The organism is Micromonospora sp. NPDC002389 (genome assembly GCF_040296095.1).
Taxonomy (GTDB): Bacteria; Actinomycetota; Actinomycetes; order Mycobacteriales; family Micromonosporaceae; genus Micromonospora.
Window position 1 is genome coordinate 1 of sequence record NZ_JBEOWP010000011.1, and the last position, 230,686, is coordinate 230,686.

A 230,686-nucleotide genomic window follows, 5' to 3' on the forward strand; every position below is an offset into this window, starting at 1 on the left:
ATTTTAAAATAAAATCCCCCAATAATAAACACCCCCCAGCTGCGGCCACCCCCCCGCCCCCCCCCACGCCCCGACGTACGCGCTGGTCACCCGGCGACCGGCTCGCCCTCCTCGGCGCCCCGGGCCTGCTCGGGCTTGACCGAACGCAACAGCACGCTGGCCACGTCGACCACCTCGACCTGGTCGCCGGCGCCCTTGCCGTTGACTCCGTCACTCAACATCGTCGAGCAGAACGGACAGCCGACCGCGACGGTCCTCGCGCCGGTGGACATGGCCTCCTCGACCCGATCCACATTGATCCGCTTGCCGATCCGCTCCTCCATCCACATGCGCGCGCCACCGGCGCCGCAGCAGAAGGAGCGCTCGCTGTTGCGCGGCATCTCGACCAGGCCGTCGTCCCCGCCGACGGCGCTGCCCAGCACCTCGCGCGGCGGGGTGAAGACCCGGTTGTGCCGGCCCAGGTAGCACGGGTCGTGGTAGGTGACACCACCGTCGACCGGCTGCACCGGGGTCAGCTTGCCGGTGGCGACCAGGTGCGCCAGCAACTGGGTGTGGTGCACCACCTCGAACTCGCCGCCGAGCTGGCCGTACTCGTTGCCCAGGGTGTTGAAGCAGTGCGGACAGGTCGCCACGATCTTCCGCTTGGCCTTCTCGCGGCCCTCGAACGCCTCGTTGAGCGTCTCCACGTTCTGCTGGGCGAGCATCTGGAAGACGAACTCGTTGCCGATTCGGCGGGCCGGGTCGCCGGAGCAGGTCTCGCCCTCACCGAGGATGGCGAACGAGACGCCCGCCTCGTTCAGCAGCGTGGCGACCGCCCGGGTGGTCTTCTTCGCCCGGTCCTCGAACGCACCGGCACAGCCCACCCAGAAGAGGTACTCGAAGTCCTCGACCTCGCCGACCCGGGGCACCTCGAAGTCGAGGCCCTTGGTCCAGTCCTCCCGGGTGTTCTGCGGCGCGCCCCAGGGGTTGCCCTTGTTCTCCAGGTTGCGCAGCATCACGCCGGCCTCGGAGGGGAAGTTCGACTCGATCAGCACCTGGTAGCGGCGCATGTCGACGATGTGGTCGACGTGCTCGATGTCCACCGGGCACTGCTCCACACAGGCGCCGCAGGTGGTGCACGACCAGAGCACGTCCGGGTCGATCACGCCGCCCGCCTCGGCGTCACCGATCAGCGGCTTCTCCGCCTCGGCGAGCGCCAGCACGTCGACGTGGGCGAGCTGCGCTGCGGTGGCCTTCTCCTCGCCGGTGAGGTCCTTGCCGCCGCCGGCCAGCAGATAGGGCGCCTTGGCGTACGCGTGGTCGCGCAGGCTGAGTACCAGCAGCTTCGGCGACAGCGGCTTGCCGGTGTTCCACGCCGGGCACTGCGACTGGCACCGGCCGCACTCGGTGCAGGTGCTGAAGTCCAGCAGGCCCTTCCAGGTGAACTGCTCGACGTGCGCGACGCCGAACTGATCCTTCTCCGGATCAGCCTCCTCGAAGTCGAGCGGCTTGCCCTCGCTCGTCATCGGCCGCAGCGGCCCGAGGCCGGAGCCGGACGCACCCGGCTTCCGCTTGAAGTAGATGTTCGGGAAGGCCAGGAAGCGGTGCCAGGCGACGCCCATGGTCACGTTCAGCGAGATCACGATGAGCCAGGTCATCGAGATCGCGATCTTGATGAGGGCGGCGACGCTGACCCCGGACTCCCAGTCCGGCAGCACCGAGCCGACCGCGTGACTCAGCGGGGTGGCCCAGGTCGGGTACTCGAAGTGGTCGGTGGCGACCTTGAAGCCACGGATCAGGAAGCCCATGACCAGGACGGCGAGGACGACGGCCTCGACGAAGTAGCCCTGCCACATGGTGGAGCCGGTGAACCGGGACCGGCGTCCGGCCTGACTCGGCCGGTTGGCCACCCGGATCGCGATCAGCACCACGATGCCGACGACACCGAGGATGCCGATCCACTCGGTGACCAGCCCATAGAGCGCCCAGCCACCGATCAGCGGCAACCCGGCGGTCGGCGACACCACCTCGAAGTACGCCTCAAGCACCAGCAGCGACAGCACGAGGAAGCCGACCATCACGAACCAGTGCGCGGCACCGACCACGCTCCAGCGGAGCATCCGGGTGTGCCCGGCCGTCTCCGCGAGCATGGTCTTCGTACGCGCGGCGTGGTCACCGGAGCGGGACGGGTCGGGCTGACCCAGCCGGATCACGGCGAACATCTTCGAGACCGCACGCACCGCAAGCCACACCGCCACGGCGGTGATGGCGGCCGCGAGGATCGTGGTGACGATCTGGACGCTGCCCATCGAGTTGGCCTCCCGGTCTGCTGCCTGTCGAGCGGCTCGGCGACCGGGGTCGGGGTGCGGTTGGTCACCCCAGGGTGCCGCACCTCGACCCGGATCGGTCGATGACCTCGGTCCACTCGGTCATGCGATGCAGCTTACGCGCAAGGTTACTCAACAGTAACGTGAGACTTCTCGCACCTGGGCCACGCCGCCCTGCGCACACCTTAGGAGGCCGCCGCCGAATCCGCTCGGGCGGGGCCTGCGCAGGTGGCCGTTGAGCAGGGAATCAGCGCCAGCGGGAGAGCAGGATCAGGGAGGCGACCATCGCGCCGAAGCCGACCGCGAGGTTCCAGTACCCCAGCTCCATGACCGGGTACTCCTGCTCGGACAGGTAGTAGACCACCAGCCAGGCGATGCCGAAGGCGATCAACGACACGGCCGTGGCGGGTAGCCAGACCGGGCTCGGCTTACGGGACGCCGATGTCGTCGTCGGGCGTACATCCGTGGGTGGGGTGTACACCTTCTTCTTGCGGACCTGAGACTTGGGCACGACGCTCTCCAGAGGGGTTACGACCTCGTCCGGCCTGACAACCGGGCGCGAGGGCGACGGTCCATGGCCAATAATGTTCGACAGCTAGCGTAGTCCGGAAGGCCCGTCCAATCCACGGATGAGGCCAGACCGATGCCCGGCATCGGCGAATCGGACGGGCGGGCGACCGTCGCTCCGCCGCACCCCACGGGTGCCGGAGCCGGAGGACAAGGGGGAACGGCCGTGGAGTACACGTCCGGCGCAGCGTCGTGGCAGAAGGCGCTGCGACGACTCGTCGCCGGGTTGCTGCCCCGCCGGCCGCGTCAGCGCCGTCCGGGCTGGTCGATCGGGGTACCGCTGATCGCCGCCGCGGCCGGCCTGCTCTTCACCACCACCGCCACCACCGCAGGCGGCACGAACCTGCGCGAGGACCGACGCCCCCAGCTCACCGAACTCATCGAGGACCGCCGCGCCCAGGTGGCGGCGAACGAGGAGCGCGCCGCGACGCTGCGCAAGGAGGTCGAGAGCCGTACGGCCGACCTCGCCGACTCGGACGGGCCGATCAGGGAGCAGCAGGAGCGCGGCACCGCCAGCCTCGCCACCGCCGGTTTCACCGAGCTGACCGGCTCGGGGATGACCGTCGTGCTCGACGACGCGCCCCGGCTCAACAACCTGCCCGACGGGGCCACCAACGACGACCTGGTCGTACACCAGGGTGACGTCCAGGCAGTGGTGAACGCGTTGTGGGCCGGTGGCGCCGAGGCCATGTCAATCATGAACGTCCGCGTCCTGGCGACCAGCGCGGTACGCTGCGTGGGTAACACCCTGCTGCTGCACGGCCGGGTGTACTCCCCTCCATTCAAGATCGTAGCAATTGGCGACCCTGCCGCGTTGCAGCAGGCTCTCGCCGCTTCCGAGGGAGTCCGGTGGTTCAGGGACGCGGTCGACAACTACCAGCTCGGCTACCAGGAGCTTCCCGGCACCGTCACCGTGCCCGCGTTCGAGGACTCCACCACCCTGCGGTCGGCGACGGTGCCGCAGTGAGCGCGCGGTGAGCCCGCACCCCGACGGCCGGCACCGCGACCAGGCCGACGAACAAACCGCCTTCCTGCCCAAGATCGAGCGGCCGGACCCGGCCACGCCGGACAGCCGCCACCCGGCCACGCCCGACAACCGTCGCGCCCCCACGACCGACACCCGCTCGTCGGCCGGGCCCGAGCGCCGTCCGCCGGTCTCGCCCGACACCCGGCCACCGGTCTCGCCCGACAATCGGCCGTCGGGGCCACCCGACACCCGGTCCGGGGAGCCCACCGGCCCGGCCGGTCGCTGGAACACCACGCCCGGCCGGTGGGACACCTCCGCCCCGGCGGGCAGTGGACCGGACCCTCGCTTCGGCGCAACGGCTCGCCAGGGTGACTCCGGAGCACCCGGTCGCACGGACGCCGCAACGAGCCAGGAGCGGTCGCCGGGTCGGTGGGGCCCGTCGCCGAGCGTGCCGCCGGTCGACGGACCCGGTCGACGGCAGAGCCCAGCCGGTGCCGGGCAGTGGAACGGCGTACCCCTGCCCTCCAGCGAGCCGGACATACCCGTCGAGCCGACCCCGTGGCGCGGGGCCTTCGAGGCTCGACGCCCCGCCGCGCCCGACGGCACCGCCCCCGGCGGTCCGGGGCCGCAGGCGAGCGGCCCGGGTACCTCCTCGGCCTGGTCCGGCGGGCAGCAGCCACGCCACTCGCCGCCCGGCGGCGCTCCGGCACGACCGGCGACCGGGCCGACCTGGCCGGACGCCGGGTCACCGCCGCACGGGGCCAGGTCCACGCACCCGGACGTTCCCGGCCTGTCCCCTGCGGGAAGCGGATCCGCACCCTCCGGGGCCGGCCAAGCCCGGCCGGACGCCAGCTCGGTGCGACCGGCCACCCCGCAGCCCGGTTACCCGCCCGCCCAGACTCCGCCTGCCGGACCGGGACAGCCGCCGTACGCCCGGCACGGTCGCGACCCGGCACAGGCGCGGCACGGTGCGCAGCCCGGGCAGGTCCCGCCGTCGGGGCCCGCCCGCCAGCAGCCCACCGCCCCGCAACACCCGGCACCGCAGCACCACCCGGCACCGCAGCACCACCCGACGTCGCAGCACCAACCGACGCCGCAGCACCCGACGCCGCAGCCCACGGGCCCGCAGCCGCCCCCAGCTTGGCGGACGGATAACCGGGACGGTCGCGACGCCCCGCCCTCGGGGCAGCCCACCGAGCAGAGCTGGTCGGGTGAAGGGCCGACGGCACTGATGCCGGCGATCGGCGGCCCGGTCCGCTCCGCCGCCTCCCCGACCGGCGGCACGCCCCCGTCGTCGCCGACCGGCGGGGCTGCCACGCCCTCTGCGACCGGCGGCACGCCCTCGTCGCCGACGCGCGGTGCCTCGGCATCGTCGCCGACCGGCAGCACCCCCGCAGCGTCGCCGACCGGCAGCACCCCGGCGTTGTCGCCGAGCGGCGGGGCCTCCGCCGGCTCCCGGTCGGACGGTCGGCCGCCGGCCGACCCGGGTGCCACCGCCCTCATCCCCGCGATCACCGGCCCCCGGCCGAGCACCCCGCCCGCGATGGACTCCACCGCCCTGATGGGGGCCGTGCCCCGACCGCCGAAGACCGACGACCCCGCTGACGGTGCCGGCCCGGGTGCCGAGCCTCCCAAGCCGCGACGGGGTGACCGGGTGGTGCAGCTCCGGCCGCACCAGACCGGTGAGGGCTACAAGAGCGTCTACTCCGAGCTGACCCGGCCGTCCGCGTGGTCCCGGGTCCGCACCGGCCTGCGGTTCAGCGGGGAGCTGCTGATCACCTTCGGCCTGGTGGTGCTCCTCTTCGCCGGCTACGAGATCTGGGGCAAGTCGGCGATCGTCGACGCGCACCAGGGCGAGCTGAGCCAGCAGCTCGCGCAGGCATGGGGGCCCGAGGGCGACCCGACGGTGGCCCCGTCGGCCAGTGCCTCGCCGTCCGCGTCCCCGAAACCACCGGTCAACGGCAAGCCGATCGCCGGGCTCTACATCCCCAAGTTCGACAAGGAGTGGATCGTCGTCGAGGGTGTCCGCCAGGAGGACATCCGGTACGCGCCGGGCCACTACCCGGACAGCGCCCTGCCCGGTCAGGTCGGCAACTTCTCCGTGGCCGGGCACCGCAACCGGGCCACCTTCTGGCGACTGGACGAGCTGCGCGACGGTGACGCCATCGTGGTCGAGGGCCGCAACGAGTGGTACGTCTACCAGGTCACCGAGAACCACATCGTGAAGCCGTCCCAGGTGGAGGTGGTCGCGCCCGTACCGGGGCGGCCGGGGGTCCGGCCGTCCAAGCGGATGCTGACTCTGACCACCTGCAATCCCAAGTTCGACAACTACGAGCGGTTGATCGTCCACGCCGAGTTGACCCGTACGCAGCCGAAGGCCGAGGGGCGCCCGGCGGAGCTGGGAGCCTGACGATGTACGGCTGGATCTGGCGCAAGCTGCCCTTCGGGTTGCCCGGCAAACTCGTCGGCAGCCTGCTGCTCGCCACCACCATGGTGGCGCTGCTCTGGTACGTGGTCTTCCCCTGGGCCGGGCCGCTGCTCCCGTTCACCGGGGAGGACGTCCAGGTCACCCAGCAGGACGACGGTCCCGGCGTACCCGGCAGCGACGTGGTGCCCGGCGAGGACCCGCTGGACGACGCCCCGCCCGGTGACGAGCACGACCTGCCGTACGACACCGACCGGAACAACACCCCGCCGCCGAACGAAGACGAGTGAGGCCGATGCGCGTCCTGGTGATCGACAACTACGACTCGTTCGTCTTCAACCTGGTGCAGTACCTCGGCCAGCTCGGCGTCGAGTGCGAGGTGCGGCGCAACGACGAGATCGACGTGGCGGAGGTGGGCCGGGTCGGTGCCGACGGCATCCTGCTCTCGCCCGGACCGGGCAGTCCCGACCGGGCCGGCATCTGCCTCGACGTGATCCGCCGGTACGCGGGCGAGATCCCGATCTTCGGCGTCTGCCTCGGTCATCAGGCGATCGGCGAGGCGTACGGGGCCACCGTCGCCCGCGCCCCGGAGCTGCTGCACGGCAAGACCTCGGAGGTACGCCACGACTCGGTCGGCGTACTCGCCGGACTGCCCGACCCGTTCACCGCGACCCGCTACCACTCCCTCGCCGTCCTGCCCGAGACGCTGCCGGCGGAGCTGGAGGTGACCGGTCGGACGGAGTCCGGCGTGGTGATGGCGATGCGGCACCGGACGCTGCCGATCGAGGGCGTGCAGTTCCACCCGGAGTCGGTGCTCACCGAGGGCGGCCACCTGATGCTGGCGAACTGGCTGGCCGGCTGCGGCTACCGGGAGGCGCTGGACCGTGCCCCTGCGCTGGCCGCCGAGGTCGACACCCGCCGCCGCGCCGCCTTCGCCACCACCTGACACCGATCCGCCCGACACAGCGAAACGGTCACCGACGAAGCGCGTCCGTGACGCTCGGGTCGGCGGGCGAGCTGACCGCAGGTGGTCGGCGGCGAACCGCGTCCAGGACCGCCTTGCCGCTGGCCAGGTAGTCACGGGCCGCCTTCTGCGCCAGCAGGCTCGATCCGCAGCCGGTGCAGCGGGCGACGACCCCGTCGGTGTCGATGCCGAGGTGTCGGCAGAGCGTCACGGCACGGTCCAGGTGGTAGGACTGCGTGACGATCAGGGCCCGCTCGATCCCGTAGACGTCCCGTGCCCGCAGGCAACTGTCGTACGTGTCGAGGCCGTGCGGGTCGGTGACGACGCGCTGCGGGTCGACACCGAGCGGCCCGGTCAGGTGCTCGGCCATCGCCGCCGGCTCGTCCCCGGACGTTCCGCCGCCGTCACCCGACACCAGCACCACCCGGGCCCGCCCGCTCTGCACCAGCTCGGCGGCGGTCTCCAGGCGTCCGGCGAGCCGGATGCCGGGTCGCTGTCCGTTCTCGGTGACCGCCGTGCCCAGGACGATCACCACGTCGGCGCTCGGCGCGTCGGCCTCGGTAAAGACGTGTCCGCGCGCGGACACCGTCGTCCAGAGCCACGGCACGCTCACCAGCAGCAGTGCGACGGCGACGAGGGCGGCGACCCGGATCAGGCGGCGCCGCCACCGCACCGGGGCGGCGGCCGGGGCCGGGTCGGTCACTCGCCGGGGAACCGGAACGGCGGGAAGCCCGGCGTCGGCATGACCTGGCCGCCGCCACCGCCACCGCTGCCACCACCGTCGTCGTCCTCATCCGGCGGCGGGGTGGTCGGCGGGGTACCGGTCGGCGGCGTCTGCGACGGCTCCGGGTCCTCTTCCTCCTCCTCGACGGAGATGGTGATCGTCACCCGGCTGCCCTTGGTGCGCTGGCTGTTGGCGTTCGGGTCCTGGTTGAGCACCCGACCGGCCTGGTCCGCAGGCACCGCACGACCGGTCTGGACCCGGACCTCGAAGCCCGCGTCCCGCAGCCTCTTCCGCGCTTCGTCCTCGGTGAGGTTCGCGACGTCAGGCACCCGGACCACGTTGCCCCTGGAGACGGTGAGAGTGACCTTGGTCCCCTCCTCCACCCGCTCGCCCGCGCCCGGATCGATCGCCAACACCTGGCCCTCGGGCGCGGCGTTGTCGTCCTGCTTGACCTCCACGTCGAGCTTCAGATCCTCAAGCTGCTGCTCGGCGAACTCACGGGTGCCACCGACCACGGACGGGATGGTCACCACCGGCTTCCCGTCGCAGATCTGCACGGTCACCGTGCTGTTCGGCTCCACCCGCTCGCCTGCGGCCGGGGTCTGGCTGACCACGGCGCCCTTCGTGCAGTCGGAGGCGAGGACGGGGTCGCCGAGCGCCGCGTTGAGCCCGTTCTGCTCGATCTGGGCGAACGCGTCCTGCTGGCTGAGCCCGGTGAGGGTGGGCACCGGGGTTTCCTCGTCGTCGCGCTGGTTCAGCAGCAGCGCGGCGACCAACGCGATCACCGCGAGCACGCCGAGCGCGGCGAACATGGCGATCAGCCAGGACGAGGCGCGCCGCTGGCGCGGGTCGCCGACCCGGGCGGGGATCTGTCGCGTCTGGGTGGCACCTGCCGCACCCGACGAGTAGCCCGGGGACGGGGCCATCGCCACGGTCTCGTCCTCGCGCAGCACCGGCGTCGCCATCACCGGGCGACCGGCCGCCGCCCGGAGCATGTCGGCACGCATCTCGCCGGCGCTCTGGTAACGGTTGAGCGGGTTCTTGGACAGCGCCTTGAGCACGATCGCGTCGACCGCCGGGTTGACGTCCGGGTTCAGGTCGCTCGGCGTCGGCGGAGTCTCCCGCACGTGCTGGTACGCGACGCTGACCGGGCTGTCGCCGACGAACGGCGGGTGGCCGCAGACCAGCTCGAAGAGGACGCAGCCGGCGGCGTACACGTCGGAGCGGGCGTCCACGGCCTCGCCGCGCGCCTGCTCGGGAGAGAGGTACTGGGCGGTGCCGATGACCGCGCTGGTCTGCGTCATCGTGGTGGCACCGCTGGCCAGGGCCCGAGCGATACCGAAGTCCATCACCTTGACCTGGCCGGTCTGGGTGAGCATCACGTTGCCGGGCTTGATGTCGCGGTGGATGATGCCGTGCCGGTGGCTGAACTCCAGCGCCGCGCAGATGTCGGCGGAGATCTCCAGCGCCCGACGGGGCTGTAGCCGGCCCTCGGCGCCGAGCACCTCCTTGAGGGTCCGCCCGTTGACGAACTCCATCACGATGAACGGCAGGGTTTCGCCGGTCGGCGCCTGTTCCTCACCCGTGTCGTAGACCGCGACGATGGCCGGGTGGTTGAGCGAGGCGGCGTTCTGCGCCTCCCGCCGGAAACGCATCTGGAAGGTGGCGTCCCGAGCCAGGTCGGTCCGGAGCATCTTGATCGCGACGTCCCGACCGAGACGCAGGTCGCGACCGCGATGCACCTCGGCCATGCCGCCATATCCGAGCAGCTCGCCGACCTGGTACCTGCCACCGAGCAGGCGGGCCTGCGCTGTCATCGCGTCCGTCGTCCTTCACTCGTCGTCGTCTCGTGGCTGCCCGCGCGGGGCTGATCCAGTCGACGGTACGCCGTACCGGCCGGATCGTCTCGTCCGTCGTGCCAGGGCACGACGGACGACACCGTTTGCACGGGAACCCCGACCGGCAGGTCGGCGCTCTGGTTCATCCGCAGGCTGTAGGAAATCACGCCGGAACAGAGCAGGACCAGTACGCCCAGCATCACTGCCAGAAACAGGACTCCGGAGCGCGACCGCCCGGGCACCTGCTGTGGCGGGGCCGGTCGTGGCTGGTAGCCGGGCGGCGCGGCGGCGGCATGCGGGTAGTTGTTGGGTGGTGGCATCGGTCGACCCGCCGGCATCGCCGGCACGGCCGGAGCGACAGTCGTGGGGCGCAGTGGTTGCGCCGCCGGGGGGCGGGCCGCCATCGGCGACACCGGCGGCCGGTGGTTCACGGCCGGTCGGTGCCCGGGAGGTGTCGAGTGCGGTGCCGCCGGAGGACGGGGCGGCTGCGGCGTCGGCACCTGGGCGCGTCCCGGAGCCGGCGATGCGGGGGCGGCCGAGATCGGGTTGGCGTTCTGCCCACCCGCACGCGCCTGCTGGGACAGCGCCGTCTTGAGCTGCCGGGCCACCCCGGCCAGCGCGGCGGCGCTCTGCCAGCGATCCTTCGGGTCCTTCGCCATGGCCCGCTCCACCAGGGCGCAGACCTGCGGCGGGATGTCGGACGGCAACTGTCGCGGGGTCTCCCGCACGTGCCGCATGGCGATGTCGAGCGGGTTGTCGCCCTCAAAGGGCCGGCGGCCGGCGAGACACTGGTACGCGACCACGCCGAGGGCGTACACGTCCGAGGCGGGGGTGGCGACCTGGCCGGTGGCCTGCTCGGGCGAGATGTACGAGGCGGTGCCGAGCACCGAACCGGCGGCGGTGAGCTGGCCGACGAGTTCCGAGCGGGCGATGCCGAAGTCGGTCAGCACCAGCGTGCCGTTCGGCCGGACCAGCAGGTTGCCGGGCTTCACGTCCCGGTGCACGATCCCCTTGAGGTGGGCCGCGTGCAGCGCGTCGGCGGCCTGCGCCACCAACGCCATCGTCCGGGCCGGGGTGAGTCGACCGACCCGGCTCAGCGTGGCCGAGAGCGGGTCGCCCTCCACGTACTCCATCACCAGGAAGGCGATCTGCTGGTCGTTGCCGAAGTCGTAGACGTCGACCACACCCGGGTGGTTGATCGTCGCCATGGTGCGGGCCTCGCCCCGGAACCGCTCGGCGAAACCGGGCTCGTCCAGCAGCGCCGGGAGCAGGCTCTTCACCGCGACGGTACGGCCGAGCACCTGGTCCAGGCCACGCCAGACGTCGCCCATGCCACCGCTGGCGATGCGCTCGTCGAGACGGTAGCGGTTACCGAGCTGAACTCCCGGACTGAGCATGTCAACGCCCCCCACGGTCGGCGATGACGGCGCGCATGATCTGCCCGGAGATCCGGGCCGCCTCTGCGCTGCCGCCGCTGCCGGCCTCTTCGAGCAGCACGCAGACCGCCGAGACCGGTTCCCCGTTGGAGTCGATGGCGAAACCGATGAACCAGCCGTGGTCGGGCCGGTCGGGCGCCGACTGGGCGGTACCCGTCTTGCCGCCCACGGTGTAGCCGTTGATCCGTGCGGAACGGGCGGTGCCGTTCTCCACCACGCTGACCATCATGTCCCGCAGGTCGGCGGCGACCTCACGGCTGACCGGGCGGCGCAGTTCACGCGGCTGGGCCGGGTCGTAGACGGTGGTGCGGTCCGGTCCGAGGAGCTGGCGTACCAGGTAGGGCCGCATCTGGCTGCCCTGGTTGGCGACCGCTGCGGCGATCATCGCCCCTTCCAGGGGGCTCATCCGCACGTCGCGCTGCCCGATGGAGGACTGGGCCAGCGCCGCCGGGTCGGCCCCGCCGTCGGGGTTCTGCATGTCGCCGGTACGGCTGGCCGCCACCGCCTGGCCGCCCTCGCCGAGCCGGCCGACGGTCAGGTCCTCCTGCTCGAACCCGAACTGCCGGGCCTTCTCCTTGATCACGTCCGGACCGAGCTGCACACCGAGCTTGGCGAAACCGGTGTTGCAGGAGTCGGTGACCGCCTTCATCAGGGTGACCTGGGACTGCGGGCAGATCGACGGCACCGCGTTGGTGATCGCCTCGCCGGAGGTCGGCGGGGTGTAGCTGGGCCCGGCCGGGATGTTGGTGTCCTTGCCGATCCCGTTCTCCAGCGCGGCGGCGGCCACCACCATCTTGAACGTGGAGCCCGGCGGCAGCACCTCGGCCAGCGCCCGGTTGCGCAGCGGACGCTGCGGGTCCTGCTCCAGCTCGTTGTACGCCTTGGTCGCCTCGCTGGTGTTGTGGCTGGCCAGCGGGTTCGGGTCGAAGCTGGGCATGGAGACCAGCGCCTGCACCGCCCCGGTCTTCGGGTCGATGGCGATCGCCGCGCCCTTCTTCACCCCCCGGTTGTTGTTGCGCATCTGGTCGTACGCGACGTCCTGGGCACCCTTGGAGAGGGTGAGCAGCACGTTTCCGCCGGCGGTGCGGTCGCCGGTGAACATGTCCTTGATCCGGTTGGCGATGAGCTGGTCGCTGGTGCCGGCGAGGAAGTCGTTCTCGGAGCGCTCGATCCCGGTGTCACCGAGGTTGACCGGCTTGTAGCCGAGCACGTGGGCGTACTTCGCCCCGCCCGGATAGGTCCGCAGGAACTTCAGCTCGCCCTCGGTCTCCTTGCTGACCGCCAGGGCGGTGCCGCCCGCCTCGATGTTGCCGCGACGGCGCTCGTACTCGGCGACCTGGACCCGGCCGTTGTAGTCGCTGGTGCGGTACTCGTCGGCCTTGTACGCCTGGATCCAGTTCAGGTTGGCGAAGAGCAGGGCGAACAGGACGATGACGACGACGCCGACCCGGCGCAGGGGTGCGTTCACGGCTTGATCACCTCCGTGGGGGCACCGTGCAGTTGCTCGGGCGGCCCGCCGGACGGACGGTTCACCTTGCCGCCGACCCCGGTCACCGGGCGGCGCCCGGCGTCGGAGACCCGCAGCAGCACCGCGACCAGCAGCCAGTTCGCCATCAGCGAGGAGCCACCGGCGGAGAGGAACGGGGTGGTCTGACCGGTCAGCGGGATGAGCCCGCTGATGCCGCCGACGATCACGAAGACCTGGAGCGCGAGGGTGAAGGCCAGGCCACCGGCGAGCAGCTTGCCGAAGGAGTCGCGGACGGCGATGGCGGCCCGCAGCCCGCGCTCCACGATCAGCAGATAGATCACCAGCAGCGCGGAGAGACCGAACAGGCCGATCTCCTCACCGATGCCGGCGAAGATGAAGTCGTTCTGCACCTCCGGCAGCAGCAGCGGTTGACCGCCGCCCGGTCCGGCGCCGAACATCCCGCCGGTGCCGAGCGCGAGCAGCCCCTGCACCAACTGGTAGCCGGAGTCGTACGGCTCGGCGAACGGGTCGAGCCAGATCTCCGCCCGCACGTAGAAGTTCGCGAACGGTCCACCGAACTGCTCCCCGAGCACGTACGCGAGGTAGGCACCGCCGAAGAAGAGGACCAGACCGATGAGCAGCCAACTGACCCGTTCGGTGGCGATGTACACCGTCGCCACGAACATGCCGAAGTAGAGCAGCGAGGTGCCGAGGTCCTTCTCGAAGATCAGGACCAGCAGGCTGATCACCCAGACCACCAGCACCGGGCCCAGGTCGCGACCGCGTGGGAAGTCGATGCCGAGGAACCGGTGGCTGGCCAGCGAGAGCACCTCGCGCTTGCGGACCAGGTAGTAGGCGAAGAAGACCAGCAGGGCGAGCTTGGCGAACTCACCGGGCTGGATGGAGAAGCTGCCGATCCGGACCCAGAGCTTGGCACCGTTGATCTCGGAGATGCTGGCCGGCAGCACGGCCGGCAGCATGACCAGCACGATGCCGGCCAGGCCCAGGGTGTACGCGTACCGGGAGATCGAGCGGTGGTCGCGCATGATGGCCAGCAGCCCGGCGGCGAGGATCACCGAGACCAGCGTCCAGGCCAACTGCCGCCCGCCGGTGCCAGCGAAGGTGGCCATGTCGACCCGGTCCTCGGGGGCCGCCCGGGCCAGGTCCAGCCGGTGCAGGAAGCCGACGCCGAGCCCGTTGAGCAGGGCCACCGCCGGCAGCAGGGCCGGGTCGGCGAAGGGTGCCAGGAACCGGATCACCAGGTGCATGCCGAGGAACACCGCGGTGAGCGCGGCGGCCGGCACCCAGAAGGTCGGGGTGACCGTGTCGAGCACGTTCGCCTCGACCATCGCCCCGTACGCCGCGACCAGGGCCATCGCCAGCAACAGCAGCGACAGCTCGGCGTTACGCCGGGACCGGGCCTGGCGTACGCCGGAACGCTCGCCCGCACTGGCGGGCGAGGTTGCCGGGGTGGCCGCTGCGGTCACGATCGTCCTCGGTTCGAGTGCCGGTGCCTACTCGGGCGACCGGCAGGCCGCCGGGTCGACGGTGGGCGAGAAGGTGTCGGGCGGGGCGTCGGGCGTACCGGTGGGCAGGATCGCCGCCCCGTTGTCGGACGGGCGTACCGGTGGGGTCGCGGAGGCGCCCGTGGGGGAGACCGACACGCTGCCGACCGGGCTCGGCGAGCCGCTCGGCGCTTGCGGTGCCGGCGAGGGTGCGCCCGCGTCGGGAGTCGGACTCGGGGTCGGGCTCGTGGTGGGCGGGCAGATCGGCTTGAGGTTGACGTTGGTGGGGCTGTCCACCGTCAGCTCGGCCAGCCGGCGTTCCGCGTCCGGCTCGCTCTTGGCCGGAATGCCCTGCTTGACCTGCTCCTGCGCGGCGAGGGTGAGATCGTCGAGCTGGGCGCTGCTCTCGGAGTGGACCGTGGAGAGGTCCATCCCGGCGATCTGGCCCTGGATGCCACGGAACACGGCCACCTGGCCGTCCTGCGTGGCGCCGACGTAGTACTGCCGCTGGGTGTAGGTGTACCCGCCGTAGAGGCTGCCGCCGAGGATCACCGCCAGGGCGGTCGTCATCGCCAGCGCGCGCAGCGGGCGACGACGGGCCTCCGGCTCGTCGTCGGCGTTGCCGGCGGGCTCCTCCGGAACGGCCGGGCGGGGGGCGGAGAGCGCCGAGGCCCGGGCGGCCGGGGTGGAGACGTCGGCAGAGGTCGCCATGCCACGGTCGCGGGCCGCCGCACCGCCGACGATCGGCGCCGCCTCGACGATGTCCCGGTCGGTGGCGTCCGCGATGATCACCGTGATGTTGTCCGGTCCGCCGCCGCGCAGGGCGAGTTGCACGAGTCGCTCGACGCACTGCTGCGGATCGGTGTACTCGCGCATGGTCTCGGCGATCGTCTCCGCACTGACCACGCCGGAGAGTCCGTCGGAGCAGATCAGGTAGCGGTCACCGGTGAGCACCTGGCGCACGGAGTACTCGGGGTCGATGTCCCGGCCGTCCAGGGCCCGGGTGAGCAGCGAGCGCTGGGGGTGACTGCTCGCCTCCTCCGGGCTGATCCGGCCTTCGTCGACGAGCATCTGGACGTAGGTGTCGTCCTTGGTGATCTGCGCGAACTCGCCGTCGCGCAGGAGATAGGCCCGCGAGTCGCCGATGTGGACCATGCCCAGCTTGCTGCCGGAGAAGAGGGTCGCGGTGAGCGTGGTGCCCATCCCCTCCAGCTGTGGGTTGGCCTCCACGGTGTCGCGGAGCTGCTGGTTGGCGGTGCTCACGGCGGAACGCAACGCGTCGACGAGGGCGTCACCGGGGACGTCCTCGTCGAGCGGCGCCATGGCACCGATGACGATGTTGCTGGCGACGTCACCGGCGGCCATGCCGCCCATGCCGTCGGCGACGGCGAGAAGCCGCGGTCCGGCGTAGACGGAGTCCTGGTTACCGTCACGGATCAGACCGCGGTCGCTGTGGGCCGCATAGCGCAGGGTCAGAGTCATGGCCGTAATTCGAGAGAGGTGCGGCCGATCCGGATCGGCACGCCGAGGGGAACGGGGGTCGGTCCGGTGACCTTAGCGCGATCGAGGTACGTCCCGTTAGTCGAGCCGAGATCCTCGACGAACCACTGCCCGTCGCGCGGTACGAGTCGGGCGTGTCGCGCGGAGGCGTAGTCGTCGGTGATGACGAGGGTGGAGTCCTCGGCCCGACCGATGGTTATCTGCGCCTCGCCCAGCGTGATCCGGGTGCCGGCCAGTTGTCCCGCGGTCACCACGAGCTGGTGTGCCGCCCGTCCCCGCTTCACCTTCGCCGGCTTCGCCGTCGCCTGACCGGTCGAGGCGCCGACCGCCCGGGGTGCGGCCACCAGCCGACCCGAACGGGCCCCCGCGAACAGGTCCCGACGGATGACGCCGACCACCGTGAACACGAAGATCCACAACAGGACGAGGAATCCGAACCGGGCGACGGTGATGACGAGTTCCGGCAAGGCGGGTCAGCCGTCCACGCGGAAGGTCAGGGTGGTCGTGCCGAGCTGGATCATGTCGCCGGGGTTCAGCGCCACGGCGGAGACCCGCTGGCCGTTGACCATCGTGCCGTTGGTCGAGCCGAGATCGGTCAGCACGACCTGGCCGCCGTCGAAGTCCAGCCGGGCGTGTCGCCGGGAGATGCCGACGTCGGGCAGACGCAGGTTGGCCTGGTCGCCCCGACCGATCACGGTCGAGCCCATCTGGAGCGGGTAGGTGCGGCCGTCACCGGAGACCAGCCGGACGTTGCGGCCACCACCGTGCCCCTGCGGGGGGCCGTAGCCGCCGCCCTGGTCGTACGAGGGGTATCCGGGCGGGCCGGCGTCGTACCCGCCGCCGGGCGCCGAGACCGGGGCGACCTCGCCCCCGGTGTAGACCTCGGCGGTGACCCGGAACATGCCGGTGTCCAGCCCTTCACCGCGCTCGATCTCGACGATCACGTCGCCGTAGACCGTCCAGGCCTGCTCGCCGATGAACTCCGCCTGCGACTGGGCCAACTCCTGGGCCAGCGCGGCGGCGTACGGCGCCAGCCGACTGTGGTCGTAGGGCGAGAGATCGATCACGTAGCGGTTCGGCACCAAGGTGCGCCCACCGGCCAGGATGGCCTTGTGCGCCTCGGCCTCCCGCTGCATGGCGTTGAGGATCTCCACGGGGTGCACGACCCCCTTGAAGACCTTGGCGAAGGCCCCTTCGACCAGGCCTTCCAGACGCTTCTCGAAGCGTTGCAGCACGCTCACCGGCTCCTCCTCGAGTCCCGAGGACATGATGGTATCCGTCCAGAGCGCACGCAGCTCACACGCCGCTCGGCCCGCAGGCCACGGCCCGTTCGGACGGCCTCGGATCGTCGTGCTACTCTTTCGTCCGCCACGAACGGTAACCGCTGGAAGCAGCGAATGCCATTCGCGGTCACGACCGAGGGTCACGTAGCATTGCCGAGGTCCGCCGGAGACGGTGGAGCCGGCCAGGGCTACGCTGTCCGAGGTCATGCCACGGGGAAGTGGCGGAATGGCAGACGCGCACGGTTCAGGTCCGTGTGCCCGAAAGGGCGTGGGGGTTCAACTCCCCCCTTCCCCACCACAGACGAGGGCTCCGCGGCGACGCGGGGCCCTCGCTCCGTATCGAGGCGTACCAAACGTCACGCTATGCTCCGATGGTTTCTGCCTCCGACGCACCAGGAGTGGCATGTGAGTGTCGCATTCGTGACCGGTTCGGGCGGGCTGATCGGCTCCGAGGCGGTCCGGCACTTCGCCGGCCTCGGTCTCGACGTCGTCGGCATCGACAACGACATGCGGCAGGAGTTCTTCGGCGAGGAGGCGTCCACCGCGTGGAACGTCCGCCGGCTGACCGACGAGCTGGGTGAGAGGTACTCGCACCACAGCATCGACATCCGCGACCGCAGCGCGCTCGGCGCGCTCTTCAAGCGGTACGGCCGGGATGTCGCCGTGGTCATCCACACGGCCGCGCAGCCCTCGCACGACTGGGCGGTGCGTGACCCGTTCACCGACTTCGACGTGAACGCCGCCGGCACCCTGAACGTCCTGCAGAGCGTCCGGGAACACTGCGTGGAGGCGCCGGTCATCCACTGCTCGACGAACAAGGTCTACGGCGACCGGCCGAACAGCCTGCCCCTGGTCGAGCGGGAGACCCGGTGGGAGATCGAGCCGGGCCACCCGTACGAGCAGGGCATCCGCGAGGACATGTCGATCGACGCCTGCCTGCACTCCATCTTCGGCGCCTCCAAGGTCGCCGCCGACGTGATGGTGCAGGAGTACGGCCGCTACTTCGACATGAGGACCGCCTGCTTCCGGGGCGGGACGCTGACCGGCCCGGCCCACTCGGCCACCGAACTGCACGGCTTCCTGGCGTACGTGATGCGCTGCAACATGGAGCGCCGGACGTACAAGATCTACGGCTACCAGGGCAAGCAGGTGCGGGACGCGATCCACAGCTCGGACGTGGTCTCCGCGTTCGAGGCGTTCTTCCGCAACCCGCGCTCGGCGGCGGTGTACAACCTCGGCGGCGGCCGGCACTCCAACACCTCGATGCGGGAGGCGTTCACCGAGGCCGAGCGGATCACCGGGCAAGAGATGATCTCGGAGTACGTCGAGGCAAACCGGGTCGGCGACCACAAGTGGTGGATCGGCTCCAACGAGGCGTTCCAGGCCGACTACCCGGACTGGAAGCAGGTCTACGACGTACCCATGATCATGCGTGAGATCTACGAGGCCAACGTGGACAAGTGGGTGCCGGGAGCATGACCAAGAAGAACGTCCTCGGCGTGCTCGTCGACGCCACGAACTACGCCGAGGCGACCGAGCGGGTGGTGGCCGCCGCGCAGGAACGTCGTCCGATGGCGTTGACCGCGCTGGCCGTGCACGGCGTGATGACCGGTGTGCTGGACCCGCCGCACAACGCCCGGCTCAACTCGTTCGACGTGGTGACCCCGGACGGCCAGCCGGTGCGCTGGGCGTTGAACCTGCTGCACGGCGCCGGCCTCACCGACCGGGTGTACGGGCCGCTGCTGACCCTGCACGTGCTCTCCCGCTTCGCCGACGAGGGCCTGCCGGTCTACCTGTACGGCTCGACCGACGAGACGCTGGCCCGGCTGATCCCGGAGCTGGAGCGGATGTTCCCGGCGCTGAAGATCGCCGGGGTGGAGGCGTCGAAGTTCCGCGCCGTGCAGCCGGGCGAGGACGTCGAGATCGCCGACCGGATCAAGGCCAGCGGCGCCCGGCTCGTCCTGGTCGGGCTCGGCTGCCCGCGCCAGGAGGTCTTCACGTACGCGATGCGTCCGCTGCTGGACATGCCGATGATGGCGGTCGGCGCGGCCTTCGACTACCACGCCGGGCTGCTGCGCCAGCCGCCGCCGTGGATGCAGCGGGCCGGGCTGGAGTGGTTCTGGCGGCTCGGGCTGGAGCCGAAGCGGCTCTGGCGCCGCTACGTGATCCTCAACCCGGCGTACCTCGGCCGGCTGTTCGCGCAGAAGACCGGGCTGTGGAAGGCGCGGCCGCCGGCCCCGGCCACCGAGCGTCCGAGCACGTTCGCGGTCTGACCCGACACGACACCGGGCCCCTGGCGTACCGCCGGGGGCCCGGTGCCGTTGCGGGCGTCAGAGGGTCAACGTCCAGGTGTTGAGGTAGCCGGTGTCTCCGCTGTAGACGTCCCGCACCTGAAGTCGCCAGGTGCCGTTCGCCGCCTCGCTGGAGAGGTTCACCGTGTAGGTGGCGTTCACGTTGGCCGTGCCGTCGAGGATGCTGCTGTTCTTCAGGCGGTAGGACGAGCCGTCCGGGGCGAGCAGGTCGACGACCAGGTCACCACGGTAGGTGTGCACGATGTTCACCGCGACGGTCGAGGTCGACGCCGCGTTCCGGTTGCACCCGGCGATCGTGATCGAGCTGGTCACCGCCGAGCCGGCGTCCGGGATCGCCACGTCGGTGCCGTTGGTGCCCGTGCAGCCGCCGCTGCCGCTGCCGGTCACCGTCAGCGAGTACGTCGCGGTCTTGCTGCCGGACGCGGCGCTGCCGGTCACCGTCACCGGGTACGTGCCGGCGGGGGTGCTGGCCGAGGTGGTGACGGTCAGCGTCGACGACCCGCCGGAGGTGACGGTGGCCGGGCTGAACGAGGCGGTGGCCCCGGACGGCAGGCCGCTCGCCGAGAGGCTGACCGACTGCGCCGACCCGTTGGTGGTGGCGGTGGCCACGCTCGCGGTCACCGAGCCGCCGGGCGCGGTGGAGCCGGAGGTCGGCGACACCGAGACCGAGAAGTCGTTGGTCGGCGGCGGGGTGTCGCCGTTGACCACGTACAGCAGTTGGTTGGGGGTCCCGGTGCCCACGTTGGTGACCACGTTCGGGGTGGAGTTGGCCACCAGGTAGTCCCGGACCTGCTGCGGGGTCCACGACGGGTTGGCCGACAGCACCAGCGCGGCGACGCCGGCCACGTGCGGTGAGGCCATCGACGTACCGCTGATGGTGTTGGTCGCGGTGTCGTTGGTGTACCAGCCCGACGTGATGTTCACGCCCGGCGCGAGGATGTCCACGCAGGTGCCGAAGTTGGAGAAGCTCGCGGCGGCGTCGTTGTTCTGGGTGGCACCGACGGTGATCGCCGGAGCGGCCCGGGCCGGCGAGTAGTTGCAGGCGTTCTGCCGCTGGCCGAGCGCGTTGCCGTTGCCGGCGGCCACCGCGTAGGTGATGCCGGCGTTGATCGAGTTGATCACCGCGTTGTCGACCGAGGTGTTCGCCCCGCCGCCCAGGCTCATGTTGGCCACGGCCGGCTTGACCGCGTTCGCGGTGACCCAGTCGATGCCGGCGATGACTCCGGCGTTGGTGCCGCTGCCCTGGCAGTTCAGTACCTTGACCGCCACCAGCCGGGTGGCCTTGGCGACGCCGTACGCGGTGCCGCCGACCGTACCGGCGACGTGGGTGCCGTGGCCGTTGCAGTCGGTGTTGTTGGTGTCGACGGTGTTGGTGCCCCAGGTCGCCCGGCCACCGAAATCCGAGTGGGTCGTCCGGATACCGGTGTCGATGACGTACGAGGTGACGTTCGAGGCGGTGTTCGGGTAGGTGTAGGAGCTGTTCAGCGGCAGGTTCCGCTGGTCGATCCGGTCCAGACCCCAGGACGGGGGGTTCGCCTGGGTGCCGCTGATCGTGACGGTGTGGTTCTGCTCGACGTACGCCACCGCCGGGTCGGCGGCGATCCGCGCTGCGGCCTTGGCGCTGACCCGGAGTTCCGCGCCGCGTACCGCCGTGGTGTAGGTGCGGGCCGTGCTGCCGCCGTGTCGACGCAGCAGTCGGTCCACCGACGACCCGACGGCGCTGCGGCCCACCTCGGCGTCCTTGAACACGACGATGTAGCTTCCCTCGACGGCGGTGGCACCGCCGGCGCTCCTGATCGTGCCGACCGGCTCGGCCGCCATGGCCGGGGTGGCCGTGGCGACCATGGCCAGCGCGGCCAGGCCGACGAGTACGGACCTGTGTGGAAGAGCCATCTTCCTACCTCCCTCCGACCGGCACCGATCGTCTACCCGCTCGTGGCAGGTTGATCGATGAATGCCGATCAAGGTGAGAGTAGTGGCGCGCCCGGAGGCAGATAAACATGCCGGATCTCCCATCACGCCGGTGCGATGGCCCCCTACGGGGACCGGGTACGGGACGAACGGGGGGCCGGCCCGGATTCGCGGGCGCGGAAATCGGGCAAGTCTGATGGGCATGCAGAGCCATCTCGCCCTCCTGCTCCCGGTCGCCACCATCTGGTGGGTCGCCGGATACCTCGCGGACGGGCTGCCCCGGATGACCCACGCCCGCCGGCTGCGCCGACACACCGGCTGGTTGCTCGGCCTGACCGGGGCAGGGCTCGCCCTGACGGTGGCGCTGCCGATCGCCGGACTGAGCACTCCCGGGGCCACCCTGGCCGACCGGGCCGCGAGCGGACTGACGCTGGCCGCCGTCCCCGCCGCCGTGGTGGCGATCTGCACGGTCCGCCGGGTACGCCGGCTGCTGGCCGGAGCCAGCACGCTCGCCACGGCTCCCCGAACCCCGGCCCCGCACGGGTTGCGAGCCGCCGCCGCCCACCCGCTGATCGGGCTGCCGTTGCAGGTGACCGGGCTGGCGCTGCTGCCGGCCCTGATCGCGGCGAGCGGTGCCGGTCAGATCCTCGGGCCCGATGCCGCCGGACCGGCGGTCACCGTGGGGGCGTTGGGCGTCGCGGCCATCGGCGTACGCCATGCGCTGCGGCACAACCGACTCGCCGAGTTGGCCATGCCGGAGCGGGCGGCGACCTCAGCGCAGCCGGCCCGAGCCCTGCACGTATAGCAGTTCCAGGATCGCCCGGGTCGCCTCGAACCAGCGGTCCAGCCAGCCGGGTGGCGGCACGCTGCCGCGCGGCGGCAACTCCATCATCAGCCCGTGCATGAGCGGGTGGTCCACCAGGGAGGGATTCTCCGTCATCGGCCATCCCGGCGGCGGGAACGACCCCTCGGTGAGCGGGTTCGGGTCCAGGGACGGCGGGGCGTGCTGCGACTGCGCCGCCTCGCCCCGGACGTCCCGCCCGCCGCGTTCACCGTCCGGCGGCACCTCGCTCAACATGCTGTCCCGGCGGGCGCCGCGGTACTGACCGCCGAACCGCTCTGCCTTCGCGGGACCGTTGCTGATGTTCTCTGATCCGATACTTGTCATCGCGTCTCGCCTGTCTCGTTCGGTTACCCGCCCTGCCGGGAGGATGTCGACCAGCGCGTACCGACAGGTACAACGAGACACGGTCGATGTGGCGACGGCAGCCCTCGGGACGGACGGCGGGCGGACGGCGTGACGACGGTCCCCGTCCGGCCGAGCCGGACGGGGACCGTCCACACCGCTTACCGCCAGTCAGCTCCGGCCGAACGCGCCGTCCCTGGTGCCGGCGACGAAGGCGTGCCAGTGCCCCGGGGCGAAGACGAGGGCCGGACCGGCCTTGTCCTTCGAATCCCGGACGCCGACCGCCCCGGTCACGTACGCCACCTCCACGCAGTTGTCACAGTTCGGGCCGCTCTTCGAGCTCTTGAACCATGTCGCCTGCGTCAGGTCCACGGAGAATCCCTGCGTCGCCACTTCCACAACGGCTCCTCTGCCAGTCTCGCGATGTACTCGACGGACTCCTCCGGACGTCGGGCCGCTGCTCGAATGTGATCGAAGATGAAGCTGTACTTCTGTAGCTCGTCGCTCTTCTCCAGGAAGAGCCCACCCGTGGCGTTCTCCGCGTACACGACATCCGGATCACCGGGTTCGGGGAAGCTGAGGATCGTGAAGGTGCCGTCCATGCCGGCGTGCGCTCCCACCTCGAACGGCAGGACCTGGAGCGTCACGTTCGGCAGCTGGGCCACCTCCGCCAATCGTTTGAGCTGGTCACGCATGACCGTGTCCCCGCCAACCGGACGGCTCAGCACCGCCTCATCGAGCACCACCCACAGATCGACCGGATCATCCTGGGTCAACAACGACTGACGGCCGAGTCGGACACGCACTCGTTGCTGTACCTGTTCGGGAGTGAAGTCCGGACGGGCAGCCTTGATCATCGCGCTGGCGTAGTCCTCGGTCTCCAGCAGTCCGGGTATCACCTGCTGCTCGTACGCGCGGATCGAGCTGGCCGCCGCCTCCAGGCCGACGAACGCGCCGACCAGCACCGTGCTGTACGGGTGCCACCAGCCCTTCTGTCGCGCCTCGCGGGCGATCTGCACCAGCTCGTCGCTCTCGGCGCCGACCACACCGTAGATCCGGAGCATGTCCCGCACGTCGCGGGGCGTGGCGGAGGTGTGGCCGGTCTCGATGCGGGAGACCTTCGACGCCGAGCACTCCAACTGCTCGGCGACCGCTTCTATGGTGATGCCGGCGGCCTCGCGTTGGCGGCGCAGTTCCGCGCCGAGCCGGCGCCGCCGGATGGTCGGACTGCGGCGCTCGCTCACCCGATGTCACCTCTCGCCTCGACGCGCCGCTGGTTCGACACCCGCCTCGGGCGCGACCGTCGGGGCTGGCGAGCGTTCGCGGCGTTGGGGTGGTGCCGGTCGTCGGCCGGCCGCGGCGGCGAGACCGTTCCTCAGTGTGCCGCTCGGGTGGTCGCGCGTTCAAGCGCCGTTTCGTGCGAGCCGCTCACTTATTGGCAAAAGTCTACGTGCAACTTGCATGCAGCACCTCTCTGATGCACTCTGTCCGTATGACCTGGGTTACGCACCGTCTCCACGTCGTCTCCCCCCGTGATCTCCACGGCGGAGGCGCGGACGGGGTGTATCTCCGACCGTCGGCCACGGGCCCGAGTTCCCCGCGCGGGAGCCGGCCGCCCACCTCCGGCGGCGGCTCCGGCGACACCACCTGAGCCCGCACCGGTCGAGCGGCGCGCCACCAGCGTTACCGGCACCGACCAACGCCCGCGCCACGAACCGGCGCACGAGACACGACCTCGTCGCCGGAGCCGCATCTCCCCCTGTTCGCCCCCGCCGGCCTTCCCCGTCGGCCAACCCTCTCAGGAGCCCATGTGCTTCCCCGCTCCGGTGACGTACTGCACGTGACTCGCGCGGCGAGTGTCCAGTTCCGCAGCAAGCCCATTCAGTTCCGGGTGATCCGGGTACTCGACCGACCCACCTACGACGGTTGGATCTGGCTCGAAGGCTACGAGTTGAACGCGGCGGGGGACGCGGTCAACCGGCGTTCGATCTTCGTCCAGCGGGCGGGTCTGGAGCAGATCCAGCCCGCTCCGCAGCCTCGTCCGCACACCGTCCGCTCGGCCCGTCGGCCGGTCGCCCGAACTCCGGTCCGGGTCGGCTGAGCATCACGAACAGCCGCCGTGGGGGCATGCCGACGCCATAGAATCGGTATGCCCACCCCGGCAAAGTCTCCATCCCGCGCGTCCCGGGCCCCGAACCTGGGATGGCCATGGTCAATCTGCCCACGCGACGGCCCCATCGGTCCCGCATCACCTACGCCTTCGGAGTCCTGGCGCTACTCGGCGCCGCCACCACCATGCTGGTGCTGGTCCGGGACCCCGCCCTCTCGTCCACCCGGTTGGCCGAGCCGGTCCCGGCACCCGAGATCACCGTCGTGCAGACCGAGCCGGTCGGCCCGTACGGCGTGACCGGCGGCTGGGACGGTTTCGGCACGACCGACCAGCCGGGCGGCGACCCGGCCGCCGCGTACGGTGGCTCCGCGTCGGTCGACGACCCGCACCGGGAGACGGCCCCGACGGCCCACGCCACCCGTACGGATCCCCGCCAGGAACTCAGCCGCTCGCTGTTCTGGTCCGGCGTGTTCGGGTTGGCGATCTCGCTGGCCGGGCTGGGACTGGTCGGCACCAGACGACGGATGTGGTGACCGGCCCTCAGGCGGTCGGGCTGGCCGTGGCGGTCGGCTCAGTGGTCGGCGCACCGGTCGTCGGCGAGGGGCTCGGGCTCGCGGTGGCCACCACCAGCCTGATCTCGTCGCCCGCCTCGACCAGTTCACCCGCACCGGGCTCGGTGGCGATCACCGTTCCCGGCGGCTGGTCCGACGGCCGGTACTCCACCTCGTAACCGAGATCGAGCTGGTCCAGCAGCGCCCGCGCCGCCGCCTCGGAGAGCCCGGTCAGCGGCGGCACCGGAAGCTGTGCGGGGGCAGCGCTGGTGGTCGGCGGTGGCGACGGTGACCGGGTCGTCGGCGACGGTGACGCGGTGGTCGGCGACGCCTGCGTCGTCGGCTGCGGGGACGGTGGCGTCGCCCCGTCCTCGTCCAGCGCCTGCCTCACCAGCCACAGGCCCAGACCGAGCAGGCCGAGCAGGAGCAGCAGGACGACACCCCAGAGAATCGGCAACCACCAGCGCCGGCTCCCCTGGTCGTCGGGATACCAGTCGCCACCGGCCGGCTCACCCTCGAAACCCGGCCGGACCGACGGCACCTCCGCCCGCCCCGACCACGCCGCCGAGCCGGACCGCTGCGTCGGGGGCAATGGCGCGGTCGCGTCCGCCGGTGCGGGCTCCCCGGGCGTACGCCCCAACGGCGCGGTCGCGTCGGGTGCGGTGTCACCGGGCGTACGGTCCAGCGGAGCGGTCTCGTCGGGACGTCCGGTGGCCGGCGGAATCGGGCGGGTCCGGTCGTCCGACTCGTCCCCGGGCGGCTGCTGGCGGTCGTCGCTCATCGCACGTCCTTTCCGCCGGTCCGGCGGGCGGCATGGCCCTCGACGGTCAACCTAACGGTTCGTCGGGCCATCGGCCGGCATCAGCGTGTCGGACGCGCGTCACTACGGCTGGTCGCTGGACTCCGGGCTCGGGGTCGTGCCGCACCAGATCTGGACCACGTCGTTCCATCGCCCGACGGAGCCGGCGGTCGGGTTCTGGGCGGTGACCGTGCCGGACCTACCGGTGGGGTACCGCGGATAGAAGCCGTCGTCGGTGAGTTCGTCCCGTGCCTCACCACACGAGTCACCGATCAGGTCCGGTACCGAACTCTCCGGTGCGGCGCCGGCCACGGTGACCTTCACGGTGGTCCCCCGCTTCACCGGTGAACCGCCGGCCGGCTCGGTGCTGCGCACGCTGGAACTGTCGCCGGTGCCGAAGACGAACTGCCAGCCCAGCCCTCGGTCCCGTAGCTCCTCCCGGGCCTCCTCGAAGTCCATGCCGACGAGTTCCGGCACCGTCAGGCCGGTGCGGTTCGGCGCGGGCCGGGCGGACTGGCTGGTCGCCGTCGTCGTCGGCCGCTCGCGCGGTGTCGGCGAACCTTCGGAGGTCGGGGCCCGGCTGCCGCTCGCGTCGAGCGTCGGGCCGCGCGACGACTTCTGGTCGCCGGCCAGCACCCATCCGCCGGTCGCCCCGATGACGGCGAGGAGTGCCGCCGCGAGGCCGCCGCCGATCACCACCTTCGCGCGGTCCGGGCCGGCGCCGGAGCGCACCTCGTCCCGGTCCGTGGATCCGTCCGTCATCTCCGCCCACCGCCCTATCACCGACGACCGTAGTCGCCGACGCCAAGCACTGTCCGTCACCGTTGCCGCCTGGTGCCGCACACGACTCGCCGCACCGACCACAGGACGTTACGCTGCCCGGCATGGCCAGACAGGGCTGGGGAGGATCGATCGCCACCGCGGCCGGCGTGGCAGCCGGCGCCGGGGCCGCCCAACTGGGCTTCGGATACGGCCTGGGCATTCTCAACTGGGCACCGACCGAGGCGACCGCCGGCACCGCGGCCTGGGTGGCGAGCCTGATCTGGGCCACCTGGATCGCCGCCACCTCGACGATCTTCGGCGCGGTCTGCGCGCAACGCCTACGCGACCGCCGCACCGGCCCGCACCCCGCATCCGGTCCGACCATCGCACCCCCCGACGCCGGTACGCCCACCGGCTCCGTCCCGTCGGCCGCCACCGCTCCGCAGACCGAGACGGTCGGGGCCGACACCGCTCGGACCGACACCGTCCGGTCCGACGACGTTCGATCCCATGCCGCCGGGTCGAGGGAGGTCGGTGACGGCGGTGGCCTCTGGTGGATCGCCCTGGCCGGTGCCGCCGGGCTGGGCGCACTGATCACCGTGCTGCTGGTCGCCGTGCCGGCACGGGTGGCGGAGGTGCCGGACACCCCGTCCCCACGGAACATGGCCGCCGGCTACGCCGCGATCGGCGTACTGGTCGGAGTGCTGGTGGCGGTCTGGGCGCTGCGGTGCCGGGCCGCCGCCACCAACGTCATCGCCACCGCCGGTTGGCTCTGGCTGCTCGCCGTGGTCGCCGTCGTCGACTCGGTGCTCGCCGGTCGCGGACTCACCACCGCCCAGCTCGGCATCTGGCAACTCAGCTCGGACAACCCCCAGTTCTGGGTCCGCGACTACTTCTACTGGCCCGGGGCGGTCCTCTCGCTCGGCTCGGCGCTGCTGATCGGCGCGCTGGCCGCCCGCCACGGCGTACGCCCGGCCGACCGGCGGGTCGGCGCCACCGCCTCCGGTGCCGCCGGACCGCTGCTGGTGGCCGTCGCCTACTTCCTGGCCGTGCCGAGGCTGACCGCGATCAGCCCGGACCAGGTGTCGGCCCACCTGATCGCCCCGTACGCGGTGATCGTCGGCATCGGCGGGTCGGTCCTGGTCGCGGCGCTCGCCCAGCGGGCCGCCCGACGCAGGCAGGAGCTGCCGCCCACCGGCGACGCGCCCCGGGTGCCCCGGCAACGCGTGGCGGCCGACGACGCGGCTACCGCACCGGTGGCCGACGACAGCGGCGCGCGCACCCGTACGGCGCCCGGCTCGACCGCAGTCGACCCGACCTCGCCCGACTCGGCGGCGACGGCGGTCGACGGGCCGGTGGGAGCCGACGACAAGGAACCCGCGCGCGCCGCGACCCGGAGCACCAGCCCGGCCCGGCGGCGGCTCGGCGCCAGGAGCGGCCCGGACAGCGGGCGGAGTGGGTCGGCCGGTGACGACGGTGCACCCGCCACTCCGGCCGGTGCACCGGCCCCCGACGGGGCGTCGACGTCGCCCACCTCTGCCACCACGCCGTCGGACGGCGGCTCGTCCGGCACCGACACCCCACCCGAGGGAACCGGTCGACGGGGCCGCCGCAGCCGCTGACCCCGGCCGTGCGCGCCGAGGTGCTCGGCGCCGTCGCGAGGGTCAGTCGATGGGCCAGGTGTGCACCGGCTCGTTGGTGCGCTGCAACTCGGCGTAGCGCTGAAGCATGTGGTGCAGGGCGGCGGTCCGGTCCAGGCCGTGTTGCCGCTCGGCGGCCCACACCGCTGCGGTCTGCCAGACCGCACCGTTGCGTCCGGTACGGCAGCGCTGCTCGATGATGCCGAGCAGGCGGTCCCGCTCCGCCGGGGACACCCCGAACCCGTCGAGCCCGGCGGCGGCGATCGGCAGCAGGACGTCCAGCACCAGCGTGGTGACCGGCACCTCACCGAGCCGTGGCCAGTGCAGCACGGCGTCCATGCCCCGTCGGGCGGCGGCGTGGAAGTTCTCCTCGGCGGAGCTGAAGGTGAGCTGGCTCCAGATCGGCCGGTCGGCCTCGGCCAGGCCACGGGCCAGCCCGAAGTAGAAGGCCGCGTTGGCCAGCATGTCGACCACGGTCGGCCCGGCGGGCAGCACCCGGTTCTCCACCCGCAGGTGCGGGCGGCCGTCCATGATGTCGTAGACCGGCCGGTTCCACCGGTAGACGGTGCCGTTGTGCAGGCGCAACTCCGCAAGCTCCGGTACGCCGCCCGCGTGCAGCACCTCCACCGGGTCCTCGGTCTCGCAGATCGGCAGCAGCGGCGGGAAGTAGCGGACGTTCTCCTCGAACAGGTCGAAGATGGACGTGATCCAGCGTTCCCCGAACCAGACCCGGGGCCGTACGCCCTGCGCCTTCAGCTCGTCCGGCCGGGTGTCGGTGGCCTGCTCGAACAGGGCGATCCGGGTCTCCGCCCAGAGTTGCCGGCCGTAGAGGAAGGGTGAGTTCGCACCCACCGCCACCTGCACTCCGGCGGTGGCCTGGGAGGCGTTCCAGTAGTCGGCGAAGCTGTCCGGCGCGACCTGGAGGTGGAACTGGAGGCTGGTGCAGGCGGCCTCCGGCGCGATCGAGTCGGTGTGCGTACGCAGGCGCTCGACGCCGCGGATGTCGAGTTCGATGTCCTCGCCCCGGGCACCGACGATCTGGTCGTTGAGGACTCGGTACCGCTCGTTGGTGGAGAGGTTGTCGGCGACCAGGTGGCGCTCGGTCAGCGTGGGCAGGATGCCGACCAGGACGATCCGGGTGTCCGAGCGGGCCGCCCGCTCGTTCGCCCGGTCCAGGCTGCCGCGCAGGTCACGCTCGTAGTCGGCGAACCCGCCGTTGGAGATGAGCCGGGGGTTGGCGTTCAACTCCAGGTTGAACTGGCCCAGCTCGGTCTGAAACAACGGATCGGCGATGGCGGCGAGGATCTCCTCGTTGCGCATCGCCGGCTCGGCGAGCGGGTCGACCAGGTTGAGCTCGATCTCCAGCCCGGTCATCGGCCGGTCGGCGTCGAACCCGAAGTCGTCCAGCATCAACGCGAAGACGTCCAGGCAGCGGCGGACCTTCTGGCGGTACCGGATCCGATCCTCACGGGAGAAGGCGGCTCGGTCGACGTCCCTGCCCATGTTTCCTCCCGGCGCGCGACGCGACGGAACGGTGCCGTTCCGCAGCGCAGTGTGAACCATACTCGGTGAAAGCGCCGAACCGGATGGCCCGAAGATCGGTCCATTGCCGCAGTCCACCCGCCTTGCGGGTGGGTCGGACCCATCGACGGGGCGGGTGAGCCGCTCCCGCGGGCATTCCTACCCGGCCGGGTCCGTCGCGCCACCCACCCCCCTGCTAACAACCTGTGACAAACCGCACCGCGACCGTCACCGGAACGCCGACGGGCCCGCGCGGTCGGCGCGGGCCCGTCGGCGTACGGGGACGATCAGGACTGGCGAATGCCCTCGCCCTCGATCTCGATCTTGACCTTCTTGCCGACCAGCACGCCGCCGGACTCCAGGGCGACGTTCCAGGTCAGACCGAAGTCCTCCCGGTCGATCTCGGTGCTCGCCGAGAAGCCGAAGATGTCCTGGCCGAACGGGCTGCGGCCGACGCCCTCGAACTCGACCTTCAGCTCCACCGGACGCGTCACGCCCTTGATGGTCAGCTCACCGTCGAGCACGAACTCGTTGCCCTCGTGCGACTTCACGCCGGTGCTGCGGTACTCCAGGGTGGGGAACTGCTCGGCGTCGAGGAACTCCGGGCTGCGCAGGTGCGCGTCCCGGTCGGCCTGCGCGGTGTTGATGCTGGCGGCCTGGATGGTGGCGCTGACCGTGGACCCCAGGGGCTCCTCGGCGATGGTGATGGTGGCGGCGGCGTCGGCGAACTCACCGCGAACCTTGCTTACCATCATGTGCCGGGCGACGAAGCCCACGCGCTTGTGCGCCGCGTCCAGCAGGTAGGTGCCGGCCGCCGGGATGGTGAGGCCGTTCCACTCGCGGGTAACCGGCTCGGTGCTGCTGGTCATGAGAGACTGCCCTCCGGAAGAGATTGTTTAGTAGCCCAACGACTGCGACAGCAACTATAGTCGTAGCAATATTCCGTGTGTCAAGTACTGATAGGATGGGCCGGTGAACCCGAACGTGTTCGACGACCCTCGGATCACCGCTGTCGGCCTCCTCTTCGAGGTGCACGCGGGCCTCTCCGCCCGCTTCGCCACGCAACTCGACGAGCACGGGCTGTCAGCGGTCGAGTTCGAGGTGCTGACCCGGCTCACCCGCTCGCCCGGCAACCAGCTGCGGATGACCGACCTCGCCGCGCAGACGTCGCTCTCCACCAGCGGCGTCACCCGGGTCGTGGACCGGATGGAACGCGACGGCCTGATCACCCGACGCGCCTGCCCCTCCGACCGACGCAGCTCGTACGCCGTGGTGACCCCCGCCGGCCTGCGCCGGCTCGACGAGAGCCTGCCCGGCCACCTTCAACTCATCGAGGACTGGTTCACCGGGCAACTCGACCCGGCGGCGCTGAACGCACTGCTGGACGGCCTGCGGCAGATTCGCGACGCCGTCCATCCCTGCGCGACCGCCGGCAGCAGCGACACCGCCCCGGACGAGGAATCGACCCGGAAAACACCTGATTCGTCCCCGTGCTGAGCGGTGCGACACCTCGCCCGGACGCACCGGTCCGACCTTCGGTGCCGGTCCGCACACCCGAGCGTGACCGCACCGGCAGAAGGACCGGCAGAACCAGGCGAGCAACCGGCGATATCACCACAAAGCAGACAGACCTCGCGGTGGTCGCTCGCTAATCTCGCTGCAGCGGGGGCGCATTGGGGGGAATCGGCGCGGGCGATGAGCGAGGGGTGGTAACAGGGGGCTTCCTCGCCCGCGCCACCCCAGTTTCCGCCGCCGGTCGGCCGGGCCACGAGCCCGGCCCGCCGTGCTTTCCGGCACCGTCCGCGCCGGTCCGGCTCACCGCCGACGCCCGACGGCCGACCGACAACGCGTACAACAGCTCCTGTTCCTGCGACAGCAGCCGGACGCCGCCCGCGCGGCAGGCGAGGTCCAGTCGATCGAGCACCTCCGGATCCGCCGTGCTCGCCGCGAGGCCGACCAGCGCCTCGACCACCCGACGCCGGTCCCGGTCCTCCCCGTTCATCTCGGCCGCGGCGGCGAACCACTCCACCGCGACCTCCCGGTCCCCCCGGTGCCGGGCCAGGTGTCCCTCGATCAGCGCGCCAGTCCCGTCCAACGGCCGCAGTTCGACGAGCACCTCGGCGGCCTCGGCCGCACGGCCGCCCTGCGCGAGCGCCAGACCCAGCGTGCCCAGCACCCGGCGGCGGTGCCGGGGCACCCCCAGGTCGGCCAGGGCCGCCAGGACCCGCCGGGCCTCGTCGACCGCGTCGACGTACCGGCCCTCCAGGCGGAACACCTCCGCGACGGTGCCCCGGGCCAGTACCCGCAACCGCTGCTCCCCGCACTGCCCACCGAGCCGGTCCACGGTGGCCAGTCGACGCCGCGCGGCAGCGAGGTCGGCCACCCGCATCTCGTGCCAGGCCAGGTGGTGCTGCGCGATCGCCATCTGCCGGAGCAGGCCGGCCTCGGTCGCCACCGCCAGCACCGCTTCCGCCTGCTCCCGGGCCTGTCCCGGCCGGCCCGTCGCGGACAGCAGCGCACCCAGCACGTTCCGCGCCTCCAACTCGCCCGGCACGTCACCGAGACGCCGGAACGCCGCCAGCGCGGCCTGCGCCGTCGGCAACTCCTCACCCGCCGCGCCGTGCTCACCGGCGAGCATCGCGACGCCGAGCGACGCCCACGCCCGCAACGCCGGATCGGCATCGGCGGTACGCGGATCGGCGAGCAGCCGCAGCAGCCACTGCCGCCCCAGGACGTCCCGACCCCGCAGCCGCCACCAGCGGGACAGCGCCGCCGCCAGGCGCAGTGCGGTCAGCGGATCGTCCACCGCCGCGTACGCCAGCGCCGAGCTGATGTCGCCGGTGACCTCGTCCAGCCGGTGCGCCGCGACGGTCGCACCGGCACCGCTGAGCGCCGGGACGGTCCGCTCCACCAACCGGGTCACCACCCGGGCGTGCCGGCGACGGATCGCGGTCGACTCACCGGCACCGGACGCCTGCTCGACCGCGTAGTCACGGACGGCGTCGACCAGCCGGAACCGGAACGGTCCGGTGCCGCGTACGCTCAGCAGCCCCAGATCGAGGAAGCGGTTCAGCATCGGCACCGGATCGGCGCCGGCCACCGTGCCCGCGAGCATCTCCTCGGCCATCTCGACCGACCAGCGGTTGCCGAACGCGGCCAGCCGACGCAACGCGGCCCGCTCCTCGTCGGCCAGCAACCGGTAGCTGGTGGCCACCGCGTCGCGGAGGGTCTCCGCCACGGCCGCCCGCACGTCGTCTCCCCGGCCCGGGCCCGCCTCCCACCCGCCGCGTGCCGCGCCCGAGGTGTCCAGGTCCAGCACCCGGTCGCCGTACCGGTCGAGCAGCTCGGTGAGGTCGAGCAGGCGCCCGCGCGCGGCCATCAACTCGATCGCCAGCGGCAGTCCGCCCAGTCGCCGGACCAGCGACGCCAGCGCCGGCAACTCGGCATCGGACGGCGGCTCCGGGCGTACCTGGGCCAGCCGCGCGGTGAACAACGCGACCGCCGGATAGGTGGCCAGCGCCCCGGGGTCGGTCCCGCCCGGCGGCGGTACGTCCAGCGGCGACACCGGACGGACCCGTTCCCCGGGCAGCCCGACCGGATGCCGGCCGGTGACCAGCACCCGCAGCGAGGGCACCCCGCCGACGAGCCGGTGCAGGGTGGCGGCCACCGGTCCCGGCGCGCGTTCCGCCGCGTCCACCAGCAGTACCGCCCGCCGGTCACCGAGCCGGGCGGCCAGTTCGGTGATCCGGGCGGCACCGAACACCGTCACCGAGGCGGCCAGCACGTCGGTGACGTCGGACCCGGCACCGATCAGCACCCCGGCCACGCCACCCGGATGGGCCGGTGCGACGGCGTGCACCGCCGCCAACGCCAGCGCCGTCTTGCCGACCCCGGCCAGCCCCACCAGGCTGATCACCCGGGGGCCACGCGGATCGGTCAACAACGCGGTCACCTCGGCCACGTCCTGTTCCCGGCCGATCAGGTCCGGCGCAGGCGGCAGGCCCAGTGCCGAACCCGGGTGGGACGGCGCGCTCGCGTTACCCGTCCCCCGCGCGGCGGTCAGGAACGCGGCGCGGGCGTCGCCGGTCAGGTCGAGCGCTCCGGCGAGCAGCTCGACGGTGGTGCGCTGCGGGCGTACGGATCGTCCCCGTTCCAGGTCACGAACCGTCCGGATGCCGACGCCGGCGCGTACCGCCAGCTCGGCCTGGGTGAGGCCGGCGGCCAGGCGGTGCGACCGCAACAGTTCCGGGAGACCGGCGTGCGTGGCCGGCCCGACCCGACGATCATGACCCGGAGGCATGGCCACGGACACTACGGGCCACACCCGACACTGGACACGGGATCGTCGGCCACCCGACCCCACCACGAAGAAACCCGACAGCGGCCGACCGGGCGACAGCACTGGACGATCAGCCATTGATCGAGGTAACCAGCGACGGTCACAATGCCGCCCATGTCCCGCGACAGGTTGCCGGGCGACCTCGACACCCGACAGGCCCGCTGGTTGCTGGCCCGATATGCCGGACTACTCGGCCATCAGCCGCAGGCTGGCCGCCGAAGTGGCGTACCGGTGGCCCGGCGTACCCACCCGGAACTCTCCGGCCTGGTGGCGGAGACCGCCGATCGGCTGGGTACCCCGATGCCCGACCGGGTGCTGCTCACCGGCACCCCGACGGTGGACCTGGCCGTCGCACACCGGCGCCGACACCTGCTGATCGGCCTACCACTGCTCGACTGCCTCGGCGCGACCGAGCTGCGGGCGTTGGTCGGCCACCGGCTGGCTCTGCTCCGCCACCGCCACTGCGGTCTGGTCGTCGGCCTGCTGCACCTCTGGGCCGAGGCGGTGCGCGCCGAGACGTACGAGGAGGGCCGGGACCTGCACCGGGTCGCCGAGTTCCGGCGTACGCTGGCCGGCTTCGCCGCCGAGGTGCAGCGCGACGCCGACGAGGCCGCCGTGCTCGCGGCGGGCGCCGATGCGGCGGCACGGGCGTTCGCGCTGGCGGACGCCGTCGCGCAGGGGTACACCGACTTCCTGGAGAGCACGGCGCTGCCCGAGCACCGATGGTGGCGGCCGGCCGAGGTGGGGATCAGCGACGTGGACGACGGGTGGCGGCACCTGCTGCGACACGGGACGCCCGACGTCGAGTGGGGTGAGGACGAGGCGCAGGTGCTCGCCACCCTGCATCCCCGGCTCGCCGACGCGCTACGTGCCCTCGGCAGGACGCCACCGCCGGTGGTGCCGACCGCCCATCCCGTGCCGGTGGCCCCGCTGTCCGGGCGGGAGCGCCGCCGGCTGGCCCGACGGCTGTTGAACATCCCCTACCCGCGCTACATCCGCTGGCACACCTTCGCCGACTCCCCGCCGCGCTGGTGGCTGCGCCGGGCCGCCGGGGAGGCCGGTTCGGTCCGGGCCGACGTGGCCGCGGTGCTGGGCCGACCGCCCGTCGACGACGTCGAGGCCATCGAGGTGATCCGGACCCGCCCCCGGGAGGTGCTGGCCGCCGCCATGCACGTGCCGGTGGGCGAGCTGTCGGACGATCCGGGCGACTGCGAGTGGGACGAACCGCCCACCGCGTCGGTATGGCTGGTCGAGGAGAACCTGCTGCGCCGTGGCTGGCGGTTGGCACATCCGGCGGTCCGGGGTGTCCTGATCGGGCCGGCGGGCGAACAGGTCGACGCCCGTGACCTGATCGCCCGTGCCGAACGGGACGCGGCGGACCGGTCAACCCTGCGTCGCCTCCTGACGTCGGGCTGACCGGACCCCGAGGCCGCGCTCACCGCCTCGGGTCGGGCGGGAGCCGGAGCGGGCTCACATCCCCAGGTCGCGAGCGATGATCATGCGTTGCACCTCGGAGGTGCCCTCGCCGATCTCCAGGATCTTGGAGTCCCGCCAGAAGCGGGCCACCGGGTACTCGTTCATGAAGCCGTAGCCGCCGTGGATCTGGGTCGCCTCCCGGGCGTTGTCCACCGCGACGGTGCTGGCGTGCAGCTTGGCGATCGCGGCCTGCCGCTTGAACGGCTCACCGGCCAGCATCCGCGCCGCCGCGTCGTAGTACGCCAGGCGAGCGGTGTACGCCCGCAGCTCCATATCGGCGATCTTGAACTGGATCGCCTGGTAGTTGCCGATCGGCTGGCCGAAGGCGTGCCGCTCGGCGGCGTACTTCACCGACTCGTCGATGCAGCCCTGGGCGAGCCCGACGGCCAGCGCGGCGATCGCGATCCGCCCCTCGTCCAGGATCCGCAGGAACTGGGCGAAGCCGCGCCCGCGCTCGCCGAGCAGGTTCTCCGCCGGCACCCGGCAGTCGTCGAAGGTCAGCTCGTGGGTGTCCGAGGCGTTCCAGCCCACCTTCGAGTAGCCCGGCGCCACGGTGAAGCCCGGCGTACCGCTCGGCACGATGATGGTGGAGAGTTCCTTCGCGCCGTCCGGGCGGGTGCCGGTGACGGCGGTGACGGTGACCAGCGCGGTGATGTCGGTGCCGGAGTTCGTGATGAACGCCTTCGAGCCGTTGATCACCCACTCGCCGGTCGTCTCGTCCAGCACCGCCCGGGTCTCGGTGCCTCCGGCGTCCGAGCCGAAACCCGGCTCGGTGAGCCCGAAGCCGGCCAGCGCCTCACCGCTGAGCAGCTTCGGCAGCCACTGCGCCTTCTGCTCGGCGGTGCCGAACCGGTAGATCGGCATCGCGCCCAGGGAGACCGCCGCCTCCAGGGTGATCGCCACGCTGGAGTCGACCCGGGCGATCTCCTCCAGGGCCAGGCAGAGCGCGAAGTAGTCGCCGCCCATGCCGCCGTACTCCTCGGAGAAGGGCAGGCCGAACAGGCCCATCTTGCCCATCTGCCGGACCACCTCGTACGGGAAGGTGTGCTGCTCGTAGTGCTCGGCGATGACCGGCGCGACCCCCTCGCGGGCGAATTCCCGCACGCTCTCGCGCAGCGCCTCGTGTTCCTCGGTGAGCCGGAAGTCCATCGGGTTCCTCCTGTGCGGACGTGCCCGCCGGGCGCTCGTGACGCCGGGGCGGTGCCGGTGCTGACTGGTGCCGGGTGAGCTGTCAGACGGGGGTGACGCCGTGCCGACGGCGGGAGAAGTGCCGCTCCTTGCTCCGGGCGGCGGTGAACCGGCGGACCAGTTCGGCGCGGAGCTGATGCGGTTCCACGATCGCGTCGACCACCAGCTCGCTCGCCAGCCGCACGATGTCGATGTCCCGCTCGTACTCCTCGCGCTTCGCGGCGACGAAGGCGGCCCGCTCGGCCTCGTCCTCGATCGCGGCGATCTTGTTGGCGTAGACGGCGTTCACCGCGGCCTCGGCCCCCATCACCGCGATCTTCGCGGTGGGCAGGGCGATCGTGGCGTCCGGCTCGAAGCCCGGCCCGGCCATGGCATAGAGCCCGGCACCGTACGCCTTGCGGACCACCACGCAGATCTTGGGTACGGTCGCCTCGGAGATCGCGGTGATCATCTTTGCGCCGTGCCGAATGATGCCCTGCTTCTCCACCGCGCTGCCGACCATGAAGCCGGGTACGTCGCTCAGGAACAGCAGCGGCACGTTGAACGCGTCGCAGAGCTGCACGAAACGGGTCGCCTTGTCGGCCGAGTCGACGAAGAGCACGCCGCCCTTGAACATCGAGTTGTTGCCGACCACACCGACGACCTCGCCGTTCAGCCGACCGAAGCCGATGGTCAGCTCCTTGGCCCAGAGCGCCTGGATCTCGAAGAAGGAGCCGTCGTCGAGCAGGCCCTTGACGTACCGCCGCATGTCGAACGCCTGGCGTTCGCTCGCCGGCACCAGCGCGGCCAGGTCCGCCTTCTCGGGCGCCTCGACGGCCTCGGCGGCCGGGGGACGCTGCGTCCAGTTCGCCGGCAGATAGGACAGGTAGCGCTTGACCACGTCGAGCGCCTCGGCCTCGGACTTGCAGAGGAAGTGCCCCACACCGGACTCGGCACAGTGCACCTTGGCCCCGCCCATCGCCTCCAGCGTGGTCTTCTCGCCGGTGACCATCTCGACCATGCGGTCGGAGCCGAGATACATGCTGGCGTTGCCGTCCACCATCGCCACCACGTCGCAGAACGCCGGAATGTAGGCACCGCCCGCCGCGCTCGGCCCGAACAGCGCGCAGACCTGCGGGATCGAGCCGGAGGCGCGTACCTGGTTCCAGAAGATCTTGCCTGCGCCGCGCCGGCCAGGGAACAGGTCGACCTGGTCGGTGATCCGGGCGCCGGCCGAGTCGACCAGATAGACCATCGGCACGCCGGTGTCGTACGCCCGCTCGATGGTTCGGATGATCTTCTCGACGGTCCGCGCGCCCCAACTGCCGGCCTTGACCGTCGAGTCGTTGGCCATCAGGCAGACCTGGCGGCCGTCGATGGTGGCGGTGCCGGTGACCACGCCGTCGGCCGGCAGGCCGTCGGCGAGCGCGTTCGCGTAGAGCCCGTCCTCGACGAACGACCCCTCGTCCACCAGCAGTGCGACCCGTTCCCGGGCGAACATCTTGCCCTTGGCCGCGTTCGCCGCGTGGTACTTCTCCGCGCCACCGGCGCGGACCCGCTTGCGTAGCTGCTCCAGAGCCTCACCGTCGAGCGTCACGCCGCCCCCTCGCCGCCATACCCGACACCGGCACTCCGGCACGGGTCAACCAGCCTGAACGATCGTTAGGCTAACGCATCGAGGGGGGCACCGGCGACCTGGCGGCCACCGGCACACGGTGAAGCGTCACCGACCGTCGTCACCAGCCGAAGGCGGCTCCGGTGCCCGGTCGGGCCGGCCCAACTCCGCGACGTGGGTCGGGTCGAGCACCCGGGCGAGGAAGGCTCGGGTCCGCTCGTGTCGGGGGGCTCCGAGCACCTCCTGCGGCGGGCCCTGTTCGACCACCACCCCACCGTCCATGAACACCACCCGGTCGGCGACCTCCCGGGCGAACGCCATCTCGTGGGTCACCACCATCATCGTCATACCGTCCTCGGCCAGCTTCCGCATCACGGTGAGCACGTCGCCGACCAACTCCGGATCGAGGGCGGAGGTCGGTTCGTCGAAGAGCATCAGCTCCGGGTCCATGGACAACGACCGGGCGATCGCCGCCCGCTGCTGCTGCCCACCGGAGAGCTGCGCCGGGAACGCGTCGGCCTTGTCGGTCAGACCGACCCGCGCGAGGTTGCCCCGCGCGATCCGCTCGGCCTCCGCGCGGCCGCGTCGCAGCACCCGACGCTGGGCGATGGTGAGGTTGTCCAGCACGGTCAGGTGCGGGAAGAGATTGAACGACTGGAACACCATGCCGATGCCCCGGCGGACCGTGTCGATCTCGACGTCGGGATCGGTCATCTCGACGTCGCCGACCCAGATCCGGCCGGAGGTCGGTTCCTCCAACAGGTTCACGCACCGGAGCAGAGTCGACTTGCCGGAACCGGACGGCCCGATGACACAGACGACCTCGCCGTGACCGACCTCGACGTCGATACCGCGAAGCACCTCCAGCAAACCGAACGACTTGTGCAGATCGCTGATCCGTACGGCGGGCCGGGCCTGATCATTCGACATTCCGGATCACCGGGCTTTCGCGTAACGGAGTTCGAGACGCCGTACGAGCTGGGACAACGGCAACGTGATGATCAGATAAGTGAAGCCGGCGACCAACAACGGAGTGGCGTTCACCCGGTCGTTGAGCGCGTCCCGGCCGAATTTCGTGATCTCGATGGTCTGCGCGGTCACGCCGAGCACGTAGGCGAGCGACGAATCCTTGGTGAGCAGGATGAGTTCGTTCGTCAACGGTGGGATCACGATCCGGAACGCCTGCGGGATGACGATGGCGCGCATCGCGGTGAAGTGCGACATGCCGAGCGTACGGGCCGCCTCCATCTGCCCCTTGGGAACCGCCTGGATACCGGCGCGAATGGTCTCGGCCATGTACGCCGCAGCGGTCAACCCGAGACCGATCGCGATCGAGCCGAACACCCCGCCGGGAATCTCCCGCTCCGGAAAGGCGATCGGGATGCCGTACCCGACCAGGAAGAGCACCAGCAGCGCGGGCAGCCCCCGGAACAGCTCGATGTACGCGGTCGCGACCCAGCGGTACGGCGCCACCCGGGACAACCGCATCAACGCCAGCAGCGTGCCGAACACGAGACCGAAGGCGAACGCGCCCAACGTATAGAGGATCGTGTTCCGCAACGCGACCGTGATGATCGTCGGGAACATCGACTTGATGATGTCGACGCGGAAGAAGGCGTCGGCGAGCCTGCCCCAGTCGGCGCTGCCGATCACCAGCGCGACGACCGCCACGAAGGCCAGGTACTGGAGCCAGAGGGACAGTCGCTCGCGCTGGCGACGACGCAGCTTCACGGCCGTGGGCCGATCCACTTCTCGTAGACCCGGTCGTAGGTGCCGTCCTGCTTGGCCCGGTCGAGCACCTCGTTGATGGTCTTGAGCAGCTCGGGGTTGTTGTCCTTGCGGACCGAGAAGCCGTACTGCTCACCGGTGTCGAACTCGGCCGCCACCTCGAACCCGCCCGGGTTCTCCTTGATGTACTCGGTCCAGACCGGCAGGTCGTTGATGGCCGCCTCGACCTGCCCGTTGGCGAGGGCCTGCTGCTCGGCGGCCAGGTCCTCGAACTCGACGAGTTCGAGACCCTTCTCCGCCGCGAGCCCACGGGCGTAGTCGCGGCCGGTGGTGGCGGCCTGGACCGCGACCTTCTTGCCGCGCAGGTCGTCCAGCGACTTGTACGGCTTACCGGTCTTGACCAGCATCGCCTGGGTCGCGTCGAAATAGGGCGCGGAGAAGTCCATCACCTTCTGCCGCTCCTCGGTGATCGTCATTCCGGCGGCGGCCACGTCGCACTTGCCGGTGTTCAGGTCCTGGCCGGACTTGATCCCCTCGAACGGCGTGTCGACGATCCGTTGTTCCACGCCGAGTTCCTGGGCGACCAGGTCGATCATGTCGACGTCGAAGCCGATCACCTCGCCGGCCGCGTCCTTGGATTGGAAGGGCGGATACGGCAGATGTGTGCAAACGGTCAGCTTGCCCTTTTCGATGAGTTTGACGCCGCTGGCCTGGACCTCGCTCTTGTCCTCCTTGGCGCATCCCGCCGTCACGACGAGAGCGGCCACCGCCACTACCAGGCAAACCTTTCGGACCGGGCTCTGCACAGTCACGCGGTGTCCCTTCGGTTCGTCCCCGCTGGCCGGAAGCCACGGCCGTGAGAGCGCACGGTACCTGATCCAGATGTCCGCTGACAGACGTCCGAGGATCGGTTTTCCGTCTCGTGGGACGCAGCGGGCGGAAGGGGCATCTCATCGCCGTCGGACAATTTCCCCGAAGCCTCCCACCTGCCCTTTCTACCCCTGGTGAGACGTACACCTGTCAATGCGTTGACAGGTGCGCGAGGCCGCCGTTAGGGTCCGATCCGGGTCAATGGAGACCTACCACTCGCGCCGTCGGCAGACACCGCCGGCCGCGCGGAAGCACACCTCGGGGGAGGTGCCCTCAATGGCATCCTCAGCTGCGCTTTGACGATTCTCGGAATGGAGCGCGTCCACCGCGATCCCGCTGAGGTCGGCGCTCTCCTCACAGGACCCACCCGGCCACGTCCGATCCACCGGACCGTGGTCGACCTCGTCGACGAGGCCGTACGGCGTCACCCGGACGCCGAGGCGGTCGTCCATCCCACCGGCGCGCTGACCTACCGGGACGTCGACCGACTGGCCGACGCGGTCGCCGCCGACCTGCTCGCCCACGGCGCACGCCGGGGAGACTTCGTCGCCCTGCTGCTCGACGACCGCGTCGAACAACTCGTCGCGATGCTCGGCACCATGCGGTCGGGCGCCGCCTTCGTGCCGTTCGACCGCGCCTGGCCGGCCCAGCGGCAGCAACGAATGCTCGACGACCTCGCTCCCCGGGCGGTCGTCGGCACGCCACCGCCGTCCACCGGCCGGCCGGTGATCGACGTAGGGACGGAACCGGACGCGGTCGCCGGACCCGTCGTTGCGGCCCGGCCCCGCCCCGACGACCCGATCTACGCGTTCTTCACCAGCGGCTCCACCGGCCTGCCCAAGTGCGCGGTCAACCTGCACCGGGGCCTGGTGAACCGCTTCCTGTCGATGACCGAGAGGTTCGCCGCCGACGGCGCCGTGGTGCTCCAGAACTCCGCGCACACCTTCGACTCGTCGATCTGGCAACTGCTGTGGCCGCTGACCCGTGGCGCCACCGTCGTCATCCCCGACCGCACCGGCATCCTCGACTTCGACGCCACGCTGGCGCAGATCCACCGGCACCGGGTCACCATGACCGACTTCGTGCCGAGCATCTTCGACCTGCTCGTCGAGCGCCTGCGGAGCCGGCCGCAGGACCGGCACCTGCTCTCGTCGATGCGGCAGGTCTTCATCGGCGGCGAGGCCGCCAAGCCGCCGGCCGTGCAGGCGTTCCGGCGGATGTTCCCGGACGTGCGGGTGACCAACACCTACGGGCCCACCGAAGCCTCGATCGGCTCGGTCTTCCACGCCGTCGGCGACGACGACCGTCAGGTCATCCCGCTCGGCCTGCCGCTGCCCAACACGGCCGTGCTGCTCCTGGACGAACACGGCGCGCCCACCCCGCGCGGCGAGGTCGGCCAGATCCATCTCGCGGGAGTGTGTCTCGGCGCGGGCTACCACGGCGACGGCGCCCGCACCCGCCAGGTCTTCGTGCCGAACCGGTACGCCGGGGTCCCCGGTGACCTGCTCTACCGGACCGGCGACTTCGGCTGGGTACGCCACGACGGACTGCTGATGTTCACCGGGCGACGGGACGCCCAGGTCCAGATCGCCGGGGTACGCGTCGACCTCGGCGAGATCGAGTGCACCATCGCCACGCTGCCCGGCCTGCGGCAGGTGAAGGTGCTCGTGGACGAGACCGGTGCCACGGCCACGCTGGTTTGCTTCTATTCGGCGGACGGGGAGGTCGGCGAGGAGACGCTGCGCGAGCACGCCCGCGCCGGTCTGCCCGGTGAGCTGGTGCCGGGCCGGTTCGTGCGTCTCGACAGCCTGCCGCTGCTCACCAACGGCAAGGTGGACCAGCAGCGCCTGCGCGGGCACCTCGCCGACGGTCCGGTGGGCACCGGCAAGCCCGGCCCGGCGTACCCGGCGGGGAGCGTCGAGGCGCGGATCGCCCAGATCTGGGCCCGGGTGCTCGGCTTCGCCGCGTACGACGAGGACTTCTACTGCCTCGGTGGGACCTCGCTCGGCGCCGCCCGACTCGCGGTCGACCTGGAGCGGACGTTCGGGGTGCGGCTCGCCGCCCGCGACCTGGTCCGGGCCTCCACCGTCGCGGCCCAGGCGGAGCTGGTCCGGGGCGGCCGGTCGCTGCCGGCGACCACCGCCGTGCCGCCCGAGTTGGCCCGGGACGCCCGGCTCGGCGACCTGGGCACCGCACCGCCGCGACCGGCAGAGGACCCCGGCACGATCCTCCTGCTCGGGGCGACCGGCTTCGTCGGCGCACAGGTGCTCGCGGCGCTGCTGGCCCACGGCGGCCGGCCGGTGGTCTGCCTGGTCCGGGCCGCTGACGACCAGGCCGCCTCGCGTCGGGTGGCCGCCGCGCTGGCTGCGACCGGCGGCGGGTCGGCGGCGACGCACCGATGGTCCGCGCTCGCCGGTGACCTGGCCCGACCGCAGCTCGGTCTCTCCGGTGACGACTGGCGACGGCTGAGCCGAGAGGTCGGCACGATCGTGGACGCGGCGGGCCGGGTGGACACCCTCCGCGACTACCTCGATCTGCGCGACACCAACGTGCACGGGCTGCGGACGCTCGTCGACCTCGCCGGCACGCAGCTCCGCAAACGGCTCGTCACGCTCTCCACCACCACGGTCCGGAGCACCCCCGGTACGCCGTTGGCCGAGTCGTTCCTCGCGCTCACCTCGGCACCGCCGGTCGACGGCTACAGCCAGTCCAAGTGGGTCGCCGAGCAGCTCGTCCGGGGCGCCGCCGCGCAGGGCGTACCCGGCACCGTCGTCCGACTCGGGGAGGTGGCGGCGCACTCCCGCACCGGCCACGCCAACCCGCGCTCGTCGGTGACGATGATCCTGCGGCTCTGCCTGCGGCTCGGCGTACGCCCGTCGACCGGGCTGCGGGTGGACTGGACGCCGGTCGACGTGGTGGCCCGGATGGTGGCCGCGCTCGCCGACCCGCACCACCCCACGCCCGCCGAGGGCGTGCTGAACGTGGTGGCACCCGCCTCCGTGGCCGTGGCCGACCTGTTGGCCCGGCTACGCGTCGAGGACCGACCACTGCCGGAGATCCGCTACGACGAGTTCCTCGACCGGGCCGCCGACGCGGTCGGCGACGACGAGGTGGCACGCTGCCTCGCCGTCCTGCGTCCCCGCACCGCAGCGGAGACCGAGCCACTGGCCGAGGTGGTCCACGACGCCCTGGTCGGCACCGAGACACCCCTGGCCACCCGGCTGGCGCGGGGACTCGGCCTCGACTGGGGCACCAGCCGGGACAGGGAGATCGACGTGATGATCGACCGTCTCAACCGGACGTACCACGCAGCGGTGGGCCGTCCTCATCTGTCCAGCGGGACAGCTCAGTGAACCGCGACCAACGGGTCCAGGAGACGCCATGAAGGTCAATCTCTACTACGCTCCCTACCCCTCGCAGATCTTCCAGGGCGAGAGCGAGCCGATCAACACCGAACGGCCGCACAACCCGAAGAGCGCACTGACCACGATCGCCGCCGGGCTGCGGGCGTACGCGCCGCACTTCGGCTACTCCTGCGACATCGAGATCGTCGATCTCCAGCTCGGCGGGCAGCGGGTGAAGTACAAGTCGCTCCCGTACGGCCCGCGGATCATGGACTGCTACCGGTACGGCACCCCGTTCGAGGAGGCCGACGAGAAGATCCGCGCGGCGGACGTGCACGGCATCACCTGCAACTTCACCAACAGCGCGCAGATCGTGGCCGACCTGGCGCTGCACATCAAGCGGATCAATCCCAAGGCGATCGTCGTGGTGGGCGGCGTCGACTGCACCGCCCGCCCGCAGTACTACCTGGCCCGGGGCGCCGACGCGGTGGTACGCGGGGAGGGTGAGCTGACCTTCGCGCGGCTGGTGGACGCGGTCTACCGCAAGCAGGACCTGTCCACGGTGCCGAACATCTCGCTGCCGGGTCGACTGATCCCCAGCAAGGTCGACTCGTCCGAGACCGTGCCGATGGACTCGATCGAGCCGATGGCGCTGGACCTCATCCCCGACCTGTCCATCTATGACGACACCGCCGAGGGCCCGCCGCCGGAGGGCGTGCAGGGCAACTTCATCTGCTGGGAGACCTCCCGGGGATGCGCGTGGCGGTGCTCGTTCTGCACCGCGCCGTCCCGGGGCGGCTACCGCTACATGAGCCTGCCGATGATGGAGAAGCACCTCCGGGTCTTCCAGGAGTACGGCATCAAGACGATCGTCTGGCAGGAGGACAACCCGCTCTCCCGGATCCAGCAGAACGGCGCCGGCCGCTACCTGTACGACTCCGGGCGCGAGGACGTCCTCGCCATGTTCCGGATGTTCCGCGAGTACGGCTTCGCCTGGGAGTTCGCCAACGGCATCGAGTTCGGCAAGTTCATGCAGAACGGCAGCTTCGACCACGAACTCGCCGACGCGCTGCTGGGCAGCGAGACCGTCGACGGCCGGTGGATCGGCTGCTACCGGGTGCAGATCCCGCTGGACAACATGAACGTCAAGAAGCGCCGGTTCCCCAAGCTGCTCGGCTTCGACGAGCAGGTGAACGTGCTGGCCACCATGCTCACCGACCACGGCGTCGGCCACCAGACGTACGACCTGTTCATCGGTTACCCGGAGCACGACCGCGAGGGCATCGACATCTTCACCGACTACTGCATGCGGTTGAAGGAGGAGCTGACCTCGGTCGGCAAGGGCAAGTACAAGCCGTACTTCAACGTGTTCAACCTGTCGCTGCTGCCGGGCGCCCGCGACTGGGTGACCCTGCGCTCGCTGCTCCAGTTCGACATCGACGAGAACCCCGAGGTGATCGGGATCTTCCTGTCGGCCATCAACACCGACCACTTCACGTACTGGGACATCTATCAGAAGCGTCTCGAAATGACGAACATGCTCAACGATCGCGAGATGCACCGTCTCTACGACGGCATCTACGCGGGTTGACGGGAGGTCCGGCCATGCGCGTCACCCTCTTCTACGCCCCGTACCCGGGGCAGTCGTTCCGGGACGAGGAGACCACGATCAGCCCGGTTCGGGTACGCAACCCCAAGAGCGCTCTCGTCACGTTGGCCGCCGGGGCACGGGCCTACCTGCGGGAGTGGGGTGTCGACGCGGAGTTCCGGATCGTCGACACCCAGGTCGACGCCGGTGAGCCCGAGCACTACGCCTCGTTCGCGTACGGGCCCCGCACCATCGACTGCATCCGCTACGGCGGCGCCTTCGAGAACTACGCCGACGAGGCCCGGGCCGCCGACGTCATCGGCATCTCGAACAACTTCACCAACTCGGCCCGGGTGGTGACCGACTTCGCCAAGTTCCTCAAGAAAGCCAACCCGGACGCGCTGATCGTGGGCGGCGGGATGGACGTCACCGCCCGGCCCGAGTGGTACCTCGCCAACGGCTTCGACGTGGTGATCCAGCTCGAAGGCGAGCAGACCTTCGCCCGGGTGGTCCAGGCCCGGGCCACCGGCAAGCCGATCGAGAAGTCGGTGCTGAGCCGCCGGGTCGGCGACGGCATCGTCATCATGGGCGGCCCCCAGCTCAACCTGGCCGAGCTGCCGCCGATGGCACTGGACCTGATCGACGACCTGTCCATCTATGACGACACCGGCGAGGGCCAGCCGCCGATGACGGTACGGGCGCCGTTCACCTGCTTCGAGACCTCGCGCGGTTGTTACCGGACCTGCTCGTTCTGCGCGACCCCCATGCGCGGGCACTACCGCTACATGAAGCCGGACGTGGTGCGTCGGCACTTCGACCACTTCCGGTCGGTCGGCATCTCGAACATCCTCTTCCAGGAGGACAACACGCTCTCCCGGATCCAGCGGTCCGGCCGGGGCACGCTGCTGCACGACTCCGGCCGCGAGGACACGCTGGAGATCTTCCGGATCGCCCGGGAGTACGAGTTCTCCTGGGAGTTCGCCAACGGGCTCGAATTCGGCAAGTTCCTGGACCTGGGCGAGGTGGACCGGGAACTGATGGAGACGCTGTTCTGGAACGACACCAGCGGCGACCGGTGGGTCGGTTGTTATCGGGTCCAGATTCCGTTGGAATACCTCGGTGACGAGCCCACCCAGAAGTTCCGTAAGCTGCGTCCGTTCCAGGAGCAGATGCGGATCATCACGTCCATGCTGGACCTGGGCGTCCGATATCTGACGTTCAACATGCTGATCGGGCACGACGACGATGACCAATCGATGATCGACATGTATCTGGACCGGTGCCTCGAACTCAAGGACCGGCTGGTCGAGGCCAGTCCCGAGGCGACCAACTACTTCAACGTGTTCAACCGGACGCTGCTGCCCGGTACCGCCGACTTCCGCAAGAAGGCGGACCGGCTCGCCTTCGACATCGAACAGAACCCGGAGGTGATCAGCGTCTACCTCTCGCCGATGCCGTCCAAGCACCTGTCCTACTACGAGTTGTTCGAGCAGCGGCTCCGGCTCACCGAGGCGCTGAACGGGTCGCTGATCGACCAGTACGACGGGATCTACCGGCCGCGGGCCGGTGCCGACGCCACCCCGGTGGCCTGATTGGACGCCCGTGTCGCTGGTTGACGCCGTCGGGCGGTACGTCGAACTCTGGCGTACCCCCGGCGTACCCAGGGTGATGCTGCCCGCGATGCTCGCCCGGCTGCCGGTGGCGATCGAGCCACTCGCGATCTTCCTGCACGTCAGTGAGAAGACCGGGTCCTACTCGGCCGGCGCGACCGCGCTCGCCCTGTTCTCCGGTGCCCTGGCGGTCGCCTGGCCGGTGCACGGCCGGCTGATCGACCGCCACGGGCTGCGCCGGGTGCTGCCGGTGCTGGCGTTGCTGCACGCGGTGGCACTGGTCGGGTTCGTCGCCGCGAACCAGGGGCCCGGCTGGATGCTGATCTCGTCCGTGGTGCCGGTGGCGCTCACCATGGCACCGGTCGGCTCGACCGTCCGGGCGGCCTGGGCCCTGATCCTGCCGCCCGGGCCGAAGCTGAACACCGCCAACGCCCTGGAAGCGGTGCTGATCGAAGTGTTCTTCGTGATCGGGCCGGCGGCGACCGGCCTGTTCACCGGTGTCTTCAGCGCGCTCGCCACCACCCTGCTCGCCGGCGGCATGCTGGTGGTCGGCTCGCTGCTCTACGCCAGCGCCCCGGCCGTCGCCACGCTGCGCAAGCCGGACGGGTCGGCGGAGTCCGACGCGACGACCGGCGATGCCCCTGGGCGTACCCGAGGGCCGTGGCGGATCCCCGGCGTGGTGGCGATCCTGGTCGCCGCCGGTGCCGCCGCCGCGGCCTTCGCCGTCCTTGAGGTCGCGGTGCCGGCCACCGTGTCGGCGCTGGGCAGCACGGCGGCCACCGGCGTGGCGCTGCTGTCGCTACCCCCGGCGGCCAGCGTCCTCGGCGGGCTGGTCTACGGCGCCCGGCAGCACACCCGCCGACCGGTGCACCGCTACCTCGTGCTGCTGGCGGTGGCGCTGGCCTGCATGATCCCGCTGGTCTTCGCCACCTCGATCCCGGTGCTCGCGGTCTGCCTGTTCCTCGCCGGCCTGCCGTTGGCGGCGCTGAGCGCCGAGGAGTTCGGGTTGCTCGGCACGCTGGTGCCCAAGACGGTGATCAACGAGTCGTTCGCGCTGGCGGCGACGATGATGGCGGTCGGCAGTGCGGTGGGCACCCTGGTGGCCGGTGCGGTCCTGGGTTGGTTTGGCCCCGCCGAGGCGCGTCTGCTGTCCCCGGTGGCCGCGCTCGTCGCGTTCGCGGCCATCTTGTGGGTGCGGGATACGCTGAGTCGCGTCGATGCCCCGGCCAGCGTCGGCAGCGCATCGTGACCGGCTGAGCCACCAGTCGCCGGGCACCACCGGGCCGGAATCCGCAGCAGCAGCGAGGGGGACGCGTGTCTGGTTTCGGGGGGAGCGACTACTACGGCGTCCGCAGGTGGGAGATGTCCACCGAGGACGCGCTGGACCGGGCCTGGGTCGGTGTCGACGACGTCGACCTGGTGATCGTCACCGACCCGGCCCGAGACCGGTGGGCGGATCTGACGGCGTCAGGTTTCCGACTCAAGCCACGCTGGGTGACCTGGGGACGGCGTACCCCGGAGCGGACGGCGGACTTCCTGGCCGCCCTGCCGAAGGCGGAACGGCAGAACGTCCGCCACGCGCTGCGGTACGTCGAGGCGGAGGGGCTCGACGTACAGGTGCACGACCGGATCGACCCGGACCTGTTCGGCGAGTTCCTCGTCGTCTACGACGCGCAGATCGCCACCATGCCGTACGGCCTGCCGGCGGCGCACGCGGTCGCCGCCACCGAGACCGGGCTCGCCGACTTCGTGCTGGTCACCGCCCGGTCCGCCGGTGAGCTGGTCGGCGCGGTGATGTGCCGCGTCACGCCCGAGGCGCTGCGGGTCGCCTACTCGGCCGCCCGGCCGCAGGCCCGACGCGGGATGATCAGCCGCGCGCTCTACGTGGCCGCGTTCGAGGAGAGCGCCCGACGCGGCCTCCCGTGGATCTCGCTCGGCACCGACCCGACCCTGTACGGCCACATCGCGCAGGCGGGGCTGTTCAGCTTCAAGAGCCGCCTCGGTTTCGTACCGGTCCCGCTGCACCACCTCGACCCGGACGACGACGGCTGCGACGAGGCCGAGCTGGTGCTGCGTACCGACCGGCTCGCCGATCCGGTGCTGAGCCTCTGCTACGCCCGACCGCCCGACCGGGCGGCCACCTGGGCGGACCCGCTGCCGATGCGGCTGGACGTGCTGAGCCCCGCCGACGGGCTGGACCTGCGTCCCTATCGGGCGTCGTTCGTGACCGAGGTGGTCGCGGCACCGCCGCACGGTGTCCCCGGCCACGGCGTCGACCCGGCCACCGCCGACACCGACGAGACCATCGTGATCGTCGACCCGTTCTCCACCGGCGCGCTCCTGGCACCCGAGTTCGCCCGGCACGGTCGGCGCTGCGTGGCCGTCCTCACCGGCACGATCAACGAGCGCTACGCCGCCGGGCTGCGCCGGGAGCACTTCGTCGACGTGCTGACCGCGTCCGGCGACGATCCGGCGGCCCTCCGGCAGCTCGCCGACCGGCTCGCCCCGATGCGACCGGGCCACGTGATCCCGGGCTGCGAGTGGGGCGTCGACCTGGCCGACGACCTCGCCGCCGAGCTGGGGCTGCCGGGCAACTCCCGGACCGAGGACCGCCCCCGGCGGCAGAAGCCGGCGATGATGGCCGCCGCCGCCCGCGCCGGCCTGCGGGTGCCACTCGGCACCCAGGTCCGCAGCATCGAGGAACTCGACGACTGGTTGGCCGCCACGCGGGTGCTCCCGGTCGTGGTCAAGCCCGCCGCCAGCGCCGGTTCCGAAGGGGTGCACTTCTGCGCGGACGGCACCGAGGCCCGGTCGGCGGCGGGCAAACTGCTCGGCTCGGCCAACGCGATGGCCCAGGTCAACGACTCGCTGCTGGTGCAGGAGCAGTTGGTCGGCCAGCAGTACTTCGTCAACAGCGTGAGCCTCGATGGTCGGCACCACGTCCACGAGATCTGGCGCGACGACCGGATCTTCGTCGACGGGCGGCCGGTGTACGACCGGCAGGTCCTGCTGGATGGCACGGGTGAGATCCAGGACCAGGTACGCGTCTTCGTCGAACGGGTGCTGGACGCGCTCGGCGTGCACGACGGCCCGGCACACACCGAACTCTTCGTCGACGACCGGGGACCGGTGCTGATCGAGTCCGGTGCCCGTCTCGAAGGAGGCGTCACGCCGGACGGGCCGGCGCAGGCGACCGGGGAGAGCCAGCTCTCGCTGACCGTCGAGCGGTACGCCGCACCGGAACGCTTCCGCCGCCGGCTCGGCGCCGGATACCGCCGCCACCGGGCCCTGATGGTGGTCTGCCTGGTGGCCCCGTACGACGGTCTGATCGCCGACGGTGCCGCCGACCGCCTCGCCGAGATCCCCTCGGTGCTGTGCGGGTCGGCGTTGAATCTGCTGCCGGACACGCCGGTGCACCGGACCGTCGACCTGTTCACCTCGCCCGGCCATCTCTATCTGATCTCCGACGACCCGAGCCGTTTGGAGGAGGATTACCAGCGTATTCGTGCCCTCGAACAGGACCGCCTCTACAAGCACAGGTAGGGGCCGATCTTCGTTGAGTGGACGGATATCCTGTGCGCTGATCTCCTGAATGAGGAACAGATGGACGAGTTCACCTATCGCGACGGCACGCTGCACTGTGAAGGGGTCCCGCTGACCTCGGTGGCCGAGCGTTTCGGCACACCCACCTACGTCTATTCGGCGAGCACCCTGATCGATCACTACCGTCGCTTCGCGAAGGCGTTCGACGCGGTCAACCCGCTGGTCTGTTTCTCGGCGAAGGCGCTGAGCAACGTGCACCTGCTCCGGCTGCTCGGTCGGGAGGGCGCCGGTGTCGACGCGGTCAGCGGCGGCGAACTGCACCGGGCGATGCTGGCGGGCGTCGACCCGGAGCGCACCGTGCTCGCCGGGGTCGGCAAGTCGGAGGCCGAGCTGCGCGAGGCGGTCGTCCGCAACATCCGCTGCATCAACGTCGAGTCCGAGGCCGAGGTCGAGCTGCTGTCCCGGATCGCCCGCCAGGAGGGCAAGCGTCCCCGGCTGGCGATCCGGGTCAACCCGGACGTGGCACCGGACGAGCGGACCCCGGCACGGACGACCACCGGCACGCGGGGCGGCAAGTTCGGCGTGGACATCGACCGTGCCGCCGCGCTGTTCGCGCACGCCGCCGCCGACGAGGCGCTGCGCATCGAGGGCTTCCACGTCCACCTGGGCAGCCCGATCTTCGACCCGCAGGTGTACGCCACCGCCCTCGACCGGCTGATGGCCCTGGTGGCCCAGCTCGAACAGGCCGGGCACCGCATCACCACGCTCAACCTGGGCGGCGGTTTCCCCGCCGAGTACGTCGACCGCACCGCGCCGAGCTGGGACGACTTCGCCGAGGCGATCATTCCCCGGCTGACCGGGTTCGCCCGCCTCGGCGGTCAGGTGATCTTCGAGCCGGGTCGGACCATCGCCGCCAACGCCGGTGTGCTGGTCAGCACCGTCCGCTACCTCAAGCAGGCCGGCGAGCGGCAGCTCGTGGTGCTCGACGCGGGCATGACGCACCTGGCCCGGGCCGCGATGTACGACAGCTACCACTTCATGTGGCCGGTCCAGCCTCCGGCGGACGCCACGCCGGTCTCCCGGGACGTGTCCGGCCTGGCCGGGCTGACCTCGTACGACGTGGTGGGGCCGATCTGCGAGTCCAGCGACTACCTGGCGCGGGGTCGTTCGCTGCCCGAGCTGGAGCCCGGTGCGCACTTCGCGATCTTCACCGCCGGGGCGTACGGCATGACGATGACCAGCAACTACAACAGTCAGCAGCGGCCCGCCGAGGTGCTGGTGCACGGCGACCAGGTGACGTTGATCCGCCGTCGGGAGACCTACGACGACCTGGTGGCCCTGGAACTGTTCGACGACGGCGACAGCCAGGGGAGTTGATGGACGACCTGTCGGTCACCACCCGACGTTCGGTCACCGAGATCGGCGAGGACGTGTGGAACGGTCTCGCCGCCGGTGACGGCTTCTACCTCGGCTACCCGTGGGTGGCCTGGTCGGAGACCGACAGGTCGTTCGACACCACCTACCTCGTCGTGCAGGACGCGGCCGGCACCACGCTGGCGGCGGTCGCCACCTACCTCTGGCACGGCGCGAGTGTGCCGTCGATGAACCTGGCCTACAGCCCGAGCCACATGGCCGAGGAGAACCTCGGGCGGCCGCTGTCGCCCGAGGAGCACGCGGCCTTCCTGCCGGTGCTGCTGGTGGGCTCACGGGCCGGCTACCACGGCGCGGTCGCGATCGCCGACGACCTCACCGCCGACCGGCGGGACGCCGTGCTGACCGCCCTCTTCACCGAGGTGGAGGCGCTGGCCGCGCGGCTCGGCGCGGCCAGCGTCGCGCTGCTCTACACACCGGTGGCGAACGTCGCCGCGTACCAGGCCGCGTGGACGCAGGCGGTCGGCCCGAACGGTCCGCCGCCGGTGGCCGCGCCGCTGTCGGCCGAGGCGGTGCTGCCGGTGCCCGTCGGCGAGGGCTCCGCCGGGGCAGCCGGACGCCGCGAGTGGCGACGGGAACGCCGCCGGTACGAGGCCACCGTGGACCGGGTCGAGACGGTGCCGCTCTCCGCCTGCGTGGACGTGATCGCCCCGCTGCTCGGCGCGACGCAACGCAAGTACGGCGGCCCCGACACGGACGCCGACATGCACGCCTACTTCGCCTCGCAGGTGCCCGCGCTCGACGCGTACAGCCACGTGCTCCTGGAGTACGCGGGCGACACCGTGGTCGGGTTCAGCCTCAACTACCTGTGGCCCGACGGCGTGTACGTCCGCGCCGCCGGGTTCGCCGAGGGGGCGGCGCCCTACTCGTACTTCAACCTCAGCATGTACCGACCACGGGAGCTGGCGGCGGAACGCGGCCTGGGCCTGGTGCACCTCGGTGCCGGCACGTACGGCGCCAAACGCGCGCGGGGCGCCGAACCGCGCTGGACGGCTGGTCTGGTCCGACCGCCGGTCGGCGTCTCCGCCGAGATCGTGCGTTCCTTCGCGTCGCCCGGCTCGGACCATCAGCAGGCGGTACGCGTGTGGGGCGACGGCACACCCCCTCAACCCCCTCGGGCACCGGAGAGGTGACACATGCGCTACCGCAGGTTCGGCCGACTGGGCTGGCAGGTCAGTGAGGTCTCGTACGGCATGTGGGGCGTCGGCGGCGGTCTGCACGGCTGGACCGGCGTCGAGGACGACGAGAAGATCGCCGCTCTCCAGCGGGCCGTGGACCTGGGCTGCAACTTCTTCGACACGGCCTGGGTGTACGGGCGCGGGCACAGCGAGCGGGTGCTGGGCGAGCTGGTACGCGCCAACCCGGACACCCGGCTGTACGTCGCCACCAAGGTGCCGCCGAAGGACATGCGCTGGCCGTCGACCCGCGAGTCCACCCTGGACGAGGTGTTCCCGCCGGAGCACATCGAGGAGTACGTCCACACGAGTCTCGGCAACCTCGGCCTGGACACCATCGACCTGTTGCAGTTGCACGTCTGGGAGGACTCCTGGGCGGACGACCCGCGCTGGCAGCGGACCCTCACCGGGCTGCGTGAGCAGGGCCTGATCGGCGGCATCGGCATCTCGGTGAACCGCTGGGAGTCCTGGAACGGCGTACGGGCGCTGGCCACCGGGCTGATCGACGCGGTCCAGGTGATCTACAACATCTTCGACCAGGCTCCCGAGGACGACCTGTTCCCGGCGGCGGCGGAACACGACGTGGCGGTCATCGCCCGGGTGCCGTTCGACGAGGGCACGTTGACCGGCACGTTGACGACGGAGACGACCTGGCCGGAGGGGGACTGGCGCAACTCGTACTTCGTGCCGGAGAACCTCGCCGCCAGCGTCGAGCGGGCCGAGGAGTTGCGCAAGGACCTGCCGTCCGGGATGCCGATGCCGGAGGCGGCGCTGCGGTTCATCCTCGCCGAACCCCGGGTCGCCACCGTCATCCCCGGGATGCGGCGGGTCGCCCACGTCGACCGCAACCTCGCGGTGAGCGACGGGCAGCCGCTCGACCCGGCGCTGCTGGAGACCCTGCGTGGCCACCGCTGGTCACGCCAGCCGACCTGGTGGTCCCAGTAGCCAAGCCGCCGTCGGTCGGGTCAGGACGGGGACGGGGTCAGCCGGGTACGCGGGCCGGCGCGCAGCACGCCGGAGGGCAGGCGTCGACCGGTCAGCTCCTCGGCCAGTTCGGCCACCTCGATCAGGGCGTCCAGGTCGATGCCGGTGTCGATGCCCATGTCGTGCAGCATGTGCACCGCCTCCTCGGTGGCCAGGTTGCCGCTGGCACCGGGCGCGTAGGGGCAGCCGCCCAGCCCACCCACGCTGGCGTCGAACTCGGTGACACCCAGTTCCAGGGCGGTCAGCAGGTTGGCCAGTGCGGTGCCCCGGGTGTTGTGGAAGTGCAGCAGCACCGGCACGTCCGCGTTGCGGTCGCGTACGGCGGTGAGCAGGTCACGGACCCGTCGGGGCGTACCCATGCCGGTGGTGTCGCCGAACGCGACGCGGTCGGCGCCGTCGCGGACCACGCGGTCGACGATGGCGGCGACGCGGGCCGGGTCGACGTCCCCCTCGTAGGGGCAGCCGAAGCTGGTCGCGATGATCACCTCTGCGGTGGCTCCGGCCTGGTGCAGCAGGTCGATCAGCTCGGCGATGTCGTCCAACGACTCGTCGGTGCCCCGGTTGACGTTGCGGCGGTTGTGCGTGTCGCTGGCCGAGACGACCACCTCGATCTCGGTGAAGCCGGCGGCCAGGGCGCGCTGCGCCCCCTTCGAGTTGGGCACCAGCGCCGAGTAGCGAACCCCGTCGACCTTCGCCGCCCGCCGCCACACCTCGTCGGCGTCGGCCATCTGCGGGATCGCCCGGGGGTGCACGAACGACACCGCCTCGATCCGCCGTACCCCGGTGCGGGAGAGGGCGTCGAGCAGCCGCACCTTGGCCTCGGTCGGGATCGGGTCCTCGTTCTGCAACCCGTCGCGCGGCCCGACCTCGCGGATCGAGACGGACTTCGGCAGCTCCGCCATCACGGCATCACCTCACTGTGACACTCACTTGTCGCTGACCGTCCAAGTGTGTCACGTCGGGCGGTGACCGCAACGGTCCCGAGGCGCAAGCCGCAACGGGCACCTCGGGACCGGCGGGGTCAGCGCATCCGGGAGACGATGCCGGTGTCGTAGTCGCCGGAGACGAACTCCGGGTTCTCCAGCAACTCGGCGAAGAACGGCAGGTTGTTCTTGGGACCGGCCAGCTCGAATCCGGCCACCGCCGCGCGGGCGCGGTCGATCGCCTCGGCCCGGGTGGGCGCGTCGACCACGAGCTTGGCCATCAGGCTGTCGTAGAACGGGGTCACGGTGTTGCCGGCGACGTAGCCGGAGTCGACGCGTACTCCGGCACCGGTCGGCTCGACCCAGGTCTTGACCACGCCCGGGCCGGGCAGGAAACGCTTCGGGTCCTCGGCGTTGATCCGCAGCTCGATGGCGTGCCCGCGCGGCGTCAACGCGTCCGGGTCGAAGGTCGGCGCCAACCCGGCGGCCACCCGGAGCTGCTCCTCGACCAGGTCCAGGCCGTAGACCAGCTCGGTGACCGGGTGCTCCACCTGAAGCCGGGTGTTCATCTCCAAGAAGAAAAATTCTTCGGAGGCGGGGCTATCCCCTCTGAGATCCCGCTGACGCGGGACCAGCAAGCATTCCACCGTGCCCGCGTTGCGGTACTTCACCGCCTCGCCGGCCCGGACCGCCGCCGCCAGCAGGCGGGTACGCAGCTCCGGCGTAACCGCCGGTGACGGCGACTCCTCGACCAGCTTCTGGTTGCGGCGCTGCACCGAGCACTCGCGTTCGCCCAACGCCACCACCCGGCCGTCGGCCAGCCCGAGGATCTGCACCTCGACGTGACGTACCCGGGGGAAGTAGCGCTCGATCAGCACCGAGCCGTCGCCGAACATCCGCTCGGCGAACGCGCGCACCTTGTCGTACTCGGTGTCCAGCGCAGCCTCGTCGGCGGCCACGCCCATACCCATGCCACCACCGCCCGCGGCGGCCTTCACCATCACCGGATAGCCGATCTCGGCCGCCGCGGCGCGCGCCGCAGGCAGGTCCGCCGCCGGTTCGGTGGTGCCGGGTGCCACCGGTACGCCGGCCGCTGCCATCAGGTTCCGCGCATTGATCTTGTCGCCCATCGCGCTGATCGCGTCCGCGTCCGGTCCGACCCAGATCAGACCGGCCGCCTCGACCGCGCGGGCGAAGTCGGCGTTCTCCGACAGGAAGCCGTAGCCGGGGTGGATCGCCTGCGCACCGGTCGACTCGGCGGCGGCGAGAACGGCCTCGGCGTTGCGGTAGCTCTGCGCCGGGTTGGCCGGTCCGACACAGATCGCCTGGTCGGCCTCGGTGACGAACGGCAGATCGGTGTCGGCCTCCGAGTGCACCGCGATCGCGCGTACCCCGAGCCGCTTGGCGGTACGGATGATCCGGCGGGCTATCTCACCTCGGTTGGCGACCAGCAACGACTCGATCATGCTTCCTCCGCGTTCCATTTTGTGGGACGCGGGCAAGCCAACCACGCCAGCCCGGATGTAAGGAAGGGTCCCCTGCTAACGCCTGCGGTATAGCAGGGGTCCCCTCCTAACATCTAGGCCGGAGAAGGGTGCGGGGTGGTGGTGCGCGAGGGTGCGGGTCAGGCCGGGTCGGTCGGGGCGAGCAGGGCGGCCAGGGTCGCGGCACGCAGCAGCTCGGCCCGGCGGCGACGGTCGACCTCGCCACCGAGGAACGGGGTGGAGTTCATCAGACCGAAGGCGGCGTGCGCCAACACCCGCGCCTCGCCGGCCGGCAGGCCCGGGTGCAGCGCGGTCAGCACGATGACCCACTCCTCGACATAGAGGCGCTGGAGTCGCCGGATGCGCCGCCGAGGCTCCTCGGGCAACCGGTCCAGCTCGTGCAGGTGCAACGCGATGACGGCCGGGTTGGCCAACGCGAAGTCGACGTGGAAGTCGATCAGCGACTCCAGGACCGCCCGAGGGTCGCCGGGATGCGCGGCGGACCGCTGCCGACCGCCCTCCAGCAGGCCCTCGCTCACCGGCACCAGCGCGGCGACCAGCATCGCCTCCTTGCCGGCGAAGTGGTGGTAAAGCGCCGGGCCGGTCACCCCGGCGGCCGCGCCGATGTCGTCCATCGACACGCCGTGGTAGCCGCGGGAGGCGAAGAGCCCCACCGCGATCTCCAGAATCTCGTCTTTGCGGGACCGGCGCCGCCCCGACCCCGTGGCCCCGCTGCTCCCGCCCCGGGCCTGCTGCTCCACCGTCACCGGGTCAGCGTAGACCCACCGGGAAAGAGACGTGGGCCCTTGGTTACCCGCCAGTCCGATTGCCGGGAAAGGCCCACGAATCCCCAGGTCGTCAGTGGTCGTGATCCAGGTCGTGCTGCTTGCGCAGGTCGGTCGCCTCCGCCGAGCGACCCAGCTCGTCCAGCGCGCGGGCGAGCAGCCAGGCGGCCTGGGCCGTCGGCCTCGACCCGGTCGGCAGACCGCCCAGGACCTCGCGCAGCACCGGCTCCGCCTCGGCCGGTCGGCCCTGCCGCAGCAGCAACTCGCCGGTGAGGATCTCCACTTGTGCCGCCTCGCCGAACGCCTCCACGGACCGCAGTCGGTGTGCGACCCCGGCCAGCCGGTCCAGCGCCTCGTCCTCCCGGTCGTCCGCGGCCAGGACCCGCGCCGCCGTCTCGGCGGCCAGCGACACCTCGTAGATCACCGGCGGCTCGTCGGCGGCTCCGGCGGTCAGCTCACCGGCGAGCCGGTCGGTCGTCTCGACCGCACGCAACGCACTGGCCGTCTCAGCGGCCCAGAGGTACGCCGAGGCCTCCCGGCGACGGGCCCGCAGCTCGTCGAGGTGTTGGCCGGCGAGCTGGTACGCCGAGGCGGCCGCCGCGAACTTCTGTCCCGCCGCCGCGTCCCGGTCGGCCTGGTAGAGGATGTCCCCGGCGTCTTCGAGCACCTGCGCCCGATGCGGGAGATTGTCCGGCCCGTCGAGGTTCTCGGCGAGCCGGTCCAGCAGAGCCAGCGCCGCGTCGATCTCGCCCAGCCCCTGGTAGATACCGGCCAGCATGTGTCGGGCCGCATCGGCGTCCGCCTGGTGACCGAGTCGGTCCAGACCGGTCACTGCCTCCTCGGCCACCTCGGCCGCCTCGCCGAGCCGCCCGGCCACCCGGTACGCGGTAGCCAACTCCCAGCGCAGGTAGGCGTCACCGGCCTCGCCCCGCTCAACGCAGAGCGCCACCGCCTCGGCGAAGTCCTCCACCGCCTCGTCGGCGCGCTGTGCCGCGATCAGCGCCCGGGCACGGGTCACCCGCGCCGGCAGGAGCAGCGCGTCCCCGGCGTGGGCCAGTGCCTCGTCGCACGCGGCGACCGCCTGTGCCGGATCCTGCGCGACGCGGGCGTGCGCCAGGGCGGCGGTGGCGATCAGCTCCGGGACCCCTGCCTCCTGGGCGAGCCGATGGGCCTGCTCCGCGCCGGCCCGGAAGGCGTCCTCGTCGTCGAGCTGTTCGAGGATGTGTGCCCGGTGCAACGCGATCCGGGCCGCCAGGAACGGGTCTCCCGCGCCGTCGGCCGCCTGCTCCGAGGCGGCCAGCGCCTCCGGCCAGCGGGCCTGCTGCGCCAGCACCACGGCCAGCCGATCGTGCGCGGCGGCCCGCTGCCGGGCGTCACCGTGCTCGTCGAGGAAGCCGGCGGCGGTGTGCGCCAATGCGTACGCCTCCTCGTCCGGCTCCTCGCCCTGCGCCAGCAGCGCACCGAGGCGGCTGGCGACGACCTGGGCGCGAGCCGGGTCGGACAACTCCTCGTACGCCGCCATGGCCGTCCGGTTGGCCGTCACCGCGCCGGTCACGTCCCCGGCGTCGACCAGCTCGGCGGCGCGCAGTTCGCCCCGGAGGGCACGCTCGCGCGGCGACAGCTCCGCCTCGCCGAAGCGTTCCTCGAAGGCGGCCAAAACGGCACGCATGCCGACGCGGTCGTGGGCCGACCACCGCTGCTCCGCCAGCGCCAGCAGCTCGCCCGCGTCCGCCTCGGCGGGTACGACGAACTCCGCCGACCGGCGCGGCTCGGGGACCGTGACCTCGCGCGGCGCGTCAGCCTCGGAGGCCGCCTCGGTGGCGGTGGCGGTGCGGGTGGTGGACACCGGTCGACGCCGCAGGCTCGCCGAGAGGGGCAGGTGGTCGCCGACCGGCGTCACGGCCAGTCGGTGGGCGATGCCCTCGGACTGGGTGCTGTTGCCGTTGCGGGTGTCGAACCGGGCGGCGATGCCGGTCGCCGTCTCGGCCAGCTCGGCGGCGAGCGCACCCAGCGGCACCTCGGCGGCCGGTCGCTCCCCGAAGGCGCGGCGGTGCACGGTCAGCGCCTGGTCGTCCACCTGGCGCAGCGCGGCGGCGGCCGACGCGGCGAACTGCATCGCGGCGCCCGGCGAGGGGGCCCGGTCCAGCCAGTCCAGGTGCCGCTCGACGATCTCCAGCGCCCGCGCCTCGTTGCCGGTCAACGTGCAGAACTCGATGTGCTCGCTGACGTCCCACAGGTCGGCGATGCTGCCCCGGTGCCGGCGGTACGCCTCCCGGTGCGCGTTGCGCGCCTCGTCGCGCCGACCGCTGTGCAGGTATGCCGGCAGCAACGCGGTGAGGATCCCCTGCGGCTGCTCGGTGCAGCTCAGCCGCCCGCTCAACACCGGCTCGGCCAGCGCCACGGCCTCGTCGTGGCGGCCGGTGCGGGTCAGGTGGTTGACCTGCGTGGTCGGGTCACAGCCTGCGCAGTCGGAGAGCTGGTCGCGGGGCGTGGTCAGCCACTTGCGGTACCACTCCTCGGCCTGCTCCCGGTCGCCGAGGTGGTCGGCGACCCGGTAGCGGTACTTGTACACGGCCTGGAGGCTGTGCCCGCCCTCGCGGTAGCGCCGCTCCATGTCGTCGAGCACCGCGTGGGTGCGGTCCAACGGCACCTCGGGGAAGCTCAGCATCCCGCTGACCATGTGCTTGAAGTGCCAGAGCAGGTGCTGTGCGTACCGCTGGTGGTAGGGCTGCGGGTCCTTGTCGAACTCGGCCAGGCACCAGGCGAAGACGACGAACGACTTGGCCGGTTCGCCGCCGTAGATGTACGTGGTGATGCCCTGGATGCGGACCGCGAAGGCGAGGTGCCGGTCGTCAGCGGCGTCCGCTCGACGCAGCAACTGTTCCAGTGCGGCGATCTGCCCGATGCCGTACGGCATCTCGCCGGTCTGGTGCAGCATCCGCCACAGGTCCTCGTCGGCCACGACGTCTCACTCCTGTCCAGGGACGGCCCGACCCAGCAGGCCGAGGAAGGAACTGTTGAGCAGTGCGGCGTCCGCCGCACGGATGGGGTGGTGCCCGAGCAGCAGCGCCTGCCCGTAGAGCGCCTCGACGGCGAGCCCGACCAGCTCCGGGTCACCGAGTGCGGTGATCCGGCGTACCAGCGGGTTGCGGTGGTTGAGCACGAGCTGCGGTCGGTCCGCCGGGGCGGAGGCGGCCAACGCGTCGAGTACGCCACCCCACAGCTCGTCGGCCTTGTCCCGGCTGGCAGCGAGCTGGTCGGTGAACGCGGCCGAGCGGCTGAGCAGGTAGAGCGCCGGGAGCGAGGCCGGATCGTAGGCGCGGATCAGCACCTCGCAACCGAGCCGTTCCAGGGCCCGGCCGGCGGCGGTGAGGAACGGCCGCAGCGCCAACTCGACGTGCGGTTCGAGGGCGTGGAACCGGGTGGTCAGGTCGCTCGGTTCGAGCCGTTCGATGAGCACCGTACGGTCCACCGTGGGCAGTCGCTCGATCAGCTCGCTGTCGTACGTGTAGCCGCCGTTGACCACGGCCAGGTCCTGCGCGGCGGCGACGGCCGCGAGCTGACGGAACTCGTCCAGGCTGGCGGCGTACCGGACCAGGCCGTAGCGCTGCCGGAACTCGGCCAGGGTGAGCGTGCCGACGTTGGTGTCCATCGGCCACCACTGGTCGACCAGGGTGAGCATCTCGTCGTCGTGCAGGGCGAGCGCCTTGACGCCGAGGTGGTGCACCTGGAGGAACTCGGCCAGCCGGTGCGGCTGGTGCTTGGCGAGCCGGACCAGCCAGCCACGGATCTGTGCGCCGAGCGACTCGCGGGTGCTGGTGAGCAGGGAGTCCTCGTAGAGCGCCTCGCGGCTGGCGGTGGGCCGAAGCTCGCTGGTGTCGACCACGCAGTGCGCGAAGAAGGCCCAGTCCGGCAGCAGGCCGTCGGCGTGCTCGGTGAGCAGCATCCGCTTGAGGTAGACCCGGTGGCCGGCCCGGGCGGCCGGGTTCACGGCCGTGGGCAGGATGAACGCCACCCCGGTCAGCCCGGCCTCCGGCACCCGCAGCGGCACCACGTCGAACGGGTCGACGCCGAGCGTCTCGCGGGCGTACGCGATCAGGGCGGCCCGGTCCACGGTCGCGCCGGGGCTGGTCGCCCAGGGCGGTTCCCCGGCGGTGGTCACCACGCTGCCGACCCGGACGGTCACCGGCAGCAGACTGCCGTAGAGGCGGGCCAGCTCGGTGACGGTGGAGGTGGCGTACCACTGGTCGGCGTCCTGACGCGGCACCAGGGTGACCGTGGTGCCGACCTCGGCGCGCGCCTCCTGCGGCGGGGCCAGGCGCACCGCGTAGCGACCGTCGGCGTAGCCGGTCCAGAGCACGGTGGGGTGGTCGCCGTTGCGGGTGACCACCCGGATCTCGTCGGCGACGAGGAAGCAGGAGAGCAGCCCGATGCCGAACTGGCCGAGGAACTCGTGGCGGGAGAAGCCCAGCTCGTCCCGTTTGGAGCTGCGGCCGATGGTGGCCAGCAACTCGTGCACCTGCGCCTCGGTCAGCCCGACGCCGGTGTCGTGCACCCGCAGGGTGCCGTCGCCGGTCAGCTCGGGCGGCTCGATCCGGACCAGGGACGGCGCGTCCGGCTCGGCGGCCCGACGCGCGGTGATCGCGTCCACCGCGTTCTGCATCAGCTCGCGGACGTAGACCCGTGGGCTGCCGTAAAGGTGATGACTGAGCAGGTCGACCACGCCACGCAGGTCAACCTGGAAGGTACGGTCCACGCCTTGTCCGCTCCCCGCTCCCGGATGTCGGCGCCCACCGTACCGGTGCGGGCCGACATCCGCGTGCCCGATTCCTCAGCGAGACCTCGCCGGGTGGGCCACCTTATCGGACGCGCGTTGGCTGAGCCCGGAGAGCCGCAGGGCGACCCGTCGACGGACCGGTGGCAGCGCCGAGAACAGGCGCAACAGCGCGTCCCGGGCGGGATGTCCGGCGGACGGCACGATGGCGAGCCGGGTCAGCCGGTCGGCGAAGCCGGCCACCTCGTGGGCGAGCGGGCGACGCCGGGCCGCGTACCCGTCCAGGAGGGCGTCCGGCGACTGCCGGACGCCCTGAGTCGATCAAGGGGTTCTGGTCAGGATCGGACGGTGAGGCCCCCAAAACTTCTTGATCATCTCGACGGGTGGGGCGTTTGGCGGTCGGGGTGTCGCCGGACCCGCTGGGCGTCGACACCTGGCCTGCTCACCTCGGGTCGGGGCCCTTCACGACGGGAGCCCGGACCAGGTTGCCCCACTCGGTCCACGAGCCGTCGTAGTTGCGCACATGCGGGTACCCCAGCAGGTGCCGCAGCACGAACCAGGTGTGGCTGGACCGCTCGCCGATCCGGCAGTACGCGATCACGTCGTCGTCCGGGCTCAACCCGAGCTGGTCGGCGTAGATCGTCCGCAGCTCGTCGGCCGACTTGAAGGTGCCGTCGTCGTTGGCGGCCGACTTCCACGGCTTGCTCACCGCACCCGGGATGTGCCCGCCGCGCAGCGCGCCCTCCTGCGGGTAGTCCGGCATGTGCAGCATCTCGCCGGTGTACTCACCCGGCGACCGCACGTCCACCAGCGGCCGGTCGGCGGCGACGTGCGCCGACACGTCCTCCCGGAACGCGCGCACCGGCGCGTCGTCGCGCTGCGGCACCGGGTACTCCGCCCTCGGCCGGACCGGCTTGTCCCGGGTCAGCTCCCGCCCCTCGGCGATCCACTTCTGCCGACCGCCGTCGAGCAACCGCACGTCCCGGTGACCGAAGAGGGTGAAGACCCAGAGGGCGTACGCGGCCCACCAGTTGAAGTTGTCGCCGTAGAAGACGACCGTGTCGTCCCGGCCGATGCCCTTGGCCGCACACAACTCGGCGAACCGCTCGGCGTCCAGGTAGTCGCGGGTCACCTGGTCGTTCAGCTCCAGGTGCCAGTCGACCTTCACGGCACCGGGAATGTGGCCGGTGTCGTAGAGCAGCACGTCCTCGTCGGACTCGACCACGACGAGACCGTCGTTGCCGATCTGCTCCGCCAGCCATTCGGTGGTCACCAGTCGCTGCGGGTCCGCGTACGACTGGAGTCGGGGATCGGGATCACTGGGCACAGACATGAGCCCCAAGGTACGCCGAGCAGCCGCGTCCGCGTGGGGTTGTGTGTAAGGAGGGGTCCCCTGCTAACGCCTCCGGTATAGCAGGGGACCCCTCCTAACAAAGATCAGCGGATGCCAGCCGATCCCCGCCCGTCGGGCAGATGTTGGTGCGGCGAGTCTGCGTGCCCTGGCTCAGGGCTTGATGACGTTCCAGTTCTGGTGCTCACCGAAGTTCCTGGGAAGGGTGTAGACCTCGCCCAGGTCCTTGTCCGGGTGCCCCGACTGGTGCCAGTTGCTGTCCAGCAGACGGTTGGTGGCCCGATTCGCGAACGTGAGGTGGTGGGCGTCGACAGCCTTCCACTGCTGGTGGTGGTTACGGATGTTGCAGGGCAGCGTGTACACCTTGCCGGCGCCGTTGCTGTCCAGGCACCGGGCGGTCGCCAGGTTCGACAACACGAAGTGGTTCGCGTCGACGTAGACGACCAGCCACACCTGGTTGTTGTTGCCCCGCACACAGCTCTTGGCATAGACGCTGTCCCCACGGGTGTCCAGGCACTTGAAGGTGGCCCGGTTCCGCACCTTCAAGAGTGCGGACCCCGCGGGGGACGACGCTGCCGTGAACCCCGGTCCGGCCGCCGCCGCAGGCGCCCCCACGACCGCGGTGCCGGTTGCGGCGAGGCATGCCGACATCGCGAGGGCGCTGACGCCCCGGATCAGCACGGACCTGACCGACTTGATGATCTTCAACAGTTCTCCTCGGGTCAACGGCGGAGACTGGACGCCTCCGCTCGTCGCACCTGCACCGACGATCGGAACGGCACTCGGGTTCAGCTGACCGGGAGTCCTTCTCGAAGGGTCATCGTGCGGTCACCAGCCGCCTTCAAATCCGCTCGCCCGACCTCTCGACGATCCATGAAGCGGCTGGGCAGAGCCGGGATCAACCGTCCGAGCGATCGGCCCGGTCGGCGAGGATCAACGGACTGAGGGCGGGGCGTTTCGCGGTGCGGGTGTCGCCGGAGGAGCGGCCGGTGAGGCGGCGCTTGAGCCAGGGCGCCAGGTGTTGACCGGCCCAGCGCAGGTCGGCGGTACGGGCGGCCAGCCACGGGCTCGGCGTCGGCCTCGCCGGCACGAGCAGCCACTCCTCGTCACAGCCGACGCCCAGCGCGTCGAGCACCTGGGCGGCGACCCGGCGGTGACCGACCGGCGACAGGTGCAGCCGGTCGGTGCTCCAGAGCAGCGGGTTGAGGTACGTGTCGTCGGCGTACAGGTCGACCAGGATCGCGCCGTGCCGCTCGGCGGTCTCCCCGACGGCGCGGTTGAGCAGCTCGACCCGGGGTGCGATCAGCCGCTGCCCCGGCAGTCGGGCCATCACGTCGGCGAACCGGAACAGCACCACGTCGGAACCGCCCGAACGCAGATCGCGGACGACCTCGTCGAAGCGGCCGACCAGCGCGGCCGGGTCGAAGTTGCGGCGCAGCACGTCGTTGCCGCCGGCGGCGAAGCTGATCAGGTCGGGCTTCATCGCCAGCGCGGACGGCACCTGTTCGGCCACCACGTGCGGGAAGAGTCGGCCACGGATGGCCAGGTTGGCGTACCGGAACTCGGGCCCGGCCTCGGCGGCCAGCCGGGTGGCCACCAGGTCGGCCCACCCCCGGAAGGTGCCGTCCGGGTACGCGTCGTCCAGGCCCTCGGTGAAGCTGTCCCCGACCGCGACGTAACTGCGCCAGCGCACTGCTCACTCCTCGAAGCTGCGGGTAAGGCTGCCGGTGTAAGGCTGCCGGTAAGGAAGGGCACCTTATTAACGCCTGCGGTATAGCAGGGGACCCCTCCTAACACCTGGGAGTCTGGCACCGGTCGCATTCACCGGTCTGCCCCGCGTTCGCCGAACGTGGCAGACGTCATCCATCCGGCGACGCGGCGGGCAGGCGGCAGCGGCCGGTGCAGGCGCGCGGCGGGTCGACCGCCGAGCGACGGTACGGCCCCCATGCCACGAACCGGGCAAACAGCTCAGGCGGTGTCGGGCCGCCGTCCGGGTCGAGCCGGAACAAATCGTGTGTCGCCTCGAAGTACAGCCCGGACAGATAGACGGCCAGGTCGAGCCAGCGATTGTCGTACTCGACACGGAGCAACAACCGCGCCTCAGCGCAGGGCCACGAGTGCCCGCAGGCCCGACACAACCAGAGCGGGCGCAGCGGCAGATGCTGCGGGCCGGACATCGGGTGCTGCCGGGGCCGCGCGGCCGCCGGGCCACGACGCGGCACCGGGTACGACTTCGGGTGGGACATCTCGACCTCCGCCTCCGGATGACACCGCCCCACGGCTTGTCGGGCGGAAAGGGTCGCCGACCACGGCACCGGGGTTGCCGAACGTCGGGTGGCCCGTCGACACCACGGCCTCGGGCAGCCGGACATCGGTGGAGCCGCCGACACCACGGCCTCGGGCAGCCGGACGTCGGGTGGGGCCGCCCCGGCACGGGGGAGGTGCCGGGACGGCCCCGGTGCAGTCCCACCCCGTCCCCGGTGGATGGGAGCAGGACCGCCGGGTGACAGTCTGCTGACCGGACGACTACTGTCGGAAGGCATCGACACCGGCCGTGGCGATGGTGACGCCGGGCCGGGCATCCATCCGAGCGGCCGAGAATTCGTGGAGGCAGTGTGGAATCCGAGCCGACCGCCGAACTGATCCGGGCACAGTTGCGCAGGCTGCGACTCTCCGCCGATCTGACCCAGGAGGATTTCGGCAAGTTGGTGCACTTCTCCGGCTCGCAGGTCTCCGCGATCGAGCTGGGGCAACGCCCGTTCGACCGGCTCTTCCTCAAGCGGGCCGACGAGGTACTGAAGAGCGACGGCCTGTTGTCAGGGCTACTGCGCATCGCCGAGCTGCACGGCCAGCCGAACTGGCTACGCCCCTGGCTGGACGCCGAGCGCAACGCGCGGCAGTTGCGCTGCTACCACCCGACGCTGATCCCCGGCCTGCTCCAGACCGAGCATTACGCCCGAGCGGTGATCCAGTCCGACGACATGCTCAGCGACGAAGAGGTCGAACGGCGGTTGGCGGTACGGATGGATCGGCAGGCGACCCTCGCCCAGCCGAGCCCACCGGCCCTCATTGCGGTGATCGAGGAGACCACCCTGCGCCGAGCTGACGAGAGCTTCCGGAGCATCATGGCTCAACAGATCGGCCACCTGCTCGAATACGTCAAGCGCGGCGGTGTGCTAGTGCACCTCATTCCTGCCGAGGCAACCGTCCATGTCGGACATGCCGGACCGATCACTTTGGCCCGAGGGGTCGAGGGCGAATGGCTGGGGCACCTGGAGAACCAGGTCGGCGGCACGACCATCGACCGGGACGAGCAGATCGATACCCTGCTGGTGAGGTGGGAAGGCGTCCGCAGCGTCGCCCTTCCCAAGGGACAGTCCGAAGTCCTGATGAAGGAAGTGATGGAGTCATGGTCCACGATCTGACCGGCGCAGACTGGCGCAAGTCCTCCCGCAGCGCGAGCGGCGAGTGCGTCGAGGTCGCCGCCAACCTGCCCGGCATCGTCGGTGTGCGCGACAGCAAAGACGCCACCGGCCCGGCACTCGTCTTCACTCCCTCCGCCTGGCACGCTTTCGTCACCGAGGCCAAGCGCCCCTGACCCGGACGCCCCTGACCTAGACGGCAACGACCGCGCCGCAGGTCAACAACGCCAGCACGGCTGGACCGGCAGGGATCAGGTCAGCGACGTCACCTGCATGATCGCGTCGGCGAACTCCCGTGGCGCTTCCTGCGGCAGGTTGTGCCCGATGCCGCCGCTGATCGCGCGGTGCTCGTACGGGCCGGTGAACTGCTTGGCATACACCTGCGGTTCCAGGTGGGGTGCGCCGTTGGCGTCGCCTTCGAGGCTGATGGTGGGCACCGTGACGGCGGGCTTGTCGGCCAGTCGGTCCTCCAGGTCGGCGTACTGCGGCTCGCCGCCGGCCAGGCCCATCCGCCAGCGGTAGTTGTGGATCACGATGTCGACGTGGTCGGGATTGTCGAGGGAGGCCGCGCTCCGGTCGAACGTCGCGTCGTCGAAGTGCCACCGCGGGGACGCCGTCCGCCAGATCAGTTTGGCGAAGTCCCGCAGGTTGCGGGCGTACCCCTGACGGCCCCGGTCGGTGGCGAAGTAGAACTGGTACCACCAGGCGTGCTCGGCCTCGGGGGGCAAGGGTGCCTTGCCCGACTCCTGGCCGTCGATCAGGTAGCCGCTGACCGCGACCAGACCGGTGCAGCGGTCCGGCCAGAGGGCGGCCAGGATGTCGGCGGTGCGGGCGCCCCAGTCGAATCCGGCCACCGTCGCCCGCCGGACGTCGAGGGCGTCCAGGAACGCGACCGCGTCGCAGGCCATGGCCGCCGGTGCGCCGTTGCGGACGGCGTCGGGCGAGCGGAAGCGCGTCGTGCCGTAGCCGCGCAGGTGCGGCACGAGCACCCGGTGACCGGCGTCGGTGAGCAGCGGCACCACGTCGGCGAAGCTGTGGATGTCGTACGGCCAACCGTGCAGCAGCAGGACGACCGGCCCGTCCGGCGGTCCGGCGTCGACGTAGCCCACGTTCAGGACACCCGCGTCGATCTGCCGCACGTCGTCGAACAACGCCCCGCTCCTCGCCCTCGATCACCGACCGGTTCCCCCGGACGGTAGGACGGGACGGAAGGCGAGGACGACGGTTCCGGCAAGGACGGCGGCAGCCGCTGCGGCGCTGGCTAGAATTCCGCGTCGCCGCTGCCGCGCAGCAGGTCGAGCAGCCCGTGACCGTCCTCGACCCAGGCGTCCGGCGCCAGCTCGGGCGCGTCGGGCTCGCGGTCGGTGCGCGGCGAACGCATCAGGACCGCCGCCCCGACACCGGCCCGCCGGGCGCAGGCCACGTCCCGGTGCAGGCTGTCACCGACGAACCAACACCGATCCACCGGTACGCCGATGGCGTCGGCGGCCAGCTCGGCGAAGCGCGGGTTCGGCTTCCGCAGCCCCGTCTCGTCGCTGTAGAACTCGGCGACGAACCGGCCGGACAGCCCGGCGGTGGCCAGGAAGTCGCGGTGGGCGGCACCGCAGAACGCGTTGCTGACCACGGCCATCGGCACTCCCGCCTCGGCAGCCGCCGCCAACGCCTCGGGGATGCCGGGCCGCACCTGCCACTCGGTGCGCCACGTCGACGCGTACGCCAGCGGGGTGGCCTGTCGCGCGACGGCGGCTCGGGCCGGTTCGGGCCAGGTGTGGGTGACGAAGTCCGCCCACACCCGGTCGTGCGTCAGCTCGACCGGCTCGGCCGAGACGCCGGTCTCGTCCCGCCACCGCGAGTATGCCCGCGCGCCCTCGGTCAGGTCGGCCGCGATCCGCTCGTCCGGCAGGGCACCGTCGATCACCTCGGACATCCGCCGGACGACCTCCGGCGCCGCCCACCCGTTCCCCGGCGCGTCCGCCAGCACACCCCCGAAATCCAGCAACAGTCCGCCCGGCGCCCGCATCATGCCCCCATCCTCGCCCACACCTTCACCGGGCGACGGGCCGGTCCGTCACCCACCGCTTCAGGGGCGTACCCGGCTCAGCGCCCAGGCGACGAGGCCGGTCACCACGCCCACGATGACGCCGGTGAAGACGCTGCTGATGGTGGCGAAGAACCGGATGACGACCGTCTGGGCAACCGGGGCGAGATCGGTCAGGTTGCCGCCGAGCCTCGGCGGTTCGTCGAAGGCGACGTCCCAGAGGAGTTGGTGGGTGACCGCCAGCAGGACGCCGTAGCAGAGGCCGACCGCGAGCAGGGTCAGGAACGGGTTGGGTACCCGCCGCACCAGCGCCACCGTGATCCAGACGACCGGCGGTACGACCACCAGCACCAGGTTGACGAAGGTGCGTTCGTGCACCAGGCCCAGGTCGTGCAGCACCACCCGGGGCAGTCCGAGCAGCGCCAACCCGACCAGGGCGAGCAGTGGCAGGCCGAGCCCGGAGCGGTGCGAGGTAGTGGTCATGCCGGCAACGCTAGGGACGACCGGGCCGCCCGCCATCCGCACGCGGACCCGATCGCGGTACGTCGGGAGGCGACCCCGGACGTCGCCTCCCGACGACTCCGGAGCCCCCCGTCCGCGCCGTACGCTGGGCCGGTGAGCGGTCAGCCGAGCCAACCTCCGGTACGCCGGGTCCGGCCCTGGCTCACCGACGTACTCCTCGGCGTGGGCGTCACCGCCGTCGTCTCGGTGGTCATCACCGCCAACGAGGGTGGCCGTCAGGAGCCGGACCGGATCGCGTACCTGTGGGCGGTCGGTCTCGGCGCGCTGATGCTGGCCCGCCGCCGCTACCCGGTGGTGGTGCTCGCCGTCACGGTGCTCGGCCTGTTCGCCTACTACGCCGCCGGCTACCCGGCGGTCGGTCTGGCCGTGCCGGTGGCCGCCGCTCTCTTCTCCGCCGCCGAGCAGGGCCGCCTCGCCGCCTCGATCAGCGCCGCCGTGGTGGTGGTCGTGGTCTCGGTGGTGGTCCGCCTCGCCGAGGGGCAGAACTTCTCCTTCGTCGTCGGCTACGAACTGGCCGGTCACGTCCTGCTGATGGGCGCGGCGATCGCGCTCGGCGACAGCCTGCGGTCCCGGCGGACCGCGCAGACCGACGCGCGACGGATCGCCGAGTTGACCGAGGAGCGTTACCGGCAGGAGGCGGACGCCCGGGTGCAGGGTGAGCGGATCGCGATCGCCCGGGACCTGCACGACTCGCTCGGCCACACCACCTCGGTGATCGCGTTGCACGCCGACGTGGCCCGGGAGGCGCTGGGCCGCGACGAGGAGGCCACGCGGTCGGCCCTGGAGCTGATCCGCGCCACCGCCCGCCGGAGCATGGACGACCTGCGGCGAACGGTGGCGCTGCTGCGCCGGGACGACGACCCGCCCCGGACGGTCGTGTCGCTGGCGCACCTGGACGCGGTGACCGGGGCGGCCGGTGCCGCCGGGTTCGACGTCGACGTGCAGGTCCGGGTGCACTCCGCGCTGCCGGCACCGGTGGAGGCCGCCGCGTACCGGATCGTCCAGGAGGCGGTCACCAACGTGGTCCGACACTCGGCGGGCAGCCGGGTGGAGATCCGCATCGCGCAGGACGACCGGCAGGTCACGGTGTCGGTCACCGACTCCGGCGCCGACCGGCCGACCACCGACCGGGCGACCGACGGGGGGAACGGCATCGCCGGGATGCGGGAGCGGGCCCAGAGCCTCGGCGGGTCGCTCACCGCCGAGCACCAGGCCACCGGTTTCGCCGTACGGGCCGAACTGCCGTTGGCGGGTACGACATGACGACCGTGCTCGTGGTCGACGACCAGGACCTGGTCCGGGCCGGAATCCGCACGCTGCTGGAGTCCGACGCGCAGATCAGCGTCGTCGGGGAGGCCGCCGACGGCCGCACCGGCCTGCACCTGGCCCGCCGGCTGCGGCCGGACGTGGTGCTGATGGACATCCGGATGCCGATCCTGGACGGGTTGGCGGCCACCGCCGCGATCCGCGCCGACGAGACGCTGACCGGGACCCGCGTGCTGATCCTCACCACCTTCGACGACGACGAGGACATCGTCGAGGCGGTCCGGCTCGGAGCCGCCGGGTACCTGCTCAAGGACACCGGCTCGGACGACCTGCGGCGAGCGGTGCACACCGCAGCGGCCGGTGGGAACCTACTCTCGCCCACCGTCACCCGCCGGGTGATGGAACAACTCGCCGCCGTTCCCCGGTTGCCGCCGCCGGACCCTCGGCTGGCCGTGCTCACCGAGCGGGAACGGGCCGTGCTGGCCCGCGTCGGTCTGGGCGAGAGCAACGACGAGATCGGTCGCGCGCTGTTCATCAGCCCCGCCACCGCCCGCACGTACGTGAGCCGTCTGCTGGCCAAGCTGGACGCCCGGGACCGGACCGCGTTGGCCGTCATCGCCCACCGGGCCGGGCTCGCCGACCCCGACCGCGACTAATCGGATCGCCGTCCCGCACCTTCGGTCGTACGCTGCGGCAATGCTGCTGCGCATGTCGACCACGCTGATCCGGACACTGCGCGAGGACCCGGCCGACGCGGAGGTGCCGAGCCACCGGCTGCTGCTGCGCGCCGGTTACCTGCGCCGCGCCGCTCCGGGCGGGTACACCTGGCTGCCGCTGGGCAAGCTGGTGCTGGACCGGGTCGCCGAGATCGTCCGGGCCGAGATGACCGCGATCGGCGACCAGGAAGTGCACTTCCCGGCGCTGCTGCCGGCCGAGCCGTACCGCACCAGCGGACGGTGGACCGAGTACGGCGACGACATCTTCACGCTGGCCGACCGGCGTGGCGCCGAGCACCTGCTCGCCCCCACCCACGAGGAGTTGGCCGCGCTGCTGGTGAAGGACCTGTTCACCTCCTACCGCGACTTCCCGGTCACGTTGTTCCAGATCCAGACCAAGTTCCGCGACGAGGCCCGGCCCCGTGCCGGACTACTGCGCGGACGCGAGTTCCTGATGAAGGACGCGTACTCCTTCGACCTGGACGAGGCGGGGCTACGCGCGGCGTACGACCGGCACCGGGACGCGTACCGGCGGGTCTTCGACCGGCTGGGCCTGGAGTACACGGTGGTGCACGCGACATCGGGCGCGATGGGCGGTTCCGCCTCGGAGGAGTTCCTGGCCATCGCGCCGGTCGGCGAGGACACCTTCGTGGGCTGCACGGACTGCCATTACGCGGCCAACACCGAGGCGGTGACGACGCCCGCCCCGGCAGCCGGTGACCCGCTGGCCCGGCCGCCCGTCGAGGTGCACGACACCCCGGAGACGCCCACCATCGCCAGCCTGGTCGCACTGGCCAACGAACGCCGACTCGCCGGACGCGACGACTGGACCGCCGCCGACACCCTCAAGAACGTCGTGCTGACCGTACGCCGACCCGGCGTCGACGAGACCGAACTGCTCGTCGTCGGGGTGCCCGGTGACCGCGAGGTGGACCTCAAGCGGCTGGCCGCAGTGCTGGCACCGGCCACCGTGGACGTCTTCGACGCCTGGGACGAGCGCCCCGACCTGGTCCGGGGCTACATCGGGCCGCAGGTCTTCGACAAACTCGGCATCCGCTATCTGGTCGACCCCCGGGTGGTGCCCGGCACCGCCTGGCTGACCGGGGCGAACGAGCCGGGACGGCACGCCACGAACGTGGTCTGTGGCCGCGACTTCACGCCGAACGGCACCGTCGAGGCCGCCGACGTCCGACTCGGCGACCCCTGCCCCGCCTGCGTCGGCGGGAGCCTCACCATGCGTCGGGGCATCGAGATCGGGCACATCTTCCAGCTCGGCCGCCGCTACACCGACGCCTTCGCGGTCGACGTCCTCGGGCCGCAGGGCAAGCCGGTACGCCCCACCATGGGCTGCTACGGCATCGGGGTGTCCCGGGCGGTGGCCGCGATCGCCGAACAGCACCACGACGACCGGGGACTGGTCTGGCCGGCGGCGATCGCCCCCTGCGACGTACACCTGGTGGCGGCCGGCAAGGGTCCGCAGGTCGAGGTGGCGCTCGACCTCGGCGCCCGACTGGCCGCCGCCGGCCTGCGGGTGCTGGTGGACGACCGGGCCGGAGTCTCCGCCGGGGTGAAGTTCACCGACGCCGAACTCATCGGTATCCCGCGCACCGTCGTGGTCGGCCGACGCCTGGCCGACGGGTACGTCGAGGTGCGTGACCGGTCCACCGGAGAACGTGCCGAGATCCCGGTGGAGAACGTGACGGACCATCTCGTCGAGGAGTTGGCGCGAAACGTGGTGTAGCGGTCACGTAACGGGGTACGGCATCCCGATCGGCAGATGGTGTTCTGGAGGCTCTCATGACCGAGTATCGGGTCGTCGATGTGATGACCAAGCAGGTGATCTACCTGTCGGCGGAGACCACACTGGACGAGGCCGCCCGGGTGATGCGGGACGCCGACATCGGCGACGTGGTGGTGACCGACGGCGCCGAACTGGCCGGCATCCTCACCGACCGCGACATCGTGGTCCGGGCGGTGGCGGAGAACGCCAGTGCGACGACCGCCACCATCGGCTCGATCCTCACCCGCGAAGTCGTGATGATCGAGCAGTTCTGCACCGCCGCGAAGGCCGCCGCCCTGATGCGCGAGCGCGGTATCCGCCGCATCCTCGTCTGCGACCACGAACGCAAGCTGGTCGGCATCGTCTCCCTAGGCGACCTGGCGATGCAGCTCGACCCCACCTCCGCCCTCAGCGAGATCAGCGAACAGGCCCCCCAGGTGTAGGGACAGGTGTAAGGAAGGGCCCCTTCTTAACGCCTACGGTAGAGAAGGGGTCCCCTATTAACACCCACCGCGCACCGCGAGCCGCACCGCGCACCGCGCACCGCGCACCGAGCGCAACACGCGCACCGCAACCATGCGCGACCGCGCTCACCGCACCGCAAAGCCACCGTGGTCGCGGCCGTACTCCGGCCGCGGCCGCAGCGCCGAGCACGCCGCCGGTAGCCTGGCGGAATGCCCGAGATGCCGAGCAAGCTGGCGGAGATCGTCGACGAGTTCGCCTCCGCACCCCGTGAGGTGGTGCTGGAGATGCTGCTGGAGTACTCCGACGCGGTGCCGCCGCTGCCCGCCGACCAGACCGGCCATGAGGGCATGGAGCAGGTGCCGGAGTGTCAGACGTCGTTCTTCCTGCGCGCCGAGGTGACGCCCGAGGGCACCGTCCGCACCCTGTTCGACTGCCCGCCGGAAGCGCCCACCACCCGCGCGTTCGCCGGCATTCTCGCCGAAGGGCTGGCCGGCGCGAGCCCGGAGCAGGTGCTCGCCGTCCCGGACGACCTGTACCAGCGGATGGGTCTGGCGCAGGCGATCAGCCCGCTGCGGGTACGCGGCGGCAATGCCATTCTTGCTCGACTGAAGCGCCAGGTCCGCGAACAGGTCGATTGATCGGCACCGACAGGCCCCGGAGCAGGCCCGGGGCACGCGCGACAGACCCCCGCGACTCGCGCGACAGGCCCGGGGCACGCTAAGGCCCCGGGCGCAACTGTCGACGCGATCTCCCGCCAGCTTCTCGCGGGCGGATGTCCACGTCGAGAGAGCAGGTCCGGCCGGAAGCGGGTCGGCTGTCTTCACGTGGCAGACGCGGGAGCGGACTGACCATCTCGATGCGGCAGACGCGGGAGCGGGCCGGATCACTCACCGGCAGGTCCGGGACCAGGCCGATTGGTTCTGGAGCAGGCCGACTGAATCATCCGAGAGCAGCAGACGGGCTGACTCTGCCGGCACAGCCGGGAACAGATCGGCGTACCGGCGGGTTGTCTCCGGGCATGGAGATCGACATCTACGCCGACGTGGTCTGCCCCTGGTGCTGGATCGGCCTGCGTCGCCTGGAGGAGGCCCTCGCCTCGTACGACGGTGAGGTCACCGTCCAGCATCGCCCCTTCCAGCTCGACCCGTCCCCGGTGACCGAGCCGGTGCCGCTGCTCGACGCGTTGGCCGCCAAGTTCGGCGGTCCGGAGCGGGCCCAGCAGATGGCCGCGCAGGTCACCGAGATCGGTGCGAGCGTCGGGCTGGAGCTGAACTTCTCGCAGGCGATCGCGGCAAACACGTTCCAGGCGCACCGGCTGATCGACTGGGCGTCCGAGCGGGGTCGCGGCACCGAGACGGTGAACGCCCTACACAAGGCCCACTTCACCGACGGCGTCGACATCGGCGACCGGAAGGCGCTCGCCGAGATCGCCGCCGGTGTCGGGCTGGACGGCGCGGAGGCCCGCCGCTTCCTCGACTCCGAGGAGGGCGTCGCCACGCTCGACGCGGAGCTGACCGAGGCACGGCAGCTCGGCATCACCAGCGTGCCGACCTTCGTGTTCGCCGGGAAGTACGGAGTCTCCGGCGCCCAGGAACCGGCCACCCTGCTCGCCGCACTCAACGAGGTCGCGGAGCGTGAGGCCGCCGGCTCCTGACCCATCGACGGCGGCGATGTTTCACGTGCAACCACATCGACGCCGCTCGACGGTCAGACCGGCTTGGCCAGGTCCTCCATCACCCGCGCACCGGGCAACGCGGCCAACGCCGGGCCCGGCAGGGCGATCTTGCTGTGCCGCACCCCCGACCCGATGATCACGTACGGTGCGGCCACCACTCGGGCGTCGACCAGGATCGGCCACTCCGGCGGCAACCCGATCGGGGTGATACCGCCGTACTCCATGCCGGTCGACTCGACCGCGTCGGCCATCGGGGCGAAGCTCGCCTTGCGTACGTCCAGCGCGCGCCGGGCCACCCCGTTTACGTCGGCCCGGGTGGTGGCCAGCACCACGCAGGCCGCGTACCGGACGATGCCCTCCCGCTTGCCCGCGACCACCACGCAGTTGGCCGACTCGTCCAGCCCCACCTGGTACGCGTCGCAGAAGGCGGCGGTGTCGGCGAGTTCGGCGTCGATCGACGCGACCAACACCGCGTCGACGTCCACCGGCGCGTCGGCGGGCCACTGCGCCAGCGCGGTGGCGACCGGCGCGGCCAACAGGTCGGGGCGACCACGGGCGGGCTCGGTGTGCAAAGTTCCCATCACGGGTGCGATCGTCGCATCCGGGACGGGTGCGATGGTCACCGAGGCCCCCGGCGTGCGCCACGGTCACCCCGCGCGCCGGGTCGGCGGCCAGCCGTGGAGCGACCGGCAACAGGACACGCCAGTCCCATCGCCGGTCAGCCGTTGGTGAGGAAGCCGTGCTCCTGGAGCATCGCCCGGTCCCGGGCGACGGCCATCTCCTCCGCCCGCTCTGCCTGCACGCGGCGCGCCTCGATGTCCTCCAGAGCGTGTCGGACCGCGAGCCGGATCACCCCGTAGAGGAAGACGAAGCCGCAGACGTACAGAAGGCAGGTGACGACGAACGTGAGCATGAGTCGACGGTAGGGCGAACGTGAACGAGAACGAGCGTCATCTTGTCGTCGTTCCCCCGTACGTGTCGGCCAGGTAGTCCGCCCAGGTCCGCCGACCCGTCGGGTGGGCCTCGGTGACCAGTCCACCGTCGCGCAGCTCGCGACCGAGACTGCCGGGGAACCGCACCGGCAGCATCGGTCGGCGGGACTTCCGCGCCTGCCGCCAGGTGCGTACCGCGTCGTCGAACCGCAGCACCTCGGGGCCGCCGTACTCCACGATGCCGTCGCGCGGACCGGCGCGCAGCAGCTCGATCAGCTTGTCCGCCACCTCACCGGGATCGACCGGCTGGGCCACCACCGCCCGGTCGGCGATCACCGGGCCGAGCTTGCTCGACTTCTGCAGCAGCTCGTCGAGGAACTGCGGGAACTGGGTGGCCCGCAGCACCGTCCACGGCACCCCACCGGCGGCCACCACCTGCTCGGCGGCGAGCTTGTGCCGGTAGTACACGTACGGCACGCGGTCCACGCCCACGATCGAGATGTAGATCAGGTGGGCTACGCCCGCCTCGGCCGCCGCGGTGACCAGCCGGCGGGTGCCGAGCACGTCGATCTCGTGGGTACGCCGGGTCGGTGAGGACGCCAGGTGCAGGATCGCGTCCACCCCGGCCACCGCCGCCGCGACGCCCGCGCCGGTCGCCAGGTCCGCCACCACCCACTCGACACCCGATCCGGTACGCGCCCGCCGGCTGGTGGCCCGCACCTGGAACCCCTGGGCGACCAGCCGGGGCAGCACCGCCCCGCCGAGTCGGCCGCCCGCTCCGGTGACCAGTACCCGCATGTCAACCTCCTTCATCGACTACCGGGACGACGGGTCGAGGACGATGTGGCGTGACAGTCGTGGGCCACCTCACCGGACTAGGTCCAGCACGGTGAGTACGACGAAGAACGCGATCACCGCCTCGCTGACCAGCCAGGCGTGGCCGTTTGCCCAGTCCCGGATCCGGGGCAGCACCGCCGCCGCCCGACGACCGAGCAGCAGCAACGCCAGCAGCGGCAGAGCCAGCAGCGTCAGGGTGAGCAGCATGAACGGCAGCAGGTGCCACCACGGCAGGCCCTGCCGGGCGGCACTGGCGCCGACCGTGAGCATGGTCAGGTCATCGGCCGGCATGGCCAGGAAGAGCAACAGGCCGACTCGGAGCGCATACCGGCCGGTGGCGTGTTGGAGCCGGCCCATCCAGGCGGGCGGCCCGGAGTGGCGCCGCAGGAACACCACCGCCGCCAGGACGGCCAGCAGCACCAGGACGAGCCAGTCGACGATCCGTTCGAACCGGCCGTCACGGTCGTCGACGCTGATCCGGAACAGGTGGGTGACCAGCCAGGCCAGTGTCGTACCGCCGCTGACCACGATGGCCGCGCCGGCGAGGTAGCCCAGCGAGGCGACCCGTGGCCGGTCGGAGGAGGCGAAGAAGACCGCCGCCACCAACTGGGTCCCGGCGACCATGACCACGGCCAGCGGCAGGAGAGTCAGGAAGTTCATCGCGTGCCCATCCTCCCGGCTGCCTCCGCCCCGCACTCCGGATTCGGCGGATGCGCACGCCCGCCGAGGTCAGGCCACCGGGATCAGGCCGAGGGACCAGGCCACGCAGGTCACGCCGCCGACCAGGGCCGACGCGACCAACGCCACGGCGGTGGCGCCGCGCTGCTGACCCCCGATGTGCAGCAGTGCGGCGCTCACCCCCGCCCCGCACGCCCAGCCGATCCGCGTCACGGACCGGACGGGTCACGCGGCGACCGCACCGACCCGTCGACGCCGGGCTCCGCCTCGAAGGCCAGCAACGAGACCAGGGCGACGCTGCCCACCGTCATCGCCCGCAGCCGAGCGGCGAAGATCGTCTCCGCCGACGCCAGGCCCGAAGCCGAGGCGGTGGCGGTGGCGGTCACCGAACACCCGCAGCGCAGGACGGGACCTCGACGGAGCTCCGGTACGGGACGATCGACATGACCCGATCCTGCGACCTCAAGCCATGTTCAGGTCAAGGGTGACGCGGCTTACTCTCAGGCCGACTCCAGCGCCTCCCCTATGCCTTTGGCCAGGCCCGACAGGTGCTGATCGGCCAGCAGATGCCCGGCGGTGATCACCAGCGCCAACGGCCACTCGATCACCTGAAGTGCGGTCAGCACCCCGATTCCCGCGTAGTAGGCGAGCTTGTCCGGCGGCGGTACGGCCACCATGCCGAGCCACGGGATCTCCACCCGGTGGGTGAACGCCCGCAGCGTCTCCTGCGTCCCGCTGAGTTCTCGTGTCAACGCACTCATCTCGGCCTCCCCGTGGACGACGACGCCTCCCGTGGACGACGACGCCCACCCCGGATTCCACCGCCGAGGCGGTCCATGCCCGCCGAGGCGAGAAACTTCCCCGTCCCGACGGGCATAAGGGACGCCCGGCCGGGAAGCCAGGCCGCCGGGCCCGACCGGTAGGAGGCGAGATGCGGCGACCCGTATCCGTACCGCCGCTGGTCGGCGACGCCACGCGCGGCGTCGGCGCCGCCGCGACCCGGCTGGCCCGGGCCATCGGGCTGTCCAGCCGCCGGGTGTGGTCCCGGCCGGGACGCCACCACATCGAGGTGCACGGCGTCTGCCAGGACGGCGGCGACACGCTGGCCCGGCAGGTCGAGTCGGCCCTGGAACGGATGCCCGCCGTGCTCTGGGCCCGGGTCAACGCCCCCTCCGGACGGGTGGTCGTCGCCGTCGACACACCGGGCCCGAAGGTACGCGAGCTGATCGCCACCATCTCCCGGGTCGAACGCACCTGCCCACACGAGCCCGACCCGGAGATCCCGCCCCCGCACCCACCCGAGGAGGGGCCGCGTACCGCCCGTACCCTCGGCGCGCTCGCCTCCGACGCGCTCGGCCTGACCATCTCCGCGGCCACCCGGATCCTGCCCGTGACCCCGGTGCCCGCCGAGGTCTCCGGTCTGCTCAGCGCCATCGACCTGCACCCGAAGCTGCACGCCCTCGCCGGTCTGGGCCTGCGCCGCGACCCCCGCGCCGAGGTCATCTTCCCGCTCGCCGAAGCGGTGGTGCAGGGCCTCACCGGCGGCTGGACGGGCATCGTGCTGGACGGCGCCCAGCGCATCGTGCAGTGGGGCGAGGGGCTCGCCCAACTGCACGCCTGGGAGAAGGCCGAACCCGGCCTCACCGGAGAGCCGGACCGGGCCGTGGCCCGCTCGCCGGTCGGCGACCGTCCCTGCCCGAAACCGGACGGCGCCCCGGAGCGGTACGTCACCCGGATGCTCGGCACCGGCGCGGCGGCGTTCGCCGCCGCCACACCCGTCGTCGGTCCGAAACGCGCCGCCGCGCTGGGGCTCTCCACACTGCCCAAGGCACCCGGCAGCGGCCGTGAGGGGTACGCCGCCCAACTCGGCCGCATCCTCGCCCGGCGGGGCGTCATCGCAATGGACCGGAGCGTGCTGCGCGAACTCGACCGGATCGACACGCTGGTCCTCGACGCCCGGGTGCTCGGCTCGGACCGGGGCGTTCTGGCCGACCTGGCCCCGCTGCCCGGCGCCGACACCTCCCAAGTTGCGGCACGGGCGTTCGCCCTGTTCGAACCGGCCGCCCCGACCGACGTACGCCGACTCGACGGGTGGCGACTCGGCCCTCTCGACCACCTCGACGCCCACGATCCCGGCGACACCGACGACAGCCGCCGACTGCGCGAACGCGGCGGCACGTTGCTCGGCCTGGCGCAGGGCGACACCCTGGCGTCCGTCCTGCGGGTGGAACCGGAACCCGCGCCCGGCGTCGACACCCTGCCCGCCGTCGCCCGACAGTCCGGCCTGCGGCTCGTCGTGGCCGGCGACGACACCGAGCGGTACGCCTCCGCCGACGCGCTGCTGCCCGGCGACGACCGGCTGGCCGAATCGGTCCGCACCCTGCAACGCGAGGGAGCGGTGGTGATGGTCGTCTCCGGCGACCGCGCGGCGCTCGCTGCGGCGGACTGCGGACTGGGCGTCGCCGACCCGGAGGCCACCCCGCCCTGGGGCGCACACCTGCTGGTCGGCACCGACCTACGATCGGTCGCACTGATCATCGAGGCGGCCGGGGTGGCCCGCCGGATGACCGCCCAGAACATGCGCATCGGGCTGGCCGGCAGCGGCCTCGGCGCACTCGCGGCTTTCACCGCCGACCCCGCGCTGCTGCCCGGCCGTTCCCTCGCCTCGGTCAACGGCGCGGCGGCACTGGCCTTCGCGCACGGCATGTGGCGCGCCGGCCGACTCTCCGCCCGCACCGAATCGGCGGCCCCGGCCATCACCGCCTGGCACCTGATGCCGGTCCCGACCGTCCTCGACCAGCTCGGCACCGGACGCGGCGGCCTGACCGAGACCGAGGCCGAACGCCGACGCGCCGCCGGACCGGGCGAGACCTCCGGCCCCGGTGGTCTGCTACGGGCCTTCGTGGACGAACTGGCCAACCCGCTCACACCGGTGCTCGCCGCCGGAGCGGTCCTCTCCGCAAGCTTCGGCTCACTCGTCGACGCCGCCCTGGTCGGTGGCGTGGTCGGCGCGTCCGCGCTGGTCGGCGCGGTGCACCAGCGCAACACCGAGAAGTCGCTGGCCGCGCTGCTGTCCCGCTCGGCGGTCACCGCCCGGGTCTGCCGGGACGGCACGGAACGGGTGATCCCGGCCGAGGACCTCGTGCCCGGAGACGTGATCGTGCTCGAATCCGGCGACGCCGTACCCGCCGACTGCCGGGTGCTGGACAGCGTCGGGCTGGAGACCGACGAGTCCTCCCTGACCGGCGAGTCGCTGCCGGTCGCCAAGACCGACCAGCCGGTGGTGGCCGCCGCCGTCGCCGACCGCCGGTCGATGCTCTACGAGGGCACCACCATCGCCGCCGGACGCGGCGTCGCCGTGGTGGTCGCCACCGGCACCGACACCGAGGCCGGGCGCAGCCTCGCCCTCGCCCGCCAGGCCCCGCCCGCCAGCGGCGTCGAGGCCCGGCTCGGACGACTGACCCGGGCCGCGGTCCCCCTGGCCGCCGGGTCGGCCGTGGCCGTCGTCGGTGCCGGGCTGCTGCGCGGCGTACCCCTGGCGCAGACCGCCGCCACCGCCGCGAACCTGGCCGTCGCCTCCGTACCGGAGGGTCTGCCGTTCCTGGTCAGCGCCGCCCAACTGGCCGCCGCGCGGCGGCTCGCCGAACACGGCGCGTTGGTCCGCAACCCACGCACCATCGAGGCGCTCGGCCGGGTCGACGTTCTCTGCTTCGACAAGACCGGCACCCTCACTGAGGGACACCTGCTGCTGGCGGGCGTCGGCGACGCCGACGGGTACGCCCCGGCCGACCGACTCGACGACCGGCTCCGGCGGATCCTCGCCACCGCCCTGCGCGCCACCCCCGCCGCCGACGATCCCGAGGAACTGTCCATGCAGACCGACCGCGCGGTGCTGCGCGGTGCGACCTCCGCCGACATCCGCGAGCAGTACGCGGCCCCGGGCTGGCGCGCGATCGGCGGCCTGCCGTTCGAGCCGTCCCGGGGCTACCACGCCACCGTAGGCGAGACCGAGGGGCGGATGCTGCTCAGCGTCAAGGGCGCGCCGGAGCGCGTACTGCCCCGATGTGCCGCCCGCCGCACCGACGGCCGCGACGAACCGCTCGACGACGCAGGCCGGGCCGACCTGCACCACCTGCTCGGTGAGCGCGCCGGAGCCGGACACCGCATCCTGGCCGTCGCCGAATGCGTGGTCAGCGATCCCGACCTCACCGACGACGACGTACGCGGCCTGGTCTTCACCGGCTTCCTGGCGATCGCCGACGGGGTACGCGACAGCGCCGCCCCCGCCGTCCGCCGGATCCGGCAGGCCGGCGTGCACACCATCATGATCACCGGTGACCATCCGGCGACCGCCGAGGCCATCGCCGCCACCATCAGCGCGGGCGATGCCCAGCGGGTGGTCACCGCCACCGAACTCGACACCCTCGACGACGACGCCCTCGCCGCCCGGCTCGCTGCCACCGACGTGGTCGCCCGCTGCACCCCCGCACACAAGGTCCGGATCATCCAGGCGTTGCAGAAGTGCGGCCGGACCGTCGCGATGACCGGCGACGGCGCCAACGACGCACCCGCCATCCGGCTGGCCGACGTGGGCATCGCCCTCGGCCAACGGGGCACCCCGGCCGCCCGCGCCGCCGCCGACCTGGTGGTCACCGACGACCGGCTGGAGACCATCATCGCCACCCTGGTCGAAGGCCGGGCGATGTGGTCATCGGTCCGCCACGCGCTGAGCATCCTGGTCGGCGGCAACCTCGGCGAGATCGCGTTCAGCGTGCTGACCGCCGCCGCCACCGGTCAGGCCGCCCTCAACGGACGCCAGCTACTGCTGGTCAACCTGCTCACCGACATGGCACCCGCACTGGCCATCGCCGTCCGTCCACCCGGCGACGGCGACCACACCGACGGCCTGCTCCGTGAGGGCCCCGACAGTTCCCTCGGCGAGACCATGACCCGAGAGATCGGGCTACGCGCCGCCGCCACCACCCTCGGCGCCACCGCCGGCTGGACGCTCGCCCGCTACACCGGCAGCCGCCGACGCGCCGGCACCGTCGCCCTGGTCTCGCTGGTCGGCACCCAGCTCGGCCAGACCGTACTGGCCGGTGGCACCAGCCCGTCCGTACTCGCCTCCACCGCCGCCTCGGTCGGCGTGCTGGCCGTCGTGGTGCAGACCCCCGGCGTGAGTCAGTTCTTCGGGTGCACCCCGCTCGGACCGGTCGGCTGGACCATCGCGACCGGCTCCGCGCTCGGCGCCACCTTCGCCAACGGCGCCCTCACCAAGCTGGTCGCCCGCCTACCCCAGACCGACGGCGCTCACGCTCAGAGCGACGGCGCGCGGACCGACGGCACGCAGGTCAACGGTGCACAGACTGACGGCGCACAGGCCGACGGTGCGCCCGTCGACGGCGCACAGGCCGACGGTGCGCCCGCCGACGGTGCGTCACCGAGCGCGGCGTCGTCGGACGGTCGGGCCGCGCGGGTCGGTCCCGGGCCGCAGGAGTCGTGACCGTCAGCCTGCGGAATGCCAGGTCGCGGCGGCGCGACGCAGCCGGTCGTTGATCGCCCGCCCCACGCCGCTCTCCGGCACCGGCTCGGCGACGATCTCGGTGACCCCGGCGGCGTCCAACCGGTGCAGTGCCTCGAAGAGCCGCGCCGCCGCCTCGGTCAGGTCACCGACGGTCGAGAGCACCTCCACCGCCGCCCAAGCCTCCACCGGCCGGTCCCGGAACGCCAGGTACCCGCGCCGAAGCCCGTCCTCGGCAGGCAACGCCCCCGCGTCCCGCAGACGCAGCGGCGTACGCGGCGCGTAGTGCGCGGCCAACGTCCCCGGCGCGACCGGCTGCCCCGAACTACCCTGTCGCACCGTCACCGGGCCGGTGACCTTCTCCAACTCCTCGACCGGCAGCGCGCCCAGACGCAACACCACCGGACGGTCCCCACGGGCGTCCACGATCGTCGACTCGATCCCGCACCGGGTCGGCCCGCCGTCGAGCACCACCTCCACCGCGCCGCCCAGCCCGCGTACCACGTGCTCCGCCCGGGTCGGACTGAGCTGCCCGAACCGGTTGGCGCTCGGCGCCGCCACCGGCACCCCCGCCGTGGCGATCAGCCGCCGCGCGTACTCGTTGTCCGGCACCCGTACCGCCATCGTCGCCAACCCGGAGGTGACGATCGGCGGGATCGCCTCCGGCCGGTCCACGATCAACGTCAACGGCCCCGGCCAGAAGCGGTCCGCCAGCGCCGCCACGCCCGCCGGAACCGCCCCGACCAACGCCTCCAGGTCAGCGGCGTCGGCAAGATGGGTGATCAACGGATCGAAGCTCGGCCGCGCCTTCGCCTCGAAGATCCGGGCCGCCGCCCGCGCGTCCAACGCGTTCGCCCCCAGGCCGTAGACGGTCTCGGTGGGAAAGGCCACCAGCCCGCCGGTACGCAGCACCGAGGCGGCCTCGGTCAGGTCACCCTCGGCGGGCAGGACACGCGGAGATCCAGTGCTCACACCGTCGACGCTAGCCTGCGTTCGACGCCCCACCCCACATGCCCCGACTCACCCCGAGAAATCGGCGACGTACGCCGCGAGCGGCACCGCCCCTGGTCCCGTACCGCCGACCGTGGCATCGCCCCCGAGGTCCTGCTCGGCGTACTCGCCCGCCTCCCCTACGGCGGTCGTGACGACCCACATCGGATGGGTGAAGTGCACCGCCAGGAAACGCCATGCCGCCCGGTTCAGATCCGGCTGCCGAGAGTTGGGCGTTGCACCAGCTGGCACGCAGCCCCGCACGCCGTCTTGTACAATTTATTGTACGTAACGCTGGGAGGCAGCATGCGAACCGTTCCTTACTCGGAAGTCAGGCAGAATCTGGCCAAGATGCTCGACCATGTCGTGGACGACGCCGAGGAAATAGTGGTCACCCGCTCCGGCCGGGAGGCCGCGGTCATCATCTCGCTGCGCGAGTACGAGTCGTTGAAGGAGACGGCCTACCTGATGGCCAGCCCCGCCAACGCGCGCCGGCTGAATGAAGCCGTCGAAGAGCTGCGCAGCGGGGGTGGGGAGATGCGCGACCTGATTGACCCTGACGCCAGCTCAGGCGAGGCATCGGCAGCGTGAAGGTTCAATTCGCCGGCCGAGGCTGGGAGGATTACCTGACCTGGCAACGAGATCGTCAGATGCTGAAACGAGTGAACGCCCTGATCGAGGACATCCGACGCAACGGCCACCAGGGCATCGGCAAACCGGAGCAGCTCCGCGGCAACTGGGCGGGATTCTGGTCGAGACGCATCGACCAGGAACACCGCCTCGTATACCGGATCCTGGACGACACAGTGCAGATCGCACAGTGCCGCTACCACTACGAATGAGGTAACCCGGCCATCCGCCGAGGAATACCGCCCTGCGGCGGTCCGATACAACGACGGCGGCAGCAGCGCCTCCCGCCCCTGAGGGCTCCAGGTCCTCCACCGAAACCAGCACGGCGGACGGCCAGCCGTGCACCGTGACCGTCACTCGCTCGTGGTGGCCGCGCACCCGCCTCACCAGCTCAGCAGGCTGGTTCCTAAAGTTGTTGGGGCGTCTGCCATTCCTTCAGATGCCACGCCGACGGTTCGCATGGCGATCACATCCCGCCCCCAAACCGGCAGGTCAGGAAGGTGAGTGGAGCCCAGGGGACTCGAACCCCTAACCCCTGCCTTGCAAAGGCAGTGCTCTGCCAGTTGAGCTAGGGCCCCGTACGCGGGCTGGGGTGCCCGCCGGTCGGAACGGCGACGGTCAGCGCAGGTCCGGGGAGGTGGTGGCCTCGTGCCACAGGGCGCGCTCGTCGTTCGCTTCCTTGATCTTCTTGGCCACCACGGCGGCCACACCGACGACGCCGGCCAGGATCAACAGCTTCTTGAACATGGGGCCTGCCCCTTACGCTCGACGCACCGTCGGACCATTGCGGTGGGGCTAGCTGGAATCGAACCAGCGACCTCAGAGTTATCAGCTCTGCGCTCTAACCGACTGAGCTATAGCCCCGCGTAGCGACGAGCAAGGTTAACCCATCCGCTCACGCCGCCCCAAATCGGGGGTGCGCCCTCAGGACTGCCCGACACCGTCGTCCTCGAACCTACCCGAACGCCGCTGGCCAGCCCACCGAGATACCTGGGACGCCCCGAAGGGGCCGGAAACGGCGACCGGGCCGGCCGCGGGAAGCGGCCGGCCCGGAGGCGATGTCCCTGAGGTGTCAGTCGCGCTCGGCGAGCGTCAGCTCGATGCCGCCGACCAGGTCGGCGCAGACGTTGTAGACGAACGCACCGAGCGTGGCCAGCGCGGTGAACAGGACGACGTTGACCAGACCGATCAGCGCCGAACTGAAGATCACGCCGCGCGCGGTGATCTGGAAGCCGCTGGTGCCCTGCCCACCACCCGCGTTGACCAGGTCACCGAGGCTGTCGTTCACGCTGGCGAAGACGCCCATCGCGTCCAGCGCGAGGTAGAGCACCGACGTCGCGACCACGATGACGATGAACAGCACCACCGACACCGCGAACGCGAACTTCATCACGGACCAGGGGTCGATCCGCTTGAGGTTCAGTCGGGCCCGGCGCGGTCCGCGCGACGCGGCCGAGCTGACCGAGGTACGCGCGGCGCGTACCGCCTCGCCCACCCGCGCGGCACCGACGGCCGACGAGCCGACTCCCGGAGGCAGACCGCCCCCGTTCGTCGGGCGACCCGTGCCGAGCGGGCGAGTGGTGTCCGGCCTCGCCCCGAGGCCGGAGATCCGGGGCTGGGTGCCTGTCGTCCCGGTGCTCGCCGCCGGCAGCACGCCGGTGGTGCCCGGCGCGGACTGACCCGGGCGAGGCCCGGTCGTCGACGCGGTCGACGGCTTGCCGGCGGCGCTGGCGGCAGCTGTCGGTGTGCCCGGGGAGCCGGCGGCCTCGGTGCCCGGCTTGTCGCCGGACGCCTCGGCGTCCTTCTCGTCTGTGGGCTTGTCGGGCGGCGGAGCCATACCGGGGGCCCGAGTGAACTTCGGGGCAGGCGCGTCGGCCGGGACGGTCGCCCGGCCCACGGCCGCGCGGCCGGTTGCTGGCGTGCCGGTCTTCGCGGCGTCCTCGTCGACCGGGTTGGCCGAGGTCCCCGTGTTCCCCGACTTCGCCTGTGTCTCCGTCATTCAACTAGTCCTGTTCGTCAGGCTCGTCGGCATTGCGAGCAATCGCCACGATAGTCACGCCATCCGGGAGGTCCATCAGCTTGACCCCCATTGTGTTCCGGTCGCGTGTACGGCGTACAGGCTTCACCGGAGTCCGGATAACGCCACCGTTGCTAGTGATGGCAAACAGCTCGTCGTCCGGGTCGATCACCACAGCGCCGACCAGACCACCGCGCCGTTCGGTGATCTTCGCAGTCAGTACGCCCTTACCTCCCCGGCCCTGGACCGGGTATTCCTCGATCGGGGTACGTTTCGCGTATCCCCCGTTCGTGGCGACGAGCACGTCCAGACCCTCGCGGACGACCTCCATGGCCAGCAACTCGTCCTCGTCGCTGAAGCGCATGCCGATCACACCCGACGTGGCCCGACCCATCGGCCGCAGGGCCTCGTCGGTCGCGTTGAAGCGGATCGCCTGGGCGTTCTTGGAGACCAACAGCAGGTCCTCGCCGGGGTCGACCAGCGCAGCACCGACCAGCTCGTCCTCATCGCGCAGGTTGATCGCGATGATTCCGCCGGACCGGTTGGAGTCGAACTCCTCAAGCCGCGTCTTCTTCACCAGGCCGTTCTTCGTCGCCAGGACCAGGTAGGGCGCCACCTGGTAATTCGGGATCTCAATGATCTGTGCGATCTGCTCGTCCGGTTGGAACGCGAGCAGATTGGCCACGTGCTGGCCCTTGGCCACCCTACTGGCCTCCGGAAGCTCGTACGCCTTGGCCCGGTACACCCGCCCCTTGTTGGTGAAGAACAGCATCCAGTCGTGCGTCGAGCAGACGAAGAAGTGACTGACGATGTCGTCCTGCCGCAGCGTGGCACCGCTGACACCCTTGCCGCCGCGCCGCTGCGAGCGGTAGAGATCCACCTTCGTCCGCTTGGCGTACCCGGTGCGGGTGATGGTCACCACCACGTCCTCCCGGGCGATGAGGTCCTCCATCGAGACCTCGCCGTCGAACGGGATGATCTGGGTACGCCGATCGTCGCCCCACTTCGCGACGATCTCGCCCAGCTCCTCCGAGACGATCCGCCGCTGCCGCTCCGGCTTGGCCAGGATGTCCTTGAGGTCGGCGATCTCGACTTCCAGCTTGGCCAGGTCGTCGAGGATCCGCTGCCGCTCCAGCGCGGCGAGCCGGCGAAGCTGCATGTCCAGGATCGCGGTCGCCTGGATCTCGTCGATCTCCAGCAGCCGGATCAGGCCCTGCCGGGCGTCCTCGACCGTGGGCGAACGCCGGATCAGGGCGATCACCTCGTCCAGGGCGTCCAACGCCTTGGAGAGACCGCGCAGGATATGCGCCCGCTCCTCGGCCTTGCGCAGCCGGAAGGCCGTCCGTCGCCGGATCACCTCGATCTGGTGCTCGACGTAGTAGCGGATGAACTGCGCCAGGTTCAGCGTGCGCGGCACCCCGTCGACCAGCGCCAACATGTTCGCGCCGAAGGTCTCCTGGAGCTGGGTGTGCTTGTAGAGGTTGTTCAGCACGACCTTCGCGACCGCGTCGCGCTTGAGCACCAGCACGATCCGCATGCCGGTACGCCCGGAGGACTCGTCGCGGATGTCGGCGATCCCGCCGAGCTTGCCCTCCTTGATCAGCTCGGCGATCCGCTCGGCCAGGTTGTCCGGGTTCACCTGGTACGGCAGCTCGCTGACCACCAGCGCCGGCCGGCCGCGCTTGTCCTCCTCGACCTCCACCACCGCGCGCATCCGGATCGAACCCCGACCGGTGCGGTACGCGTCCTGGATGGCGGACTGGCCGACGATCAGACCGTGGGTGGGGAAGTCCGGACCCTTGACGATCTCCAACAGCGCCTCAAGCGTGGTGGCCTCGTCCGCCTCCGGGTTCTCCAGGCACCACTGCACCGCCGCGCCGATCTCCCGCAGGTTGTGCGGCGGGATCTTGGTCGCCATGCCGACCGCGATGCCCTCGGAGCCGTTGATCAGCAGGTTCGGGATCCGCGACGGCAGGATGGTGGGCTCCTTGGCCCGGCCGTCGTAGTTGTCCTGCAGGTCGACGGTGTCCTCGTCGATGTCCCGCAGCATCTCCATGGCGAGCGGGTCGAGCTTGCACTCGGTGTTGTGGCTGACGAACCCGTCGGAGACGAACGAGTGGTCGTCGGTGTCCACCCGGATGCTGTAGACCGGTTGCACACCCGCGTCGGTGACCCCGGCCACCTCGGCGTAGTAGAAGCGACCGTCCACCAACGGCTCGACCACGTCGAGCACCTCGGATTCGGTGATCCGGGCGGCGATCTCGTCGCGATCGCGCTCCCAGCGCTCGATCCGGTCCACGTTGTGCCGGCGCAGCCAGTCCCGCTCGGTCCAGCGGCTGGCGCCGTGCTCGCGGATGAAGTCACCGACCAGCGGTACGTGGTCGCTGGAGAGCGCCGTGCTGCTCGCCGGGACCGAGGCCAGCTCCGACTCCAGCTTGGCCTGCTTGCGGCCGAGGAAGCCGACCTGGGCGGCGAAGATCCGCGCGTCCCGGCGGTTGGTCACCACGACCTTGATCTCACCGTTGTCGTACCGGCACTGGCGGCTGACGACGCCGAACTCCAGCAGCAACTGCTGCACCTCGCGGGCGAGCCGCTCGCTGCGCGTGGAGTACGAGATCTGGATGGTGTTGCGCGGCAGCAGCGAGGAGGAGCCGTCCCCCTCGAAGAGGGCCTGGAGGAAGGCCCGCTTGATCGCGGCCGGCCCCTGCCAGACGAACTCCGGCACGAACTTGTCGGCGCTACGCGCACCGACCAACTCACCGAGGATCGAGCCCGAGAAGTCGGAAGTCCAGCCACGGAGCTTGTGCAGCGTCTTGCCGGTAATGGTCGTCTCGGTGCCGACCCGACGTCGACCGCCCACGGCAAGGTCGTAAGCGGCCAGGACGCGGACGAAGAACTCCCGATCGCAGTTGTCGAAGCCGACACGATCACCAGATGTCCAGCCCTCGCTGACGAAGGCACCCGCGAGGACGGCGGCCTCGACGTGCTCCAGCATCGGGTAGCCGATCTCGTCCGGCACGCTGCGCTGGAGCACCACTCGGTCACCGGGGGAGATCTCGGCGAGCAGCTTCCAGAGCAGCGTCGGTACGCCGGCCACGTCCACCAGGCAGAGCACCGGGTGGTTGTGGGTGCCGGTCAGCTCGTACCCCTCGCGGGTGCGCAGCCGCAGCGTCGGGTGCTCGCCGGAGTGGAAGAACGCCGAGGCGCGGACCAGGTCGCCGTTGCGGTCGCGGACCTTGAGGTCGATGTCGGTCTCGCTGCTCGACGCTGCGGCCGGCACCACGTCGCCGATCCGCACGCTGCCACCAGCGGTACGAATACGGACATCTGCGGTGATGCAGTACCTCATGGCAGCAGCCGGGTCGTTTCCGGGCGAACCGAAGTTGCCGTTGCCGTCCACCAGCGGGTAGCGCAGCGACCAGGGCTGGGCCATCCGGACCAGGGCGTCGTAGATGGCCGAGTCCCCGTGCGGGTGGAACTGGCCCATCACGTCGCCGACGACGCGCGAACACTTGACGTAACCACGGTCCGGTCGGTAGCCCGAGTCGAACATGGCGTAGAGGATCTTGCGGTGGACCGGCTTGAGCCCGTCCCGGACGTCCGGCAGCGCCCGCCCGACGATGACGCTCATCGCGTAGTCGAGGTAGGAGCGCTGCATCTCCACCTCGAGCCCGACCGGCTCGATGCGGTCGTGGGCGACCACGGCAGCCGGCGCCTCGGGGACCTCGGGCTCGTTCGGTGTGGACTCGGGGGAATCGGTCACTGTTAACCCTTATCAGACTGAGAGTCGTTTTTGTGCCTGTGGATAACTGCTGTGGATAGCGGCCAAGTTGTGGATAACTCTGTGGATCGGCCTGCCGGACCGGAGTTCCGGTCCGGCAGGCGCGCCCGTCAGATGTCCAGGAAGCGGACGTCCTTGGCGTTGCGCTGGATGAACGAGCGGCGCGCCTCGACGTCCTCGCCCATCAGCACGCTGAACAGCTCGTCGGCGGTGGCGGCGTCGTCCAGGGTGACCTGACGCAGCGTCCGGGTCGCCGGGTTCATCGTGGTCTCCCACAGCTCCGGGTAGTTCATCTCGCCGAGGCCCTTGAACCGCTGGATGTCGTCCGGCTTGGCGTTCGCCTTCTTCTGCTGACGCAGCGCGATCAGCCCGTCGCGCTCCCGGTCGGAGTACGCGTACTGCGCGTCGTCGCCCTTCTTGTTCCACTTGATCTTGTAAAGCGGAGGGGCGGCGAGGTAGACGTGACCGAGCTCGACCAGCGGCCGCATGAAGCGGAACAGCAGGGTGAGCAGCAGCGTCTGGATGTGCTGACCGTCGACGTCGGCGTCGGCCATCAGCACGATCTTGTGGTAGCGCAGCTTCTCGATGTCGAAGTCGTCGTGGATGCCGGTGCCCAGCGCGGTGATCAGCGCCTGCACCTCGTTGTTCTTGAGCACCCGGTCGATCCGGGCCTTCTCCACGTTGAGGATCTTGCCGCGGATCGGCAGGATCGCCTGGGTACGCGGGTCACGGCCCTGCTTGGCCGAGCCGCCCGCCGAGTCGCCCTCGACGATGAACACCTCGGACTCGCGCGGGTCGGTCGACTGGCAGTCGGCCAGCTTGCCCGGCATCGAGCCGGACTCCAGCAGTGACTTGCGTCGGGCCAGCTTGCGCGCCTGCTGCGCGGCGATCCGGGCGCGGGCGGCCTGGGACGCCTTGGTGATGATGATCTTCGCCTCGGCCGGGTTGCGGTCCAGCCAGTCGACCAGCCGGTCGTTGCAGACCCGCTGGACGAAGCTCTTCACCGGGGTGTTGCCGAGCTTGGTCTTGGTCTGACCCTCGAACTGCGGGTTGGTCAGCTTGACCGAGATGATCGCCGCGAGGCCCTCGCGGATGTCCTCACCGGAGAGCTTCTCGTCGCCCTTGAGCAGCTTCTTGTCCGCGCCGTAGCGGTTGACCACGCTGGTCAGCGCGGCCCGGAAGCCCTCCTCGTGGGTGCCGCCCTCGTGGGTGTTGATGTTGTTGGCGAAGGTGTAGACCGACTCGCCGTACGACTCGTTCCACTGCATTGCGATCTCGAGCGACATGCCCTCTTCCTCGGCACCGAACTCGATCACCGTCTTGTGCATCGGGCTCTTGGAGGCGTTGAGGTGCCGGACGAAGTCGGCGATGCCGCCCTCGTACTGGAAGGTCACCTCGCGGAGCTTGCCCTCCTCGCCCTCGGCGACCCGCTCGTCGAGCAAGTGGATCTTGAGGCCACGGGTCAGGAAGGCCATCTCCTGGAGGCGGCGGTAGATCGTCTGGAAGTCGAAGTCGACCGTCTCGAAAACGTCGGGGTCGGGCCAGAAGGAGACCGCCGAGCCGGTGGTGTCGGTCGGCTCGCCCTTCTCCAGCGTGGTGGGCTTGGAGTGGTGGTACTGCTGCCGCCAGACGAAGCCGTCCTTGTGGATCTCCACCGCCATCTTGGTGGAGAGGGCGTTGACGACCGAGACGCCGACGCCGTGCAGACCACCGGAGACCGCGTACGCCTTGCCGTCGAACTTGCCGCCGGCGTGCAGCACGGTCAGCGCCACCTCGACGCCCGGCTTCTTCAGTTTGGGGTGCAGGTCGACCGGGAAGCCGCGCCCGTTGTCGGTGACCCGGACGCCTCCGTCGGCGAGCAGCACCACGTCGATCGTGTCGCAGTGACCGGCCAGCGCCTCGTCCACCGCGTTGTCGACGACCTCCCACACGAGGTGGTGCAGGCCCCGCTCGCCGGTGGACCCGATGTACATACCGGGCCGCTTACGGACCGCCTCCAGACCTTCGAGGACGGTGATCGACTCGGCGCCGTACTGCTGATTGTCCTGCGCTGCCACCCTCGGCCACTTTCTCGCGCCGTCCGCGCCGTCAGGCACGTCCGGCGCGGGTTCGGCGGACAGACGCGACGTCGGCACGCAGACCGGCACCGGGGACAGAATCCGGGGTACGGGTCGAACGCGCCGGTCGCCGCGGGTGCCCGCGGATCGCGATCGGCTCGACCCGAGTCGGACAATGATCGCGGGCCCGTGTCGGACCCGTGACCCGTCGCTCCGCACCGGGTCTTCGTCTCACACCAATCTTACTGTGCGCGGGCGACAGAACCACCACTCGGCACCCCTTCGCGGCGGCTGAGATTAACGCAGCGGGCCGAACCGCGCTGTCTGCGACTCCCCCTACACGCAAGGGCATGATCGCCGGATCCGTCGCGTGACGGCGACACGGCCCGGGCGGCGTCGCCGACAGCGCTACTGGCCGGTATCGCCCACCATGGTCTTGCCGTCCGTTCGCGTTGGCGGGCCGGCCTTGATCTTTCACGGCCGGAACCGGACGATCGACCCGATTGACCCACCCGTGCCGTTGAGAGGTGACACCAAGATGGGGCTGGACAACGTCGCGGTCCAGTGGCCGCGGACCGGCCAGTTCTACGATCCGGTCGCGCCGGCCGACTTCGTCGACTTCGGCGATATCGTCGACGTACCGGGGATCTCGGCGCCGACCGCCGCGCTCGCCGAGCTGATCGCGAAGACAGGTACGGTCCGGGCCACCGCGTACACAGAGGTGGTCGATCTGATCCTCGGACTCGACGGTGTGCTCTACGCCACAGACGCGGCGGCGGAGGACGAGGACCCGGTCATCGACCCGGACGGCTGCGCCTGGATCGCGGGCGGCATCGAGCGCTTCGTCATCGCACACCGTCCGCACGGTGAGGCGGTCACCTTCGAGTCGGTCGGCACCGTGCTGCGGTCGCTGCTCGCCGACGGTCGCCTGGCCGAGCAGCAGTTGCGGTGGCTGGACAGCCGGCTGGACGCCCTGCTGGACGAGAGCGGTGCGCCGCCGCAGTGGACGTTCACCTGCGCCGAGCTGAGTGTGGTGGCCGCCTTCTACCGGCGCTGCACCGAGCGGGGCTTCGCCGTCTACGCCGAGTCCGCCGCGCCGCGCCGCGCCGCGCACTCCTGACCGCAGGCGTACGCCGCACCTCGCGGGTGCGGCGTACGCCACGCGGATTCCTCAGCCGTACGTGTCGCGGGGGCCACGGCCGCGTACCCGACGTGGGCCGCGCGACCAGGACGGCGCGGCCGGACCGTGGATGTGCAGCTTGCGCACCACGTTGTGACCGACCTCCCGGGCGATCTGTTGCAGCAGCGATCCGGCGAGCAGGCGGAGCTGGGTCGCCCAGGCGGTGGACCTCGCCTCCACGGTCAACTCGCCGTTCTCCAGCTTCACCGGACGGCTGTGCTGGGCCACCTCCGGCCCGACGACCCGCTCCCACGCGCCGAAGACGGTCGCCTCGGCGGCCGGCTGCTGCCATCCGCGCGACTTGACCAGGCGTGCCAGCACCGTGCCGAGCAGTTGCGGATCACGCGGATCCGGTCCCGGGCCGGAGTAGCCGCGCAACCGCCGCTCTCCCGTACCCGCTCCGGTGACGCCACGTCGGCGCGGTTTGGCGGCGGCCTCCCGGCGGGCCTTCGCCGCGTCCAGCACCGCCCGCGCGAGCTGCGGCCCGGAGGCACCGTCCGCACCGGCCTCCGGGGTTCCCGCGTCGGCGCTCACGCCGGCCGGGCCGGCGTCCCGCCCATCGGCCGGCTTCCCGGCGGACCCGCCGGTACCCGCCTCCACGCCGCCCGTCGGGGCGGTCTGGCCCGCGCCACGCGTACCCCGGCCCCGGGGCGCTCGTCGGGGCGCTGGGGCGCTGTCGTCGGCCCGTTGGGCGCGGGCAGATGCCGCGTCGGTGCGCGGCCGGTCCGGCTCATCCGACACGGCGCACCGTCCTCTCGGCCACCTCGAAGCGGGCGCCGCGCAGGGCCGCCGGTACGTCGTCGGCGACCGCACAGGTCACCAGTAGTTGGCTGGCGCCGCCGACCAGGTCGGCCAGCCGCTCCCGCCGTCCGGCGTCCAACTCGGCGAAGACGTCGTCGAGCACCAGGACCGGCTCGATGCCGTCGCCGCGCAGCAGGTCGTAGCCGGCCAGCCGGAGCGCGAGCGCGAACGACCACGACTCGCCGTGGCTGGCGTACCCCTTCACCGGCAGCGGGCCGAGGGTGAGGGCGAGTTCGTCCCGGTGCGGACCGACCAGGGTGGTGCCCCGCTCGATCTCGGCGGACCGGGACTCCGCGAGCGCGGTGGCCAGGATCTCGGCCAGAGCCTCCCGGTCGGTGGTCGGCTCGGCGAGTTCCACCGACGGCCGGTACGCGATCCCCGCCGCGCCGCGTCCGGCCGCCACCGCGTCGTACGCCTTGGCCACGTGCGGCGCCAGCGCGGCGACCAGTTCCAGCCGACCGGCGAGGAGTTCGGCGCCGTGCCGGGTCAGGTGGGTGTCCCAGACGGCGAGGGTGGAGAGGTCACCGCCCCGGGAGCCACCGGTCTTGCGGGCCAGGTACGCGGTCCGCAGCAGGGCGTTGCGTTGCTTGACGACCCGCTCGTAGTCGGCGCGGACCCCCGCGTAGCGGGGCTGACGCGACACCAGCAGGTCGTCGAGGTAGCGGCGGCGTTCCGCCGGGTCGCCCCGGACGAGTTCCAGGTCCTCCGGGGCGAACAGCACCAGCCGCAGCGCACCGAGCACGTCCCGGGCGCGGCGGGCCGGGGAGCGACCGAGTCGGGCCCGGTTGGCCTTTCCCGGCACGATCTCCAACTCGACCAGCAGTTCCCGGCCCTCGTGCACCACCGCGCAGCGGATCACCGCGGCGCTGGCCCCGGCGCGTACCAGGGGCGCGTCGGTGGCGACCCGATGCGAGTCGAGCGTCGCCACGTAACCGAGCGCCTCGACCAGGTTGGTCTTGCCGACGCCGTTGGCGCCGATCAGCACGTTCGGCCCCGGTTCGAGGTCGACGCCGACCCGCTCGTACGAGCGGAAGTCGACCAGTTCGATCCGGCGGACGTACACGGGGCCGGGCGCCGGTCAGCGCTTACGGACGGCGTGCCCGCCGAACTGCTGGCGCAGCGCGGAGACGGCCTTCAGCGCCGGTGACTCGTCCTGCCGGGACGCGAACCGGGCGTAGAGCGACGCGGTGATGACGTTGAGCGGTACGGCGAGCCGGACCGCCTCGTCGACCGTCCAGCGGCCCTCGCCGGTGTCCTCGGTGTAGTCGCTGAGCTGGTTCAGCTCCGGGTCCTCGTCCAGCGCCCGGTCGAGCAGGTCCAGCAGCCAGGAGCGGACCACGGTGCCCTCGCGCCAGGACTTGATCACGCCTGGTACGTCGGTGACCAGCTCCGAGGCGGCCATCAGTTCGTAGCCCTCGGCGTAGGCGTGCATCAGGCCGTACTCGATGCCGTTGTGCACCATCTTGGCGTAGTGGCCGGCGCCGACCGGGCCGGCGTGCACGAACCCGAACTCGCCCTCGGGCTTGAGCGACTCGAAGATCGGCTTCAGCCGCTCGACGTGCTCCTCGGCACCGCCGACCATCAGGCCGTAGCCGTTCTGTCGGCCCCACACGCCGCCGGAGACCCCGACGTCGACGTAGCCGATGCCGCGCTCGTTGAGTCGCTCCGCGCGCAGGGCGTCGTCGCTGAACCGCGAGTTGCCGCCGTCGATGATGAGGTCGCCCGCGCCGAGCACGCCGGCCAGCTCGTCGATCGTGGCATCGGTAACGGCGGCGGGCACCATCACCCAGACCGCCCGGGGGGCGTCCAACTTCTCCGCCAGCTCGGCCAGGCTGGTGACGTCACTCAGCTCCAAGTTGTGGTCGAGGCCGACCACCTCGTGACCGGCAGCGCGCAACCGCTCGCGCATGTTGCCGCCCATCCGGCCGAGTCCTACCAGGCCGAGCTGCATCGGTTCTTACCTTTCGGTGGGTTTCGGGTGTGCTCTGTCGATCAGCGGGACACGCGGATCGGCATGATGAGGTACCGGTACCCAGGGATGAGCTCGCCATCCTCACCAGCAGGGGAAATCACCGCAGGCTTGAAGGCGTCGACGAACTGCAACACGGCGAACTGGGACCCGAGGTTGGCCAGTCCGTCGATCAGGTACTGCGGGTTGAAGCCGATGGTGAGCGGCTCGCCGGTGAAGGTGGCCTCCATGGCCTCGCTGGCCCGGGCCTCCTCGGTGCCACCGGCCTCGACGACCAGGCCGTCGGCGCTAAAGCTGAGCAGCACCGGGGTGGTCCGCTCGGCGACCAGCGCGACGCGCTTGACGACCTCGATGAGCGTGCTGACGGCCACCCGGGCGTCGGCGTTGTGGGTGGCCGGGAAGAGGGATCGCACCGGCGGGTAGTTCGCGCCGTCGAGCAGGCGGCTCGTGGTCCGCCGGGTGCCACCGGAGAAACCGATCATGCCCTCACCGGCCGCGCCCTGGGAGAGGGCGAGGACGACGTGCCCACCGAGTGGCCCGAGGGTCTTGGCGGTGTCGTTGAGGGTCCGCGCCGGCACGAGCGCGTTGATGCTGATCTCCGGGTCGTCCGGGTTCCACTCCATCTCGCGCAGCGCCAGCCGGTAGCGGTCGGTGGCGAGCATGGCCAGCGTGCCGCCGGAGAGCTCGACGCGTACGCCGGTCATCATCGGCAGCGTCTCGTCCCGGCTGGCGGCGATCGCCACCTGGGCGACCGCGGCGGCGAAGGCGGCGGCGTCGACGGTGCCGGCGCTCTCCGGCATCTCCGGCAGGGTCGGGTAGTCCTCCACCGGCATGGTGGGCAGGGTGAACCGGGCGCTGCCGCAGACCAGTTCGAGGTGCGCGCCGACTGCGGCGATGTCCACCGGCTTGGCCGGCAGTGCCTTGGTGATCTCGGCGAGCAGGCGACCGGAGACCAACGCGGCGCCGTCGGCGTCGCCCTGCACCTCCACGGTCACCTGGCTGGAGACCTCGTAGTCGAAGCCGGAGACCTGCAGGCTGCCCTCGGTCACCCGGAGCAGCACGCCGGCCAGCACCGGTACGGACGGCCGGTTGGGCAGGCTCTTCGCGGTCCAGGCCACGGCCTCGGCGAGCGCGTCGCGCTCCACTCGGAACTTCATCAATGCCTCCGCGTCGACGTCGACGTCGTCAACTCTCTCATGCCGGCCGCTACCCACCGACCCACCTGGCGTGCGGGTACCCATCGCACCTTAGGGCGCGAGGGTATCGGCTGTGCGCCCGACCCCGGCGATCGAGTCGATGCTGACGGGTGCCTCCGACAGCATCGGCCCGATCCACAGGAAGTCCAACGGTGATGATTGGTTTTCGTTCTCTTAGAAGAGATAACCCATCGTCTTCATCGCACCTGTGCAAACTGTGGAGAACCCGCGTCGACGCAGGTCAGGACGTTATCCACGTGTGGTTTCGCTGTGGAGAACCCGGGGTAAAACTCGCCCGGTGGTCCACAGGCCCTCGTCGTGCACCGCGTTGTCCACCGTCGTCCACCGGTTGTCCACCGGTAATCCACCGACTTTCTCCCCAGTCCTGTGGACAGCCGAGACCGTCTCGCACCCCGTCATCCCCAGAACCTTCAACAGGGCGTCCACAGGTGGGTCGTCGTCGGTGGACAGAACGACGCGTTGTCCCCAGTCGCCCACAGGCGTCCACAGGGTTGTCCCCAGGGTTTCTCCACAGCCTGTGGGTAACCGGGCGCCGACGGTCTGTGGTTATCCACCGGCGGTGGACAACGAGCTGTGGACAACGAGCGCGGGCCGGAGCGGACACGCCTCCGATGGTGTGGTGTACACCTCGTCGAGAGTCCACGGTCGAGACCGAAAAGAGACCCGGCCGGAGGGCTCCGGCCGGGTCGTGGGCACCGCTGAGCGGGCGTACGCCTCAGGTGTTCTGCTTGATCCGGTTGGTCAGCTCGGCGATCTGGTTGTAGAGCGAACGCCGTTCGGCCATCTGCTGACGGATCTTGCGGTCGGCGTGCATGACGGTGGTGTGGTCCCGTCCACCGAACGCCTGCCCGATCCGGGGCAGCGACAGGTCGGTCAGCTCCCGGCACAGGTACATGGCCACCTGGCGGGCGTTGACCAGCACCCGGGAGCGGGAGTGCCCGCGCAGGTCCTCCAGGCTGACGCCGAAGTAGTCGGCGGTGGCGACCATGATCTGGTCGGCGGTGATCTCCGGGCCGGCGCCGTCCGGGATGAAGTCCCGCAGCACCTCCTCGGCCAGCGACAGCTCCACGCTCGACCGGGTCAGGCTGGCGAAGGCGGTGACCCGGATCAGGGCGCCCTCCAGTTCCCGGATCGAGTTCGACACCCGGGACGCGATGAACTCCAGCACGTCCGGCGGGGCGTACAGCCGCTCCTGGGCCGCCTTCTTCTGCAGGATCGCGATCCGGGTCTCCAGGTCCGGCGGCTGGATGTCGGCGAGCAGGCCCCACTCGAACCGGGTCCGCAGCCGGTCCTCCAGCGTCGCCAACTGCTTCGGCGAGCGGTCGGAGGTGATCACGATCTGCTTGTTGGCGTTGTGCAGCGTGTTGAAGGTGTGGAAGAACTCCTCCTGGGTGCGCTCGCGGTTCTCCAGGAACTGGATGTCGTCGATCAGGAGGATGTCGACGTCGCGGTAGCGGCGCTGGAACGCACTGGTCTTGTCGTCCCGCAGCGAGTTGATGAAGTCGTTGGTGAACTCCTCGGTCGAGACGTACCGGACCGAGCGGGCGTTGCCCAGCGTGGTGGCGTAGTGCCCGATGGCGTGCAGCAGGTGGGTCTTGCCCAGCCCCGAGCTGCCGTAGATGAACAGCGGGTTGTACGCCTTCGCGGGTGACTCGGCCACCGCCACGCTCGCCGCGTGCGCGAACCGGTTCGAGGAACCGATGACGAACGTCTCGAACATGTACTTCGGGTTGAGCCGGTTGCCGCCGCTGTCCGCGCCGGTCGGCAGCCGGCGGTCGTCCCGTCCGACCGGGCGGTGGTCGGCGCTGCCCCGACCGGGCCCGCTGTCGGTGCCGCCGTCGTTCGGCATCGCCCGGATCACGTGCTGGTCGCGCGGAGAGACCCCGTGGTCCTCGCCGTACCGTCCGGCGAAGCCGCGTGGACCGCTCGGCGGCGGGTCCATCCGGCCGCCCTGCTCGGTGAAGCCGAGTCGGTCGGCGGGCCGCCGGGGCACCTCGGTCGGCCGGTCGTGCGGTCGGGACGGTTCGCCGAAGGCGTGGCCGAAGAGCGTCTCCTGGCCGTCGACCAACGGAGGACCGTGACCGGTACGCCCACCGCCGTCGGCCGGTGGCACCTCCGCCACGGGCCGGTCGAACCGGCCCGGCTGCGGCTGTTCCGGAATCAGCGGGAGCTGTTGCCGACCGGGGTCACCGGCGGGGCCGACGTCCGACCCGCGAGCGTCGAAGTCGACCGGGCCGTCCTGGGTGCCGACGCCGGGCTCCGGCGAACTGCGGTAGACGGTGCCGGTGGGGTGCCCGTCCTCGGGTACGCGGACGGTGACCGCGACCTGGATCGGCCGACCCAGTCGACGGGTGAGCGCCTCGGTGATGGCCGGGCGCAGCCGAGACTCGATCACGTCCCGGGTGAACGCGTCCGGCACCGAGAGCAGCGCGGTGTCCTCGACGATGGCCCGTAGCCGGGTCAGCCGCAGGTACGCCCGCTGCTGCGCGGAGATGATCTCGTCGGCGAGTTCGTCCGTCGTCGCCGTCCACACCGCGGCAAGGTCGGTCGTACCGGCCACCGTCGTGCCACCCCCTCGCCTCTGCTCCCCCGAACGCCGCCGTTTCCCGGCTGTCCGGATGCCTGGTACCGAGCGGTGTGACTTCTCACCCACCCGGACGCCGCACCGGTCGTCCTCCACAAGTTATCCACAGCCTGTGTGCCGACCGATTGTGGCCGCCCGCCGGGCGCGGGTCGGACCTGCCCCCTGCCGTGGCCGGGCGCTGAAGCGGGTTCACCGTGCCGAACGATTCACTACCGTGTCCGGTCTTGCCTGGCGGCGACATCCCGGAACTGGAGACGCTGACCGCAATCGGGCACGGTAACAGCGATGTCGCCGCATCATCAACCGTCGAGGGGCCTGGCGCGTTGTCGGCATCAGCGAAATCCCCCGCTTTCGGGCGGTTGTCGCCGCAGGTGACGGCCCGACTGCGCCGGTTTGACGGTGATTGCCCCCCGACCTAGGCTGGATGGGCTGCTCTCACGCCCTCTGCTAGGGTGATGGGTGCTTGCTGCCCGTGGTCGCGCCCCGTAACGCCGGGGTGACAAGCCGTCCGGGCAGCGCCGATCGGGGCCACCGCAGCGGCGGCCTGGACCACCACGACCCGGACGATCCACGTGTCCGGGCGTCCGACAACGGAGAGCCTGACGTGAGCAAGCGCACCTACCAGCCGAACAACCGCCGGCGCGCGAAGACCCACGGCTTCCGGCTGCGCATGCGCACCCGGGCCGGCCGCGCCATCCTTTCGACCCGCCGCGCCAAGGGCCGCACCCGCCTGTCGGCCTGAGGCCGACAGGGTCCGCTCCGGGGACGGCAGTCGTGCTGGCGGCCGCACAACGACTGCGGCGCAGCATCGACTTCGCCGCAGCGGTTCGCGGTGGCCGACGAGCCGGTCGGGGCACGCTCGTCGTGCACCTGACGCTGCCGGTCACACCCGGAGCCGCAGACGTAGCGCCGAAGCCGGCGCGGGGCGGTGCGGAGGAAGACTCCGCACCGGTATCCCGCGCCGGCTTCGTGGTTTCCAAGGCGGTCGGGCCCGCGGTGGTCCGTAACCGGGTCCGTCGCCGGTTGCGGCATCTGACCCGGGACCGGCTCGCCGCGCTGCCGGCCGGGAGCACCCTCGTCGTACGCGCTCTGCCGGCCGCCGCCGACGCGACGTACCAGCGACTCGGTGCGGACCTGGACGCGGCGCTCGCCGCCGCTCGGGCCGGCCGGCCCGGCCGGGAACGGCGGCCACGGTGAGCTCAGAGCCCACGTCGCCGCGCCCGGCTACCACCGGTGCCCGGGTGCTGACCCTGCCCGTCATCGCGTACCGTCGGTGGATAAGTCCGGCGTTGCCGGCCCGCTGTCGGTTCTACCCGTCGTGCAGTGCGTACGCCCTGGAGGCGATTGCCCGGCACGGCGCGCTGCGGGGAGCCGGTCTGACGGTCCGGCGACTGTCGCGCTGCCACCCATTCCATCCTGGTGGATACGACCCGGTACCGGAGCCGGGCAGCCGCCGACCTGCCGACGTGACTGGAGCCGAGAATTGAGTCTCGACTGGATCTACTACGCGATCTCGTGGATCCTGCTGGCCTGGCATTCGGCCTGGGAGGCCATCGGGATTCCCGACGCCACGGTCCTCGGCACGAACTGGGCCTGGATTCTCGCCATCGTCTTCCTGGTGGTCACCGTCCGGGTGATCCTGTTCCCGGTCTTCGTCAAGCAGATCAAGTCCCAGCGGGCGATGCAGGCGCTCCAGCCGCAGGTGAAGGCGCTGCAGGAGAAGCACAAGGGTGACCGGGAGACGCTCCAGAAGGAGATGATGGAGCTATATCGGAAGGAAAAGGCCAACCCGTTGATGGGCTGCCTTCCGATGTTCCTCCAGATCCCGGTCTTCCTCGGCCTGTTCCACGTCCTGCGTCGCCTCAACCCGGACCCGGCGAAGAACAACAAGGACATCTACGGCTGGACGGTCGACCAGTTCAACAGCGCCTCGGACGCGACCCTCTTCACCGCACCGATCGCCAGCAAGTTCGGCTCCACCGCCGCGGAGCTGGCGCAGCTCGGTGCCAACGGCACCGTCGTGAAGATCATGGCCGGTGTCCTGGTGCTGGTGATGATGGGCACCACCTACCTCACCAGCCGCCAGATGATCCTCAAGACCGGTTGGGCCGAGGACCCGCAGCAGCGCATGATCCAGCGCCTGATGCTCTACGGCATCCCGCTCTCGCTGCTCATCTCCGGTGCCATCTTCCCGATCGGCGTGATCATCTACTGGGTCACCAACAACCTCTTCACCCTCGGCCAGCAGCAGTGGGTGCTGCGGAAGTTCCCCCCGCCGGTGACCGCCACCAGCAAGCCGGCCACCACCGCCGCCGCGCGTAACGGCGCGCAGCCGGCCAAGAACCGTGGCCTGTTCGGCCGCAGCAAGCCGGCCGAGGCGCCGCCCGCGCCGGCCGCGCCGAAGGTCGCCGGCCCGAAGCCGGGCGCCAAGCCGGCCAACCCGAAGAAGGGTCGCCCCGCCAAACGGCAGGGCTGAATCGTCCGGGCCGCCGTCGGGAGACCGACGGCGGCCCGTTGCGCGACGTGCTGCCGCCGAGAGGCCGGCGCCGGAGCGCGGAAGCGCCGCGAACGACGCGGCGAACGGGCGACACTGCCCTACAGACGTGCCCGTGGGCACCGGCGACGTCCCGCCGGCCGCGGGGAACCAGCGGACCCGAGGTCCGGCCGAGTGAGTACGGAGATGACACCGTGACCGACACCAGCATCCCCCGCGCCGACCAGCCCCTGGACGACGAGGAGCCGACGGCGGCGGCTCCGGCCGACGGCGAGCCGGAGGAGACCGACGCCGAGAAGGCGCCGAGCAAGGCCGCCGGTGAGGGCGACCTCTTCCGGCAGAGCGAGATCGCAGCCGACTACGTCGAAGGGCTGCTCGACATCCTCGACTACGACGGCGACATCGACGAGCTGGTGTCGGGCGGTCGTCCGGTGGTGGAGGTCGTCGGTGGCCGGCTGCAGAACCTGGTCGGCCAGCGCGGCGCCACCCTGGAGGCACTCCAGGAACTGGCCCGGCTCGCCGTCTTCCGGCAGACCGGCTCGCCGAGCCGGCTGCTGCTCGACGTGGGTGGCTACCGGGCCAACCGGCGCAAGGAACTCGCCGCGGTGGCGCGCAACGCGGTCGAGAAGGTCAAGGAGCACGGCGAGGCGGTACGCCTGGAGCCGATGTCGGCCTTCGAGCGCAAGTGCGTCCACGACGTGGTGAACGCGATCGACGGCGTGGAGAGCGAGTCCGAGGGTGTCGAGCCGAACCGCCGCATCGTCGTCCAGCCCGCAGGCTGACGGGTGACCGCAGACGACGCCAGGGGCGTTTCCCCGTCCGGCCCGGGTGGTACGCCGCCCGGGCCGGCGGCTGTTCCGCCCCGGCCCCACCCGTCCCCGGCCGCAGCCGACGGTACCGACCCTGCAGTGGCCGTGCTGCCACCCGAACTGGCCGAGGCGGCCCGGCGCCTGTTCGGTGACCGGCTCGACCTCGCCGCCGCCTACGCCGAACTACTGGCCACCGACGGCGTGGTACGCGGACTGATCGGCCCGCGCGAGACACCCAGGATCTGGGACCGTCACCTGCTGAACTGCGCCGTCGTCGGCGAACTGATCCCGCAGGGTGCGACGGTGGTCGACGTCGGATCGGGGGCCGGCCTGCCCGGTCTGGTGCTCGCCATCGCCCGCCCCGACCTCACGGTGACGCTCGTCGAGCCGCTGGCCCGGCGCACCGTCTTCCTCGACGAGGCCGTGGAGTCGCTGGGGCTGACCGCCTCGGTGCGGGTGTTCCGGGGACGCGCCGACGAGGCGGTCGCCGAACCGGAACTGCTTCCCAGCGACGTGGTCACCGCCCGGGCGGTCGCGCCGCTGGACCGACTCGCCGGTTGGTGCCTGCCGCTGGCCGCGCCGGGCGGACGCCTGATCGCACTCAAGGGCGCCTCGGCCGCCGACGAGATCGCCGAGCACGCCCAGGCGGTCCACCGCCTCGGCGGCGGGGAGCCGATGCTGCGCCGCTGTGGCGAGGACGTCATCGCGCCACCGACCACTGTGGTCGAGGTCGTCCGTGAACGGGTGATCGCCGCTAAGCGCGCCTCGAAGAAATCTCGGCGTCGCCGCTGACTGCGTGCAAGGAAGGGTCCCCTGCTAACGCCTCGTGCATAGGAAGGGACCCTTCTTAACACGGTGCGGGCGACAGTGCGCATGGCGCACCCGGCTTGCCGGCGCCGTTCGGCATCGTCCAGGAGTCGGCGATTGCCCCCGCGCCCGCGAGGCCGTGACCGGCGGGTTGCGAACCCGACGTGGACCCGCCACGCCCATGCGCCGTAGGCTGACCGCGCGTCGATAGTGTGGAGCGGGCGGCGATGGGTCTCCTCCGAAGACCGGCCGCTCCCGCCGGGCGGTACCTCTGCGAGGACAGCGCGAGAGGCCCGGGTGACGGGTGCAGACCGACCATCCGAAGCGGGCAGGGATGACAGGTGCATGACGACGGCAGGTACGACGATCCGCGCGTGACCGGGTCAGCGGGCGACCCTGTTTCACGTGAAACCGACTACCCGAGCTGGCGCTCCCAGGGGAGTGCGCAGGACCCGCCGGAGTCCATGCGGGACAGGCCGACGTCTGGCGTACCGTGGTCACCGAATCCGGAGTTCTCGTCCGGCCGGGACGCGTCGGACGGGGCCGGTCGACCCGTGAACGCCACCCCTGACGCACGTGTGATCCCGATCCGCCGCAACACCTCGGCCGCCACGCGGTTCGAGGCGGCGACATATCAAGCGGCCCCTGGAGTGGTGCCCGATCCCCGCCCGGCCCCCGACACGCCTGGCCCTTCGGCCGGGCCCTACGAGCCGGCCGACACCGAGGCCGCGTACGTTTCACGTGAAACCCCGACGCGCGAAGAGGATGATCCACCGTTGGCAATGGAGGCGATGCGCGCCGTGCAGATCCTGAACCCCAGTGGCGAGGTGACCATGCCTCGGCCGGACCGGACCCGGGTCATGTGCGTCGCGAACCAGAAGGGCGGCGTAGGAAAGACCACGACGACGGTGAACCTTGCAGTGGCCTTGGCTCTGCACGGCAACCGGGTGCTCGTGGTCGATCTCGATCCGCAGGGCAATGCCTCCACGGGGCTGAACGTGCCGCACCACACCGGTGTGCCGGACGTCTACGACTGCCTGATCAACTCCGTCCCGCTGGAGGACGTAGCCCAGGCGGTCGAGGGCATCCCCAACCTCTGGTGCGTGCCGGCCACCATCGACCTCGCGGGTGCGGAGATCGAGTTGGTCTCGGTGGTGGCTCGTGAGTCGCGGCTCTCCCGGGCGATCGACGCCTACCCCGGCCACTTCGACTACGTCTTCATCGACTGCCCACCCTCGCTCGGCCTGTTGACCGTGAACGCGTTGGTCGCGGCCCAGGAGGTTCTCATCCCGATCCAGTGTGAGTACTACGCGCTGGAAGGGCTGAACCAGCTCATCAACAACATCAACCTGGTCCGCCAGCACCTCAATCCACGACTTGAGGTCTCCACGATCCTGCTCACCATGTACGACCGCCGCACCCGCCTGGCGGACGCGGTGGAGCAGGACGTCCGGAACCACTTCGGCGACAAGGTGCTCCAGGCGGTGATCCCGCGAAACGTACGTGTCTCCGAGGCGCCCAGTTACGGCCAGTCGGTGATGACCTACGATCCCGGATCGCGGGGGGCGACGAGTTACTTCGAGGCCGCCCAGGAGATCGCCGAGCGTGGGGTCAAGGAGCCGGTGAGCCGGAATGCGTAGTGCGGAAGAGGCGCTGGGAGGCGTGGTATGAAGAACCGTCCTCGGGGCGGTCTGGGGCGGGGCCTGGGGGCACTCATCCCGACCGGGCCGGCACAGGAGCCGGATGGTGCCGGTGCCGGCGTCATCACGAACGGAGCCGCCGTCGGAGCGCCGGAGGTGCCCGCGCCGCCCGTACCGGAAGCGCCGCTCCCTGCGGTCACTCCCGAGCCGGTCCTCAGTCCGGTGCCCGGTGCCCGGTTCGCCGAGATCTCGGTCGACTCGATCGTGCCCAACCCGAAGCAACCTCGGCAGGTCTTCGACGACGAGGCGTTGGAGGAGCTGAAAACCTCGATCCAGGAGGTGGGCTTCCTCCAGCCGATCGTGGTGCGGCATCTCGACGACGAGAAGTTCGAACTCGTCATGGGCGAGCGGCGGTGGCGAGCCGCCCAGGCCGTCGGTCGGGAAAGCATCCCGGCGATCGTCCGCGACACCCGCGACGACGCGATGCTGCGGGACGCCCTGCTGGAGAACATCCACCGCGCCAACCTCAACCCGCTGGAAGAGGCTGCCGCCTATCAGCAGCTTCTGGAGGAGTTCGGGGCCACGCACGAGGAGCTGGCTCGTCGTATCGGGCGCAGCCGGCCGCAGATCTCGAACACCATCCGCCTGCTCAACCTTCCGGCCCAGGTGCAGCGGCGAGTGGCCGCCGGAGTGCTCTCCGCCGGTCACGCCCGGGCGCTGCTGAGCCTGGAGGACGCGGAGACGCAGGAACAGCTCGCGCTGCGGATCGTCGCCGAAGGCCTGTCGGTCCGTGCCACCGAAGAGATCGTCGCGCTGGCGCTCAGCGAAGGCCCCAGCCAGAAGGAGTCGGCCAAGCGCCGGCCGAAGCCGGTCGCCCCGGCTCTGAACGACCTCGCGGACCGTCTCTCGGATCGGTTCGACACCCGAGTGAAGGTCGACATCGGGCGGAGTAAGGGCAAGATCACGATCGAGTTCGCCACGGTCGACGACTTGGAGCGGATCGTGGGCATCATCGGGGTCGAGGCCGAGGAAGCGCAGGACTGAGTCCACCCTCGTTACGACCAACGGCCGTGTCCCGAGAGGGCGCGGCCGTTGTCGTTGCACCAGGGACTGGCACGGCCCACTCGATAACGCCGTCTGAAAGCCGCCTGAGGTCGCGAGATCCTATCCCCTAGCCTGTTTGACGCACCTGAGTCGCGCGGGGCACTCACGGGCCACTCAGCGCTCTGGAGGAGCAGCCTCCCGGACTGGCGGCGTTCGACGCGGTGCAAACTCGGCGACCGCAAGGGCCCGAGGCGGTGGAGCGCGAGCGGAAGGGTTGGCGGCGGGAGTTTGCGCGAGCGGAGGGGGCCGCGGCGGGAGTTTGCGCGAGCGGAAGGGTTCGTGGCAGGAGGAGGCGCGAGCGGAGGGGCCGGCGTCGTGGGTGGGCCGCGGGCCGAGGCGGACGGCCTCCCGTTTGCGGCAGGGAGGTACGCGGACGGTAGGGCTCGCGGGTGTAGGGCTCGCGCACGGTAGGGCTCGCGGCGGAGGTGCGGAGGCACCCGTCGCCAGCGCGGACCCGTCCGGGGCCTGGACGATCTGAGAAATTCGAAACCGGGGGTACGGGCGGCGGAGGGTACGAGGCTCCTCCTGGTTCTCCTGCTGCTTGCTGAAGGTGCTGCGGCCACCGGTCGAGCGCGAGTACGCCGGGTACGGGCGGGCGATGAGACTCCTCCACCGCAACAGCCTCGGTGGACTGACCTCGATGAGGGCCGTCTCGGTGTAGCGGCCTCTGCGGAGCTGGTCCTGGGGAGGAGGAGTCAGCGGACGGACGCACCTCGACGGATATCGCCTGTGGTCCGGAGTCGCGCCAACCAGCACGCCAGTGCACGGTGGCGTGGGCGCCGGCGACGCTGCCCGGGACGGGAGGCAAAGACCGAACCTACTCGGGAGGTCGAGCGTGCGACTCGACGGCGATGGCGGCTGCCGCTCGTCTCCACCGCCCATTCGGCCGAGTGAAGTCGACTCCTGCCCTCCGGCATCCGCCACAGTCGACCCGGTGATGTTCGGCAACGCTCCGCTCGACCGGCCCGTTTCACGTGAAACGGGCCGGTGCAATCCGACTTCGTTACCCCATCCGCGCTCGTACAGCCGATTACGGCCAGGGGCGGGAAGAGGCGACTCCGTCGCGGCATGGCGACTCGGCGGCCTCGACCGGGGTCCGGGGTGAACCCCGCCGCCAGTCGACCCCGCCCGCAGCGTGTCGAGGGCCATGCCTGGCATCCGCGCATCAGGCCGACGTCTTTCAGTTGCCAGCGTGCCTGAAGAGCGAGGTGCTTCGACGCATGCCCCGAGTGATCCCGCCACCGCCCCGAGAACCACCCGGCTCCGGCAACAACGGCGCGATCATCGCCCATGCCTCGTCGGTCAACTCGCCACGACGCACCACCGGTACATCGTCAACGATCAACCACTACAAGATCGGTAGGACGCGTCCTAGGCACTGCGGGCGGGCTCGGCCTGATCGCAGAGTGGGCGCGCCGAGCGGCTACACGCCCCGCAGAGAATCTGCCATGGGGGAGCGAACTCGGCGAGGGCGCTCAGTGCGCCGCCGACTGTCGGCAGGTCGGCCGCGCCCGGGAGTTGCCACCTACCGCGAGGGCGGCATCAACGACGACTACCCCGTTTCTGCGCTGTAGGAAGAGCCGCCGTGAGACGGGGTGGGGCGTGGGTTCAAGGTCGATGGCTCCGCTGACGTGGCGGATTCGGGCCCGGAGAGTGTCGTCCGGCTCGGAGCGGAGCTGACCGGACCGGCCCGCTGACACCGCCGTTTCACGTGAAACGAGCGGCAGCGGTAGTGGTCGCCAACGGCCAGAAAGTTATCCACACCGGTTGTCCACAGGTCGGCGTCGTTTCACGTGAAACGGAGGCCGAAAACCCTTGTCTAACTGGGGATGACGATGGCCACACGTCGAGGTGCAAGCCTGTGGATAACTCTGGGGAAAGTGGAACGGTGGGCTGCTGTCCCGTGATCCGAGCCGCTGCGGAATCGAACATGCTTCGGGTAGGGACACTGGTGCCGTACTCGGTTAGGGTCAGCCTCGTGCACGACACCCCTCCCTCAGTCCCGGACTTCACCCAGTGGCCGTCATTCCCCTTCGAAGGTGACCTGCAAGTCAAGCGACTCGACGAACCGGTCGCGGTGGAGCCGCCCCGGAAGGGCGAGGCGCACCGTGAATGCACCGCATGCCAGGCACCCGACGAGGCGTACATCTGGGTGGGTGAGAGGTGGCGCGTACGGGCGATGGACCGCCCTACCGGCCTGCCGATGGTCCTCATCCTGGAATCCCGGTCGCACCTCGATCTCGGCGACCTACCCAACCTGCTCGCGGCCGAGCTGGGGGTGATGACGGTACGCCTGGAGCGCGCCATCCGCTCGCTCGACGGGGTGGCCCGGGTGCACGTCAACCGCTGGGGCGACGGGTCGGCGCACCTGCACCTCTGGTTCCTTGCCCGACCGTACGGGCGGCTCCAACTGCGCGGCACGTTCCTCTCCCTCTGGGATTCGATCCTGCCGCCCATCTCCGAGGACAAGTGGCGGGAGAACCTGGCGCTGGTCGCCGCCTGGCTCGCGGAGTTCGGCGGTCGGCCGTTGGCCGAACCACCCCGGATCCAGTGGCAGGCACCGTCCAGCCTCGCCGCTCAGGCGGCACCCGCCGAGAAGAGTCAGCCGAGCGAGGGCGGGTCGCTCCTGGACGCCATCGGCGAGACGGCCGAACCGCCGGACGTTCCGCTCGCCGACGACGAGTCTCCGGCCGAACGGCCGAGCGGTCCGCCCGGCACCACGCTCCCGGAGCAGGCCGTCGAGGATTCGGACGGGGAGGCGACGGACGTCGCGGACGAACCCGCCGAGGACAAGGAAGCTGAGCCATCGGCTACGGCTGCGGAGCGCCCGGTGGCGAAGCAGGAGCCCCGCGAGGCGGGTGCCGAAGCGACGTCGGTGGAATCGTCCACCACTGCGGGGACGGCAGCAGCGGCCCCCGGTGGGAAAGACGCCCGCCCGGCACAGTGACCCCCTCGCCCGGCAACAGCGTCCAGCGGGCGCTGAACGGCCGTACGGCTGATCAGCAGGGGCCAGGGTGCCGACGGAGGCGCCGGAGCTGCCAGGAGGCGCTCAGCGGGTGGCGGCTCGGGCGACGAGGTCGGCGATCACCTGGCCGAAGTCCAGTCCGGCGGCCTGCACCGCGAGTGGTAGCAGCGACGTCTCGGTCATCCCCGGGGAGACGTTGACCTCCAGTACGTGCGGCTGCCCGGCCGGGTCGACGATCAGGTCGACGCGGCTGAGGTCCCGCAGACCGAGTGCGGTGTGGGCGGCCAGTGCCACCTCCGCCACCGCGTCGGCCACCGCCGCGTCCAGCCGGGCCGGCGTGTGCCAGGTGGTCCGGCCGGCGGTGTAGCGGGCGGCGTAGTCGTAGACCCCGTTGCGGGGCACGATCTCGACCGGCGGCAGGGCCTGCGGGCCGTCGCCCAGGTCGATGACGGAGACCGCGACGTCCATGCCGGGCACGTACCGCTCGACGAGCGCGGTCGAGTCGTACGCGAAACAACCGACCATGGCGGCCGGCAGGGACGCGGCGTCCCGCACCACGGCAGCGCCCAGGCCGGAGCCGCCCTGCGCGGGCTTCACCATCAGCGGCAGTCCGAGCCGGGCGACGATACGGTCCAGCACGGCCACCGCGCCCAACTCGCTGAACCGGTCGTGCGGCAGCGCCACCCAGTCCGGAGTGGCGATCCCGGCCTCGCGCAGCACCGTCTTGGCCGACGGCTTGTCCCAGGCGAGCCGGGAGGCGCGGGAGTCACACCCGACGTACGGCACACCGCAGAGGTCGAGGACGCCACGGAGCGAGCCGTCCTCACCGGTGGCGCCGTGCAGGGCGATCACCACGGCGTCCGGCGGATCGGAGTCCAGCGCGGGCAGCAGGGCCACGTCCGCGTCCCGCAGCTCGGCCTCCATCCCGACGGAGCGCAGCGCGTCGAGCACCCGGCGGCCGGAACGCAGCGACACGTCCCGTTCGTACGACAGGCCACCGGCGAGCACGAGGACGTGGAGGTCGGTGGTGGCGGGACCGGACACGGCGGATTCTCTGGCAGCGGTGGCACCCATGCCGGGCATCATGCCAAGTCGGGACCCGGGGTGTCGGAGCCGGCCCGACCTCGCCGCGCGTCCGGCGCGCCGACCGCCCCGAACACCCGCCGCATGGCGATGTCCTGCTCCATCACGCTGGCCAGCCGACGGACCCCCTCGCGGATCCGCTCCGGCGGCGGGAAGGAGAAGTTGAGCCGCATGTGGCCGTTGCCGGTGCCGTCGGCGTAGAAGCCGGTGCCCGGCACGTACGCCACCCGGGCGGCGATGGCCCGGGGCATCATCGCCTTCGAGTCCAGGCCCTCGGGCAGCGTGGCCCAGACGAAGAGCCCGCCACCGGGGACGGTCCAACTCGTCCCGGCCGGCATCAGGTCCGCCAGGGCGGTCAGCATCGCGTCCCGCCGCTCCCGGTAGACCTCCCGGTAGACCTTCAACTGCTCGCGCCACGGCATGGTGCTCAGGTAGGTGCTCACGGCGGCCTGTGCGTACGCGCTGGGGCAGAGGATCTGCGCCTCGCTGGCGATGATTAGCTTGTCGCGCACGGCGTGCGGGGCGAGGATCCAACCGACCCGCAGCCCCGGGGCGAACGTCTTGGAGAACGTGCTGAGGTAGAAGACCCCGTCCCGGCGGCGCGCGCGCAGCGGTGCCGGCGCATCGCTCTCGAAACCCAACTGGCCGTACGGGTCGTCCTCGATCACGAGCAGGCCCGCGCGCTCGCAGATGTCGAGGACCCGCTCCCGGCGTTCCTCGCTCAGCGTCACGCCGGCCGGGTTCTGGTAGGTGGGGATGGTGTAGAGGAACTTCACCCGCCGCCCGGCCCGGGCCTGCTCGGCGATGGCGATCTCCAACGCCTCGGGGACCAGGCCGTCGTCGTCCATGGGTACGTGCACGACCTGTGCCTGGGCGGCCTGGAACACTCCGAGCGCGCCGACGTAGGTCGGTCCCTCGGCGAGCACCACGTCACCCGGGTCGAGGAAGAGTCGGGCCACCAGGTCGAGCGCCTGCTGGCCGCCGACCGTCACCACCACGTCCTCCGGCGAGGCGCCACAGGCGGCGTCGATCCCGGAGAGGGCCATCACCTCGCAGATCCGTTCGCGCAGCTCCAGCGTGCCCTGGCCGATGCCGTACTGGAGGCTGGTGGTGCCGTGCTCGGCGGCGAGCCGGCCGAGCATCTCGCCGACGGCGTCCAGCGGGAGCGCGGCGATGTACGGGGCGCCGCCGGCGAGCGAGACCACCTCCGGACGGCTGGCGACCGCGAACAGTGCGCGGATCTCCGAGGCGGTCATGCCCCGCACCCGGCGGGCGTACCGGTCGGTGTAGTCGTCGAGTGTCGTGCCGGTCATGACATCACCTCGATGCTGCTCGGACAGCTCCCGTCCCGGGATACCCAGGACACCGGCGACCATGGCGACACGGCGCGCCGAGTGTCGATGGTAGCCGCCATACACCGCCACGAGCGCCCTCGATTACCGCGCGTCCACATGCCGGACCGGTGTCGACCGTGCCTGAGGAGGGCATTTGCGCGTCCCCTCCCGCGTCGCCGATCGGCGGCGTACGATCGCTCGTCGGGGGCAGGGGATGCGGCGGTGCCGTCCGGGCCGGTCCCGAGTCTGAGCCTAGTGTGGGGAAGCGCCAATGTCGCGACGTCTGGTCAGTCTGACCCTGGACACGCTGGAGGACCTGCCCCGTCCGTGCCGGCAGTGCGTCTACTGGGAGCTTGATCCGGTTTCCGCCGATCGCGCCTGCGCCGCCGGCGACCCGGGGCTGGAGAAGGAGGCGTGGGTCTCCCAGACGCTGCTGGAGTGGGGTTCCTGCGGCAAGCTGATCTACGTCGACGGCATGCCCGCCGGTTTCGTCATGTACGCCCCACCGGCCTACGTGCCTCGCTCGATGGCCTTCCCGACCTCGCCGGTGTCGGCCGACGCGGCACTGCTGACCACCGCGAACGTGGTGCCGGCCTTCGCCGGTGGCGGGTTGGGTCGGATGCTGGTGCAGGGGGTCGCCCGCGACCTGACCAAGCGGGGCATCAAAGCGATCGAGGCGTTCGGTGACGCCAAGTTCGGTGACGCCGCCGATCCCGCCGGGGCCTGTGTCGCACCCGCCGACTTCTTCCTCTCGGTGGGCTTCAAGACCGTCCGACCGCACCCCCGCTACCCGCGTCTGCGGCTGGAGTTGCGGACGGCGTTGAGCTGGAAGTCGGACGTCGAGTACGCGTTGGAGAAGCTGCTCGGCTCGATGAGCCCGGAGTCGCTGCTGCGTCCGGTCCGGCCCGCACCGGCCACCCGTTCCACGGCGGGCTGAGGGCAGCAGCGGGCGGTCAGTCGACGACGGTGCCTGCGGCGACCGCCGCCCGCAGTTCGCTCACGTCTATCGAGCCGGTCGGCACGTCCCGCTCGATCGGCAGGTACATCCGTTGCACCGCCGCCACGATCGCCTCGACCAGCCGGTCCCGGAACCGGGGGTCGATCAGCCGTGCCCGGTCGGCCGGTGAGGTGAGGTAGCAGACCTCGACGCGTACCGCCGGCATCCGGGTGATCCGCAGCAGGTCCCACGCCTTCGCGTGGGTACGGCAGTCCCGCAGCCCGGTACGCGCGACGATCTCCCGCTGGACCAGCCCGGCCAGCCGTTCCCCGGTCGCCGACGTCACCCCGTTGTCGGTGCCGTAGTGGTATGTGGCGACGCCTTCGGCCTCCGGGTTGGCGTGCCCGTCGACGTGCAGCGAGATGAACACGTCCGCGCCGAGCGAGTTGGCCAGTTGCGCCCGGTCGATGTCGGGCAGGCAGGTCTCCGACGCCGGTCCTCGGGTGAGCTGCACCCGTACGCCCGATGCGGCGAGTCGCCCTTCGAGCCGGCTGGCCAGGTCGTGCACCAGGTCCGCCTCGGTCCAGCGCAGTGGGCCGTCGGGCACCACCACGCCCGGGTCGGTGCCGCCGTGGCCCGGGTCGATGACCACGGTGCGACCGACCAGGGTCGGCCCGGACTGCCGGATCGCGTCGGATTCGCGGAGCCACTGCGGGCGGCCGCCGACCACCTTGCGGCCGAGCCGCCGCAGCGCGTCCATGGTCTGCGGGCCGCAGGTGCCGTCCGGTGCCAGCCCCACCTCGCGCTGGAACTGGGCCACCGCCCGCGAGGTGCGGATGCCGTAGATGGCGTCGGCGCGGCCGGTGTCGTACCCCATCTCCAGCAGGCGTTCCTGCAACGAGCGGACGTCTTCGCCGGTGAGCGGCACCGGGACGGCGTGATAGAGGGTGCGGGCGCCGAGGCGCCAGCGGGCCGCGTCGAGCGCCCGCCAGGTCTCGGCACCGACCCGGCCGTCGACGCTGAGCCCACGGGACTGCTGGAACGCTCGTACCGCCCGCTCGGTGGCGGCGTCGAACTCGTCACTGAACGGACCGGTCGCCTTGGAGAGAAGGTCGAGGCTGGTCAGCACCGCTCGGATCTCGATCACGGCGGGTCCCCGGTCACCGGGACGGATCGGACGCACGTTCGGCCCCCTCTGCACGATCGGTGGCTTACCGGGCCCTGTGTCGGCACGCGTGGTAGTGCGACGGGGACCCAGGTGCTCACCGGCGTCCGGCGGCCCCCGAGTTCGAGGTTAGGCGTTGGGCGTTCGGTGCGGGTGCGGGCGGCGAAAAACGCGCCGACCCCGTCCCGGCGGTCCCGGGGCGGGGTCGGCGATCATGCTGCTGGGGTCAGAGCGCCGATTCGATCAGCTTGACCAGCTCGCCCTTGGGCTTGGCACCCGCGATCGACTGCACCGGCTCGCCGTTCTTGAAGACGGTGAGCGTCGGCACCGACATCACCCGGTAGGCGCGGGCGGTCTCCGGGTTCTCGTCGATGTTGAGCTTGACGATGCTGACCTGGTCGCCCATCTCGCCGGCGATCTCCTCCAGCAAGGGCGACACCTTGCGGCACGGCGCGCACCACTCGGCCCAGAAATCCACCAGGACCGGCTTGTCAGACTTGAGTACGTCTGCGGCGAAACTAGCGTCGGTAACCGACTTGGTTGCTCCCACTGTGTGACCCCTCCTCCGGGATGTGTCTCGTTCAGCCCTTGGGCAGCGTGGCGATGAAACGTTCCGCGTCGAGTGCGGCGGCGCAGCCGGTGCCGGCTGCGGTGATGGCCTGCCGGTACGTGTGGTCGACCAGGTCACCGGCGGCGAAGACGCCCGGGATGCTGGTCCGAGTGCTGGGGGCCTGGACCTTGACGTAGCCCTCGTCGTCCATCTCCACCTGGCCCCGGAAGAGTTCGCTGCGCGGGTCGTGCCCGATCGCCACGAACACGCCGGTGACGTCGAGGACCTTGGCCTCGCCGGTGTGCACGTTGCGTACCCGCACCCCGGTGACCTTGCCGTCCGCGCCCAGGACCTCCTCGACCACGGTGTTCCACTCGACCTTGATCTTGTCGTTGCCCAGCGCGCGCTCCGCCATGATCTTGCTGGCCCGGAACGAGTCGCGGCGGTGGATGATGGTCACCGACTCGGCGAAGCGGGTCAGGAAGCTGGCCTCCTCCATCGCGGAGTCGCCACCGCCGACCACCACGATGTGCTGGTTGCGGAAGAAGAAGCCGTCACAGGTGGCGCAGGACGAGACGCCGTGGCCCAGGTACTCCTGCTCACCCGGTACGCCGAGCGGCCGCCAGGCGGAACCGGTGGCGAGGATGACGGCCGAGGCGCGGTAGGCGCTCTCACCGACCCAGACGGTGCTCACCGCGCCCGGGTGGCCGGTGTCGGCCAGCTCGACCCGGGTGACGTCGTCGGTCAGGAACTCGGCACCGAACCGCTCGGCCTGCTTGCGCATGTTGTCCATCAGCTCGGGACCGAGGATGCCGTCCGCGAAGCCGGGGAAGTTCTCCACCTCGGTGGTGGTCATCAACGCGCCACCGGACTGTACGCCCTCGATGACCAGCGGGTTGAGGTTCGCCCGCGCCGCGTAGACCGCCGCGGTGTAACCCGCCGGCCCGGAGCCGATGATGATCAGGTTGCGGACCTCGTCCACTGCCATCTCCCAATCGTGTTGAGCGTCGCCACCGGCGTCATCCGCCGATGCCGAACCGAGTGCCGACGCGGCGGCATTCTGACCTGCAGAACGTCATCGTACGAAGCGGAGATTCCCGAGCCGGTCATCCGGTGGGTCACGTCACTTGGTTGGCCAAACGTCCGGTGGCCGCGATTCACCCTACCCGCGATCGGTAGCGGGTGTCCGAGCCGGATCGGGGGATTCCGCACTCCGGCCCGCTGACCCAGGCCCACTGCTCGCCGGAGCCGTCGGTGAAGCGCACCACCAGAGCCGGGAGCCCGCCGAAGCGGGCGTAGTCGACGACGTCGAAGACCAGCGGCTGATCGCCGTGCTCGACACCGATCTCGGCCAGGCAGGCGCTCAACGCCGCCTGGTCGCCGAGCCGGCTGAGTTCGCCGGGCACAGCGGGCTGGTTGTCGCTCTCGGTGCTGTCCGTGGGTCCTCCACCGAACCCGGGGCCCTTCATCACCGTCGGCCCGGTGAGGCTCTCCGGCGTGTAGTCGGACCCGGTGCGCAACGGCGGACTGGCGATCCGGAACGGGGTAAGGGCCGAGGCGGGGGCACGGTCCGGCGACGCGGCCTCGGGTGCCTGCCCGGCCTGGTCCTCCGGGTACGCGTGCGGCATGACCGGGCTGGTGCCCCGATCGCTCAGGGCCGTGCCGGCCGTCGAGTCACCTCCCTGCTGGGGACGGGACAGTTGCAGGGCACCGAGGCCGACCACCGCCGCGGCGGCCAGCGCGACCGGGCCGGCGAGGCGGGCCCAGCGGCGCCGACGCCGACCCGGGTGGCTCGGGGTACCGCGCTCCTGCCCCGGGCGTGGGCTGCCGCCGGGCCGTCGGGTACCGCCGAGCGGCTGGGCCGGCACCGGCGAGGGCTTCGTCGAAGCGTGGTCGTCGGCCTTCGTGGTCGCCGCGTCGTCGGTGTCGACGTCCTCCTCGGGTACGCCGACCGAGGGCACGGCCGTCGGGAGATCGGCGTCGCGCAGCGCGGCGAGGATCCGATCGCTGACCGCAGGCGGCATCTCGACCGGTGGCGCACCCCAGTCGACCAACTCGTCCCGGACCTCGTCCACCGCCGGGGCGAGTCGGGCGTGTGCCCGCGCCCAGTCCGGGTCCTGATCCACGAGGCGGGCGACCTCGGCCTGCTGCGGGGTGCCGTCCAGCGCGCCGCCGAGGTAATCGGCGAGCAGGTCGAGGTCGACCCCGCTGAACTCCCCGGTACTCACGAATCCTCCTGGTTGGCATCCGGGCGATGGTTTCCCGACCTCGATCGGACGCCGTGCGGGGCTCCGGGGTTCCCCCGGGTGACCCTCGGCACCTCGGCGGCACCGGCGGGGGCTGGTTCGCTGCCGGTACGCAGGTGCCCGAGCAGGAGCGCCAACCGTGCGCGACCTCGGGCGCACCGACTCTTCACGGTGCCCTCGGCGACACCGAGGATCCGCGCGACCTCGGCGACCGGGTAGCCCTGCACGTCCACCAGGACCAGTGCGGCCCGCTGCTCGGTCGGCAGGGTGGCCAGCGCCTCCCGGACCACCATCGCGGTGTCGTGGTCGCGTACCGGCGCGGTCGGTTCGGCGCCACCGGTGCCGCCACCGGTCTCGGTGTCGTGCGTACCGTCGGGCAGCGGCACCGTGGGATGGGCCTGCCGTCGGCGGATACGGTCGAGGCAGGCGTTCACCACGATCCGGTGCAACCAGGTGGTGACGGCGGCGTCGCCCCGGAACCGCGCGGCGGCACGGTGGGCCGACAGCATCGCGTCCTGGAGCGCGTCCGCGGCCTCCTCGCGGTCGCCGAGGGTACGCAGGGCGACCGCCCAGAGCCGGTCCCGGTGCCGCAGGAACAGCGTGGCGAACGCGTCCCGGTCACCGTCGGCGTGCGCGCGGAGCAGGTCGATGTCGCTGACCACTCCGTCCAGCGGTACGCCGGCAGCGTCCCGGCCGCGTACCTCCATCACCGGGTCCGCTGGGTGTGCCGCTCCGGTGGCGACCAGATCATGACCCCTGGACCGTGATCTCCTGGACGCCGAGCTTGAAGCCACCGTTGTTCGACGGCAACTCGGTGATCCAGAACATGAGGTAGCGGTACTTCTGGTCGGCGTCGAAGCCATTGAAGGTCATCGTGGTGCCGTCGTGCTCCTCGAAGGGCTGCCCGATCACGCTGTTCTTGAACGCGTCCACGACCTGGCGGTCACCGGAGCTGGACGAGGGGGCGTCGACGGTGCCGGTGAGCAGTTGCGCGGAGGCACCGGTGCTGGAGAGGTGGACCTGCACCGACTTGACCGTCCGCTCGGTGCCGAGGTCGACCCAGACCCCCATGCCTTCCTTGAGGTTGCCGAAGTTGCTCCGGTTGTAGGTCTCCGTGGACCAACCCTCGTCCCGGTCACCGTCGAAGACCTTCTCGGCGTCGCGGACCTCGCTGCGATCGTTGCTGTCCGGGTCGATGATCCGGGCGGCGCTGATCTGGAGATCGCGTACGGCGGCCGGCGGCGGTGGTTCCTCGCTCACCGGGGCGCTGGACGTGGGCGCGGCGACCGGGTCGGTCTGTGGGCTGTCGTCGTCGCCACCGAGGGCGCTGATCCCGACGAGCAGGCCGACCAGGGCCACCACCAGCACACCGGCGATGCCCAGGGCCACCTTCCGGCCGCCTGCGGCAGCCAGCGGCGAGGGCTCGTCACCGGACTCGGCGGCGAAGCGCAGCGGACCGCTGTTGTCGAGGTAGTCGTCGTCGGCGGGTACGTCGAGTCGGGCCAGTTCGGCGGCGAGCACGTCCGACGAGGGCGGGGCGATCCCACCGTCGAGCAGGTCCGTGGTGAGGTCGTCGAGGTAGGCCGGCACTCCGGCCCGGACCTGACGGGGAGCCGCCACCACGCCGTTGGCGTCGCGTACCGCGTCGGGGATGGCCGCCCGACCGTGCCCGGCGGTGGCGCCCCGCAGCGGTGCCTCGGTGTGCGGCCAGTAGCCGGTCAGCGCGTAGTAGAGGACACCGCCGACCGCTCGGACGTCGCTCTCCTGGCTGTCGTCGCCGTCGGTCCGCGCGTCGGCCAGCACCACGCGGCCGTCGTCGCTGATCATCACCGTGCCGGGGTGCACGTTGCCGTGCACCATGCCGGTGGCGTGCACGGCGGCCAGCGCGCTGGCGACGGCACTGCCGACGGCGGTGGCCCGGGCCCCGTCCAGCGGCCCGTCCGCGACCAGTTCCCGCAGGGAGCGCCCGTCGACCCACTCGCGTACGACGTAGGCCCGATCGGCCTCGTCGATGGCGTCGTAGACACCGGTCAGGTTGGGGTGGATGACCCGGCTCGCGGCGACCGCGGCCTGGAGCATCTCGGTGGCGGAGTCACCACCCGGGTAGCGCATCACGACCGCGACGGGTCGGCGGAGCACGACGTCGACCCCGCGCCAGACCAACCGGCCGGCGCTGTCGTTGTTGATGTGCTCGACCAGTTCGTACCGCTCGGCGAGGATCTCACCGACTGCGGGAGCACCGAAGGTCATGACCGGCGGAGTGGTCTCGTCCGCGTCCTGACCCTCGCCGACCTGGGTCACCCGTCCTCCCTCGGTGATCGTGTCGATCGATGGACCCGCGCTGCTGGGCATCTGACTTCCCGCTCCGCATTCGTGTGGCACCGGACGGACCGGTCCCGCGATGTGACGCGCGCCGTTCCTGCCGTACCCGTCGAGAGCGACCTTACCTGGGTTGGCCCGCTCCCCGACATGTCATCTTCCCGCCGTCGCCGGCCGGGGAGTTCGCAGTCAGGCGTACTCGTCCCGTTGCGACCGATGTCAGCCACGTTGCCGGTACATGTAGTTACCAATCTAGAGGTCGTCCACAATCGGCTGCCGCAGGGGCGGTACCGAAAGCGACGGCGGGTACGACGTCAGCGGGTTCCCGTCGAACGGCTGACCACACTCGGCCTTCCGGTTGGTTATCCACAGGCCGATCCGGCAGTTGAGCGGCGACTCGCGGAGTTATCCACAGGCGCATCCCCAGGCTGGTGATCCCCGGTCACGCTCAGTGCACCGGTGTCCGGCGTCGGCGATCAGCGCCCGAGACGGCTGCGGACCATCCCGATCACCTCGGTGATCTCGGAGATCCGCAGGAGCGTGGCCAGCCCGAGGTAGGTACCGCCGATCACCGCGCCACCCACCACGAGCTGCACGATCGCCTCCAGCCGGGTCGGCGTGTCGTCCCCGGGCAGCAGAGCGACCACCAGCGCGCCGGCCACTGCGGCCCCCACCGCGGCGAGCGCCACCCGGCCGAGGGTCCGCAGGATCGCGCCCAGTCCGATCCGGCCCACCCGGGGCCGCAGCAGCCATGCGGAGATGATGGCGGCGGCCAGGTACGAGACCGTGTTGCCGATCATCATTCCGGCACCCGCGAAGCTCGCCGAGAAGGCCAGGAACAGTGCGATCTGCACGCCGATCCGCAGCGCCACCACCGGAATGTTGATCAGGGCCGGGGTACGCGTGTCCGGCAGCGCGTAGAAGGCGAAGGTGAAGAGCTGGCTGATCGCGAACGGCACCAGGGCCAGTGCGGCGGCGAGCAGCACCAGGGACGTCGCGCTGGCGTTGTTCTGGTCGAAGGCACCCCAGCGGAACAGCGTGAACGCGATCGGGGTGGCGAGCACGGCGTAGCAGACCGCGATCGGCGCGAGCACCGCCGAGACGGTACGAGTGCCCCGGGACAGGTCTGCGGCGAGGTCGGCGTACCGGCCGTCGGCTGCGGCGGCGCTCATCCGGGGCATCAACGCCGTGATGATCGATACGGCGATGATGCCGTGCGCGGTCATCAACAGCAGGAACACGTTGTTGTAGATCAACGGACCGGCGGAGTTCTCCTTGCCGGCGCGGTTCAACAGGTTGAACAGCACGATCAGGCCGATCTGGCTGACCGCGACGTAGCAGATCATCCACGCGCCGAGGCGGCCCAGCTCGGCCAGCCCGAGCTTGCGGAAGTCGAACCGCAGCTTCCACGTGAAGCCGACCTTGCGCAGCGCCGGCATCAGGCCGGCGACCTGGACGGCGACGCCGAGCAGTGTGCCGCCACCGATCAGCAGGACCCGCCCGGTGGTCATGTCGTCCGGCCCGACGATCTCGGCACCGAAGATCCCGATGTAGAGGCCGGCGGTGCCGATCACCACCAGGTTGTTGAGGATCGGCGCCCACATCGGTGCGGCGAAGTGGCCCCGGGTGTTGAGCACGGCACTGATCAGTGCGCTCAGGCCGGAGAAGAAGATCATCGGCAGCATGAGCCGGGCCAGCATGGTGACCAGACCCGAGTAGCCGGGTGCGGACTCGCTGGCACCGTAGAGCCAGGTCAGCGGAGCGGCGAGGGCGACCGCGAGCAGGGCGGCGGCACCGAGGGCCAGCAGCGCCAGGGTCAACAGCCGCTGGGTGTACGCCTGGCCGCCGTCACTGTCCGCCTTGCGCCGGCGTACCAACACCGGGATCAGCACGCTGGTCAGGATGCCGCCGAGCAGGAATTCGTAGACCATTCCCGGCAGGATCTGCGCGGTGGTGTAGGCGTCGCCCACCAACGCCCCGCCCAGCGCCGCGCCGATGACCAGGTTGCGCAGGAAGCCCGTACCCCGGCTGACCAGGCTGCCGATCGCCATGACCGCGCTGTTGGTCGCGGCGCTGGCCTCGGCGACCTGCTCCTGCGGTGGCGCGACCGACTCGACGGCCGGCTGGTTGAGCGGGTCGGCGGAGATGAACGTGGCACCGTCGTCCGGCCGGCCGCCGGGCGCGCCGCCCTGTGCGGCGTTCGCGCTGCGGTAGAGCCCGCCGCTCATGCTGTGCCTCCCAGGGGTACGCCGGAGCCGTACCGGCCCACACGCCACAGACCTTAGTCAACCCCGGCCCGTTACCCGCGCCCGGCGGATGAGATGCCGATCTGGACCGATAGGCTGCTGGTCCGATGTCCGAAGCCGCCGCATCCCACACCACCGACCGCCGCGAACTCACCGCCGCGCAGCGCAACGCCGTCGCCGAACTCCTCCGGGTCTCGCCGGTCGCCGACGAGTTGGGTCGCCGGTTCGCCGCCGCCGGCCACGAACTGCACCTCGTGGGCGGTTCGGTACGCGACGCCCTGCTCGGCCGACTCGGTGAGGACCTCGACTTCTGCACCGACGCCCACCCGGACCAGACACTCGCCGTCGTGCGCGGCTGGGCCGAGGCGATCTGGGAGACCGGCCGGGAGTTCGGCACCATCGGCTGCCAGCGCGACGGCCTGCGGCTGGAGATCACCACCTTCCGTGCCGAGTCCTACGACCAGGTCACCCGTAATCCGACGGTCCAGTACGGCAGCAGCCTGAGCGAGGACCTGCGGCGGCGGGACTTCACCGTCAACGCGATGGCGGTGAGCCTGCCCGAGCACCGGTTCACCGACCCGTACGGCGGGCTGGCCGACCTGGCGGCGAAGGTGGTGCGTACCCCCGGCACGCCCGCCGAGTCGTTCGGTGACGACCCGCTGCGGATGCTGCGGGCCGCCCGGTTCGCCGCCCAGCTCCGCTTCGCGGTCCACCCGGACGTGCACGCGGCGATGAGCCGGATGGCAGCCGACCTGGACCGGATCACCGCCGAGCGGATCCGGGACGAGTTCACCAAGCTGCTCACCGGGGCCGACCCGATCACCGGGCTGCGGCTGCTGGTGGACACCGGGCTGGCCGAGCGTTTCCTGCCGGAGTTGACCGGCCTGAAGCTGGAGATCGACGAGCACGCCCAGCACAAGGACGTCTACGAGCACACCCTCACGGTGGTCCGCAACGCGATCTCGTACGAGCAGGACGGGCCGGACTTCGTCCTGCGGATGGCCGCGTTGATGCACGACGTCGGCAAGCCGGCCACCAAGTCGGTCGGTACGGACGGGCGGGTCAGCTTCCACCACCACGAGGTGGTCGGTGCCCGGCTGACCAAGGCGCGGATGAAGGCGCTGCGCTACCCGAAGGACGTCACCGCCAAGGTCACCGAGCTGGTCGCGTTGCACCTGCGGTTCTACGGCTACGGTCGGGGCGAGTGGACCGACTCGGCGGTGCGGCGGTACGTGACCGACGCCGGTGACCTGCTGCCCCGCCTGCACAAGCTGACCCGGTCCGACTGCACCACCCGTAACCGGCGCAAGGCCGCCCAGCTCGCCGCCGACTACGACGCGCTGGAGGAGCGGATCGCCCGGATCGCGGCCGAGGAGGACCTGGCCCGGGTCCGGCCCGATCTCGACGGCAACGCGATCATGGAGCTGCTCGGCGTACCGCCGGGGCCGATCGTGGGCCGTGCCTGGAAGCACCTCAAGGACCTGCGCCTGGAGCGCGGGCCGCTGGATCGCGACACCGCCGAGGCCGAGCTGCTGCGCTGGGCGCGCGAGGAGGGCATCGTCGGCTGATCGCCGACCGCCGTCGTCATGTCACCGCGGGTATGGACACCGCGCCGACCCGACCGTCCATCGTGGCTCGTCCCGTCGGGACGGACGCTACGACGAAACGCCAACGTTTCGACCAAAAGGTTGAGACAGATCGTTGCGTCGGTCGTACATGATGTTGCTACGTCTCTCAGCTCGCAGATTCACTGCCGAAGCGAGACGATCCACTGTCCGTCCGACCTGCCCACCGGCACGGTCGACACAACGGGGAGATCATTTAGTGAAACGCCGTGGCGTACTGCGCCGCTCGGCGGCGGCCGGGCTCGCCCTCGCGACCGCCTCCTCCATCATCACCGTCGCCACCGGCCAGGCCGCGTTGGCGACCACCCCTGACGAGCCCGCGCGGGCCGCAGTGCGCGGCACCGAGCGCTCCGACGTCGTACCGGGTCGCTACATCGTCGTGCTGAAGGACCAACGGGCCACCTACACCTCGGTCCGGGCCCTCGCCGCCACGCTCACGCGGGCCAACGGCGGCAACGTCCGGCAGGTGTTCGGTACGGCGCTGAGCGGCTTCTCGGCCTCGATGAGCAAGCAGCAGGCCGAGAAGGTGGCGGCGAATCCGGCCGTCGCCTACGTGGAGCCGGTCCGTCGGGTGTCGGCCAGCGGCACCCAGAGCAACCCGCCGTCCTGGGGGCTCGACCGGCTCGACCAGGCGTCCGCGAAGCTGAACAAGAGCTTCAAGTACCCGAACACGGGCAGCAAGGTCACCGCGTACATCGTGGACACCGGCATCAACACCAAGCACCAGGACTTCGGCGGCCGGGCCAGCATCGGGTTCGACTACTTCGCCGAGCCGCCCGTCGACCCGGAGCCGGAACCCACCACCCCGGACCCGACCACGCCGGTGCCGGCGTCGCAGGAGGACTGCGACGGCCACGGCACGCACGTGGCCGGCACCGTCGGCGGCGCCAAGTACGGCGTGGCGAAGCAGGTCAAGCTCGTCGGCGTACGGGTGCTGGACTGCGACGGCTTCGGCACCACCGACAGCGTCGTCGCCGGTATCGACTGGGTGACCGCGAACGCGAAGAAGCCGGCCGTGGTCAACGTCAGTCTCGGCGGAGAAGCGGACCGGGTGCTCGACGCGGCCGTGAAGCGCTCCATCGACTCCGGTCTCACCTACGCGATCGCCGCCGGTAACGAGAACAGGGACGCCTGCAAGGTGTCGCCGGCCCGGACGCCGGACGCGATCACCGTGGGTGCCACCGACCGCATCGACATGCGCGCCTACTTCTCGAACTACGGCAAGTGCCTGGACGTGTTTGCCCCGGGGACGGGCATCGTGTCGGCGCGGCACGACAGCAACACCGCCGCCACGGCATTCAGCGGTACCTCGATGGCAGCCCCGCACGTGGCGGGTGCCGCAGCGCTCCTGCTGCACAGCAACCCGACCTGGAAGCCGAAGCAGGTCCGCGACCGAATCGTCACCACCGGCATCGCCGGCGCGGTCTACGACTCGAAGGCGGGCTCGATCGACCGTCTGTTGACCGTCGGATCGGTCACTCAGGCCCGCTCGGCGTACGGCTTCAAGGCCAATTCCAACGGCAGGTTCGTCACTGCCGCCAGCACCAAGAAGGCGCTCGTCAACAACGGCAAGAGCCTGGGCACCGCGCAGCGGTACGACATCGTCAACGCCGGCAGCGGGTTGGTCGCGCTCCGCTCCAAGTCCACCGGCCGGTACGTGGTCGCGCCGAGCAAGGGCACCAAGCCGCTGATCGCCAGTCACAAGAAGATCGTCACCGCCGGGAAGTTCCAGATCATCAACCACACCGACGGTTCGATCAGCCTCAAGGCCAGGGTCAACGGTAAGTACGTCACGGCGCCGAAGTCCGGCAAGTCGTCACTGAAGGCGAGCAAGACCAGCATCGGAACGACGGAGAAGTTCACCGTCGACGCGCCGGCTCCGGTGATCAGCCTCAGATCGCTGGCCAACGGCAAGTACGTCGTGGCCGGCAGCAAGCCGCTGGTCGCCAGCAGCAAGTCGGTTACCAAGGCGGCGAAGTTCCAGATCGCCCCCGCGGGCGGCACGTGGTTCTCCCTGAAAGCTCTGGCCAACGGCAAGTATGTCACCACGCCGGGTTACGGCGAGAAGCCGTTGATCGCGAGCAAGAAGTCGGTCGGCACCTGGGAGAAGTTCGGTTTCTGGGACTACTACGCCGATGGCACGGTCACGGTGGTGAATCGTGATTACAGCGTGGTTTCGGCAGGCTCGACCGGTAACAAGAAGTTGATCGCAAACAAGGACCCGTATGCGAAGCACGGTAAGGGCGAGAAGTTCACTTTCTCGGTAGCCTGACGGGCTCGTCGTACCACCCCCGGCGCCCGCCGGAGCACCCCGAACGGGGACGCTCCGGCGGGCGCCGGCCGTTCGGCGTGTGTCGACTGGGCCGGGGACGCCCTCGATACAGGATCGAGGGGCATCGCATGCCGTGGGACACCACTCGATCCCGGATCGAGCGCGATCATGGTTGCGGTGGGCGGCTGGGGGACAATGGCGGGATGCGTTGGACGGTGCTGGACTCGCCGATCGGGGACTTCTCCGTGGGTATCGAGGGCGACAGCGTGTGCGGAACGCACTTCGCGGCGGTGGCGGGTGGGTCGAGGGAACCCGTCGACGAGGCGTCCGAGCGTGCGGTGGCGGAGCTGCGGGCGTACTTCGCCGGGGAGCTGACCGAGTTCGGTGTGCCGGTGACGGTGCCGAGGGGGTCCGAGTTCGAGCGGGCGGTGTGGCGGGAGATGACCCTCATCCCGTACGGCGAGACGCTGACCTACGGCGAGGTGGCCCGGCGGCTGGGGGATCCCGGTGCCGCCCGCGCGGTCGGGGTGGCGTGCAACCGCAACCCGATCCCCGTCATCGTGCCGTGTCACCGGATCATCGGGGCCGGCGGCAAGCTGGTCGGCTTCGGCGGCGGTCTGGACCGCAAGATCAAACTGCTGGAGTTGGAGGCCCGGGTAGCCCTGCAACGCGCCTGGTCCTGACAACTGCCTCGATCGTGGCACTGTAGGAAGTCGACACGCCGGGCCGAGAGCAGCCACAGTGCCACGATCCGAGTGCTGCCGAGGTCACCGGGCAGAGGTCGCCTGGGGACACGCGAAGGGCCGGGCCCTTGCGGACCCGGCCCTCGACGGTGCTGCTGGTGGTCAGCGCGTCAGCGCTCGACCTCACCGGTGATGAACCCCTCGACGGCGGCGTGCGCCTCGTGGTCGGCGTACTGCACCGGCGGGGACTTCATGAAGTACGACGAGGCCGACAGGATCGGGCCGCCGATCTTCCGGTCCAGGGCGATCTTCGCGGCCCGGACGGCGTCGATGATGACGCCGGCCGAGTTCGGCGAGTCCCACACCTCGAGCTTGAGCTCCGCGTTGAGCGGGGTGTCGCCGAACGAGCGACCCTCCAGGCGGATGTACGCCCACTTGCGGTCGTCCAGCCACGGCACGTGGTCCGACGGGCCGATGTGCACGTCGCTCTTGGCCATCTCGTGCGGCACCTGGGAGGTCACCGACTGGGTCTTCGAGATCTTCTTCGAGACCAGGCGGTTGCGCTCCAGCATGTTCATGAAGTCCATGTTGCCGCCGAAGTTGAGCTGGTACGTGCGCAGCAGCTCGACGCCCCGGTCCTCGAAGAGCTTCGCGAGGGCCCGGTGCACGATGGTGGCGCCGACCTGGCTCTTGATGTCGTCACCGACGATCGGCAGACCGGCGTCGGTGAACTTCTGCGCCCACTCCGGGTCCGAGGCGATGAAGACCGGCAGGGCGTTGACGAACCCGCAGCCCGCGTCGATGGCGGCCTGGGCGTAGAACTTGTCGGCCTGCTCCGAGCCCACCGGCAGGTAGGAGACGACCACGTCGACCTGCGCGTCGCGCAGCGCCTTGGCCACGTCGACCGGCTCGACGTCCGACTCCTTGATGATCTCGCGGTAGTACTGCCCGAGGCCGTCGAAGGTCGGGCCGCGCTGCACGGTGACGCCGGTCGGCGGCACGTCGCAGAGCTTGATGGTGTTGTTCTCGCTGGCGACGATCGCCTCCGCGAGGTCCATGCCCACCTTCTTGGCGTCGACATCGAACGCCGCGACGAACTGCACGTCAGAGACGTGGTAGTCGCCGAAGGTGACGTGCATGAGACCCGGGACGCGGTCGTTCGGGTCGGCGTTCCGGTAGTACTCGACGCCCTGTACCAGGGACGAGGCGCAGTTACCCACACCGACGATGGCGACGCGGACGGAGCCCATCGCGTGTGCCTCCTTCTTCTTGGTCACGGCCGCTCTGTCCTGGTCTCTCCAGGCGGAGGCGGGCTGTTGTCATCTCGTCGGCCGCCGGCCGTCCCGTCGTGCGGGACCGTCGGGGCACGGCCGGAGCGCTCGTTGGCGATGAGCTCCTCCAGCCACCGGACCTCACGCTCACAGGCCTCCAGGCCGTGGCGTTGCAGCTCCAGGGTGTACGCGTCGAGGCGCTCGGCCGCCCGGCCCAGCATGTCGCGAAGGCCCTCGCGACGTTCCTCGATCGTGCGGCGCCGACCTTCCAGGATTCGGAGTCGGGTCGCCCGGTCGGTTCGGGAGAAGAACGCGAAGTGCACACCGAAACCGGTGTCGCCGTAGGTCTCCGGCCCGGTTTGTGCGATGAGCTGGGCGAAGCGTTCTTTTCCTTCCGCGGTGATGGTGTAGACCACCCGACCTCGTCGGCTGGTCAGCGCGGGAACCTCCTCGGCGGTGGCGGGTGTCTCGGCGGCTTCGGCGATCCAGCCCGCCGCCTGCAACCGGCGCAGGGTCGGGTAGAGCGAGCCGTAGCTGATCGCAGCTCGGATCGCCCCGAGCTTGGCGGTGAGCTCCTTACGGAGCTCGTAGCCGTGCATCGGGGCCTCCTGCAGCAGGCCAAGGATGGCGAGTTCGAGCACGGCCACCCTTCCCTTACCCTGTGCGTGGAGCGCTAACCGCCGCGATGTATCGGGCCGATACATCGCACCGTAGCGTCTCACACCCCGGCGGGCAAACTCCTCGCTCCGAGGTCCCCTCATCACGGATCGTCACGGTGGTCGCCCCGTCAGACGAGACCGCGTACCCTTTGCCGCATGCGTACGCAGCGCCAGGTCGTCGACTACTCGCTCCGGAAGCGAGCGCTGCTGCGTGAACTCCTCGCCGGCCGCGTCGGCACCTATGACCTGTGCGACGCGTCTCCCTACCTCAAGAACGCGGCTCGGTTCCACGGCGAGCCCACTGAGCAGCGTTGCCCGATTTGCCGGAGCGAGAACCTCACGCACGTCCATTACATTTATGGCGACGAGCTCAAGCAGTCTGCCGGCCAGGCCCGTACGGTGGCGGAGTTGTCCGTGCTGGCGATGACGCTGTGTGAGTTCCAGGTCTTCGTGGTGGAGGTGTGTCTCGGCTGTGACTGGAACCATCTCGTCGAGCAGTACCTGCTCGGGCGGGACGGGTTGACCGGTGGCGAGTCGGAGCAGGAGACGCCGGGTGGAGTGGCTGCCGCCAGTGGAGCAGGTGCCCGGCGAAGGCGAGAGGCGCAACGGTGATTCGAGCTCGATCGGCCGACCCCGGCCGTACCGCACGCGACCGGGGCGCCCGACGGCTTGTAGGTCTGAATAGTCCGATTGATTCGGATGTGGCACCACTGTGGCGGCACCCCCGTGCCCCGCGCTCAGGTGTCCCAACTCACGGCAAACCGGTGGCGGTGCGAGTGCGCCCCACCGCGACGGCAGGGTGTGAGGAATGAATTCGTACGGCGATCCCAGCTCCTCGCGCGGACGGGCCCGGATTCCGGGCCAGGACGACCCGGGGCAGGCGGACGACGCGTACCGCTACCCGGGTGGTGAACCGCGCGGCGGCAACTGGTCGAGCGGCCCGGAGTCGTCCGCCCCGTCGGCCCGCGCCTCGGTCGGTGGTCGAGCCTCGGTCGGTGGTCGAGCCTCGGTCGGCGGGTCGGCGAGCGTACCCCCGCATGGCGGTTCCGTCGCCGGTTCCGCCTCCGTCGGTCGCGCCGGCCCCGGTCGGGCCTCGGTGCCGGTCTCGCCGGCCGCGCCCGGCCGCGCCTCGGTGCCCGTCTCTCCCGCCCCCGGTCGGTCCGGGCGAGCCTCGGTGCCGGTGAGCCCGGCGCCGGGTGGGCCCGCCGGCCGCGCCTCCGTCGGTGCGGCTTCCGTCGGCGCCGCGTCGGCTGGCCGGGCCAGTGTCGGTGCGGCGTCCGTGGGCGGTGCCGGTGGCCGGGCCGCGGTGGCCCGGGCCAGTGTCGGCGGTCCTGGTGGACCGGGCGGACCCGGCGGCCCGGGTGGGCCGGGCGGTCCGGGTGGGCCGGGCGGTCCGGCTGGTCCCGGTCGCGGTGGTCGCGACCCGAACGCGGTGTCCCGGGCCCGCAAGCGCAAGCGGATGAACATGCTGATCGCCAGCTTCGCGGTGTTCATCATGCTGGCCGGCATCGGCGTCGTCGGGTTCACCTACTACTCGACGAACGTGGTGCTGCCCAAGGAGATCCCGCTGCCGCTCTCCACCACGGTCTACGCCAAGGACAACAAGACCGTCGTGGCCAAGCTCGGCAACGAGAACCGCATCTTCATCACCATCGACCAGATGCCGGAGCACGTGCGGAACGCCGTCGCGGCGGCCGAGGACCGCAACTTCTATCGGCACTCCGGCGTCGACTACAAGGGCATCGCCCGGGCCGCCTGGAACAACCTCTCCGGCGGTGACCGGCAGGGTGCCTCGACCATCACGCAGCAGTACGCCCGTAACGCCTACGAGAACCTCCAGGACGACAGCTACGGCCGGAAGGTGAAGGAGGCGATCCTCGCCTCCAAGCTGAACGACAACTTCGGCAAAGACCAGATCATGGAGAACTACCTCAACGTGATCTACTTCGGTCGAGGTGCGTACGGCATCGAGGCGGCGGCACAGACCTACTTCAAGACCACCACTGCGAAGCTCACCCCAGCGCAGGCTGCGGTGCTCGCCGCGCTGATCAAGCAGCCCGACGTCAGTCCCACCCACAAGGGGTTCGACCCGGAGGTCAACGAGGTCGACGCCAAGTCCCGGTGGGAGTACGTCATCAACGGCATGGTCGAGGAGGGCTGGCTGGGCGTGCCCGGCAAGCTCGAGCGGCCGACCGAGTACCCGAAGGTCCAGAAGATCAAGAAGGACAACGGGTTCGGCGTCGCCACTCCGGTCGGCAACGTGATCAACTACGTGCGCAAGGAGATGGACGAGTGGGGCATCTGCTCCAACTCCGGCGCTCCCGACAAGCCGAACTGCGTGACCGAGCTGCGTGAGGGCGGCTACCGGATCACGACCACCATCGACCCGAAGATGCAGAAGGCCCTGGAGGAGGCGGCCCGGCCGGACCGCAAGGGTTCGGTGCTCTACGGGCAGCCCAAGAACCTGATGGCCGCTGCGGTCTCCATCGACCCGAAGACCGGGCGGGTGCTGGCCTACTACGGCGGCAACAGCGGCGCGGACTTCGACTACGCCGGCATGAACACCAACAGCAACGGCGACATCGTCGGCGGTCATCCGCCGGGCTCGTCGTTCAAGGTCTACACGTTGGCGGCGGCGATCGACGAGGGGATCTCGGTGAAGTCGCGCTGGGACGCGACCCCGTTCAAGCCCGAGGGCTACGCCAACGAGATCGTCAACGCCGGCCGGGACGTCCGGCGGAGCTGCAACAAGTCCTGCACCCTGCAGGAGTCGACCGTGCTCTCGTACAACGTGCCGTTCTTCCACATCGCCGAGCAGGTCGGTGAGGACAAGGTCATCGACATCGCCCGCCGGGCCGGCATCCGGACCATCTGGTCCGTCGACCCGCCGAAGCCGTACGACCTGACCAAGAACAAGCCGGAGGAGCTCGGTAAGAAGACGTTCGACCGGGTCATCGGCTTCGGGCAGTACCCGATCACCGTCTTCGACCACGCCAACGGCCTGGCCACGCTCGCCAACAGCGGCAAGTACAACAAGGCCCACTTTGTCCGGGTGGTGGAGAAGCAGAACAAGGCGACCGGCAAGTGGGACAAGATCGCCGGTGAGAAGCTGACGAAGGGCGGCGGCACGCAGGTGATCAGGTCGGAGGTCGCCGACGAGGTGACCGCTGTGCTCAAGGAGATCCCGGGCCGCAGCAACGCTGGCTTGAGCAACGGCCGGCAGGCGGCCGGCAAGACCGGTACCTGGGAACACAACAACACCGACAAGAACGCGCACGCCTGGATGGTCGGCTACGACAAGAACGTCGCCACCGCCGTCTGGGTCGGCAGCAAGGATCCGAAGAAGCCGACCATCGTCGACAAGAACGGCAGTAACGTCGGCGGTAACGGTCTGCCGGCTGCGGTCTGGAAGAAATACATGGACGACGCGCTCAAGGGCTCCGACCCGTCCGACCTGCCGAACGTGACCGGCGTCGGCGACGACAAGTTGGGCAACGGCGAGGAACCACCGCCGCCTCCGCCGCCCGCGGCGCCGTCGAACCCGGGCGGCTGCGACCCGACGGACCTGCGCTGTCTGTTGGGCGGTGGCAACAACAACGGCGGTCCGGGCAACAACGGCCCCGGCAACGGTGGTCCGGGCGGTGGCAACGGCGGTCCGGGCGGTGGAAACGGTGGCCCGGGCGGCGGCGACCCGAACAACAATGAAGGACCGGGTGGTGGTGGCGGTGGCCTGATGCCACCGAGAAGCACCCGGGACTGACTCCGGTCCACGTGGTGGGCGGCCCGAACCAGGTTCGGGCCGCCCACGCGGCGTCTATGGCCCCTGATGGATCGGCATCCGTCGACAGATGGTCCGGAGACGTTGCCGTGGTTCGACTTCTGTGCGGTCAACTGATACGGCAGGATGCACGGTCATGAGCACCCAGTCGACGCCAGGCATCGATGAACCCGGTGTCCCCGACCACCCGTCCCGCTCCGACGGTTTCGTGCGGGGTCTCTCCGGGCTGATCGGCGGCCCGCTCGGTGACCACGCCACCGCGCGCGACCGCCAGAGCGGCGCGGAACGCCGGTTCTGGACGGCGGTACGCATCGTCCTGGCGCTGACCTGCCTGACCCTGGCCCTGCACTGGGTGCAGAAATCGCCCTGCCAGGACGGCGCCTGGGTGGACAACAAGCAGTACACCCGCTTCTGCTACACCGACGTGCTGGCGCTCTACTACGCGGAGCGACTCCACGAGGGTGCCGTGCCCTACCGCGATCACCCGGTCGAGTACCCGGTGCTGACCGGGTACTTCATGGGGGCGCTGGGGCTGCCCGTGCATGCCGTGGGCGAGGGCAACCCGCAGATCAACCAGGGGCAGTGGTTCTACAACCTGAACGTGCTCGTGCTCGGGGCGCTGGCGGTGGCCACCGTGGCGGTGCTGCTGTCGCTACGCAGACGACGACCATGGGACGCCGCACTCTTCGCGTTGGCCCCCGCACTGCTGATCACCGCCACCGTCAACTGGGACCTGCTCGCCATCGGACTGGGCGCGTTCGGGCTGCTGGCCTGGGCACGCAGTCGACCCGTCCTGGCCGGGATCCTGCTCGGGCTGGCGGGCGCGGCGAAGATGTGGCCACTGTTCATACTCGGCCCGATCCTGGTACTCGCGTTCCGCACCGCCCGGCTCCGGGCCGCGTTCACGGCGATCGGCGCGGCAGTGGTCACGGTGCTGGCGGTGAACCTGCCGGTGGCCATTCCGGAAGCCACCCGCGACGGCTGGAAACGCTTCTTCGAACTCAACACCGAGCGCCCGATCGACTGGGGCACGCTGTGGTACATCGGTCGCTACCTGGACGGCAAGGTTGGCGATCCGGCGAGCATGGGTCCCTTCCAGTGGCTCGACGCGAACATCCCCGTGCTCAACAACCTGTCGTACGTGCTCTTCGGACTGGCCTGCCTCGGCATCGGCGCACTCGGGCTGCTGGCGCCGCGTCGACCCCGACTCGGCCAACTCGCCTTCCTGGTGGTCGCCGCCTTCCTGATCTTCAGCAAGGTCTGGTCGCAGCAGTTCGTCCTCTGGCTGCTGCCGCTGGTGGTGCTGGCCCGGCCCAAGTGGGGAGCGTTCCTCGTCTGGCAGGCCGCCGAGGTCTGCTACTTCGTCGCGTTCTACGGCCAACTGCTCGGTGCCTCCACCGGCCGGCCGGTCTTCCCCGAGGGCGTCTTCGTGCTGGCCGCCAGCCTGCGACTGACCACGGTGGTGGTCCTGTGCGTGCTGGTGATCCGCGAGATCCTGCACCCCGAGCGGGACGCGGTCCGCAGCACCTACCCGGACGACCCGGACGGCGGCGTGATCGACGGCGCCCCGGACGCGCCCTGGCTGGACCGATGGCGAAGTCGCCGCACCACCACCGATCCCGCCCCGGCTCCTCCCGTACCCACCGCCACCTGACGGTCATCGGCCCGCTCAGAGGCGGAAGACGACGACCGAGCCGATCTCCTCGCGGGTGATGCCGAGCCCGTCGACCGGCGCGTCGATGCTGATCTCCCAGGGCGTGCCGACGACCAGGTCCCGCAGGATCAGGACGTTCTGCACGCCCAGGGTGCGCAGGTAGTCGACGCTGGTCTGGTCCGGGAAGGCCATCGTCACGCGGCGGACGTCGTCCAGTTGCCGAGGCACGAAGCCGCTGCCGCCGTTGACGACCTGCTGGAACCGCGAGGTCGACCAGAGCATCACCGGCTGGTCGTGGCTCTGCCCGCTGGGCAGCACCAGCATCGGACCGTCGACCTCACGCATGGCGGCCGGCTGCGGTGGCACCACCGGCTGCGGGGTGGTGTTCGTACCCTCGGCGAGGACCAGCACCAGCGGGACCAGCGTGGCCAGGCGCAGCCACGGGCTCGGCCAGGACGGGATCCGCTCGGCGGAGATCTCCCGTACCCGCTCGGCGAACGCGCTGACCGCGCCCGCCGCGAGCAGCCCCAACAGCAGAGTGGTCCAGAGCATCAGCCGTCCCGGCGTACGGATGCCGTTCCAGCCGGGCAGGTGCTCGAAGAGCGGGACGAAGGTGAAGGTGCCGCCGAAGAACTCGGTGCCCATCGCCAACACCATCGTGACCAGCACGCCGAGGAAGAGCAGCAGGCGCTGGCGGGCCGTCCAGATCGAGAAGAACAGGCCGCCGGCCGCCAACGCGTACAGCACGAAGCCGGGCAGCAGCGTCATCTCCGGGTGCCAGGGCAGGATCGCCCGGGCACCCTCGTGCAGCTCGCCCCAGACGCGGGACTCACCGGGAGCGGTGACGAAGCCGGTCGCCGGAGGTGAGAAGACGGCGATGTCGGCGATGGAGCGTTCCGCGTGCGGGTGCAGCTGGGTCACCGTGAAGTACGGGATGGCCAGCAGGATGCCGACTCCGGCGAAGATCAGGCCGCCGATCAGGTCGGCGGTCAGCAACCGCTGACCGAAGGGCCGCTTCACCCGCCAGAAGATGCGCTTGGCGTACCAGATGACGGCGGCCACCACGACCGTGCCGGCGAGGACGTACGCGAACGGCAGGCCGATGCCGAAGCCGAGACTCAACTGCCAGGCGGCGACCAGCCAGCCGGCGTACACCCAACCGGGGTTGCGGCGTTCGGGCCGGTAGCCGTGCCGCAGCGACCAACCGTGCCCCCGCGCGAGCATCGCCAGCGCCAGCGGGATACCGCCGTTGGAGATCACGTGCAGGTGACCGGCCTGCGCCAGCAACCACGGCGCGTAGGTGTAGCTGATCCCGGCCACCGCCGACCCGATCCGGCTGGCCCCGAGCTGCCGCGCCAGCACGTACGCGCCGAACGTGGCGAGCGCGTGGGCCAGCACGAAGATGATGTTGTAGCGCAGGAGCGCGTGCTCGGGGCCGGTCCCGATCATGCCGGCCGGGGCGTACCCGAGCAGCGTGTCGGAGAACGCGAAGCTCCACCGTTCCGGAAAGAACGTGTTGGCGTGCCAGAGCTGCGCCGGGTCGGTCTTCAGGATGTGTCCCGACCAGGCCATCTGCCATGCCTGCAGGCTCGGGTCCCAGTAGTCCTGCGGCAGGGTGTGCCGTGGATAGCGCAGCGTCGGCCAGGTCATCAGGACGGCCAGCGCCAGAGAACCGAGAGCGGCCAACGTCCACTCATGGATGGCGAACCGGCCGAGGCGGCGACCGAGCCGCCCGTACCAGGTGGGTACCGGGACGGGAGCAGGCCCGAAGGCGGCCCAGGGATCCGGCTTCCCGTCGCCCGTGGCGCCCTCGCCGGCCTTGTCCTTGTCCGAGTCGCCGCCGTCCTTGTCGTCGCCCTTGTCGGCGGCGTCCTTGTCGGAGGCGTCCTTGCTCGCAGCGTCCTTGCCGGTGCTCTTGTCGTCCCCGGCGGTCTTGTCGTTTCCGGTGTCACCGCTGCCGGCGTCCGTGCCGGTGGCGGTGGCCGGTGAGCCGGCCGTACCGGCCGGCTCGACCTCGGTGCCCCGGTCCGAGGTGGAACCTGCCCGGCCGTCGGCGGTCGTAGCTTCCTTGCTGTCGGCGGCGGTGGTGTCCGGGCCGGTGGCACGCGTGCCGGCGTCGGCCCCTGCGTTCGTCGCCGCCGGAGGGAGGTCGGTCGACGCACCGGGGGGCGACGGCTCGGCCGCAGTGCTGCTGTCCTGAGGGGTCGACTGTGCGCCGCCGGTGGCGGACTGGTCCGTGGTCATTCCGCCGACGTCCCCGGGCCGAGTTGTCCACGCAGGAAAGCGATGTCGCCGCTCTGCCCGTCGGCCCCGCCGGGGGTCTCCACGATGACCGGGGCGTCGGCCGCCCGGACCACGGCCACCAGGAGGTCCGGCTCGATGGTGCCGCCGCGCAGATTGTCGTGGCGGTCCCGGCCCGAGTCGAACGCGTCCTTGGAGTTGTTGGCGTGCACCAGGTCGATCCGTCCGGTGATCGCCTTCACGCGGTCGACCAGGCCGAGGAGTTCCTCGCCGCCCGCGTGCGCGTGGCAGGTGTCGAGACAGAAACCCACGTCGTACTCGCCGATGACGTCCCAGAGCCGGGCGAGCGCGTCGAGTCGACGGGCGCAGGCGTTCTCGCCGCCGGCCGTGTTCTCGATCAGCACCGGCAGCCCGAAACCGCCGGAGTCCGCCGCGTACGCCAGGGCCTTGCGCCAGTTCTCGATGCCGCTGGCCGGATCGTCACCGGCGTTCACGTGGCCACCGTGCACCACCAGCCCCTTGGCGCCGATCGCCGTGGCGGCCTGCGCGTGTGCGAGCAGCAGTTTCCGGCTCGGGATGCGGATGCGGTTGTTGCCGGTGGCGACGTTGACGACGTACGGCGCGTGCACGTAGACGTCGACCTCGGCGGCGCGCAGCAGTTCCGCGTCCGCACGGGGTTGTGGGGCCTTCCAACCCTGCGGGTCGGAGAGGAAGAACTGCACGGCGTCGGCCGTTCGGGCGGTCGCCTCCGCCAGCGGGTCGGTCGGATCGACGTGGGCTCCGATACGCATGCAGGGGAGCCTACGTCGCGCGACCGACGGTCGGGGTGACGCCCACCGGCCCGATGGCGTCACCGTGCCCGCCGGAACTCGTTGATACCGATGGATCCGGCGCTTCGGACGTTCCTGATCCCGGTGTCGACGGACCGGTCGCCTGTCGATGCCCGACCGGACCCGGTCGGCGCAGCGGCATCGGCGGGACGTCGACGGAGGTCAACAGAAGAAGAATGTCGGTAATTCTGGGATTTGCCCCATGAAGCGCTAACTTCCGGGATATCGTCGGATAACAACGTGATAAAGCTCCGCGGGGCGTCTTCGGTCCAACCTCATCGGTGTGGTCGTTCCTCCCCAGGTCCCACCCAAGGAATGCGGACGGGACGCCCCGCGGTCCCGTGACCGGGGGTCCGGGTCGACAGCGACGTCGACGCGGACCCCCGGTTCGCTGTGTCGGTCACCTCGGTGCTGGTGATCGTCCGGGCCGGGTATCCTGGTCCGGTTGTCCGCTCCCGGTCGGGTTCCCCCGGTGCGGGACGGGCAGCGACGCACGACCTCCTGCCACGGAAGGACCGTGGCCGCTTAGCCCACAGGAGGTGAGCACGTCTTGCGTCATTACGAGATCATGGTGATCCTCGACCCCAGCCTCGAGGAGCGCACCGTCGCCCCGTCGCTCGACACGTACCTGAACGTGATCAGGACCGCGGGTGGCTCGGTGGAGAAGACCGACGTGTGGGGCCGCCGGCGCCTCGCGTACGAGATCAACAAGAAGGCCGAGGGCATCTACGCCGTCGTCGACCTTCAGGCGTCGCCTGAGGCGGTGGCCGAGCTGGACCGCCAGCTGCGACTCAACGAGTCCGTGCTGCGCACCAAGGTCATCCGCCCGGAAATGCGCTAATCCATCCACCTAGCCCCACCCGGAACAGCCTCAGCCGCGCTGTCAGAGGGTTCTGAGAACCTGTACGGCGGAACGGTTGAGTGCGCGAGGAGTTGGTCATGGCAGGAGACACCACCATCACGGTCATCGGCAACCTGACCGATGACCCCGAGTTGCGGTTCACCCCCTCGGGGGCAGCCGTCGCCAAGTTCCGGGTCGCCTCGACGCCCCGGTACATGGACCGGCAGTCCAACGAGTGGAAGGACGGCGAGCCCTTGTTCCTCGCGTGCACCGTCTGGCGTCAGGCCGCGGAGCACGTGGCGGAGTCGTTGCAGCGCGGTGCCCGCGTGATCGTGTCGGGCCGGCTACGCCAGCGGTCCTACGAGACCCGCGAGGGCGAGAAGCGCACCGTCATCGAGCTGGAGGTCGACGAGATCGGCCCGTCTCTGCGCTACGCCACGGCGAAGGTGCAGAAGATGTCCCGCTCCGGCGGTAGCGGCGGCGGCTTCGGCGGCAGTGGCAGCGGCGGTGGTGGTGGCCAGGGCGGCGGCGGAGGCAACTTCGACGACCCCTGGGCTTCGGCCGCACCAGCCCCCTCCCGTTCGGGTGGCGGCAACTTCGACGAGGAGCCTCCGTTCTAATGGCGCCGAGCGCCCGTGATCGTAAACCAGGAGCAAGAGCAATGGCGAAGGCTGCGGCACTGCGCAAGCCGAAGAAGAAGGTGAACCCGCTCGACAAGGACGGGATCACCTACATCGATTACAAGGACACCGCGCTGCTGCGCAAGTTCATCTCCGACCGCGGCAAGATCCGCGCTCGGCGGGTGACCGGCGTGACCTCGCAGCAGCAGCGGCAGATCGCCCGTGCGGTCAAGAACGCCCGCGAGATGGCGCTCCTGCCGTACACCGCTACGGCCCGCTGAGAGGAGGCACCGCCATGAAGATCATTCTGACTCAGGAGGTGTCCGGGCTCGGCACCCCCGGCGACATCGTCGAGGTCAAGAACGGCTACGGCCGTAACTACCTGCTCCCGCAGGGCTTCGCGATCGCCTGGACCAAGGGCGCGGAGAAGCAGGTCACGCTGATCAAGCGGGCCCGCTCGGCACGGGAGATCCGCGATCTGGGCCACGCCAACGAGGTCAAGGGCCAGCTCGAGGGTCTCAAGGTCAACCTGAAGGCCCGGGCCGGCGACGGTGGCCGGCTCTTCGGCTCGGTCACCTCCGCCGAGATCGTCGACGCCGTCAAGGCGGCCGGCGGCCCGGCGCTCGACCGGCGTCGGCTGGAGCTTCCCGGTCACATCAAGGCGATCGGGTCGCACGCGGTGCGGGTCAAGCTGCACCCCGAGGTGACCGCCACGTTCAACCTCAACGTCGTGCAGGGCTGAGCCCCGCTGGACGTACCCGACAGGGCCCGCACCGATCACCGGTGCGGGCCCTGTCGCATACGCGTATCCGACCGACGAACGACGGGACGCGGCGACCGAACCGTCAGCCGATGGGCTGGCCCGTCACCGCACTGATCATCACCGTGGAGAGACCACCACCGACCACTGCGGCCGCCAGCGCCACCGTGGTCGACCGCCACGTCGTACCCACCCGGCGCAGCAACATCGCCACCGCCAAACTGCTCATCAACGCCAGCCCGAAGCGGGGCAACCCACCCACCATCGCGCCGAACGCCCGAGCCCGCGGCGAGTCACAGCCGCCGCCACTGATATCCGTCACACAGCCGGCCGGCGGTGCCCCGTCGAGCGTCAACAGCCAGACGAAGATCACCACCGCCGGCAGCACGTAACAGGCAGCGGTGTAGAGCAACGGCAACCACGGACCACCCGGATCCGGATCGAGCAGATCGTCCTCGAGCCGACGGTTCCAGCCCCCGGAACCGACCGCCTCGATCCGCCGTCGTACGGCCGCCATACCGACCGGCCGAGGCGGAGCCGGTGCGGGCGACGAGCGCCGCCGAGGCGCCGGCCGTGGCCGAGGCGCGGTGTACCCGACCACCGGCGACCGAGGCGCCGACTCCGGGGCGTCCACCCACCGCGGATCGTCGCCTGCCAGACGCGTACCCGGCCAGAAGGACTCCCGCGCCGGCTCCGGCTCCGCCCGCTCCGCCCAGGACCACTGTCCGGCACCCGAGGTCGCCGGAGCAGCCCCCGAACGAGGCGGCTCCGTCCGGTCCCACCGGTCCGGCTCGGAGTAACCGGCCCACCGCTCCGGGGGCCGCTCCCGCTCCCGTGGCTCCGGCGCAGGCGCAGGCTCGGACTTCGGCTCCGGCTCCGAGAAGCGATCCCACTGGCCGGTGCTGTCCGGCTCGATCCACGGATCCGTACCCGCCGCCTGAAGCCACTGGCTCGTACTGTCCGCGTCCCAGGGATCGGCCGACGTGGGGTCCACGCGGCGACCATCACCCGCCGACCGGTCCCACGCGTGCAGGCCGGATGCGTCCCACGGATCCACCGCCGGCTGCTGGTACTCCGGCTCGGCGGCCCGCTCCGTGCCCCGCTGCCACGGGTCGACCGCCGGCGTCGGTGGCTCCGCCGCACGCCGCCGACGCCGGGTCGGTGGCTCGGCAGCCGGCTCGGACGCGTCGGACTCGGCGTCCTCCTCCGCAAGCCCCGACCAGGTCACCTGGCGACGCCGCGACTGGGCCCGACGCGGCCGGCTCTGGGGCGTCACACCGGAGACCGGGTCGTCGTCCTCGGCGCGACGACTACCGACGTACCCCTCTTCCTGTGGACGGTCGAACGTCCACTCCCGGGTGTGATCGGACTCCGGGAGAGCAGTCCGTGACGTGGGCTCGCGCCGGCTCGACTCACCGGCGCGGCGACTCCGGCCACGATCGGCCGAGCGCCGACCGCCCGCGTACCGTGGCCGCTCGACCTCGTCGTCATCGTCCGGAGCAGCGTGCCGCCCGCCACCGTCGACACTGCGCACGCCGGACTCCAGCGCCCACCGTGGCAGGTACGGCTCGGCCGGCTCCTCCTGTCCACGCTCGGCGGCCCGGCGTCGACTCGGGGTGCGGTACCGCTCGACCGCGGAGTCGTACCGCTCGTCCGGGTCCCGTTCCACGGGCTCGGCCCACGAAGCGGTCGGCCGCTCACGCGGGCCGTCCTCCCCGCGTACCCAGTCCCGGTAACTCACGGCCGGAGCGTGACCCTTCTCAACCGAAAGCGCAATCCGCTGTCCAGGTGTAGCCGTAGGGCACCGATCCTACGGGACGTTCAGGACAAAGCCCTACCCGGAAATTCCCGTCCACAGGCTGGGGACAATACCTGCCCAGCTCAGCGGCGTGCGCCTCACTGTTCCCCAGGAGTTATCCACATGCTGTGCACACGCTGCGCACATGCTCGTCCACCGCCATCCACAGGTTGTCCCGAGGCTCATCCACCGGCCTGGTTGAGTGGCTGACCTCGGGTTCCGTATCGTTAGCCCCCGACCCGCCGCCAGATGCCCCCGATCGACGGCCGGTCGACTCTCGCACCCGGGCTGCGCAGGCCCAGGAACGATCCGACGCAGTGGAGGGGGGCTCGGTGTCGGTCACGGATGACATGCGGACAGAGTCGTTTCCCAACGGAGGGCAGCCGTCCGGCCCGCCACCGCGCGACGGCCAGTTCGACAAGACGCCACCCCAGGACGTCGCGGCCGAGCAGTGCGTCCTGGGCGGGATGCTGCTGTCCAAGGACGCCATCGCCGACGTCGTCGAGATCCTCAAGACCAACGACTTCTACCGGCCGGTGCACGCCACCATCTTCGACATCATCCTGGAGATCTACGGTCGCGGTGAACCGGCCGACGCGATCACCGTCGCCGCAGCGCTGGCCGACTCCGGCGACCTGGCCAGGATCGGCGGCGCACCGTACCTGCACACGCTGATCGCGAGCGTGCCGACCGCGGCGAACGCCGCGTACTACGCGCGCATCGTCAGCGAGCGGGCGGTACTCCGACGGCTGGTCGAGGCCGGCACCAGGATCGTCCAACTCGGATACGGCACCGGAGGCGGCGGCACCCGCGACGTCGACGACGTCGTCGACCTGGCCCAGCAGGCCGTCTACGACGTGACCGAACGCCGGGTCAGCGAGGACTTCGCCATCCTGGCGGACATGCTCCAACCGACCCTGGACGAGATCGAGGCCGTCGGCGCGCAGGGCGGCGTGATGACCGGCGTACCGACCGGCTTCACCGACCTGGACCGCCTGCTCAACGGCCTGCACGCCGGCCAATTGATCATCGTGGCGGGCCGCCCGGGTCTTGGAAAGGCGCTCGCGCTCGACACGCAACTGCCGACACCGACCGGCTGGACCACGATGGGCGAGGTGAAGGTAGGCGACCAGCTGATCGCTGCCGACGGTCGACCCACCACCGTCACGCACGCCTACGAGGTGCGCCACAACCGTCCCTGCTACGAGGTCGAGTTCTCCGACGGCTCGGCCATCGTCGCCGATGCCGAGCACCTGTGGACGACGACCACCCGCGCCTCACGCCGCCAGCAGAACGAGCTCCGGCCGCGCCACCAGTGGGACGCCTCGGCACGTGACAAGGCAACTGCCGTACACCGGGCCGTCACCTCTGTCCCCGACCGGCTCGTCACGTACCGGGAAGCTGTGGAGATCGCCGGGTCCGAGTTCCGGAACGTCCTGCATGTCGTGGCGGCCGGAGTCGGCATCGCCGGCAAGGTCGAATGCCAGTATTCCCGGAACGGCAAGCCCTGGCGTCGGACGGTCGACGCCTACAGCGCCCATGCCCTGTTCGACGCGCACCTGAGCCGGGTGAGTCGGGTCATCAACAGCGAGACAACTGTGGCACACCCTCGGACCGTCACCACCGAGCACATCGCCGCGACACTGCGGCATCCGGCTGACGGGCGCGCGAACCACGCGGTGACCAATGCTCGGCCGCTGTCCCTCCCCACCCGCGAGGACCTGCCCATCCCCCCGTACACGCTCGGGGTGTGGTTGGGTGACGGGCACTCCGCAGGTGCCCGGTTCACGTCGGCGGATCCGGAGATCGCACAGTACGTCGAAGCCGACGGCTTCTTGGTCACCCCGGGCAGCGGGACCTACTCCTACGGCATCAAGCTGCCGCCGCCGGCACCACTCGACGAGCGTTGCTGCATCGTCTGCGGCGGTGCTCGCCATTGCGCACCGTGTCGCCGATTGCGCGGCTCGTTTACCGGACTGCTCCGAGCCGCCGGTGTCCTGGACGACAAGCACATCCCGCAGCCGTACCTTCGCGCGTCGGAGGAGCAGCGACGGGAACTGCTGTCCGGACTGCTCGACACCGACGGTACCGCCGCGCCGGCCGGACATGTCCAATACACCACGACCTCGGAGCGGCTGGCCGAGGATGTGTACGAGCTTGTCGTCAGCCTGGGCTACCGATGCTCGATCAACCGCAAGCGAGTCAACGGCCGCGCTCCCGAAAGCTCGACTGCTTTCATACTGAACTTCTCGACCTCGGACGAGGTGTTCCGGTTGGCCCGGAAGCGGGAGTCACACGCGACGCGCCGGCACGCGACCGGCCGTACGGGTGCTCGCTCCCGCTACATCGTGGATGTGCGACCGGTGCCGAGCGTCCCGGTGCGGTGCGTGACGGTCGACAACGAGGATCATCTGTACCTGGCCGGTCGGTCGATGATTCCCACGCACAACAGCACAGCGAGCATGGACTTCGCTCGAAATGCGGCTATTCGGGCGAACCATGCGTCGGCCATCTTCTCGCTGGAAATGAGCAAGGTCGAGATCGTCATGCGGTTGCTCTCGGCCGAGGCGCGGGTGCCGTTGCACGTGCTGCGCAGCGGGCAGCTCTCCGACGACGACTGGACGAAGCTCGCCCGGTGCATGGGTGAGATCAGTGAGGCGCCACTCTTCGTGGACGACACGCCGAGCATGAACCTGATGGAGATCCGGGCCAAGGCTCGCCGGCTCAAGCAGCGGCACGACCTCAAGCTGATCGTGGTCGACTACCTCCAGCTGATGACCTCCCCGAAGCGCACCGAGAGCCGGCAGCAGGAGGTCGCGGACCTGTCCCGGGGCCTGAAGCTGCTGGCCAAGGAGGTTGAATGTCCGGTCATCGCGGTCAGTCAGCTGAACCGTGGCCCCGAACAGCGCACCGACAAGCGCCCGCAATTGTCCGATTTGCGCGAATCTGGGTCTATTGAACAAGATGCCGACGTTGTCATACTTCTGCATCGTGACGACTACTACGACAAGGAATCGCCTCGTGCTGGAGAGGCGGATTTTATAATTGCCAAGCACCGAAATGGTCCGACCGACACGGTGACCGTCGCAGCTCAGTTGCATCTGTCGAGATTTGTTGATATGGCTATCGTGTGAGCTATTATTCTGCTCGGCTATCCCCGGCGGACATCGAGGAAGTCGTTCGCCGGGACGCGATCGGCGAAAGCCTTACCGCGATTGCTCAGTCGTTCGGAGTGAGCCGACAGGCGATCCGTGGCCTCTTACGGAGGCGAGGCGTTCCGGCTAGAACAGTGGCGAAGTTGGGTGAACCGCGGCGGGCCGAAGCCGCTCGCCTGTACTCAGACGGTATGGCACTGGCAGAGGTCGCTCGAACCTTCGGCCTGACCGAGCCCGGAATGCGTGGCCTGCTGTTGCGTCGCGGGGTTGTCCTACGCAGGAAAGTGCACACGCTGCGGCACGATGCGTTCGACACCCTGGAGCCCGAGGCCTGCTACTGGCTGGGCTTTCTGTTCGCCGATGGATGTGTGACCTATCGCTCCAACCATCTCCCGCAGATCTCCGTCGGACTTGCCGCCCGAGACCGTGATCACTTGGTTTCCCTGCGCTTGTTCCTCGGGTCTAGCAGCAGTATCTCGGCGCCGAACCTGATTCGCCAGTCGTGTCAGTTTTCAGTGCGGTCAAGGCAACTGGCAGAGCGCCTGATCACGTTAGGGAGGTATCAGGGGCCGGTGAACGCGCGGCTGACGGAATCACGAGACTTCTGGCGTGGTGTAGTCGATGGGGACGGATCCCTTGGCGTCTATCGCAGAAGCAACCCGAGTAAGTCGACGTTCGCGCAGTTCAGGCTTGTCGGTAGTCAACGCTTGCTCCGGGCCTTCGTTGATTTCCTGGGCGTGCACGGGATTCACGGCCTCAGCGTGCGGCCGCACAAGACGATCCATACGGTCGGAACGACCTGTAAGCCCGCCGGAAGGATAGTGGCTCTGCTTTACGACGGCGCATCCGTTGCCCTGCCTCGCAAGGCGGAGATCGCTCGCCGGATCCTCGCTGAGGCTGAGGTTCCGGCGAGCGATTCGGAGCCATGATGAGCGAGGGACAGCAGCGTGAACAGATGCGCTGAAGGTAACCGGTCGAAGGTGGCTGTGGCCGAGACCGTCTGATCACCAGTGGACTGAGCCGTCCGAGACCGGCCCGGTCTGGCGGGCGACCGGGCCGGCCGAGGTGGCGGCCCGGTCGCGGGGTGGCTCAGCCGAACATGTCGTCCAGGAAGCTCTTGCGCTTCTTACGCCGGTAGTGGCCGTGGTAGCCGTAGTGCTGCTGGGAGTGGCCGTAGGCGGGCGCCGGTGCCGGGTAGCCGTGCGGCGGGGGCGGAGGCGGCGGAACGGCGCCGTAGCCGGGCTGGTGCGGGGCGGGCGCCGGGGGCGGCGGCGGTGGGGGCTGGTAGCCACCCTGGGGAGCGGGCGGGGGCTGCTGGGCGGCGCTCCAGTTGGCCTCCGCCTCGAACAGCTTCTCCAGTTCGCCACGGTCGAGGAAGATCCCACGGCACTCGCCGCACTGGTCGATGACGACCCCACTGCGCTCGTACTGGCGCATTTCACCGCGACACTTGGGACAGGTCAGGCTCATGACCCGAAGGTACCTGGTCGGTTCACCCGATAGTGGTAAGCGCCGCTGTCACCTCGCGGTCGGAGACCTCGTTGAAGTCGTCGTAGTAGGCGCCGACCGCGCCGAAGTCGGCGGGGCGTAGGGCGCTGACCACGTCGTCGGCCTCGGTGGCCAGCATCTCGTGGGCCTGCGGCGCGCTGACGGGTACGGCGACCACCACGCGGCGGGCGCCGAGGTGGCGGGCGACCTGGACGGCGGCGCGGGCGGTCGCGCCGGTGGCCAGGCCGTCGTCGACGATCAGGGCGGTGCGGCCGGTGAGGTCCAGGGGTGGACGGCCGGCCCGGTAGAGCTGTTCCCGTCGGTCCAGTTCGGCCTGTTCGCGCGCCTGTACTGCGGCGATGTCGTCGGGGCTGAGCCGGTCGGCGACGACCTCGTTGAGGACGCGTTCGCCGCCGGGGCCGAGTGCGCCGAAGGCGACCTCGGGCGCCCAGGGCACGCCGAGTTTGCGGACCACCAGGACGTCGAGGGGTGCGCCGAGGCGTTCGGCGACGACCTGGGCCACCGGTACGCCGCCGCGTACCAGGCCGAGCACGACGAGGTCCGGTTCGCCGATCAGGCCGGTGAGTCGGTCGGCGAGTGCCTGGCCTGCCTCGGTGCGGTCGCGGTAGGTGGTCATGTCCTCAGGTCTACGCCCTGTCGGTCGTCCGCGCTCGGCGGTTGCCGGAATCCGAGAAGGTCGAGTGCGGGTGCCCAGAGCAGGAACGCGATCGGGTACAGCAGATAGCCGAATCGGGTGGCGGGCATCAGCAGGATGGCGACGAGCAGGCCGTACCCGCAGATCAGGGCGACGCTGCGGGCGGTGCGCGGCGGGCGGCGGGCGAGCAGGACGGCGATGGCGATGCCGGCGGCGACCAGCAGCGCGGCGGCGATCATCCGGCCGGCGGGCAGGGCGTTCGCGATCAGGTAGCCGGGGAACGGGCTGGCGGCGGGGCTGGAGACCAGGCCGTGCCCGAGGGGGAAGCGCAGGACGTTCTCCACCAGCGCGTTGCGGTCGACCAGGAGGGTGGGGAGCAGCGCGGCGGCGGGGAGGCCGAGGGCTCCGGCGGCGACGCGGAGGCCGGCGCGGCGGGTGAGGCCCCAGATGATCAGTACTGCGGCGACCGGCCAGGCGAAGAGTTTCAGGGCTCCGGCGAGCCCGACGGCGATGCCGGCCCAGCCGGGTCGGTCGGTGGCGGCGAGGGCGAGTGCCAGCAGGCAGAGCGCGAGTACGGGTAGGTCGTCGCCGCCGGTGGCGAGGGTGAGCGCGCAGACGGGCAGGACGGTGGCGGCCTGTACGCCGCGCAGCAGGAGGGCGTCGTGCCGGGTCGTGTCGGTGCGGGTGGTGGGTGGTCGCAGGATGCGGATGGCGAGCAGCAGCGCCACGGCGGTGCCGACGGCGAACCAGACCCGGGCGTCGGTCCACCAGGTGTCGGCGAACGCCCGGGGTATTCCGAACAGGGCCATGCCCGGCTGGTAGGGGGTGTAGCCGAGGAGTTGTTCGTCGGGGGGCAGGGCGGCGATGGCGTCGGGCCCCAGGTAGGGCGTTCCGGTGTCGACGAGGCGGGTGCCGGAGTCCTCGACGACCAGGACCTCTTCCTGGGCGCGGTCGGTGCGTCCGGCCGTGCGTTGCACGCTCTGCCAGATCAGGGGCAGCAGGGCGGTGCCGGCCCAGGCGAGTGCGGTGACGAGGGCGCGTCCGGGCAGGGTGACCAGCTTCGAGTGTGGTCGGTGGCGGCGCAGGAGGAGTTGTCCGGTGGCGGCGAGCGCGGCGGCGAGGTAGCCGAGTGCGGCGATGGTGCCCCAGGCCCGGTGGGGTACGAGGGTGCTGGTGGCGGCGGTGATCGCGGCGAAGCCGGCTGCGGCGGCGTACAGGCCGAGGTCGAGGGCGAGGCCGTCGGCGGCGGTGTCGAGGCGGTGCCACCTGCCGGGGCGGTGGGGGGTCGAGGTGGCGGCGCTCACGTCGGCCAGTGTGTCAGGCGGGCTGGTGGTGGCCCCGGCCCCCCTGTCGTCGTCCCTTGGGTAGTCGGACGACGGATCCGGCGTCGTGTAGGGGGGCGGCGAGGTGTCCCGGTCGGCCACCGGCTCCGCGTTGGAGGGCGGCGAGGAGTGTGCCGGCGGCGAGTGGGCGGGCGAAGAGGTGGCCCTGTCCGGCGGTGCAGCCGAGTTCCCAGAGGGCGCGGCGTTGGGCTTCGCGTTCGACTCCCTCGGCGACGACGGCCAGGTTGAGGCTGCGGCCGAGGTCGAGGGTGGAGCGGATGATGGCGGCGGCTTCGGTGGCGGATTCCATGGCGGTCACGAAGCTTCGGTCGATCTTGAGTTCGTGGACCGGAATCCGGGAGAGCAGGGAGAGCGAGGAGTAGCCGGTGCCGAAGTCGTCGAGGGCGAGGCGGATGCCGGCGTCGCGCAGTCGGGTGAGTCCCTGGTCGACGACGTCGAGTTGGCTGAGGGTGAGGGTCTCGGTGAGCTCGAGGACCAGCCGGTCGGGGGGTAGGTCGTGGGCGCGTAGGCGGGCGAGTACGGATCCGGGGAAGCGGGCGTCGAGCAGGCTGCGGGGGGAGACGTTGACCGCCACCGGGACGTCGAAGCCGGCGTCGCGCCAGGTGCCGGCGGCGATCAGGGCCTGGTCGAGGATGGCTTCGGCGAACGCGGGCAGGAGCCCGGAGCGTTCGACGGCTTCCAGGAAGCGCAGTGGGTCGATCATGCCGTGGGTGGGGTGGTGCCAGCGCGCGAGTGCCTCGGCGGCGATGACTTCGCCGGTGCCGAGGTCGACGATGGGTTGGAAGTTGACCGTGAACTCCTGGTCGGCGACGGCACGGGGTAGTTCGCCGCCGAGTGTGAGTCGGCCGATGTCGGCGGTGTCGCGTGCGGGTGCGTAGGTGGCGATCCGGTGGCCGCTTCGTTTGGCCTGGTACATGGCGACGTCGGCGCGTCGGAGCAGTTCGACCATGCCGCCGGTGGCGGGGGCGACGGCGATGCCGCCGCTGGCTTCGACGCTGATCCGCATGCCGTCCACGTCGAACGGTTCGTGCAGGGCGGCGAGCAGGGTGTCGGCGCGGTGTGCGGCGACGGCGGGGGCGGGCAGCGCCCGCAGGAGTACGGCGAACTCGTCGCCGCCGAGGCGGGCGACCAGGTCGTCGGCGCGGGCGGCGGTGCGGAGTCGTTCGGCGACCTGCATCAGCATCTGGTCGCCGGCGGCGTGGCCGAGGGTGTCGTTGACCTCTTTGAAATGGTTGAGGTCGATGAGGACCAGGGCGGTGATTCCGTCGGCGTGCCGGTGGTGCAACTGCTCGTTGCCTTCTTCGAGCAGGTGGCGTCGGTTGGCCAGGCCGGTCAGCGCGTCGTGTGCGGCGGCGTGGGCGTGGGCCTGGGCCACCCGGGCGAGTTCGGCGTACGCCTGGGCGTTGCGGACGGCCGTGCACAGTGCGGAGGCGAAGGTGTGCAGGGTGTACCTCTCTCGTTCGGAGAGGCGTACCGGGCCGCGGAAGCGGAGGCGCAGCATGCCGACGTCGACGGTCTTGTCGTGGCCTTCGAGGCGTACGGGGACGGTGGCGCCGTGTACCTCGGTGGGTTCGCCGATGGGTCCGTCGTACGTGATGGTCTCGGTGGAGCCGCGTACCACGCGGCCGTCCTCGCGGAGTTCGATCTCGACTTCGTCGGCGGAGAAGAGTTCGGCGGCGCGGGTGACCGCTGTGGTGAGTACGTCGTCGAGTTCGACGACGTTGAGCGCGTCGGTGGTCTGGGCGAGTCGTTGCCAGGCTTGTTGTTCGGTGCGGGTGCGCACCCTGCTCGAGTAGAGCAGGTGGAGGCTGAGTACCAGAGGTGGTACTGCGAGCAGCAGCCGAATGTCGATCTTGATCGTCAGAACGGTGCCGACGATGACGAGGAGGCGGGTCAGTGCCGCGGTCAGCCGGAGATCCCAGTCGTCGCGGAAAAGCTTTCGTAGCGAGGTGCCGGTCGCCATTGCGATCACCGGCAGGGTGATGATTTCGTCGAGCAATACAGCGGTCAGATAGGCGGCCGCCAGCGGAATGACCGTCTGGGCTACGCCCGGGTTGTCCGGTGACCATTCAAAGCTCTGCAGGACGAGCCCCGCGCCGGCTGCCACGAGCATGTTCTTGCCGATGCCGAAGGCTCGTTTGACTGGCGTCAGTCGGGTCGGAGTCGTGGCGATGGCGACGCCTAGGCCGGTGGCCAGAATCACCACCGGTGCCGGTGCCACGGCGAGGCCGATCACGATGGCGGTTTCGGTCCAGGCGATCTCGTGATGCGTGGAGCGAATTCGAATTCTGACCGTGACGGTGAAGGCGACGGCGATCAGTGAGATCAACGTGGCCCAGACGATGGTGGCCTCTCGTCCGCCGTAGCTTGGCAGGTGGGCGATTGCCACGGCGCCTGCCAGCCCGGCTGAAACGACGACGAGACCGACTAGCGGGCGTAGCCGCCGATCGGTCCCGGTCTGTCGTTGCTGTGGAGCCACACCCCGTCCTCACTCGTCACCGAGGGACTGCGCTCCGCAATCGTACTTCTGTCGTCGCTGGCGCAGAAGACGGATTACTTCCACTCGTGCGAGTTCATCTCGACCCCCTGGTTGTTCTGGCCTGTTCGATGACCGAACACTAGGGGGCGATTGCTCAATTTAGCTATAATAAATGTCGTATTGCGCAGAATGGGCCAACATGATGGTGTTATGTGACGGTCTGTCCCACTGCCCTAACGGAGGGTTTAAAGGTGGTAGCTGGTGGAGTTGTGGCTCTCTCGCGTGCGTGATGGTCGGGCTTTCCCTTTCGGCAAGGGTGGCCGAAGTGTCTGCCCATATCATCGCCGCTTCGGCCAGCATGCCCACATCGGGGCGGGGTATCTGTCCGGTTGGTGGTCGCTAAACTGCACACGGTGATCAGGTGGATGCGGTAGAGGGACAGGTGCAGGTTCAGGTCCTCGGTGGGCTCGCCGTCCGTCTCGGCTCGGTCACGCTCACCCTCGGTACGCCGAAACAACAGACCGTGCTCGCGGTACTCGCGTGCAACCCCGGGCATCTGGTCTCGGTCGATCAGCTCGTCGACGAACTGTGGCCGGACGATCCGCCTCTCTCCGCCGTGCCGAATGTCCGGACGTACGCCGCCAATCTGCGTCGTGGCCTCGAGTCGATGCTTCCCGGGCGTGAGGTCCTTGTCCGGGCCGGGGACGGCTACCGACTCATGGTGAAGCGGGCCGAGGTGGACGTCTACGCCTTCCAGTCGGAGGCCGGGGCGGCGCGTGCACTCATCGGCACGGACGAGGAGGAGGCGGCGAAGCTGCTCGGCCAGGCTCTGGCTCGTTGGCAGGGACCCATGCTGACCGGCGTGGCCCTCGGGCCGGCCCTGCTGGCGCACGTGGCCTCGGCGACCGAGGACCGGATGCTGGCGGCCGAGCTCCTGGCCGAGTTGCAGATCCGGCTCGGTCGCTACGAACCCGTCCTGCCGCTGCTGCGGGAACTGCTTGCCAGGGAACCGCTGCGGGAGCGGGCCCATCTGCTTCTCATGCGCGCCCTGTACCTCAGGAACGACCACGCCGGTGCCATCGCCGCGTATGCCGGGGCTCGCGGTTTGCTGCGGGAACACCTCGGCATCGAACCCGGGGCCGAACTCCGGAAGCTTCACCAGCAGATAGTCGAGCAGGAGCGCGCGCCTCTGCGGAGCCCTGACCTCGAACCGGCTTCGTCCACCAGCACGTCCGGGTCACGCGAGCAGCCGCGCCTCGGGTCGGCGCCGCGGCGGGGGGTGGTCTGGCTGCCACGCGCAGTCCAGGACTTCGTGGGCCGGGATGCCGCCGTCGAACATCTGCTGACAGAGACGCACCGGGTCGGAGGACGCGCCCCAGTCGTGCACCTCGTCGACGGTATGGCCGGCAGCGGCAAGACCGCGCTGGCCGTCCACGTGGGCGGACGGCTGCGGGAGCACTATCCGGACGGCGGACTGTTCATCGATCTCAAGGGGCACGACCGTGCGGAGAAGGTGGACACGTCCGCGGCACTCGCCACGTTGCTGCGGCAGCTCGGCATTCCCGGTGACCGCATACCTCCTGAACTCCAGGACCGCCTCGCCCTCTGGCGTCAGGAGCTGGCCGCCCGAAAGTTGATCATTGTGCTCGACAACGCGGCGGATGCCGAGCAGGTCGCCGCGTTGCTGCCCACGTCACCGGGATGCGTGGTGATCGTGACGTCACGGCGACGGATCACCGGCCTGGACGTCAGCCCGCCGCTGTCCCTGCCGGTCATGGACCGCGCGGAAGGCGTGGCCCTGCTCGCCTCGGCCGTCGGCATGGAACGGGTGGCGGCGGAACCGGAGGCGGCAGCGGCCGTGGTGGAGCACTGCGGACGGCTGCCGCTGGCGATCCGGCTCGCCGGCTCGCGGCTGGCACATCGCCCTACCTGGCGCCTGGCCGACCTCGCGACCCTGCTCGGGGACAACGTCCGGCGGCTGGACCACCTCACCTCGCGCGACCGAACCGTCGCCGGTGCCTTCGCTGCCTCCTACGAGTCGTTGTCGGATGCCGCCAGGCGACTGTTCCGGCTGCTCAGCGTTCATCCGGGTGACGAATTCGATGTGACGATCGCGAGTGCGTCATCCGGACTCGACACTGCGGAAACCGCCCACGCACTCGATGATCTCCTCGATTGCCATCTGATCGAGGAGGTCGGGATCGGCCGTTACCGGATGCACGACCTCATCCGGCAGTACTCGCACGAACTGTCGCTACGACACGATGTGGCGGCCGTTCGCGACGAGGCCTTCGGCAATCTGATCGACACCATGCTTCACCTGAGCTTTCCGGTCGCCGACCGTCTCGAGTCCAGATTCGTCCGCCGGCATGTGACCCTTGATCCACCCAGCCGTCCCGACTTACGAAGCGCTGCGGGTGAACCCACCGAGGAATGGATGGCGGCGGAGCGTGTCAACCTGGTGGCACTCGTCGCCCGGGGGTACGAGGAGGGACACCACGAACAGGCATGGCGACTGGCCAGGCTGCTCTGGCGATTCCTTTACGTGCGCGCCTATTTCGACGACATCGTCTTCACCCACCGACAGGGGCTCCTGGCGGCCCAGGCGGCCGGGGCAGAGGATGCCGTGGCCGCCATGCACAACTATCTCGCCTCCGCCTACCTGCGCACCGGCAACTATCGGGACGCGCTCGCCCACGTCACCGAGGCGGTACGGATCTCCGAGCGGCGCGACGACCTGCCGAACCTCGGCCGGTACCGGACGAATCTCGTCGCAGTGCACTGGATGCGTGGTGAACTCCAGGAAGCGGTACGGGTGGGTGCGCGGTGCCTCCGCGGTGCCAACGGGTACGGCGCCGACGAGGTGCCCAGCTTCCTGCCGAACATCGGGCTCGCCCTGATGCTGTTGGGCAGGTACGACGAGGCGCTGCACCTCCATCGCCTGCACCTGTTCTCCGGGCGACAGGCGGGCAGCACCTTCCACATCCTCAACGCGCTGAGTCACATCGGTGGGGTGAAGTGCCGGATGGGACGGTACGAGGAGGCACTACGAGCCCTGAGGACCGTGCTGATCCTCCGCAAACGCACCGGTCACCGGTACGCCGAGCCGGAGGCGCGCAACGAGATGGGCATAGTGTTCCGCTGCCTGGGTCGGATCGAGGAGGCGGTGGACCAGCACGAGACCGCCCGGAGACTGGCGATCGATTCAGGTGAGCGCCACGTCGAGGCCGCCGCGCTGAACGACCTGGCGCTGACCCTTGCCGAGTCCGGCGACGTCGACCGGTTGATCGGCCTGCACCGTGAGGCGTTGCAGGTGGCGACGCGGATCGGTCATCCGTACGAGCAGGGCAGGGCACTGGCGGGACTGGCCGACCAGTTGTGGGCTGACGATCCGGCCGCCGCGCGCCGGCACTGGGAGCGCGCGCTGGCGATCTTCCGCCGGATGGGGGTGCCGGAGCGGTTCGAGATGGAACGCCGACTGGCGGACCTCACCGAGACCGGGCACCGCCACGTCACGGAGTCCTCCTGAGCCTCGGTCCCCGCTGCCGTCGCTTATCGATTTCTTATCGACCCGCTCGGTAGCGTCTCGACGTCGCCGACGGGGGGAGATCCGCCACCGACGGATCTCGTCGCGACACCTGCCATCGGTACGTCCCAACTACCACGGCAGGGTGCGGAAGGGGGCGGCGCGCAAGCGCCACTCCTTCCGCGAAGCACCGCACACCGCACACCGGGCACGTCGGTGCGGAGGGATAGGCTCGCCAGCGTGACGGAACCCGCCCAGCTCACCCACGTCGACGCGACCGGTGCGGCGCGCATGGTCGACGTCTCCGCCAAGCAGGTCTCCGGCCGGGTGGCCGTCGCGGCCGGTCGGCTGCGCACCACGTCCGAGGTGATCGAGCTGCTCCGCCGGGACGGGTTGCCCAAGGGCGACGCGCTGGCGGTCGGCCGACTGGCCGGGATCATGGGCGCCAAGCGCACCCCCGATCTGATCCCGCTGTGCCACCCGATCGCGCTGCACGGTGTCACGGTCGACCTGGTGCCCACCACGGACAGCGTCGAGATCACCGCCACCGCCCGCACGGCCGACCGGACGGGCGTCGAGATGGAGGCGCTGACCGCCGTGGCCGTCGCCGGACTGGCCCTGGTGGACATGGTCAAGGCGGTCGACCCGGCGGCGAGCGTCGAGTCGGTCCGGGTGGTGCGCAAGGAGGGCGGCAAGACCGGCCTGTGGGAGCGTCCGGCGGACCGGCCGTGATCCGCGCCCGGGTGCTGGTGGCCTCCAACCGCGCCGCCGCCGGCGTCTACGCCGACACCAGCGGTCCGCTGCTCGTCGAAGGACTGCGCGAACTGGGCTGCGAGGTGGACGAGCCGGTGGTGGTGCCGGACGGAGACCCGGTCGGTCAGGCCATCCGAGCTGCACTGGCCGACGGCGTCGACGTGCTGGTCACCAGCGGCGGGACCGGAGTCACGCCTACCGACCGCACTCCCGACGTGACCCGGGCACTGCTCGACTACGAGATCCCCGGCATCGCCGAGGCGCTGCGCGCGCACAGCCGTGACCGGGTGCCCACCTCGGTGCTGTCCCGGGGGGTGGCCGGGGTGGCCGGCCGCACCCTGGTGGTGAACCTGCCGGGCTCCACCGGTGGCGCGCGGGACGGTCTCGCCGTGCTGGGGCCGATCCTCGCGCACACCGTCGACCAGTTGCGCGGTGGCGACCACTAGGCGAACCGATAGGCTCGGCCGGGTGAGAACGGAAACCGCATCCGCCACCGAGGGCGCCGCCGCGCCGCCGCCGGCCGGTTGGGAGGAGGCGCGCTCCCGGGTGTACGCGGTGGGCCTGGCCGCCGCACTTCCCGCGGTCGAGCGTCCACTCGCCGACGTCGACGGGTACACCCTCGCCGAACCGCTCACCACCCGGACGGACCTGCCGGCGTTTCCCACGTCGAGTGTGGACGGCTGGGCGGTCCGGGGCACCGGTCCGTGGCGGGTGGTCGGGCGGGTGCTGGCCGGCGGCACGCCGGCCCCGTTGACCGAGGACGGGACGACCGTCGAGATCGCCACCGGCGCGATGGTGCCGTCGGGCACCTCCGCCGTGCTGCGGGTCGAGGAGTCGACGCGTACCGCCGACGGGTCGGTCGACGGCGTACCGCGCGGGACGCCGGAGTGGCGGGATCCGGGCGAGGAGGCGGCGGCCGGTGAGGAACTGCTTGCGGCCGGTACCCCGGTCGACCCGGCCGTGATCGGCCTGGCCGCCTCCTGCGGCCACGACACGCTGCGGGTACGCCGACAGCCCCGGGCCGCGCTGCTGGTCTTCGGGGACGAACTACTCGCCGCCGGTCCGCCGGCCGCCGGGCGGGTCCGGGACGCGTTGGGCCCGACCGTGCCGAGCTGGCTGCGCCGGTACGGCTGTCAGATCCGTCCGGCCGATGTGGTCGGCCCGGTGGCCGACACGCTGCCCGACCACGTGGCCGCGCTGCGCACCGCGCTGGCCCACGCCGACCTGGTCTGCACCACCGGCGGGACGATGCACGGGCCGGTCGACCACCTGCATCCGGCGCTGGCCGAACTGGGCGCGGACTACGTGGTCAACACCGTCGCGGTACGCCCCGGTTTCCCGATGCTGCTGGCCCGGGTGGTCGGCAACGACGGTCGGGTCCGGTTCGTCGCCGGGCTGCCCGGCAACCCGCAGTCCGCCGTCGTCGCGCTGGTCTCGCTGGTCGCGCCGCTGCTGGCGGGTCTCGCCGGCCGGGTGGCACCGGTGCTGCCGCACGTCACGCTGGCCGAGCCGGTGCCGGGACGCGGCGACCACACCCACCTCGCCCTGGTCCGGCTCGACCGGGCCGCCGGGACGGCCCGCCCGGTCCGGCACGTCGGGTCGGCGATGCTGCGCGGCCTCTCCGGTGCGGACGGGTTCGCCGTGATCCGGCCGGGCAGCACCGGTGCCGCCGGTGACCGGGTGCCGCTGGTGCCGCTGCCGCTGCTGCCCGGGGAGCGGGCGTGGTGATCGTGGTCGGGGACGTCACCGAGCAACCGCTGGACCTGGCGGCCCACGAGGCGGCCGTCGCCGACCGGCGGGCCGGCGCGGTGGTCTCCTTCGCCGGGGTGGTACGCGACCACGACCACGGCCGCGCGGTGGTGAGCCTGGAGTACGAGGGCCACCCGAGCGCCGCCGCCATCCTGCGGGAGGTGGCTGCCGAGATCGCCGCCGATCCCGACGTCTACGCGGTGGCCGTGTCGCACCGGATCGGCCCGCTCGCCATCGGCGACGCGGCGCTGGTCGCGGCGGTGAGCACCGCGCACCGGGCGGCCGCGTTCGCCGCCTGCGCCAGGCTGGTGGACGAGGTGAAGGCCCGGCTGCCGATCTGGAAGCGGCAGGTCTTCGCCGACGGCACCGAGGAGTGGGTCAACTGCCCGTGATCCGCAGGTGCCGGGTCACGTCGACCCGGCACCGTCGACGCCCCGGTCAGCGCCGGCTGTGCAGCAGCGCGATGCGGGCCATCCGGTCGGTGTAGAAGGCGGGTTCCGCACCGGGACGCCACGGCAGAGCGGCGACCAGCACGATCAGGGCCAGCGCCAGCGAGTTCTCCATCAGCACCCCGAACAGCCCGTTCTCGTAGTGCGAGACCTCGGGGAGTTGGTGCTCGTACGGCCAGATCGGCGAGATCAGGAAGAGCAGGTAGAGCCCGAGCGCGGCGATGCCGTGCCGGAGCCCGGTCAACGTCGGATACCAGATCGGCGGGCGGAGCGCGGAGACACCCGGTGGACCGCCGTACGCGCCGGAGGTGGCCCGCAGGGCCGGACCTCGGCTGGCGTCGTGGCGGCGGATCGCCGCGTCGGCCAGCACGATGATCGCCGGGATCACCCAGACGAGGTGGTGCGTCCAGGAGATCGGGCTGATCACGTTGGCGGTCAGGCCGACCAGGGTGAAGGCGGTCAGCTCGTCACCGTCGGCGTGCGACTGCGAGGCCCGGGACAGGCCCAGCGCCAGCACCAGCACCGCGAAGGCGAGCCAGAGCAGCGTGGGGGTCTCGATCGAGTCGTACAGCCGCGCCAGCAGACCGGCCAGCGACTGGTTGGGCGTCATGTCGGCGGCGCCGACCCGCTCGGTCTGCCACAGCACGTTGCCGAAGTAGGCCCGGGACTCGGCGCCCACGATGCCGAAGCTGCCGATGGTCACGGCGACGGTGGTGCCGATCGCGGTCGCGGCCACCCGCCACTGACGAGTGATCATCAGGTAGAAGATGAACAACGCCGGGGTGAGCTTCACGGCCGTGGCCAGACCGATGCCCACGCCGGCCCAGGCGCCACCGTAGACGAACCGCAGCAGGGGCCCGTCGCTGTCCGCCTGGTGCGTGCCGCGCCGGGACCGCCAGCGCAGCGCCACCATATCGGCCATGATCAGGGCGAACAGCAGCAGGTTGACCTGCCCGTAGCCGAGGGTCTCCCGGGTCGGCTCGATGGCGAGCGCGACCGGCGTGGCGATGGCCACCGTGTACCACAGTGGCCAGCCCAGCCGGTCCACGATCGGTCGCAGCAGGGCGGCCAGCACCACGGCCAGCGCGGCGATGCTGACCAGCGCGTTCACCAGACCCGCCACGGCCACCGGCAGGTGCGCCATGGGCAGCATCGCCAGCCCGGCGAAAGGTGGGTAGGTGAAACCCAGTGTGGTGTCGGGCGCGACGAACTCGTACAGCTCGTGACCGCTCGCCCACCAGACCACCGCGCCGTGGTAGATCTTCATGTCGAAGAAGTTGTACGGACGCCCGAAAGCGCCGATGGCAAGCCATGCGGCATAGGCGACGGCGGCGACGATGCCGGCCCGTACGACTGTCCTACGATCGATCCCACGCGTTACGCGACGGACTGCGGCGAGGCGGTCCAGCCTTCTACCGACGCTCGTCGGCATGGCTCGGCCACCCCCGTACCAAGGTCGTCCTACCCGTCCAGGTCCGGTAGGGAGCCTAGAACGGCGCCTCACGTCAGTGCCTCCCGCGTTATGCGACCGTGTCCGATCCCACACCATCTTTTGACATTTCCACCGCGTTAACGCCTACCGGGCGGTTCAGGTGATTCGCGGCCTTAGCCAGACTGGGGGTGGGATAAACGCAGGTCAGCGAGGGGTGACGAGACTCAGCCGGGGATCCGGCGCGCGGTCGCCGCCGAACGGACGGCGATCCGGGCTTCGCGACGTGCGGTCCGGACGGCACGGCGTACCGACCGTCGGGAGTGGCCGATCCGGTGACCGGCCCGCCACCGCAGTCCCGGCTTCCCCTCGGTGTCCGCCGCGGCGAGCAACAGCCCACCGAGGAGACCGAGGTTCTTCAGGAAGTGAATCTGGTTGTTGGTCCGCGCCGCCGGGTCGTCGTTACGCCAGAAGGGATGCCCGGCGAGGGTGACCGGCACCAACGTGCCCGCCAGCACCAGCGCCGCCGGCCGGGTGAACCTCCCGGTGGCCAGCATCAGCCCGGCGCCGAACTGGACGGCGGCGTTGGCGCGGATCAGGCTCACCGTGTCGGTGGGGATGCGGGCGTCGGCACGTTGCAGCAGCGGCGCCACCCGGTCGGTGACCGGCTGCGCCGCCGGCACCAGACGTTCGGGGCTGGTGAAGTTGCGGGCGCCGCTGACCACGAAGATGCCGCTCAACATGGCGCGGGCGAGGGATCGTACGGGCGTCATGGAACAGTCATACCCCGTCCGTGAGCTCGACATGCCCCGCAACGGCCCATCTCGATCGATCGGGTGGGCCGGATGGCCCGAGTGGCGACACGCCACGCCGATTCCAGCGACCGTCACTGATGGATGCGCCACGCGCGGTAACCTCCCCGCGTGACGACGCTGCGGCTCCGACCCGAGGACCCGGCAGACACCGGCGCGGTCCGCCGGGTACTGGCCGCCGCCTTCGCCCGCCCCGACGTGACCACCCCGCCGGAGGTACGCCTCGTCGACGAACTGCGGGCCGGCGACGCGTGGCTCCCGAACCTGGCGATGGTCGCCGAGTACGGCGGTGAGATCGTCGGCTACGCCCTGCTGACCCGGGTTCGGGTCTGCGCGGACGGGGTCAACGCCCCGGCGCTGGTGCTCGGACCGGTGGCGGTGGCACCGCACCGGCAACGGATCGGGCTCGGTGGCGCGGTGGTGCAGGCCGCTCTGGAAGCGGCCACGGAACTCGGCGAGCGGCTGGTCGTGGTGCTCGGCGACCCGGGCTACTACCGGCGCTTCGGCTTCAGTCGAGCCGACCGGATGGGCCTGACCAGTCCCTGGTCCGGTCTGGGTGAGCCATGGCAGGCCTTGGTCCTCCCGCCGACCACCTCGGGCGAGCCGGCCGCCCCACGGGGTGAGGTGGTCTTCCCGCCCCCGTGGTCCAAGGTCTGACCCGCCCCACCTCACCTGCCTCCGCGATCATGGAGTTGTGGTCGTGCTCGATGCAGGATCGAGTGGTGTCACCCTCGCCCCGAGACCACTCGATCCCGGATCGAGCGTGATCTCGCGGCGATGTTGGCAGGTCGGGTCAGGCGGGTTGGGTGCGCAGGTAGCGACCGAAGTGCGGGACGGTGAAGGCAACCGTGCCGCGTTCCCCGGAGTAGATCAAGCCCTTCTTGATCAGGGCGTCCCGGGCCGGGGAGAGGCTGGCGGGCTTGCGGCCGAGGGCACGGGCGATCTCGGCGGTCGGCACCGCGGCGTCCATGTCGTCCCGGCCGCCTCCGTCGGCTGCCCCCTCGACCAGGGAGAGCGTCGCCATCGCCCGCATGTACTCGCGCTCGGCGGGAGTGGCCCGCTCGAAACGCGAACCGAAGAACCCCACCGCCAGCTCCGCTTCGGCCTCCGGTGCGGCCACCCGTACGTCGGCGGCGGTGATCGGTGACCGGGGGGCGTGGTCCCAGGTCGCCTTCCCGTACGCCTGGACGAAGTACGGGTACCCGCCGGACTTCTCGTAGAGCAGGTCGAGCGCCTTCGCCTCGTACTCCACGTCCTCCCGCTCGGCCGGTGCGCAGAGTGCCTGGTCGGCGGCGATGCGGTCGAGCCGGTCGATGCGTTGGTAGCGGAACAGCCGCTCGGAGTACGACTTGGCGGCGCTCAGCACCGCCGGCAGGTGCGGCAGGCCGGCACCGACCACGATCAGCGGTGCGCCGAGTTGGGAGAGTTCGTGGCAGGCCGCGCAGAGTGCGGAGACGTCCTCCGGCCCGAGGTCCTGCATCTCGTCGATGAAGACGGCGACGCCGGTGCCGACGTCGCTGGCCACCGAGGCGGCGTCGGTGAGCAGCTCGACCAGGTCGATCTCGATGTCGCCGGAGTCGGCCCGGCCGGTGGCCGCCGGTACGTCGATGCCGGGCTGCCACCGGTCGCGCAGCTTGGCGGCACCGGCGCGACCGGTCGGGGCACCCCGTTGGGCGAAGGCTTTGAGTATCCCGAGGAACGCGTCGATCCGGTCCGGTGCGCGATGCCGTGGGGCCAGTTCCCGGACGGCCATGTGCAGGGCGGCAGCGATCGGCCGGCGTAGCGACTGGTCCGGGCGGGCCTCGATCTTGCCGCTGCCCCAGAGGCTGTTGATCGCCTGCGAGCGCAGCGTGTTCAGCAGCACGGTCTTGCCGACGCCCCGCAACCCGGTGAGCATCAGACTCCGCTCCGGACGCCCCCGGGCGATGCGTTCCAGCACGATGTCGAAGACGTCCAGCTCCCGCCCCCGCCCGGCCAGTTCGGGCGGGCGCTGACCAGCGCCCGGGGCGTACGGGTTGCGGACCGGATCCACGAATCGCACAGTATCGGGCCGTCTAGGCGGGAGGCTAGACATGGATAGACGGGGCTACCGGCGTGTTGCCGGTCGAGCCAAAACTAGTGCTGTCTAGCGTCCATGCTAGACAGCACTAGTTTTACCGATCGTCGAGACCGGGCGTGAGGTCAGCCGCGCTGCTTGAGGCAGAGCACGAAGTCCAGCGAGTCCAGCTCGCTGTCGTAGAAGTACCAGTTGGTGTAGCCGTCGACCGGCGCACACTTCGCCTCGGCGTCCCGCTCCCCGCTGGTCTTGCCGTCGAAGCGGCGCAGCACCTCGTACGACTTCGGCGCGCACTCGCTGATCACCAGCTTGGGTTTGCCACCGGCGGGGCCCTCGTTGCGTACGCACTGGCCCGGCTCGACGAACCGAGGATCGGTGGACGAGGCGTCCGACGGCGAGCTGGCCGGCTCCTCGTCCTCGTCGTCCGGCCCGGACGGGGTCACCGGTGCCTCCTCGGGCGTGGGAGCGGCCACCGGCGTCGGCGTCTCGTTGTCCTGCCCGAGCAGATAGAACGCGGTCGCGCCGCCGAGCACGAGCACCAACACCGTCGCCAGCACCGCGAAGATCCGGCCCCGACCGCGCCCGCGCTCCGGCACCGGCTGCCCCGCGTACGCGGTCTCCGCCGCGCCGTCCTGATAGGCCGGGTACGTCGCGGTGTCCTGCGAGTCGGCTCCGTGGCCCGCCTCGTGTCCACTGCCCGGGTACTGCGGCCCGCTCGTCCCCGGACCGTAGCCGCCACCGTAGGGCTGGTCACCGCCGTAGGTGTGGCCGCCAACGTAGGGCTGGCTGCCACCGTAGGACTGGCCACCGCCATGGCCCTGCCCGCCGCTGCCGTAAGGCTGCCCGCCGTGGGACCGCCCGTCGCCGTAGCCCTGACCGCCGTAGGGCTGCCCGTCGCCGTAGCCCTGACCGCTGTACCCCTCATCATGGCCCGGCTCGTGCCACGGCGAAGGACCGCCGCCCCCCGGTGGTCCGTAGTTCGCCATGCACGCACTCCTGAAGCCGTGGGTGGAATCGGTGGGCCGAAGCCGGTCGTCGCCCACGTCACCGTAGCGCGTGACCGTCTCACTGATCGTCCGTACGCGATCACGGACCGGTCACTGCGGCCGCCGCCCCACCCGCTCCGCGGAGGGCGGGGCGGGTCGGCGGCCGCTCAGATGAGCCGGAGCTGATGGTCCTTCGGTCGACGAGGTCCGGCGCTGTCGCCGAGTCGTTCGAAGAGGCCGGCGTCGATCACGTCGAGGAACGGAGACGGTCGGCAGTCGCGTTCCGACCCGTGCCGGACCCGGCGTGCCGCGTGGCTGACGTAGAGCCGGTCCTGTGCCCGGGTCAGCCCGACGAAGAACAACCGTCGCTCCTCGGCGATCGCCTCGTCGTCCGGGGTGGTACCCGGCCAGCGCAACGGCAGCAGTCCGTCCTCGGCCCCGACCAGGAAGACCACCGGGAACTCCAGGCCCTTGGCGGCGTGCAGGGTCAGCAGGGTGACCGCCTCGGCACGGGGGTCGAGCGCGTCCACCTCCGCCCCGGTGGCGAGCTGGGACAGGAACATCTCCAGGTCGTCACCGCAGCGGCGGGCCAGCGGGGTCAGCAGGTCGACCGCAGTTCGCACGTCCTCCGGCCGGACCCCGTGCGAGCCGTCGAGGGTGGGGGTGGCGAACCGCTCCGCGAGCGACTGGCCGGCGAGGCGTACCCGGGCGGGCAGTGCGCCGTCGACACCGGTGACGTGCCGCAGCTCGCGGGCGATGGCCATCACGCCGGGCCGGTCCCGCAGCCGGTCGTGCGATCGCTTCTGCACCGGGACGTTGGCCCGGGCCAGGGCGTCCACGATCGGCGCGGCCTGCGAGTCGGTGCGGTAGAGCACCGCGATGTCGGAGAAGGACAGCGTGCTCGACCGGCCGTCGATGCGCCCGGAGTCCAGCGACCGGTGGGACAGCCCGCCGACCAACTCGTCGACGGTGCGTACCACGAAGTCGGCCTCGTCGGCGACGGACGCCGCGGCGTACCGTCCGACCAGCGGGGCCTCCGGGTCGAGCCGGGCCGGGTCCAGCCGGCGTCCCCGGACCAGCGACGACGGCGCGATGGCCTGCACGGCGGCGGCCAGGATCGGCGCCGAGGACCGGTAGTTGCGGTTCAGCCGGACCAGGCGGGCGTCGGTGAAGTCCTGGGAGAAGCGCAGGAAGTATCCGACGTCGGCGCCCCGGAACGAGTAGATCGCCTGGTCCGGGTCACCGATCGCGCAGAGGTTGCCGTCGGCGGGGCTGAGCAGACGCAGCAGGTCGTACTGCACGGCGTCGACGTCCTGGTACTCGTCAACGAAGATCCACTGCCAGCGGTCCCGGTAGCGCTCGACCAGCCTGCGGTCGTCGCGCAGCAGCGCCACCGGCAGGGTGAGCAGGTCGTCCAGGTCGACCATGCCCTGCTTGCGCAGCAGCGACGTGTACCGCGCCGGATCGTCCCCGGCCTCCGCGCGGGCCGCCGTCCGGTCGGCGTCGTCGGCGATCCGGAAGTCGTCCGGCAGACCGGCGGTGGCCGCGTTCTCCCGCAGGATGGTCAGTCCGAGCGAGTGGAACGTGCCCACGGTGACGTCCTCGGCGACCGGTCCGAGCAGCCCGTCGAGTCGGTGCCGCAGTTCCTCGGCGGCGCGTCGGGTGAAGGTGATCGCCAGGCACCGCTCGGGGAAGACGTTCAGCTCCGCGCAGAGGTACGCGATCCGGTGGGTCAGCGTTCGGGTCTTGCCGGTGCCCGGTCCGGCGACGATCAGCAGCGGACCGCCGGGTGCCGAGGCGGCCACCCGCTGCATCGCGTCGAGTCGGTCGAGTAGCCCGCTGCCCACCTCCTCCATGCCGGCGAGCATCGGCTCGAACGGTTCGTGCGGGGAGGGTGGCGTCGCGATCGGCGGTGCCGGGGCCGGCACGGGAGCCGCCTTGCGCTTCGGTTCCGCCTTGGCCGCCGGCCGCTTCGCCTTCGTCTCCGGGCCGCTCGACTCGGCCGGTCGCCGCTGCATGGGCACTTGCGCTGGTACGTCGAACAGCGTCTCCTGCCCGCCCGAGGCCGCACCGGCACCCAGCTCGGGCGGGTCGAAGAGGGTGATCACGCCGTACTCGCCGTCGTATCCGGGCACCCGGCGGACCTCGTCGCGGCGCAGTCGGCCGATGCCCTCCGCGAGCAGTTCGCCGCCGACCCGCCCGATGTCGTCCAACGGGGTACGCGTCAGGATGTCCAGTTCGGAGCCGAGCGCGGCGACCAGGTCGGTCAGCTTGCCCTCGACCTTCTTGGAACGCGGGCCGACCTTGTTGATCTCGCCGAGGATCTCGGCGAGCTGGATCAGGTGGGTCACCTCGGGCGCGTGTTCCGGCTGGTACCCCTCGGGTCGGTCGGCCAGGTCCTCGACCCGGCTCAGCACGCCCACCGTCAGCGCCTTGCCGCACTCCGGGCAGCGTCCGCCAGCCGCCCTGGTCCGCTCCGGCGCCCAGTTCACCCCGCACAACCGGTGGCCGTCCGCGTGGTACTTGCCCTCCTCGGGGAAGAACTCGATCGTGCCGGAGAGCCCGTCGCCGGTCCGCAGCGCCTCCCGGATGCCGAAGTAGTCCCGTTCCGAGGCGAAGACGGTCGCCTCCCGGGCCAACGCGGGCGGCGAGTGGGCGTCCGAGTTGGACACCAGCCGGTAGGCGTCCAGGCTGCCGACCCGCCAGTTCATCGCCGGGTCCGAGGAGAGCCCGGTCTCCACCGCGAAGATGTGCTCGGCCAGGTCGGCGTAGCAGTCGGCGATCGCGTCGAAGCCGGACTTCGAGCCCAGCGCGGAGAACCACGGCGTCCAGATGTGCGCCGGCACCAGGTAGCCGTCCGGGCTCGCCTCCAGCGTGATCTCCAGCAGGTCGCGGGAGTCCAGGCCGAGGATCGGGCGTCCGTCGGACCCGAGGTTGCCGATCCGGCCCAACGCGGTGTTGAACCGGCCCACCGCGTCCAGGTCCGGCAGATAGATCAGGTGGTGGACCTTGCGGGTCCGGTCGTCCCGCTTGTAGATCGTCGAGATCTCCACGCTGAGCATGAACCGGACCGGGTCGCTCTCGGCGTGACTGGAGAGCCGGGGCGGCAACCGGCGGGCGATGTCCCGCTCGGCCTCGTCGGACAATCGGTATAAACCGGGCTCGGCGGGACGCAGGGTCTCCCGCAGGTGGTCATACCAGGCGGGGTGGGTGAAATCACCGGTGCCGAGCACCGCGATGCCCTTGCGTTTCGCCCACCAGCCGAGGTTCGGCAGGGTCAGGTCACGGCTGCAGGCCCGCGAGTATTTCGAGTGGATGTGCAGATCCGCGACGAAGGGCGGGCGGCCACCGGGGGGTACGGCGTTGAACGGAGGCACGCCGCATCCTGCCATGACCGACCATGCCCGTGCGCGCCGCCACGCTCGGGCGTGAGGTTCGCTATGCCGAACGCAGTTCCACGAGAGTGACCTGAGGCTCCGCACCCACCCGCACCGGCGGGCCCCAGAAGCCGGCCCCGTTGGTCACGTAGACCTTGGTCCCGTCCACCTCGCCCAGGCCGGAGACCACCGGTTGCTCCAGCTTGACCAGCAGGTTGAACGGCACGATCTGACCACCGTGGGTGTGCCCGGACAGTTGCAGGTCGACGCCGTACTTCGCGGCCTCCATCGCGGCCACCGGCTGGTGGGCGAGGAGCACCACCGGCCGGGACGGATCCCGGTCGGCGAGGGTGGCCGCGTAGTCGGGCGGGGCGGAGACGCCGGTGCCCACGGCGCTGACGTCGTTGACGCCGGCCAGGTCGAGCACGCCACCGCGGGCGGCGATCTCCAACCGCTGGTTCTGCAGCACCCGCAGCCCGAGTCGGTCGACCTCGGCCACCCACTCCTCGACGCCGGAGTAGTACTCGTGGTTGCCGGTGACGAAGTAGCTGCCGTGCCGGGCCCGCAGGTCGCGCAGCGGGGCCGCGTCGTCGCCCAGCTCGGCCACCGTGCCGTCGACCAGGTCACCGACCACGGCGACGATGTCGGCGTCCAGGCGGTTGATCGCGGCGACGATCCGCTCGGTGTGCGCCCGCCCGGTCAGCGGCCCGATGTGGATGTCGGAGACGGTGGCGATGCGCAGGCCGTCCATGCTGCGCGGCAGCTTCGCCAGCGGGATCTGCACCCGGTCCAGTCGGGGCGGGCCCATCGCGGTCCGCACCCCGTACCCGACCAGGCCGGTGGCGGTGAGCCCGGCGAAGATCGCCGCGCCACGGGCGAGCAGCAGCCGGCGGGACGGGTCGTGGTCCGGCCCGACCGCTCCGGCGGCCGGCGGGTCACCCGCCTGGTCGGCTGCCGGAGTGGTCGCCTCGGCGTCGTCGGTGCCCGACGGGTCCGCCGGGGTCTCCGCCGGGGTGGCGCCGCCGACCCGGGCCGGCTCCGGTGCGACGGCCGCCGCCCGGCGGCGCAGCACCAGCCGCGTCACCAGCATCGGCACTTCCAGCGCGACGAGGATCACCAGCAGGTAGAACATCACCGCGAGCCAGAGGTAGCCCGGCCAGGCGAGCCAGTACATCCCGGACCGGGTGCCGATCATGGTCGCTGGTACGAGCAGCGCCAGCACCACCGCGGTGACCGTGCCGATCCGCCGCCAGCGCCCGGCGGTGGTGGTGTCCTTGACCAGCCGCTTCCAGAGGTAGAGGTGGATCAGCCCGGTGATCAGGGCAAGCGTGGCCACGAAGCCGAGTACCGCGAACACGTGTGATCCCCCTCAGCCACCGGCGAAGGGAGGCAGGACGTCGATCGTCGCTCCGGCCGGCAGCGGCTGCTTCCGATCATGACAGGTGACGCCGTCGACCAGAAAACTCGCCACCTTGAGCACCGGCACCAGTCGCGCGCCGTGCCGGTCGGACAGCTCTGCCAGCACCTCGTCCAGCGACCGCCCGGCGGTGGTGGTCTCCTCGGCGCGACCGGCGGCGGCCCGGGCCCCGGCGAAGTAGCGGACGGTCACGGTCGCCACGGTCACCCTCCGATGGCCGACATCGGCCGGGTCGGTTGCAGGAAGGTCGGGTCGTCGATCCCGTGCCCGGCCCGCTTGCCCCAGGTCGCGGCCGTCCAGCGGCGGGCCACCTCGTCGTCGTCGGCCCCGGCCCGCAACGCGTCGCGCAGGTTCGACTCCTCGGTGGCGAACAGACAGTTGCGGATCTGGCCGTCGGCGGTGAGCCGAGTCCGGTCGCAGTCTCCGCAGAAGGGTCTGGTCACCGTGCCGATCACGCCGACCCGCGCCGGGCCGCCGTCGACCAGCCAGGTCTCGGCGGGCGCAGTGCCGCGCGCGGCCGGGTCCGGGCTCAGCGCGTACGCCGAGCGCAGCGTCGTCAGGATCTCCTCGGCGGTGACCATCGCGGCGCGGTCCCAACCGTGCTGGGCGTCCAGCGGCATCTGCTCGATGAACCGCAGCTCGTAGCCGTGGTCGAGGGCGAAGCGGAGCAGTGCCGGTGCCTCGTCGTCGTTGACGCCCCGCATCAGCACCGCGTTGACCTTGACCGGGGTCAGCCCGGCGTCGGCGGCACCGGCCAGACCGGCCAGCACGTCGGAGAGCCGGTCGCGCCGGGTGAGCCGGGTGAAGCGCTCACGGTCCAGGGTGTCCAGCGAGACGTTCACCCGGTCCAGCCCGGCCTCGCGCAACGCTGGAGCCAGCCGGTGCAGTCCGATGCCGTTCGTGGTCAGCGAGAGCCGGGGACGCGGGTCGAGTGCGGCAGCGGCCGCGACGATGTCGACCAGACCCGGGCGGATCAGCGGCTCGCCGCCGGTGAACCGGACCTCGGTCACGCCGAGTCGGCACACCGCCACCCGGATCAGCCGGACCACCTCGTCGTCGGTGAGCAACTGCGGCCCGGCCAGCCAGGGCAGCCCTTCGGCGGGCATGCAGTACGTACAGCGCAGGTTGCACTTGTCGGTCAGCGAGACCCGCAGGTCCCGGGCGACGCGGCCGTACCGGTCGACGAGGGCGCCGGCGGTCGGCGGGGCGACGGTCACCCGTCGACCGTAGCGCGCTCGGCCCCGCTCAGGGCCGCCCGGGCGGCGCGCACGACCGAATCCCGGTACCCGCTGCCGAACAGGGCGGTGTGCACCAGCAGCAGGTGCAACTGGTGCAGCGGCACCCGATGCCGCCAGCCGTCGGCCAACGGCCAGGTCTCGCCGTACGCGGCCAGGATCCGGTCCGCGTACGGTGCCCCGCCGAAGAGCGCTAGCTGGGCGAGGTCGGTCTCCCGGTGCCCACCGTGCGCGGCCGGGTCGACCAGCCAGACCCGGTCGTCGGCGCCCCAGAGCAGGTTGCCGGGCCAGAGGTCGCCGTGGATGCGGGCGGGCGGCTCGTCGCCGCCGAACTCGTCGATCCGGGTCACGACCTGCTCGACGAGCGCGGCGGCGGTGGCGTCCAGGGCGCCTCCGTCGACCGAGCGACGCAGGTAGGGCACGATCCGGGCCTGCGCGAACCAGACCGGCCAGGGACCGTCGTGCGGGGTGTTGTCCGCCGACAGCGCGCCGACGAAGCCCGGCCAGCGTGCCCCGAATGCGGACGCTCCGGCCCGGTGCATCTCGGCCAGCTCACGCCCGAAGCGGTCGGCCGCCGCCCGCTGGGGTTCGCCCGGCTGCACCCACTCCAGCGCGAGCAGGTCGGGCAGCGCCACCAGCACCTCCGGTACGGCGACCGCGCCGGCCTCCCGTAACCAGCGCAGCCCGGCCGCCTCGGTGGCGAAGAAGTCCTCCGGCACCTGCCGGTCGGCGTGCTCCGGCCAGGTCTTGGCGAACACCGAGTGCCCGTCGTCCAGCGTCAGGCGGCTGGCGGCGCAGATGTCGCCGCCGCTCACCGGCGTCTCCCGGATCCGCTGATGGGTCAGGAAGGTCGGCAACTGCTCCGGGTGCGCCCGCAGGTACGCCAGATCCATCCCCGCAAGGTATCCCTTCGGGTGTAAGGAGGGGTCCCCTACTAACGCCTCGTGTATAGGAAGGGTCCCTTCCTAACATCCGTGCTCGGGTGCGGGGGAGCAGGCGGATCGCGTTGAGCTGGGCGAATACGTAGGGTGACTGTGGATAACCCGCGTGTCGTCCACAGGGGCAGCGGCGGGAACCGGGCGGCTCGCAAGCTGCCCTCATGAATTCCACGGACCTGCCCCGGCTCACCGTCAGATCGCCCGCCGACCTCATCGCGGCCGTGCCGTACCTGCTCGGCTTCCACCCCACCGACAGCGTCGTGGTGGTGGCGCTGGCGGGCTCGCGGATCGTCTTCGCCGCCCGGACGGACCTGCCCGGCGAAGGTGATCCGCGTGAGTCGGCGGAGCACATCGCCGCGGTGACCGCGCGGCAGGGCGCCGATTCGGCCACGGCGATCGGGTACGGCCCGGCGGTCCGGGTCACTCCGGCCGTGGACGCGGTCCGGGGCGCGCTTGCCGACGCCGGGCTCACCGTCCTGGACGCGTTACGGGTCACCGGTGACCGATGGTGGTCGTACGTCTGTCAGGAGCCGGAGTGCTGCCCGCCCGAGGGCACCCCGTACGACCCGAAGGCCAGTGCGGTGCCGGCCGCGGCGGTCTTCGCCGGCCAGGTCGCGTTGCCTGACCGGGCCGCTCTCGCCGCGGCGGTGGCCCCGGTCGAGGGGCCGGAGATGCGGCGCGCCGCCGAACGGGCCGACCGGCGACTCGCCGACCTGCTGGCGGAGGCACCCCCGGCCGACCTGCTCGGCGGTCGGGCGCTGCGGACGGCCGGGGTGGCGGCGCTGCGGGCCACCCGACGCCGTCACCGCGACGGCGAGCCGTTGACCGACGACGAGGTGGCGTGGCTCTGCCTGCTGCTGACCCACCTGCCGGTGCGGGACCACGCCTGGGAACGCACCGACGGGCGGGACGAGGACGTGGCGTTCTGGACCGAGATGATGCGCCGGACCGAGCCGGACCTGTCCGCCGCGCCCGGTGCCCTGCTCGCGTTCGCCGCCTGGCGCGCGGGGCAGGGCGCGCTGGCAGCGGTGGCGTTGGAGCGGGTGCTGGCCGAGCACCCGGACTACTCGCTCGGCCTGCTGCTGGACGACCTGCTCCGCCGGGGAGTGCCGCCGTCACGCCTGGACGGTTGGCCGAAATCGCCGAAGGCGCTGCGGCGGGGCAGGCGTCGCTCCGGCCGCCGCCGCCCACGATGATATACAAGAAGTCTTGTACGTCATTTCTTGTACGTCTAAGGTGGCGACATGTCGAACGACGAGACCGTGCTGCACCTGACCGACCCCCGTGCCATGCGGGCCCTCGCCCACCCCACCCGGCTTCGGCTCCTCGGCGAACTGCGGCTGCGGGGGCCGCAGAGCGTCGGGATGCTCAGCGACGTCGTCGACGAGGCGGTCGGCTCGGTCAGCTACCACCTGAGCAAACTCGCCGAGCACGGCTTCGTGCGGGAGGCTCCGGAGTGCGCGCGCAACCGCCGAGAACGGTGGTGGCGAGCCGCGCACGCCACCACCTCCTGGGAGCCACTGGAGGCACTGGACGACCCGGAGCGGAAGGTCGCCTCGGACCTGTTGCGGCGTGCCGTGCTGGAGCGGTACCAGGCGGCCTTGAACGGCTACCTCGCCGCCGAGGCGACCTTCGAGCCGGAGTGGGTACGCGGCACCGCCAGCAGCGACAACGCCTACCACCTCACCGCTGCGGAACTGCGGGAACTGCGGGCCGACCTGGAGGCGCTGGCCGCGCGCTGGCAGGAGCGCAGCGACCCGGACCGCACCGACGCCCGCCCGGTCACGATGATCTATCACGCGTTCCGGCGGCCCGAATGAGCCGCCCGTCCCGCGCACCGCTGGTCGGTCTGCTGGTCGGGCACACGGTCTCGCTGACCGGCAACATGCTCACGATCATCGCGCTGCCGCTCTACGTACTCGCCGAGACCGGCTCGCCGGCCGCCACGGGCCTCACCGCTGCCGTCGCGACCGCGCCGATCGTGCTCGGTGGCGCACTGGGCGGAGTCCTGGTCGACCGGATCGGCTACCGCCGCGCGAGCGTGCTCGCCGATCTGGTCTCCTGCCTGACGGTCGCCGCGATCCCTCTCCTGCACGCCACGGTCGGACTCCCGTTCTGGGCGCTGCTCGCGCTGGTCTTCCTCAGCGGTCTGCTCGACACGCCGGGTCAGACCGCCCGGGTGGCCCTGTTGCCCGAGGCGGCCGCCGCCGCCGGCCTGCCCACCGAGCGGGCGATCGGCTGGTTCGAGGCGACCGAGCGGGGCGCCCGACTCCTCGGTGCGCCGGTGGCCGGCCTGCTGGTCGCCACCCTGGGGGCGCTGCCCGTGCTGGTCCTCGACGCGGCCACGTTCGTGCTGTCCGCAGTGGTCGTCGCCGTGCTGGTGCCGGCGAACCTCCAGCCCGGTGCCGACGAGGCCGCGACCGTCGACGGGCCAGCGACCAGCCACGACACCGGTTACTGGCGCCAGTTCGCCGCCGGCGTGCGGTTCCTGCTCGCCGAGCCCCTGTTGCGGGTCCTGGTCCTGCTGGTGTTGGTGACCAACTTCTTCGACGCGACCATGACCAACGTGCTGCTGCCCGTCGTCGCGCACCGGGACCTCGGCGGAGCGGCGGCCCTCGGGCTGCTCGTGGGTGCCATGGGCGGTGGTGCGCTGGCGGGCTCGTTGGTGTTCAGCGCCGTTGGTCACCGGCTGCCCCGCCGGGCCACCTTCGTGGTGGCCTTCGCGGTGGCCGGTCCACCGCCGTTCTGGGCGATGGCCGCCGGGCTGCCGTTGCCCGTCCTGCTCGCCGTGTTCGCCAGCGCCGGTTTCGCCGCCGGGGCGATCAACCCCATGATCGGCGCGATCAAGCTCGAACGCGTGCCGGCCCGGATGCGGGCCCGGGTGTACGGCGTGATCGGCGCGGTGGCCTGGGCCGCCATCCCGCTCGGCGCGCTCGCAGCGGGTTTCGTCAGCGAACATGCCGGCACCACGGCCACCCTCGTCGCGGCCGGCGCCGGCTACCTCCTGGTGGTCCTCACCCCGCTCCTCGGTGGCCCGTGGCGCACCATGAACCGTCCCCCGAACCCACCTCAGGAAACCGTCCCGAAGGCTCGACAGGCCACGGTGCCAGGGCAGCCGTCGGACCGGGACACCCGGATAATCACCGCATGAGCGTGCGTCCCCTGGGCCCGGCATGAGCGCCGCGCTACTGCTGTCCCTCGCAGGTCTGGCGCTCGTCGACAGCACCAGCATCGGCACCCTGTTCATCCCGGTCTGGCTGCTGCTCGCCCCGGGCCCGGTTCGCCTCGGGCGGGTGTCGACCTACCTGGGCACCATCGCCTGCTTCTACTTCCTGGTCGGGTTGCTGCTCTATTTCGGCGGCAGCGGGCTGGCCGAGATGCTGGGCGGCGCGCTGGACAACCGGCCGGTGCTGTGGGGGCAGCTCGCGCTCGGTGTCGGGTTGTTCGTGCTGAGCTTCCGCTACGACGGCAAACGCGGCGGTGGCGGCGGTCGGGTGTTGCGGTGGCGGGACCGGGCGACGTCCGGTGACTCGTCGGCCCGTTGGCTGGTCGGGTTGGCGGTGTTCGCCGCGCTGGCCGAGGTGGCGACCATGCTGCCGTACCTCGGTGCCCTGGGTCTGCTCACCACCTCCGGTCTGGGTGTGCCGCAGGTGATCGCGTTGTTGGCGGGATACTGCCTGGTCATGATCCTGCCGGCGCTGGTGCTGCTGGGCGCGCGGGTGGCGTGGCCGAGGCGGATCGAGCCACTGCTCGCCCGCCTCAACGCGTGGATCGTGCGGTCGTCGGGCAGCATGCTGGGCTGGATCCTGGGCATCGCGGGTTTCCTCATCGCACGGGACGCCGCCGTCCGGCTGGAACTGTTCGAGCTGCTGGCCAACCGCTGAGCTTCGGTAGGACGCCGCTTGCTGGGTGCCGCGCGGCCGCCGTTCGCTGAGCTCCGGGCTGTACCTCAGCGCCGGGCGGCGGGCCGTACACCTCAGCGCCGGGTGGGCGGTCTCGCCCGACGCGGCGGTCAGCCGGTCACCCGGTGGGCACCGGTGTAGATGTTCATCGTCCGTCCGCGCAGGAAGCCGACCAGGGTGAGCCCGGCTTCGGCAGCCAGGTCGACCGCGAGCGTGCTCGGTGCCGACACCGCCGCGAGCAGCGGCAGCCCGGCCATCCACGCCTTCTGGGTCAGCTCGAAACTGGCCCGGCCGGAGACCAGCAGCAGGTGCCCGGCCAGCGGCAGCCGACGTTCGCGGAGCGCCCAGCCGATCACCTTGTCCACCGCGTTGTGTCGGCCGACGTCCTCGCGCAGCACCAGCAACTCGCCGTCGGCGGAGAACAGTCCCGCCGCGTGCGACCCGCCGGTACGGTCGAAGCCCCGCTGACCGGCCCGTAGGCGCTCCGGGAGTTCGGCCAGCATCTCGGCGGGGACGGCGAGCGGGTCGGCGGCCACGTCGAACCGGGACCGGGTACGGACCGCGTCGATGCTCGCCTTGCCGCAGACCCCACAGGCACTGGTGGTGTGGAAGTGCCGGGTCGTGTCGGTGCCGGGAGACGGTACGCCCGGAGCCAGCGTCACGTCGACCACGTTGTAGGTGTTCGGCGTCTCGGTGCCGGCACACAGTTGCGCGGTGGACACGTCGTCCGTCGAGCGGATCAGCCCCTCGGTGAACAGGAAGCCGAGCGCCAGATCCAGGTCGGCGCCGGGGGTCCGCATGGTGACCGAGAGCGGGCGGCGTCGGTCCGGCCCGGCCGGCCCGACCCGGATCTCCAGCGGCTCCTCGGCGGCGAGTGTGTCCGGTCGGCGTACCCGGATCCGTCCGGTGTCCGTCGCGTCGAGGTCGACGCGGAGCACCCCGCGTCGGTCACTGGCCCGTCCCACCCCGCCATCCTGCCCCGCCCGCACACCCCACCGCATCCGGCCACCCCGCCCGGCCGCCCGGCCGCACCGCCACCCGGCCGCACCGTCACCCGGCCGCCCGGCCGCACCGTCACCCGGCCGCCCGGCCGCACCGTCACCCGGCCGCCCGGCCGCACCGTCACCCGGCCGCCCGGCCGCACCGCCACCCGGCCGCCCGGCCGTACCGGCCGCACGGCTGGCCGGTGGCAGCGCCGGAAACGGCCACCCCGCCCGGGCGCCTCGCCCGGCGACCTCTGGCGGGCGGCAGTGCCGGAGAGGGCCGAGCCGTGCGGGTTACCGTGATCCGGTGATGGCGTACGCGGCGATCGTGCTCGCGGGTGGGGCGGCGCGCCGGATGGGTGGGCGGGACAAGCCGGCGCTGCCCGTTGGTGGCGTACCGATGCGCGAGCGGGTGCTCGCGGCCGTCGCCGACGCGACGCCCCGCATCCTGGTCGGTCCCGGGCCGGCCCCGGCGGGGGTGCTCCCGGTCCGGGAGTCGCCGCCCGGTGGCGGGCCGGTCGCCGCCACCGCAGCCGGACTGGCCCTGCTCGACCCGGGGGTACCGGTCGTCGCGCTGCTCGCCGCCGACCTGCCGCTGTTGACGCGGCCCGCCGTCGGTGAACTGTTGCGCCAACTGGGCACGCCACCGAACGCCCCACCGGGCACGCCGCCGAACACCCCACCGGGCACGCCACTGGACATGCCACCGCAGGTGGACGGGGTGTGTTTCGTGGACGCCTCGGGACGGCGGCAGACGTTGTGCGGGGTGTGGCGTACCGACGCTCTGCGTGCGGCGCTGGACCGGCTCGCCGGACGGCACGCCGGAGCGCCGCTGCGGGAGCTGCTCGCCGGGCTCACCGTGCGCGAGGTGACGTGGTCCGGTGGCGGACCACCGCCGTGGTTCGACTGCGACACTGACGGTGACGTACGCCGGGCGGAGGAGTGGGCGCGATGACGGTGCTGGACGACTGGGTCACGGCGGTCTGCGCGGAACTGGGGCTGGAACCTGCCCAGGTGCCGGTGCCGACCGTGCTCGACCTGGCCCGGGACGTGGCCCACCAGGTGGTGCGTCCGGGTGCCCCGGTCACCGCGTACCTGCTCGGGCTGGCCGTGGGGCGCGGCGCCGATCCGGTCGCGGCGGCGGCCCGGCTCGCCGACCTGGCCGGCACCTGGCCGGTGGAGTTGGGCGGCGACCGGCCGACCGACTGACCGCAACCGAGGGGGCTGTCCGATCACAGTCCGGGCCGCGCCGACCGATACGGCGGCTGGGTAGGGTGACCGGAACGGACGGAGGCGATCATGACGGCAGACCACCCCTCGGCGCCGCCCGGCACGCCGGCGCATCACCACGAGTCGATCCTGCTCGACGAGCCGACCACGGCCGACCTGCGGGCGAAGGTGACCCAGGCGTGGCGGGAGTTCGCGAGGGCGCTGGCCGACCGGCTGGTCGACCTGCCGGCGGGGGCGTGTGTGGAGCTGACGCTCGACCCGACCGCCTCGGGCACGGACGACGCGATCTACTCCGTCGGGGCCGACGTCGGCACGGACGGCCGACTCAACGCGCGCGCGGTCGGCAACGCCACCCTGCCGCAGGGTTACCGGCTGGACCGCGCGGCCGTCGCCGACATGGTCGCGCTGGGCTGGTCGCCGCCGGGCGTGGTGGAGGGCTCCGGTGACCAGTTCGGCCTGCACTGCGGGGTCGACGAGGCCACCCGGCTGGCGGCGGTGCTCTCCCGTACGCTGCGGGACATCTATGGTGCGCCGCATCCCGCGTTCCTGGTCTATCAGATCGAGGACGCCGAGGGTGAGCCGCTTGCGGGTGCCCCGCTGGGTACGGCGCGCAGCGAGTTCGGCCTGGTGCGGGAGATCGGCACCGAGCTGGAGGAGGCGCTGGCCGCCGCCGGTGGGGACAGCCCGGAGACCGAGGTGCTGGACCTGGCCGAGCGGGTACGCACGGTCGTCTCCACCATGCTCAAGTCGGACTCGGACCGGGTCCAGGTCGACTCCGACGGCGACATCAACATCCGCGCGGGCTCGGCGATGGTCTTCGTCCGGGTCCGGGACAACCCGCCGCTGGTCGACGTTTTCTCCCCGGTCCTCACCGAGGTCGAGCCCACCGAGCGGCTGTACGTCAAGCTTTCCGAGCTGACCAACCGGATGCCGATCGGGCGGCTCTACTGTGCCGACGACACCGTGTGGGCCTCGATCCCGGTCTTCGGCCGGAACTTCCAACCCACCCACCTGATGCTGGCCGTGCAGGTGATGACCGGTCTGGCGGACGAGTTGGACGACCGCCTGCACGGCGAGTTCGGTGGCAAGCGCTTCTTCGGTGAGGGGGACAAGCCGGGACGGGGTGAGCACCGCACCGGCATGTACCTCTGACCGTCGGCCGTTCCGATTCGGCGTGCGGTAGGGGCGGGTGGGACCCGGAAACCCCGAGAAACCGGGCCCCACCCGCGTGGGAGGAAAGTTCAGGTCGTCGCGATCCAGCCGATGCTGCGTGCGGTGGTCGGGTCGGTGGCGCGCAGGCCGGTGTCGGAGACGGTCCAGAGCACGTCACCGATCACCAGCGACCGGCGTACCGGAGCCCCCATCCGCCGACCCTCGCGGTCCGTCGCCGGGTGGGTCACCTCGCCGATCTCGCGGATGGTGTCGCCGCCGACGCGCAGCAGCCGGATGCCGGCGTCCACCGGCAGGGCCACCAGACCGCTGTCCGGCCGGTACAGGAAGGCGTGCGGGTCGTGCTCGGCACCGGACCATCCCCGGGGCAGGTGCCACTGATCCAGCCGGTACGGGCGGCCCGGATCGCGTACGTCGAAGAGGGACACCTGTACGCCCTGGGTCCGACCCCGCGTGTCTGCCTCCTGGCCGACCCCGAGCAACCGGCCCTCGGGCAGCGGGTGCAGGTAACCCGAGTACCCGGTGATCTTGAGTTCGCCGGTGACCCGGGGCGCGCCGGGGTCGGTCAGGTCGAGCGAGTAGAGCGGGTCGGTCTGCCGGAAGGTCACCACGTACGCCACCGGGCCGAGGTAGCGCACCGAGTAGATCCGTTCACCCCGGCCGAGCCCGCCGACCATTCCGGCGGGCACCAGTGATCCGCCCTCGCGGCGCAGCACCCGCACCGCGGACTCGGAGGTCCGGCCCTCTGCCCTGCCGCCCCAGACGTCGCCGGTGGTGGTGGCCACCCGCAGGTGCCCGTCCCACTCCGACAGCGCGTACTGGTTGATCAGCCAGCCGGGCACGGTGCCCGAGGCGACGAAGCGGGGACGCCCCGGGGCGGCGGTGTCGAACTGGTGGATCTCGGTGACCTCGTCGTCCGCCGATGGACGCGAGCGGGCCGGGTCGACCGCCGGACGGCGACCGGCGAGATAGAGACTGGTCGCGGTGCCGTAGACGGTGCTCGCGTCGGCGACCACGCCGACCGGGTCGCCGTCGCCGAGACGGTCGGTGGCCAGGTCGAAGCTGAGCACGGTCAGCGTCGACGTGCCGGTCATCCGTTCCGGGCGGCTCAGCCGGTCGCAGCCGATCCGCCCGGTGTGCCGTTCGGCGCCCGCCGTCCACTCGTACTCGGGCAGCCACGCCTCGATGCCCGCCCGCGCGATGACCTCACGGTTGCGTGCGGTCCGCTCCCGGTCGCTGCCGGTCCGGTCGTACGGGAACTCCAGGCGGAGTCCCGAGTTCACCACCACCCGGGCGGTCGTGCCGGTCAGCCGGGCGTCGACGGTGCGGCCCTGGACGCGGTACGTCCCCAGCACCCGGGGTGCACCGGAGAGGTCGACCAGGACCAGCCGGGTGTCGTCGAACGGGCCCCGGATCCGGCTCGCGACGCCGGTGGTCGTCGCGCGGGTGGCCTCGGTCAGGACCAGTGCCCGGTCACGGAGCAGCAGCAGTCGCTGGTCCGTCCAGCGCAGGCGCTCGTGGCCGTCGGTGAGGTCGAGTTCGCCGGTGATCTGCCGGTTGACCGGGTCGACCACCCGCAGGACGCCGCCGGTGGTCGTGACAATCCGCCGTCCGTCGGTCTTGACCAGGTCTGGCTCGTCGACGCCGACTTCGTGGTTGTTGGTGGTCGAGTGCTCCGGCGCGGCTCCCGTCGGTGCGGGAAGGGCTTCGGCACCCTTCGCCACATCGCCGGCCCCCATGGCGCCGCCCCGGTCGCTGAACGTGCGCCAGCCGCCGCCGAAGCCGTACGGGCCGACCGAGGCGGCGGCCGCCGTGCGCAGCTCGGTGAGGGCGTCCGCGCAGGAGTCGAAGGAGACCAGACCGACCGGCATCATCCGCAGCCCGTCGGTGCCGATGGGCAGTGTCACGACCGGTGGCGCCGACATACTGCCGGCGAGCAGCGCCAGCGCGATCAGCGTGCCGCCGGCTGCGGTGGCCTTGGTTCCCCGTGTCATGCGCGGTTCGACGCGGCGTCCGGCGCTCCGGTTCCCCGACCGCTGGCATCGGTCGGGGAACCGAGGTGGGCCGGTGAGCTATGTGGACGGCAGCCAGGCGAGACGCTTCCCGGTGGCCGGGTCGGACGCCTGCGCCCCGGTGAACGAAACGGTCCAGAGCACCCCGTCGACGAGCATCGCGCGGAGGACCAGCGTCTCGGAGAACCGGCCCGACTTGCCGTCGTCGTCTGGATGGGCGACCGTGCCGAGTTCGGTGATGGCGTCGCCGCTCAGCCGCAACAGGCGTAGCCCCTGACCGACGGGGAGCGCGGTCAGGCCGGTCTCCGGCTCGTGCAGGACGACCGTGCCGTCGAAGTGGTCCTCGGTCAGGTCGGGGATCCGCCACTGGGCCGACCGGTCCGGGTGGCCCGGCTCGCCGAGGTCGAGCAGGGCGAGTTGCGGGCCCTTGAACCGCCCCCGGCTGGCCTCTTCCTGCCCGGCGACGAGCAGCCGCCCGCCGGGCAGCGACTGTACGTATCCGCCGTGACCGGCGATGCTCGCGTCGCCGAGGAGCCGGGGACGGCCGGGGTCACTCAGGTCGACGACGTGTACCTGTTCGTCCTGCTTCCGGTAGCGGCCCGTCCGGGTGACCAGGTACGCGCGGTCCTCGGCGTAGTGCAGCAGGCCCGGTTCCCGCGACCGCCCGATACCGCTGACCGCGCCGGTCTCCACCATGGCGGTGTCCGCCCGGCGCAGGACCCGTACGGTCGATTCGGCGGCCGAGGTGTCCCCTGTGGTGGCTCCGGTGGTCACCAGCAGGTGCCCCTGCCGGTCCGACAGGGCGTGCGGACTCTCCGGCCAGCCGGGCACGGTGCCGGAGGCGAGGAAACGGGGCCGACCCGGCCCGTCCACGTCGAACTGGTAGACGTCGGTCTGTCGGTCCTTCGGCTGGTATCGCACGTCGGCCAGATAGAGGTCGGTGCCGGTGGCGTGGACGAGGTGGGCGTTCGCGGCGATGCTCACCGGATCGCCGTCACCGAGCCGGTCGCGGGTCAGGTCGAAGCTGAGCACGGTCACCGTCGCGGCACCGGTGGCCCGGTCGGTGCCGCTGAGTCGGTCGCAGTCGACCCGTCCACGGTGCCATTCGTCGCCGTCGTGCCACTCGAACCGGGGCAGCCAGTGGTCGATGTCGGCCTGCTCGACGGTCTTCCGGACCGTCTCCCGTCGGGACTCGTCGCTACCGTCGCCGGATCCCGGTCCGAAGCGGGCCCGGGTGCGCACCACGACGCGGGCGGTGTCGCCGGTGAGCCGACTGTCGACCAGGCTGCCCTGCAGGCGATGGACGCCGAGCACCCGGGGCGGACCGGAGAGGTCGACCAGCGTCACCTGGGCAGTGCCGCCGAGTGGCAGGCCGCTGGTGGACAGCGGGTCGCCTTCGGTCCGGCGTCCGTCGGCGTTCCAGGAACTCAGCACCAGAGCGCGGTCACCGCGCAGCACCAGCTCGGATCCGTGCAGGTGTGTCTGGCCGCGCCGTTCACCGAAGTCCAGCCGCCCGGTCTCGCGGCGGCCGGCCGGGTCGAAGACCCGCAGCACGCCCTTGGTGAGCGTGACGATCCGCCGGCCGTCGGTCTTGGTCAGGTCCGGCTCGTCGGTGTCCTGGTCGGGGCGGGTCACGGACGCGGCAGGTTCGTCGCTCCAGAGCGGCCCGGAACTCCAGCCGCGCGGTGTCCAGTTCGGGCCCTCCTCCGCGTACTCGCTGTCCTGCGGGAAGCCGTCCGGGCCGACCTGGGCGGCAGCGGCGGCCCGGAGCCCGGCCAGGGCGCTGTCACAGGAGTCGTACGCGACCAGGCCGGGCCCGGACACCGGTCGTCCGGCGGTGTCGGGGCGGGAGGTCGGCGGATCGGTGCATCCGGCGACTGTGAACAGGACGGTGACGAGCGTGCCGGCAACGCCGGCTGACAATCCCCGTGGCATGGCGCCTTAGACGTGTTCGGGGCCTGTCTGGTTCCGTCCCGTTGCGGATTTCCTGTCGGGTTCAGCTCGTGGAGGGTCCGACGCCGGGGGACTCCACCAGCCGGGAGAGCACGATGGTGCTGCGGCTGGAGGTGACGAACGACTCGGCCCGCAGTCGTTCCAGCGCCTCTTCGAGGTGGGCGATGTCGGCGGCCCGCAGATGGACGAGCGCGTCGGCCTCGCCGGAGACCGTGTACGCCCCGACGACCTCGGGGTGACGGCGTACCGCCGCACCGAGTTGGGCCGGGGTGGTGCGACCGGCGCAGAACAGCTCGACGAACGCCTCGGTGGTCCACCCGACGGCGGCCGGGTCGACGATGGCGGTGAATCCGCGGATCACTCCGGCCGACCGCAGCCGGTCGACCCGTCGCTTGACCGCCGGAGCGGAGAGTGACACCCGGGTGCCGATGTCCGCGTACGACGCGCGGGCGTCCGCGACGAGCAGCGCAATGATTCGTTGGTCGACGGCGTCGATCTGCAATGTTCTGCTCCTGAGAAGCAATGTTTGCGGCTGTTACTAAAGTGGCAGCCTACCTACCCTTGGTCACCGTGAACCAGCAGCGAGTACCGCGAAAGCGGACATATCTCATGTGCTCGCCCGAGCATTTCGCGGTCGAGTACGCGATCAACCCGTGGATGGACGTGACCGCCTCGGTCGACCCGGAACTGGCGGTCAAGCAGTGGGACCGCCTGCGGGAGACCCTGGTGGGCCTCGGCCACGAGGTGCACCTGCTGGCTCCCGAGGCGGGCCTGCCCGACATGGTCTACGCCGCCAACGGCGCGTTCACGGTGGACGGCACGGCCTACGGGGCGCGGTTCAAGCACCCGCAGCGGACCGCCGAGGCCGCCGCGCACCGGGCGTTCTACGAGTCGCAGGGCTGGCGGTTCATCGCGCCGAACGAGACCAACGAGGGCGAGGGTGACTTCGCGTACCTGCCGGAGGCGCACGGCGGGTTGGTCCTGGCCGGGTACGGCTTCCGCACCGAACTGCCCGCGCACGCCGAGGCACAGGAGGCGCTCGGCCGTCCGGTGGTGTCGTTGCACCTGGTCGACCCGCGCTTCTATCACCTGGACGTGGCGCTCGCCTCGATCGACGACGGCAACATCGTCTACTACCCGGGTGCCTTCTCCGCCGCCAGCCAGCGGGTGCTCGCCCAACTCTTCCCCGACGCGGTGGTGGCGGACGACGACGATGCGCTGTCCTTCGGGCTGAACCTGGTCAGTGACGGCGCCAACGTGGTGCTCAACAGCGAGGCGACCCGGCTCACCGGCCGGCTCAAGGCGGCGGGCTACACGCCGGTGCCAGTGGAACTGGCCGAACTCAAGAAGGGCGGTGGCAGCGTGAAGTGCTGCGTCGCCGAGCTGCGGCCCTGATCCGACGCTCCAGGGCCGGCCATCGCACCGGTCCGGCCCTGGGCATTGTGTCGAGACTCAGCCGAGCGTGGCCAGCTCGTTGACCAGCACGTTGGACAGCAGTTGGCCGTCGCGCTGCACCTCGCGCAGGTACCACTTCTGCTGCGGGGTACGCGGCTGGTTGAACTGCCACGCGCCGCGCGGGCTGTCGATCTGCCCGATCCGGCCGAGCGCCAGGTTCACCTCCTGCGCCGTCGGCGACTCACCGGCGAGGCGGATCGCCTGGTCGAGTACCTTGGCCGCGTCGTAGGAGGCCATCGCGTACGTGGTGGGCGAGGCGTTGTGCTTCTTGCGGTACGCCGACGCGAAGCGGCGGTTCGCCGCGTTGTTCAGGTCGGCGGAGTAGTTCAGGGCGGTCCGGATGCCGAGCGCGTCGTTGGCCGGCCGGATGCTCTCCAGCACCGTGCCCTCGGTGAGGAACCCGGGCGCGTAGATCCGGCCCCGGAACCCGGCGTCGCGCAACTGCATGACGAACTCCACGGCCGCCGCGCCGGAGTAGAAGCAGAAGACCGTCGACGGGCTGCGGTTCAACGCCTGGCTGATGTCGTTGACGTAGGCCGTCTTGCCGGGGTTCGGGTTGCCGGTGGTCCAGATCACCGGGTCGGAGATCCTCGGGTCGGACTCGCCGAACTCCTGGCGGAAGCCGCGCAGCACGTCCTCGCCACCGCCACCGCCCTCGGGCAGGATGATGGCCACCCGGTCGGCCGTACCCAGCTCGTCCTTGAGGTAGCGGCCGAGCGCCCGGCCCGCCTCGTCCAGCACGTACGACGTACGCCAGATGTAGACGACGCTCTGCAGGCTCGGTGGCGAGGCGTTGGAGCCGATCAGCGGTACCCGGGCCTGCTCGACCGCGTCCCGGATGCCGAACATGACGGCGGAGCTGGCGACGCCCGTCATCGCGAGCACGTTCTGTTCGAGCAGGCTGCTCACGGCGGCCTGGCCGGACTTCACGGTGTCTCCCTCGTCGGCCGAGACCAGGTTGACGGGGTGACCGCCGAGACTCCGGTCGTTCAGGTCGAGGTAGAGCTGGAAGCCGTTGGTGAGTTCGTCGCCGATGGCCTTGTTCGGGCCGGCCTGCGGCGCGATCAGACCGATTTTGATCGGACTGCCGCCGGTGGCGGTGGTGGTCCCCTCGTCGCCGTCCGTGCCACACGCGGCGACGAGGCTCCCTGTTCCGAGCGCGGCCAGCAACTGTAGTGCTCGCCTGCGGTTCATCTGCGACACCGGGTTCCCTTCAACACGCGTTGCCTAGGCGGGTGCGCCCCATCGGCGTTCTACCTGCTTCGCGACGCTGCGTCAATGATTAATGATCTTCGCCAAGAGACCGCAACGCGCTGGTTACTTTGGGCCAGACCGCCGCCTCGGGGTCGATGAGCCCGAAATGCTCACATCCCGAAAGCTCTACAAGGCGCATATCGGCCCCTGCTGCCTGGTTTGCGGCCACGTAAGCCCTGCTCATGGCGACCGGAACCTGTTCGTCGAGAGTGCCGTGCATCACTACGGTGCGTGTCGGGAGCGGTACCACAGATCGTGGGTCGGCAGCCCCGTAACGGTCGGGTACGTCCCCCGGACCACCGCCGAGCAGCGCCACCACCGCACCCCCGTCCAGGTCGAGCCGGTACGCCTCGGCGAGGTCGGCGACCGGCGCGAGAGCGAGCACCCCGGCCACCGCCTCCGGCACGTGTCGCGCCGCGTGCAGGGCGAGGTGGCCACCGGCGGAATGACCGACCAGGACCGCTGGCGTCGGCGTCACCAGACCGGGCAGCGCCTCGGTCGCCAGCCGGGGCAGCGTGGTCACCGCGGCCAGCACGTCCTCCGGCGTACCGGGCCAGCCGCCACCGGGTTGCCCGGTCCGCCGGTACTCCACCTGCGCCACCGGGTGACCGAGCGCGGCAAGCGCGGCGGCCATCGAGTCGGTGTGCCGCCGGTCGTACTCGTGGCGCCAGAAGCCCCCGTGCACCACGACCACCAGCCGTCGGGGCGGCCCGGTGCCCGCCGGTCGACGCAGGTCGGCGACCTGGTCGGGGTGCTCGCCGTAGGCGACGGTGACGTCCGGGGCGGGAGCGGGCCGGGTCAGCACGGCTCGCGGGTCGGAGGTCATCGGCCGACCGTAGCGCGGAACGCGCCGCATCCGGCGTCGGCTGCGACGCACGGTGACCAGGTCGGCGGACACCCGGAACATACGGTGACCGGTGCACCGGGCCGACGGGCGGGGACGGCGGCCACTGAGTAAAGATGGGTGCCATGACCGAAGCACACTCAGCTGGACAGAACGACGAGCCTGGCCTGGACGGTGCCGGGCACTCCGGCACGGTGGTGGTGGTCGGGCCGGACGGCCGGCCGGTCGGCACCGTGCAGACCGACGACGGTCCCGGCGAGGACCCGGCGCGCCTGGTCGAGCAGCCGGCCAAGGTGATGCGGATCGGCAGCATGATCAAGCAGCTCCTGGAGGAGGTCAAGGCCGCTCCGCTCGACGACGCCAGCCGGCATCGGATGCGCGAGATCCACGAGCGCTCGATCGTCGAGCTCAAGGAGGGGCTGGCCCCCGAGCTGCGCGAGGAACTCGAACGGCTCTCGCTGCCGTTCGCCGAGGACCAGGCGCCCAGCGAGGGCGAGTTGCGGATCGCCCACGCCCAGCTCGTCGGCTGGCTGGAAGGGCTGTTCCACGGCATCCAGGCCGCCCTGGTGGCCCAGCAGATGGCCGCCCGGGTGCAGCTCGAACAGATGCGTTCCGGCCGGCAGGCGCTGCCCAGCGGTCCCGGCGGCGGGGCCGTGCTGCCCGGGATGCCGGGCATGGGTCAGCCGGGCGGTGGCGAAGGACACAGCACCGGTCAGTACCTCTGACCACCGCACGCGGCGTGCGATCCCGCCGGGTCGCACGCCGCGTCGCGCTCAGTCGGCCCCGAAGACCTTCTCGAGGTACGCGGCCACGCCGTCGGTGGAGTTCGTCGAGGTGACGTCGTCGGCGATCGCCAGCACGGTGGGGTGCGCGTTGGCCACCGCCACCGCCCGCCCGGCCCAGGTCAGCATCGGTACGTCGTTCGGCATGTCGCCGAAGGCCAGCACGTCGGCCGGGTCGACGCCGATCCGGTGGCAGTACCAGGCCAGCCCGGCCGCCTTCGTCACACCGGCCGCCGAGACCTCCACCAGCCCGGAGTTCGACGAGTGGGTGGCCTCCGCCAGCCCCGCCAACGCGGCCGAGATCAACTCGGTGAACCGGTCCGGGTCCTGGTCGCCGGCCCGGACCAGCAGCTTCACCGCCGGCATCGACAGCAACTCCTCCGGCTTGTCCACGACCCGGATCGCTGCGTCACCGGCCTCCCAGCGCACCGGATAGTGCGCCTCGTGCCGCATCTCCCGGCTGTCCACGATCTCCACCGCGAGGCTCACGCCCGGCACCTCCGCCCGCAGCCGCTGGGCCACCTCGGCGAGCAGCTCGGGAGCCAGCGGATCGGCGCGTAGCACCTGGTCGTCGACCGGGTCGTAGACCACCGCGCCGTTGGCGCAGACCGCCGGCAGAGGTTCGGCGAGCTGGTCGTACACGAGCTGGAGCCAGCGGATCGGACGGCCGGTGACCAGCACGACCGGCGTGCCCTGGGCGGAGATCCGCGCCAACACCGCGGCGGTGTGCGCACTGAGCGTGCGGTCGTCGCGGAGCAGCGTGCCGTCGATGTCGGTGGCGATCAGGCCGGGTGTCGCGTCCATCACCTGGACAGTAGCCGGTCGAGGTAGACCGCCACCCCGTCGTCGTCGTTACGCAGAGTGATGTCATCGGCGGCGGCCCGCACGCTCGGGTGCGCGTTGGCGACGGCGACCCGGGCCCACCCGGCCCACTCGAACATCGGCAGGTCGTTCGGCATGTCGCCGAAGACCAGCACCTCGGCCGGGTCCACGCCGAGGGACTGCGCGACCACGGTGAGGCCGGAGGCCTTGTCCACCCCGGGCGGGCAGATCTCGATGAAGCCGAGCCCCGCCTGGGTGAGCGTGGCCAGATGCGGCGGCACGATCTCCTGGGCGACCGCCAACAGCTCGTCGACGTGGTGGTCGGCGGTACGCGCGAACGCCTTGATCACGTCACCGGCGAGGCACTCGTCCCGAGTACGGACCTCGAACCGGTCCTGGTAGGGCCAGGCCGGGTGGTAGTCGCCCCAGAGCGGGGCGTCGTGCTCGTCGGAGGCCTCGACCATCACCGTCAGGGGGCCGACCGCGACCTCCAGATCGGCCAGCAGGCCGGCCAGCACCCCGCTCGCGAGGCGCTCGTCGCGCAGCACCACCGGCCCGGCCGGGTCGCTCTGGTCCACCACCCGGCCGCCACCGGCCAGCACCAGGAAGTCCGCGGCCCGGATGTCGTTGCGGGTCAGCTCGGTCAGCCGGGGGCCGCGACCGGTGGCGCCGACCACCGGGATGCCGGCGGCCCGCACCCGGTCGAGAACCTCGTGGGTGTACGCCGAGACGGTGTCGTCGCTGCGGACGAGCGTCCCGTCCAGGTCGGTGGCGATCAGCTTGGGCAGGCCCGGGCGGGTCATGGTTCCTCCTTCGCCCGCCGCCGTCGCGGCCAGCCGTACTGGTCGCCGGTAGGCGACCCGGCGTGACGGCGGGCAGCAACCGTACCTCGGGAAACCGGTCGCAACCATGGCTTCCCGGCGAATCGGATACCAACGGACGGCGCACCGAAGGTGACGTTCGGCCAGGATCCCCGCCGCACCGTCGACGCTCGGCTCGGCGCTCGGCTCGGCGCTCATCCGGCGCGCGGTCGGCGCACGGCGCGCGGTCGGCGCACGGCGCGCGGGCGGCGCACGGCGCGCGGGCGGCGCACGGCGCGCGGGCGGCGCACGGCGCGCGGGCGGCGCACGGCGCGCGGCACGGCGCTGAGATGTTAGGAAGGGACCCTTCCTATACACCAGGCGTTAGTAGGGGACCCTTCCTTACACCTCAGTCGGGCGGGGCCTCACGGGCGAAGGGCACCGTCGGGCTGACGGTGATGTCGGCCGGCGGACGTCCCTCGTCCGGATCCACCTGCTCGGACCGTCGCCGGGAACGCCGGGACGTGGACTCCGGGGAAGCGTCGTCGGGGCCGACCGACTCACCGCTCGGCGGCACCTCGGCCCCGGAGGGGGCGGTCCGGACGAGCGCGGCGGCGAACAGCAGCACGGCCGCGAAGGCCATGAACAGGCCACGCCCGTGCTCGATGCGGAGGCTCTCCTCGCCGGAGTAGTACATCAGGCTCCGACGGGTCGCGTCGCCGAGCGACGACGTGGTGGCGGCGAGCAGCGCGATCATGCCGGCCGCGAGGGCCAGGCCGGCGATCCGGGCGTTGACCTGCGCCGCCCTGGTGCCGCGTAGCGCGAGCGCCACCGCGCAACCGAGCACCAGGAGACCGACCAGGTAGCCGGTGCCCATGCCGCCGATCTCGGCGACCCCGTTGGTCACCTCCAGCGGACTGGCGGGGTCCGGACCGGTGGGGATGGTCATGGTCACCCACTCGCCGAGCAGCGAGGCGACGGCGGCGGCCGCACCCAGTCCGGCCAGCAGCATCGGTACTCGGTGGTCCTGGCCGAGGCCGGCGACGGCCCGCCGGAGGCGGCTTCCGCCCTCCGACTCGTCCGCCGCACCCCATTCGAGGACGCTGGCACCGTCGGCGCGTTCGTCCTGACGAGGGATGGGGAGGTCGTTGGTCATCGTTCGCCCTCTCCTCGGAGCCTGGACGCCACGGAAGGCGCTGACCAGGTCGGCGGGTCCGCGTGAATCATTCCACAGCCGGCCGGTGAGGTCGGGTTCCCGGCGGCGAGCCTCGCTGGTCGGTCGCCTGTCGGCGTCGGGTGGACTAGCGTCAGGTACATGCCTATCCGTACCGCTTCCGCACGCTGGCAGGGCAACCTTCCCGAGGGCTCCGGCACGATCCGCACCGGCAAGGGCGGGTTGCAGGGGAACTACTCCTTCAAGTCCCGTTTCGAGGAGGGAGAGGGCACCAACCCCGAGGAGTTGATCGGCGCCGCGCACGCCGGCTGCTTCTCGATGGCCTTCTCCAAGGCGCTCGCCGACGCCGGGACCACCGCCACGTCGGTGGAGACCACCGCCACGGTGCACCTGGACAAGACCGACGCCGGAATGACGGTGACCCGCATCGAGCTGGACACCGTCGGTGACGTCCCCGGCATCGACGAGGCACAGTTCGCCAAGCTGGCCGAGACCGCGAAGCAGAACTGCCCGATCTCGCGCCTGCTGTCGCCCGGCGCGGAGATCACCCTCACCGCCCGCCTCACCTCCTGACCACCCCGCGCTGATCTCGCGCCTCCGGCACTCCGCACACCGTCCGGGGGCCTCGGAGGCGCGAGATCGCGCGTCGGGTGAGGAACAATGAGGGCGTGGCGGTCGAGATGGAGCGCGAGCGGTTCGAGGAGTTGGTGGGGGAAGCGCTGGACGAGGTTCCGGAGGAACTGCTGGCGCTGATGAGCAACGTGGTGATCCTGGTCGAGGACGACCCGCCCCCCGGCGAGGACCTGCTCGGCCTCTACGAGGGACACGCGTTGACCGACCGGGGCTGGGACTACGCCGGAGTCCTGCCGGACCGCATCCTGATCTACCGCAACCCGATCCTGCGGATCTGTGACACCGATGACGACGTCATCGACGAGGTGGCGGTGACCGTGGTGCACGAGATCGCCCACCACTTCGGCATCGACGACGACCGCCTGCACGATCTCGGCTGGGGCTGACCCGCCGGCCTTCTTGCGGTGCTGCCCTACCGTCTCGGCCAGACACGGCGAGTACGGGAGGGTCCCATGCGTAGCGAGCTGTTCTCAGCGGCGAACCTGGAGAAGGAGTCCGCGCAGCCCGGTATGCGGCTGCAGAACGCCAAGATGTTGAAGATCGAGCTGAACGGCGAGGCGATGGCCCGCGTCGGCTCGATGGTCGCGTACCAGGGTCAGGTGCAGTTCCAGGCGCTCGGCTCCGGTGGTATCGGCAACTTCCTCAAGCAGAAGCTCACCGGCGAGGGTGTGCCGCTGATGAAGCTGACCGGTCACGGCGACGTCTTCCTCGCCGACTTCGCCAAGGACGTGCACGTCATCGACCTGGAGCCGGGCGATGCCCTGTCCATCAACGGGTCCAGCGTGCTGGCCTTCGACTCGACGCTGAGCTACGACATCAAGATGGTCGGCGGCGCGGGCATGGCCTCGACCGGCCTGTTCAACTGCGTCTTCTCCGGTCAGGGCCGGATCGCGGTCACCACCCGGGGCACCCCGGTCGTGCTCAGCGTCGACGCACCCACCTACGTGGACCCGCAGGCCGCCGTCTGTTGGTCGGCGGGATTGCAGACCGGCTACCACCGGGCCGACCAGCTCGGGCTCGGCACGCTGCTGGGGCGGACCACCGGTGAGGCGTACACGATGAGTTTCGCCGGGCGCGGCTTCGTCGTCGTCCAGCCGTCCGAGGAGCCGCCGGTCATGGGCAGCGGTCAGCAGGAGCAGGGCGGGGTGCTCGGCGGCCTGTTCCGCTGAGCCCGGCCGGTCAGCCCAGCTCGCCCGCACGGAGCCGGGCGAGCCAGGCTGCGGCGTCGGTGTAGTCGGCGTCGGAGAGTCCCGCCGGGGCCGGCACCGGCCGTTCGCCGGCCGTGCCGTCCCACCGGTGTCGGGGGTACGAACCGAGGAAGCGGACGTCGGCGCAGACCCGCCGCAGCCCCTGGAGGGTCTCGCCGAGCCGGTTGTCGGCAACGTGGCCGGTGCAGTCGAGGAAGAAGACGTACCGGCCCAGCGCCTCACCGGTCGGTCGGGACTCGATCCGGGTCAGGTTCACCCCGCGTACGGCCAACTCCATCAGCACGGACAGCAGCGCGCCCACCCGGTCGTGGGCGATGTAGACCGCCAGCGAGGTCACGTCGTCGCCGGTGGGCGGCGGAGGCGGGCCGGGGCGGGAGAGCAGCGCGAACCGGGTGACCGCATCCGGATGGTCGGCGATCTTGTCGGCCAGCACGGCGAGCCGGTGCCGGGCCGCGCCGATGGGTGCGCAGATCGCCGCGTCGTACTCACCGGTGGCGGCGCCGGCCGCCGCCGCCCCGTTGGAGAGCACGTCGACCACGACCGCGTCGGGCAGGTGTGCCCGTAGCCACCCCCGGCACTGGGTGGACGCCTGCGGGTGGGCGGCGACGCTGCGGATGGTCGGCAGCAGGGTGCCCGTGCGCGCGCCGAGCACGAACTGCACCGGCAGGATCACCTCGCGGGTGATCACCAGAGGTTCGCCCTCGGCCAGTTCGTCCAACGTGACCCCGACCGCGCCGCCGATCGAGTTCTCCAGCGGTACCAGCGCGGCGTCGGCCTCTCCGGTGCGGACCGCCTCCAGGGCCTCGCCGACGCTGCGGGCCGGTGTACGGCTACCCCGCTCCGCGGCGGGCACGGTACGCAACGCCTGCTCGGCGAAGGTGCCCTCGGGCCCGAGGTAGACGAAACGGGTCGGCGGCGTTCCCGGCATGGCGAACAGCCTACGCACTCGCCGAGGGTGTGGACGCCGATGGCGTCGGTGACTGCCCGGACGGCGTCGGCGTGGGCACCGGTGGCGGAGAGGGCACGGGCGCCACCGGTACCGGCACCGACCCCTCGTCGCCGCAGGCCAGCGTCCTGATCCCGACCGGCGCGGCCACGCGTACCTCGACCGAGCAGACGTCGGTGCCGGCGGTGACCAGCCGCAGGGCGCCGGCCTGGTCCCGGGTGACCACCTGGAGCGGCTCGTACCCGGTGACGTCGATGCCGGTGAAGTGCCAGCCGGCGGCGCAGAGCGGTCCCCTGGTGACCTGCACCCGCGCGTTGCGGGGGAGCAGCCCGTCGCGGCCCCGGACCAGGTCGACGATCCGTTGCCGGGACGGTTGGCCGGGGCAGGCGACCGCGACCAGGCCGGCGTCGGTCGGCGCGACGGTCGGTGCGGCGCTGGGCGGTTCGCCGAAGGGCGGTGGTGTCGGGGTGGCCGACCCGGTCGCGGCCGTGGTGCGCGGCGGCGTCGGCAGGGTTGACCCGTCGCGCGGGTCCGGCGGTTCACCACAGCCGGCCAGCAGGAGTACGGCCAGCCCGGCCACTGCGGGCAGCCGGGTACGGCTCCGGCGGGCGCCCGGTCGGGCGGGCCGGCGGCCGGGGGCGGCACGACGGATCGGGGTGGGCGACACGGGGATGATCCTCGATGAGGGGTGAGCGTCGGGGGCGGCCGGAGCCGAGCCCATGGTAGGAGGATCCGCCGCCGACGTGAAGGTCCGCCGGGTACGCGGTGCCCGGGTCAGAGCTCGGAGAAGAAGGTGAGCGAGCCGGCGACGGCCCCGTCGGCGAGCACCGGCGTGGAGATGGCGTCGACGGTCGCGTCGGAGACACCCTCGGTGGTTGCCATGATCCGTAACAGGCCACGGGCCATCCGGCCGGAGGCGAGCGCCAGCAGCGGCGGGATCTTGTCGATGTCCGGCTCGGCCAACTCGCCCCGGTACGCGGTGAAGTCGAGCAACCGCAGGCCGCCGTCGAGCAGCGGCAGCCCGATGACGTCCTCGGGGGTGCCGAGGCCGAGCAGATCACAACCGGCGGCGGAGACGGCCACCACGCGGCTCTCGGCGTCGATCAGCAGGCAGGGCTCGTCGGCACTGGACACAGTGGCCGCCCACCGGCCGATGTTGTCGTACCCCAGCTCTGTCGGTGTTCCCGGGTCGGGCACGAACACTTCCGAGAGCGAGAGTTCGACGTGGGCCACCGCGCCTCCTATGCACACCGACGGAACGTCCACGCTAGCCGGTCGTCTCGGCCACCGCTGACCGCGCTGGTATCCACGCCATCGGTGCTGATCGCTGCCGGTCTGCGACGGCGCGGCCGGCCGGTGCGGAGTGCAGGGGCCCGGCCGCGTGGCGTCGCCGCAGACGTTACCGCCGGGTGGCCGGCTTGTCAGCGGCCATTCGGCCGTCCTCGTACCACCGGTAGTCGGCTGCTGGCGGATAGCCGCCGCTCATCCACGTCCCGGGGTGCTGCGCCACCCGGGAGAGCTTCTCGGCGGTGGCCGGGCTGATCCGGTTGCCACCGGCGACGAGCATCCGGTCGAGCTCCCGGTGGGTGGCCATCAGACAGTCCTTGGGCAGGCCGTAGACGCTGATGACGCCGGAGCCCACGAAGGTGAGCACCGGCGTCACCGGGATCGGATGGCCGACCGCGCTGGTCAGTGCCTTGCTGGCGCGCCGGGCGTCGCGGCGGGCCTCGGCCACGTACGGCGGGCGCTTGCCGTTGATCTGCACCACGTCACCGGCGACCAGGACGCGGGCCCGGCCGTGGTCGGCGATGGTGACGGCGAAGAGTCCGCTCGGGCCGATGGCGAGGAACCCGGCCCGGTTGTCGTCGCTCTCGTCGAGCAGGGCGTCCGCGGCGTCCGTGCGCGGCCAGTCGATCACGTGCCACGCGGGCCCGAGATGGTCGAGTTGACCGAGCGCGCGGGCACCGGCCGCCTCCAGCCGACGAGCGCCCCGCTCGGCGCGACGTCGGCGGGCCCACTCCAAGGGCGACGGACGCGGGGCCGCGACCACCCCCGGCGCCTCGACCCGAGGGTGTGGCACCGCCGCTTGCGGCAGCGCCCGGGCGGACGGTACGGCTCGACGAGCGGGGAAGACAGTCATCGCGACCTCCGGCAAAAGGTCCCTCGAAGTTACGTTCTCACTACCCTACGTTGCGGGTCCCGGTAGTCGGCAAGCCGGAACGCCGGAATGACTGTGGATGAATGCCATATTCACCCACAGCTGTTTTATCGGATGCCGCCAAACCCTGCCCTAGGCTTCGGGTGTGACCCACTACGTGGACAGTGAGGTCGGTCGGCTCGGCACCGTGCTGCTGCACCGGCCGGGGCCGGAACTCGCCCGCCTGACCCCGCGCAACAACGACTCCCTGCTGTTCGACGCCATCCCCTGGGTGGGTCGCGCGCAGGAGGAGCACGACGCCTTCGCCGCCGCGCTGCGCGAGCGCGATGTCGAGGTGCTCTATCTCACCGATCTGCTCACCGAGACCCTGGCCGTGGCGGAGGCCCGCGCCGAACTGACCGAACAGGTCCTCGCCTCGCCCCGGCTCGGCGACACCCTGCGCGCCCGGGTCGCCGCACACCTGACCTACCTCGACCCGGCCGCGCTCGCCGGTGTCCTCGTCGCCGGCCTCGCCCACGAGGAGCTACGGCTCGGCGGTGACCGGCGCGGGGGCCTGGTCTGGACGCTGATGGACCGGCACGACTTCGTCATCGCGCCCCTGCCGAACCTGTTGTTCACCCGCGACTCGTCACTGTGGATCGGCGGGCGGGTCGGCGTGACCAGCCTGGCGATGCCGGCCCGGCGGCGGGAGACCACGCTGACCGACGCGATCTACCGGCACCATCCGCGCTTCGCCGGCACCGAGTACGTCTACCGGCCCGACCTGGAGCACCTCGAAGGCGGCGACGTGCTGCTGCTCGCCCCCGGGGTGCTCGCCGTCGGGGTGGGCGAGCGGACCACCCCGGCCGGTGCCGAGCGGCTGGCCCGGCAGGTCTTCGCGGCCGGGCTGGCGCACACCATCCTGGTCGTGCCGATCGCCCAGGAACGGGCCACCATGCACCTGGACACGGTCTGCACCATGGTCGACGTCGACACGGTGCTGATGTACCCCAACGTCGCGCACTCGCTGTCGGCGTACACGGTGATCGCCGGGGCGGACGGCGACGACCCCCGGGTGGACGGCCCGGCGCCGTTCCTGCGGGCCGCCGCCGACGCGATGGACCTCGACCAGCTCCGGGTGATCGACACCGGGCTCGACCCGGTGACCGCCGAGCGGGAGCAGTGGGACGACGGCAACAACACGCTGGCGCTCGCGCCCCGGCTCTGCGTCGGCTACGAACGCAACGTGGAGACCAATGCCCAGCTCGAACGGGCCGGGATCGAACTCATCCCGATCGCCGGCTCCGAGCTGGGGTCGGGTCGGGGCGGCCCGCGCTGCATGTCGTGCCCGCTGCTGCGCGAGTAAGGAGGGGTCCCCTTCTCACGTCTCCGGTAGAGTAGGGGTCCCTTCCTAACACCAGAAGCGCACGCTCAGCGCAGCGTGAGCTGGCGACCCAGCAGGCCCTGACGGGACCGGCGGGCGGCGGCGTCGAGCGGTTCGGTCTCCGTCAACGCCTCGGCGTACCGCTTGGCGAAGTCGGCGACCGGTGCCTCCCACTCGGCGGCCGGGGTCTCCTCGGGCAGATCCCAGACCGGCACCAGCCGGCCGTGGGCGCGGAACATGCCGGCGAACTTGGTCCCCTCGCCGAGAGTCAGCGAGCCGGCCGCACCCAGCCGGGCCAACGCGTCCAGCGCGGCATCCTCGGCCTCGGGCAGGACCCAGCGCACGTGCGCCTTCTCCGGCACCTGGCACCAGTACGCCGACCGGGCCGCCGCCAGGCGTACGGTCGGGTAGATCGCCGCGTTGGCACGCTCCAGGGACGCCTGCACGGTCGGGTCGTCGACGGCCTCGGGGACCAACCAGAACTCGAAGCCCTCGTGCAGGGTGACCGTCAACGGACCGTCGACCAGGATGTCCTGTAGCCGTGGACCTGGGCCGGGCAGCGGCGGCACCTGGACCGGGGCGCCCGGCTCGGTACGCAGCGCGCAGAGCAGCGACTCGGCCAGGTCCCGGGACACGTCACCGGACTGCTGGTGCCGCTGGAGCCCGACGAACACCTGCCCGTCGGCGCGGCTCATCGCGGGGGCGGCCATCGGCAGCACGGTGGCCAGCGTCACCGGCCGGTCGCCGTACTCCTCGACCAGCTCGGGGGTGAGCCGCAGCGGTGCGGAGGCGGCGGGCACCAGTTCCCGCAGCGCGATCCACTCCGGCTCGTCGGTCAGCCCTTCGAAGGGCCGGGGGACGAAGACGTCCCGCACCTTCTCCCGCTTCGGGGTCGTCGGCGCGGCGGCCCGCTGGTTCTTTCGACGCTTGCTCACGGCGACACAGCCTAGAGGCCCGGGCGCGATGCCGGGGGCCGGACCCGCCCTGCACGGGCTCAGCCGGCGACGACAAGGTCCGGTCGCTCGGGGACCGGGTCGAACTCGGCCCAGACGCTCTGCCCCAGACCGTCCCGTTCGACCCCCCAGCGGCTCGCCAGGCCGGAGACGATGTGTAGGCCCCGGCCGTCGGCCGCGTCGATGTCCGCCGGACGGATCCGGGGCGTGCCGGTAGCGCCGCCGTCGGTGACCCGCAGCCGGACGTGCGCCCCGTCGTCGGTCGTCATCAACCGCCAGGCCACCCGGACCACTCCGCCCGGCAGCGGGTCCGCGTGCCGGACGGCGTTGCCGACCAGCTCGGCCAGGACCGCGACGAGATCCGCGAGCACCACCGGGGACACGACCTCGGCCAGCTCGGCGGCGAGGCGGTGCCGGGCGGCGCGCGCACCGCTGGCGTGGTGCGGTACGACCACACACCACGCTCGTTCGACCGCTCCCGTCGACACGTCCCGCCCCTCTTCCGCCCCGGTGACCCCCACGATCACCTACGGGGCAGCCGCACCTCTGCGACCGTACCTCCACCGGTTCTCGGTCGGAGGAATACCCATCCATTCTGCTGTTCAACGATCCGGCGGACGAGATAGAGGCCGAGTCCGGTGCCGGGATAGCGACGATTGTCACCCGAGTCGCCCTGCCAGAACCGGTCGAAGGCCCGTTCGACGTGCTCAGGGCGTACGCCGATGCCCCGGTCGCTGACCCGGACGCAGACGGTCGGCCCGTCCGAGGCCGCGCTCACCTCGATCGGCGAGCCGGGTGGGGAGTACTTGCCGGCGTTGGTGACCAGCTCGGTCAGCACGGTGACCAGGCTCTGCCGGCGCCCGATCGCCCGGGGCAGGTCGGCCGGGAACTGGAGGGTGGCCCGACGACGCAGCTCACCGGGCAGGTTGGCGACCGCCCCGCGCAGCGTCTCGCCGAGGTCGAACGGCACCGCCGGCCCGTCGTCCGGCCAGGCCTCGGCGGCGGAGGAGAGCAGCCGGTCGAGCAGCCGGGCCAGCTCGTTGGCGCGCTGGCCGATGACCTGCGCGGCCTGGCGCCGGTCGGCGTCGCTCAGCGAATCCCAGTGGTTGTTGAGCGTGTCGGCGTACCCCTTGATGACGGTCACCGGCGTGCGCAGCTCGTGACTGGTCACCGCGACGAAGAGGTCCCGCTCGTGGTCGTGCCGTTGCTGGTCGGTGATGTCCCGGAAGGTGACCACCCGCAGCGCGCCCGGACCGGGCAGCTCACCCGAGGTGACCCGCAGCCAGCGTCCGTCCGGCAGGCGGTGGTCGAGGACCTGCCCGGACGGGGGCACCGGGAAGGGCAGCGGCTTGTTGATCGCCTCGGCTGCGGACCGGCCGGTGACGTCGGCGGCGGCCGGGTTCCAGAGGCGTACGTGGGCGTCCCGGTCGACGACCGCCAGCCCGTCGGCGAGCGCCGCCACCACCGGGCCGTCGCCGTGTACCGGCAGGCCGCTCTGGTCGCCGTACATGTGCGCGATGCAGGCGCCCAGGAATCCGACCACGCCCCGCTGCTCCGGGCCGGGCTCGTCGTCCCCGGCCCGGTACAGGGCTTGGAGGCTGCCGACGGCGTGCCCGCCGATCTCCGCCCGGGAGGCGACCATCCGGCGCAGGCCGCGATCGGTCAGCTCGTCGGCGAGCTGACTGCCGAGCCGGTCGGTCCGTACGCACTGCACCCGGGGGCCGGCGAGCAGGCAGGCGGTGATCGGGTCGCTGGGTGGCAGGGGACGCCCGATGGTCCACTCGGCGGCACCGGTGGCGGCGATCACCCGACCGCCGCTGGGAGCGAACTCGACGAAGGCCATGCCGGCGGCACCGAGTGCCGGTTGCGCCACCCGCAGTAGCTGGGTCAGTACCGGAAGGCCCGCGTCCCCCGAGTTGATCATCTCGATGACGACGGTGTGCCCGGCGATGAGAGCCGAGTAATCGGTACGGTCCGTCATGTCCCCGAGTGTGCACCTCCGTTCACCTTCTTCGGCACCCCCGACGGTCGGTTATCCCCTCATCCGGGCCAGCGTCTGCGCCGGGCGGTCGGTGATCACGCCGTCCACCTCGGCGGCCAGCACGAGATCCAGGTCCGCCGGCTCGTTCACGGTCCAGACGTAGACCTGGTTGCCGGCGGCCCGCAGCGACGGCACCAGCGCCGGGCGGGCCCGGACCAGGCCGATCCCGGGACCGGCGATGCCGACACCGAACGGCAGCCGGCCCAGGCGCAGCCAGCGGGGCAGCACCTCCAGCAGCAGCACGGTCGGCAGCCCCGGGGCCAACGCCCGCATCCGGCGTACGGCCAGCGGGGAGAAGGACATCACCGTCACGCGTACCTGGTCGTCGGGGCGCGGTTCGGTCAGGCCGTACCGGCGCAGCAGGGCGACCAGCCGGCGCTCCACGTCGCCGCCGTAGCGGGACGGGTGCTTGGTCTCCACCAGCAGCCGCACCGGCCGCCCGGCGGCGAGGACCGCCTCCAGCAGCCGTTCGAGGGTCAGCAGCCGGGTCCGCGAGTCGTCGAGCACCTCGTCCCCGTCGGCCGGTACGCAGCCCGGGTGCCAGGAGCCGAAGTCCAGTTCCTCCAGCTCGGCGAGGGTACGGGCGCTGACCAGGCCGCGACCGTTGCTGGTGCGGTTCAGTCGGCGGTCGTGCACGCAGACGAGGTGGCCGTCGCGGGTCAGCCGGACGTCGCACTCCAGCCCGTCGGCGCCCTCGTCGAGCGCGCGCAGGTAGGCGGCGAGGGTGTGCTCCGGCAGGTCGTACGACGCGCCACGGTGCGCGAAGACGAGCGGGGTGTGCACGGCCGTTAGAGGACCCGGCCCGGTTGGCCGTTCGAGTCGACCACCGGTCGTCCGGCCGCCTCCCAGTCGCCCATCCCGCCCTCCACGTTGCGCACCTGGTCCCAGCCGTTGTGCATGAGGTAGGCGACCACCTGGGCGGACCGTCCGCCGGAGCGGCAGATGACCGCGACGTCCCGGTCGTCGGGCACCTCGGCGATGCGCGCCGGCAGTTCCATCATCGGCAGGTGGTGGGCGGTGGGTGCGTGACCTGCCTCCCACTCGTCGTCCTCCCGGACGTCGAGCAGGTAGGTCTCGTCGTTGATCTCGGGCACCGTCATGGTGGGTACGTGGGATCCGAACACGGCTACCAAGCCTAGAGGGCCGTCGGGGCGATCGCCCAGACCGGCGGGTCAGAGCCGGGTGACCCAGTGCGGATGGGCACCTGCCCACTGCGGCATCCGGGTGCCCCGGACCGCCTCGAACAGTCCCTCCCCGCCGTTGTCGAGCACGACGTAGGAGACCTGGTCGATGGTCTGCGGGTAGGACGGCACCTGGACGCCGCGCAGCGCGTCGGTGGAGAGGCCGCGCAGCGCCAGCAACAGGTCCTCCACGGGTACGCCGTTGGTGTCCACGGTCAGCGAGCCGCCGACGGCCTCGATGAGCCGGTGCAACTGGACCGGGTTCTCCCGGAGCCGGGTCTCCCCCGCCTGTTGCAACATCGCCCCCAGCAGTTGCTGCTGGTGGGTCTGCCGGTCGTAGTCGCCGCCGGGCAGGTCGTAGCGCTGGCGTACGTAGTCCAGCGCCTGGGCGCCGTCCATCCGCTGGCAGCCGGGCGAGAAGACCCGGTCGGTGTGGATCGAGCGCACCTCGGTGCGTACGCACATGTTCACCCCGCCGAGCAGGTCGATGACGCTGCGCAGACCGGCGAAGTCGACCAGGGCGGCGCCGTCGAAGCGGATGCCGGTGAGCCGGGACAGGGTGGCCGAGAGCAGCCGGGCGCCGGCCTCACCGCCGCCGCCGTACTCGTAGGCGGCGTTGACCTTGTCCTCCCCGCCCGGGTAGCCGGACCCGGGCGGGATGTCGACCAGCAGGTCACGCGGTACGGAGACCAGGTAGCCCTCGCGCAGCCCGGCCGGTACGTGCACCATCAGGATGGTGTCGGTGCGCTGTTCCGGGCCGGTGTCGTCGGGGCGGCGGTCCGAGCCGACGAGCAGGTAGTTGAGCGGGCCGTCCCGGTCGGTGCGGTCGGCGCGGGCGCTCGGGTCGAGCAGTTCGGCCCGGGTCATGGTGCGCTCGTACCGGTCGGCGAGCACCCGGAGGCCGACCACGGCGACCGTGGCCAGCAGCACCACCGCCAGCCCGATCCCCAGCAGTACGCGTGGCCAACGCGGGTGCCCGGAGCCTCCGCCCGTTGCCCGTCGTCCGCCGTCGCGTGCCCTCCTGGCCGTGACGTCCTCCCCGTCCGTCTGACATGAATCTTCTTCATGTCAGACTACGGACGGTGATGGCGGCGTGACGGCGGTTTCCGGGTCCTCCCGCCGGTCACTTCCGGCTGGAGATCACCTCGGGGTTGTAGAACACGAACTCGGCCAGCTTGTCCTGCTTGACCGCGTGGAACATGTCCAGGGTCTGCTCGCTGAGCGCTTCCCGGCCGCTGTCCGTGCCGTTGAACGTGCCGCCGTTGGTCTTCAGCATGATCAGCTCGTTGCCGGTGACCCCGCGCATGGTGAAGACGAAGTCCTCCACCGAGACGCCGCCGGTGTCCAGGATGAACGCCTTACCGGCCGCCTCGATCAGCTCCTTGAGCTTGAGCGGGTTGGTCAGCGTGCCGCTCTGGCTGGCCTTCTTCGCCATCGCCTTGATCAGTTGCTGCTGGTTCTGCTGGCGGTCGTAGTCGCTGTTGGCCAGGCCGTAGCGCTGCCGGGAGAAGTCCAGCGCGGCCCAGCCCTCCATCTCCTGGCAGCCCTTCTTGTGCACCACCGGGGTCCGCTGCTTGCCGGTCTTCTTGGCGTCCGCGTTCCACATCACCTTGCCGTCCACGTACGACATGTGGGCCGACTTGACCTCCTGCTTCGGGCAGATGCGCACCGAGCCGAGGGCGTCGATGACGTTCTTGAAGCCACCGAAGTTGATGATCGCCGCGCCGTCGAAGCCGACGCCGGTCATGCCCTTGATGGTCTGGGCCATCAACTGGGCGCCGCCCTCCCAGCCGCCGCCGTTACGGGCGCCGGCCTGGAACGCCGCGTTGATCTTGTCGGTGCCGCCCGGGAAGTCGGTCTTGGGGAAGGCCGGGATGCGGGCCTCGGTGTCCCGGGGGATCGAGATCAGGTACGCCTGGTCGTGGGTGGCCGGGATGTGCAGCACGATGATGCTGTCCGCGCGTACGTCGTCGGCGGCCCACCGCTCCCGGGCGTCCACGCCCAGCAGCAGCATGTCGATCGGGCCTTCCAGGTTGTTGCCGCCCTCGTCCACCGTCTTGCCCGCCTCGCCGAGCAGGTTGCGCTGCGAGATGTTGCCGGTGGCCTGGCCGATCACGGCCTTGCTGCCGACGATGGCGAGGCCGCTGGTCATCATCAGCACGGCACCGAAGACCAGGGTGATCCGGGCCCACAGAGGGTCCTTCCGCCGGGTGCGCCCCTTCTTGCCGCTCTTGCCGGATTTCTTGCCGGCTGAGGAGGGCGAAGGGTTCGATGCGCCAGGCGGATCGAGCAAGGAGGGGCTCTGAACCGGCATGCGTGCTCCAGCTCGTGAATGTGGGGGGCGGGAACACTTTACGGACGCAATCCCGCCGTGGCGAGTTCGTCTGACGCTCAGTTACCGTTCTCCGCCACGTCATCCTGGGGAAATGGACAAACGGGCAGAACAAAATGGACGATCGACTATTGGCTCCCAGGAACTTCACAGCGCAAATCGGGCTTCCCGGTCACGCGCGGTGAGCGAGAAGCCCGACTGTCGGCCGGTGGCGTGATCAGCCGTTACCGGCCCGCGACTCCTTGTTGGCCTTGACCCAGTCGGCCATCGTGTCGCCGGACATCGCGCGGTACATGGCCAGGGCGTTCTCCCGGTCGGAGACGACCACCGACTCGCCGTTGATGGTCTGGCTGCCCAGGTGCGGGCTGGTGACGAACGTCAGGTTCTCGCCCCGCAGGTTGCGGAACTGCACCGCCATGTCGGTCAGCGAGAAACCCTGGTCGACCGTGACCGCGTCGGTGACCGACCGGAGGAACGCGTTGAGCTTCTTCGGGTTGGTCAGCGTGCCGCTGCTCGCCGCCTTGTCCATCAGCGCCCGCAGGAACTCCTGCTGGTGACGCATCCGGGCGAAGTCGCCGTCCGGGAACTGCTTGCGCTGCCGGATCCAGTCCAGCGCCTCGGTGCCGTTCATCTGGTTGGTGCCCTTGGTGAACTTCCGGTACGGCTTGTGGATCGAGGTGATGGTCCGCTCGACCTCCAGCTCGACGCCGCCGAGCGCGTCGGTGACCTGCTTGAAGCCCCCGAAGTCGATCGCCATGACGTGGTCGATGTGCACGTCGGTGAAGCACTCGACGGTGCGTACCGCCAGCGGCAGGCCGCCGAACGCGAACGCCGCATTGATCTTGCGACGCTGGCCGGAGTCGCAGTCGGAGGCGGCGCTCTCCGGGATCGGCACGTACAGGTCGCGGGGGATGGAGACGAGGTACGCCTCCTGGTGGTCGGCGGGGATGTGCATGACGATGATCGTGTCGGCGCGCCACTCACCGGCCTGGTCCATCGGCGCGTCCGGATCCCGCGAGTCGGTGCCCACCATCAGGATGTTGAGCGCACCGTCCACCGCCTTCGCCGGCCGTCCGCCGGTGATCTCCGAGAACGGGTCGGTGCGGGCCAGGTTGTTGTCCAGGCTGCGGGCGTAGAACCAGGCGCCGACGCCGCCGAGCAGCGCCAGCACCAACACCACGACACCGGTCAGCAGGGCGATCCGGCCCCACCGCGGGCGGCGGCCACGAGGCGGCGGTGGACCGCCGGGCCCGCCCGGCCCCACCGGGCCACGCGGGCCGCCCGGCCCACCGGGTGCCTCGTCGTACGCCGGGAACCGGCTGGTCTCGTTCGCTCGGGCAGCGCGTCCGCCCCGGCCCGAGCCGGCCGGTACCGCCGCGCGCCCGGCGCTGCGGTGCAGGTGGAGGGCCGGCAGTGCGGCGGAGTTGGTGGCTGACATGTAACTCAGGGTACGCAGGCCCCGCCACTGTCGCCCGTCGTGAAACCCGGCCGGTGCCGGCCCCGGTGCTACCCGATCCGCTCGCGGAAGTAGTCGATCGTGCGTCGCAGGCCGACTTCGGGCGCGACGGAGGGCTCGTACCCGAGGACCTCGCGGGCGAGGGTCAGATCGGGACGGCGCATCTCCGGATCGTCGGCACTGCGCGTGACGTAGGTCACCTCGGACTTGCTCTCGCAGAGCGACACGATGGTCTCGGCCAGTTGCCGCATGCTCATCTCGTGCTCGGTGCCGCAGTTGACCGGCCCGCTCTCGGTCGAGTCGAGCAGCAGCAGGATGCCCCGGACGAGGTCCGCCACGTAGCAGATCGAGCGGGTCTGGTTGCCGGTGCCGTGCACGGTGATCGACTCACCGCGCAGCGCCTGGGAGATGAAGGTCGGGATGGCCCGCCCGTCGTCCGGCCGCATCCTCGGACCGTACGTGTTGAAGATCCGCACGATCGCGGTGTCCACGCCCCGACTGCGCCGGTACGCCATCGTCGCGGCCTCGGAGAAGCGCTTGGCCTCGTCGTACACGCTGCGGATGCCGATCGGGTTGACGTTGCCCCAGTACGTCTCCCGCTGCGGGTGCTCCTTCGGGTCGCCGTACGCCTCGGAGGTCGAGGCCAGCAGGAACCGGGCACCATCGGCGGCGGCGCGCTCCAGCAGGTGCAGAGTGGCGACCGAGCCCACCCGCAGGATCTCCACCGGCAGCTTCTCGAAGTCCGTCGGGCTCGCCGGGGACGCCATGTGCAGGATCGCGTCGAACCGCTCGGCCAGCGCGGGATGATCCGGCAGCCCGTCGGAGACGTCCGCCTCCACCAGAGTGAAGGACGGTTCGTCGAGCAGATGGGCGACGTTCTCCTTCGACCCGGTGACGAAGTTGTCCAGTGCGACCACCGTGCAACCGCGACCGATCAGGGAATCCACCAGGTGCGACGGGACGAAACCGGCACCGCCGGTGACCAGGATGCGGTGACCGGGACCAAAACGCTGCTCAACCTTCACGCCGACCAGAGTAAAGGAGGGGTCCCCTGCTAACGCCTCGCGTAGTACAGGGGACCCCTACTAACACTCGATCGTCAGTGCGCGCCGGCGCCGGTCAGCGAACGCACCTCCAGCTCGGCGTACTTGTCCTCGTCGCTCTCCTTCGAGATCATCGTGCCGATCCAGCCGCAGAGGAAGCCGAACGGAATCGACAGGATGCCCGGGTTGGACAGCGGGAACCACTGCCAGTCGTGGTCCGGGAACATCGCCGTCGGAGCTCCGGAGACCACCGGCGAGAAGAAGACCAGCAGTACGGCCGCCAGCAGACCGCCGTAGATCGCCCACACTGCGCCCGAGGTGTTGAACCGCTTCCAGAACAGGCTGTAGAGGATCGCCGGCAGGTTGCCGGAGGCGGCGACCGCGAAGGCCAGTGCCACCAGGAACGCCACGTTCAGGTTCTGCGCGAAGATCGACAGGGCGATGGCGGCCGCGCCGATCACCAACGCGGAGATCCGGGCGACGCGTACCTCCTGGCGCTCCGACGTGTTGCCCCGCTTGATGACGTTGGCGTAGAAGTCGTGCGCCAGGCTGGACGACGACGCCAGGGTCAATCCGGCGACCACCGCGAGGATGGTGGCGAAGGCGACCGCCGCGATGATCGCCAGCATCGCCGCACCGCCCAGATCGCCGCCGAAGAAGTCGATCCCGAGCGCCTCGGCGAGCTGTGGCGCGGCGGTGTTGCCGGCCGCGTCCTGCTCCCGGATGGCGTCACCACCCACCAGCGCCGCCGCACCGAAGCCGAGGGCCAGAGTGAGCAGATAGAACGAGCCGATGATGCCGATCGCCCAGAGCACGCTCTTGCGGGCCGCCTTCGCCGTCGGCACGGTGTAGAAGCGGATCAGGATGTGCGGCAGGCCGGCGGTGCCGAGCACCAGGGCGATGCCGAGGGAGAGCAGGTCGACCTTGTTGTAGAAGGTCTGTGTCGCGTTGCCGGCTACCTCGACGCCGTACCGCAGCCCGGGTTCCAGGAACGCGGTGCCCTGGCCGGAACTCGCCGCCGCGTCACCCAGCAGGGAGGACAGGTTGAACTTGTACTTCGCCAGCACCAGCAGGGTCATCAACAGCGCGCCGCCCATCAGCAGGAACGCCTTGACGATCTGCACGTAGGTGGTGCCCTTCATGCCACCCACGGTGACGTAGATGATCATGAGTGCGCCGACCAGGATGATGGTCGCCACCTTGGCGGTGCTGGCGTCCATGCCCAGGAAGGTGGTGCCGGGGCGGATGCCGAGCAGCAGCGCCACCAGAGCGCCCGCACCGACCATCTGGGCCAGCAGATAGAAGATCGACACGGTGATGGTGGAGACCGCCGCCGCGGTACGCACCGGACGCTGCCGCATCCGGAAGGCCAGGACGTCGGCCATCGTGTACCGGCCGGAGTTCCGCAGCAGCTCCGCGACCAGCAGCAGCGCCACCAGCCAGGCCACCAGGAAGCCGATCGAATAGAGGAAGCCGTCGTAGCCGTAGAGGGCGATGATGCCGGCGATGCCCAGGAAGGACGCGGCGGACATGTAGTCGCCGCCGATCGCCATGCCGTTCTGGAAGCCGGAGAACGACCGGCCGCCCGCGTAGAAGTCGGTGGCGGTCTTGGTCTGCCGGCTGGCCCAGATCGTGATGCCCAGGGTGGCGGCCACGAAGGCCAGGAAGAGCACGATGGTCAGGTTCCGGGCCGTCGTGTTGCCCGCCTCGACCGCGAGGATCATCGTGGTCACGACTCACCTCCGGTCAGCTCTTCACGGATCTTGTCGGCCACCGGGTCGATCTTCCGGTCGGCGTACCGGCTGTAGAGCCAGGCGATGAGGAAGGTCGAGACGAACTGGAGCAGGCCGAAGACCAGCGCAATGTTGATGTTGCTGCCGAACAGGCGCGTGCCCATGAAGTCTCGCGCGTACGCCGAGAGGATCACGTAGAGCGAGTACCACAGGAAGAACGCGATGGTCATCGGGAAGACGAATCCGCGCAGCGCGCGGCGCAGTCCGGCGAATTCGTCCGACCGTTGGACCGCGAGGTACCGCTGCGGCGTCGAATCGGTCGGCGCGGTCGCGGGTGTGTCCGTGGACATCTTGTGGATCACCACCTTCACAGGCGTCAGGAGTTTCGCGCACGGTAAGAAGCGCACTCCCCGCCGGAAAAGGCTGAGATCGGTGCCGGTCGACGGCTGCGCCGAACGGCAGCATCGCTGCGCCGAGTGACCCAGCTCACTCCGTTGAGCGGTAGGTGAGATCCGTCCAGGTTCGTCCGCCGGTTGCGGTCAGCCCAGTTCGCGGTAGCGACCCCGGTGGTGCAGCAGCGGCGCGATGTCGTCGCCGAGCTCCACCTGCTCGACCGTCGCCTCGACGAGCAGGCTCCAGCCGTACTCCCTTGCGCTGTCGAGCCGGCACCCCGCCCACCCGCCGGCGTCGGCGGGCACCAGCCCGTAGGGCGTCTCGGTCCAGTCGCCGGTGGCGAACAGGCCACCCGGCGACGGGAACAGGCCGGCGAACCGGTCGGCGAGCTGCCGGTGCGGCGGGCCGAGCGGCGCGACCGCGAACCGACCGGCCTCCTCGACCGCCGCCCACAGGTCGGACTCGGCGTCGATCAGGCCGAGCAGTCGGTCCGGCTCGCCCTCGGCCACCAGCGTGGAGGAGACGGTCAGCCCGGCCGGCCCGGGTGCGGTCCAGAGCGTCACCGGTGCGGCCAATCGACCCCGGAAACGGCGTACGGGCGAACGGTCGCCCGCCGGCACGGCGAACGGATCGGTGTGGTGGATCTGGGCACCCGGCTGATGATTCACGTGAAACATTGTGACCCGCCCGGCCGGTTCACGGGCCCTTGCCCAGGTCAGGAACCGGTCGTGCAGGTCGGTGTGGTGAAGCTGCCCGTTGAGCTGGCTGAGCTGGGCGTGGGCTTCCGTCATCAGCAGTCCGAGATACACCAGGAGCGCGGTCCGATCCTCGCGGTACTCGACCAGCAGCGAGAGGCGGGCGGGCTGGCAGGGCCAGTGCGCCCCGCACGCTCGACAGCGCCAGAGCGGGCGCATCGGCAGGTGCGGCACGAGGCGGCTCACGGTCGACCCGACCGTCCGTGCCGGGCTGGCCTCTCCGGCGCGGCAGGGGACCGGGTCACCAGCGGCCCCCGTTCGCCCGCCATCTCTGCGCGGGAGTGAGCCAGCCGGCTCGGCCGGGTCGGGGCTCGGCGATCGTCGGCCAGGAAGCCCAGCTCGGAGGCTGAATCGCCGGACGTTCGGGTGCCGGAGGGTTGGCGTGCGGCCGTGGCTCGGGTCGCGGTCGGCTGGCACCCGGGTGTGCCTCGGGTGTCGAGCGGCGGTACGCCCGCAGCACGGCGTTCCGGCACCTGCGGAACACGTGGTACATCAGGTGGCCTCCTTCGGTGAGGGGGTCGCCCCGGCCGGGGGAATGACCGGGGCGACCCGACGCAGGACCGGCCGCCGGGTCGTCGCCTCCACCGGCCGGGCCGCGCGATTCCACCCTGGACTCCGCGCTCGTTGCAGGGGAGGATGCCAGCGGTTACTACTCGGCGCGTTCGCGTACTTACCGGATGGGTGAGTGATGAACTTCGAGATGTGGATCAGGGCGTTGAAGGCCGCCCGTGCCGCCGCCGGCGTCTCCCAGGAGGGTCTTGCCACTCTGATCAAGTGGAGCCCGTCGCTGATCGCCGCCATCGAGACCGGCCGCCGCCGACCGACGATGGAATTCGCCGTGGCCTCCGACGAGGTGCTGCAAACCGATGGCCTACTCGCCGAACTCCTCAAGGAGGCCGACCGGGAACGCGGTCCCTCCTGGTTCGCGGCATGGCGCGGCTACGAGCAGGAGGCGACCAGGCTGCGCGCATTCGAGCCCTGTCTGGTGCCGGGCCTGCTCCAGACCGAGGAGTACGCCCGAGCCGTCATCTCGGCCGGCGGACTACAGCCACCAGCGATGGTGGACGAGTTGGTGGCCGTCCGAATGGAACGACAGCAGGTGTTGCGCGAGCAACTGCTGCGGCAGGAAGACCCACCGCAGTGCGTGTTCCTGCTCGACGAGACGGCGGTGCGGCGGCCGGTCGGTGGCCCGGCAGTGCTCGACGTGCAGCTCGGCCGGCTGTTGGAGGAGGTGCAACTGCCGCACGTTCGGTTGCACATCATCGCGAACAGCGTCGGTGCGCACGTTGGGTTTGGTGGCGGATTCGTGCTGGTTGAGCTAGCCGACGGTGAGCAGGCGATCTACCTGGAAAATGCCGCTCGCGGGCACGTGGTCAACGACCCCGAGACGGTCCGTCTGATGGACCGGAAGTGGGATAGCCTGCTCGGCGAAGCACTGTCCACGAGCACCTCGCTGGACCTGATCCGAAAGCTGAAGGTCACGCCATGAACGCTGCTGGACCTCGCTGGCGCACGTCAACTCGCTCGACCGACTCCGGCGGCAACTGCGTCGAGGTGGCGGACAACCTGCCCGGGGTGGTGCTGGTGCGGGACAGCAAGGATCGTTCCGGCCCGTCGCTCACCTTCGCGCCGACCGCCTGGCGGACCTTCCTCGACCTCGCCCGAGAAGCATCGACCCCCGCTGCCTGCTGACCGACCCCCTGCCGGGGGTCTGCGGCACACCCGGCGGACCGGTCGCGCGCGGTGTGCGACCCACTCGGAAAGATCACGCTCGATCCAGGGATCGAGTGGTCTCGTCATTGCGCGGTAACCACTCGATCCCTGCATCGAGCACGATCTTGCGGGCCGCCCGTGATCATGCGGGCCGCCCGTGATCATGCGCCGTCCCGTGATCGTGCGGGCCGCCCGTGATCGTGCGGGGCCGCCGACAGGCGGCGGCACGGGTGGCCGCGTTATCCACAGGGGCAGCGCGCGGGGTGTGGTGACTGCAATCGTCGATGGCATGTCCAGATCGCCTCGTCGGCCTCCGCAGTTGCGGGGGCGCGTCTTCCGTGGGTCTCACGCGGTCACAAGTGGCCTGCTCACCCGCAACGATCTCCGCAGTTCCGCCTGGCGTCCGCTCTTTCGGGACGTGTACGCCGACGCCCAACTGCCCGTCACCCACCGGACCAGGTGCACCGCTGCCGGCCGGTGGCTGATCCCGTCGGCCGGGGCGATCGCCGGTCGATCCGCTGCGGCACTCTTTGGGTGCGCCCAGGTCGCCCCCGACGAGCCGGTGGACGTCGTCGTCCCGCGTGACGTACGCGTCGGTGTCATCGCTGGTCTGCGCATCCATCGCGGGCCCATCGACCCGGGGGACGTCCTCGATCGCGCGGGCACGGCTGTCACGTCCCCCGTGCGTACCTGCTGGGACCTGGCACTCTGGCTCGACCTGGTGGAGGCGGTGGTGGTCATCGACGCGCTGTTGGCACGCAGACTCACCGACGTGTCCGCGCTACGCGGGTACGCGCTCGCGAGGGCGGGTCGCCGTGGCTGGCGGGCGATGCTCCGGGCGGTCGACCTCGCGGACGCTGGCGCCGAGTCGCCCCAGGAATCACGGACTCGGGTGCGGCTGGTGCTGGCCGGGCTGCCCCGGCCTCGTACCCAGTGGGTCGTGTCGGACCAGGGCCGTTTCGTCGCTCGTCTCGATCTTGCCTGGCCGGACTATCGGGTGGCGGTGGAGTACGACGGGCTCTGGCACGCCGACCCGGAGCAGTTCCACTCGGACCGCAGGCGGCTCAACCGACTGGTCGGCCGCGACTGGATCATCCTGCACGTCACCGCGAAGCGCCTCCGTGAGGACTTCGCGGGCTTCGTCGCCGAGGTCCAGGCCGCCCTTCGCTCCCGGGGGCACGTCCCACCGTCGTTCAGCGGCGCGGGGTGACCGTGGCCAGCAGTTCGGGCTGGCGGCGGTCCAGGGTGTCGCCGGCCAGGTACGCGCCGAGCAGCGCAGCACCCACGCCGTACGCCACTCCGAGCGGCAGGCCCAGCCAGAGCCAGGTGTCGCCGAGCAGCGCGGCGGCCACCACCATCGGTACGCCGAGCACGGCGGTGACGACCATCGACAGCAGCGTCAGCAGACTCTTGACCACACTGGCGCCGCTGTTCATCGCGAACGGGTTGCTCGTCTCCGGCAGCGAGTACGCGCCGAGCACCGAGATGAACGAGTTGACGGCCAGCCCGACGCCGTACGTGGCGACCAGTGCGCCCGCCATGAACCCGATCCACGCCGGCTCACCGAGGACCAGGGCGATCACCACCGCGACCACGGCCAGCATCGGCAGCACATAGAGCGAGAAAGCGGTCATCCGGGCGAGCAGTTCCTGCCGACCGGGTACGCCGGCCACCACGTTGGCGGCGTACGCGCTGCCGTCGAACCCGAACTGGTTGGCCAGGGTGACCGCGGCGAGCAGCCCGACGAAGAGCATGGAGACGCTGACCAGCACCGGTGACGAGTCGCCGACGCTGAAGCCCTGATCACTGTCGAAGGCGAAGCTCTGCGCGCCGAAGTTGACCATGACCGGCACGAAGAGACCGACCACCGCGATGGTGATCAGGTTGGCCCGCCTCCGGGCGTCCCGCCACCAGTAGCGGGCCTCCCGGGCGACCAACGCGCCGAACTGGTCCCGGCGCAGCCAGCCGGCCACGCGGGGGAACAACTGGGCGACAGCGCCGCCGGTCGGTCCCGCCTGGACCCGGCCCGGTCCGCTGTTCGCCGCACCCACCATCGCCGACTCCAGCGACCGCGACCACCACGCCAGCAGCGCGAGGATGGTGAGCACGGCGATCGCCAGCTTCAGCGGGGCGGCCCATACCCGGCCCTGGGCCAGGTCGATGCCGGCCGTGAACGGTGCGCCCAGCGGGGTCCAGCCGAGCACGGTTGCCACCGGGACGAACCGGTCCCAGTCGACCTCGCCGAGCGCGGCCACCCCCGCGATCTGCAGCGGCCCCAGCATCGCGGCCAACACCGCCAGCAGGACGGCGGCCAGGTCACGGACCCGCCGGGAGCGGAGCATGGTGGCGAACGCGCTGGTCACCGCCCGTGCGCCGGCGACGCAGACGAGCAGCCCCAGGACGACCCCGATCGCGGCCACCACGGCGGCGGACCAGCCGCCGAAGACACCGGCGGTGACGACCAGGCCGGAGAACGCCACCAGGGTGGCGATCGCCGGTACGCTCACCAGCGCCGCCGCGAAAAGCCCCTTGACCAGGGTGCGGCGGGGCAGCGGTAGCAGCGCGAAGCGGGCCGGGTCGAGCGTCTCGTCGACGCCGAAGAAGACCAGCGGCAGCAGCAGCCAACCGAGCACGGTGAGGCTGCCGGCGAGCGCGGCGATCAGCAGGGCGTACTTGCCCTCGCCGGCCAGTCCGGGGGCGGCCATGCCGAAGAAGGCGCCCACCGCGATCCAGAGTCCGAACAGCGACCCGATCAGGAACAGCGCGACCCGCCAGCTCTGCCCACGGAAGTTGTTGAGCATCACCCGCAGCTTGAGCCGGACGAAGTGCCGGGCCGAGACGGCCCGTACCGGCTTGGCCGGGGCGGTCACTGAGACAGCCACGCCAGCTCCTCACCGGTGGCGGTACGCCCGCCGACTACCTCGACGAAGACCTCCTCCAACGAGCGCTCGCCGCGTACCTGCTCCAGCGTGCCGACCCGCTTGATGGTGCCCTCGGCGAGGATCGCCACGTGGGTGCAGAGCCGCTGCACGACCTCCATCACGTGACTGGAGAAGACCACCGTGCCGCCGCCGGTCACGTACCGCTGCAGGATGTCGCGGATCAACGCGGCCGAGACCGGGTCGACCGCCTCGAACGGCTCGTCCAGCACCAGCAGTCGCGGCCCGTGCAGCAGCGCGCAGGCCAGGCCGATTTTCTTCTTCATACCCGCCGAGTAGTCCACCACCAGGGTGCGGCCGGCGTCGGCCAGGGCGAGCACGTCGAGCAGTTCACCGGCGCGCTGGTCGACCACCGCCGGGTCCATGCCGCGCAGCAGACCGTGGTACGCCAGCAGCTCGGACCCGCTGAGCCGGTCGAAGAGGCGTACGCCGTCCGGCATCACGCCGAGCAGCCGCTTCGCGGTGACCGGATCGGCCCACACGTCGTGCCCGAGCACCTGGGCGCCGCCCGCGTCGGGTCGCAGCAGCCCGACCGCCATCGACAGCGTGGTGGTCTTGCCCGCGCCGTTCGGGCCGAGCAGGCCGTAGAACGAGCCGGCGGGCACGTCCAGATCCACGCCGGCTACCGCGATCTTGCTGTCGAACCTCTTCGCCAGGCCGCGCAGCGCCAGCGCCGGGTGCTCACCAGTCATGAGCCCGACCGTATCCGGTCCTGACCAGTGCACCGACCGACCGGAGGACGATTCGCGGCTCATCCGCGAGTCGGACGTCGCGCTCGCTGCCCCTGCAAGCCGACGGACGTTAGCAGGGGACCCTTCCTATACCGCAGGCGTTAACAGGGGGCCCTTCCTTACCGCCGGAGGGCGTCGGGGGCGTGCAGGCGCAGCATGGTGCGGGCGATGTCGGTCGGTGCGCGGCGGCGGGTGGCGAGCGAGACCGCGACCATCACGGTGAAGGCCAGCGGCACCGTCCAGGCGGCCGGCTGGGCGGTCAGGGTGGCGGGCCAGCCGGACAGCGGTGGGCCGAGCACGGTGACCAGCACCGCCGACACCGCCGCGCCGCCACCGACCAGGATGCCGGCGGCGGCACCCGCGTCGGTGAGCCCACGCCACCAGATGCCGAGCACCAGCAGCGGGCAGAAGCTGGACGCGGCGACGGCGAACGCCAGCCCGACCACCTGCGAGACGTCCAGCCCGGAGACGTTCAACGCGAGCACCGTCGGTACTCCGCCCGCAAGCACGGTGGCCAGCCGGAAGCCGCGTACCGAGCCACGGCCGAGCACGTCCGTGGAGATCACCCCGGCGACGCTGGTGAGCAGGCCGGACGAGGTGGACAGGAAGGCCGCGAAGGCACCGGCGGCGACCAGGGCGGCCAGCAGTCGGCCGGTGGTCCCGGCGCCGAGCGCGGCTTCGGGCAGCAGCACCACCACCGCGTCGGTCTGCCCGCTGACCAGCAGTTGCGGGGTGTAGATCCGGCCGAGTACGCCGTAGATCGTGGGTAACAGGTAGAAGACCCCGACCAGCGCCAGCACCACGAGCGTGGTCCGGCGGGCGGCCGCGCCGTCCGGATTCGTATAGAAGCGTACGAGGACGTGCGGGAGCCCCATGGTGCCCAGGAAGGTCGCCAGGATCAGCGAGTACGTGGCGAACAGTCCCCGGTCGTCGTCGGCCGCGGTGCTGGGCAGCAACCACTCGGCGGACCCGGTCGCCACCCCGGAGACCTCCGGCACCGGCTCACCGGCCGCGAAGGTCAACTCGTCGCCGGGGCGTACCTCCCGGGTCTCGCCGTCGGGCAGCGTGAGCACCGCGCGATGCTCGACCACGACGGTGGTCGCGGTCCGGAACGTCGGCCCGTCGGGCGGGGTCACCGGCGGACGCCCGTCGGCCTGCCACTGAAGGGCGAGGAAGATCGCGGGTACGGCGAGCGCGGTCAGCTTGAGCCAGTACTGGAACGCCTGCACGAAGGTGACCGCGCGCATCCCGCCGAGCGCCACGTTGGCGGTCACCACCGCGGCCACCAGCAGGGCACCCACCGGGTACGGCGAGCCGGCCAGCGTGGCCAGCGTCAACCCGGCACCCTGCAACTGCGGGACCAGGTAGAGCCACCCGATGAAGATCACGAAGATGGTGGCGAGCGTCCGCAACCGGCGGGAACCGAGCCGCATCTCGCAGAAGTCGGGCAGGGTGAACGCCCCGGAACGGCGCAACGGTGCGGCCACGAACAGCAGAAGGGCCAGGTAGCCGGCGGCGAAGCCGACCGGATACCAGAGCACGTCGACGCCGTACTTGAGGACCAGCCCGGCCACGCCGAGGAAGCTCGCCGCCGACAGGTACTCCCCGCCGATTGCGGCGGCGTTCCAGGTCGGGCTGACCACCCGCGAGGCGACCAGGAAGTCGGAGGTGGTGCGGGCCAGCCGCAGCCCGTAGAACCCGATCCCCAGAGTGATCAGGGTGACCGCCACGATCGCGGGTACGACGAGGTCGTTGCCCATTCAGCGCTCCGGCCGCCGGACCAGGTCGGTGAAGTCCTGCTCGTTGCGCTCGGCCAGCCGCACGTACGTCCACCCGACCGCCACCAGGAACGGGAAGGAGAGCGCGCCGAGCAGCAGCCACGGCAGGTTGACGCCGAGCACGGTCATCCGCCCGACCGATGGCGCGATGGCGAACAGCAACGGCAGGCCGCCCAGCCCGACCAGCACCACCGCCGACAGTTGCAACGCCAGCGCCAACTGGGCGCGTACCAGCCCCCGGACCAGGGCCTCACCGACCCGGGTCTGCTGGGTGAGCTCGGTGTGCGTACCGGCGGCGGGACGCTGCCGCTGCGACACCTCGGCCAGCACCACCCGGGTACGCGTGGGCACCTGAGGTGCGGCGGGCCCGCCCTGCGGCGGTATCGGGCCACCCTGCGGCGGCACCGGTCCGGCGTCGGCGTGGCGGGGCTGCGCCCCGGGCCGTGCCGCCGCCCCGGGCGCCGGGACGGGATCGTCGGCAGCGGCCACCCCGGCAGTCTTGTCCGCCGGACGGGAATGTCAAGAGGGCTGTGCACAACCTGTGGACAACCGGTGCAGCCTGTGGATAACCCGGTGGACGGCGGTCACACCGTCAGCGGCTCCACTCCTGCTTCGCGGCGCGGACCAGCTTGTCCTTGAGTTCCCGGATGTGCCGCCGGCTCACCGACAGCTCCGTGCCGTCGACCACCACCACGTACCCGGAGTTGACCAGCCGCAGCTCGGCGATCAGCCGGAGCTGCACCAGGTACGACCGGTGGATCCGGACGAAACCGGCGTCGGCCCAGCGTTCGGCGAGCGTCGCCAGCGACACCCGGACCAGGTGGGCGCCGTCGACGGTGTGCAGCCGGGCGTAGTCGCCCTGCGCCTCCACCCACCGCACCGCCGAACGGGGCAGCATCCGGGTGCTGCCGGCCAACTCGACCGGAATGGTCGGATCCTCCTCGGCCCGGGCCAGCGCGGCCGGATGGGAGGGCACCACCCGCGAGCCGACCACCCGGCGCAACGCCTCGGACAATCGCTCGGACCGGACCGGCTTGCGGACGTAGTCGGTGGCGCCGAGGTCGAAGGCGTCGGCCGCGCCGTCGTCGTACGCGGTGACGAAGACGATCGCCGGTGGCCGGGCGAAGCGGCGCAGCACCCGGGCCAGCTCCATGCCGTCCAGGCCGGGCATCCGGATGTCCAGGAAGACCACGTCGATGTCGCCGTCGCGGAGCACCCGCAGCGCCTCGGTGGCGTCGCCGGCCGTGTGCAGCCGGGCCACCCGGGGGTCGGCGCGCAGGTGGTACGCCAACTCGTCGAGCGCGGGCGGTTCGTCGTCCACGGCCAGGACGCGCAGGAAACCGGGGGCGGCCGGGCCGCCGTTGCCGGTCACGAGCCCGCCCGTACGCCGGGATGGAACTTCGGCACCCGCATGCTCACCTTCGTTCCCGAGCCCAGGCCCGTCTCCACGACCAGGCCGAAGCCGTCACCGAAGACCGACCGGAGCCGTTCGTCGACGTTCGAGAGCCCGACGTGCTGGCCCGGGTCGTCGCCGGGGTCGCCGGTGGCGCCGGCCAGCTCGGCGATCCCGGCGGTCAACGTGGCCGGATCCATCCCCACTCCGTCGTCCTCCACCGTGATGTGGCACTCGGCTCCCGCGTCCCGGGCCTCGATGCTCACCATGCCCGTGCCGGGCTTTCGCGACAAGCCGTGCCGGACCGCGTTCTCCACCAGTGGTTGCAGGCACAGGAACGGCAGGGTCACCGGCAGCACCTCGGGAGCGATCTGGAGCCGGACCTGGAGCCGGTCGCCGAACCTGGCCCGCTCGATGGTCAGGTAGCGGTCGATCGACCGCAGCTCCTCGGCCAGCGTGGTGAACTCCCCGTGCGCGCGGAAGGAGTAGCGGGTGAACTCGGCGAACTCCAGGATCAGCTCCCGCGCCCGCTCCGGGTCGGTGCGGACGAACGAGCCGATCGCGGTCAGCGCGTTGTAGATGAAGTGCGGGCTGATCTGCGCCCGCAGTGCGCGTACCTCGGCACGGGCCAGCCGCTCCCGGGACGAGTCCAGCTCGGCCAGGGCGAGCTGGCTGCCCGCCCAGTGCGCGGTCTCCAGGGTGGCCTGCACCAGACCGGGCGCGGGAACGCCGTCGGTGACGGCGACCAGGGCACCGGCTATCCGGCCCTCCGCGCCGGCAAGCGGGGCCACCACCGCACCCCGCACCGGGCAGTCCACGCGGTCGCAGAACAGCTCCGCCTCGCCGAGCACCGTCGAGCGCTCCGACGCCACCACCCGCTGGGCCGCCGCGCGCAGCTGGTCACCGTGGTGTGCGCCCCGCCCGTCCAGCGCGAGCAGGTCGTCGGTGTCGGTCAGCGCCAGCCCCTCGGCACCGACCAGGGTGCGCAGGTGACGGGCGGCCTTCGCCGCGCCGGCCGGGTTCAGCCCGGCACGCAGCGGTTCGGCGGCCAGCCCGGCGGTGTGCAGCACCTCGTAGGTGGCCCGCTGGCCGGGGGTGGCGATGCCACGGCGACCACGCAGCCGACCGACGGCGTACAGGGCCCCGGCCAGCACGGCGACCAGGGCGATGACGCCGACGACGGCGGAGAGGTTGCCACCCACGCCGACGATCCTGGTCGTTTCCGGCCGCCGGGCCAAGAGTCAGTACGCGCCCTTGCGGGCCAGCACGACGCCCACCGTGCGCCACAGGATGCTCAGGTCGTACGCCAGCGACCAGTTGTCGACGTAGTAGAGGTCCAGTCGGACGGCCTCGTCCCAGGACAGGTCCGAGCGGCCGGATACCTGCCACAGGCCGGTCATACCGGGACGGACCAGCAGTCGACGTCGTACGTCGCCCAGGAAGTCACCGTCGTCGGCGGGCAGCGGGCGCGGCCCGACCAGCGACATCTCACCCTTGAGCACGTTGATCAACTGGGGTAGTTCGTCCAGCGACGAGGCCCGCAGGAAGCGGCCCACCGGGAAGACCCGGGGATCCTGCTTCATCTTGAACAGCATGCCGTCGGTCTCGTTCTGGTCGGTCAGGCTGGCCAGCCGGTCCTCCGCGTCGACGTACATGGTGCGGAACTTCCACACCCGGAACGTACGTCCCTCGTGCCCCACCCGGGGCTGGCGGAAGAAGACCGGACCCGGGTCGGAGATCCGGATCGCGACGGCGACGGCGATGAAGACCGGCACCAGCATCAGCAGGCCGAGACCGGCGCCGACCCGGTCCATCATGCTCTTGGCCAGCAGCGCCGGCCCGGACAGGGTCGGTTCCTCGACGTGCAGCAGCGGCAGGCCCTCGATCGGGCGGATGTGCACCCGGGGGCCGGCGATGTCGGTCAACTGCGGGGCCACCACCAGGTCGACCCCGGAGCCCTCCAACTGCCAGGCCAGCCGGCGCAACTCGCCCGGCTCCGAGCTGGCCGAGCCGCAGACCGCGATGGTGTCGCCACCGACCTCGCGGACCAGCGCCAGTACGTCGCGGCCGGCGTACACCGGGACGGGGGTCTGCACGCCCCGGGCTGCCGCGTACCCGTCGGTGATGTGGATGGCGACCGGGACCAGCCCGGCGGACGGGTTGCGGGTGACCGCCGTGTAGACCTCCAGGCAGTCCGGCAGCGTGCCGACCAGCACCATCCGGTGCGCCGCCTGCTGGATGTTGCGCCGGACCACGTGCAGCACGAAACGGGCCAGGATCCGGCCCAGCAGGATCAGCAGCAGGGCCATCAGCAGGGCGGTGCCGACGGTGAACCGGGACAGGTCGGTCTTGGTGGCGAAGGCGAGGAACGACACCGTGGCGCAGGCCGCGACTCCCGCGCGGATCACCCGCTTGAACTCGTCCGGCCCGAGCCCGAGACAGCGCCGATCGTAGGCGCCGTTGAACCACAGGACCACCAGCCAACCCAACGGCAACAGCAGGAAGGCCACGGTGAAGAACCAGGTCGGGTCGTTCTGCGCGTCGTAGAAACCGGCGGTGGCCTGGTCGAAGCTGTGGATCGCGGTGTAGCTGGAGAAGGCGACGGCGGCGAAGTCGAGCAGCAGCAGGATCGCTGTGTACGGACGGTGCCAGCGGGAGACGCGTCGCCGCGCCCGCGCCCACACCGATCGCGGTACGCCGCTGGTGGAGGGTGGGGTCGGCGGCTGGATCTCGAAGCTGTCGACGTGCCGCACGAATCTGCTCCGGCCTTCGTTGGTCACCGGGCGCTGGAGGCTAGTCGTCACCTCACCATGTCCTCCCGCATGACACGCGCCGCTCACTCGCTGTGAGGGCTCGCGTCGCCCACCGTTCCAGCTTCCCACGCGGGTCCGCGCCCGTCGGTGACCCGGAGGACATTGCGCGACAGACTCGTGTTCGCCTGGGATCTGGCCGACTTCGCGCCGTCCGGAAGCCGGGGACCGGGCCACTATACCGATGGATTGTGGCCCGGGTAGAGCGTCCGAGCGGCGGTTCGGCACCCACGTCCGATTCCGCTCCGTAGTCGATGAGCAACGTCACTCACCGTACAAGTCGAGACAACCGTCGGTCAGCCAGCGGCCTGCCGCCGGTCTGGCAGGTGGGGCAGTACTGGAGGCTCGAATCGGCGAACGAGACCTCCCGGACGGTGTCCCCGCAGACCGGACAGGGCAGCCCGGTGCGGGCGTGCACCTTCAGCCCGGACCGCTTCTCGCCCTTGAGTTCCGCGGCGCGCTGCCCCAGCGAGCGGGTCACCGCGTCGCCGAGCACCCGGCGGGTCGCCGCGTGCAGCGTCGCCATCTGGTCGTCGCTGAGCTTGTCGGTCAGCGCGAACGGCGACAGCTTCGCGGCGTGCAGGATCTCGTCCGAGTACGCGTTACCCACCCCGGCCAGGACGGACTGGTCGGTGAGTATCCCCTTGACCTGCCCCCGGCGGCTGCGCAGCGCCTCGGCGAAGGTGCCCAGGTCGGCGGCGATCGCGTCCGGCCCGAGCTTGGCCACCCCGGGCACCTCCTGCGGGTCGGTGACCAGATAGGCGGCGAGCTTCTTCTGCGTACCGGCCTCGGTCAGGTCGAAGCCGGAGCCGTCGTCGAGGCGTACGCGGAGGGCGATCGGCCCCTTTCCGGGACGGAGCGGGACGGTCGAGGCGAACGCCTCCCGGTAGTGCAGCCAACCCGCGCGGGCCAGGTGGACCACCAGGTGCAGGGCGCCGTCGAAGACGACGTCGAGGAACTTGCCGTGCCGCCGGGCGTCGGTCACGGTCCGGCCGACGACCGCGCTCGGCGCCGGGTCGTACGTCTTGAGGGCGCTGATCGCGGCGACCTCCAGCCGGTCGACACGCCGGCCCACCGCGCGCTGCCGCAGGTAGCCTGCGAGCGCCTCCACCTCCGGTAGTTCGGGCACAGGTCAACGGTAGCCTTCTTTGCCGTGAAGATTGTGGTGGCGCACAACCGGTACCGGGAAGCCCAGCCGTCCGGCGAGAACACCATCGTCGACGTGGAGATCTCCCAGCTCGCGGCGGCAGGCGTCGAGGTGCTGCCGTTCCTGCGCAGCTCCGACGAGATCCCGTCGATGCCGAAGTCGGCGAAGGCGCTGCTGCCGATCTCCCCGATCTACGCCCCCCGGGCGCAGCAGGACCTGAGTCGGCTGCTCACCGAGCACCGTCCGGACGTGTTGCACCTGCACAACCCGTACCCGCTGCTCTCGCCCTGGGTGGTGCGGACCGCGCACCGGCACGGCGTGCCCGTGGTGCAGACGGTGCACAACTACCGCCAGGTCTGCTCCTCCGGCCTGTACTTCCGCGACGGGGTGATCTGCCAGGACTGCCGGGGCCGGACGCTTGGCGTACCGGCGGTGGTGCACCGCTGCTACCGGGGTTCGCGGGTGCAGAGCGCACTGATGGCGACCACCCTGGCGGTGCACCGGGGTACCTGGAAGTCGGTGGACCGGTTCATCGCGCTGACCAGTGCGGTCGCCGACCACCTGCGCGACTACGGCATCCCGGACTCCCGGATCGTGGTCAAGCCGAACGCCATCCCGGACCCGGGCACCCCCGCGCCGCTGGGCCAGGGCTTCCTCTTCCTCGGTCGGCTCTCCCCCGAGAAGGGGCTCGACCTGCTGCTGGAGGCGTGGCGCCGACACCCGGACGGCGCGCTGGGCCCGCTGCGCGTGGCCGGTGACGGCGAACTGCGCCCACTGGTCGAGGCGGCGGCGGCCGAACGTGCCGACGTCACCTTCCTCGGCCCGCTCGACCGGGCCGGGGTCCGCGAGGCGCTGAACGCGAGCGCCGTGGTGCTGGCGACCTCCACCTGGCACGACGTGCTGCCCACCGTGATCATCGAGGCGCTGGCCAGCGGACGGCCGGTGCTCGGCACCGCGCTCGGCGGCATCCCGTACCTGGTCGGCGCCGACACCCCCCGCGAACCCGCCGGCACCGGCCCGGCCGTGGCCGCCTCGGCAGCCGCTCCGCCCAGCCCCGGCGGCCCCGCCGGCCCGGTCGGCTCCGATGGCCTTGCCGGCCCCGGTGGCCTGGGTCCCGGTGGCCTGGGTCCCGGTGACCTGGTTGGCCCGGTTGGTCTTGCTGGCCCGGCTGGCTCCGGTGGCCTGGGCTCCGGTGGCCTGGGTCCCGTTGGCCCGGTCGGCTCCGGTGGATCCGTCGGTCAGGTTGACTCCGCCGGTCGGGCGGGTGCCTTGCCGGCCGGGATCCGCGCCGGGGAGGCCGGCTGGGTGGTACCGCCCGACCCGGCGGCCCTGGCCGCCGCCCTCCCGGTGGCCGCCGCCGGAGCCGCCGCCCTGGCCGGGCCCGCCCGCGCCCGCTACGACCGCACCTTCCACCCCGAGGTGGTCACCAAGCGCCTCATCGACGTGTACGCCTCCCTCCGCTGACCACCCCCGCCCCCCGCCCCCTGCGCCCCCGCTCCCCGCACCCCCCACCCCACGGATGCCCGCGCGTGCCCCGCGCCTCTTGCGTCGATCATGGAGTCGTGGCAGTCCCAAAAGGGCGCAAAACGGCATGAGTCGACAGCCGCAACTCCATGATCGGCGAGCGGGGCCGCCCAGGGCGGGAGTGGATGGCGTGCCGCAGGGGCGCTCGGGCCCGTTGGTCGGGCCTGACCTCATCGGAGGCCCGTGCTGCCGTCGGCGCCTACGACTGCCGCGCGCTCGTCGACTCCCTCGAAAGCGACGAGCGCAACCTGTCGTGATGAGCACCCGATAGCCACTCGATCGGGGATCGAGTGGCTATCGCGGCGCGTCGATGCCACTCGATCCTGGATCGAGCACGATCTTGGAGACCGGGGCGCGCTCGGCACGGTGTCGCTGTTCCTGCGCCGACGGTCTGTCGGCTGCCGCGTCAGGCGGGCCGTCGGCTGGCCGCGTTGAGTCGGCTGGCCGCGTTAACAGGGGGCCCTTGCTATGCACGAGGCGTTAATAAGGTGCCCTTCCTTACATGCCCGTCAGAGCGAGGCGCGGGCGGAGAAGGCGATGCTCGCGAGCAGGAACCCGCCGTTGATCACCGTGAACGCCACGAGAACCCAGAACACGAGCGCCGGGGCGAAGGCCAGCACCAACGCGGCCACGAAGATCACTGCGCCGTAGTCGCGCACCAGCTTCACCAGGCGGACCGGCAGGCTGGTGGAGGTGACCATGCTGGCCGCGTTCGGGCCGGACTGCATCACCGAGGTCACCAGGTTGACCATCCAGGTGCCCGCGAAGGCCGCCACCAACCACACGGGCGTCGACGGCACCTGCGCCACGGCGGTCGCGGAGAGCGTGGCGACCAGGGCGATCTGGGCCGCCACGTCGCAGAGCACGTCGACCCGGGCGCCGGCCGCGCTGCCCTGACCGGTCACCCGGGCGAGCTGACCGTCGGCGCAGTCCAGGGCGTACGCGATCTGCCAGCCGAGCAGCGCGAGCAGCCCGACCACCCAGGCGGGTACGTCTCCGGCGGCGACCGGCCCGGCGAGCGCGACCACGGTGACCGAGGTGGCCAGCCCGAGCACCAGGTTGGTGATGGTCAACGCGGTCGGCCGCAGCCCGAGCCGCTGGGCGACCAGTGCGAAGACGGCGCCGATCCACTGGCTCACCGACTCGCTGAACAGGCCACCGCCCCGGTTGACCCGGTGGAAGTCGGCGACCGTGGGGTGCGAAGGCTCAGCCAAGGTGCTCACGGAGGGCGTCAACGTAGTCTCCCAGCCGGGTCCGGATGTCGTCAGCGGACAACGCGAGGTGTTCGAGGATGGTGTAGCGGTCCGGTCGGGTACGCGGCGCGAAGGCGACCGCCTCGACGAACTGCTCGTCGGTGAGGCCCAACTCCTCCGGCCGGACGGCCAGGCCGTGCCGGTGCAGGCAGGTGCTGAGCTGGCCGAAGCGTTCCAGGTCGCCCCGGAGGAAGGTGCAGAACAACGCGCCCAGGCCGACCTGTTCGCCGTGCGAGCCGGTGCCTGGGTACAGGTGGTCGATGGCGTGTGAAATCTCGTGGTCGCCGCCGCTGGCCGGGCGGCTGGAACCGCAGATCGACATCGAGATCCCGCCGAGGATGAGCGCCTCGGCCAGCGTGGTGAGGAACGCGTCGTCGGTGATCTTGCCGGGGTGGTTGACCAGTGCCTCGGCCCCGGTCCGGGCGAGCGTCACGGCGAGCCCGTCGATCGGCTCGTCGCGTACCTGGTGGGCCAGTTCCCAGTCGGCGCAGGCGCTCAGGTTGCTCACCGCGTCGCCGATGCCGGCCTGGGTCTGCCGGTCCGGCCCGTTCTCCACGAAGTCGAGGTCGACCAGGACGGCGATCGGGATGTGCACGCCGTACGAGCCCTTGCCGCCCTCGTGGGTCAGCGACGCGACCGGGGAGGCGATGCCGTCGTTGGCGAGGCTGGTCGCGACGGTGACCATCGGGATGGCGTAGCGGGTGGCGGCGTACTTGGCGGTGTCGATGGTCTTGCCGCCGCCGATGCCGACGACCGCGTCGTAGTGCCGGCGCCGGAGCTGGTCGCCCAGCTCGTTGGCGGAGTCGACGGTGCCGCCGGCCACGGTGAAGATGTCGGCCGAGCCGAGCGACGGGCGGCAGAGGTCGGCGATCTTCTCGCCCTGTCCGGGGCCGACCACCACCGCCACGTCGCCGCCGCCGGAGATCCGCCGGTCGGCCAGCAGCACGCCGAGGTTGGCCACCGCCCCTCGGCGGACCTCGATCGACAGCGGTGTGGTGACGGTGCGCGCTAGTAACGGCACGCGATCTCCCGCGCCCGGGCCAGGTCGTCGTGGTTGTCGACCTCGACCCAGGACACGTCACCGATCGGCGCGGCGCGGACCTCGCCACCCCGCTCGGCGAACTCCTGGTATCCGTCCTCGTAGTACAGGTTCGGGTCGCGTCGCCAGGTCGCCTCCAGCGCGTCGGCGAGCGCCCCGGCCACCTGCGGCTCGATCAGCGTCGCGCCGATGTACTCGCCGTACGCGTCGGCCGGGTCCATCAGCTTGGTGATCCGGGTGAGCTGCCCGGCGGCGTCGAAGGTGGTCTTCATCTCCTCCTCGGCCAGCGGCTTGAGGGTGTCGACCGCGAGCAGTACGCCGGGCCCGCGCTCGGCCAACAGCGTCTTCTCGATGCTCACCGGGTGCACGGTGTCGCCGTTGACCAGCAGCACGCCCCGGGCGAACCAGTCGCGGGCCAGCCAGAGCGAGTACGCGTTGTTCCACTCCTCGGCCTTGTCGTTGTGCACGAGGGTGAGCGTCACGCCGTGGCGGCGTTCCAGGTCGGCCTGGCGTTCGCGGACCGCGTCCGCCGCGTAGCCGACCACCACGACGACGTCGGTCAGCCCCACCTCGGCGAGGTTGCGCAGCGCGATGTCGAGGATGGTGATCTCGCCGTCCACCGGGACCAGCGCCTTGGGCAGCGTGTCGGTGTACGGGCGCAGGCGGCGCCCGGCCCCGGCCGCCAGCACCATCCCGACCAGGCCGACATCAGTTCCTGTTCGTACGGCATTCACCGGAGGAGAATAGCGCCGAGCGTCGGTCGGCTGTCGGGGGTCAGCCGGGCAGGGCCGCCAGGTCGGCGAGGAAGGTCAGTCGCTCCTCGGCGGTCAGCGCGGTGTACGGGCCGGCCGCCCGCCGGTCGGTCTCCAGTTCGATGGCCTGCCACTGCGACCCGTCGGTCAGTTCGGCGATGCTCGCCGGAGTGTGCCCGGCGGCTGCCCAGGCGTCGGTGTGCGCGTCGGCCCGGTGGTACCGCAGCGTGCCGAGCCGGTTGAGCAGCAGCACGCCCGACGGGGTGCCGTCCGGCTCGTACGGCGGGGCGACCGCGTCGAACGCGCCGGGGCTGGGCACCGGTTCGTCACCGCGCGGCGACAGGGCGGCGGTCAGCAGCCGCCCGGCGGTCTCGGCCAACCGCTGCACCCGGTCGTCGTGGCCGGCCCAGAGTTCCTCGGTCACCTCGGCGTGCACCTGGTACAGCTCGGCGAGGAACGCGCTGCCGCGTTCGGTGGCGGTGAGCCCGCCGTCCGGCCGCCGGTGGATCATCCCGTACGCGACGTGCCGGTCCAGCGCCCGCTGACAGGCGATCGGGTCCCGGTACCGGGTGATCGCGGCGAATCCGGCACCGTCGACCGAGCCACCGGCCGCCAGGCGGGTCCGCATCTCCACCAGGAGGCTGGTGGCGGGCATGCCGCCGTACCGCTGGCTGAGTTCCGCTCCGCCGCCGTCCTGCCCGGCCTGTATCGCCGCGCGGACGACCCGGTCGAGGACGGGGGCGACCAGCGCCACGTACCGGTGCGCGGCGAGCCCGACGCTGTCGCTCACGAACCGGTCGGACCCAGGAGTTCGAAGGCTTCCTCGGCGATCCGCCGGATCAGCCCGTCGTTGACGTCGCGGTCCTCGTCGAGCAGGTCGAGGTCGGTCGGGCCGAGCCAGCGGTACTCGGTGTGCTTGCCGACCTCCAGGACCGGTGCGGTCAGGTCGCCGTCGACCCGGACCAGCCAGTCGCTCTCGACCCGGGCCAGGCCGTCGTCGCCGACGTATCCGTACTCGCCGACCAGCGCGATGATCTCCGAGACCCGCCAGCCGGTCTCCTCGGTGACCTCCCGGCGCAGCGCCTGCTCGACGGTCTCGCCGGGTTCGAGGTGCCCGCCGACGATGTCCCAACTGTTCGGGAAGAGACGGCGGTGTGGCGAGCGGCGTTGGAAGAAGATGCGCCCGTCGGGGTGGACGATCAGCGCTCCGGCGCAGCGCAGCGGCTCGGTGGACACCCCAAGAACAGTAGCCGCCGGTCCGAGCTGCGGCGATGTCCGCTCGGGCGGACTTCTCCACTGGTGTGGACCGGTCGGACCGGGGGTATGGACTGGGTGCGGGCGCGGGCCGAGACGCGCACGCGAGGAGGTCGACATGCGCGGCGCGGACCAGTTGGTCGAGCAGCAGTACGCCATGCTCCTGCGACGGGACGTGGCCCGACTCCCCGACCTGTACGCCCGGGACGGGTACTACGCGATGCCGGGTGTGACGGTCCGGCCGGTCGAGTTGCCCGCCCTGCTGCGTACCTGGACGGGTGCTTTTCCGGACCTGCGGGTCGACCTGCTCGGCTCGGTGCGTACGGCCGGTGGGGCGGCGGTCGAGCAGCGGCTCACCGGCACCCACACCGGTGTGCTGCACACCCCGTTCGGCACGGTGGCCCCCACCGGACGCACCGTCTCCTGGGAGGTGGTGGACATGGTCCGGGTACGCCGGGGCCGCATCGCCGCCTGGCGGTCCTACTTCGACTGGGGACAGTTGATCGCCCTGCTCGGCCTGCACGTGGCCGGGCTGTCCCGGCAGCAGGCCCCGGACCGGTCGCTCGCCGACGAGCCCGCCTTCACCGCCGCGCCCCATGCGGTCGCCGCCTGATCCGTCGTCCGGCCTGACCTGGTACTCGGTCGGTCCGCTCGGGCGGGACGCCCGGTCCGCACCGGTTCACCCGACTCGGTGGCTCAGGATGCGGACATCGCCGTGCCGTACGCGCTCACCCGGCCGCCGCCCGTACGCTGAACAGCCATGACCGCCGAGCAGCTGATCTCCTTTGCCCGTGGCGCCCCCTCTCTGGACATCGTCGATGTCGAAGGGCTCAAGGCCGCCGCCGTCCGCGCGTTCGACGCCGATCCCGCCGGGGTGACCGCGTACGGCACCTCCGTCGGCTACCTGCCGCTGCGGCAGTGGATCGCGGAGAAGCACGGGGTCACGGCCGAGCAGGTGCTGATCACCAACGGTTCGTTGCAGGCCGACGCCTTCCTCTTCGACCACCTGGTCCGGTCCGGTGACGCGGTGGTGGTGGAGCGGCCGACCTACGACCGGACCCTGCTCAACCTCCAGCGGATGGGTGCCGAGGTGCACGGCGTCACCATCCAGCCGGACGGTCTGGACACCGCCGAGCTGCGCAAGCTGCTGGAGTCCGGGGTGCGGCCGCGCCTGGCGCACGTGATCCCGAACTACCAGAACCCGGCCGGCGTGACGCTCTCCGAGGACAAGCGGCGTGAGCTGCTCGACCTGGCCGCCGAGTACGGCTTCACGATCTTCGAGGACGACCCGTACGCCGACGTCCGGTTCCGAGGCGAGCCGCTGCCGTCGATGCTGTCGCTGGACACCCGGAATGTCGTGGTGCACGCCTCCAGCTTCACCAAGACGGTCTGCCCCGGCGTCCGGGTGGGCTACCTGGTCGGTCCGGCCGACCTGATCGCCGACATCGCGAAGAAGGCCACCAACCTCTACATCTCGCCGGGCATGGTGGCGCAGGCGATCGTGCACCAGTTCTGCGTCTCCGGCGACATCGCCCGGTCGATCGAGACGGTCCGGGCGGCGCTCGGCGAGCGGGCCGGTGCGCTGGCCGAGTCGTTGCGGCGGCACATCCCCGAGGCCCGTTTCGTGGAGCCGGACGGCGGCTACTTCCTCTGGGTCGAGTTGCCCGAGGACGTCCTCGTCGACAAGCTCGCCCCAGCGGCGGCCGAGCGCGGCGTCGCGGTGGTCAAGGGCAGCGACTTCGTGGTGGACGGTGGCCAGCACGCGCTTCGCCTGGCGTACTCGGCGGTGACCGCCGACCGCATCGACGAGGGAGTCCGACGCCTGGCCGAGGCGATGGAGGCGGTCCGAGGCTGAAAATCTGTCGGGTTTCCGACAGAACGGCGATACCGGCGTGCCCGGGACTCCCGCTGTGGCGGCTGGCGGCCCACAATGCTGCGAGCGTCCTTCACCACATGTAGTGCAGGTCACGCCGGTTCCGGCCGCCGTGACGCCGATGTCGGGGTGCGGCCCGGCCGCCCGCACTGTGGTGTGACGCGGTCAGCACAACCCCCCGCCCCCACGGCGCCGGGCGGGCCGGATCGCCCCCTCACCCCCCGATGCGATCCGGCCCGTCCGGCGCCACCCCTCCGCCGCCGCGCCACCGCCATGATCGGTACGGCGGCGTACCCTGCAAGCCGCAGCCGAGCGCGGACGGGGGGCGTGATGACGGAGCGGATGCAGCGGGAGGGGACCGCCTCCACCGGCGGTGACCAGACCGACGCCCAGCCGGTCCCGCCGCCGCTCGCCCGGTCGCCGCGATCCCGTGCCTGGTCACCGGTACGCGCGGTGACCCGCCGGCTCAACCCGGACGGCTCCCAGCGGGTGGAGGCCCCGGCGGGTCCTCGACGCAGCGCCGTGGTGGACTGCGCGCTCTATCTCGACGGGCGACGGCAGGGCGGCGACTGCGGCTACGCCGAAGCGCTCGCCGAGGCACGGCGCGCCGAGAACGGCTTCGTCTGGCTCGGTCTGCACGAGCCGGACCTGGCCGAGATGAGCGAGATCGCCGCCACGTACGGGCTGCACGAGTTGGCCGTGGAGGATGCGGTCAAGGCGCACCAACGGCCCAAGCTGGAGCGCTTCGGCGAGGTCAGCTTCCTGGTGCTGCGCACCGCGCGCTACTGCGAGCACACCGAGCTGACCGAGAAGACCGACGTGGTGGAGACCGGGCAGGTGATGCTCTTCATCGGCCCGCACTTCCTGATCAGCGTCCGGCACGGTGACGCCTGCCGGCTGGCACCGGTCCGCGAGGAGTTGGAGGCGCGGCGGGAGCTGCTGCTGCACGGCCCCTGGGCGGTCGCGTACGCGATCACGGACCGGGTGGTCGACCTGTACCTGGAGGTCGCCGACCAGCTTGAAGACGACATGGACGTGCTGGAGACGGAGGTCTTCGACCGGCAGGCCAGCGGCCGGATCCAGCGGATCTATCAGATGAAGCGGGAGCTGGTGGAGTTCAAGCGGGCGGTGATGCCGTTGCAGCGGCCGTTGCTCGCGCTCACCGCCCAGATGAGCCGCGAGGTGCCCAAGGAGGTCCGTCGCTACTTCCGCGACGTGCAGGACCACCTCAGCCGCACCGTCGAGCAGGTCAACTCGTACGACGATCTGTTGAACTCGATCCTGCAGGCCCGACTGGCCCAGGTGACCGTCGACCAGAACAACGACATGCGCAAGATCGCCGCCTGGGCCGCCATCGCGGCGGTGTGGACGGCGATCGCCGGGATATACGGCATGAACTTCGAGTTCATGCCCGAGCTGAAGATCGTGTACGGCTACCCGGTGGTGCTGGCGTTGATGCTCACCATCTCGCTGACGCTCTACCGGTGGTTCCGCCGCAACGACTGGCTCTGAACCCGCAGCCCGCCCGCCCCGCCGAGATGGCGGGGCGGAGGCGGGACCGCGAAATCAGGCGCGCCCGTTGGACTTGCTGGGCGCCTTGCTCAGGGCGGTGGTGAGGTCGTCGGCGGGACGACCGCTCGTGGTCCGGGCACCCTCGGCGACCGACGGCACCTTGTCCGTCGGCGTCACCGGGGAGGGCTTCGGCGGCGCAGTGGTCGACGCGCTGTCACCGGAGACCACCGTCGAGCTGCCGGCTCCGGTCGACGCCTTCGCGACGCCCGACGGGGCGGTCGTACGCACCTCGATGGTCTCCACCTCCTCGTGCATCGGCTCCAGCGTCGTGGTCGCGTCGTACTCGGTCCACTCCTGCTGCTCGCGGTGGCGTCGCAGGGCGATCGCACCGGCCAGCCCGGCCACCACGCCGGCCGCGAGCATCCCGGCCAGCATGGTCCCGCTGCGGCGGGACTTCTTCCGCTTCATCTTCTTCATGTTCTTCGCCTTGACCTTCCTGGCGGCCGCGGCCTGCTTGGCGACGACCTTCTTGCCTGACGCGGCCCGACCGGCGGCCTCGGCCTGTGCGTGACGCACGGCCAGGGCCAGGGGTGCCATCGCGGCGGCCGTGGTGGCGAGGCCGCTCGCGGTGCGGTCCCGGACCAGCACCGCGGTCGGTGCCACCGCGTCGCGGGCCGTCTGGACCCGCGGGCCGACAGTGGACCCGGCTCCCTTCGCCGCGTGCGTGGCGGCCAGCCTCAGGTGACCGATCCCCCGATTGAGCTCGGCCCGGGCCAACTGCCCCTCAGTCCTGCGGCGCCCGATTCCAAACACGGTCCCACCTCCTGGGAGTTGCTTCGTCTCATCCTCCACCTTCGGATGCCTCCGCATGTCCAGATCGGGCACATGGGAGGATCCGCAAGGAACTGACCAACGAATAAGGAGTACCCGTGGCCGAGGCTGTCTACGCCACCTTGCACACCAACGCCGGCCCGATCCGGCTGGAGCTCTTCCCCAACCACGCGCCGAAGACGGTTCGCAACTTCGTCGACCTGGCCGAGGGCACGCGTGAGTACACCGACCCGCGGACCGGCAAGCCGGGCAACGGGCCGTACTACGACGGCACCATCTCGCACCGCGTGATCAGCGGCTTCATGGTCCAGATGGGTGACCCGACCGGCACCGGTCGCGGTGGTCCGGGCTACACCTTCGCCGACGAGTTCCACCCCGAGCTGCGGTTCGACCGGCCGTACCTGCTGGCGATGGCGAACGCCGGGCCGGGCACCAACGGCTCGCAGTTCTTCATCACGGTCTCGCCGACCCCGCACCTGAACAACCGGCACACCATCTTCGGTGCGGTGGCCGACGAGCAGTCCGCGAAGGTGATCGACTCGATCGCCAACACGCCGACCGGCCCGAGCGACCGTCCGCTGCAGGACGTGGTCATCGAGCGCGTCGAGATCGAGCGGCAGTCGGCCTGACACCGGCCGCCACAGGTGGTGCCCGCCGCCCGGGCCTGGGCGCGGCGGGCACCGACCGGCCGTACGGTCGCCTGACCCGTCCCATCGGTGGTCCGAGGTACCTTTGCTCGCATGACTGAGCGCTCGGGCACCTGGGTCACCCGGTGAGCGAATCCCCGCCGACCACACCGGTCTGTTACCGCCACCCGGGCCGGGAGACGTACGTCCGGTGCACCCGGTGCGACCGGTCGATCTGCCCGGACTGCATGAACGAGGCGTCGGTCGGGTTCCAGTGCCCGGAGTGCGTGGCGCAGGGACGCCGGAGCGTACGCCCGGCGCGCACCGCCTTCGGTGGTGGCGAGACCGGTCGGCTCGGGTACGTGACCAAGACGCTGATCGGCATCAACCTCGTGGTGATGCTGCTCTCGATCGCCTCCGACCGGGGCGGGGACGCGGCGGCCGGCGGCACCGGCTTCGGTGGCCTGCTCGGCGGGAGCACCCCGCTGACCGAGTGGGGTGCGGTGCTCGGCCGGGCGATGTTCCTCGACGGCAGCATCGGCGGTGTCGCCGAGGGGCAGTGGTATCGCCTGGTCACCGCGATGTTCCTGCACTACGGCGTGGTGCACCTGCTGCTCAACATGTGGGCGCTCTGGGTCCTCGGCCGGTCCCTGGAGGCGGTGCTCGGGCCACTGCGCTTCATCGCGCTGTACTTCATCGCCGGTTTCGGCGGCAACGTCGCGGTGTACGTGTTCAGCGCGCCCAACCAGATGTCGGCCGGTGCCTCCACCGCCATCTTCGGCCTCTTCGCGGCGACCTTCGTGATCATGCGTCGGCTGGGTCGGGACACGTCAGCCATCGTGCCGATCCTGGTGATCAACCTGATCTTCACGTTCACCGTGCCGCAGATCTCGATCGCCGGTCACCTGGGCGGTCTGGTCTTCGGCGCGCTGATGGCGCTGGTGCTGGCGTATGCGCCCCGGTCCCACCGGACGCTGGTGCAGGTCACCGGTGGCTCGTTCCTGCTGGTGGTGCTGCTGGTGCTGGCCCTGTTCCGCACCTTCACCCTGCTCGGCTGAGCCCGCCGCCGGACTGGTCGGTCGGGCGGGCGGCCCGGAGGGCGTCGGCCACCTCGTCGGGGTCGGTGTCCAGGTCCTGCCGGGTGAACAGGTGCAGCGACCCGCCGGTGTCGATCTCCAACACCGGCCCACTCACCCCGCGCCCGGCCCGGCGGTTCACCTCGATGGTCTCGATCGTCGACCAGGGCAGGTGTCGTCGCCCGGTCCACCACCCGGTCGGCACGGTGACGCCGTCGGCGTCCACGGCGAGCCGGACCGG

Annotated in this window: 201 protein-coding genes, 3 tRNA genes and 4 pseudogenes (1 of these 208 cut by a window edge); 83 read left to right on the forward strand and 125 right to left on the reverse strand. The window is 71.2% G+C overall.

The window, feature by feature from the left end; genetic code table 11:
* Positions 1-86 precede the first annotated feature (86 nt).
* The gene (locus ABT008_RS20895) at positions 87-2,288 is read right to left on the reverse strand and encodes a (Fe-S)-binding protein (protein ID WP_350697904.1); all 2,202 of its coding nucleotides are present in this window, start codon (positions 2,286-2,288) and stop codon (positions 87-89) included.
* A gap of 265 nt (positions 2,289-2,553) precedes the next feature.
* Positions 2,554-2,817, reverse strand: coding sequence for a cell division protein CrgA (locus tag ABT008_RS20900; protein WP_350697905.1), 264 nt, complete (start codon positions 2,815-2,817; stop codon positions 2,554-2,556).
* Between the two features lie 222 nt (positions 2,818-3,039).
* On the opposite strand from ABT008_RS20900, the gene ABT008_RS20905 reads away from it, so the two are divergent.
* From ABT008_RS20905 to ABT008_RS20920, 4 genes are all read left to right on the forward strand, one after another.
* Positions 3,040-3,840 carry a DUF881 domain-containing protein gene (locus ABT008_RS20905; protein WP_350697906.1) on the forward strand — a complete coding sequence of 267 codons (801 nt, stop codon included), beginning with the start codon at positions 3,040-3,042 and terminating at the stop codon, positions 3,838-3,840.
* A gap of 538 nt (positions 3,841-4,378) precedes the next feature.
* Entirely contained in the window at positions 4,379-6,250 is a 1,872-nt protein-coding gene (locus ABT008_RS20910; protein ID WP_502890482.1) for a class E sortase, read from the forward strand.
* Positions 6,251-6,252: 2 nt separating this feature from the next.
* Positions 6,253-6,555, forward strand: a complete 303-nt coding sequence (locus tag ABT008_RS20915) for a hypothetical protein (protein WP_350697907.1) — start codon at positions 6,253-6,255, stop codon at positions 6,553-6,555.
* A 5-nt stretch (positions 6,556-6,560) separates the two neighbouring features.
* Positions 6,561-7,211, forward strand: coding sequence for an aminodeoxychorismate/anthranilate synthase component II (locus ABT008_RS20920; RefSeq protein ID WP_350697908.1), 651 nt, complete (start codon positions 6,561-6,563; stop codon positions 7,209-7,211).
* Between the two features lie 28 nt (positions 7,212-7,239).
* On the opposite strand, the gene ABT008_RS20925 is transcribed toward ABT008_RS20920, so the two are convergent.
* From ABT008_RS20925 to ABT008_RS20960, 8 genes are read right to left on the reverse strand one after another with little or no spacing between them, the layout of a single operon-like run.
* The gene (locus ABT008_RS20925) at positions 7,240-7,932 is read right to left on the reverse strand and encodes a SanA/YdcF family protein (protein WP_350697909.1); all 693 of its coding nucleotides are present in this window, start codon (positions 7,930-7,932) and stop codon (positions 7,240-7,242) included.
* On the reverse strand, positions 7,929-9,770 hold the full coding sequence (gene pknB / locus ABT008_RS20930; RefSeq protein ID WP_350697910.1) for a Stk1 family PASTA domain-containing Ser/Thr kinase: 1,842 nt from the start codon (positions 9,768-9,770) through the stop codon (positions 7,929-7,931). The genes ABT008_RS20925 and pknB overlap by 4 nt, the downstream gene beginning before the upstream one ends.
* Positions 9,767-11,188, reverse strand: a complete 1,422-nt coding sequence (locus tag ABT008_RS20935; RefSeq protein ID WP_350697911.1) for a serine/threonine-protein kinase — start codon at positions 11,186-11,188, stop codon at positions 9,767-9,769. Before ABT008_RS20935 ends, pknB begins: the two co-directional genes overlap by 4 nt.
* Before the next feature lies 1 nt (position 11,189).
* Positions 11,190-12,695, reverse strand: coding sequence for a peptidoglycan D,D-transpeptidase FtsI family protein (locus ABT008_RS20940; RefSeq protein WP_350697912.1), 1,506 nt, complete (start codon positions 12,693-12,695; stop codon positions 11,190-11,192).
* Positions 12,692-14,182 carry an FtsW/RodA/SpoVE family cell cycle protein gene (locus ABT008_RS20945; RefSeq protein WP_350697913.1) on the reverse strand — a complete coding sequence of 497 codons (1,491 nt, stop codon included), beginning with the start codon at positions 14,180-14,182 and terminating at the stop codon, positions 12,692-12,694. The genes ABT008_RS20940 and ABT008_RS20945 overlap by 4 nt, the downstream gene beginning before the upstream one ends.
* A 27-nt stretch (positions 14,183-14,209) precedes the next feature.
* Positions 14,210-15,682 carry a PP2C family protein-serine/threonine phosphatase gene (locus ABT008_RS20950; protein WP_350697914.1) on the reverse strand — a complete coding sequence of 491 codons (1,473 nt, stop codon included), beginning with the start codon at positions 15,680-15,682 and terminating at the stop codon, positions 14,210-14,212.
* Positions 15,679-16,167, reverse strand: a complete 489-nt coding sequence (locus ABT008_RS20955) for an FHA domain-containing protein FhaB/FipA (protein ID WP_111242783.1) — start codon at positions 16,165-16,167, stop codon at positions 15,679-15,681. The genes ABT008_RS20950 and ABT008_RS20955 overlap by 4 nt, the downstream gene beginning before the upstream one ends.
* A gap of 6 nt (positions 16,168-16,173) precedes the next feature.
* Positions 16,174-16,968: an FHA domain-containing protein gene (locus ABT008_RS20960; RefSeq protein ID WP_350697915.1), complete on the reverse strand. Its 795-nt coding sequence runs from the start codon at positions 16,966-16,968 to the stop codon at positions 16,174-16,176.
* 227 nt (positions 16,969-17,195) lie between these two features.
* On the opposite strand from ABT008_RS20960, the gene ABT008_RS20965 reads away from it, so the two are divergent.
* The 3 genes from ABT008_RS20965 (at position 17,196) to ABT008_RS20975 (ending at position 19,256) form a co-directional block, all read left to right on the forward strand.
* A tRNA-Leu gene (locus ABT008_RS20965) sits at positions 17,196-17,281 on the forward strand.
* A gap of 65 nt (positions 17,282-17,346) precedes the next feature.
* Entirely contained in the window at positions 17,347-18,462 is a 1,116-nt protein-coding gene (locus ABT008_RS20970) for an NAD-dependent epimerase/dehydratase family protein (protein WP_350697916.1), read from the forward strand.
* The gene (locus tag ABT008_RS20975; protein WP_350697917.1) at positions 18,459-19,256 is read left to right on the forward strand and encodes a WecB/TagA/CpsF family glycosyltransferase; all 798 of its coding nucleotides are present in this window, start codon (positions 18,459-18,461) and stop codon (positions 19,254-19,256) included. The genes ABT008_RS20970 and ABT008_RS20975 overlap by 4 nt, the downstream gene beginning before the upstream one ends.
* A gap of 57 nt (positions 19,257-19,313) precedes the next feature.
* On the opposite strand, the gene ABT008_RS20980 is transcribed toward ABT008_RS20975, so the two are convergent.
* Positions 19,314-21,188 (reverse strand): S8 family peptidase, encoded by a 1,875-nt coding sequence (locus ABT008_RS20980; RefSeq protein WP_350697918.1) that lies wholly within the window; start codon positions 21,186-21,188, stop codon positions 19,314-19,316.
* 220 nt (positions 21,189-21,408) lie between these two features.
* On the opposite strand from ABT008_RS20980, the gene ABT008_RS20985 reads away from it, so the two are divergent.
* The gene (locus ABT008_RS20985; protein WP_350697919.1) at positions 21,409-22,011 is read left to right on the forward strand and encodes a hypothetical protein; all 603 of its coding nucleotides are present in this window, start codon (positions 21,409-21,411) and stop codon (positions 22,009-22,011) included.
* Here the strand turns inward: ABT008_RS20985 and ABT008_RS20990 are convergent.
* From ABT008_RS20990 to ABT008_RS21000, 3 genes are all read right to left on the reverse strand, one after another.
* Positions 21,979-22,374, reverse strand: a complete 396-nt coding sequence (locus tag ABT008_RS20990; RefSeq protein WP_350697920.1) for a hypothetical protein — start codon at positions 22,372-22,374, stop codon at positions 21,979-21,981. The two genes, ABT008_RS20985 and ABT008_RS20990, sit on opposite strands and share 33 nt — an antisense overlap.
* Before the next feature lie 189 nt (positions 22,375-22,563).
* Positions 22,564-22,785, reverse strand: a complete 222-nt coding sequence (locus ABT008_RS20995; RefSeq protein ID WP_131051387.1) for a DUF397 domain-containing protein — start codon at positions 22,783-22,785, stop codon at positions 22,564-22,566.
* The gene (locus ABT008_RS21000) at positions 22,755-23,636 is read right to left on the reverse strand and encodes a helix-turn-helix domain-containing protein (protein WP_350697921.1); all 882 of its coding nucleotides are present in this window, start codon (positions 23,634-23,636) and stop codon (positions 22,755-22,757) included. The genes ABT008_RS20995 and ABT008_RS21000 overlap by 31 nt, the downstream gene beginning before the upstream one ends.
* 566 nt (positions 23,637-24,202) lie before the next feature.
* Between ABT008_RS21000 and ABT008_RS21005 the strand changes: the two genes are divergently transcribed.
* The gene (locus tag ABT008_RS21005; RefSeq protein ID WP_350697922.1) at positions 24,203-24,493 is read left to right on the forward strand and encodes a hypothetical protein; all 291 of its coding nucleotides are present in this window, start codon (positions 24,203-24,205) and stop codon (positions 24,491-24,493) included.
* A gap of 101 nt (positions 24,494-24,594) precedes the next feature.
* Positions 24,595-25,035 (forward strand): hypothetical protein, encoded by a 441-nt coding sequence (locus ABT008_RS21010; RefSeq protein ID WP_350697923.1) that lies wholly within the window; start codon positions 24,595-24,597, stop codon positions 25,033-25,035.
* Positions 25,036-25,042: 7 nt separating this feature from the next.
* Here ABT008_RS21010 and ABT008_RS21015 read toward each other — a convergent pair whose 3' ends face one another.
* Together ABT008_RS21015 and ABT008_RS21020 are read right to left on the reverse strand one after the other, a co-directional pair.
* Complete coding sequence (locus ABT008_RS21015; protein WP_350697924.1) at positions 25,043-25,834, reverse strand: PASTA domain-containing protein; 792 nt, start codon at positions 25,832-25,834, stop codon at positions 25,043-25,045.
* 102 nt (positions 25,835-25,936) lie between these two features.
* Positions 25,937-26,614: a PASTA domain-containing protein gene (locus tag ABT008_RS21020; RefSeq protein ID WP_350697925.1), complete on the reverse strand. Its 678-nt coding sequence runs from the start codon at positions 26,612-26,614 to the stop codon at positions 25,937-25,939.
* Between the two features lie 122 nt (positions 26,615-26,736).
* Between ABT008_RS21020 and ABT008_RS21025 the strand changes: the two genes are divergently transcribed.
* Entirely contained in the window at positions 26,737-28,236 is a 1,500-nt protein-coding gene (locus ABT008_RS21025; protein WP_350697926.1) for a hypothetical protein, read from the forward strand.
* Between the two features lie 42 nt (positions 28,237-28,278).
* Here the strand turns inward: ABT008_RS21025 and ABT008_RS21030 are convergent, their stop codons facing one another.
* Both ABT008_RS21030 and ABT008_RS21035 read right to left on the reverse strand, forming a co-directional pair.
* A complete protein-coding gene (locus ABT008_RS21030) occupies positions 28,279-29,757 on the reverse strand; it encodes a glutamate-cysteine ligase family protein (protein WP_350697927.1) in 1,479 nt (492 codons plus the stop codon).
* Between the two features lie 305 nt (positions 29,758-30,062).
* On the reverse strand, positions 30,063-30,644 hold the full coding sequence (locus tag ABT008_RS21035) for a YceI family protein (protein ID WP_350697928.1): 582 nt from the start codon (positions 30,642-30,644) through the stop codon (positions 30,063-30,065).
* A 103-nt stretch (positions 30,645-30,747) separates the two neighbouring features.
* Here ABT008_RS21035 and ABT008_RS21040 point away from each other — a divergent pair, with 103 nt between their 5' ends.
* Positions 30,748-31,272, forward strand: coding sequence for a MarR family winged helix-turn-helix transcriptional regulator (locus ABT008_RS21040; protein WP_350697929.1), 525 nt, complete (start codon positions 30,748-30,750; stop codon positions 31,270-31,272).
* Positions 31,273-31,615: 343 nt separating this feature from the next.
* On the opposite strand, the pseudogene ABT008_RS21045 reads toward ABT008_RS21040, so the two are convergent.
* Positions 31,616-34,075, reverse strand: a pseudogene (locus ABT008_RS21045) (ATP-binding protein); the annotation flags it as partial.
* 153 nt (positions 34,076-34,228) lie between these two features.
* Here ABT008_RS21045 and ABT008_RS21050 point away from each other — a divergent pair.
* A complete protein-coding gene (locus tag ABT008_RS21050) occupies positions 34,229-35,530 on the forward strand; it encodes a M48 family metalloprotease (RefSeq protein WP_350697930.1) in 1,302 nt (433 codons plus the stop codon).
* A 54-nt stretch (positions 35,531-35,584) separates the two neighbouring features.
* Here ABT008_RS21050 and ABT008_RS21055 read toward each other — a convergent pair whose 3' ends face one another.
* The 5 genes from ABT008_RS21055 to ABT008_RS21075 all read right to left on the reverse strand — a co-directional run bounded on the left by ABT008_RS21055 (position 35,585) and on the right by ABT008_RS21075 (position 40,867).
* Positions 35,585-36,739, reverse strand: a complete 1,155-nt coding sequence (locus ABT008_RS21055) for an acyl-CoA dehydrogenase family protein (protein WP_350697931.1) — start codon at positions 36,737-36,739, stop codon at positions 35,585-35,587.
* A gap of 82 nt (positions 36,740-36,821) precedes the next feature.
* Positions 36,822-38,354: an acyl-CoA carboxylase subunit beta gene (locus ABT008_RS21060; protein WP_350697932.1), complete on the reverse strand. Its 1,533-nt coding sequence runs from the start codon at positions 38,352-38,354 to the stop codon at positions 36,822-36,824.
* Positions 38,355-38,480: 126 nt separating this feature from the next.
* The gene (locus ABT008_RS21065; protein ID WP_350697933.1) at positions 38,481-39,302 is read right to left on the reverse strand and encodes an amino acid ABC transporter ATP-binding protein; all 822 of its coding nucleotides are present in this window, start codon (positions 39,300-39,302) and stop codon (positions 38,481-38,483) included.
* Between the two features lie 6 nt (positions 39,303-39,308).
* Positions 39,309-40,103 (reverse strand): amino acid ABC transporter permease, encoded by a 795-nt coding sequence (locus tag ABT008_RS21070; protein WP_350697934.1) that lies wholly within the window; start codon positions 40,101-40,103, stop codon positions 39,309-39,311.
* The gene (locus ABT008_RS21075; RefSeq protein ID WP_350697935.1) at positions 40,100-40,867 is read right to left on the reverse strand and encodes a basic amino acid ABC transporter substrate-binding protein; all 768 of its coding nucleotides are present in this window, start codon (positions 40,865-40,867) and stop codon (positions 40,100-40,102) included. Before ABT008_RS21075 ends, ABT008_RS21070 begins: the two co-directional genes overlap by 4 nt.
* A gap of 495 nt (positions 40,868-41,362) precedes the next feature.
* Between ABT008_RS21075 and ABT008_RS21080 the strand changes: the two genes are divergently transcribed.
* The 8 genes from ABT008_RS21080 (at position 41,363) to ABT008_RS21115 (ending at position 54,606) form a co-directional block, all read left to right on the forward strand.
* Positions 41,363-44,323: a non-ribosomal peptide synthetase gene (locus ABT008_RS21080; RefSeq protein WP_350697936.1), complete on the forward strand. Its 2,961-nt coding sequence runs from the start codon at positions 41,363-41,365 to the stop codon at positions 44,321-44,323.
* Between the two features lie 28 nt (positions 44,324-44,351).
* Positions 44,352-45,905, forward strand: a complete 1,554-nt coding sequence (locus ABT008_RS21085; RefSeq protein WP_350697937.1) for a B12-binding domain-containing radical SAM protein — start codon at positions 44,352-44,354, stop codon at positions 45,903-45,905.
* A 14-nt stretch (positions 45,906-45,919) separates the two neighbouring features.
* Complete coding sequence (locus tag ABT008_RS21090) at positions 45,920-47,494, forward strand: B12-binding domain-containing radical SAM protein (RefSeq protein ID WP_350697938.1); 1,575 nt, start codon at positions 45,920-45,922, stop codon at positions 47,492-47,494.
* A gap of 10 nt (positions 47,495-47,504) precedes the next feature.
* Positions 47,505-48,761 (forward strand): MFS transporter, encoded by a 1,257-nt coding sequence (locus tag ABT008_RS21095; RefSeq protein ID WP_350697939.1) that lies wholly within the window; start codon positions 47,505-47,507, stop codon positions 48,759-48,761.
* A 65-nt stretch (positions 48,762-48,826) separates the two neighbouring features.
* Positions 48,827-51,055, forward strand: coding sequence for a GNAT family N-acetyltransferase (locus ABT008_RS21100; protein WP_350697940.1), 2,229 nt, complete (start codon positions 48,827-48,829; stop codon positions 51,053-51,055).
* Between the two features lie 60 nt (positions 51,056-51,115).
* Complete coding sequence (gene lysA / locus ABT008_RS21105) at positions 51,116-52,432, forward strand: diaminopimelate decarboxylase (RefSeq protein ID WP_350697941.1); 1,317 nt, start codon at positions 51,116-51,118, stop codon at positions 52,430-52,432.
* Complete coding sequence (locus ABT008_RS21110) at positions 52,432-53,619, forward strand: GNAT family N-acetyltransferase (protein WP_350697942.1); 1,188 nt, start codon at positions 52,432-52,434, stop codon at positions 53,617-53,619. The genes lysA and ABT008_RS21110 overlap by 1 nt, the downstream gene beginning before the upstream one ends.
* A 3-nt stretch (positions 53,620-53,622) precedes the next feature.
* Entirely contained in the window at positions 53,623-54,606 is a 984-nt protein-coding gene (locus ABT008_RS21115) for an aldo/keto reductase (protein ID WP_350697943.1), read from the forward strand.
* Positions 54,607-54,626: 20 nt separating this feature from the next.
* On the opposite strand, the gene ABT008_RS21120 is transcribed toward ABT008_RS21115, so the two are convergent.
* From ABT008_RS21120 to ABT008_RS21165, 10 genes are all read right to left on the reverse strand, one after another.
* Positions 54,627-55,538, reverse strand: a complete 912-nt coding sequence (locus ABT008_RS21120; protein WP_502890483.1) for a hydroxymethylglutaryl-CoA lyase — start codon at positions 55,536-55,538, stop codon at positions 54,627-54,629.
* Positions 55,539-55,666: 128 nt separating this feature from the next.
* On the reverse strand, positions 55,667-57,034 hold the full coding sequence (locus tag ABT008_RS21125; protein ID WP_350697945.1) for an acetyl-CoA carboxylase biotin carboxylase subunit: 1,368 nt from the start codon (positions 57,032-57,034) through the stop codon (positions 55,667-55,669).
* Between the two features lie 158 nt (positions 57,035-57,192).
* Positions 57,193-57,819 carry a TetR/AcrR family transcriptional regulator gene (locus ABT008_RS21130; RefSeq protein WP_350697946.1) on the reverse strand — a complete coding sequence of 209 codons (627 nt, stop codon included), beginning with the start codon at positions 57,817-57,819 and terminating at the stop codon, positions 57,193-57,195.
* Between the two features lie 91 nt (positions 57,820-57,910).
* Entirely contained in the window at positions 57,911-60,799 is a 2,889-nt protein-coding gene (locus tag ABT008_RS21135) for a hypothetical protein (RefSeq protein WP_350697947.1), read from the reverse strand.
* Between the two features lie 6 nt (positions 60,800-60,805).
* Positions 60,806-62,593, reverse strand: a complete 1,788-nt coding sequence (locus tag ABT008_RS21140; protein WP_350697948.1) for an HSP90 family protein — start codon at positions 62,591-62,593, stop codon at positions 60,806-60,808.
* A gap of 75 nt (positions 62,594-62,668) precedes the next feature.
* Complete coding sequence (locus ABT008_RS21145) at positions 62,669-62,854, reverse strand: hypothetical protein (RefSeq protein WP_350697949.1); 186 nt, start codon at positions 62,852-62,854, stop codon at positions 62,669-62,671.
* 199 nt (positions 62,855-63,053) lie between these two features.
* Positions 63,054-63,944, reverse strand: coding sequence for a sulfurtransferase (locus tag ABT008_RS21150; RefSeq protein ID WP_350697950.1), 891 nt, complete (start codon positions 63,942-63,944; stop codon positions 63,054-63,056).
* Between the two features lie 171 nt (positions 63,945-64,115).
* The gene (locus ABT008_RS21155; RefSeq protein WP_502890473.1) at positions 64,116-64,508 is read right to left on the reverse strand and encodes an RICIN domain-containing protein; all 393 of its coding nucleotides are present in this window, start codon (positions 64,506-64,508) and stop codon (positions 64,116-64,118) included.
* Positions 64,509-64,860: 352 nt separating this feature from the next.
* Positions 64,861-65,655, reverse strand: a complete 795-nt coding sequence (locus tag ABT008_RS21160) for an SGNH/GDSL hydrolase family protein (protein WP_350697951.1) — start codon at positions 65,653-65,655, stop codon at positions 64,861-64,863.
* Between the two features lie 166 nt (positions 65,656-65,821).
* A complete protein-coding gene (locus tag ABT008_RS21165; RefSeq protein ID WP_502890474.1) occupies positions 65,822-66,208 on the reverse strand; it encodes a hypothetical protein in 387 nt (128 codons plus the stop codon).
* A gap of 369 nt (positions 66,209-66,577) precedes the next feature.
* On the opposite strand from ABT008_RS21165, the gene ABT008_RS21170 reads away from it, so the two are divergent.
* Both ABT008_RS21170 and ABT008_RS21175 read left to right on the forward strand, forming a co-directional pair.
* A complete protein-coding gene (locus ABT008_RS21170; RefSeq protein WP_350697952.1) occupies positions 66,578-67,387 on the forward strand; it encodes a helix-turn-helix domain-containing protein in 810 nt (269 codons plus the stop codon).
* A complete protein-coding gene (locus tag ABT008_RS21175; RefSeq protein ID WP_350697953.1) occupies positions 67,372-67,560 on the forward strand; it encodes a DUF397 domain-containing protein in 189 nt (62 codons plus the stop codon). The genes ABT008_RS21170 and ABT008_RS21175 overlap by 16 nt, the downstream gene beginning before the upstream one ends.
* A 75-nt stretch (positions 67,561-67,635) precedes the next feature.
* Here ABT008_RS21175 and ABT008_RS21180 read toward each other — a convergent pair whose 3' ends face one another.
* From ABT008_RS21180 to ABT008_RS21190, 3 genes are all read right to left on the reverse strand, one after another.
* A complete protein-coding gene (locus ABT008_RS21180; protein WP_350697954.1) occupies positions 67,636-68,535 on the reverse strand; it encodes an alpha/beta fold hydrolase in 900 nt (299 codons plus the stop codon).
* 110 nt (positions 68,536-68,645) lie between these two features.
* On the reverse strand, positions 68,646-69,407 hold the full coding sequence (locus ABT008_RS21185) for an HAD family hydrolase (protein WP_350697955.1): 762 nt from the start codon (positions 69,405-69,407) through the stop codon (positions 68,646-68,648).
* 57 nt (positions 69,408-69,464) lie between these two features.
* Positions 69,465-69,905 (reverse strand): hypothetical protein, encoded by a 441-nt coding sequence (locus ABT008_RS21190; protein ID WP_350697956.1) that lies wholly within the window; start codon positions 69,903-69,905, stop codon positions 69,465-69,467.
* A gap of 132 nt (positions 69,906-70,037) precedes the next feature.
* On the opposite strand from ABT008_RS21190, the gene ABT008_RS21195 reads away from it, so the two are divergent.
* The 6 genes from ABT008_RS21195 (at position 70,038) to ABT008_RS21220 (ending at position 75,825) form a co-directional block, all read left to right on the forward strand.
* Positions 70,038-71,207 (forward strand): sensor histidine kinase, encoded by a 1,170-nt coding sequence (locus ABT008_RS21195; protein ID WP_350697957.1) that lies wholly within the window; start codon positions 70,038-70,040, stop codon positions 71,205-71,207.
* Positions 71,204-71,866, forward strand: coding sequence for a response regulator (locus tag ABT008_RS21200; protein WP_350697958.1), 663 nt, complete (start codon positions 71,204-71,206; stop codon positions 71,864-71,866). Before ABT008_RS21195 ends, ABT008_RS21200 begins: the two co-directional genes overlap by 4 nt.
* A 40-nt stretch (positions 71,867-71,906) precedes the next feature.
* Positions 71,907-73,667, forward strand: a complete 1,761-nt coding sequence (locus ABT008_RS21205) for a proline--tRNA ligase (protein ID WP_350697959.1) — start codon at positions 71,907-71,909, stop codon at positions 73,665-73,667.
* Between the two features lie 56 nt (positions 73,668-73,723).
* Positions 73,724-74,149 carry a CBS domain-containing protein gene (locus ABT008_RS21210; RefSeq protein ID WP_350697960.1) on the forward strand — a complete coding sequence of 142 codons (426 nt, stop codon included), beginning with the start codon at positions 73,724-73,726 and terminating at the stop codon, positions 74,147-74,149.
* Between the two features lie 231 nt (positions 74,150-74,380).
* A complete protein-coding gene (locus ABT008_RS21215; RefSeq protein ID WP_350697961.1) occupies positions 74,381-74,809 on the forward strand; it encodes a SufE family protein in 429 nt (142 codons plus the stop codon).
* Positions 74,810-75,189: 380 nt separating this feature from the next.
* Positions 75,190-75,825, forward strand: a complete 636-nt coding sequence (locus ABT008_RS21220; protein ID WP_350697962.1) for a DsbA family oxidoreductase — start codon at positions 75,190-75,192, stop codon at positions 75,823-75,825.
* Between the two features lie 53 nt (positions 75,826-75,878).
* Here ABT008_RS21220 and ABT008_RS21225 read toward each other — a convergent pair whose 3' ends face one another.
* The 7 genes from ABT008_RS21225 to ABT008_RS21255 form a co-directional block, all read right to left on the reverse strand.
* Positions 75,879-76,427, reverse strand: coding sequence for a YbaK/EbsC family protein (locus ABT008_RS21225; protein ID WP_350698095.1), 549 nt, complete (start codon positions 76,425-76,427; stop codon positions 75,879-75,881).
* A 137-nt stretch (positions 76,428-76,564) separates the two neighbouring features.
* Positions 76,565-76,759 (reverse strand): hypothetical protein, encoded by a 195-nt coding sequence (locus ABT008_RS21230; RefSeq protein WP_117227917.1) that lies wholly within the window; start codon positions 76,757-76,759, stop codon positions 76,565-76,567.
* Positions 76,760-76,796: 37 nt separating this feature from the next.
* On the reverse strand, positions 76,797-77,576 hold the full coding sequence (locus ABT008_RS21235; RefSeq protein WP_350697963.1) for an SDR family oxidoreductase: 780 nt from the start codon (positions 77,574-77,576) through the stop codon (positions 76,797-76,799).
* Between the two features lie 69 nt (positions 77,577-77,645).
* Positions 77,646-78,275: a GAP family protein gene (locus ABT008_RS21240; protein WP_350697964.1), complete on the reverse strand. Its 630-nt coding sequence runs from the start codon at positions 78,273-78,275 to the stop codon at positions 77,646-77,648.
* Positions 78,276-78,344: 69 nt separating this feature from the next.
* The gene (locus ABT008_RS21245) at positions 78,345-78,473 is read right to left on the reverse strand and encodes a hypothetical protein (protein WP_350697965.1); all 129 of its coding nucleotides are present in this window, start codon (positions 78,471-78,473) and stop codon (positions 78,345-78,347) included.
* A 29-nt stretch (positions 78,474-78,502) separates the two neighbouring features.
* Positions 78,503-78,679 (reverse strand): hypothetical protein, encoded by a 177-nt coding sequence (locus ABT008_RS21250; protein WP_350697966.1) that lies wholly within the window; start codon positions 78,677-78,679, stop codon positions 78,503-78,505.
* A gap of 114 nt (positions 78,680-78,793) precedes the next feature.
* Positions 78,794-79,054: a hypothetical protein gene (locus ABT008_RS21255; RefSeq protein WP_350697967.1), complete on the reverse strand. Its 261-nt coding sequence runs from the start codon at positions 79,052-79,054 to the stop codon at positions 78,794-78,796.
* Between the two features lie 170 nt (positions 79,055-79,224).
* On the opposite strand from ABT008_RS21255, the gene ABT008_RS21260 reads away from it, so the two are divergent.
* Positions 79,225-83,796 (forward strand): HAD-IC family P-type ATPase, encoded by a 4,572-nt coding sequence (locus ABT008_RS21260; protein WP_350697968.1) that lies wholly within the window; start codon positions 79,225-79,227, stop codon positions 83,794-83,796.
* A 3-nt stretch (positions 83,797-83,799) separates the two neighbouring features.
* Here ABT008_RS21260 and ABT008_RS21265 read toward each other — a convergent pair whose 3' ends face one another.
* On the reverse strand, positions 83,800-84,786 hold the full coding sequence (locus ABT008_RS21265) for an L-threonylcarbamoyladenylate synthase (protein ID WP_502890475.1): 987 nt from the start codon (positions 84,784-84,786) through the stop codon (positions 83,800-83,802).
* A gap of 324 nt (positions 84,787-85,110) precedes the next feature.
* On the opposite strand from ABT008_RS21265, the gene ABT008_RS21270 reads away from it, so the two are divergent.
* Complete coding sequence (locus ABT008_RS21270; RefSeq protein ID WP_350697969.1) at positions 85,111-85,395, forward strand: type II toxin-antitoxin system Phd/YefM family antitoxin; 285 nt, start codon at positions 85,111-85,113, stop codon at positions 85,393-85,395.
* Positions 85,392-85,646, forward strand: coding sequence for a Txe/YoeB family addiction module toxin (locus ABT008_RS21275; protein ID WP_350697970.1), 255 nt, complete (start codon positions 85,392-85,394; stop codon positions 85,644-85,646). The genes ABT008_RS21270 and ABT008_RS21275 overlap by 4 nt, the downstream gene beginning before the upstream one ends.
* A 97-nt stretch (positions 85,647-85,743) precedes the next feature.
* Here ABT008_RS21275 and ABT008_RS21280 read toward each other — a convergent pair.
* From ABT008_RS21280 to gyrB, 7 genes and pseudogenes are all read right to left on the reverse strand, one after another.
* A pseudogene (locus tag ABT008_RS21280) lies at positions 85,744-85,836 on the reverse strand (type II toxin-antitoxin system prevent-host-death family antitoxin); the annotation flags it as partial.
* Between the two features lie 103 nt (positions 85,837-85,939).
* Positions 85,940-86,012: transfer RNA gene (locus ABT008_RS21285), tRNA-Ala, on the reverse strand.
* Positions 86,013-86,052: 40 nt separating this feature from the next.
* Positions 86,053-86,181, reverse strand: coding sequence for a DLW-39 family protein (locus ABT008_RS21290; RefSeq protein ID WP_217705935.1), 129 nt, complete (start codon positions 86,179-86,181; stop codon positions 86,053-86,055).
* 43 nt (positions 86,182-86,224) lie between these two features.
* A tRNA-Ile gene (locus ABT008_RS21295) sits at positions 86,225-86,298 on the reverse strand.
* Positions 86,299-86,506: 208 nt separating this feature from the next.
* Entirely contained in the window at positions 86,507-87,433 is a 927-nt protein-coding gene (locus ABT008_RS21300) for a DUF3566 domain-containing protein (protein ID WP_350697971.1), read from the reverse strand.
* 4 nt (positions 87,434-87,437) lie between these two features.
* Positions 87,438-91,214, reverse strand: coding sequence for an intein-containing DNA gyrase subunit A (gene gyrA, locus ABT008_RS21305; RefSeq protein ID WP_350697972.1), 3,777 nt, complete (start codon positions 91,212-91,214; stop codon positions 87,438-87,440).
* 128 nt (positions 91,215-91,342) lie between these two features.
* Entirely contained in the window at positions 91,343-93,289 is a 1,947-nt protein-coding gene (gene gyrB, locus ABT008_RS21310; protein ID WP_350697973.1) for a DNA topoisomerase (ATP-hydrolyzing) subunit B, read from the reverse strand.
* Between the two features lie 538 nt (positions 93,290-93,827).
* Between gyrB and ABT008_RS21315 the strand changes: the two genes are divergently transcribed.
* Complete coding sequence (locus ABT008_RS21315; protein WP_350697974.1) at positions 93,828-94,409, forward strand: hypothetical protein; 582 nt, start codon at positions 93,828-93,830, stop codon at positions 94,407-94,409.
* A gap of 51 nt (positions 94,410-94,460) precedes the next feature.
* Here ABT008_RS21315 and ABT008_RS21320 read toward each other — a convergent pair whose 3' ends face one another.
* From ABT008_RS21320 to dnaA, 5 genes are all read right to left on the reverse strand, one after another.
* Positions 94,461-95,069, reverse strand: a complete 609-nt coding sequence (locus tag ABT008_RS21320; protein WP_502890484.1) for a DciA family protein — start codon at positions 95,067-95,069, stop codon at positions 94,461-94,463.
* A 130-nt stretch (positions 95,070-95,199) separates the two neighbouring features.
* Positions 95,200-96,333 carry a DNA replication/repair protein RecF gene (gene recF / locus ABT008_RS21325; RefSeq protein WP_350697975.1) on the reverse strand — a complete coding sequence of 378 codons (1,134 nt, stop codon included), beginning with the start codon at positions 96,331-96,333 and terminating at the stop codon, positions 95,200-95,202.
* Positions 96,334-96,348: 15 nt separating this feature from the next.
* Positions 96,349-97,221 carry a phosphogluconate dehydrogenase (NAD(+)-dependent, decarboxylating) gene (gene gnd / locus ABT008_RS21330; protein WP_350697976.1) on the reverse strand — a complete coding sequence of 291 codons (873 nt, stop codon included), beginning with the start codon at positions 97,219-97,221 and terminating at the stop codon, positions 96,349-96,351.
* Between the two features lie 41 nt (positions 97,222-97,262).
* A complete protein-coding gene (gene dnaN, locus ABT008_RS21335) occupies positions 97,263-98,396 on the reverse strand; it encodes a DNA polymerase III subunit beta (RefSeq protein WP_350697977.1) in 1,134 nt (377 codons plus the stop codon).
* A gap of 775 nt (positions 98,397-99,171) precedes the next feature.
* Positions 99,172-101,016: a chromosomal replication initiator protein DnaA gene (gene dnaA, locus ABT008_RS21340; protein ID WP_350697978.1), complete on the reverse strand. Its 1,845-nt coding sequence runs from the start codon at positions 101,014-101,016 to the stop codon at positions 99,172-99,174.
* Between the two features lie 628 nt (positions 101,017-101,644).
* Here dnaA and rpmH point away from each other — a divergent pair.
* The 8 genes from rpmH to ABT008_RS21380 all read left to right on the forward strand — a co-directional run bounded on the left by rpmH (position 101,645) and on the right by ABT008_RS21380 (position 107,834).
* Positions 101,645-101,782, forward strand: coding sequence for a 50S ribosomal protein L34 (gene rpmH / locus ABT008_RS21345; RefSeq protein ID WP_067300964.1), 138 nt, complete (start codon positions 101,645-101,647; stop codon positions 101,780-101,782).
* Positions 101,783-101,814: 32 nt separating this feature from the next.
* Positions 101,815-102,237 (forward strand): ribonuclease P protein component, encoded by a 423-nt coding sequence (gene rnpA, locus ABT008_RS21350; protein WP_350697979.1) that lies wholly within the window; start codon positions 101,815-101,817, stop codon positions 102,235-102,237.
* A gap of 44 nt (positions 102,238-102,281) precedes the next feature.
* Positions 102,282-102,527 carry a membrane protein insertion efficiency factor YidD gene (gene yidD, locus ABT008_RS21355; protein WP_217706055.1) on the forward strand — a complete coding sequence of 82 codons (246 nt, stop codon included), beginning with the start codon at positions 102,282-102,284 and terminating at the stop codon, positions 102,525-102,527.
* Complete coding sequence (gene yidC / locus ABT008_RS21360) at positions 102,524-103,516, forward strand: membrane protein insertase YidC (protein WP_350697980.1); 993 nt, start codon at positions 102,524-102,526, stop codon at positions 103,514-103,516. Before yidD ends, yidC begins: the two co-directional genes overlap by 4 nt.
* Positions 103,517-103,728: 212 nt before the next feature.
* Positions 103,729-104,316 (forward strand): Jag family protein, encoded by a 588-nt coding sequence (locus ABT008_RS21365; protein WP_350697981.1) that lies wholly within the window; start codon positions 103,729-103,731, stop codon positions 104,314-104,316.
* A gap of 3 nt (positions 104,317-104,319) precedes the next feature.
* On the forward strand, positions 104,320-105,135 hold the full coding sequence (gene rsmG, locus ABT008_RS21370; RefSeq protein ID WP_502890476.1) for a 16S rRNA (guanine(527)-N(7))-methyltransferase RsmG: 816 nt from the start codon (positions 104,320-104,322) through the stop codon (positions 105,133-105,135).
* Between the two features lie 593 nt (positions 105,136-105,728).
* A complete protein-coding gene (locus ABT008_RS21375; protein ID WP_502890485.1) occupies positions 105,729-106,790 on the forward strand; it encodes a ParA family protein in 1,062 nt (353 codons plus the stop codon).
* Between the two features lie 27 nt (positions 106,791-106,817).
* A complete protein-coding gene (locus tag ABT008_RS21380) occupies positions 106,818-107,834 on the forward strand; it encodes a ParB/RepB/Spo0J family partition protein (protein ID WP_350697984.1) in 1,017 nt (338 codons plus the stop codon).
* Between the two features lie 1,289 nt (positions 107,835-109,123).
* Here ABT008_RS21380 and ABT008_RS21385 read toward each other — a convergent pair.
* Positions 109,124-109,215 (reverse strand): annotated as a pseudogene (locus ABT008_RS21385) (IS5/IS1182 family transposase); the annotation flags it as partial.
* Between the two features lie 657 nt (positions 109,216-109,872).
* On the opposite strand from ABT008_RS21385, the gene ABT008_RS21390 reads away from it, so the two are divergent.
* On the forward strand, positions 109,873-110,841 hold the full coding sequence (locus ABT008_RS21390; RefSeq protein ID WP_502890477.1) for a hypothetical protein: 969 nt from the start codon (positions 109,873-109,875) through the stop codon (positions 110,839-110,841).
* Positions 110,842-110,943: 102 nt separating this feature from the next.
* Here ABT008_RS21390 and ABT008_RS21395 read toward each other — a convergent pair whose 3' ends face one another.
* Positions 110,944-111,933: a D-alanine--D-alanine ligase family protein gene (locus ABT008_RS21395; protein ID WP_350697985.1), complete on the reverse strand. Its 990-nt coding sequence runs from the start codon at positions 111,931-111,933 to the stop codon at positions 110,944-110,946.
* A gap of 8 nt (positions 111,934-111,941) precedes the next feature.
* Positions 111,942-113,255, reverse strand: coding sequence for an aminotransferase-like domain-containing protein (locus ABT008_RS21400; protein ID WP_350697986.1), 1,314 nt, complete (start codon positions 113,253-113,255; stop codon positions 111,942-111,944).
* A gap of 292 nt (positions 113,256-113,547) precedes the next feature.
* On the opposite strand from ABT008_RS21400, the gene ABT008_RS21405 reads away from it, so the two are divergent.
* A complete protein-coding gene (locus ABT008_RS21405) occupies positions 113,548-114,213 on the forward strand; it encodes a GNAT family N-acetyltransferase (RefSeq protein WP_131052118.1) in 666 nt (221 codons plus the stop codon).
* Positions 114,214-114,229: 16 nt separating this feature from the next.
* Here the strand turns inward: ABT008_RS21405 and ABT008_RS21410 are convergent, their stop codons facing one another.
* From ABT008_RS21410 to murJ, 7 genes are all read right to left on the reverse strand, one after another.
* Complete coding sequence (locus tag ABT008_RS21410) at positions 114,230-115,396, reverse strand: N-acetylmuramoyl-L-alanine amidase (protein WP_350697987.1); 1,167 nt, start codon at positions 115,394-115,396, stop codon at positions 114,230-114,232.
* Positions 115,397-115,604: 208 nt separating this feature from the next.
* A complete protein-coding gene (gene trxA, locus ABT008_RS21415; RefSeq protein WP_117228228.1) occupies positions 115,605-115,928 on the reverse strand; it encodes a thioredoxin in 324 nt (107 codons plus the stop codon).
* A 31-nt stretch (positions 115,929-115,959) separates the two neighbouring features.
* The gene (gene trxB / locus ABT008_RS21420) at positions 115,960-116,910 is read right to left on the reverse strand and encodes a thioredoxin-disulfide reductase (RefSeq protein ID WP_350698099.1); all 951 of its coding nucleotides are present in this window, start codon (positions 116,908-116,910) and stop codon (positions 115,960-115,962) included.
* 175 nt (positions 116,911-117,085) lie between these two features.
* Positions 117,086-118,156, reverse strand: a complete 1,071-nt coding sequence (locus ABT008_RS21425) for an RsmA family anti-sigma factor (RefSeq protein ID WP_350697988.1) — start codon at positions 118,154-118,156, stop codon at positions 117,086-117,088.
* Positions 118,153-118,881 carry an RNA polymerase sigma factor SigM gene (gene sigM / locus ABT008_RS21430; protein WP_350697989.1) on the reverse strand — a complete coding sequence of 243 codons (729 nt, stop codon included), beginning with the start codon at positions 118,879-118,881 and terminating at the stop codon, positions 118,153-118,155. The genes ABT008_RS21425 and sigM overlap by 4 nt, the downstream gene beginning before the upstream one ends.
* 40 nt (positions 118,882-118,921) lie before the next feature.
* Entirely contained in the window at positions 118,922-120,526 is a 1,605-nt protein-coding gene (locus ABT008_RS21435) for a protein kinase family protein (RefSeq protein ID WP_350697990.1), read from the reverse strand.
* Positions 120,527-120,969: 443 nt separating this feature from the next.
* The gene (gene murJ / locus ABT008_RS21440; protein WP_350697991.1) at positions 120,970-122,721 is read right to left on the reverse strand and encodes a murein biosynthesis integral membrane protein MurJ; all 1,752 of its coding nucleotides are present in this window, start codon (positions 122,719-122,721) and stop codon (positions 120,970-120,972) included.
* A gap of 125 nt (positions 122,722-122,846) precedes the next feature.
* On the opposite strand from murJ, the gene ABT008_RS21445 reads away from it, so the two are divergent.
* The 3 genes from ABT008_RS21445 to ABT008_RS21455 all read left to right on the forward strand — a co-directional run bounded on the left by ABT008_RS21445 (position 122,847) and on the right by ABT008_RS21455 (position 127,319).
* Positions 122,847-124,307, forward strand: a complete 1,461-nt coding sequence (locus tag ABT008_RS21445; RefSeq protein WP_350697992.1) for a CCA tRNA nucleotidyltransferase — start codon at positions 122,847-122,849, stop codon at positions 124,305-124,307.
* 256 nt (positions 124,308-124,563) lie between these two features.
* The gene (locus ABT008_RS21450; RefSeq protein WP_350697993.1) at positions 124,564-126,636 is read left to right on the forward strand and encodes a S8 family serine peptidase; all 2,073 of its coding nucleotides are present in this window, start codon (positions 124,564-124,566) and stop codon (positions 126,634-126,636) included.
* Between the two features lie 203 nt (positions 126,637-126,839).
* Positions 126,840-127,319, forward strand: coding sequence for a methylated-DNA--[protein]-cysteine S-methyltransferase (locus ABT008_RS21455; RefSeq protein ID WP_350697994.1), 480 nt, complete (start codon positions 126,840-126,842; stop codon positions 127,317-127,319).
* 170 nt (positions 127,320-127,489) lie between these two features.
* Here ABT008_RS21455 and ABT008_RS21460 read toward each other — a convergent pair whose 3' ends face one another.
* Complete coding sequence (locus ABT008_RS21460; protein ID WP_350698100.1) at positions 127,490-128,569, reverse strand: inositol-3-phosphate synthase; 1,080 nt, start codon at positions 128,567-128,569, stop codon at positions 127,490-127,492.
* Positions 128,570-128,592: 23 nt separating this feature from the next.
* The gene (locus ABT008_RS21465) at positions 128,593-129,231 is read right to left on the reverse strand and encodes a PadR family transcriptional regulator (protein WP_350698101.1); all 639 of its coding nucleotides are present in this window, start codon (positions 129,229-129,231) and stop codon (positions 128,593-128,595) included.
* Positions 129,232-129,405: 174 nt separating this feature from the next.
* On the opposite strand from ABT008_RS21465, the gene ABT008_RS21470 reads away from it, so the two are divergent.
* The 3 genes from ABT008_RS21470 (at position 129,406) to ABT008_RS21480 (ending at position 134,681) form a co-directional block, all read left to right on the forward strand.
* Positions 129,406-129,861, forward strand: a complete 456-nt coding sequence (locus ABT008_RS21470; protein WP_350697995.1) for a DUF5318 domain-containing protein — start codon at positions 129,406-129,408, stop codon at positions 129,859-129,861.
* A 196-nt stretch (positions 129,862-130,057) separates the two neighbouring features.
* Positions 130,058-133,009 (forward strand): transglycosylase domain-containing protein, encoded by a 2,952-nt coding sequence (locus ABT008_RS21475; protein WP_350697996.1) that lies wholly within the window; start codon positions 130,058-130,060, stop codon positions 133,007-133,009.
* Between the two features lie 154 nt (positions 133,010-133,163).
* Positions 133,164-134,681 carry a glycosyltransferase family 87 protein gene (locus ABT008_RS21480; protein ID WP_350697997.1) on the forward strand — a complete coding sequence of 506 codons (1,518 nt, stop codon included), beginning with the start codon at positions 133,164-133,166 and terminating at the stop codon, positions 134,679-134,681.
* A 15-nt stretch (positions 134,682-134,696) separates the two neighbouring features.
* Here the strand turns inward: ABT008_RS21480 and ABT008_RS21485 are convergent, their stop codons facing one another.
* Both ABT008_RS21485 and ABT008_RS21490 read right to left on the reverse strand, forming a co-directional pair.
* Positions 134,697-136,925 (reverse strand): hypothetical protein, encoded by a 2,229-nt coding sequence (locus ABT008_RS21485; protein ID WP_350697998.1) that lies wholly within the window; start codon positions 136,923-136,925, stop codon positions 134,697-134,699.
* Entirely contained in the window at positions 136,922-137,713 is a 792-nt protein-coding gene (locus ABT008_RS21490; protein ID WP_350697999.1) for a deoxyribonuclease IV, read from the reverse strand. The genes ABT008_RS21485 and ABT008_RS21490 overlap by 4 nt, the downstream gene beginning before the upstream one ends.
* A 589-nt stretch (positions 137,714-138,302) precedes the next feature.
* Between ABT008_RS21490 and rpsF the strand changes: the two genes are divergently transcribed.
* From rpsF to rplI, 4 genes are all read left to right on the forward strand, one after another.
* On the forward strand, positions 138,303-138,593 hold the full coding sequence (rpsF, locus tag ABT008_RS21495) for a 30S ribosomal protein S6 (protein WP_117228245.1): 291 nt from the start codon (positions 138,303-138,305) through the stop codon (positions 138,591-138,593).
* An 80-nt stretch (positions 138,594-138,673) separates the two neighbouring features.
* Positions 138,674-139,213, forward strand: coding sequence for a single-stranded DNA-binding protein (locus ABT008_RS21500; protein WP_350698000.1), 540 nt, complete (start codon positions 138,674-138,676; stop codon positions 139,211-139,213).
* Between the two features lie 41 nt (positions 139,214-139,254).
* A complete protein-coding gene (rpsR, locus tag ABT008_RS21505) occupies positions 139,255-139,494 on the forward strand; it encodes a 30S ribosomal protein S18 (RefSeq protein WP_007073789.1) in 240 nt (79 codons plus the stop codon).
* A 14-nt stretch (positions 139,495-139,508) separates the two neighbouring features.
* On the forward strand, positions 139,509-139,955 hold the full coding sequence (gene rplI / locus ABT008_RS21510) for a 50S ribosomal protein L9 (protein ID WP_350698001.1): 447 nt from the start codon (positions 139,509-139,511) through the stop codon (positions 139,953-139,955).
* Between the two features lie 103 nt (positions 139,956-140,058).
* Here the strand turns inward: rplI and ABT008_RS21515 are convergent, their stop codons facing one another.
* Positions 140,059-141,714, reverse strand: a complete 1,656-nt coding sequence (locus ABT008_RS21515; RefSeq protein ID WP_350698002.1) for a hypothetical protein — start codon at positions 141,712-141,714, stop codon at positions 140,059-140,061.
* 374 nt (positions 141,715-142,088) lie between these two features.
* Between ABT008_RS21515 and dnaB the strand changes: the two genes are divergently transcribed.
* Positions 142,089-144,905: a replicative DNA helicase gene (gene dnaB / locus ABT008_RS21520; RefSeq protein ID WP_350698102.1), complete on the forward strand. Its 2,817-nt coding sequence runs from the start codon at positions 142,089-142,091 to the stop codon at positions 144,903-144,905.
* 212 nt (positions 144,906-145,117) lie between these two features.
* A complete protein-coding gene (locus ABT008_RS21525; RefSeq protein WP_350698003.1) occupies positions 145,118-145,855 on the forward strand; it encodes a hypothetical protein in 738 nt (245 codons plus the stop codon).
* A 160-nt stretch (positions 145,856-146,015) separates the two neighbouring features.
* On the opposite strand, the gene ABT008_RS21530 is transcribed toward ABT008_RS21525, so the two are convergent.
* From ABT008_RS21530 to ABT008_RS21545, 4 genes are read right to left on the reverse strand one after another with little or no spacing between them, the layout of a single operon-like run.
* The gene (locus ABT008_RS21530; RefSeq protein ID WP_350698004.1) at positions 146,016-146,396 is read right to left on the reverse strand and encodes a TFIIB-type zinc ribbon-containing protein; all 381 of its coding nucleotides are present in this window, start codon (positions 146,394-146,396) and stop codon (positions 146,016-146,018) included.
* Positions 146,397-146,418: 22 nt separating this feature from the next.
* Entirely contained in the window at positions 146,419-147,051 is a 633-nt protein-coding gene (locus tag ABT008_RS21535) for a phosphoribosyltransferase (RefSeq protein WP_350698005.1), read from the reverse strand.
* Positions 147,048-148,373: a glycosyltransferase family 87 protein gene (locus tag ABT008_RS21540; protein WP_350698006.1), complete on the reverse strand. Its 1,326-nt coding sequence runs from the start codon at positions 148,371-148,373 to the stop codon at positions 147,048-147,050. The genes ABT008_RS21535 and ABT008_RS21540 overlap by 4 nt, the downstream gene beginning before the upstream one ends.
* Before the next feature lie 13 nt (positions 148,374-148,386).
* Complete coding sequence (locus tag ABT008_RS21545) at positions 148,387-150,891, reverse strand: putative bifunctional diguanylate cyclase/phosphodiesterase (RefSeq protein ID WP_350698007.1); 2,505 nt, start codon at positions 150,889-150,891, stop codon at positions 148,387-148,389.
* 421 nt (positions 150,892-151,312) lie between these two features.
* On the opposite strand from ABT008_RS21545, the gene ABT008_RS21550 reads away from it, so the two are divergent.
* The 5 genes from ABT008_RS21550 (at position 151,313) to ABT008_RS21570 (ending at position 157,311) form a co-directional block, all read left to right on the forward strand.
* Positions 151,313-154,420, forward strand: coding sequence for an AfsR/SARP family transcriptional regulator (locus ABT008_RS21550; protein ID WP_350698008.1), 3,108 nt, complete (start codon positions 151,313-151,315; stop codon positions 154,418-154,420).
* A 237-nt stretch (positions 154,421-154,657) separates the two neighbouring features.
* A complete protein-coding gene (gene moaC / locus ABT008_RS21555; RefSeq protein WP_131053444.1) occupies positions 154,658-155,149 on the forward strand; it encodes a cyclic pyranopterin monophosphate synthase MoaC in 492 nt (163 codons plus the stop codon).
* Positions 155,146-155,616 carry a MogA/MoaB family molybdenum cofactor biosynthesis protein gene (locus tag ABT008_RS21560; protein ID WP_350698009.1) on the forward strand — a complete coding sequence of 157 codons (471 nt, stop codon included), beginning with the start codon at positions 155,146-155,148 and terminating at the stop codon, positions 155,614-155,616. Before moaC ends, ABT008_RS21560 begins: the two co-directional genes overlap by 4 nt.
* Before the next feature lie 22 nt (positions 155,617-155,638).
* Entirely contained in the window at positions 155,639-156,898 is a 1,260-nt protein-coding gene (locus tag ABT008_RS21565; RefSeq protein WP_350698010.1) for a molybdopterin molybdotransferase MoeA, read from the forward strand.
* The gene (locus ABT008_RS21570; RefSeq protein ID WP_350698011.1) at positions 156,892-157,311 is read left to right on the forward strand and encodes a molybdenum cofactor biosynthesis protein MoaE; all 420 of its coding nucleotides are present in this window, start codon (positions 156,892-156,894) and stop codon (positions 157,309-157,311) included. The genes ABT008_RS21565 and ABT008_RS21570 overlap by 7 nt, the downstream gene beginning before the upstream one ends.
* 46 nt (positions 157,312-157,357) lie before the next feature.
* Here the strand turns inward: ABT008_RS21570 and ABT008_RS21575 are convergent, their stop codons facing one another.
* Both ABT008_RS21575 and ABT008_RS21580 read right to left on the reverse strand, forming a co-directional pair.
* Positions 157,358-158,800 carry a glycosyltransferase 87 family protein gene (locus tag ABT008_RS21575; protein ID WP_350698012.1) on the reverse strand — a complete coding sequence of 481 codons (1,443 nt, stop codon included), beginning with the start codon at positions 158,798-158,800 and terminating at the stop codon, positions 157,358-157,360.
* Between the two features lie 224 nt (positions 158,801-159,024).
* On the reverse strand, positions 159,025-159,570 hold the full coding sequence (locus ABT008_RS21580; RefSeq protein ID WP_350698013.1) for a DoxX family protein: 546 nt from the start codon (positions 159,568-159,570) through the stop codon (positions 159,025-159,027).
* A 150-nt stretch (positions 159,571-159,720) separates the two neighbouring features.
* Here ABT008_RS21580 and ABT008_RS21585 point away from each other — a divergent pair, with 150 nt between their 5' ends.
* A complete protein-coding gene (locus ABT008_RS21585) occupies positions 159,721-160,266 on the forward strand; it encodes a GNAT family N-acetyltransferase (protein WP_350698014.1) in 546 nt (181 codons plus the stop codon).
* A gap of 136 nt (positions 160,267-160,402) precedes the next feature.
* Here ABT008_RS21585 and ABT008_RS21590 read toward each other — a convergent pair whose 3' ends face one another.
* From ABT008_RS21590 to ABT008_RS21620, 7 genes are all read right to left on the reverse strand, one after another.
* Positions 160,403-161,641 carry a DUF8462 domain-containing protein gene (locus tag ABT008_RS21590; RefSeq protein ID WP_350698015.1) on the reverse strand — a complete coding sequence of 413 codons (1,239 nt, stop codon included), beginning with the start codon at positions 161,639-161,641 and terminating at the stop codon, positions 160,403-160,405.
* A 149-nt stretch (positions 161,642-161,790) separates the two neighbouring features.
* A complete protein-coding gene (locus ABT008_RS21595; protein WP_350698103.1) occupies positions 161,791-162,261 on the reverse strand; it encodes an LppU/SCO3897 family protein in 471 nt (156 codons plus the stop codon).
* Between the two features lie 557 nt (positions 162,262-162,818).
* Positions 162,819-166,028 (reverse strand): UvrD-helicase domain-containing protein, encoded by a 3,210-nt coding sequence (locus ABT008_RS21600; RefSeq protein WP_350698016.1) that lies wholly within the window; start codon positions 166,026-166,028, stop codon positions 162,819-162,821.
* A 61-nt stretch (positions 166,029-166,089) separates the two neighbouring features.
* Positions 166,090-167,385: a metallophosphoesterase gene (locus ABT008_RS21605; RefSeq protein ID WP_350698017.1), complete on the reverse strand. Its 1,296-nt coding sequence runs from the start codon at positions 167,383-167,385 to the stop codon at positions 166,090-166,092.
* 12 nt (positions 167,386-167,397) lie between these two features.
* Positions 167,398-167,652 carry a MoaD/ThiS family protein gene (locus ABT008_RS21610; protein ID WP_350698018.1) on the reverse strand — a complete coding sequence of 85 codons (255 nt, stop codon included), beginning with the start codon at positions 167,650-167,652 and terminating at the stop codon, positions 167,398-167,400.
* Positions 167,649-168,662, reverse strand: a complete 1,014-nt coding sequence (moaA, locus tag ABT008_RS21615; protein WP_350698019.1) for a GTP 3',8-cyclase MoaA — start codon at positions 168,660-168,662, stop codon at positions 167,649-167,651. The genes ABT008_RS21610 and moaA overlap by 4 nt, the downstream gene beginning before the upstream one ends.
* A complete protein-coding gene (locus ABT008_RS21620) occupies positions 168,659-169,573 on the reverse strand; it encodes a fructosamine kinase family protein (protein ID WP_350698020.1) in 915 nt (304 codons plus the stop codon). The genes moaA and ABT008_RS21620 overlap by 4 nt, the downstream gene beginning before the upstream one ends.
* Before the next feature lie 206 nt (positions 169,574-169,779).
* On the opposite strand from ABT008_RS21620, the gene ABT008_RS21625 reads away from it, so the two are divergent.
* From ABT008_RS21625 to ABT008_RS21640, 4 genes are read left to right on the forward strand one after another with little or no spacing between them, the layout of a single operon-like run.
* Positions 169,780-170,814 (forward strand): DUF4192 domain-containing protein, encoded by a 1,035-nt coding sequence (locus tag ABT008_RS21625; protein WP_350698021.1) that lies wholly within the window; start codon positions 169,780-169,782, stop codon positions 170,812-170,814.
* Positions 170,815-170,862: 48 nt separating this feature from the next.
* Complete coding sequence (locus ABT008_RS21630) at positions 170,863-171,438, forward strand: helix-turn-helix domain-containing protein (protein ID WP_350698022.1); 576 nt, start codon at positions 170,863-170,865, stop codon at positions 171,436-171,438.
* Positions 171,435-172,769: an MFS transporter gene (locus tag ABT008_RS21635; protein ID WP_350698023.1), complete on the forward strand. Its 1,335-nt coding sequence runs from the start codon at positions 171,435-171,437 to the stop codon at positions 172,767-172,769. Before ABT008_RS21630 ends, ABT008_RS21635 begins: the two co-directional genes overlap by 4 nt.
* A gap of 22 nt (positions 172,770-172,791) precedes the next feature.
* Positions 172,792-173,502 carry a GAP family protein gene (locus tag ABT008_RS21640; protein WP_350698024.1) on the forward strand — a complete coding sequence of 237 codons (711 nt, stop codon included), beginning with the start codon at positions 172,792-172,794 and terminating at the stop codon, positions 173,500-173,502.
* 128 nt (positions 173,503-173,630) lie between these two features.
* On the opposite strand, the gene fdhD is transcribed toward ABT008_RS21640, so the two are convergent.
* On the reverse strand, positions 173,631-174,485 hold the full coding sequence (gene fdhD / locus ABT008_RS21645; RefSeq protein ID WP_350698025.1) for a formate dehydrogenase accessory sulfurtransferase FdhD: 855 nt from the start codon (positions 174,483-174,485) through the stop codon (positions 173,631-173,633).
* A 325-nt stretch (positions 174,486-174,810) separates the two neighbouring features.
* Here fdhD and mobA point away from each other — a divergent pair, with 325 nt between their 5' ends.
* From mobA to ABT008_RS21660, 3 genes are all read left to right on the forward strand, one after another.
* Positions 174,811-175,458 (forward strand): molybdenum cofactor guanylyltransferase, encoded by a 648-nt coding sequence (gene mobA, locus ABT008_RS21650; RefSeq protein WP_502890478.1) that lies wholly within the window; start codon positions 174,811-174,813, stop codon positions 175,456-175,458.
* Positions 175,455-175,712 (forward strand): DUF6457 domain-containing protein, encoded by a 258-nt coding sequence (locus tag ABT008_RS21655; RefSeq protein ID WP_350698026.1) that lies wholly within the window; start codon positions 175,455-175,457, stop codon positions 175,710-175,712. Before mobA ends, ABT008_RS21655 begins: the two co-directional genes overlap by 4 nt.
* Positions 175,713-175,802: 90 nt before the next feature.
* On the forward strand, positions 175,803-176,885 hold the full coding sequence (locus tag ABT008_RS21660; protein WP_350698027.1) for a T3SS (YopN, CesT) and YbjN peptide-binding chaperone 1: 1,083 nt from the start codon (positions 175,803-175,805) through the stop codon (positions 176,883-176,885).
* Positions 176,886-176,974: 89 nt separating this feature from the next.
* Here the strand turns inward: ABT008_RS21660 and ABT008_RS21665 are convergent, their stop codons facing one another.
* From ABT008_RS21665 to ABT008_RS21675, 3 genes are all read right to left on the reverse strand, one after another.
* Positions 176,975-178,897, reverse strand: coding sequence for a beta-propeller domain-containing protein (locus tag ABT008_RS21665; protein ID WP_350698028.1), 1,923 nt, complete (start codon positions 178,895-178,897; stop codon positions 176,975-176,977).
* Between the two features lie 78 nt (positions 178,898-178,975).
* On the reverse strand, positions 178,976-180,739 hold the full coding sequence (locus tag ABT008_RS21670) for a beta-propeller domain-containing protein (protein WP_350698029.1): 1,764 nt from the start codon (positions 180,737-180,739) through the stop codon (positions 178,976-178,978).
* Between the two features lie 172 nt (positions 180,740-180,911).
* A complete protein-coding gene (locus tag ABT008_RS21675; RefSeq protein ID WP_350698030.1) occupies positions 180,912-181,370 on the reverse strand; it encodes an Lrp/AsnC family transcriptional regulator in 459 nt (152 codons plus the stop codon).
* A 59-nt stretch (positions 181,371-181,429) separates the two neighbouring features.
* Between ABT008_RS21675 and ddaH the strand changes: the two genes are divergently transcribed.
* Positions 181,430-182,263, forward strand: coding sequence for a dimethylargininase (ddaH, locus tag ABT008_RS21680; protein ID WP_350698031.1), 834 nt, complete (start codon positions 181,430-181,432; stop codon positions 182,261-182,263).
* Between the two features lie 57 nt (positions 182,264-182,320).
* On the opposite strand, the gene ABT008_RS21685 is transcribed toward ddaH, so the two are convergent.
* Together ABT008_RS21685 and ABT008_RS21690 are read right to left on the reverse strand one after the other, a co-directional pair.
* A complete protein-coding gene (locus ABT008_RS21685) occupies positions 182,321-183,526 on the reverse strand; it encodes an ABC transporter substrate-binding protein (protein WP_350698032.1) in 1,206 nt (401 codons plus the stop codon).
* 79 nt (positions 183,527-183,605) lie between these two features.
* The gene (locus tag ABT008_RS21690) at positions 183,606-184,403 is read right to left on the reverse strand and encodes an alpha/beta hydrolase family protein (RefSeq protein ID WP_350698033.1); all 798 of its coding nucleotides are present in this window, start codon (positions 184,401-184,403) and stop codon (positions 183,606-183,608) included.
* 134 nt (positions 184,404-184,537) lie between these two features.
* On the opposite strand from ABT008_RS21690, the gene ABT008_RS21695 reads away from it, so the two are divergent.
* Entirely contained in the window at positions 184,538-185,146 is a 609-nt protein-coding gene (locus ABT008_RS21695; protein WP_350698034.1) for a bacterial proteasome activator family protein, read from the forward strand.
* 48 nt (positions 185,147-185,194) lie between these two features.
* Here ABT008_RS21695 and ABT008_RS21700 read toward each other — a convergent pair whose 3' ends face one another.
* The 3 genes from ABT008_RS21700 to ABT008_RS21710 all read right to left on the reverse strand — a co-directional run bounded on the left by ABT008_RS21700 (position 185,195) and on the right by ABT008_RS21710 (position 187,981).
* Entirely contained in the window at positions 185,195-186,007 is an 813-nt protein-coding gene (locus ABT008_RS21700) for an HAD family hydrolase (RefSeq protein WP_350698035.1), read from the reverse strand.
* Positions 186,007-186,828 carry an HAD family hydrolase gene (locus ABT008_RS21705; RefSeq protein WP_350698036.1) on the reverse strand — a complete coding sequence of 274 codons (822 nt, stop codon included), beginning with the start codon at positions 186,826-186,828 and terminating at the stop codon, positions 186,007-186,009. Before ABT008_RS21705 ends, ABT008_RS21700 begins: the two co-directional genes overlap by 1 nt.
* A 406-nt stretch (positions 186,829-187,234) precedes the next feature.
* Positions 187,235-187,981 carry a hypothetical protein gene (locus ABT008_RS21710; RefSeq protein ID WP_350698037.1) on the reverse strand — a complete coding sequence of 249 codons (747 nt, stop codon included), beginning with the start codon at positions 187,979-187,981 and terminating at the stop codon, positions 187,235-187,237.
* Between the two features lie 159 nt (positions 187,982-188,140).
* Between ABT008_RS21710 and ABT008_RS21715 the strand changes: the two genes are divergently transcribed.
* The 3 genes from ABT008_RS21715 to ABT008_RS21725 all read left to right on the forward strand — a co-directional run bounded on the left by ABT008_RS21715 (position 188,141) and on the right by ABT008_RS21725 (position 189,801).
* Complete coding sequence (locus ABT008_RS21715) at positions 188,141-188,572, forward strand: OsmC family protein (protein WP_350698038.1); 432 nt, start codon at positions 188,141-188,143, stop codon at positions 188,570-188,572.
* A 107-nt stretch (positions 188,573-188,679) separates the two neighbouring features.
* The gene (locus ABT008_RS21720; RefSeq protein ID WP_350698105.1) at positions 188,680-189,018 is read left to right on the forward strand and encodes a metallopeptidase family protein; all 339 of its coding nucleotides are present in this window, start codon (positions 188,680-188,682) and stop codon (positions 189,016-189,018) included.
* A gap of 66 nt (positions 189,019-189,084) precedes the next feature.
* On the forward strand, positions 189,085-189,801 hold the full coding sequence (locus tag ABT008_RS21725) for an AIM24 family protein (RefSeq protein WP_350698039.1): 717 nt from the start codon (positions 189,085-189,087) through the stop codon (positions 189,799-189,801).
* Between the two features lie 10 nt (positions 189,802-189,811).
* On the opposite strand, the gene pheA is transcribed toward ABT008_RS21725, so the two are convergent.
* The 4 genes and pseudogenes from pheA to ABT008_RS21745 all read right to left on the reverse strand — a co-directional run bounded on the left by pheA (position 189,812) and on the right by ABT008_RS21745 (position 192,926).
* On the reverse strand, positions 189,812-190,768 hold the full coding sequence (gene pheA, locus ABT008_RS21730) for a prephenate dehydratase (RefSeq protein WP_350698106.1): 957 nt from the start codon (positions 190,766-190,768) through the stop codon (positions 189,812-189,814).
* Between the two features lie 118 nt (positions 190,769-190,886).
* Positions 190,887-191,507 (reverse strand): annotated as a pseudogene (locus ABT008_RS21735) (hypothetical protein); the annotation flags it as partial.
* Between the two features lie 53 nt (positions 191,508-191,560).
* Complete coding sequence (locus tag ABT008_RS21740; RefSeq protein ID WP_350698040.1) at positions 191,561-192,019, reverse strand: PAS domain-containing protein; 459 nt, start codon at positions 192,017-192,019, stop codon at positions 191,561-191,563.
* Between the two features lie 166 nt (positions 192,020-192,185).
* Positions 192,186-192,926, reverse strand: coding sequence for a hypothetical protein (locus ABT008_RS21745; protein ID WP_350698041.1), 741 nt, complete (start codon positions 192,924-192,926; stop codon positions 192,186-192,188).
* A gap of 163 nt (positions 192,927-193,089) precedes the next feature.
* On the opposite strand from ABT008_RS21745, the gene ABT008_RS21750 reads away from it, so the two are divergent.
* Entirely contained in the window at positions 193,090-194,289 is a 1,200-nt protein-coding gene (locus tag ABT008_RS21750) for an arginine deiminase (protein ID WP_350698042.1), read from the forward strand.
* Positions 194,290-194,354: 65 nt separating this feature from the next.
* Here ABT008_RS21750 and ABT008_RS21755 read toward each other — a convergent pair whose 3' ends face one another.
* The 12 genes from ABT008_RS21755 to ABT008_RS21810 all read right to left on the reverse strand — a co-directional run bounded on the left by ABT008_RS21755 (position 194,355) and on the right by ABT008_RS21810 (position 206,353).
* Positions 194,355-195,242 (reverse strand): DUF5926 family protein, encoded by an 888-nt coding sequence (locus ABT008_RS21755; RefSeq protein WP_350698043.1) that lies wholly within the window; start codon positions 195,240-195,242, stop codon positions 194,355-194,357.
* Between the two features lie 59 nt (positions 195,243-195,301).
* Complete coding sequence (locus ABT008_RS21760) at positions 195,302-195,715, reverse strand: ATP-binding protein (protein ID WP_502890479.1); 414 nt, start codon at positions 195,713-195,715, stop codon at positions 195,302-195,304.
* Positions 195,716-195,783: 68 nt separating this feature from the next.
* The gene (locus ABT008_RS21765; protein ID WP_350698045.1) at positions 195,784-197,241 is read right to left on the reverse strand and encodes a PAS domain-containing sensor histidine kinase; all 1,458 of its coding nucleotides are present in this window, start codon (positions 197,239-197,241) and stop codon (positions 195,784-195,786) included.
* 51 nt (positions 197,242-197,292) lie between these two features.
* On the reverse strand, positions 197,293-198,084 hold the full coding sequence (locus ABT008_RS21770; RefSeq protein WP_350698046.1) for a glycerophosphodiester phosphodiesterase: 792 nt from the start codon (positions 198,082-198,084) through the stop codon (positions 197,293-197,295).
* Positions 198,085-198,089: 5 nt separating this feature from the next.
* Complete coding sequence (locus ABT008_RS21775; protein WP_350698047.1) at positions 198,090-198,425, reverse strand: rhodanese-like domain-containing protein; 336 nt, start codon at positions 198,423-198,425, stop codon at positions 198,090-198,092.
* A 48-nt stretch (positions 198,426-198,473) separates the two neighbouring features.
* Positions 198,474-199,415 (reverse strand): LCP family protein, encoded by a 942-nt coding sequence (locus ABT008_RS21780; protein ID WP_502890480.1) that lies wholly within the window; start codon positions 199,413-199,415, stop codon positions 198,474-198,476.
* A gap of 190 nt (positions 199,416-199,605) precedes the next feature.
* Entirely contained in the window at positions 199,606-200,796 is a 1,191-nt protein-coding gene (locus ABT008_RS21785) for an LCP family protein (RefSeq protein WP_350698048.1), read from the reverse strand.
* 235 nt (positions 200,797-201,031) lie between these two features.
* The gene (locus ABT008_RS21790) at positions 201,032-202,252 is read right to left on the reverse strand and encodes an LCP family protein (RefSeq protein WP_350698049.1); all 1,221 of its coding nucleotides are present in this window, start codon (positions 202,250-202,252) and stop codon (positions 201,032-201,034) included.
* A 68-nt stretch (positions 202,253-202,320) separates the two neighbouring features.
* A complete protein-coding gene (locus tag ABT008_RS21795) occupies positions 202,321-203,295 on the reverse strand; it encodes an NAD-dependent epimerase/dehydratase family protein (RefSeq protein WP_350698050.1) in 975 nt (324 codons plus the stop codon).
* 74 nt (positions 203,296-203,369) lie between these two features.
* Positions 203,370-205,037 carry a monocarboxylic acid transporter gene (locus tag ABT008_RS21800; RefSeq protein WP_350698108.1) on the reverse strand — a complete coding sequence of 556 codons (1,668 nt, stop codon included), beginning with the start codon at positions 205,035-205,037 and terminating at the stop codon, positions 203,370-203,372.
* Between the two features lie 5 nt (positions 205,038-205,042).
* The gene (locus ABT008_RS21805) at positions 205,043-205,396 is read right to left on the reverse strand and encodes a DUF485 domain-containing protein (RefSeq protein ID WP_502890481.1); all 354 of its coding nucleotides are present in this window, start codon (positions 205,394-205,396) and stop codon (positions 205,043-205,045) included.
* Between the two features lie 189 nt (positions 205,397-205,585).
* Complete coding sequence (locus tag ABT008_RS21810) at positions 205,586-206,353, reverse strand: flavin reductase family protein (protein WP_350698109.1); 768 nt, start codon at positions 206,351-206,353, stop codon at positions 205,586-205,588.
* A gap of 529 nt (positions 206,354-206,882) precedes the next feature.
* Between ABT008_RS21810 and ABT008_RS21815 the strand changes: the two genes are divergently transcribed.
* The 3 genes from ABT008_RS21815 (at position 206,883) to ABT008_RS21825 (ending at position 209,117) form a co-directional block, all read left to right on the forward strand.
* Positions 206,883-207,683 (forward strand): helix-turn-helix domain-containing protein, encoded by an 801-nt coding sequence (locus ABT008_RS21815; protein ID WP_350698051.1) that lies wholly within the window; start codon positions 206,883-206,885, stop codon positions 207,681-207,683.
* Positions 207,680-207,886, forward strand: coding sequence for a DUF397 domain-containing protein (locus ABT008_RS21820; protein ID WP_350698052.1), 207 nt, complete (start codon positions 207,680-207,682; stop codon positions 207,884-207,886). Before ABT008_RS21815 ends, ABT008_RS21820 begins: the two co-directional genes overlap by 4 nt.
* Before the next feature lie 310 nt (positions 207,887-208,196).
* Positions 208,197-209,117, forward strand: coding sequence for an endonuclease domain-containing protein (locus ABT008_RS21825; RefSeq protein ID WP_350698053.1), 921 nt, complete (start codon positions 208,197-208,199; stop codon positions 209,115-209,117).
* Here ABT008_RS21825 and ABT008_RS21830 read toward each other — a convergent pair.
* The 8 genes from ABT008_RS21830 to ABT008_RS21865 all read right to left on the reverse strand — a co-directional run bounded on the left by ABT008_RS21830 (position 209,101) and on the right by ABT008_RS21865 (position 218,687).
* A complete protein-coding gene (locus ABT008_RS21830; RefSeq protein WP_350698054.1) occupies positions 209,101-210,789 on the reverse strand; it encodes an ABC transporter permease in 1,689 nt (562 codons plus the stop codon). The genes ABT008_RS21825 and ABT008_RS21830 overlap by 17 nt on opposite strands.
* On the reverse strand, positions 210,774-211,538 hold the full coding sequence (locus ABT008_RS21835) for an ABC transporter ATP-binding protein (protein WP_350698055.1): 765 nt from the start codon (positions 211,536-211,538) through the stop codon (positions 210,774-210,776). Before ABT008_RS21835 ends, ABT008_RS21830 begins: the two co-directional genes overlap by 16 nt.
* Before the next feature lie 158 nt (positions 211,539-211,696).
* Positions 211,697-213,337 carry a sodium:solute symporter family transporter gene (locus ABT008_RS21840; RefSeq protein WP_350698056.1) on the reverse strand — a complete coding sequence of 547 codons (1,641 nt, stop codon included), beginning with the start codon at positions 213,335-213,337 and terminating at the stop codon, positions 211,697-211,699.
* On the reverse strand, positions 213,338-213,739 hold the full coding sequence (locus ABT008_RS21845; protein ID WP_350698110.1) for a hypothetical protein: 402 nt from the start codon (positions 213,737-213,739) through the stop codon (positions 213,338-213,340).
* A 208-nt stretch (positions 213,740-213,947) separates the two neighbouring features.
* Complete coding sequence (locus ABT008_RS21850) at positions 213,948-214,727, reverse strand: LytR/AlgR family response regulator transcription factor (RefSeq protein ID WP_350698057.1); 780 nt, start codon at positions 214,725-214,727, stop codon at positions 213,948-213,950.
* Positions 214,724-215,950: a sensor histidine kinase gene (locus ABT008_RS21855; RefSeq protein ID WP_350698058.1), complete on the reverse strand. Its 1,227-nt coding sequence runs from the start codon at positions 215,948-215,950 to the stop codon at positions 214,724-214,726. Before ABT008_RS21855 ends, ABT008_RS21850 begins: the two co-directional genes overlap by 4 nt.
* Positions 215,951-215,989: 39 nt before the next feature.
* A complete protein-coding gene (locus ABT008_RS21860) occupies positions 215,990-217,501 on the reverse strand; it encodes a sugar transferase (RefSeq protein ID WP_350698111.1) in 1,512 nt (503 codons plus the stop codon).
* Between the two features lie 325 nt (positions 217,502-217,826).
* Positions 217,827-218,687 (reverse strand): Fpg/Nei family DNA glycosylase, encoded by an 861-nt coding sequence (locus ABT008_RS21865; protein ID WP_350698059.1) that lies wholly within the window; start codon positions 218,685-218,687, stop codon positions 217,827-217,829.
* Positions 218,688-218,711: 24 nt separating this feature from the next.
* Here ABT008_RS21865 and ABT008_RS21870 point away from each other — a divergent pair, with 24 nt between their 5' ends.
* Positions 218,712-220,169 (forward strand): glycosyltransferase family 4 protein, encoded by a 1,458-nt coding sequence (locus ABT008_RS21870; protein WP_350698060.1) that lies wholly within the window; start codon positions 218,712-218,714, stop codon positions 220,167-220,169.
* Positions 220,170-220,738: 569 nt separating this feature from the next.
* On the opposite strand, the gene ABT008_RS21875 is transcribed toward ABT008_RS21870, so the two are convergent.
* The 5 genes from ABT008_RS21875 to ABT008_RS21895 all read right to left on the reverse strand — a co-directional run bounded on the left by ABT008_RS21875 (position 220,739) and on the right by ABT008_RS21895 (position 224,509).
* The gene (locus ABT008_RS21875; RefSeq protein ID WP_350698061.1) at positions 220,739-221,452 is read right to left on the reverse strand and encodes a CDP-alcohol phosphatidyltransferase family protein; all 714 of its coding nucleotides are present in this window, start codon (positions 221,450-221,452) and stop codon (positions 220,739-220,741) included.
* On the reverse strand, positions 221,436-222,503 hold the full coding sequence (locus ABT008_RS21880) for an iron-containing alcohol dehydrogenase family protein (protein WP_350698062.1): 1,068 nt from the start codon (positions 222,501-222,503) through the stop codon (positions 221,436-221,438). Before ABT008_RS21880 ends, ABT008_RS21875 begins: the two co-directional genes overlap by 17 nt.
* The gene (locus tag ABT008_RS21885) at positions 222,491-223,222 is read right to left on the reverse strand and encodes a phosphocholine cytidylyltransferase family protein (RefSeq protein ID WP_350698112.1); all 732 of its coding nucleotides are present in this window, start codon (positions 223,220-223,222) and stop codon (positions 222,491-222,493) included. The genes ABT008_RS21880 and ABT008_RS21885 overlap by 13 nt, the downstream gene beginning before the upstream one ends.
* A gap of 73 nt (positions 223,223-223,295) precedes the next feature.
* A complete protein-coding gene (locus tag ABT008_RS21890) occupies positions 223,296-224,063 on the reverse strand; it encodes a hypothetical protein (RefSeq protein ID WP_350698063.1) in 768 nt (255 codons plus the stop codon).
* Positions 224,060-224,509 carry an NUDIX hydrolase gene (locus ABT008_RS21895; protein ID WP_350698064.1) on the reverse strand — a complete coding sequence of 150 codons (450 nt, stop codon included), beginning with the start codon at positions 224,507-224,509 and terminating at the stop codon, positions 224,060-224,062. Before ABT008_RS21895 ends, ABT008_RS21890 begins: the two co-directional genes overlap by 4 nt.
* Positions 224,510-224,645: 136 nt before the next feature.
* Here ABT008_RS21895 and ABT008_RS21900 point away from each other — a divergent pair, with 136 nt between their 5' ends.
* The 3 genes from ABT008_RS21900 (at position 224,646) to corA (ending at position 227,912) form a co-directional block, all read left to right on the forward strand.
* Entirely contained in the window at positions 224,646-225,140 is a 495-nt protein-coding gene (locus ABT008_RS21900; RefSeq protein WP_350698065.1) for an ester cyclase, read from the forward strand.
* Between the two features lie 147 nt (positions 225,141-225,287).
* Entirely contained in the window at positions 225,288-226,382 is a 1,095-nt protein-coding gene (locus ABT008_RS21905) for an aminotransferase-like domain-containing protein (protein ID WP_350698066.1), read from the forward strand.
* A gap of 471 nt (positions 226,383-226,853) precedes the next feature.
* Positions 226,854-227,912, forward strand: a complete 1,059-nt coding sequence (gene corA / locus ABT008_RS21910; RefSeq protein WP_449950218.1) for a magnesium/cobalt transporter CorA — start codon at positions 226,854-226,856, stop codon at positions 227,910-227,912.
* Between the two features lie 54 nt (positions 227,913-227,966).
* On the opposite strand, the gene ABT008_RS21915 is transcribed toward corA, so the two are convergent.
* Positions 227,967-228,782 (reverse strand): hypothetical protein, encoded by an 816-nt coding sequence (locus ABT008_RS21915; RefSeq protein WP_350698068.1) that lies wholly within the window; start codon positions 228,780-228,782, stop codon positions 227,967-227,969.
* Between the two features lie 59 nt (positions 228,783-228,841).
* On the opposite strand from ABT008_RS21915, the gene ABT008_RS21920 reads away from it, so the two are divergent.
* Together ABT008_RS21920 and ABT008_RS21925 are read left to right on the forward strand one after the other, a co-directional pair.
* On the forward strand, positions 228,842-229,372 hold the full coding sequence (locus ABT008_RS21920) for a peptidylprolyl isomerase (protein ID WP_350698069.1): 531 nt from the start codon (positions 228,842-228,844) through the stop codon (positions 229,370-229,372).
* Positions 229,373-229,515: 143 nt separating this feature from the next.
* Positions 229,516-230,427 carry a rhomboid family intramembrane serine protease gene (locus tag ABT008_RS21925; RefSeq protein WP_350698070.1) on the forward strand — a complete coding sequence of 304 codons (912 nt, stop codon included), beginning with the start codon at positions 229,516-229,518 and terminating at the stop codon, positions 230,425-230,427.
* Here ABT008_RS21925 and ABT008_RS21930 read toward each other — a convergent pair.
* Positions 230,411-230,686: the 3' portion of a PH domain-containing protein gene (locus tag ABT008_RS21930; RefSeq protein ID WP_350698071.1), read on the reverse strand. Its footprint extends 186 nt past the window's final position; only the last 276 of its 462 coding nucleotides appear in the window; the start codon falls outside the window, past its right edge; its stop codon occupies positions 230,411-230,413. The two genes, ABT008_RS21925 and ABT008_RS21930, sit on opposite strands and share 17 nt — an antisense overlap.

Bases quoted from the DNA above. Each gene is read 5' to 3' on its own strand.
- ABT008_RS20990 (WP_350697920.1), bottom strand. From the start codon at position 22,374: ATGACAAGTATCGGATCAGAGAACATCAGCAACGGTCCCGCGAAGGCA.
- ABT008_RS21535 (WP_350698005.1), bottom strand. From the start codon at position 147,051: ATGACCACCTACCGCGACCGCACCGAGGCAGGCCAGGCACTCGCCGAC.
- ABT008_RS21530 (WP_350698004.1), bottom strand. From the start codon at position 146,396: ATGAGCCTGACCTGTCCCAAGTGTCGCGGTGAAATGCGCCAGTACGAG.
- ABT008_RS21525 (WP_350698003.1), top strand. From the start codon at position 145,118: ATGGCACTGGCAGAGGTCGCTCGAACCTTCGGCCTGACCGAGCCCGGA.
- ABT008_RS21800 (WP_350698108.1), bottom strand. From the start codon at position 205,037: ATGATCCTCGCGGTCGAGGCGGGCAACACGACGGCCCGGAACCTGACC.
- ABT008_RS21210 (WP_350697960.1), top strand. From the start codon at position 73,724: ATGACCGAGTATCGGGTCGTCGATGTGATGACCAAGCAGGTGATCTAC.
- gnd (WP_350697976.1), bottom strand. From the start codon at position 97,221: ATGCAGCTCGGCCTGGTAGGACTCGGCCGGATGGGCGGCAACATGCGC.
- ABT008_RS21445 (WP_350697992.1), top strand. From the start codon at position 122,847: ATGTCCGAAGCCGCCGCATCCCACACCACCGACCGCCGCGAACTCACC.
- ABT008_RS21745 (WP_350698041.1), bottom strand. From the start codon at position 192,926: ATGACTGTCTTCCCCGCTCGTCGAGCCGTACCGTCCGCCCGGGCGCTG.
- ABT008_RS21225 (WP_350698095.1), bottom strand. From the start codon at position 76,427: ATGGGAACTTTGCACACCGAGCCCGCCCGTGGTCGCCCCGACCTGTTG.
- ABT008_RS21455 (WP_350697994.1), top strand. From the start codon at position 126,840: ATGCGTTGGACGGTGCTGGACTCGCCGATCGGGGACTTCTCCGTGGGT.
- ABT008_RS21025 (WP_350697926.1), top strand. From the start codon at position 26,737: ATGGCCAGACAGGGCTGGGGAGGATCGATCGCCACCGCGGCCGGCGTG.
- ABT008_RS21015 (WP_350697924.1), bottom strand. From the start codon at position 25,834: ATGAGCGACGACCGCCAGCAGCCGCCCGGGGACGAGTCGGACGACCGG.
- ABT008_RS20985 (WP_350697919.1), top strand. From the start codon at position 21,409: ATGCAGAGCCATCTCGCCCTCCTGCTCCCGGTCGCCACCATCTGGTGG.
- ABT008_RS21720 (WP_350698105.1), top strand. From the start codon at position 188,680: ATGGAGCGCGAGCGGTTCGAGGAGTTGGTGGGGGAAGCGCTGGACGAG.
- ABT008_RS21050 (WP_350697930.1), top strand. From the start codon at position 34,229: ATGTCCCGCGACAGGTTGCCGGGCGACCTCGACACCCGACAGGCCCGC.
- ABT008_RS21460 (WP_350698100.1), bottom strand. From the start codon at position 128,569: ATGGGCTCCGTCCGCGTCGCCATCGTCGGTGTGGGTAACTGCGCCTCG.
- ABT008_RS21825 (WP_350698053.1), top strand. From the start codon at position 208,197: ATGTCCAGATCGCCTCGTCGGCCTCCGCAGTTGCGGGGGCGCGTCTTC.
- ABT008_RS21580 (WP_350698013.1), bottom strand. From the start codon at position 159,570: ATGACGCCCGTACGATCCCTCGCCCGCGCCATGTTGAGCGGCATCTTC.
- ABT008_RS21625 (WP_350698021.1), top strand. From the start codon at position 169,780: ATGAATTCCACGGACCTGCCCCGGCTCACCGTCAGATCGCCCGCCGAC.
- ABT008_RS21710 (WP_350698037.1), bottom strand. From the start codon at position 187,981: ATGACCAACGACCTCCCCATCCCTCGTCAGGACGAACGCGCCGACGGT.
- ABT008_RS21380 (WP_350697984.1), top strand. From the start codon at position 106,818: ATGAAGAACCGTCCTCGGGGCGGTCTGGGGCGGGGCCTGGGGGCACTC.
- ABT008_RS21270 (WP_350697969.1), top strand. From the start codon at position 85,111: ATGCGAACCGTTCCTTACTCGGAAGTCAGGCAGAATCTGGCCAAGATG.
- ABT008_RS21435 (WP_350697990.1), bottom strand. From the start codon at position 120,526: ATGCCCAGCAGCGCGGGTCCATCGATCGACACGATCACCGAGGGAGGA.
- ABT008_RS21785 (WP_350698048.1), bottom strand. From the start codon at position 200,796: ATGCCGGTTCAGAGCCCCTCCTTGCTCGATCCGCCTGGCGCATCGAAC.
- ABT008_RS21640 (WP_350698024.1), top strand. From the start codon at position 172,792: ATGAGCGCCGCGCTACTGCTGTCCCTCGCAGGTCTGGCGCTCGTCGAC.
- ABT008_RS21690 (WP_350698033.1), bottom strand. From the start codon at position 184,403: ATGACCTCCGACCCGCGAGCCGTGCTGACCCGGCCCGCTCCCGCCCCG.
- ABT008_RS21470 (WP_350697995.1), top strand. From the start codon at position 129,406: ATGCGTACGCAGCGCCAGGTCGTCGACTACTCGCTCCGGAAGCGAGCG.
- ABT008_RS21055 (WP_350697931.1), bottom strand. From the start codon at position 36,739: ATGGACTTCCGGCTCACCGAGGAACACGAGGCGCTGCGCGAGAGCGTG.
- ABT008_RS21400 (WP_350697986.1), bottom strand. From the start codon at position 113,255: ATGACCGGCACGACACTCGACGACTACACCGACCGGTACGCCCGCCGG.
- ABT008_RS21705 (WP_350698036.1), bottom strand. From the start codon at position 186,828: ATGACCCGCCCGGGCCTGCCCAAGCTGATCGCCACCGACCTGGACGGG.
- ABT008_RS21660 (WP_350698027.1), top strand. From the start codon at position 175,803: ATGACGGCAGACCACCCCTCGGCGCCGCCCGGCACGCCGGCGCATCAC.
- ABT008_RS21020 (WP_350697925.1), bottom strand. From the start codon at position 26,614: ATGACGGACGGATCCACGGACCGGGACGAGGTGCGCTCCGGCGCCGGC.
- ABT008_RS21205 (WP_350697959.1), top strand. From the start codon at position 71,907: ATGCTGCTGCGCATGTCGACCACGCTGATCCGGACACTGCGCGAGGAC.
- ABT008_RS21115 (WP_350697943.1), top strand. From the start codon at position 53,623: ATGCGCTACCGCAGGTTCGGCCGACTGGGCTGGCAGGTCAGTGAGGTC.
- ABT008_RS21090 (WP_350697938.1), top strand. From the start codon at position 45,920: ATGCGCGTCACCCTCTTCTACGCCCCGTACCCGGGGCAGTCGTTCCGG.
- ABT008_RS21790 (WP_350698049.1), bottom strand. From the start codon at position 202,252: ATGTCAGCCACCAACTCCGCCGCACTGCCGGCCCTCCACCTGCACCGC.
- ABT008_RS21840 (WP_350698056.1), bottom strand. From the start codon at position 213,337: ATGGGCAACGACCTCGTCGTACCCGCGATCGTGGCGGTCACCCTGATC.
- ABT008_RS20895 (WP_350697904.1), bottom strand. From the start codon at position 2,288: ATGGGCAGCGTCCAGATCGTCACCACGATCCTCGCGGCCGCCATCACC.
- dnaN (WP_350697977.1), bottom strand. From the start codon at position 98,396: ATGAAGTTCCGAGTGGAGCGCGACGCGCTCGCCGAGGCCGTGGCCTGG.
- ABT008_RS20920 (WP_350697908.1), top strand. From the start codon at position 6,561: ATGCGCGTCCTGGTGATCGACAACTACGACTCGTTCGTCTTCAACCTG.
- ABT008_RS21490 (WP_350697999.1), bottom strand. From the start codon at position 137,713: ATGCGTATCGGAGCCCACGTCGATCCGACCGACCCGCTGGCGGAGGCG.
- ABT008_RS21085 (WP_350697937.1), top strand. From the start codon at position 44,352: ATGAAGGTCAATCTCTACTACGCTCCCTACCCCTCGCAGATCTTCCAG.
- ABT008_RS21820 (WP_350698052.1), top strand. From the start codon at position 207,680: ATGAACGCTGCTGGACCTCGCTGGCGCACGTCAACTCGCTCGACCGAC.
- ABT008_RS21260 (WP_350697968.1), top strand. From the start codon at position 79,225: ATGCGGCGACCCGTATCCGTACCGCCGCTGGTCGGCGACGCCACGCGC.
- rpsR (WP_007073789.1), top strand. From the start codon at position 139,255: ATGGCGAAGGCTGCGGCACTGCGCAAGCCGAAGAAGAAGGTGAACCCG.
- murJ (WP_350697991.1), bottom strand. From the start codon at position 122,721: ATGAGCGGCGGGCTCTACCGCAGCGCGAACGCCGCACAGGGCGGCGCG.
- ABT008_RS21635 (WP_350698023.1), top strand. From the start codon at position 171,435: ATGAGCCGCCCGTCCCGCGCACCGCTGGTCGGTCTGCTGGTCGGGCAC.
- ABT008_RS21405 (WP_131052118.1), top strand. From the start codon at position 113,548: ATGTCGCGACGTCTGGTCAGTCTGACCCTGGACACGCTGGAGGACCTG.
- ABT008_RS21815 (WP_350698051.1), top strand. From the start codon at position 206,883: ATGAACTTCGAGATGTGGATCAGGGCGTTGAAGGCCGCCCGTGCCGCC.
- ABT008_RS21655 (WP_350698026.1), top strand. From the start codon at position 175,455: ATGACGGTGCTGGACGACTGGGTCACGGCGGTCTGCGCGGAACTGGGG.
- ABT008_RS21010 (WP_350697923.1), top strand. From the start codon at position 24,595: ATGGCCATGGTCAATCTGCCCACGCGACGGCCCCATCGGTCCCGCATC.
- ABT008_RS20980 (WP_350697918.1), bottom strand. From the start codon at position 21,188: ATGGCTCTTCCACACAGGTCCGTACTCGTCGGCCTGGCCGCGCTGGCC.
- ABT008_RS21900 (WP_350698065.1), top strand. From the start codon at position 224,646: ATGCGCGGCGCGGACCAGTTGGTCGAGCAGCAGTACGCCATGCTCCTG.
- ABT008_RS20950 (WP_350697914.1), bottom strand. From the start codon at position 15,682: ATGACTCTGACCCTGCGCTATGCGGCCCACAGCGACCGCGGTCTGATC.
- ABT008_RS21715 (WP_350698038.1), top strand. From the start codon at position 188,141: ATGCCTATCCGTACCGCTTCCGCACGCTGGCAGGGCAACCTTCCCGAG.
- ABT008_RS21035 (WP_350697928.1), bottom strand. From the start codon at position 30,644: ATGACCAGCAGCACCGAGCCGGTTACCCGCGAGTGGAACGGCCTCACC.
- ABT008_RS21255 (WP_350697967.1), bottom strand. From the start codon at position 79,054: ATGAGTGCGTTGACACGAGAACTCAGCGGGACGCAGGAGACGCTGCGG.
- ABT008_RS21480 (WP_350697997.1), top strand. From the start codon at position 133,164: ATGAGCACCCAGTCGACGCCAGGCATCGATGAACCCGGTGTCCCCGAC.
- ABT008_RS21175 (WP_350697953.1), top strand. From the start codon at position 67,372: ATGGTCCACGATCTGACCGGCGCAGACTGGCGCAAGTCCTCCCGCAGC.
- ABT008_RS21835 (WP_350698055.1), bottom strand. From the start codon at position 211,538: ATGACTGGTGAGCACCCGGCGCTGGCGCTGCGCGGCCTGGCGAAGAGG.
- ABT008_RS21700 (WP_350698035.1), bottom strand. From the start codon at position 186,007: ATGGACGCGACACCCGGCCTGATCGCCACCGACATCGACGGCACGCTG.
- ABT008_RS21220 (WP_350697962.1), top strand. From the start codon at position 75,190: ATGGAGATCGACATCTACGCCGACGTGGTCTGCCCCTGGTGCTGGATC.
- ABT008_RS21915 (WP_350698068.1), bottom strand. From the start codon at position 228,782: ATGCGGAGGCATCCGAAGGTGGAGGATGAGACGAAGCAACTCCCAGGA.
- sigM (WP_350697989.1), bottom strand. From the start codon at position 118,881: ATGGAGGTACGCGGCCGGGACGCTGCCGGCGTACCGCTGGACGGAGTG.
- ABT008_RS21725 (WP_350698039.1), top strand. From the start codon at position 189,085: ATGCGTAGCGAGCTGTTCTCAGCGGCGAACCTGGAGAAGGAGTCCGCG.
- lysA (WP_350697941.1), top strand. From the start codon at position 51,116: ATGGACGAGTTCACCTATCGCGACGGCACGCTGCACTGTGAAGGGGTC.
- ABT008_RS20975 (WP_350697917.1), top strand. From the start codon at position 18,459: ATGACCAAGAAGAACGTCCTCGGCGTGCTCGTCGACGCCACGAACTAC.
- ABT008_RS20915 (WP_350697907.1), top strand. From the start codon at position 6,253: ATGTACGGCTGGATCTGGCGCAAGCTGCCCTTCGGGTTGCCCGGCAAA.
- ABT008_RS21475 (WP_350697996.1), top strand. From the start codon at position 130,058: ATGAATTCGTACGGCGATCCCAGCTCCTCGCGCGGACGGGCCCGGATT.
- ABT008_RS21230 (WP_117227917.1), bottom strand. From the start codon at position 76,759: ATGCTCACGTTCGTCGTCACCTGCCTTCTGTACGTCTGCGGCTTCGTC.
- ABT008_RS21665 (WP_350698028.1), bottom strand. From the start codon at position 178,897: ATGACACGGGGAACCAAGGCCACCGCAGCCGGCGGCACGCTGATCGCG.
- pheA (WP_350698106.1), bottom strand. From the start codon at position 190,768: ATGCCGGGAACGCCGCCGACCCGTTTCGTCTACCTCGGGCCCGAGGGC.
- ABT008_RS21905 (WP_350698066.1), top strand. From the start codon at position 225,288: ATGACCGCCGAGCAGCTGATCTCCTTTGCCCGTGGCGCCCCCTCTCTG.
- ABT008_RS21190 (WP_350697956.1), bottom strand. From the start codon at position 69,905: ATGACCACTACCTCGCACCGCTCCGGGCTCGGCCTGCCACTGCTCGCC.
- ABT008_RS21300 (WP_350697971.1), bottom strand. From the start codon at position 87,433: ATGACGGAGACACAGGCGAAGTCGGGGAACACGGGGACCTCGGCCAAC.
- ABT008_RS20970 (WP_350697916.1), top strand. From the start codon at position 17,347: ATGCTCCGATGGTTTCTGCCTCCGACGCACCAGGAGTGGCATGTGAGT.
- ABT008_RS20935 (WP_350697911.1), bottom strand. From the start codon at position 11,188: ATGCTCAGTCCGGGAGTTCAGCTCGGTAACCGCTACCGTCTCGACGAG.
- ABT008_RS21215 (WP_350697961.1), top strand. From the start codon at position 74,381: ATGCCCGAGATGCCGAGCAAGCTGGCGGAGATCGTCGACGAGTTCGCC.
- ABT008_RS21315 (WP_350697974.1), top strand. From the start codon at position 93,828: ATGGGGCTGGACAACGTCGCGGTCCAGTGGCCGCGGACCGGCCAGTTC.
- ABT008_RS21805 (WP_502890481.1), bottom strand. From the start codon at position 205,396: ATGTCCACGGACACACCCGCGACCGCGCCGACCGATTCGACGCCGCAG.
- ABT008_RS21695 (WP_350698034.1), top strand. From the start codon at position 184,538: ATGGGTGCCATGACCGAAGCACACTCAGCTGGACAGAACGACGAGCCT.
- ABT008_RS21575 (WP_350698012.1), bottom strand. From the start codon at position 158,800: ATGCCGACGAGCGTCGGTAGAAGGCTGGACCGCCTCGCCGCAGTCCGT.
- ABT008_RS21485 (WP_350697998.1), bottom strand. From the start codon at position 136,925: ATGACCACGGACCAGTCCGCCACCGGCGGCGCACAGTCGACCCCTCAG.
- ABT008_RS21200 (WP_350697958.1), top strand. From the start codon at position 71,204: ATGACGACCGTGCTCGTGGTCGACGACCAGGACCTGGTCCGGGCCGGA.
- ABT008_RS21290 (WP_217705935.1), bottom strand. From the start codon at position 86,181: ATGTTCAAGAAGCTGTTGATCCTGGCCGGCGTCGTCGGTGTGGCCGCC.
- ABT008_RS21065 (WP_350697933.1), bottom strand. From the start codon at position 39,302: ATGTCGAATGATCAGGCCCGGCCCGCCGTACGGATCAGCGATCTGCAC.
- ABT008_RS21240 (WP_350697964.1), bottom strand. From the start codon at position 78,275: ATGAACTTCCTGACTCTCCTGCCGCTGGCCGTGGTCATGGTCGCCGGG.
- ABT008_RS21395 (WP_350697985.1), bottom strand. From the start codon at position 111,933: ATGGGTGCCACCGCTGCCAGAGAATCCGCCGTGTCCGGTCCCGCCACC.
- ABT008_RS21185 (WP_350697955.1), bottom strand. From the start codon at position 69,407: ATGATGCGGGCGCCGGGCGGACTGTTGCTGGATTTCGGGGGTGTGCTG.
- ABT008_RS21630 (WP_350698022.1), top strand. From the start codon at position 170,863: ATGTCGAACGACGAGACCGTGCTGCACCTGACCGACCCCCGTGCCATG.
- ABT008_RS21810 (WP_350698109.1), bottom strand. From the start codon at position 206,353: ATGCGCCCGCTCTGGCGCTGTCGAGCGTGCGGGGCGCACTGGCCCTGC.
- rplI (WP_350698001.1), top strand. From the start codon at position 139,509: ATGAAGATCATTCTGACTCAGGAGGTGTCCGGGCTCGGCACCCCCGGC.
- ABT008_RS21150 (WP_350697950.1), bottom strand. From the start codon at position 63,944: ATGTCTGTGCCCAGTGATCCCGATCCCCGACTCCAGTCGTACGCGGAC.
- ABT008_RS21620 (WP_350698020.1), bottom strand. From the start codon at position 169,573: ATGGATCTGGCGTACCTGCGGGCGCACCCGGAGCAGTTGCCGACCTTC.
- ABT008_RS21765 (WP_350698045.1), bottom strand. From the start codon at position 197,241: ATGACGGACCGTACCGATTACTCGGCTCTCATCGCCGGGCACACCGTC.
- pknB (WP_350697910.1), bottom strand. From the start codon at position 9,770: ATGACAGCGCAGGCCCGCCTGCTCGGTGGCAGGTACCAGGTCGGCGAG.
- ABT008_RS21125 (WP_350697945.1), bottom strand. From the start codon at position 57,034: ATGATCGAGTCGTTGCTGGTCGCCAACCGAGGTGAGATAGCCCGCCGG.
- ABT008_RS21165 (WP_502890474.1), bottom strand. From the start codon at position 66,208: ATGTCCCACCCGAAGTCGTACCCGGTGCCGCGTCGTGGCCCGGCGGCC.
- ABT008_RS21030 (WP_350697927.1), bottom strand. From the start codon at position 29,757: ATGGGCAGGGACGTCGACCGAGCCGCCTTCTCCCGTGAGGATCGGATC.
- ABT008_RS21110 (WP_350697942.1), top strand. From the start codon at position 52,432: ATGGACGACCTGTCGGTCACCACCCGACGTTCGGTCACCGAGATCGGC.
- ABT008_RS21235 (WP_350697963.1), bottom strand. From the start codon at position 77,576: ATGCGGGTACTGGTCACCGGAGCGGGCGGCCGACTCGGCGGGGCGGTG.
- ABT008_RS20960 (WP_350697915.1), bottom strand. From the start codon at position 16,968: ATGTCCTCGGGACTCGAGGAGGAGCCGGTGAGCGTGCTGCAACGCTTC.